Consider the following 206,215-nt stretch of genomic DNA (forward strand, 5'->3'; position numbering starts at 1 on the left):
ACAAATTGCTCGACTGCTGATTGTGCTTGTTCGTCATTATCGCCATAAATATAAAGTTCACGACGAGTAGAAAGACTATTCATCAATCTACCTAAAGTTTCTTCAGAGTCGATTGGTACAGCACCCAAAATTCGTTCGGTATTAAAAGAATCGCGGTCGCGAGCATCCGCAATAGTAAATGCTGGTTCTCCCCAATCTAATCTTTCTTTTAATGCTTGTGCGCTTGATACTGGTTTTTGTTGTTCTGGAGCAGTAGGAAGAACGTTTGCTAGATTGTCTTTAGTTTCTAAGATGCGTTTTGCTTCTGCTTTGGGTTCTGACATGACAATAATTTTTCTTTAATTAACTTTGTTATTGTTCATTAAGACAAAAAAAATTTTAGAAAAACTCCATCAAAAGCAATACTTTGAAACTGCTCCCACTAAAATTAGAAAAGTTATTAATTGATCTCTAGCTTGGAGTAAAGGAAATAATCGAGATCTAGCAATTCTAAAATTGATGAGGTACAGATTTAATTTTTTTAAGGCCCGACTCAGAAGTTAAGTTTACCTAGTAAATTAAGAAACGGTATATTTAACTAAGTAATAATCAACTCACAAAAATAATTAAAGTTTTGAAAATATCAGGATTTTGTTTTAAATCAAGCTAAAAATTAGTAATATTAACTACTTAAAGAATAGTTATGATTGTCCTAAATGATTTACATACGATAATATTTCCTATTAAGCCTTGGACTAGAAAGTTTCTAAAATAGAGAGGTAGTTTGATGAAAATTCTCGTAGTTGAAGATGACGAGCGTATTAGTGATGCGATCGCGGAATATCTTTCAGATCAGCATTATGCCGTAGAGACAGCTTATGATGGTCAGTCTGCGTGGGAACTTTTAGATGTATTTACTTACGATCTCGTTTTGCTTGATGTAATGCTTCCCCAAATGGATGGAATTACTCTTTGTCGTAAACTGAGAACTAAAGGTCACGAAACTCCTATTTTGATGCTCACAGCCAAAGACACTCTAAATAATAAAATAGAAGGTTTAGATGCTGGTGCTGACGATTACTTAGTTAAACCCTTTGAATTACCAGAATTATCCGCTCGCATTCGTGCTTTATTGCGCCGAGGTGGTTCTAGTACTCCTCCTGTTCTTACTTGGGGAGAATTACGTTTAGACCCCAGTACTTGTGAAGTTTTTTATCACGAAGAATTGCTTCCCTTGAGTCCGAAAGAATATAAACTTTTGGAATTCTTTTTACGTAATGGCAGAAGAGTATTTAGTCGCGCTCAGATTCTAGAACATCTGTGGCCGTTTGAACAAGTACCAGAAGAGGCAACTGTCAAAGCTCATATTCGAGGTTTAAGACAAAAACTCGAATCAGCAGGCGCTCCCCACGATCTGATTGAAACTGTTTATGGTTTGGGTTATCGACTTAAAGAACAACCAGAATAAAAAACGAAACGAAACAATTTAGCAGAAAAAAAAGTCGTTTATTTTTTAGCCCTGCTTGTAAAGAGGTTATTCACCAATAATATAGCGGTTCTCAGATTAATGAGATACAGTTAATTTCCTTGGTTGAGCGTTAATAGTTGATGGTTGATGGTTGGTCGCTATGCGCACCTTCGGTGAGGTTAATTATTCATCCCTCATAATTAGTAATTAGTAATTAGTAATTAGTAACTGATAACTGATAATTGTTTTAGGTGTAGAGGATAGCTGATGACAATAAAAGATCAATTTGTTTAGGTAATTGAAAGCTTACTTTCATTAAATTATTGGCTATGTTTCAAAGTTTACGTTGGCGACTGCTTCTTTCTTACTTAACAGTAATGGCAGCAATTTTAAGTGTATTTGGCATGGGTGTTTATGTATTTTTTAGTCGCAATCTCTACCGTCAGTTAGACAAAAAATTATTAACCTTAGCTCAATCTGCTGCTCCCGCTTTTACCGAAGTAGAAAAAACAGGTAGTAGTTATCTCAATCAGGTAGATAAAGTTCCTTGGCGAGATATTTTTAACCGCGATAAACAAAGTTTAGAATGGTTTGATGCCAAAGGTAATTTGTTGGGAAGTAAAGGGTTTATTCAATTAGAACTTCCTCCTGTGACTGGCGCAGCTAATCTTCAACACAGAAAAACAAAATTTCCTGTTCGTGCTTATACTATTTCAGTTTTTAAAGATGGTTCTAGTCCTGATCAGCCTTCTTTAGAAGGTTATATTAGAGCTAGTCAGTCAATTGAAGAAATTGAAGCCGTTCAAATTCAACTTTTTTGGGTATTAATTTTTGGCGGATTGATGACTCTAATTTTGATCGGTTTAGGTGGTTTTTGGTTAGCTCAAAAAGCAATCGAACCAATTGAAGAAAGTTTTCAAAAACTTAAACAATTTACTGCTGACGCATCCCATGAATTACGAGGGCCTTTAACTGCGATCAAAGCTTCTGTCGATGTGATGCAATCTCATCCCGAACGAATCCATCCTAAAGATGCTAAAAAAATTACTGCGATCGCTAGTGCTACTACTCAAATGAGTCATTTAATTGAAGATTTGCTGTTTTTAGCCCGAACAGATAAGGCAGTAGTTATTCCTGACCGCGAGAAAAAACCTGTTTTGCTTAATACCATTCTTCAAAATATTATTACTCTGCTTGAACCTTTCGCCCAAAATAAAGATATAGCTTTAAAAGCTGATTTTTTATTAGAAGTATTAGTATTAGGCGACCAATCTCAACTTACTCGTCTTTTTTCTAATTTAGTTGAAAATGCACTGCAATACACTCCTGCTGGAGGAGAAGTTAGGATTCATCTTCACAAACAAAACCGTTATGTAGTTGTGAGTGTTAAAGATACAGGAATTGGAATTGCACCAGATCAAATTCCGTTTGTCTTTGACCGCTTTTGGCGTGCTGATAAAGCTCGTTCTCGTCGTGAAGGAGGTACTGGTTTAGGATTAGCTATTGCCACTGCGATCGCGAAAAGTCATGGCGGAAAAATTACAGTCAGCAGTGAACTAGATGTGGGCAGTTGTTTTCAAGTGCGAATTCCGATGTTAATAGTTAGTGGCGCAACTAAACCAGAAAAAAAGGTATTGCAAAAACAGCCTTTGATTGAGGCTGAAACAACTGATTGATAACTTTTTTGATTTTAGTCAGATTAAACTTTAGTTGCCCGATTGGCAGTATTTCTTTCGAGATCACGGACTTTTTTGCCACGCCAAAATAAACGGATCGGTGTACCAGAAAAACCCAATTGTTCACGGAATTGTCGGTCGATATAACGATGATAGCCTTCATTAAAACGCTTTGGATCGTTGACAAATAGAGCGATCGCAGGAGGTTGAGAACTAACCTGTTTAAATACCAATGGCTAGAAATCAATGCTTATGAGAGCTATTCTGCTTTAGTTAAAGCTGTAGAAAACATCCTTATAAACTTTGGGACAAAATATACAATTAAATTTTGCGTAGGTACTTATTGGTAACTAACAGCTAAAATCATTAATTGAAAGCAATAAAAATCTTTCTATGGAATGATGTTAAATTTCATGGATTAATGCAAGGTAAAATGATATACAAAATATTAACAAGCAGGTCAATATGAAAACAACCTCACGTCAAACTTCTGAGTTAAATCCTCGTGAAAATATGACTCCATCTACAAAAACAACCTTGACTGGTTTACTAGTCATAGCTCCTCTATTTTTGATTCTTCTTGGTTTTTTTACTGGTTTTCTTAATATCTAATCTAAGTTGACATTCCCACGACTTTGTTTCTAACATCGCTCAAGTCGATGGGATTTTTTCAACAAATAGCCTTCTCTTTTCCCAAACATAACGTTAACAGAATAAGTCTCGTAGTATGGTGGGCGGTCATAAATTCGTCTACCATTTTTAGTTCGTTTTTACCAGGGAGTAGTCACCACTCTAAATAAACAATGCAAACTAATCAACAACTGCCTCTACCTATTATGGGTTGCGGAACATGGGCGTGGGGAAATCGACTGCTGTGGGGATACGAGCAAAGTATGGACGAACAATTACAGCAAGTCTTTAATCTTTGTGTGGAAAATGGCGTAACTTTATTTGATACAGGAGATTCCTATGGTACAGGTAGACTGAATGGTCGTAGTGAAATCTTATTAGGTAAATTTTCCCAGGAATATATAGGCAAAAACCAAGCCAATATTTGTTTAGCAACTAAACTCGCTCCTTATCCCTGGCGATTAACTAGAGGTGCAATGGTAGCTGCGGGCAAAGCTTCTGCTAAACGACTAGGTAGAATTGATCTAGTTCAAATGCACTGGTCGACGGCAAATTATTTTCCTTGGCAAGAGTGGCAATTATTAGATGGTTTGGCAGAGCTTTACGAACAAGGATTAGTTAAAGGTGTCGGTTTATCCAATTATGGCCCGAAAAGACTTAAACAAGTTTATCAAAAATTTCATAACCGCAACATTCCCATTACTACTTTACAAGTTCAATATTCTCTACTCTCTACCTATCCCGTTACTGAATTAGGAGTCAAAGAGGTTTGTGATGAATTAGGAATAAAACTCATTGCTTATAGTCCTCTAGCATTAGGATTTTTAACAGGAAAATATTCAGAAAAAGATAATTTACCTACAGGATTGCGGAGATTAGTCGGTAAACAAATTCTATCAGGAGCGCGATCGCTTTTGAATTGTTTAGCAGCAATTGCCCAATCTAAAAACAAAACTATGTCCCAAGTGGCTATTAACTGGTGTATTTGTAAAGGAACTATTCCCATTCCTGGCGCAAAAAGTCTTCAACAAGCACAGGAAAATATTGGTGCGCTTGGTTGGTTTTTGGATGCTGGTGAAGTCGAGGAATTAGATAAAGCTGCGGCGAGTGTGGATAAAGCGATGGTACAAAATATTTTTCAGAGTAACTGACATCCTCATAGCCAACAAACATGACAACAAATAAAATTTCTGATCGACAGCCAGAAAAAAAGCCAGTTACAAATAATCCCCTTGCAGAAATTGCTGGTAAATTTGGTGGAAAGTTTTGGCAACAGACACAAGAAGAAATTCAACGCTCTAGAGAAAAAGATAAGAAAGAATTAGAAACACTGTTGGATATATTTCATTGACGTTAAAGAATTAGATAGTGCTGTTGCTAAGGTGGATAATTTTCTAACCCCTAACCTTAAAAATGTGCATTTATGCTATTATGTACAAAATAGACAGTAAATTTGAGAAATGAAAAGCTACACCTTGACACAAACTCGAAATCAACACGGTGAAGTTTTTGATCAAGCTACAGTCGAACCAGTGCTAGTAACTAAGCAAAAACGACCTAGCCATGTCATTCTCTCAGCAAAAACTTATCAGCAACTCATAAATAGACTCGAAGAATTAGAAGATTTAAATTTAGGTTCATCAGCAGAAACCGCACTAAGCCAATCTTCAATGATGGGAAGTGAAGAATTTACGGCTATTTTAGAGAAACTAGCTAATGGCTAAACTCGATGGATTAAAAAGAGTTTTAGATTTCTTACAAGGCTTACAACCCAAGATTGCTGCTCAAATTGCCAAAAAAATCTTATCTCTAAATGTTGACCCTTTACCGACTGATAGTAAACAGTTGAAAGGATATCCTGGTTTTTATCGGGTAGATAGTGGTGAATATCGCATCGTTTATCGATTTAAATCAAAAGAGGATTTAGTAGAAATAATTTTAGTCGGTAAACGAAATGACGATGAAGTCTATAAAAAACTAGAGCGTTTACTGGAGTAATTGCCTTGCTATTTTCTTTTTCAATTATCCCCATCGCGATCGCCTAGTGGCAAGCTTTACAGAAAAAACGGGATGTTTGAAAGCCAACTAGCTTTAGCCGTTGGATCAAAAACGACTCGGCAACGGGGCTGTGGCTTGAAACTATGTTATCATTAATTACGTAGTTGGTCGATTACGCAAAATGTTTGTTTTAGAGTACAAGCTTAGAGGAAAAGAATCTCAATACCGAGCAATAGACGAAGCTATTCGTACAGTTCAATTCGTGCGAAATAAATGTCTTCGTTATTGGGAAGACAACAAAGGCATAGGACAAAAGGATATTTATCGATACACGACAGTGCTTAGAAATGAATTTGATTTTGTCAAAGACCTTAACTCTACTGCTTGTCAACAAGCTTGCGAACGTACTTGGACTTCTATTCTTAAGTTTTATACTAACTGCAAGCAAAATATTCCAGGCAAAAAGGGCTACCCCAAATACTCAAAACGTACTCGTTCAGTTGAATTTAAAAAGTCAGGTTGGAAATTAAACCGAGACACCAAAAGAATCACTTTCACTGATGGTAAAAACATTGGTGAATTAAAACTAATTGGGAGTCGAGATTTATTGTATTTCCAAGAATGGCAAATTCAACGAGTACGAATAATCAGGAGAGCCGATGGCTATTTCGTTCAGTTAATGCTTAAACTCGACCCTAGAGATATTACGTTACAGCTAGAACCTACTAAAAAATGTGTAGCAATAGATGTTGGTTTAAAATATTTCTATTGTGATAGTAACAATGAAACAGTTGAGTGTCCTAAATACTATAGGAAAGCAGAAAAAAGATTAAATAAACTGAACAGAAGAAAAAGCAGGAAGTTTAAAAAGAATCAAAAACAGTCCAAGAATTACATTAAAGCTAGGAACAAATACGCCAAGGCTCATTTAAAAGTAACTAGGCAGCGAGAAGAGTTTGCTAAAGAAAAAGCACTCCGTTTAATACAGTCAAACGACTTAATTGCCTACGAAGATTTAAAGGTTAAAAACCTTGTGCGGAATAAAAAACTAGCTAAAAGTATTAATGACGCTGCATGGTCACAATTAAGAAAGTGGATTGAGTATTTTGGTTTGAAGTATGGCAGACTAACAATTGCCGTACCTCCGCACTACACCACGTCAGACTGTCCTGGGTGTGGTAAAAGAGTTAAAAAATCTCTTTCTACTCGTACTCATGTATGTGATTGCGGTATACCAGTACTAGACCGAGACTACGCAGCCTCATTGTGCATTCTCCAAAAAGCTACGATAGGGCATATCGGAAGTTGGTCTAATGAGATATTAGACCTAAACGCTTGGGGAGACACAACCTCTATTCTGGTTGGTAGTAATACCTGCCAAAGTAAGTTGAGTCAGTGAACCAAGAATCCCACGAACTTTATTCGTGCGGAGTGTCAACTAAGCGCAAATATTAATAAAAAAGTTTATTTTATTTAATTAAATTAAATCCTAATCAAGGAAAATTGGTAAAATCACAGGAAATCTGAATGTTTAAAAAGTTTCTCTGAGCAAGTTAAAAAATGAATAAAGCTTTCTCTTCTCTTTTCCAGGTTAGTTTTTTTTCCTGCTGTTTGTTAATTGCAAATAATCCTGTGACGGCACAATCAATTAGTTCTGATGGTACACTTCCCACACCTACAGAAATAACTCCGACAGCTACGGGAGTTGAAATTAACGGAGGAACAACTAGGGGAGGGAATTTATTTCATAGTTTCAAAGACTTTTCTGTACCAACTGGCAGCGAGGCTTTTTTTAACAATGCATCTGATGTAGTTAATATTCTCAATCGCGTTACAGGGGGGAATATTTCTTCAATTGATGGGTTATTAAGAGCGTCGGGTAGTGCGAATTTATTTTTAATCAATCCTGCGGGGATTGTTTTTGGTGAAGGTGCAAGTTTAGATATTGGTGGTTCGTTTTATGGAAGTACTGCTGATAGTATTTTGTTTCCCGATGGCGTAGAGTTTAGTGCGACGGATACGCAGGCAGAACCGATTTTAACGATTAATGCGCCGATTGGGTTGGGTTTTCGTAATGAACCTGGGGATATTGTTAATCGTTCTAACTTTGGTTTAACTGAAACAGTGCTTGATGAAACTGTTAATCCAGCTTTGGCAGGAGTTGAGTTTACTATTCTCAATTCAGTTGGATTAGAAGTTAATCCTGGTAAAACTATAGCTTTAATTGGAGGTAACGTTTTCCTAGAAAATGCTGGAGGAATAACTGCACCAGGAGGAAGAGTCGAATTAGGAGGATTATCTGAAGCGGGAACAATTACGATTAATAATGATGGTAGTTTAACTTTTCCTGATGTAATTGCTAGAGCAAATGTATCATTAACGGGACAATCAAGAGTAAATGTTGCTGCTGATGGTGGTGGATTTATTAATGTTAATGCTCGTAATTTAAGTTTATTAGAGCAAAGTGAATTATATGCAGGTATAGCTGAAGATAGCGGTTTTCCTACTGCACAAGCAGGAGATATTACGATTAATGCTACTGATTCAGTTCAGTTAGTTGGAAGTGGTGGAATTGTTGATAGTAATCCCTATCTATTACAGTTTAATGACTACGATACTGCAATTCGTAATTTAGTCGGATTACGTCCAGGTCTAGAGAGCGATCGCAATTTAGATAGAAATCCTAAAGCTAATAGTACTGCGATAGGGAATGCAGGGTCAATTTTTATTAATACTAATTTATTACAAATTAGCGCTCGCGCTGGGGTAATTGCTAAAACTTATGGACAAGGTAATACAGGCAATATCAAAGTTCAAGCTAATGAAATTCAGCTTAATGGAGGAGACTTTCTCAACCAAGTAATCAAAGGGATAGGTAATGCTGGAAATATAGATATTGAGACATCATCATTATCTGCTCAAAATTTAGCTTTTATTATTTCAAATACTTCTGGAAAGGGTAATGCAGGCAACGTTACTATTAAAGCTGATGAACAAGTTTATTTTGATGGGAGTAATGATACTAATTTTGGTATAACTCAGTTAAATGTTCAGGTACAAGAGGAAGCAGAAGGAAACGGAGGCAATATTCAAATTGATACTGGTAATTTTGTGCTTAAAGGTGGTGCAAGAATTTTTGCTGATACTGCTGGAAAGGGTAATGCAGGAAATGTTGTTATAAATGCTGATAATCAAGTAACACTCGAAGGAGTAGGCGAAAGAAAAAGCGAAATATTTAGTACAGTAAGCAACTCTGCTCAAGGAAATGCAGGAGATATCATTATCAATACTCAAACATTAGATATTAACAATGGTTCAATATTTTCTTATACTGCTGGGAATGGTAACGCAGGAAATATTAAGATTAATGCTACTGAACAATTTTCTTTAGATGGTAGTAATGATCCTGATAATCAAATAACTCAGTTAAATGTTCAGGTGCAAGAGAGTGCAAAAGGAAATGGAGGCAATATTGAGATTGATACAGATAATTTATCTCTTACAGGTAATTCTTTAATATTAGGTGATACTGTTGGGGATGGCAATGCAGGAAATATTTTGATTAATGCTAATAATCAAGTGGCACTAGAAGAAAAAAGTGAAATTGTTATTAATGTTGGTAAATCTAGTCAAGGTAATTCTGGCAATCTAGAAATTAATACCAATTTTTTGTCTCTTAATGATGCCAAATTATTAGCCGAAACAACATCAGATTCAAGTGGTAATATTATTCTCAATATTGATGAAAATTTGACTATACAAAACAACAGTCTGATCTCTGCACGAGCTTTAAATAATGCCGACGGGGGCAATATAAATATTGATACTGATTTTATTGTCGCTTTCCCTAATCAAAACAACGATATCATTGCCGATGCTCAACAAGGAAGTGGTGGCAAGATCACAATTAACGCTCAATCTGTTTTTGGTATCGAAGAACGTCCTTTAAATCCCATTACTAACGATATCAATGCTAGTTCTGCACTGGGCGCACAATTTGATGGAATTGTTGAAATTATCACTCCTGATGTCGATCCTTTTCAAGAAACCTCGGAAACACCAGAAAATATTGTTGAACCAGATCAAGTAGTTGCTGGAGTCTGCGATGCTACTCAAACAGCACAAGATATCCTCGCTGGTAGAACTAATTCTTTTGTAGTTAAAGGAAAAGGTGGTATTCCGCCTACACCTGTTGAACCAATTCCTGCTGAAAACTTGGTTATCAATGGTCAATCTGTAGTACCAAATGCTCAGGTGCAGGGGAGAAGAGAAGTAGACGAGAAAGCTTTACAAGAACAATATCCACCGATTATGACATCTCAAGGTGCGATTTATCCTGCACGGGGAATAGTAAAAAATCCTGATGGTACAGTGATTTTGACTCGCTATCCTACCGATAATACTCAACGTGTTCCTAATAATTCTTCTAATTGTGGTGTTTAACCTCAAAAAATTCTCAAAATGCCATGACAATCTCAATTAAACTTGACTAAGTTTTGATACTTTTTAGAAGTACAAATTGTCAGTGAAATTTATGTCTCAACCTGTACTTTATCTTGCAATTACCAGTCATGGTTTTGGTCATGCTGTTCGTACCGCTTCTGTCGCAGCAGCAGTTCAAAAACTTTGTCCTGAAATTCGCCTCATTTTTGCTACAGTTGCACCCAAATGGTTATTGCAGTCTTATGTAGAAGGGGATTTTGATTATCATCCCCGTGTATTTGATGTGGGAGTAATTCAAAGCGATAGTTTGACAATGGATAAATCAGCAACTTTAGCCAAAATGCAAGCTATCAAACAACAACAAACGGAAATTATTAAGGAAGAAGTTGATTTTATCCGACAAAACGAGGTTAGTTTAATTTTAGCTGATATTCCACCTTTAGCTACTGCGATCGCACAAGCTGCGGATATTCCCTGTTGGATGATGAGTAATTTTGGTTGGGATTTAATCTATCGGAATTGGGGAGAACCCTTTCAAGAAATTGTAACTTGGATTGAATCTTGTTACCAAAAATGCGATCGCACTTTTCGTCTTCCTCTTCATGAACCAATGAGTGCTTTTCCTAATATCATTGATGTGGGTTTAACTGGAGGAACACCTCGTTATACTTCGGAACAATTACAAGCTCAATTTAATCTTAAAACTTCTGTAGAAAAAACTATTTTACTTACTTTTGGCGGGTTAGGATTACAAGCTATTCCGTATCAAAATTTATCTCAATTTTCTGATTGGCAATTTATTACTTTTGACCGACAAGCACCAGACTTACCAAACCTAATTAAAATTACAGATAATCACTATCGTCCAGTTGATTTTATGCCGATTTGTGGCAGAGTAATTTCTAAACCAGGCTATAGTACTTTTGCTGAAGCTTTACGTTTAGAAACACCAATTGTATCTTTAACCCGTCAAGATTTTGCCGAAGCTTCTTTTTTGCTTGAAGGAATTACTAATTATTCCCAGCATCAAATTATAACTCCCGAGCAATTTTGGCAAGGAAATTGGGAATTTCTGAGACAACCGCTGTTATCTCCTCGTTTAAGTTCTACTTTAGCTAAAGATGGTACAGAAACTATTGCTAAAGAGGTAATTAAATCTTTGTCAAACTAAAGGAATTAATCATTTTTTTAGCAGTATCTAAAAATTTAGAATATTTAGCTCGTTCTGCTGTATAAGTCACGATATAAATTTTATCATTTTTAATAGTAAAAGTTTCCATCTGACGGAGATTTATACCATTTTCAATTCTCGAATAAAGTAAAGAACGAGCAGGTAGTTGAGCTAGTTTAGTTTTTTGTTGACTATAAATAGATAAAGTAGCATCTTTATTGCTCGCTAAACTATCAGTAATTCTTTCACTATATTCATCTAAAGTACTTAAATCTTCAGTTAATTCCTCCACCGTAACTGAAACTTTTTCTTGAAATATATCTGCTTCAGATTCTAAAGGAGAATAAAAAACAACTACTTCTCCAGTGATAGGGTCTTCTAATTCTTCAAATGACCAATTTTCTGGATATCTGATCTCAAGATTATATTGATTATTAATATATAAAGCAAAATTTCTATACAAATTTTTTTCAAGACCAGCAAATAAAAGTAATAATGCTCCTATAAAAGGCAAAATTAATAACATCCAAACTAAAATTTTTTTCCAAGCTAGTTGTTGTTTATTTTTAGAAATTCTAGGCGGGATTTCTGTATAAGGAGGACTAACTATAAATGGAGGAGGAAGAGTAATCACATTTTCTTCTCTTTCTAATTCTGTTAAAATTTCTACCGCCGACTGATAGCGATCGCGATAATTTGGTTCAAGCATCTTTCGCAGAATTGTAGTTAATCTGGTACTAAAATCAAGTCCAGCTAAATCTATTTTTTCTACTTGAGATAAAGGATTGGCAGAAATTAAATTAGAATTCGGTAAAGAACCAATAAAAGCGAAAATTGCAGTTTTACCTAAAGCATAAATATCGCTATTATAATGAGGATTTCCTTCCATTTGTTCTGGAGGAGTATAACCTAAAGTTCCCAAAACAACAGTAGGCGGATCTGCTGGCGAATTATTAATTGGTAAAGTTAAGTTTTTGATTAAACCAAAATCAATTAAAACAATTGAACCGTCAGAACGACGGATTAAATTAGAAGGTCGAATATCTCGATGAATTACTCCTTGTTGATGCACAAAATCAAGAATTTTTAAAACATTTTTTAAAAGCTCAATAACTTCAGCTTCATTCAAAGTATGTTCTTGAACTTCTGCCTCTAAATTTTGACCTTCAATAAACTCTTCAACAAAATAAAATTGTTTTTCTTGTTCAAAATAATCGAATAATTGAGGAATATAAGGATGTTTTCCTAATCTTTTTAACGTAATAGCTTCCGTAATAAATAATTTCTCTAAATTATGCCATAATTGAGGTTCTGATTTTAAAGAAAAACTACTAATTTGAGGTTGTAGTTGTTTAATAACACATTGCTGATGCTCCGATTTACTTCTATCTTCAGCTAGATAAGTAATACTCGCATTACTTTTACCTAATTCTCTGACAATAAAATAACGCCCCCGTAATATTTTGCCAACAATGGACTTCATAAAAAACTCTCGAATAAGAAATAAAATATAGTAGTTTACTTGAGCAAAGGAAAAATAGTATTTATTTACCTTTAAATATAGTAAGCTAACCTCAAAATTTTAGTCATAAATAACAAGATTACAAAGTTGAAGACCGTTTTATTAGTTTTTATTTTGGTCTTCAACACTATGCTAAAACAAATTAAACTTAATTGTTGCGATATCATAAGTGCAAATCGCGCAAGATACTAACGAATGATTTATGATTAATTAACAGCAATTAAGCGGTCTAAATTAGCTAAAACTTCTTGACTGTGAATACTAGGTCGAACACCTAAAAATATCTCTCGCAAAATTCCTTGGGGATCGATTAAATAAGTATGACGCAAAGACATTGAACCTAACCAAGAACCATAAGCTTTACTAACACTACCATCTGTATCTGCTAACAAAGGAAATTTTAATCCTTCAGAATCACAAAACTCAGTATGAGAAGCAACGTCATCAGTACTAATACCAATAATTTGAGCATTTCTTGCTTGATACTTGGCTAGATCTTGTTGAAAACGACGAGCTTCTAAAGTACAACCAGGAGTAAAATCTTTGGGATAAAAATACAAAACTACCCACTTACCTTGATAGTCAGAAAGGGAAATTTTTCCATCACCTGTATTAGTTGGAAGAGTAAATTCTGGTGCTGGTAGATTTAAAGCAGGTTGTTGTCCTCCTAGTGCTTGGGCCGAAGCTAAAAAATTAAAAGAAATTAGAACAATTAGGCAACTTGCTAATAAAATCTTTTTCCAAAAATTAAGATGCATAGTGACACAAAATATGTTTTACTTAACATAAGTTAACAAGTTTTAGGATAAAAAATTACGAAAAATTATTTTGGTAATTGATTGCTAAAGTAACATCGTAATTTTCAAGAGTTTGTTAGAATCGTTGCTCGCAGGCAGCTAATAATATAATATGAATATGAGTTTGAATACAGATACAATAGCCCCCCACGGTGGTCATCTAATCAATCGTATTGCCACAGCAAAAGAAAAAGAAGAATTTTTAGCTCAAGCTAATTTTTTACCCAGATTACAATTAGACGAGCGAGCTACCTCAGATTTAATCATGATTGCCATTGGTGGTTTTAGCCCTCTCAAAGGTTTCATGACACAAGCAGACTATGAAAGTGTAGTTGATGATATGCGTCTGGCTAATGGACTACCTTGGTCAGTTCCTATAACTTTATCTGTAAGTGAAGAAGTAGCAGCACCTTTGCAAGAAGGAAGTTGGATTCGTTTAGATGATTCTGACGGAAATTTTATTGGGGTGTTAGAGTTAAACGAAAAATACCGTTACAACAAAGTTCATGAAGCGGTTAACGTTTATCGTACCGATGAAGATAAACATCCTGGAGTCAAAGTAGTTTACGAACAAGGTGCAATTAATTTAGCTGGACCAGTGTGGTTACTTGAGCGAGAATCTCATCCTCTTTTTCCTGCTTATCAAATCGATCCTGCTGCCTCAAGAGCAATGTTTAGGGAGAAAGGATGGAAAACAGTGGTCGGCTTTCAAACCCGTAATCCTATTCACCGCGCCCACGAATATATTATCAAATGTGCTTTAGAAATTGTTGATGGTTTATTTTTGCATCCTTTGGTAGGTGCAACCAAAAGCGATGATATTCCTGCTGATGTGAGGATGCGTTGCTACGAAATCATGCTGGAAAATTATTTTCCTCAAGACAGAGTAATTTTAGCGATTAATCCCTCCGCAATGCGCTATGCTGGGCCGAGAGAAGCAATTTTTCACGCTTTGATTCGTAAAAATTATGGCTGTACTCATTTTATTGTTGGTCGTGACCATGCCGGAGTAGGCGATTATTATGGCACTTACGATGCTCAATACATTTTTGATCAATTCAAACCTGAAGAATTGGGGATTGTTCCGTTAAAATTTGAACACGCTTTTTACTGTACTCGCACAGACCAAATGGCGACTTCCAAAACTAGTCCTAGCACTAAAGAAGAGCGAATTCATTTATCGGGTACTAAAGTAAGAGAAATGCTACGTCGAGGAGAATTACCACCTCCACAGTTTTCTCGTCCTAAAGTAGCTGCTGAGTTAGCTAGAGCAATGCAAATTGAGTCTTAAAAGTTTTATATAAAAATTTTTAATTGGTTACGAGTTGAAAGTTACTTGACTTTTACTTGTAACCTTTTTTACTATTATCCGACAATTAACAGTTATTCCTGGTAGGCTGATAGCTGAGATTCTGAAAGCTTATGGCTGATATGAAATTAAATCGGCGAACTTTGTTGCAACAGGCAGGATTAGCTCTGCTAAGTTTGGGAATAGGAGAGACAAGAATTGGTCTTAAAGTCCCTCAAATCAAAGCTTATGGGCAGGCTTTAGCACAAACAACTAATCGGAAATTAGCTCTTTTGGTTGGGGTTAATGACTATTCTCAGCATCAGCTTGATGGTTGTGTGACTGATGTCGAACTACAACAGGAACTACTGATTAATCGCTTTGGTTTTAATGCCAAAGATATTGTGACTTTAACCAATCAACAAGCTACAAGAGAAAATATTGAAACTGCTTTTGTAGAACATCTAAGAGAACAAGCGCAACCAGAAGATGTAGTGGTGTTTCACTTTAGTGGTTATGGTAGTCAAGTCAAAATTCCTTCTTCTGATATCGCTACTAGTGAAGAAGCAGTAATAAATTATCAGTTAGTTAATAGTTTGTTGCCTATAGATGGGATTTTAGCTACTAAAGGAACACCAGTAGGGAATGATTTACTTGAAGAAACTTTAATTTGGTTAGCGCGATCGCTCTTGACCGAAAAAGTTACAATGGTATTAGATACTAGCTTTATTAATAGCAAGCAATCAATGAAAGGCAATTTACGAGTTCGTTCTTTTTTAGAAGTTGCTGAACGTGCTAGTCCTGAAGAAATAGCTTTTCGTGAACAATTACAAATTAAACTAGCAAGTCTTAAGGGAAAATCAGTTCATCCTGGAATAGTTTTAGCTGCTGCTAGTCAAGATCAAATTGCTGTCGAAAAACGCTGGAATAATTTTAGTGCTGGTTTATTTACTTATGCCTTGACTCAGTATCTTTGGGAAGTTACCGCACCTAATCGGGTACAAGTAACATTAGAAAGAGTTACCGAAACAGTTAAAAATGTCATGGGGAATCAACAACAACCCACAATTATTGGTGACTCTCAACCTTTATTTACTTATTATTTGATGCCAACTAGTTTGATAGGGGCAGAAGGAATTATTAAAAATATTGGCGATAATGACTCAGTTTCTTTAAAATTGACAGGATTACCTGCTAAAATCATTGATTATTATGGAGTTAGTTCTTGTTTGTTGGTAGTCAATCCCGATAATTCAACTTCATCGGAAGAATTAACTTTAGTACAAATTCGTTCGCGTGATGGCTTGATGGCAAAAGCCCAAATCCTTCATCAAAAAGATGTTGTCAATCCAATTAAGGTAGGACAATTAGTTCAAGAATATATTCGGGTAATTCCTCGTAATGTTGGTTTAATAGTCGGTTTAGACCGAAATTTAGAAAGAATCGAACGAGTTGACGCTACCAGTGCTTTTGCCAACATTGGAGTAGTTGACGGGGCAATTTCAGTAGGAGAACCAAATGTAGATTGTTTGTTTGGTAAAATAGAGCGTACCGTTTCTAAAGCAGTTGCTACTCAGTCTGATTCTAACGTAGGAGAGAGTGGCACAAGCACTACCACTTCTTTTGGTTATGGTTTATCTTCTGTTAGTGGTATCACAATACCCCATACAGTAGGAGTAGCTAATGAAGCAGTCAAATCAGCAATTACGAGATTAACACCTCAGTTTAAAAATTTATTGGCAGTCAAATGGCTAGAATTAACTTTTAATCAAACTTCTTCGCGTTTACCTGTGGGAATTTTTTTAGAATCAATTGATAAAAATAATAGCTCTTTGATTCTGCAAAGGTCTACCCGTGCAGCCAAATTACTTAATCAACTTGCTTCTCAAGATTTATCTTTAACCCAAACTGATTTTCCTACGATTAATAGTGGTTCTTCACTACGATTACAACTAAATAATTATACCGATCGCACTCTTTATGGTATCGTTTTGGGGATAGATGCTGACCGCAATTTATTTGTACTTTATCCACCTCAATACAATAGTAAGGAAGAGCAATTTAAATTACAAGATATTGCGATCGCTCCTGGTCAAAAATTAAACTTACCTGAAACTCAAGACGCTTGGCAATGGAAAATTGCTGGTTCTTCAGGAATGATCAGTCTGTATGGTATTTTTTCGACGTTACCATTTAAACAAACTTTGGCTGCTATCTCTGCACCACCTAATTTAAAATTTGAGTCGGAAGCAATTCTTAATCTCGCTAATTCTTTGGAAGTAGCAAAAGCACTGATGCAAGATTTACACTTAGCTAGTCAAGTCGGTACGGAGATTATCGGTTTTGCTAATGATGTTTATGCTTTAGATGTCAATGTTTGGGCCACTTTAAAAATGAGTTGGGAGTTGGTCAATAATTAAATAAATAGGTCAAAGTTAAAAGTTAGAGACGTGTCGGCGACACGTCTGTACTAAAGTTCAAAATTTTTTGTTTCTGCCTATTTGTCGATAAAAATTTCGTAGTTTTGTCGGAGAAATACCTAGATAGTAACCCAAAATAATCAATTGATTGATCGCAGTAGTTTGCCACACTCCTAGTTTTTGCCAACGACGGGGAGAAGTTAACACCGCAGCAGATGCGATAACTATTTTGCCATGACTTTTTAATCTTTCGATCAATTCAAAGTCTTCCATGATTGCTAAGTTAGGATAGCCTCCAAGCTTATCAAAAGTAGATTTTTTGAGGAAAATAGCTTGATCGCCATAGGGAAGAGATAACAAACGCGATCGCAAGTTGACCATTGTTTCAATTAATCTAAAAGATTTTGTTTGACTATCAATAGCTAATTCAAAAGCACCAGCAATTACTTGAGATGAAGATAGGGTTTCTAAAATTAATGATTGATAATTAGCAGGTAATTGAGTATCTGCATGAAGAAAAAGCAGAATATCTCCTTTCGCTATTGCTGCACCTGCATTCATTTGGTAAGCTCTTCCAGGTTCAGATGCAATCATTAATTTAAGCTTATTCTCCCCGTCTCCCCATCTCCCTCTCTCTGCAAAACTAACACCCATTGCCAAAACAAGTTCAACACTTCGATCCTGACTCCCACCATCTACAATAATTACTTCAACGTCTTGATTGTCTTTAAGTCGCTCAATAGCTGTTTGAATAATTGCTGCTTCGTTAAAAACTGGGATAATAATGCTGATAATTGGCTGAGTCATGATAATTTTATGGTTTTTTTGCTTCGGATCGCTTTATTTTTATTAATTATTTTTTTTAGTTATAGTCAAGTCGCAGTAGCTTCGGTACTAGCAGATCGAATTGAGCAATATCCCAACTGGAATAGTAAACCACCAGTACAAATTGCTAAGGGAGATTTAGTTTATCCTGAATGGATTAATGGGACTTGGAATGTTACCAGTACTTTAACCGAACAAGTTGCACCTCTAGCACCAGATTTAGTTACGCCTGGGTTTGAAACCAATCAAAAGTATTTAAATCAACCAGTCAACTTTCAGGTAAGATTTGGTAAGGAATATTTTATTGCAGACAAGAATTTATTATTACCCCAAAGTTTTAATCAAATACCAGTAGTTGCAGATCGCGTTTTTAATAGTCAAAATATTGCTCAAGCTTATTTGGGGAATGGTAGCGTTTTCAAAGTTAAAGTCGATCCAGAAAATCCCAATCAACAAATTACTTTGCTCAAAGGCGGACGCAAGTTAATTTCAACTGTAACTGAGCGTGCTAGTGAAATACCAAATGCAGAGCGATTTATTGCTACAGAAGTCACTCAACAATTATTCCGCAGTCCCCAAAGAATTTATTTAAATAAAGTAGAAACTACTACCTCTTATCAATTAATTCAACCAGATTTAATCAAAGCTGACCAGTTTACCGCAATTTATCTTTCTCCTCAAGACCCTGATTATTTTAAAGCAATTAATCGTCCTGTGGCTATCTATCGTTATCGTTTAAGTTTACAAAGAAATTCACCACAAATTTCATGATCAACTTTTAATTTGCTTCTTATACCAATTTGAAAAAAGGATGCGACACATCCTGTAAGGGCGATTGGCCAATCGCCCCTACAAAAATATTATTTGATTTGGTATTAAATACGTCTTTATCCCTAGAAAATTTTAAAAAGAATCTTTCTCAAGAAGGAGGGGAATCGCTCAATCTCCTGGTTATCGTAAAAGGAATAGTTTAACTTACTGTAATTTATCTAAATTTGATTTGGAGATCATAGCGATGGCTGATATGACAACCCTAGAAACAAAGCTTGCAGATCTAAAGCTGTTTCAAAACGTTTTAATCGAATGCGCTCAAAAACTAATGGCAGCGACAGATGATCAAACGATCCGCGAGCGACTAGAAAAAATGATTACAAGCGATCGCGAAAATCTTGGCTCGATTGAAAAGGCTATTGCTCAAGTTGGTAGTACCGCTCAACCCCGCGATATCACTCAAAAACACGCTGAAAAAGTCAGTCAAATGATGGATGGCTCTGAGCTTACATTGTATGATAAATTCTTTCAGTTTGAGTTGCTCAAGCATCAACAGACGATGAATGGATTAGTAATTCATAAAGTTGCTCAGTCTTTAGACGATAAACTACAAGCTGCGGTAGAACCTCTTAATAAAGTCAATTTTGAAAATCGCGCTCATCAAGAAGTTCTTAAAGGTGTTCTTTACTTTGTCGGAACGCGAGAAATGGCTGGTAAAGAGCCAGATATGGGACTTTGGGCTAGTATTGAACAAGGTATTGCAGCCCTCAAAGGTGTGGTAAGCAGTGTAGCTAGTTAATATCAATTAGTAAAATATTTGCTACCAATAGATTGTTGTTTAAGTAATTACTAATTACTAATTAAATAATCACCGTTTAATACAGCAAAACCAATAGCGCGATCGCATTAGGGCGATCGCGCTAGCTGCTACTTGTTTGGTAGAATTTAAAAACTCGCCTCAATTGCCTCAACTAATCGATCAATCTCTTCAGGTAAAGTTAGATAATGAACACAGGCGCGAATGCAATCGGGATGATAAATAGTTCTGAGAAAAAATCCTTGAGCTTCTAAAGATTTGACTAAAGCGTCGTGATTAGGATTCTCTTTAATTTGAAAAGAAACCAATCCTGATTGAGGGGGAGTATCTTTTAAACACTTAATTGCTTTAATTTGAGTTAATCTTTCCCACAGATAACTACTTAATTGACAAATTCTTTGATAGCGTGCTTTAGCATCACCCCATCGTTGATTAGTTGCGATCGCTTGTCTTAACCCTTCATATTCAGGATAAGCAGAAGTAGCAACTTCAAATTTTCTCCCGTCTTCTTTCCACTGTTGCGGTTGTCCCTGGGCATCGGTTTCTACGCCACGCCAACCAATAAAAGTCGGTTGCAGTTGACTAAAAGCTTCAGGACTAATATACAATCCGCCTACTCCAGCAGGGCCACATAACCATTTATGCCCAGTAAAAGCATAATAATCTACTTGTAATTGAGGTAAATTTAAAGCCAAACAACCAACTGACTGCGCCCCATCTACTAAGACTTGAATTTTGTTGTTACTCGCAGGATAAGTATGACAAAGTTGAACTATTTCTGCTAGAGGTAAAACTTGTCCCGTATTCCATAACAAATGACTCAACACTACTAAACGAGTCTGAGGAGTAAGATGTTGCTCAATAATGGCGACAGGATCGCCTTGATTTAAAGTTTTTAAAATCGGACAAATAACTACTTCAACCCCAAAACGACGAGCAATTTCGCCGACAGTAGCAATTACTCCTGGATGTTCGCAATCAGTCATTAAAATTTGCTCACCCGCTTGCCAATTTATCCCCCAGAGTGGAATATTACAACCAGCAGTTACATTTTCTGCGATCGTAATTGTTTCGGGTGTAGTTGCTAATTCTTCGGCAATCGTGGTTCTTAAACGAGCAATATTTTTGCCAATCCAAGCATTAATTTCTACAGAAAATGGCCCCACTTGTTGAATATATTCATGAGCGTTCATAATTGCGTCTAAGGCAGGGCGAGCCATCATTCCTTGACCGCCAAAGTTAAAATAAGTTTTATTATGTAGTCCAGGAAACTGCTGTCGATGTTGTTCGATTGTAGTTGTCTGGAAACTGCTAGTCATAATAATCAGGGATTGTGAATTTTTGTCAGTATATCTCGAATCAATAATTTTTTATCTCAAGCTAATCATAACGATTATTCTAGAAGCAATCTGATGAACTACAGAATCTTAACCAAGACTGGACTTTATTGCAGCAATGTCGGCGGACGACTTACTAAAATGCCATGATGCTATTAACCGATGAACAAATCTTAAATTTCAAACGCTGTCGTCGCCGTACCTATTTAGATACTTATGGTAATCTTCAAGAAAAAGATGCGACTAAAGAGTTTTTGTTGAAGTTGAAAAAAGAACATCAAGCTCATATTAACAATGTGATAGCTTGTCTTGGTTTAAACTATCATCAACCGATCGCTTCCTCAACACAATGGTGGGATAAAGCTGCTGAAACTCTTGCCTTAATGCAGCAAGGAGTAGATTGTATCTATGACGGAAAATTAGCTCTTAGGGCATTTAATTGGCGATCGCTTTGGGAAGACAATGTAGAACATTCTAACTCTACAGAAGAAATTGTTTTTTTGGCAAGTCCTACTTTACTGATCAAACAACCAGGTAGCTCTATTTTTGGTGATTGGGTTTATCTTCCAATCAATGTTAAATTAGGTCGTCGTCCTAAACCAGAATACAAACTAATTGCTACTTTCCAGGCTCAAATTTTAGCGACTATTCAAGGAGTCTTACCCAGTCAATCTCAACTGATTTTACGTCAACAAGATAGCTACTTGATAGACTTAGAATATTGGCTTCCGAAAATGCGAGCGATCGTAGCTGATTGTCTTGAAATGTTATCAGTCGAAGCTGAACCAGAAGTATTTATATCTCGTCAGCGATGTAATTTATGTCATTGGTATAGTCATTGTTATAATCAAGCAAAATCTCAACAGCATTTGTCTTTAATTCCTGGAGTAACTCCTAAACGTTACGAATATCTAATTTCGATTGGAATTGAAACAGTTGAATCTCTGGCCGATTTAACTCATCGCAACCTTGAAGAAAACATTGGTACAGATATTGCTATTCAATTAAAAAAACAAGCACTAGCCATTTTACAACAACAACCAATCTTAAAATCTGAGCTTAATTCAGTCATCAAAAAAACTATTACCCATGCAGGAATTGAATTATATTTTGATATTGAAGCTGAACCAGACCTTAATTTAGATTATCTTTTAGGCGTTTTAGTAGTAGACAAACAAAATAAAAGCGAAAAATTCTATCCGTTTTTAGCAGAAAATCCAGAAAGTGAAAGAATTATTTGGCAACAATTTTTAGATTTAGTTAATCTTTATCCTTACGCACCAATTTATCATTATTCTGAATACGAGGTAGATACAATTAAACGTCTCGGTAAACTTTACGGCACACAAAAAAAACACATTTTATCGATAATATCTCGTTCGGTAGACTTACATTCTTTGATCACTAAATCAGTATTTTTACCTGTAGAAAATTATTCTTTAAAAACTTTAGCTAACTGGATAGGTTTTCAATGGCGTGACCCTGGTGCTAGCGGAGATCAATGCGTATGTTGGTATGATGGATGGTTAACCACCAAGAATCGCTCTTTACTGGAAGCAATCTTACGTTATAACGAAGATGATTGTCGTGCTACTCGTTATCTGAAAGATTGGTTAGTAGAATTTACTTTACAGTCTCCAATAACTAAAAATTGAGAACAAAATAATTGTTTTCAAATGAGTTAAATAAAATTCAATTTGAAGTTATGCAAAGAAGTTTGACAATATCGATCATTTGGCTATCTAAATAACTATTTTGAACAGAAAGCTAAGGTAAAGTGAATAGTATAAAGATCAAACAAGTGTAGAGAAAACAAACAACACTTTTTGCGTCTCTTAACCACCAAACCGATTAAGAGGTAATTGTAATGATGATCCCCATGTTTCCCTTACTATTATTGATAACTGCACTTGGAAGTATAATTTTATATTTACGTACTGCTCATGATATTTTTGGCGTATTGGCAGTAGGCACTACAATTGTTTGTTTGATTTGGGGACTAATTATTGCTCATTGGTCAATTCATTTACTGGCGTTGCTTGCTCTATTATTCATCAGGAAGCCTATTCCACTAGGTAGTTTAGTTTCCGATCAAAAATAATTAAGCCAATTCCTGTTACAGAATTTGAAGTTATGTAGCTTTTTGCATGAGGGGAATCTTGCCATAAGGTAAACTAGCCCTTAATCCCGAAGAAATACCCTTACATAGGAGAACACTCGGTAAATAAGGAGCCGATATTAAATGTCTCATAGCGTAAAAATCTACGATACTTGTATTGGTTGTACTCAGTGCGTACGGGCTTGCCCCACGGATGTACTAGAAATGGTGCCTTGGGACGGCTGTAAAGCTGGTCAAATTGCATCCTCTCCTCGTACAGAAGACTGTGTAGGTTGTAAGCGGTGTGAAACTGCTTGTCCTACCGACTTTTTAAGTATCCGTGTCTATTTAGGGCCTGAAACTACCCGTAGTATGGGTCTTGCTTACTAAAGATCGAAGAAAATTCGTCTACTCAAGACGGAAAGAGGTTTAAAATTGCTTAATTATATTTGGCAATGGTTGCCTCAGTTTTCTTTGATTTTGCCCAACCAATTATTAAAAGTGGCAATTATTAAGCTCACTTTATATTTTGTCACAATATAGTGTTGTTCAATTTTCCAATTATGCTGCTATCAGTTTAGTTGGGAGTTGACGGCACTATTGTTTTTTGGCTCGATATCTAAAATTTAAATTTTGTTTTTAATTAAAGAAAGAGAAATTAACTGCATAAAAACCAAAAAAAAACGTAAGAAACGATGAGGTCTAAGTTTCGCTGGTACAATTTAACATTATTTATTCTGAATTGGTAATTTTTTTTTAAGCAGTTATTTAGTTAAAATTATTAAAAATGATGACATTTATTCAACGGACAAAATTATTAGCTTTAGCTTTAGGAGCGATCGCTCTTCCACTTTTTACCTCTACTTCCAAAGCAGTCGCTTTTGAAGAACAAGCAGTTAATTCAGGACAATTTTTAGCAGTAGCTGTGCCTTTTGGTTATAAAGAATATCGCTTAGAAATTATCGAGCAAATTCCTGGTAAACAACCTTGTTGGCAAGAAAGTGGTTCTGGTCCGGTTACAGTAAATTTGTTATTAAATAATTTTGACTATACAGGCAGTTGTAAGCGGATTACCAACACTAATGGTTATACTCTCCGTCTCAACGGACAAGACGATGCAGTTTCCTATGTCAACAAAATAGTCGAACGCAATGGAGAACTACAATTAATTGCCTTTCACAAAGACCCCAAATTACCAGATTTAACTATTGGTAGAACTAAAGGATTAACTGCTAATGCGATGAGAGTTTTTCTTGAACCTGGTTGGCAAATCACTAAAAGAGTTCACCAAGGACAAGTTGTCGATCATGTTTATTTAAGTGGTAATTCTACAACAGCTAATAATCCTGTTCCCTTTAATTTTAGTAATTCCAATCTTAGTATCACTAGTCCAACTCCAAATAATCCCTCAGCTAGCTCTTTCCCTACTAATCCTCAAGCAGCAAATACAACAGTTAATCCAACTCCAGTACTAAGTGGCAGCACAATTATGGATGGAGTTTCGCAAGTATATCAAGGCGTTGTTAGTCCAATTTTAGGGTCAATCGTGGGAGGAGTGACTGGTGGTACTCCTCAAGCTACTAGTCAAGCTGCTTGTCAACCTGGTAGTGCGGTTTGGACTGATTCTGGTACAGCACAACAAGTAGCAGTACTAGCGGATGGAACAGTTCAGTTGGGTAATCAGCAGGTAAATATCAAACCAATCTTGACGAATAATGGTATTAATCCTGAACAGTTTTTATCCGGCCCTAATTCGGCGCAACTAGATTTTGATGGTGATGGTGCAGTCGAAGAATTCAAAATTCAACAACCACCCCAAGCTTGTACCTCTACAGGTTATTAGCTTGAGTTGCGGGTTATTTAAACGAGCGCGCGCGCCAATGAAAATAGATACACTAACTATCAAACTTTTGTTTTAAGAGCATAACTTTTAAATCTTTCCATATCAGCCATCAAAGTAGATTCAACAATTCTCCCCAAAAAAAGATTATCCATAATTTTGCCCAAAATCCCGGGGATACCATAGGCTACAGTTAACTTGACAATACTACTACCATGACGGTCATAAAATCTCACTGCACCTCGATTAGGTAAACCATCTACCGATTCCCATTGAATAATTTGACCAGGAACAAGTTTAACAATTCGAGATAACCAAGTAAAGTTAAAACCACCACTAGCTAATTTCCAACGAGATAGTTCGGGATTATCTGCTAATACCTCAACCGAATCAATCCATTTCATCCAACGTGGCATTTGTTCTAAATCAGACCACAGTCCCCATACAGTTTCGATGGGAACATCAACTTCTATTTGTACTGTATGTTCAAGCCAATCTGTCATTAGAATTAAACTTATTTTAATTAATAAAGTAAAAATCGTTAAACGCGATTACGTATTGCACACGGTTTTCTAGCCGAAGGGCCTCGAAGAGAGCAAAATTCTCTGCTTCCCGTCAGCTTTGATTTTAAATAAAGTTATTATCGCATTTTCAAAGCATAAGCCGGAAATGGTTTCAAGTCTGCTCTTAAATATATATTTTATAATCCTACCGAGAAACAATGCATTATATGAGGTCTTGTTGAATAGTTACACCTTAGTAATGATATTTTCTTAGAAAACAACAGTAATTCAGAGCAGTTACCAGTGAATTACGTTATTTTGACAATAGATTGGCTAAACTCTTGGATTTTTTGCCAAACTAATTCTAATAAATTGCGATTATTGACATCAAACCATTCAATTTCGGGATAAGCTCTAAACCAAGTGCGCTGACGTTTAGCAAATTGACGAGTGTGCAAAATTGTTAAGTCTATCGCTTCAGCTAAAGAAATATCTCCTGCTAAATACTGTTTAATTTCGGCATAACCTAAAGTATTTAATAAAGGTAAATCTTGACCGTATTTTTGAATTAAATATGCTACTTCTTTTACTAATCCTAATTCGATCATTTGATGAGTTCTAATTGCGATGCGACGGTTCAATTCTTCCACTTCACCATCTAAACCAATTTGTAAAATAGGATAATCAGGGGGATTTTCTCCTTGTTGTTGGGAAATCGGCTTACCCGTGACATAAAATACTTCTAAAGCTCTTAATGTTCTAACTTGATCGTTAGGATGAATTTTTTGTGCTGCGATCGCATCGACTTGAGTTAACCAAGCATATAGTTGAGTTTGTCCTAAAGTAATCAGTTGCGATCGCAATTCGGGTTGAGGCGATACTCTTGGTATTTTTAAGCCTTTAGTAATTGATTTGATATATAACCCAGTTCCTCCTACTAATAAAGGAGGATCGTTGGCAGCATCAGAAATTAAATTTTGTGCTTTTATTTGATATTCAGCTAAAGTAAAATTTTCCGTTGGTTCGCAAATATCAATTAAGTAATGCGGTACTAATTTTTGTTCTGTAACTGAAGGTTTGGCTGTACCAATATTAAACTTTTGATACACTTGGCGAGAATCAGCACTAATAATTATTGTATTGAGACGTTGAGCTAATTCTAGAGCTAATCTCGATTTACCACTAGCCGTAGCACCACAAATGACTATCAGCATTTTTAATGAAATAAAGTGTCAGACAGCTTAGTATTTTAGAGTAATTACGGTTATTTGACTAAGTATTAATTTGACCAAACTAATTTTATTGTTCACTTTAGTTCATCTTAGCTTTAAAAAAAGCTAGCTTTTTATCAAATTATAGTAAATTTTACTCGAATAAGTCGACAGTAAAAAAGCTGATAAGTTAGTTTTGAATAACTAAAAGAAAACTATTCTTAAATCTAAGTATTTTACAACAAATATTATTAACTATGATTGAACTACTTTATCTCGCTTCTCAAATTCAATGTGGTGCTAATAGTCCACTTATAAATGTAAAAGTCGATGTTTATCATAATCAGGCTCTTGTCAAAACTATGTCATTAAATGAAAAAAGTTATTTCCCAGTTAATTCTCTCAACGATTTAACTTTTCAATATAGATTTGTTAATTCTAGTTGCACTCCTGCAACTCCTACTCAAGTAGTATTAGCTCCTCAAGATGCATTACCAGCCCTACCAGCAGCCTACGATCAACAATCTATTCAACAGTTACTAAATGGTTTAAATAGTTATGAAGAGCTTTTTTTAGTAGAGCTTGGCACTACTAATACAACTAGTTCTGCTTATGACTTACAAGATGTAGTTTTTATCGTTAATAATAATCCTATACTTCCTGATTAATTATATTGATTGAAATTTATTGTTAATAGTTTATGAAGTACAAAAATTAATCAATTTTTCCAACTAAAGTAAAAAAAATATATATTGAGATTCCTAGTTTCTTAGGTAGTTAAATACATCAAGAAAAATTTTGTATTTAATTACCTATTTTTTTTGCATAACCAGATTGTACTCAAACCTAATAAAACAATAGTTAACCAATCACCCCATTTAACATACAAAGTTTTAGTTTTTCTGCGATAAATAGTATCTGCATAAATTGCGTATTGATTAATTTGCGATCGCCATAGAGTATGTCCGCGAGGATCGACTATTGCGGAATACCCTGTATTAGTTGCTCTAGCTGCCCATCGATCAGTTTCAATTGCACGCATGACATCCAAAGCATGATGTTGGGCAGGCATAGCTGAACTATAATGAGCATTATTAGAAGCTGTAATAATATACTCGCCTCCTGCTTTAGCTTGACGACGAAAATGTTCAGAAAAAGCTGACTCGTAACAAATTCCTGCGATCGCTCTTCCAAATGGAGTATCAAAGATTTGATTAGATTTTCCTGGAACTAAATGAGCATCTAAAGGTGAAAGGCGATCGATAATTTTTCCTAAAACTGATTCAAAAGGAATATACTCTCCTAATGGAACTAATTTAAATTTATCGTATTGGCTATAGGTTTTGCCTGTACCAGTAAGCGTAAATAAACTATTAGTATAACTATTACCTTCTTTACCAAAAGCACCAACCCAAGCAGGAATTTTTTCTTTTAATACTGCTTGAGCAAAAGAAGTTTGATTATTAATAATATTCTCCCAATAAAAAGGTAATGCTGTTTCGGGAGTAAGAACAATATCAACTTTTTGTTTGGCTAATCTTTGATAACCTGTAGTGTAACCTTCAATTGCTTTGCGCCAGCCCGTAGGAGATAATTTGATTTCGTTAGGAATATTACCTTGAATAATGCCTACTTTAATAGCTTGTTGATTATCTAGATTAATAGGATATTGATAAAGCCAAAATCCAAATAAATGACAGATAAAAAATATTCCGAAGGGGAGAAAAAAAAATAAATTTTTTGAGTAGAGATTAGTAATTCTTTTTCTAATTAAAATTGCTTCGGCTAGGAAACCGTTGACGGCAACAATCCCGATGGTAATGGCACTAGCACCAGAGATTTTACCAAGTTGCAAAATAATTAAATTATTAGGACTTTGAGTAGAAGCAAGGGAAGTCCACCACAAAGGTGTATAACTCCATAAAGCTTCTAAACTACACCATAACGTTACGCCCAGTAAAACTTTTAAGCAAGAATTGCTAATATTTTGAGATTGAAAAAGATCATTAAACTTTTTAGTAATTATAGTCATCAACACCGACCAAGTAACTACTAAAGCTGTTCCCCAACAAGTAATAAATAACCAACAAAAAATAGCTATTAATAAACTAGCTAACCAAGGTACTCCCATCCAACTCATGGGATGAATACCAGTAATCCAAAATAAAGCTAATCCATAAAAACCAAATCCCCAAATTGAAGCAATTAAAATAGTTTGTGGTAAAGAATTTTTAAATTTAAAAAGTGCTAACCAAAGTGGAACTAAACCAATCCAAGCTAACCACCAGAAATTATTAGGTGCTGGTGCTAGTCCCATTAAAATCCCACCGACTAAACTAAAAATTAGCTTTTTTTTTAAAAGGAAACCAAGGTTTTCTTGAATTGTTTTACTATAAAATATTTGCAAGGATTTAAAATTATTATTAAGAGCTTAAAGATTAAATTTTACAACATTTATAGTATGGCAGATTTGAATTAAGAGAGCGGTTGCACTTAAGGCGATCGCTATAATAAGATCAAGATAGAAAAAGTGATTGTTTAACCTACTTGAGAACCACGATATCGTAATTTACTCTTCAATTCATTAGCTCTAGCAAATTGAGGGATATCGCCTTGATGTCCCATCACAATTACCGTATCTCCTTTCTCTAACAACGTATTATGATCGAGATTTCTAACAATTGTACCGTCTTGTTTTCTCAAAGCGATCGCAATAAAACCCCCTTTTCCTCTCACTTCTAATTCTCTAATAGTTTTGCTGACAAAAGGAGATCCAACAGGAACTGCCAATTCATCGATTTGCACATCAACATGAGATAGTAATTCATTAAGTTGTCTGCGTTCTTCTTTAGTTTCTAGAAAATCTATTGCAGTGGGACGAGTAATTAAACTAGCCATGCGTAATGCGCTGATAGTCGCAGGTAAAACAACCTCATCTGCACCTGCCAATCTTAACTTTTTTTCAGTGGTAGGAAATTCGCCACGAGCCAAAATTTTCAGTTTGGGATTTAAACCACGGGCAGTTAAAGTAATAAAAACATTAGCAGCATCATCTGGTAATACCGTTGCTAATATTTTAGCTTTTTCAATGCCGATCGCTTGAAGCATCTCTTCATCAGTAGCATTGCCGATTTGTGCCAAATATCCCAACGCTTCTGCCTGGGAAATGCGAATGCTATCTCGATCTAGAATAACGAATGGTTGTCTTGCTTCTTGCATCTGGTGAGCTAAGATCTGTCCCATCCGCCCAAATCCACAAATAATTATATGTTGTTTTAGGTTTTCAATATCTTTGTTTTTTTTGTGACTATCCAAAGCTTTATTGATTTCCCCTTCAGCAATCATTTGAATAAAACCTCCTACGGTATAGACTGCTGACGAAGTGCCAGCAATGATCACGAAAATAGTAAAAATTTTTTCTGAGGGAGTTCTTAATGGGTTTACTTCTCCATAACCAACACCAAAAATGGTAATAACTACCATATAGATTGAATCCAATAGAGTCCAGCCAAATAAGCCATAACCAACTACTGCTACCACCAGCGTGGCTGTAAAAAAAGTTGTGCCAATAAAAATCCGTTTAAATGACTCTTGCATGGATTAGGTTGGTAAGCAAATAGAATTAGAGCCGAAGGTACTCCGCCTTTTAAAAATGAAGCGAGGTTCAACTTTGTCGATCTAATCTCACTTGTAGAACTAAATGTTGTATCCAACAGCACAAGTCTGATAGCAGTTACCAGTTATCAGTTATAAAGTAGCAATTAACAATCAACCATCAACTGAATTGATATGTACAGTTTTTATGTACAATTAAATAGATACTGAGCCAAGCAGTTATGTTTTCAATTCAAACTACTTATACTAATGCTCGACAAAATTTAGCCAAATTACTTGATCGCGTGGCTAATGATAATACTATTGCTTTAATTACCAGAAAAGGTCATCCTGATATGGCAATTATTAGAGCCGATGAATTATCTTCTATTTTAGAAACTTTACATTTATTGCGATCGCCTGCAAATGCTCAAAAACTCAATCAAGCTCTTGAACGTTCTTTAGCTAGAGATTCCGAACCTGTGATTGCTTCAGAATCAATTGTAGATTTATGTCAGGAGTTAGGAATTGCCAGAGAACAAAAATAGGGCGATTGTTTTCGATCTGCAATTTCGAGAAGATTTACGTTGGTGGTTTAAACAAGATCGCAACATAGCTAATCGTATTTTAGATTTAGTTGAAGCTATTACTAAAGAACCATTTAAAGGTATTGGCAAACCTGAATGTTTGAAATATCGAGAAGCAAATACTTGGTCAAGAAGAATTACTCAGGAACATCGCTTAGTGTATCGTGTAACTGAAGACAGAATTGATTTTTTGCAAGCAAGATATCATTATTAGTTAGGTTAAATTTTTCAAATTTACGAATAAGTCTAAAATACTTGAGCAACTATCAATAAACCGTACAATTTCTATGAGTTATTTTCGTGCTGCTGTTGATGCCATGACTGGCTACATTCCTGGGGAACAACCAAAACCAGGGACAAAGATTATTAAACTCAACACCAACGAAAATCCTTATCCTCCTTCTCCTCATGCTGTAGAAGTTTTACGTACTCTCGATAGTGAATGGTTGCGACGCTACCCCGATCCTTATGCCAAAGATTTTTGTCAAGCAGTCAGTGAAGCTTTAGGTGTCCCTTCTGATTGGATTTTAGTTGGTAATGGCAGCGATGAATTACTTAATGTCATAATTCGCGCTTGTGCAGAAGGAAGCGATCGCTCTGTAGTTTATCCAATGCCAACCTATGTACTTTATCGTACCTTAGCTGCGATCCAACCTGCTCAAGTTCAAGAAATTCGGTATCCTGAAGATTTTCAATTACCAATAAAAAAACTTGTAGCTGCTAAAGGTGCAGTTACTTTTGTCGCTTCTCCTAATAGTCCATCGGGACATTTAATTCCCTTAGAAGATTTACGCTCATTAGCCGAGCAAATTCCTGGAATTCTGGTTATAGACGAAGCTTATGTAGATTTTGCTGATTATTCAGCTTTACCTTTGGTTTTTGACTTAGAAAACCTTGTCATCCTCAGAACCTTATCCAAAGGATACTCCTTAGCTGGTTTAAGAATGGGTTTTGCGATCGCCAATCCTAAGTTGTTATCAGGTTTGTTTAAAGTTAAAGATAGTTATAACATTGATGCGATCGCTACTGCTGTCGGTACGGCAGCTATGAAAGATCAAGCTTACAAAAATGAATGTGCTAATCAAGTAAAGATTTCACGAACGAAATTAACCACAGACTTAAAAAATATTGGTTTTGAGGTTCTTAATTCTCAAGGTAATTTTGTTTTAGCAACACCCCAAAATAATAGTGCGGAGTATTTATATCAAGAATTAAAACAACGAGGTATTTTAGTTCGTTATTTTAAACAACCTGGTTTAGAAGATAAATTACGTATTACCGTAGGAACAGAAGCACAAAATCAAACTTTACTAGAAGCATTAATTTCTTTAATCAGATAGCAATTTTATTTCAACTAATTATTTGTACTTGATCCAAATCTAAAAACTAATTTTTGGCTGGTTACTTTTCTGTTGCACCAGCTTGTTGTAGTAACTTGACTATTTCCCCGTATTCATTAAATCTAGCTAGCATTAAGGCGGTATAACCACCACGGTTGCGGAGATCGAGTTGAACTTGATTGGTTTTGAGTAGAGTTTCAACAGCCTCAGTATAACCGCGATGACTTGCCCACATTAAAGCGCTTGCACCAGAACGATCTTGGATATTAACATCTGCACCAGCTTTAATTAGTTCCTCAATTATTTTAACTTGACCGCGATCGCAAGCTTGCATGAGAACTGTTTTGCCGTCTGGAAGTCTAGTATTGGGATTAGCACCTGCTGCTAATAGCATTCTGATAATCTGTTCGTTGTCGTGTGCCAAGGCTAAAGTTAAAGGTATTTCTTCTTGATTTTCTAGTTGGGGATTAGCACCGTGATTAATTAATAACTCTACAATTTCTTGATATCCTTGCAAACAAGCTATCATTAACGGAGTATCACCAATTTTATTGCGATAATCAACTTCTGCGCCTGCTTTTAGTAACGTAGCAACAAGATACCGATATCCTTCAACTGTAGCTATGTGTAAAGGTGTGTCTCCTTGTAAATCTGCCAAATTTGGATTAGCACCAGCTTTTAATAATTGTTGAACAATTTCTTGATTGCCATTGCTTGTCGCGATCGCTAGAGGAGTTTCTCCTGTGGTAGTGGTTAAATCTATTTCTGCACCTGCTGGTAATAAAATGTCAATAATCAAGGGATTTTCTGTTTCTGTAGCTAAAGTTAAAGGAGTTTCACCTTGCCAATCACGATTATTAATTGCTGCGCCAGCTTGAACTAATTCTTGCACTATTTCGGGTCGATTTGAGCCAATCGCTAGACTTAAAGGACTATCTCCATCGCGGTCGCAAATATTGATTTCTGCACCTGCTGCTACTAAAAGTTGCACTACTTGTAAATAACCACGATAAGCTGCGATCGCCAAAGCAGGAGTACCATCATCATTAACTTGGTTTAGATCTGCACCAGCATTAATTAAAGTTTTGACAACATCGATTTGATTTGCTGCTGCTGCCATCATTAAAGCCGTAATAAGGTGAGGTTGGTTGCTACAATTAACGTCTGCGCCAGCTTGAATCAGTAAATTGACAATTTCGCTATAACCTTTTTGAGCAGCATACATCAAAGCGGTAGTACTTTTTTGATCGCGCTCATTAGGATCTATGCCGTGATTCAATAACTCTTGCACTAAATCGCGATCGCCATTAATAACTGCTTGTAATAACGAAGTGTTTTGACTAAGAATCATCCCTATTACCCAACTCATAACCCTACTGTTTTCAGATTATGTCAGTTTGACAAACTTTTAATTAAGGTTTTTTGAAGGGCATAACTGTTAACTTTCTAATATTGCTTTATGTTAAGTTAAGTTTTATAAAAATTATAGATTAACTTGAGAAGAACACTATGGCACTAGAGATTCCTGACACAATTAAAACTTGGTCACAATTTGGTCATCCTATTTTAATGTGGGTATTATTGGGCTTGACAATTTATGCGTTATATCTTGGGATGCAAATTAGACGTACTCGCAACGCAGACAAAGAGGTTAGAAAAGAATTAGTTAAAAAGAATTTTAGTCTTAGACATCATCAAATTGGTTCAATTTTGCTAGCCTTGATGGTTTTAGGCACAATTGGTGGGATGGGAGTGACCTATATTAATAATGGCAAATTATTTGTAGGGCCTCATCTTCTAGCTGGTTTAGCTATGACAGGAATGATTGCTACTTCTGCTGCCTTAGTTCCTTATATGCAAAAAGGTAACGAATTAGCTCGTTATACTCATATTACTCTTAATGTTGTTTTGTTAGGTTTGTTTGGTTGGCAAGCCGTCACTGGAATGCAAATTGTCCAAAGAATTATTGAAAAAATGGCTTAATTTATTAAGAATCATTGGTCATTGGTAATTTACACTGATGACCAGTAATAATTAAATGGGTTCATTGTTTTGTTGAGACCTACGGTAGTGCGCTTCGCTTAGGTTGATGGTTGATTATTTGTCCCTCATAATTAGTAATTAGTAATTAGTAATTAATAACTGGTCACTGTAAAAGCCAATGTTGAAGCTGATTATTTTCTTCAATTAGTTGAGAATTAAAAGATACTTGTTCAAGTGTAGTATTGGGTTTGGGACGAATTCTTAAAAGATAATAACCATTCATTCCTGTTGCTGGTAAAGTGTATTTTTCTGTTTTAATTTGACAATAATTTAGGGGTAAACTAGAGCGGTCATAAATAGTAAAATAAATATCGTAATCTTGAATTAAAGAATTGCTAAACTCTAGTTGTAAGGTTTGAGTTTTAGTTAAATAATTATAGAAAAATTCTGTAGCTGGCGCACCTACTGGTAAAAATTCGTATCTGACAAAAGATTCTGGTAACCATTTTCGTAACTTAAGAATAGTAAAAATATAATAGTGTAAACTCAAGTAAAACCAGTTTTTGGCTTGAATTAAATTGTGATAAAAATCATTAATATTATTGGGAACATCCGTAGCGGAAACAAAATCTTGGTTATCTATTTTAATAGCAGGTAAATTAATACTATTGCGCCAATTATAATATCTAAGCCCTAAAGAATATTTTCCTGGTTTCAATTCAATTGATTGCCAGGATTTAGTAGAATTAATTTGATGAGATTCAAGGCTAGTAATAGTTCGATAAGTAGGAAAACTATAAACGACTGCAATCCAAGAACCAGCAGAGTTATTAGCAGATTGTAAATCTATAGAGATTGATTTTTGAACGGCAAAAGGCCCTAGAGTTCCAATAATTGCATGAGTGTTCCAACGCGGACCTTTAGTCATTAAGACAGGTAAACTCAAAAAAGAATTAATTGTTTCTTGAGATAAAACTCGCCATTGAGAAGCTTTTTTTTTGTTGGTTGCTAAATAAAGAGTGAATAAATTGCCAATCAAAAACTTCATTATTTTATAAAATATAAAAGATAATAAAGCAAGAGTAATTTCTCCAATTAAAACAATATTATTCATTTATTTTTATCTCCGTCGAATTTGACATATAGTATTTTTTGATTAAATGAGATACAGTAACTATTCTGGCTTTTTGTTAATGGTTAATTGTTGGTCGCTACGCGCACCTTCGGTGAGGTTGATTATTCATCTTTCATAATTAGTAATTAGTAATTACTAACTGTAAAAGCTAATTATAAGAATTGTTATAAGCCAAATAATATTAGTTACAAACAGATTTAATTTAAAATGATCGCTTTTGAAGTTTCATTTTTTCTTTGTTTATATTTCTGACTCTAAACTTTGAGTATCTGCTACATTTAAACCAACAATATCTTCAAAGGCAGCGACAATAATACAAACTGTTAAAGGAATAGTAACTAGTAGTCCTACTCCTAAAACTAATAATCCTCCTAAATTTAGTAAACCTAACAGCAAGATAAAACCAAAGAAAGCAAACCATTTTTTAGTAATTATTTTCCGACTAGTTTCCAAGGCTGACCAAAAACCAAAGTGTTTTTCAATCACAAAACAAATTCCAAAAACATAAGCAACAGCTAAATATATTCCTGGAATAATTAATAAAATACATCCTAATATTGTCAAAATACTTCCAACTAAATTAACTAAAAAAATTGGCAAAAAGTTATTAAAACCAAGAAAAAAGTCGCTAAACGTTTTGGTTCTATTTTTAGCAATTTTCAAAGCTACAATATAAATACCAGCTACTAAAACTGGACTAAGAATACCATTAATTATGCCCCCTTGACCATCTTCATTAATTCCTAATGGATACGGAAGACGAGCCGTAAAGCCCGAAATTACAATTACTAAAGTAGTAAAGCCAATAAATTGCCACATATATTGCTGAAAAATCTGCCAACCCTGCTGAAAGTATTGACCTCTTTTAAATGTATAGTTTGGCTTTAAGTTAAATTTATGACCGCTCATGAGCAATTCCAAAGTGTTACAACAAAATTTTATCTTTGAAATTGTTTAATGTTTGAATACTTGAAGTTTATTGTTAGATTTTCATCGACTGCTGCGTTATTTTTACTTGAATCTTTTGACAAGAAATTAATCGTACTTGTTGACTGCACTATTCAATTGAATAGAATACAGTCCCTAATCAATCAAAAAGCTTATTTACTTTTAGTCTAGCTTACTGAAAAGTGTCCTAATTAAAGCTTGCGATTCAACTTTGAGATCACAATTATTCCCGATTGATATCACCGTCCTTCTAGGATTATGAAGGAATTATGAAGTAATACATAAAACAATTACTTTTTGATTAAGAGCATCGGGAGATAACTGAATGCAAATTTTAACCAATAATAATCTAATCCAAACTGATTTTTCCATTAAAACGGAATGGAATAATGGATTTACGGGAAGATTAGATATTTTTAATACAGGAGAAACAATTGATGGTTGGACAATAGAGTTTGAATCTGCTTTTGAAATTGAACCTGGCATGATTTGGGGCGCAGAAATTGTTAGTCATGAAGGCTATCGCTATATTTTAAAGCCAGTAGATTACAATGAAATCATTAATTTTCAACAAACCATTTCAATTTTCTTTAACGCTAACAAAGTTAACGGACAAATTATTAGTCCTACCAATATTTCCTTTGATGACGATCCTACTTCTACAATTAAAGCTTCGCCAGTTAATACATCAGAACCAGTAGCAGAAGTTCCTGCTGTGGCAAATTCAGAGACAGTCACAACACCAGATGATAATTTATCCACAGACGTTGATTTTACGCTGATCAAAGATTGGGGAAGTGGCTTTGAAGGTAAAATAACGATTACTAATAACGGTAATAGCAATATTGATAGCTGGAGTCTAGAATTCGATTTTCCCAATCAAATTAATAATATTTGGGATGCTGAAATCGAGAGTAATGAAAATGGTAACTATGTTGTTAGTCACGCTGCCTGGAATCGTGAAATTGCTGCGGGAGAAACTTTAACTTTTGGGTTTACTGGTTATAATTCAGTTACTTCAGAACCACAAAATTTTGAATTAAATGGTTCAACTTTTACTAGTCTTAGTATTTCCGACAGTATCTATACTTTTTCTAATCCTAATTTAGCACCAGAATTAAAACTCAATCAAAACTATCAGGGCAGAGGTACTTTTTATGATGCTGCTAATCCTTCTGGTGGCAAAGGTGCTTCTGGTTATGATGTGCCAGCGCAAAGTGAGCTAGAAAAAATTGTAGCGATTAATAATGTGCAGTGGAATGGTTCGGAAGCAAGTGGTGCTTTTTTGGAAGTATCTGGCCCTAAACAAAGAGATGGTGCTACTCCAATCATAGTTCAAGTGGTAGATTATTTATACGAACGAGCAGATGGCTTAGATTTGAGTGCAGAAGCTTTCGCTGAGATTGCAGATCCTATTGATGGAATAGTTAATCTCAATTATAAATTAATAGGCCCTGCCGATGACTATGTAACAGCTTATGGTTATAGGATCGGTCAAGGTATTGTTGTCGAAGGAATTTCTGAAACCAATCCTTATTACGCAGCAGTCAGATTAAATAACCACCGCTATCCGATTGAAAGTGTTGAGTTGATTACCAATGATGGTAACCTAATCGATCTTAATCGCGAGTCTGATAATCGTTTTGTTTTAAACGGTAATTATCCGCTTAATGGCGCACAAGATCTGCTAGTTACTGATATCTTTGGTCAGCAGATTACCTTAAATGATGTGGATATTACTAATGGTTCTAGTGCTGATATTGTAACTGGTGAACAATTTAACCTAATTTGATCTTGAACTAGTGATTTTCAGATCTATCAGGTGTAAACTCGATTATTTTGAGGCAGGAGTAAGAATATAGTTTATATCAATAATTCGAGCAACGCTATAGTTTTCTAGAGACATGGTTCTAAATTCCATTCCTGTGAACCTCTATCTGGATAACAGCGATTTTGTTGTCCTACCCAAATTAGTTGCCATTGCTTGCCTTGAGGTTTAAATTCTAAACGATAACGCGTTCCTTCAACTGAATCATCTAATAAACCTGTTTGAGTCAGTAAAACGACTGGTTGATTAAAAACTCGCTCAATTAAAGTTAATTCTTCTTGAAAGTTGCCTTCGCTGGGAATTTCTTTAGCACCGTAGAGATTCTTGGCAATTTGAAGGGGATCTTCACCAATAACTTGATCGGGTATTTCTAGTTTAGTAAAAAGCCTGCGCCCTGGATCGAGGGGTACATTACCAATCTTTTCTTCTGCTAGTTGTTCCAGCTTGCCATCAGCTAAATTGTAAGTCTGAACTACTTCTAGGGTAGGGCAACATTGGGGTTCTGCTTCTCCCTGTTTAATTAGTTGAACTTTGATTTGTTCTTCTGCTAATTTAACTGATTTTACCCAAACGCGATCGCCTAAAAATTGAGTTGCTAAGGTTTGATATTGTCCAGCTACTTCTTTCATCACCACCAGATGAATAAAAATTCCCGAACCTCCTGTATTGGAACTCAAGAGAACTGTAGCGATTTTAGTACCATCAGGAAGGCGATCGTAGTTAATTGTACCAGGTGTATTTTGAAAGAAAACTACTTTTCGTTCGGCATCATTTTTGTATTTTCCATTAGTAAGATTAAACTCACCAATGTCTGGTAGTTGGTATTGAGTATTTTGTAATTTAGACAATTCTTTGCACCAAACGGATTTTTCCTTTGTCCAAACTTCGCGAGTTTTACAGTTATACCAAGTAATTGATTCAGGAACCGGCGGTTGATTGGCAGAAGCACAAGGAATCATTAAACTAAATCCTACTAATAGCCCGAAATATTTTAATCTGTTCATTATTTTTTTTGTAGAAATAAAGAGGTAAACAGTTATTATTAGAGACGTAACACGTTACGTCTCTACAGTTACCACCTAATTATTTAAACAACTTGGTAAGGACTGGTCAATTTTTCCAACTGTTTAATTAATAAACTGAGGAATAAACCAACATCTGTAACTACTCCAACTGATTCTACTGAACCGCGATCGCTTAACTTGGTCACTACCGCAGGGTTGATATCGACACAAACCATTTTTACTCCCGCAGGAGTCATATTACCAACTCCAATCGAATGTAGCATCGAAGAAAGCATTAGAATCATGTCTGTTCCTTCAATCAATTTGGCATACTCTGCTTGTGCCTTAATCAAATCCATTTGAGTATCGGGAAGAGGGCCATCATCGCGAATTGAACCAGCTAAACAGAAGGGAATGTTATTTTTAACGCATTGATACATGATTCCCTTAGTTAGAATTCCTGCTTCTACAGCTTTGGCAATACTGCCATAACGACGAATGGTATTAATCACTTTGAGATGATGACGATGCCCACCACTGACAGGAGTTCCTTTTTGCATATCCACACCCAAGGAAGTACCCATCAACGCTTGTTCGATGTCGTGAACTGCGATCGCGTTACCTCCTAATAAAGCTTGCACATAACCATCACGAATTAAACGAGAAAGATGTTGTGCGCCACCAGTATGAATTACCACTGGCCCTGCGGTAACAACCACTTTACCACCGCGGTCGCGAATCTGACGCAATTCCCAAGCAATCTGTTCGACTACTAATTCAACTCTTCTTTCACTTGATACACCCGCACCCATAAAGCTGAATTCTTGAGAGTTACGTTGTTCTCTTGATTCGGTTTTCTTGACTGTGCGAATACCTTCAACGCCAACCACAACGCGATCGCCTTCTGCTAAATCTCGTAAAATTTTACATTGAGCAACTGTACCATCATTCGTATTACTAACTACAATTGCTCCATCCATGCGTTGTTTTTGAACTCGTACCCACTCGCAATTAATCCTCACTTCAGTGGGATAAATCGTAGTTACATAAAAGTCATCCGGAGCAACACCTGTTTGAGTACAAACTTCGGTAATCACATCACAAGTTTCTTGGGGAGGGGCAACTGCACCCAAATCGATCAACTGACGCATGATATCTTCCATCACCTCATGGGAAGGCGCAGATACCCTCACATCAGCAGCGGAAGTACTTTGTCTTTCTATACCTAAATTAAAATTCAGAACTCTAAAACTACCGCCGTTTTCCACGACTAAATCTAAAGCCTGATTCATAATACCAGCATCTAGAAGATGTCCTTCTAAATGAATAATTCGGCTTTCTACAGGTACGTTAGCATGAACATCTGGTAAAACGGGTTCAGTGATTCTTAAAGTCAGACATTTAGCTGCACCACCAGCTTTAAGAAATTCGGTTAAAGGTGTTTCAATTACTGAAAAACCTACTTCTGCTAAACGTTGTTTAAGACTGTCGCTTGCTTGATTCATTACTACAGTACGATCAACATTAACCGCATTACAAGCAAACTTCACTGCATCAGCTTCTTCAATCGCAATTCGCTTCTCGACGGGTACACGCATTTCGATCAAGCGATTGGAATAGGAATCAAAGGCATCGGGATAATAAAGTAAATAACCATCAGTTAAAGGACAAAAACAAGTATCCAAGTGATAAAAGCGATCGTCGATTAACCTTAAGGATAAAACCTCAATATCTAACCATTTGGCAATATAAGGATGGGAATCTAACTCCGAACGGAAACCATAACCAGCCCACAACCAACGCCCTTCTCGATCTAATAAAGCATCCCCTGCACCTTCAAAGGGTAAGTCTTTAGGCAATTCGTGGACGGTAAAGCCATTATTTTCAAACCATTGCTTAAAATGAGGTTCTTCGCCCTGACGTTCTTTGTGATAAAAACGACTAAGAACTACATTATCACCCAAGACTAAACCAGCATTAGCCGTAAATACCATATCTGGCCAACCTTGCTGAGGCGGAACTAAGTCTACCACCGCCAAATCCTTGAGGACATGATATAGTTTTTGCCACTGTTCGGCAGCGCGATCGCGCGAAGATTTATGAATATTTCCCTCCATCCACGGATTAATCACATAATCTACGTCGTAGTGATCGGGGGAACACATCAGGATGCGAATTGACTCAGCCATATACTTTTATTGGGGATCTACTCTCTACAATACTGGCGTTAATAGATTTTTTGGTTCTAAAAAAAATTATCCTATTTTCGAGATCACGAAAGGAACATTAATTACTTTTTTACATCGATCGCATTTGTTATTGTAAAACTAAGTCGTCTAATTCTGCATAGTCTGGTAAAGTTGTATCAATCGGTTTGCCATTACGTAGCACAATTCGGTCATGTTGCGACCGCGATAATAGTTCACTAAAATAACGAGCTTTAAAAATAATTAAATTAGCTGGTTGACCAACTTCTATTTTACCTAAATCAGATAATCCCATTAAATCAGCTGGAGTTGTAGTAACGCTACTAATCCAATCACTATAAGGTGTATCGAGATGAGCGATTCTGACTGATTGATTAAATACTTCTAAAACATCATGATCACCAAATCCATAAAACGGATCGCGACAGTTATCACTAGCAAAAGCTACAGGAATACCAGCTTGTTTAAGTTCATGGACTTTGGTTACTCCGCGCCAAAAAGGAGTTGTTCCTGGTTTGCGATCCTGTAGATATAAGTTACACATCGGTAGACTAACTACACCAAGATTAGCTTGTTTAACTAAAGCGATCGCTTTGGCTACAACTTCTTCTGACTGGACTGCTAAACTACAACAATGACCACAAAGAATTTTGCCTTTGAATTGATTACGAATTGCTGCTTCGGCTATTTTTTTTAAACAAATTGAATTTGGATCATTATTTTCATCGGCATGAAAGTCTAAATCTAAATTTCGTTCTTTGGCTAGGGTAAATACAGTATCTAGCTGAGAGTTCAATTGAGGATTCATAAAAGCAACGCCTCCTAAAATCCCGCCAATTTCTGCAATTTTATCGGCTAAAGTAATTCCTGCCTCAGTTTGATAGTAATCTAAACTAACTAAACTAACTGCTTGCAAAGTGATTTTATCTTGCCATTTTTGTTGTAATTGTTGAAAAACATTGAGGCTAATTTCTGCTTGTTCGCCATAACAATCAATATGGGTACGCAGCGCAATTGTTCCATGAGCATAACTACATTTAATTCCAAATTCCATTCGCCGATAAACATCTTCAGCTTGCCAATATTTTTCGGCATCTTTAATAGCAATATCTAAAGCATTATCAAAAGTTCCATCCAGATTAGGAGAACGTTGCCAAATATGTCCTTTATCTAAATGGGTATGACAATCAATCAAACAAGGTAAAATGATACTTTTATTTAAATTAATACTATTATCTAAATTATTCTTTTGTCGAGCAGGAAGAACTTGTTTAATTTTACCATTTTCTATTTCTATATCTACTAAAACCAACTGTTCTGGATAAGAATTAATGGTGTTTATTTTTAAAAAACAACTAGAAATATGAGCATTTTTTAGCCAATAATTATCTTGATTAAAACTATCTAAAATCATGAAAATGTTGATTAAATTTGACAAAAAATAAGAACAATCATACTCACTTGATTTTTTACATGAGTTAAAGTGATGCCTTACAATCTTTATAACGTTTTTTAAATATGTAGAGAGGTAATATGTTACGTCTCTACACCAGTCTCATAATAAAAAAAAACCGCTATATCTAATAAATCGCTACAATCATTTATGTTTGTTCATCTCCTCCATCCATGCCAGACTCTGCCAACACCCAAGACACAATTCGCATCAAAGGTGCCAGACAACACAATCTAAAAAATATCAATCTCGAACTACCACGCAATCAATTAATTGTCTTTACTGGTGTATCTGGTTCAGGAAAATCTTCCCTTGCTTTTGATACAATTTTTGCCGAGGGACAAAGAAGATATGTCGAATCTCTTAGTGCTTACGCTCGTCAATTTCTGGGACAATTGGATAAACCAGATGTCGATGCGATCGAAGGTTTAAGTCCTGCAATTTCCATCGATCAAAAATCTACTTCCCATAATCCTCGTTCCACAGTAGGAACAGTTACAGAAATATATGACTATTTAAGACTTTTGTTTGGTCGTGCAGGTGAACCCCATTGTCCTCATTGCGATCGCTCTATTACGCCTCAGACGATTGATGAAATGTGCGATCGCGTGATGTCTCTTCCCGATGGTACTAAATTCCTCATTCTTGCACCTGTAGTCCGCGGCAAAAAGGGTACTCACAAACAACTATTATCTAGTTTAGCAGCCCAAGGTTTTGTCAGGATTCGTGTCGATTCTGAGATCAGGGAACTAGTAGACAAGATTGAGTTGGATAAAAATTATACTCATAACCTTGAAGTGGTTGTTGATCGTTTAATTAAAAAACCTAATATTCAAGAGCGTTTAGCAGATTCTCTTGCTACCTGTCTCCGTCTTTCCTCGGGTATTGCTTTCATAGAGGTATTAAATGATACAGCGAATCGAACCTTTGATTCTGAGGCTAATAATTCCCAAAATGGACATCTCGATCAAACAGATCTACCCCAAGAAATAGTTTTTTCTGAAAACTTTGCTTGTCCCGAACATGGAGGAGTAATCGAAGAATTATCCCCCAGATTATTTTCCTTCAATTCTCCTTATGGTGCTTGTCCTCATTGTCATGGCATTGGAAGTTTAAAAACCTTTGCACCAGAATTAATTGTACCTGATGAAAAACAACCAGTATATAGTGCGATCGCTCCTTGGTCAGATAAAGACAATACCTATTATCTTTCTTTACTTTACAGTGTCGGACAAGCTTATGGTTTTGATCTTCAAACTCCTTGGCAAAAATTAACCAAGCAACAACAACAGGTATTACTTCATGGTAGTGAAGAACCAATTTTATTTTATTCAGATTCTAGTAATGGTAAAGGAGATGGGCATTTTCGTCATTATCTTGGCATCGTGAAAATGCTGGAGAGAAACTATCAAGAAACTAATTCCGATGCAATCAAACAGAAATTAGAACAGTATTTAATCAATCAACCCTGTGAAGTTTGTCACGGTAAACGTCTCAAACCTGAATCTTTAGCAGTTAGTTTAGGACAGTATCGCATTAACGATTTAGTTAGTGTTCCCATCCGAGACTGTTTAGAGAGAGTCAATCATTTACAACTTACTACTCGGCAGGCATTAATTGGAGAATTAGCTCTCAAAGAAATCAAAGCTCGTTTACAATTTTTACTTGATGTTGGTTTAGATTATCTCACTCTCGATCGCGCTGCGATGACTTTATCGGGAGGAGAAGCACAAAGAATTCGGTTAGCAACTCAAATTGGTTCGGGTTTAACAGGAGTTTTATATGTTTTAGACGAACCCAGTATTGGTTTACATCAACGAGACAATGATCGTTTATTAGCTACCCTCAAAAAACTTAGAGACTTAGGTAACACGTTAATCGTAGTCGAACATGACGAAGACACAATCAAAAATGCGGATCATTTAGTTGATATTGGTCCTTTAGCAGGAGTACATGGAGGAGAAATAGTTGTTCAAGGAAGTTTACAAGATTTACTACAATCTGAAAAATCTCTCACAGGTGCCTATTTATCCCACCAAAAAACTATCGAAACTCCACCCCAAAGAAGAGAAGGAAAACAAGTTTCTCTTTTATTAAAAAACTGTCAGCAAAACAATCTTAAAAATATCGATCTTGAAATTCCTTTAGGAAAATTTGTCTGTATCACTGGGGTTTCTGGTTCGGGAAAATCAACTTTAGTTAATGAACTTTTATATCCTGCCTTGCAACACAATCTCACTCGTAAAAAACCTTTTCCCAATAACCTAGGTGGAATCAAAGGACTCAATGCTATTGATAAAGTAATCGTAATCGATCAATCTCCTATTGGGAGAACTCCTCGTTCCAACCCTGCAACTTACACAGGAATATTTGATTCAATTCGGGCAATTTTTGCCGAAACTATTGAAGCTAAAGCAAGAGGTTATAAACAAGGCAGATTTTCTTTCAATGTCAAAGGCGGACGTTGTGAAGCTTGTGGAGGACAAGGTGTTAATGTGATCGAAATGAACTTTCTTCCTGATGTCTATGTTCAATGTGATGTCTGTAAAGGTGCTAGATATAACCGCGAAACTCTTCAAGTTAAATATAAAGGTTATTCCATTGCGGATGTTTTAGATATGACCGTAGAAGAGGCTGCCGATGTCTTTCAAAATATTCCTCGCGCAGCAGGTCGTTTACAAACTTTAGTTGATGTTGGTTTGGGTTACATTAAATTAGGACAACCCGCACCTACTTTATCTGGTGGTGAAGCACAACGGGTTAAACTCGCCTCGGAATTGTCTCGTCGTGCCACAGGAAAAACTCTTTATTTAATTGATGAACCGACTACGGGTTTATCTTTTTATGATGTCCATCATCTATTAAATGTATTGCAGAGATTAGTAGATAAAGGTAATTCTTTAATCGTGATCGAACACAATTTAGATGTGATCCGTTGTGCCGATTGGATTATCGATTTGGGCCCCGAAGGTGGAGATAAGGGAGGAGAAATTGTCGCTGTTGGTACTCCTGAAGAAGTGGCGGAGAATCAGAATTCTTATACAGGAAAGTATTTAAAGCAGGTTTTGCAGCGTTATCCTGTTTCAGTTGGAGAGAATTGAAGCAATTAGTAATGATGAGAACAGGTTCGATTGCCACACCTTTTCCATTATGAATATAATACCATGTCAAGAGTAGAAGTCAAGAGGAAAATTTTTTCTCATGCAGAGGCACAGAGAGAGTAATTATTTTGATTGTGTACGTTACGCTAACTTCTTGCGCTTCATTTAAGGTGGTAGTTATGCTAGATGAATTCTCTACTTTTTTGATCTTTTTAAACTAGATATGCGAAATTTATTTCCTGGCTACTATAAACCTACAGAAAATGAGTTTCAGGAATTATGGCAAGAAGGTATTTTTTGTTTTGATACTAATATTTTATTTTGTTAATCGACTACAATTCTAAATAACTTCTAGAAATTTCAGATATAAATTCTTAAAGTGAATAATCTACTTTCTCTTAATTTTTAGCATAGACTATTTTAAATTAAAACTCTCTTAATCAGTAATATGCGATCGCGCTAATCAATCATGTACACAATAACGTAAAATAAAATAACTCTAGAGTTATTGTTGGTTAAATTGAGTAAAATAAGATTACTAAATTTACCGATAAATGTCGCGTCGGTGTCCAATATCGAGAATTGTTATTTTATTGTTGAGATCGTCTATCTCATAAATAACTCGATAAACCCCGCTCCTAATACGTCAACCTTCTCTTCCTGTTAATTTTAAAAACCCCGATGGTCTAGGATTTTTGCTTAATTTTCTAATATTATCTCTAATTTTTTGATAATCTCGCTCTGGTAAATTAGCTAAAAAATTAGCAGCACGTTTTTTGATATTAATGCTGTAATTCATTACCGATTTTGCTCAATTTTAGAAATCGCCTGTTCAAAAGAAATTTCTTCATCTTCATCAGAAATAGTTTGATCGTAAGCTCGAATTGCTTCTAATTCTTCTGATGCTTATAATAGTTTATGGTATTCTTCAAGTTCTAAAACTACGCCGATTTGGTTGCCATTTTCGTCTGTAATATATTTCTGTTTTAACATTATTTGAAAGTTGTTTCCTTAGCTCATCCTTGGCTCGATTGTAACTTATCGAGACAATAACGTACAATATATTCAGTCTTTAGACGCATTATGAATAGATAGCTCGATTTTTTTATTCTAAAAACCAATTTTCATCTAAAACAACATCAATTGTATAGGGACATTGATTAGGAAATGTGTTCAAAGATAAATTAGTTTCTAATGATGTATCTTTGCGAGCTTTTTGATAGGGTGCTTCCAAGTTTAAGGTTAAATAATTTTTTAGACTAGGACTGGATTCTAATTGTTCTAAGATTCGACGACGATGTTCGATAATAGTGTATTTCCAACTATTAATTCTTTTTTCTAGCTGAAACTCCCATTTAAGCAAGTGCATCAATAAAATTCGTAGATTGCTAGTTAGTCTTTGTTTTTGGGATTTCCCCATATCATCTATTTCTTCCCACAAATTTTCCCAGTCCATTTCATCCCATCTTTTTTCCTGGATTTTTTTTAGTACGTCTTCTATCCATAGATAATAATCTTGTTCATACAAATTATTGGACATGGTATTACTTTTGACTAAATTTAAATATTGTTTGTCTTCTAATTCATGTTTTAAAGTTTGTCCATCAATAAACTCATGAACTAAAAAGAATTCCTCATGTTCTTCAAAATAATCTAAAATTGTTGGTCTTTGAGGATACTTACCTAAATTTTGCTAGATCAAACGTTAAACTAATCTCCCCAAATCCCGCGCGATTACACTTGCGGAGGAGAACTCCGTGTGTAATCGCGCGCTATATCCCTGAAGTACCCAAAAATACTATTACATGTTTAATTGAGTGGAATTACTTATAAAGGGCTTGGCAAAACCAAACCCTGACAAACAATCTTTTTAAATAATTATTGATTAAGGATCGACCCAACGACCATCAGTTTTGATCAGATTAATCAATTCTTCCACACCTCGGTCTTCTGGTACTCGTTTAATTTCCTCTCTACCGCGATACAAGGCAATGTAACCCGATTGTTTACCTACATAACCATAGTCTGCATCTGCCATTTCTCCAGGGCCATTAACAATGCACCCCATCACAGCAATATCTAAACCAGTTAAGTGTTTAGTTGCTTCGCGAACTTTATGCAGTACTTCTTCTAAATTAAACAGAGTACGACCACAAGAAGGACAAGCGACATACTCTACCATCGTCTTGCGTAGTCCCAAAGCTTGCAAAATACTATAGCAGACAGGAATTTCTTTTTCTGGTGCTTCGGTGAGAGATACCCGAATAGTATCGCCAATACCTTCAGCTAATAAAGTTCCAATTCCCGCAGTAGATTTAATTCTGCCATATTCTCCATCTCCTGCTTCAGTTACACCTAGATGCAAAGGATACTCCATGCCCAACTCATCCATCCGTTTGACCATCAGACGATAGGCAGCAAGCATGACAGGGACGCGAGAAGCTTTAAGAGAAATAACTATATTATAAAAGTCTAAAGATTCACAAATTTTAATAAATTCAAGGGCAGATTCTACCATGCCTTCAGGGGTATCACCGTAGGTAAACAGCATCCTTTCGGCTAAAGAACCATGATTAACCCCAATCCGCATGGCTTTGCCTTGATCTCTTAAAGAAATTACCAAAGGCTCTAAAGTTTCACGGATTTTTGCTCCAATTTCATCAAATTCTGCTTGAGTATATTCAGTACGATCGCCTGTTGGTTTTTCAAAGACGTATAAGCCTGGATTAATTCTAACTTTATCAACGTGTTTGGCAACTTCGAGGGCAATTTTCATGCCATTATGATGCACATCGGCAACCAAAGGAACTGGTTGATAGGTTTCGGCTAGTTTTTGCTTAATTTCTGCTAAAGCTTTGGCGTGTGCCATACTAGGAACTGTCACGCGGACAATTTCGCATCCAATCTCATGAAGACGGCGAATTGCAGCTACAGAACCATCAATATCTAACGTATCCTCGTTAATCATTGACTGCACGACTACAGGATAGCCACCGCCAATGGTCACGTTACCTACTTGAACAGGACGAGTTTTACGACGATGAATCGTAGTATCAAAAGCTGGTGAGTTATTAGCAGTAAGATTAGGGTTATCCAGAGTTTGCATAACTTATTGTGATCTATTTGGTAGCGAATTTATCCACATTTACTCAAATTATCTCATTGTTAGAGTAAGAGAATGTGAAACGATCTTAAGTCATTTGTATTAATAACAATGACCCAATCTTGCTAAATTTTAGATTTTCAATGCCAAATTTTGATAGTTATACAGTTACGGCTGGTTCTAAACCGAGAGAATTCATTAATCTATTAATCTCAAAGTATTTATTCATTAACTCTTGAATACATTGAACTTTAATCGGTTCATGGATAGGAACTCTACCAAAAGCACGATCAATTATTTCTACAGTAGTTAAAGTATCGAGATTAACTGATAAAACAGGAATTTCCAAATCTTCAGCGCGATTGAGGATTAAAGGTTGAGGTGGAATATGACCAGTCAAAATCAAACAGTGAGTTGAAGTTTCTAAAGCAGCCATTTGCAATTCAGTGCGATCGCTTCCTGTGATAACTGCCATGTTTTCTCGTTGACGGAAATATTCTAAAGCAGAATTTACATTCATTGCCCCGATACTCAGACTTTCTACCATCAAATCTAAGCGGTCTGGACGACAAAGAACTTGGGCTTTAAGTCGTTTAGCTAATTTGCGAACACTAACACTACGAAGTAAGTTATTTTTTGGTAACAGTCCTAATACAGGAATATCTTGTCGTTCTAAATAGGGTTTAACTACGGTTTGAACCTTACCCATTTCCTGTAGAGCAATATCATTAATTACAACCCCAATCAAGCGATCGCCCAAAAACTTCTTCGCCCCTAATAAACTAGCTGTTAACAACAACGAATCATAACGCGCTATTAACAAAACCGAGGCATCAATTTCTTCAGCAATTTCTGCTACAGAAAGATTAAATAAACTTCCTTGCCAAAGACTACCAGGCCCTTCGAGTAAAACCAGATCTCCTTGTATTTCAGCCAGATAATTTTGTAGAGCTTCGGTATAATCAGTTTGATTGTTGCCTTGCAGACGATTATTAATCGTCTCTTCGTCTAAATATAACAAAGGCGATCGCACTCGACTAGCAGATAATCCTAGAGTACTAGTTAAAAAATCGACATCTTCTTCAAATAGTTCTTCAGAATCATCAGAATAAGTTCCCAAGGGTTTCGCATAAGCAACCCCAATTCCTTGTTTCTTTAATTGATGAGTCAAACCTAAAATGGTTGCTGATTTACCACTATATCCTTCTGTCGAGCCGATTAATAAATACTTGGCATTTGCCACTTATCCACTCCTTAGATAAACAATTAATTGATTCTCACTGCTCTAAGCGTAGTAATTTTCGATAAAACTCGCTAGGAAAATCCGTCAAGTGAGAACGTTTAAAATTTATGATGACATCAATTAAGTAATCAATAAACTCTGAGTTAGACAATGTTACTTCATAGCTCAAATCTGCCTGCCCATCAAACTGTAAACGACAGCGAGTCAACTCCGAAGGCAACTTAGATACATACCAACTAGCCACAAAAGGAATATTGTCTCCTCCTTCAATCACACGCTGTCCTTCTAAAGAACCCTGACGATATAAAGAAATAGCAACAGGTAAAGAATCGTGTTTATTTTTTGAATAGTAAGGCATATAAATAATTACATCGCCTCTGCCAACAGGCTTTAATTCTTCAATAGTAGACATAAACAAAAATCAGAACAATCTCTTGTCTTGAATGTTTGATAATTGAGCTAATAGTTATCTTGCTAATTGCCTATTTCTTTATAGCACCAGTTTCTTTAGACTGTGGAATTTTCAGTGACCAGTAGAGACGCGACATATCGCGTCTGTACACCATTACCAGTTATTAATTACTAATTATGAGGGATGAATAATGAACAATTAACAGTGACCAGTTAACTTTAGTTATAAACCCAAATCTACCGCAACTCGATGACCACAAGCAAAACCCGAAAAAGCTACTGCATTTAAACCTTGACCAGGAAAAGTACTATCCCCAACGCAATATAATCCATCAATAGCAGTACGATTAAAGGGCATTCCTAATAAACCAGCTAACTTACGACTAGGGACCGGGCCGTAAGTACCATCATCTCTGCCTAAAAAACGACGATGGGTACGAGGAGTTCCCACTTCTTGATAATCTAACCCTGCTGCTAGTCCAGGAAAGATTGCTTCTAAACGATGAATTAGTTTGGCTGCTGCGGTTTCTTTTTTCTCTTCATATTCTTGAGGTGATAAACCTTGCCAGTCTTCAAGCCAACTAGGGGTAAAAGTATGAATAATATGATGTCCTTCTGGAGCAAGACTAGGATCGAGTAGAGTAGGAATGGAGACAAAAATAGTTCCTTCAGCAGTTTCCATTTTTTCCCAATCTTCTAAGACAATATGATGACATTCGGTTTGGGGTGGTAAAACTTCTGCTTTAACTCCTAAGTGTAAACTGAGGAAACTAGGAGATTTTTGATATCGCTGTTGCCATCGTTTTTCTGAGGCGGGCATTTGTTCTGGAGGTAATAGTTTTTCAAAGGTATCCCAACGAGTAGCATTGGAAACTATTCGGTGAGCGCGATACTCTTTTCCGTTGGCTAGTTTGACTCCAACTGCTTTACCGTTTTCTAGTAAAATTTTGCTTACTCTGGCTTTGTATTGAATTTCTCCCCCTGCTTTTTCTAACCCTTCAACTAGTTTTTGAGCAATTTGTCCTACTCCACCTTTCGGATAGTTGATACCACCATAATGTCTATCGGAAAAGACCATTCCCGCATTAATCATGGGAGTATGGGAAGCTGGCATAACCGACCAACAGTAACATTCCATATCAATAAATTTTAGTAGTCGCGGGTCGCTGATGTAACGACGAGCAATATCTCCCGCATTCTGAGGTAAATATTTAACTAATCCTAAACAGGCAAAGGGATGTTGAAAGAATACTCGCATTAAATAACGAGGTTCTTCTAGGGAAAGCAAATCCATCGCATTGAGGCAGTTGAAGACTTGCCAGCATTGATCATAAAAACGACGAATTCCTTTGGCTTCATGGGGAAAGATTGCAATTAGTTCTTGCAAAAATTTCTCATAATGACGATGGACTTTTAATTCTAATCCATCAGGAAGATGATAATGAATTTGAACTGGATCGGGAATGGTTTCGATCTTCATCCCTACTGCTGCTAAGGCGCGAGTCAATAAATTAGTAGTTCCTTCTGTACCAAAACCAAAAATCATTGAAGCACCGACATCGAAGCGATAGCCTTCTCTTTCAAAATAGCCAGCACTCCCTCCAGGAATTAGGTAACGTTCTAAGACTAATACTTTTGCTCCTTTAGCAGCTAATTGAGTAGCGGTAACTAAGCCACCAATACCAGAGCCAATTACTATTACATCATAATCAACTTTTGTCTTAGTTATTGCGATCGCGTTCATATTTTAAATAGACTTTTTGAAAAATTCCTGAATATTTAGTCTAGTTTACCGCTAAAAAAAAACAGGGGAGTCGCTTTTTTAATGACTCGCGATCCCGCCTGCCGATTCCTTGAGAGAAGAACACTGAAAAATAATATACCGCTTATTAGTAATTTATGTCAATAAATATAAGATTGAGTTGCAATAACTATAATAACTTTTGTCGAGACGTAAAGAGACTGTTCATTACAAATGACTAATAAGTAGTAACCAATGATAAAATTAGCTTGCTACAATAGCTTTGTCATTTTATATGATCTAGGCTAGATATGGCTCGTTCTTCGGCTTTACTTCGAGATGGAACAATTCTCAATGACCGCTATAGAATCATTAGAGAGATAGGAAGAGGCGGTTTTGGGCGGACTTATTTAGCAGAAGATACCCAACGCTACAGAGAAAAATGTGTCCTCAAGGAGTTTGCGCCTCAAGTAGAAAACGATCGCGATTTACACAAAGCTGAAGAATTATTTGAACGAGAAGCAGGTATACTCTATCAACTCAAACACGAACAAATTCCTAGATTTGAAGCTTTATTAAAAACAAGAATTAGTGGCAAAGAATCGTTGTTTTTAGTTCAAGAATATATTGAAGGAGATAGTTATTGGGATTTATTAAAACGCACAGGTAAATTTAGTGAAGTAGAAGTAACTCAATTACTAAAACAATTGTTACCTGTACTAGAATATATTCACTCAGAAAACTTAATTCATCGAGATATTTCTCCTGATAATTTAATTTTAAGAGAGAAAGATGAGCAACCAGTTTTAATTGATTTTGGTTGTGTTAAATTAGCAGCTAATGCTGTTTCTAAATCCACAGGACAATCAATTACTTTAATTGGGAAAAAAGGCTATGCTCCTGAAGAACAAATGCGGAGTGGACAAGCCTTTCCTAGTAGCGATCTTTATTCTTTAGGCGTTACAATTTTAGTATTATTAACAGCTAAACAACCCCACGATCTATACGATATGCATCAGGGGATTTGGCGTTGGCAATCGGAAGTAAAAGTCAGTCTTCATTTAACTAAAATATTAGAAAAAATGCTGGCTTATCATCCTCGCGATCGCTATCAATCTGCTCAACAAGTTATTAAAGCATTAGAAGTCAATCAAATTTCAATTGTGAGTAATTTTGTTTCTAAAATACGTACTTTAATAGTTGCGCCAGGAAATCCTGAAACGCAAAATAATCCTAATCATCCTCTTAGTCAGATTGCGTCTCACGTTAATACTAATATTTCTCGGCTCAAAACCAAAGCACTAACTGTTTCTCGTCAGATTACCCAACCACCTCCAGAAGTCAGTAAAGTATCTCATTTTAGTAAATTGGGATTAGTTGCCACAGGACTAATTATTTTACCAGGAATTTTAACCTTTACTTTGATCAGAAATTTGCTTTCTACTCCCAATAATTTTCCTAATTTAACTAATAGTTCTCTTAGCCAACAAGAACAAGATGTTCAACAAGAAATTTACGAACGTCTTCAGTTATTAAAACTTAATCCTGGCAATTTTTATGGACAAGTAGACGAAGAATTTTATCGTCGTTATCCTCAATTAAAAAATGTGCAATTAACAGGGCAATTAGAACATCGCCAGTATCGAGAAATATGGTATAAAATTGCTGATACTTTGTTACAAGAACAAGAAAAAAATATTTCAATTAATAATTGATTTTTTTATTTACTAATTACTACTTATGAGGGATTAATAATCAACAATTAACAATTGACAATAGGCAAAGTAATTGTAAAAATTGTTCCGACATTTAATTCTGATTCAAAACAAATCTCTCCTTGATGAATTTCGACATATTTTTTCACAATTGCTAATCCCAAACCAGTACCAGGTAAAGTACCAACATTAGTAGCACGATGAAAACATTCAAACAAAGAACTACGATCTTCTGGAGGAATACCAATACCGCGGTCGCAAACTTGTAAAATAACTTGATCACAAGAACCTTTTACATTTAAATTAATTAGACCACCATCGGTCGAATATTTAACGGCATTAGAAAGCAAATGAGTAAGAATTTGTCTGACAATGTTTTCATCTAAATAAATGTTTTCTTGTTCACCTTGATAATCAAACAAAATTTGATGTTTTTGAGCAGGAGTTACTCGAAAATTATTAACTAATTGTTGGCAGAGTTGAAATAGATTAATATGACTAGGTGCAAAAATTACTTCTTTCGATTCAACCTGATCAACAACTAAAACATCTTCGACTAAATTAGTCATATGTTCAGTTGCAGTACGAATTTTGTGAAAACAAGCTTCTTTTTGTTCTAAACTAAGTTTGCCTTCTTGACTCTCTAGCAAATCAACGGCTAAAGAAATAATTGTTAGAGGAGTACGATATTCATGAGAAATTGTGCGAACAATGCGAGTTTTTAATTCATTAAATTCTTTTTCTTTGGCTAAAGCTTGACGAATTCTTTTATTTTCTAGACGATTTTTTTCTTCTTGAAGTAACATTTGTAATTGCTGGACATAAGTAGAAGCTTGATTAGCAATTTTGTATAAAATACGGATATGCTCTTCTGTAAATTGTTTAGCTTTTTCTGTACCAACAAACAACAAGCCAACAATCTGTTTTTCTTCTGGAAAATGAGCAATAATAGGAACAAAAAAATGAGAGCCAATTTGTTGAATTTGTAGCTCAGATGATGATTGAATTTGATAATTAAGATTGTGTAAACAAAGAGGTAGGTTCAGTAAATCTAATCCATTTACTTTAAGCATACTCTCTACAAGTCGTTGCTGAATTTCTAACTGAGCAGTAGTAGCAAGAGGACGATTGGCATTAAGAAATAGTTCGCATATTTTTGGTTCGAGTAAAATTCCTCCTGTTACATCGCAAGGAACAACCGTATGCAAATACTTTAGCATTGAGCGAAATAAATCTTCATAACTTAAAGTAGAGCCAATTTGTCGTGAAAGATCGTAGCAAAGCTCTAGTTCAAATATTTTTTGGTCGAGTTGAGCTTCTAGTCGTTGTTCAAATTCAGTTTCTAATTGAGATAATTTTTGTTGAGTGGCAAGTAAAGTAGAAGTTAGCTGCTGATTTTTTAATTGTTCTTCTTGTAATTGAAGTTTTAATGACTCTACATTTGAGTTATTTAAATCATTTGAACTATTGTCTCTTGTTTGAGCTTTTATTTCCTCTCCATTATTTGGTGATTGATTACTATCTACCATCGAAATTTGTGTTTAAAACTAAAAATTATTTAAGCGATTTTATTAGTAATAGTTTAGAACTATTATTCCCTAGAGTCTTAGTTTAATTTTTTACTAGGTATTTGTATTTATATAACAAAATTTAGTTGCTTGTTTTACAAAACTTCAACTTTTTCAAAACTGTCTTAAAAAAATCTAAAATTTTTGTATTGATAGTTGCATCACAATTGCCTTTTTCCTAGGCATTATTTGGGATTTTTTGTTTAGAGTTTCATCACAGTAGCTGGAAGGGATCGTCGAGATAGGATATAAATTTAACTTGATTAAGTTGCTACTAAAAGATGTCAATCTTTATTACCTTCGTTAATATCTACTTAAATTACCTCAACAACTATACCGATCGCAGGAAACTAAGCTTAAATAAAGGGGAAAAGCTCGCTTCATTTCGTGTCTTTTCCTTTTTAGCTAAATTAACCCAAGTTTTAAGCATTGATAACTATGGTTTCTGCTACTCAGAAGACTGCTACTCAAGTTTCTCATAACATTGAAACAACTAAAGCAAATCCACGCAAAACTGCTAGTGGAGTTTACGTTACCGTTCACGGTCATTTTTATCAACCGCCAAGAGAAAATCCTTATTTAGATACGATTGAAAGACAACCCAGTGCTTATCCTTATCATGATTGGAATGAACGCATCTATTATGAATGTTATCGCCCTAATGCCTTTGCGAGAATTTTAAATGATGGTGGTGAAGTAATTGGGATTGTTAATAACTTTGAATATCTGAGTTTCAATATTGGGCCAACTTTAATGTCTTGGTTGGAAAAATACGATTTTGAAGTATACCAACGCATTCTCGAAGCAGATCGAATTAGTTGTCAACGATTAAATGGTCATGGTAATGCGATCGCACAAGTTTATAATCATATTATTCTGCCTTTAGCTAACGAAAGAGATAAATATACTCAAATTCGCTGGGGAATAGCTGATTTTCGCTCTCGTTTTCAACGAGAACCAGAAGGAATGTGGTTGGCAGAAACTGCCGTAGACTACTCCACGTTAAAAGTATTAGTTGATGAAGGCATTCGCTTTATTATTCTTGCTCCTTCTCAAGCGGAACGCTGTCGTCCTTTGCCTACTAAAGACAATCGTAATCCCGAGTGGCATGAAGTTGGTGGTTCTCAAATCGATCCTACTCGTCCCTATCGCTGCACTTTAGATGATGGACGTGATATTGATATCTTCTTTTATGATGGCCCAATTTCTAGAGATATGGGTTTTAGTGATATTTTGACCAATGGCGATCGCTTTGTGGCAAGATTAGGTCAAGCTATTAAAGGAGATCCTCGTCCGACTCAACTTATTAGTGTGGCTACAGATGGAGAAACTTTTGGTCATCATAAAGGCGGAACAGAAAAGTGTCTGGCTTATGTTTTTACGAAAGAATTTAAGCATAGAGACTGGAATATTACTAATTACGCCCATTATCTCAGTATTAGTCCTCCTACCTGGGAAGTAGTTCTCAAACCAGTAACTGCTTGGAGTTGCTCTCACGGAGTCGAGCGATGGCAAGATGATTGTGGTTGTGGTGGTGGTGGTGTCTGGCACCAAAAATGGCGCAAACCTTTAAGAACTACTCTAGATTGGTTGCGCGATCGCTTAATTGAAGTTTATGAAGAGCAAGGAAGTAAGTATTTTTGCGATCCTTGGGAAACTAGAGATAATTATATTCAAGTTATTCGTAATCGTAGTTCCGAGAGTGTAGATTTATTCTTTAAAGCTCATCAATGTCGTCAACTAAGTGCAGAAGAGAGAATCGATGCTTTAAGATTACTAGAAATGCAGCGTCATGCGTTGTTAATGTATACTAGTTGCGGTTGGTTTTTTGAAGAAATTTCTCGCCCTGAAGGAGTTCAAATTCTACGTTATGCTGCTCGTGCCATAGAACTAGCAGGAGAAGCAGCAGGAGTTTACTGGAAATTAGACTTTTTAAATCGTTTAGCCGAAGCACCTAGTAATGTAAAGTTATTTGGTAATGGAGCGGAAGTTTATCGTCAATTAGTTGTTTCCGCGCAGATTAGTTTTCAACAAGTGGCTGCTCACTACGCCATTAGTAGTCTCTTTAATACTTATAATCATCTCGAGCAAATGTACTGTTATGGAGTCGAACAACTCGACTATCAGAAACAGCAGATGGGTGCGCTCACTTTAGCAGTGGGACAAGTGCGTTTGACTTCGGACATTACGGGAGAAAATCATCATTTTGTCTTTGCCGTACTGCATCTAGGAGGTTGGGATTTTCACTGTTGCATTCAAACTTTTACTACCCGCCTGAGTTATAGCGAAAACAAACAACAACTATTTGAAGCCTTTAAACAAGCTAGTGCTGCTCAAACAATTGTCGCCATGAATCGATTATTTTGCGATCGCTCTTTTAATTTACAACATCTGTTTGCTGAAGAAAGACATCGAATTATTGAACAGTTAACCGATCAAACCAAAAAACATTTAGATCAACTTTATACTCAAGTTTATCGGGAAAATTATAGTATTTTGCTAGCTTTTCAACGAGAAGAGTTACCAGTTCCCCAAGAACTACAAGTAGCAGCCGAAGTAGCTCTATCTCACCGTTGTTTAGAGATTATTGCAGCATTAGAAGCTGAACCTCAAGCCATTGATAGTCATTTAAGTGAATTAATCGCAGTAGCTACCGAAGCTAATCATTTTCGTTGTCAATTCAACATTCCCGAAGCGAAAAAAACCCTCGAACAACTCATTATGCGATCGCTCTGGCAAATACTTTATGAAGGAGATCCCGCTAGTATAGAAAATGAGATAACCAGAATTGACAAAATCCTAAAAATTAGTGAATATCTTCATCTTGGTTTATTTCTCGACCGCGCCCAAGAAATTTATTACCAATGCTTACATCAGCACATTGTACCTCATTGTTTTTCTGAAACAGAAAACGGTTGTCGTTGGCAACGTAGTCAACTACGTCCCCTACTCAAATTGGGTAAAAAATTAGCTGTGGATGTCAATAACTGGTTGATTTAAAATAAAAGCGATCGCTCTTGGTTAAAAGAAGCGATCGCAGTCACCACAAACACATTTAAGGAAGAATAAATTTCTTATAAAAAATTAAGTTTAGTTAGTTAGATATAAGTAATTTTTTAATTCACTATATTCAGTTTAAGTGCTTCTATTGGAAATTGGGTATAGTTTTGATAAAGATTCAGTACTGAGTGATAAAGTAACCATAAAGTCTTGTGGTAATTAACTAAAGCTAGAAGGCAGAAGGCAGAAGACTTAATTTGGTTCTTTGTTCCTTAATTCCCTATTAACTGATAACTGATGACTGATCACTGATCACTGAATAAGCTGGAGACGAAGTATCAACTTTATTTCTAGATATGCGAATTCTACAAATTGTTCCCTCATTTTCTCCTGTTTATGGTGGTCCTAGTCAAATGGTAAAAGGTTTATCTCAAGCTTTAGCAGCCGAAGGAATTGAGGTTACCATCATCACTACTAATACTAATGGAGATAACGGACAAGCACCTTTAGATGTTCCCCTTGGCAAATCTATCTGGCAAGATGGTTACGAGATTATCTATTTTCCTTGTTCTCCTTTTCGTCGCTATAAATTTTCCTTAGATTTGTTGCGTTGGTTAGCTAGTCATACTCAAGATTATCATTTAGCTCATATCCATGCTTTATTTTCTCCCGTTACTACCGCAGCAGCTACCATTGCACGATGGAATAAATTACCTTATATTCTTCGTCCTTTAGGCACTCTCGATCCTGCTGATTTACACAAGAAAAAACAACTTAAACAGATTTATGGGTTGTTGTGGGAAAAACCTAATTTGGCGGGTGCAGCAGCGATTCATTTTACTAGTGAAGAAGAAGCCAAAGTTTCCGCAAGATTTGGTACAACTACCAAAGATTTGGTAATTCCTTTAGGAGTAGATTTACCTGCAAATTTACCTGCATTGGGAATAACGAGAAAACAATTAGGAATAGATAGTAATACTAAATTAATTTTATTTATGTCTCGTATCGATCGCAAAAAAGGACTCGATCTACTTTTACCTGCTTTGGAAAGTTTACAAGCAGAAGATTTAGATTTTCATTTTGTCTTAGCAGGAGGAAATCCGCAAGAACCTGATTATCAAGCTCAAATTAAAACTAAAATCGCTAATTCTCCTTTAAAAGAACGAACTACTATTACGGGTTTTGTTCAAGGAGATTTAAAATTAGGTTTACTAATCGATGCAGACTTGTTTGTTTTGCCTTCCTATTATGAAAATTTTGGCATTGCGGTAGCTGAAGCGATGGCAGTAGGGACACCAGTGGTTATTTCTAACGGTGTGCAAATTTGGCAGGATATTGAAACTATGACAGCAGGATGGGTAACTGCTTGTGAAGTAACACAATTAACCAATAGCTTACGGGAAGCGATTGAATCAGATACTGAAAGGAAACAAAGAGGAGAAAACGCTCGTCAGCTAGCTAAACAAAAATATAGTTGGAGTGCGATCGCAGTTGAGATGATTCAAGTTTATCAAAGTTTGATGCGATCATCTGCATAAATCGATTTACTTCGACGTAATTAATGAATGAAGAGTTGAAATATCCGTAAACACTATGTCTAACAAAATATTATTATTCGGTTTTACTGCTGCTACTCTAATTTTGATTCCTAATTTCGCTCAAGCGCAAAATGTACAAGTAATTTCTCAACAAGGAAGTGCTAGTGCTACAGCAGTAGGTAAAAATAATACTGCAATTAGTAATGTTCATCAATCAGCAGTTCAAAATCAATTTGGTAATTCTTACGGTAGCTGGGATAATCCTCAAACTCAAATTACTATTCAAAGAGCGTCGGGTAATGCAACAGCAATTGGAGAAAATAATACTGTTATTAGCAATATCAATCAGTCTAGCGAACAAAATCAATACGTCAATCCCTATGGATATTAAATTGTACAGTCACTAATATTTGGTTATTTCCGATTAAATAGTTGATAATTATAGAGTTGATAGTGAATGGTTAGACTATTGTGCAAGGGCAAAATAAATTCTTCTCACCAATTAAAAAATTACTTTTCTTTGGTAGTGGTAGTCTTACCCTAATTGTTTCTTTGATGATAATTGGTTGGTGGCGCGAATGCGATCGCTTGATTAGTCTGGCAGAAAAATTTTTGTTACCTCAACCGATTGTACCTCAGATTGAACTAGCTACAGCGATCGTCAAACAAGTTCAAGAAGCACAAGAATTAACCACCGCAGTTTATACAATGGAAACAGTTGTTCCTGCTTCTGCGGAGCGCAAAATTGGGGAATGGGTAATAGCTACTACGAAATTAGTTTATATTGCTCATGGTGAAGTGCGAGCGGGAATAGATTTAAATCAACTAACTCCAGAACAAGTTAAAATTACTGCTGATAAAATTCAAATTAATTTACCACCGCCACAAATTTTAGACCAAAAAATTGACGTTAACCGTTCTCGCGTTTTTGATTATAATCGAGGTTTTTTAAACTTAGGTCCCGATCTCGCGCCACAATTACAAACTCAAGCTCAACAAGAAACTCTACAACAAATTCTTCATGCTGCTTGCGATCAAGGCATTTTAAATAGTGCTAATGAAAAAGCCAAGCAAACTTTAACTCAATTATTAAATAATATGAGCGTGCAACCAATAGAAATTAGAACTACTTCTCCTTCATTGCAAGCTTGTATTTAACCTTTAACGAAGAATATTCTTGAATTACCGCGATTTTCAGTAATTAGTAATTAATAATTAGTAATTACTAATTGGTAATTGGTAATTGGTAATGGTGTACCTCACCAAGAGCGAGAAAGGCTATAGTAATAGTTCTCTCATAGATTACGGCTTTTACCACTGTAACCCCACAATTAAAAACGGTACATTGTATTCATAGGTAAAGAAATATTAATCAAAAATAAACTTGCGACTCATGTTTGAATATTTTAACGACAAAGCAATCAAAAGCATCATTCTGGCTCAAGAAGAAGCCAGAAGCACAGGCCATAATCTTGTCGGTAGCGAACATCTATTATTGGGAGTGATAGGGGAGGGGACATCGATCGCAGCAACTGTATTAGCAGATAAAGGAATTAATGTTAATCAAACTAGGAAACTGATCGAACAATATAGTGGTAGAGGTAGCGGTTTTAGTCCAGCCAATCTTCCTTTTACTCCTAAAGTCAAGAGTATTTTTGATCAGGCATTGATCGAAGCACGTCAATTAGATCGTAAAAATATTACTCCTGCACACATATTACTTGCGATCGCTAAAGATTCTGATTCTGTGGCAGCTAAAGTATTAATTCAACAAGGAATTAAATTAAATCAACTGCGAACAGATTTACTGAAGAAATTAGCAGAACCAGAACCGATTGGTGCAGCCAACAAAAGAGAAAATCCCTTTAACTTTGGTAATCCCAATGCAGCTAAACCTACTTTAAAAGAATTTGGAGTTAATCTAACTCAATTAGCTAAAGAAGGTAAACTCGATCCTGTGATTGGAAGAGAAGCAGAAATTGCCCGAACTGTTCAGATTTTAGGACGTAGAACCAAAAATAATCCCGTTTTAGTAGGAGAACCAGGAGTAGGCAAAACTGCGATCGCAGAAGGATTAGCTCAACGAATTGTCGACGAAGATGTTCCTGAATTAATTAAAGATAAACAAGTAATTAGTTTGGACATGGGTTTATTATTAGCAGGAACTAAGTTTCGAGGTGAATTTGAAGAACGACTCAAAGCCATTGTTGATGAAGTGCGTCAAGCAGGAAATATTATCCTAGTCATCGATGAAATTCATACCCTAGTAGGTGCAGGAGCGATGGGAGGCGCAATGGATGCTGCCAACTTACTCAAACCAGCCTTAGCTAGAGGAGAATTCCAATGTCTTGGTAGCACCACCCTCGATGAATATCGTCAACATATCGAACGAGATGCAGCTTTAGAACGTCGTTTCCAAAAAGTCATGATTGGAGAACCTTCTGTAGCAGACGCGATCGCAATTATCCGAGGCTTACGTAAAACCTACGAAGAATTTCACCAAGTTAAATATACAGAAAAAGCTTTAGAAGCAGCAGTTACTCTATCCGAACGTTATATTTCTGACCGTTTCTTACCTGATAAAGCCATTGATTTAATTGATGAAGCTGGTTCACGAATTCATTTAAGACATTCTCAACAAACAGATCAAAAACACCAAGAAGAAACCCAAGTTCCAATCATCAATCCTAAATCCTTAACTCCTGTAGTAGACGAAGCAGAAATTGCTCACATTGTCGCTTCCTGGACAGGAATTCCAGTCAATAAAATCAACCAAACCGAATCAGAAGTTTTACTCAATCTCGAAGCCAATCTCCACGAACGGGTAATTGGTCAAGATGAAGCAGTTTGCGCCGTTTCTCGTGCCTTAAGAAGAGCTAGAGCGGGTTTAAGCAGTCCTAATCGTCCGATTGCTAGTTTTATTTTCTCTGGCCCTACTGGTGTAGGTAAAACCGAGCTTGCTAAAGCCTTAGCAACCTATATGTTTGGCTCGGAAAACGCCATGATTAGACTAGATATGTCCGAATTCATGGAATCTCACACCGTTTCCAAATTAATTGGTTCGCCTCCTGGTTATATTGGTTACGACGAAGGCGGACAACTCACCGAAGCTATTCGCCGTCAACCCTACAGTTTAGTTCTGTTTGATGAGATAGAAAAGGCACATCCAGATGTCTTCAATCTACTCTTACAACTTCTAGATGATGGTCGTTTGACTGATGCTCAAGGACGTGTAGTTAATTTTAACAATGCGATCATCATTATGACCTCTAACATCGGTTCTAAAGTAATCGAAAAAGGAGGCACAGGACTAGGTTTTGCCGTCGCAGACAACCAAACAGATGCTCAATACCAACAGATACGTGCTTTAGTTAACGAAGAACTTAAACAATATTTCCGTCCAGAGTTCCTTAACCGTCTCGATGAAATTATTGTCTTTCGTCAACTTACTAAACCAGAAGTTCAACAAATTGCCGAGCTTCTTTTACAAGAAATCGCACAAAGATTGCAACAAGAACGCTCTATCAATCTAGAAGTTAGCGAAGCTTTCCAAGAGAAAGTCATTGCTGAAGGATTCGATCCTAGCTATGGTGCAAGACCTTTACGTCGAGCAATTATGAGATTGTTAGAAGATAGTTTGGCAGAAGCAATTTTATCTGGTCAAATTCAAGATGGCGATCAAGCTTTAATAACCGTTGATGACGGAGAAGTAAAAGTCTTACCTATACAGCAACCAGTTCTTGTCGAATCTCATCGTTAATTCTGATTTGATTGGTGATGTTGGTGGGGTAACACCCACCAATTTTTTAGGTTTAATTTTCTTTTATTAGTGCCATTGCACTTGTTCAAAATCGACTTGGTATAGCGATCGCCTTAAACAGATTTATAATATTAGTTTGTTGTTTGTTTGCTACAGATCATCCGTGGGTAGGGTTTTGGCACTGCCAAACTCTTACATAAATTTGTTATGTAAACGAAAAATCAGAACTACTAAGCTTACTAATATTTAAATCTTCAAACATAATTTGTCCGCCATCATTAGAAGTCAACAAAGTACCATCAACCGTGTTAGTAATTAAACCTTGAGCAAGCATACCACTGAACCAAGAAGAAGCATTGACAATACCCCAACCTTGGAATTGAATCTTATCTTTACCCACCTCAAAATCTTTAATGATATCTAGTTCACCAGGTAACAAACTATTATTCTTCACAAAGACAAATGTATCATTTCCCCGACCTCCGATTAAAGTATCGCTACCACGACCACCAATTAAAGTATCATTGCCACCAACAGTTGGGTCTTGTTGATAAGCAAGTAATTTAAGATCATCCAAGCGACCACCACGACCATAATTAACAGGAGTACCAGTAGAAAGAAATTCTAAACGTTTGGTAGTACCATCTCCGATAAAGTTGACGGTATAGGTTTTCCAAACTAGATTGGAATTTTTAGAACTATCTTCTGCTACATTGAGCAAAGTATTGCCACCTAGTTTAACTGCGATCGCATTAACTGCTGCATTAAATCCGTTACGGGGTGCGTATTGGAATGTAAGCTCATAGAATTTACCAGCTTCTGTCGTAATATCTCGATAAATCTGACGTGCATCGGGATAAAAATTGAGTGGATCTTCGTTGAGTTCAATATGGTTAACGCCTTCAGCAGAATTACCAGACCAATATTCAATCCTGCCATCGGTCGAGTTCCAACCATCTAAAGGTGCATTGACAAAACCACTGGAAATATTGGGAGCTTCTTCAAAATCTGTGACAAATACAGTGGTAAATGGGTTTTTGTGATCTCCATACAGAATATCGTTACCAGCACCGCCGTCAAGGATATCATTGCCAAGACCACCAATTAAAGTATCATTACCACCAAGGTTAGGATTTTTGTTGTAGGCAAGTAATTTAAGATCATCCAAGTGACCACCACGACCATAATTAACAGGAGTACCAGTAGAAAGAAATTCTAAACGTTTGGTAGTACCATCTCCGATAAAGTTGACGGTATAGGTTTTCCAAACTAGATTGGAATTTTTAGAACCATCTTCTGCTACATTGAGCAAAGTATTGCCACCTAGTTTAACTGAGATCGCATTAACTGCTGCATTAAATCCGTTACGGGGTGCGTATTGGAATGTAAGCTCATAGAATTTACCAGCTTCTGTCGTAATATCTCGATAAATCTGACGTGCATCGGGATAAAAATTGAGTGGATCTTCGTTGAGTTCAATATGGTTAACGCCTTCAGCAGAATTACCAGACCAATATTCAATCCTGCCATCAGTAGAGTTCCAACCATCTAAAGGTGCATTGACAAAACCACTGGAAATATTGGGAGCTTCTTCAAAATCTGTGACAAATACAGTGGTGAATGGGTTTTTGTGATCTCCATACAGAATATCGTTACCAGCACCGCCTATTAAAAGATCTTGCCCAACCGCACCTTCAATGAGATCATCACCGGTTGTAGCAGCTAAAATACGGGCATTATGTTGATTAATAGTTGCAAAAAGCATTTGAACAGTACTGCCATTGACACTCAGACTATCTGCACCAATTACACTTACTTGATTAGGTTTGGCAACTTTTAAGTCTACTTGACCTTCACCAAAAAAGGTATATTCTAAATCAGTTCCATTGCCATTAAGAGTCTGTAATCTGGCACGCATAGGCAAATTAACAATGCGAGTGACATTATCCTGAGTAACTCCCAAATTGATCGTAAATTTACCTCCGTTAGCAGGTAAAAAGACAGTCTTGTCATCGTAAGCATACCAATTGTCTACACTCTTAATTATGCGATCGCTATTAATGTCTAGACCAAAATTACCAACATTAGAAGCAATTACTTCCGCCGTAATTGTATCTCCCGAACTTTCTACAAAAAGTTTTGACTGCTCAAATGCTTTAATTCTTTGACTGGCATCAGCTAAAGTTACAAATTCAGCACCGCTATTGTAAGCTTCTCGGATCAAGGCGGTAAACATTTCTTGGTTATAGCCGTTATTTTCCCAATTAGTAGGGCCATAATCATGCCAAGGCATTAGTACAATTGGTTTATTAGCATGATTGATAACTTCTTGGTATTGTCTGAGCCATTCAGCCTGTGCCTGTTCTGCTGTAAGGGGTTGAGGAACAAAACCACCATTGCCATCTGGAACGGGAATACCAAATCCGATTAAGGTAAAGTCAAACCAGAGATTGGGAGCAAAATAAACTGATTCTTGACCTGGTTTTAAAAAACCAAAAGCACTAGGAAATCCAGCCCCAACACTGGAATAACCACCAGAAATGTAATCAAAATATTGAGCAATTTCTAAAGCAGTGGGCAATTTTTCAGGCGCGCCAGGTAAAGCTGTCCCAGTAACTTTAATACCTAATTGCTTCTCAATAACTTGCTTAGATTGATTAAACTCAAATTCTAGCTGGGCAGGAGTAGCAAAATTGGTATTGTTGGAGGGGTTGTAACCAGCATATTCTTCAAAATGAGTATAGGAATGAGTTCCAATCTCGTTACCTGCTGCTAATAATGCTTGGTAATAAGGTCGAGAAATAGCCCAATCGGTATACTGAAGAGTTTCAGGACTATTGCCAATATTGATATAGTAAGAGCCAACAAAATTAAAGTCAGTTTTCCATTGATTCAAAATCGGTAATAATTTGTCATAAATCCCAGGAGAGCCATCTAAAGGATTAACATTGCTAGCCTCTTGCGATTGATCCATGTCATTGCGGGACAGAAACAGGGAGTTATTACGAGTTAAGCTAAGGCTGACACTGGGTTGATTATCGAAAGTAGACCAGCGTAGTGCTTGCCAAGCTAAATTATTGTCTCCTAAATAGCTGGTAGTGGCAAAATGTACATTACGACCGCCAGTTTGGGTAGTCACTACAGCGTTATAAGTTTGACCATTAACGTTTTGATTAACTAAAACTTGAGCAGGATAATTAGGATCGAAGCTTTCATAAGCAGCAAAACCAATAGGATTTTGGTATTGGCGAATTGTTTCTCCAGAATTGTAACCCTGCATGACAGGATGGGTTGTGTTTTGGGCAGTTAAGGCAACACTTCCAGTACCAAAAGCAGTAGGTCTTACCCCCAACAAAGTTTTCATCCGATAATAAGGGTCGCCTGCATGGACTGCACCTGTCTCATCGTTAGTCATGAAGTCGCCAGCAGCGATAATCCCAATCTTATATTGATAAACAGCATCAGTCAGGGTGTCTTGAATTGCTTGTAAGTCAGACTGTTTAACGTTACGAATGCTGGGAAAAATTAAGGTGTCATAATTAGCAAGTTTGTTAATGTCTTTCAAGTCTTCTTCGGTGAGGAGGTCGAACGGAATTCCTGCCATCATCACCTCTTCCTGAACCGACATAAATAGCTGGGAATATGCAGTAAGATTGACTTCTATGTCAGGTAAGCCAAAAAATTGGTCGGCAGTAGTTTGTGAAAAGACAATTCCAACCTTTTTACTAAAATCAGTTCTTGGCGGTAAAGCATCGCCGACTGCAATAGTATATTTTTGAGTAGAGTAATTACCAGGTAAAAATACTTGATTGTTGACATCAATTACGACATCAATCCCTGGAGTTGTGTCATTGATTAACGAAAGAGGAACAGCAAATTCTATGATTTGTTTAGTACTATCAAAAGCATAGTTTAACGCTCCAGTAACAAAATTTTCTCCTGCTGCGCCAGTATAAAGATAAGGTAGATTATCACTGAAGAAGTTAATGTTATATTCTGCACCACCAGCAAAACCAAAAATCTGATAACCAGTATTACTATTTTGGTCAGTATTAAGCCAAATTGTAGTACCAGCAGCGATCGCATTACTATCGGATTTAATCGCAAATACATAAGTATCTCCTACCAATTTGCCATATACTTCATATCCTGGTTGACCACTGCCTGGCAAAAAATCTAATCGTTCGTTATTTGTCCAATCAGCTAAATTACCATCAAGAGTAATATTTCCGTAAGTTGTTTTTAGTTCGGCTTCTAGAGAATTTAAAATATTAAAATTAGACATAAATTATTGTTTTAATAAAATTTGAATAAGAATTTAAAACTACGAGTTTTTACTTAATATCTTTCAAATTATCTCTTCTGAAAGAATTAAATAGGTAAAGACTCAATAAAGTTTCTATAAAAACAATAAAAAGATTTTATTGAAAAATTTATCTAAAATTTATCAAACCAATTTACTAAAGCAAACTCAATCGTAGTTTCATATATTAGAGAAAAATATTGCTTAATTATTTTTATGTCATTAATCAAGCAAGTTGTAATTATTGATTTGATAATTGCTTTTTGGAACGCAGTTATTTTTATCAGTTTATTTTTATGGTTACCGCTTAAAACTTCATCTTGTCATTCTAAACCAAATGCTCATAATCAGATTGTTGGTTTTTGGCTACGTACAATGTTTATAACAATTACAGGTGTTTTGAGCTTGAGTTATTTACATCTGCTAAATTGGTTAACTCTGGCTTTAGTATATATTAGTTATCTAATTTTTAATTATTTAGAAAGTTATACTTGGCGAATTAAAGATTGTCAACAGATTCTTCAAGAGCAAATATTTAATCTTATAGATGTTTTAGACCAAGGATTATCACCTCAAGCTTTAATTAAAAATACTTACAAAAATTTCCAAACAATTAAACAGCGATTAATTGACTATGTAGAAAACTTGGTAATTCGCCAGGGAATGTTTTTTGTTGCGGTACTAACAATAGTTTTAGGTTTTGCTTTACTATTGAGATGGGAATATCCTTTACTAGAATTACGCTTCAGCAATAGCGATCGCTATGAAATTCTACTTCTAACTAGACAAATTTTAGCAGGAACTGCTCCAGAAACTCCTTATTTACCTGTATTTCCTGCTTTTGCCACAGTTTTATCTTTACTAGGTTCAATCGATGGGATGCAAGTCATTCGTTTCCTTAGTCCTATGGTAGGAATGATGATGGTTTTGGGCGTTGGCTATCTAGTGCGCGTTTTAACCAAGAATAGTTTTTCAGCTTTAGTTGCAATGTTGTGTTTGGGAGTTTATTGCTTCACTTGGGAACAAACAATTAATTCCGAATTACCAGTATGGTTGACGACAATTATTCATAGTTTAAAAAGTTCTTTAATTCGACAGTGGAATGGTAATGAATTAGAACTTGGTACAATTTTTTTATTATTTGGTTTGGGATATTATTTCGATAAACCACAGAAAAATATTACTTTCAAAATCAATTTTATTTGTAGCATTATTTTAATAGTAATCTCTGCACCACCATTGCTGATTTTAGTTTTAATAGCGGTGATTAGCTCGATTGGGGGCAAAAAAACAATTTTAAGTGCGATCGCTTTAACTTGGATTGTTTTAGCTGGATTTGCTGCTATGACTGAGATACAGTTGCTATGGACTCAAAGTTTTTTGCTAACCTTGCCTGTAGCTCTTAGTTTATTAGCAGGATTTTTATTTACTATCGTCGCTAACATCGTAAAAATACTATCACAAAGATGGGCTGAAACTTTTTGTTTAGCGATAATTCTATCTTTATCAATTAATTTTTTACTGCCTCTTCCTCCCAATTTAACCTATGTAGAATACGACATAGCAGCAAGGAAAACCTTAGAGATTAAAACCCGATTTCCTTCTCAAACTTGGACTTTAGTAGCCCCAGTCGAACAACTAGCTGAAATCTATAGTTATGGTTGGTATCAAGACTTAGCTTTATTTGTTGAACAATATGCTTCTCAAGTCGCAGGTACTCCGCCGTTTAACGGCAGTGCCTGCGCTGACTGCATCTCCGCAGTCAACCAACCAGAATTTCGCTTCCCTGTTTCAGGAAAAGATTTATTTATCCTAGTTGAAAAAATTCCCTTTGTTACCTTTACCAATGAACCCTCTGTTGTGCCTGATTCTATTTTAAGCGAGAGGTTCGCTCACTTACTTCGCGATCGCACTTACCGTTATTATCGTTCCTCCGCAGGAAGATCTAGTTTAGAATATGAAGCATGGCAAATGTGTGAAACTTATTTTCATAACCATCCCGATAGCCAAATCTACTATGAAGATCGAGAATTGAAAATATATTGGTTTAAGGTTTAAGTTTCATTCTACTAAGCTATGTGCATTTTCCCATCTACGTATTTTTGAATTGTGAAAAAAAATAGACAAATTAAATGCACCAACAGTTTAGATACTATTTCTCTTACTGAAGAAATTTTATCGGGTAGTGTCTTATATTCTTCGCATTCATGCGAGGGATATAAGGCACAAAGCGTTCAGCGAGCGACAGTTTTAACTGTCTCGAAATATAGTATAATACCTAAAACTCAAGCATAAATCAATGTACGGTTGCCAGCAAGTTCTAGTAACTCAAGACAAAAATTTAATTAATGTATTAACCTTCCTGTGCGAAGAGTCTCATAAACTCATTAACATGGGAATATTTTACGCTAGGCAGCTATACTTCAAAGCTAAAAAGATCATTGGTAAATTTGACTTAATAGAACAATATAAAACTAATTATCACTACAAAATTTTACACTCGCAAGCTGCACAACAAATATTACTTTCAGTAGCAGAATCTTTTAAGTCATATAAAGGTTTAGTTAAAGCATTTAAAGAAGGTGAAATAACAGATAAGCCAAGAATCCCTAACTACAGGAAGAAAGGAGGGTTGGCTACAATTAGCTATCCCAAGCAAGCTTTAAAACTAAAAGATAATAAACTAAGAGTCCCATTGGGCAAAACTTGCAAGCGTTGGTTTGGTATAGATAGTTTTAAGATCTCAATGCCTAGTAATCTTAATTTTTCCGACATCAAAGAATTAAGAATACTTCCTCGAAACAAGTGTTTTTATTTTGAGTTTGTCTACGAAAAACAAACACAAAAAGCCAAATTAAATCGAAATAATGTACTTGGTATCGATCCAGGTTTAAATAACTGGTTAACTTGTGTTTCTAACGTAGAAACGAGCTTCATTGTTGATGGCAAACATCTTAAATCAATGAATCGCTGGTATAACAAACAAGTTGCCAAAATTAAACAAAATAAACCACAAGGATTTTGGAATAAAAAGTTAGCTGCAATAACCGAAAAACGCAATCGACAAATGCGTGATGCTATCAACAAAGCAGCAAGGATAGTGATTGATCATTGTCTAGAAAATAGAATCGGAATCATTGTTTTTGGTTGGAATAAAGGGAATAAAAAAGAAATCGAGCTAGGCAAGAAGAACAATTCTGAATTTGTTCCAATTCCAACAGCTAGGTTAAAAGACAGAATTGAGCAACTCTGTCTAGATTATGGAATTGAGTTTGTTGAGACTGAAGAAAGCTATACTAGTAAAGCTTCGTTTTTAGATGGTGATAATCTACCAAAATACGGTGAAAAACCCAAGGTCGCGTCTTCCGAGGAAACCTCGGAAGCGTGTGACGACCGCAAGGATTGGAAACCATCAGGGAAAAGAACGAAGAGAGGCTTGTATCGAGTAGGATACGGGCAATGGTATATCAATGCGGACTGCAACGGAGCAGCTAATATCATCCGTAAAGTAAGCAGAACGTTAGGCTTAGAGCTTAACCGACTGTCTAGGGGCGTTTTGACTCGTCCCCAAAGATTAACTCTTTGGTCAGTTAATAAGGAAGCTTTGCTTCCTTATTAGAATCCCTTCGGCTTTAGCCAGGGGAGAAGTCAAAATGAAAGACTGTATTTAAATAAACAACTAAAGCCATGACAAGTATTACTGTCAACTTACCTGAAACTGCTTACGAAATTGTGATCTCTCCTGGTTGTCTTTCTCAATTAGGAAGCCAGATGAAAAAATTAAATGTAGGAAAAAAGGTTTTAGTTGTTTCCAACCCAGAGATTTTTGCTGTTTATGGAGATACTTGTCTGCAATCTTTAAAAGCTGCTGGTTTTGAAGTTTATCATCACTTAATTCCTGCGGGAGAAACTTATAAAACTCTTCAATCTCTTGAACAAGTTTATGATACTGCCTTAAAACATCATCTCGAACGTTCTTCCACTTTAGTAGCTTTAGGTGGGGGAGTCATTGGTGATATGACTGGTTTTGCTGCTGCTACCTGGTTGCGTGGAGTCAACTTTGTTCAAGTACCAACGACGTTACTGGCAATGGTAGATGCTTCGGTGGGAGGAAAAACAGGAGTCAACCATCCCCAAGGAAAAAACCTCATTGGTGCTTTTTATCAGCCTAAATTAGTTTTAATCGATCCTAATGTTTTAAAAACTTTGCCAGAAAGAGAATTTCGCGCAGGTATGGCAGAAGTAATTAAATATGGCGTTATTTGGGACGCAGATTTATTTGGTAAATTAGAACAAGCTGAACAAATCGATAGTTTTGCTCATATTGCACCAGAATTATTAGAAACAATTTTAATCCGTTCAACTCAAGCAAAAGCTGATGTAGTTAGTCAGGACGAAAAAGAAGCGGGACTAAGAGCAATTTTAAACTATGGTCATACTATTGGTCATGCTGTCGAAAGTTTAACTCATTACGAACAATTTGTTCATGGGGAAGCAGTAGCAATTGGTATGGTTGCAGCAGGAAAAATTGCGACTCAAATGGGATTATGGACAGAAGAAGAAGCGGATCGTCAGGATCGATTAATTAAAAAAACAGGATTGCCAACTACTATTCCTGCTAAATTAGATGTAGATGCTATTTTAGAAACTCTTCAAAGCGATAAAAAAGTCAAATCGGGCAAAGTTAGATTTATACTGCCTACTCAAATAGGGAAGGTAGAGATTAGCGATCGCGTTACGACTGAAATTATTAATGAAGTAATTTTAGCTCTTAGGTAACCCAGATTATTTCCAGAGTGTCCCTGCTTTTTTCGCCAAAACTTCCATATTAAAAGAAGAGATATTTTTAATTGAATAATCTGTCTAGGTTTATCGTTTCTAAAGATTTTATTTTGAGTTTTTCTTGACTAGAATCTATGAGCCAATGACTGGATAGATTTAAGGTTTTACTAAATTCAAACCAGTCACTATATATATTGTGAGCAGTGTTGACTGTGCGATATCCTCTATATTTTGTCCATTGATCTTCAAGATATTCAACTGTTGATTTGTATTTAGTTGGCTTAATAAATATTCTTATAAATGTTTTAATAATTCTTAATTTAATTCTTTTTAGAAGAACTTTAGAAGGTACATACAAAGTAATAACAATTACTTCATCAAATTGTTGGTCAATTTCTGCAAGATATTTATAAGAGTTTTTCTTTAAATATATATTATACAAGTCATAATGTATGATGACAGTGACAGACTTTTTTAACTTTTCTAACTCTATTTTTTTGAGGTCTTTATACTCAAATGTAGGCAAAACAAATAAGTTTTGTACTTTTAACTGTTTGTATATATATGAATCTAATGTTTTGTTTTTAATAGCTTTTATTAAGGTAGTTTTTCCTGCACAAGAAGGGCCTGCTAGGATCAATAGCTGTGTAGAATTTGCCATAAAATTATTCAACTAAATTAACTAGTTTGGTTAATTTGAGGCAAAGCCAGAAATTAAAGTTAGTTTAACATCTATTGATAATTTAGGTTAAGGCTCTTTGGTCAATAACTTTTTGCTGCAAAATCGCTATATTAATTTAGACTGTCTCGCTCTAAATTGATCTCTTTAATTTGCAAGATGACTCCTAAGCATAATAAGGTTGTCAAACATCCTTTTCTTCGTTTGCTGAGATACGGACGTAAATATCGTGTTTCGATTTGGCAAGCAACTATCTGTTCGATTCTTAACAAACTTTTTGATCTCGCACCTCCAGCGTTAATTGGTGCAGCAGTCGATGTAGTAGTAAAACCACAGAATTCAATTATTGCTCGTTTCGGAATTACAGATGTCTTTCAACAGTTATTGATTATTTGTGCTTTATCTGCTGTTATCTGGGCTTTAGAATCGATTTTTGAATATGCTTATGAACGGTTATGGCGCAATCTGGCACAAAATATTCAACACGATCTACGTTTAGATGCTTATAGTCACATTCAGGATTTGGAATTAGCTTATTTTGAAGAACGTAGTACAGGGACACTACTATCAATTCTCAATGATGATATCAATCAACTAGAAAGATTTTTAGATATTGGTGCGAATGAAATTCTTCAGGTAATTACCACAGTAATTATTATCGGTGGGGCATTTTTAGTTTTAATTCCCAATGTTGCCTGGATGTCTATTCTACCGATTCCAATTATTCTTTGGGGTTCAATTGCTTTTCAAAAACGCCTCGCACCTCGTTATGCTGCTGTGAGGGAAAAAGTGAGTTTACTTAATTCTCGTTTGGCAAATAATCTTAGCGGAATTACTACTATTAAAAGTTTTACCACTGAAGCTTATGAATTAGAAAGGTTAAGACAGGAAAGTGAAGCTTATCGTCAAAGTAATCAAACAGCGATCGCTCTGTCGGCTGCTTTTATTCCCGTCATTCGGATTGTAATTTTGGCTGGTTTTACGGCAATTTTATTGTTTGGTGGGATGGAAGTAGTCTCTGGTGACTTAGCAGTTGGTACTTATAGTGTTTTGGTTTTTCTGACTCAAAGATTACTATGGCCCTTAACTAGATTAGGACAAACTTTAGATCTTTATCAAAGAGCAATGGCTTCTACTAATCGCGTGATGGATTTGCTAGATACTCCGATTGCCATTCATTCTGGTAAGTTATCTTTACCTACAGAAAAGATTCGAGGTGAAATTAATTTAGATCGAATTACTTTTGCTTATAATCAGTTCGATCCTATTTTTAAAAATCTCTCGCTACATATCCCAGCAGGAAAAACGATCGCGATTGTTGGTTCGACTGGTTCGGGAAAAAGTACGATTGTTAAGTTGTTGTTGAGATTATATGAAATTCAAGCAGGAAAAATAACTCTCGACGGGATAGATATTAAAGATATTTTCTTAAACGATCTAAGACGTGCAATTGGTTTAGTTAGTCAGGATGTTTTTCTCTTTCACGGTTCGGTTAAAGAAAATATTGCCTATGGTAGTCCTGAATATAGTTTAGAAGAAATCATTACTGCTGCCAAAATCGCTGAAGCAGATGACTTTATTCGTCGCTTACCTCAAGGTTACGATACCATCGTCGGCGAAAGAGGACAAAAACTATCTGGTGGACAGAGACAAAGAATTGCGATCGCTAGAGCCGTGCTTAAAAATCCCCCTATTTTAATCCTCGATGAAGCCACTTCTGCTGTAGACAATGAAACCGAAGCTGCGATCGCTCGTTCTTTAGAAAGAATTACTCAAAATCGCACTACTATTGCGATCGCTCATAGATTATCAACGATTCGGAATGCAGACTGTATTTATGTGTTGGAATTTGGGCAAATTGTTGAACAGGGAACTCACGAAGAATTACTCGCTAAACAAGGTATTTACGCTAATTTATGGCGAGTGCAAACAGGGGTTAGAAACAGAAAATACTAACTAAATTAATGCTAATTAAGGTATTGTTAAACTTTTACACTGAGCCTGATGGCGTAAAAAATGATCGCATAAAACCAAAGCTACCATTGCCTCAACCATCGGTACCGCCCTTGGTAACACACAAGGATCATGTCTACCTTTAGCTGCTAAAACGGTTTCATCTCCAGAATTGGTGACAGTTCGTTGTTGCTTACCAATTGTTGCCGTGGGTTTAAATGCAGCACGTAGAATAATATTCTCTCCATTAGAAATTCCTCCCTGAATACCTCCCGAACGATTGGTTACGGTACGAGTTTCGCCATTTTCATCGAGATAATATTGATCATTATGTTCACTACCCGTCATCGTTGTCCCCGCAAAACCCGAACCAATTTCAAATCCTTTGGTAGCAGGTAAAGACATGATTGCTTTGGCAAGCTCTGCTTCTAATTTATCAAAGACTGGTTCTCCTAATCCTTTGGGAACATGACGCGCTACACATTCTACTACACCACCAAGAGAGTCTTGATCTCTTTTAGCGCGCTCGATTAATTCGATCATTTGATCTGCAGATTCGGGATTGGGACAACGAACAATATTACTTTCTACTTGTTGAATCGTAACGCTATTACTATCTACTGACGCTTCTAAATCTTTAATTCGTTTAACATAAGCAACTATCTCTACACCTGCTACTGAGTTAAGAATTTTTTTGGCGACCGCTCCTGCTGCGACTCTACCAATAGTTTCTCTAGCAGAAGCTCTTCCCCCTCCTTGCCAGTTACGAATGCCATATTTGGCATCATAGGTAGCATCCGCATGGGAAGGACGATATTTGTATGCCATTTCATCGTAATCTTGAGAACGAGCGTCTTTATTTGTGACTAAAATTGCGATCGGTGTTCCTAGGGTTTTGCCTTCAAAGACACCAGAGATGATTTGACAGGTATCACTTTCTTTTCTGGGTGTCGTAATTTTACTTTGTCCTGGTTTTCTGCGGTCTAAGTCTATTTGTATTTCGGCTTCTGATATTTCTAGTTGTGGTGGACAACCATCGATGACGACACCAACGCCACCGCCATGTGATTCTCCAAAGGTTGTGATCCGAAATAGATGTCCGAATGTGTTTCCCATGATTTCATAGCAAGAGCAAGCGATTCATAATTTTATCGTATTTCTAGCCCAGAGAAATTTTTGATTGCTACTGCTGCGGAAAAATTTTCAACTGCTTTAGTGATTGAAGGGAAAAGATTACTTTGATTTCGTTATTTAATTTGAGCAATTAAAAACTATTAAGCTCAAAATTGTGTTATACCTATTAAGGTTTTATAAATTTGGCTGGTGTTGGAAGCAGTGTAATTAATTTTACTCTGTATCTTCACCTTTTAATAATCCGAGAAGTAATCAATTTAAATCTTGTCCTACAACTGCTACCGATTTTGTAGCTAGCAGTTTTTTTTATGTGCAAATTTTTAGCAGAGTAATCAAAATAATTAAGAGCAATTCATGACAGCAACTACCACCAAGGTTCAAATCAAACAGTCTCCTCAACTAGATACAAAAATTAAATTAAGAGATATTATCAACACATTACCTAAAGAAGTTTTTGTTAAGAATTCAAAAAAAGCTTGGTCTAAATTAATCATAAATGTTTTGTTGGTTGGTTTAGGATATTGGGCATTAGCTGTCTCTCCCTGGTTTGTTTTACCTTTTTTATGGATTTTTGTAGGAACTGGTTTAACTGGTTTTTTTGTAATTGGTCATGATTGCGGTCATCGTTCTTTTTCTAATCGTAACTGGGTCAATGATTTAGTTGGTCATCTGTTATTTTTACCTTTAATTTATCCTTATCACGCTTGGCGAATTCTTCATAATCATCATCACAAACATACCAATAAATTAAAAGTCGATAACGCTTGGGATCCTTTTACTTCAGAAGATTATGCTCAGTTTTCACCCCTGGTGCAGTGGTTTTATCGTAGATTAAGGGGTTGGTTTTGGTGGGTAGGTTCAATTGCTCATTGGGCTAGTTTGCATTTTAATTGGTGGCAATTTGAAGGCAAACAAAGACAACAAGTTCGTTTTTCAGTATTGGTAGTGTTGTTAGGTGGTGGAATTTTTTTACCTACATTACTGATTACTACCGGTTTTTGGGGTTTAGTTAAGTTTTGGTTATTACCTTGGCTGGTTTATCACTTCTGGATGAGTACTTTTACTATTGTTCATCACACGATGCCAGAAATTCCTTTTCAATCAGAATCAGAATGGCACGAAGCTTCAGCCCAACTTTGTGGAACTGTACATTGTAAATATCCTTGGTGGGTAGAGTTTTTATGTCATGACATTAATGTTCACATTCCTCATCATCTTTCTAGTGGTATTCCCTGGTATAACTTACGTCAAGCTCACCAAAGTCTGAAAGAGAATTGGCGCGATTATCTGTACGAGTCTGAATTTTCTTGGTCTTTGATGAAAAAAGTTGCCGAACAATGTCATTTATATGACGAACAGAATAATTATCGCACCTTCAAAACTTATCATCATTCTAACTAGCGATCGCTCTGTAGGGACGTTTCAAAAAACCTCCCTACTTCAAAAATATTCTTTTTTGGATTTTATATAACTCTTCCAAAATATGCTGCTAACTCTAGATGAATAGGATGAGGGTAGAAGATTTTTTTTATTTGAAAGTCTTTGACATTGTTTTACCAATCATCATCAAGCCTCAGACTTTCTGCTTCTGCCTGTAATTCTTGAAAATAATCGCTTTGAGTAATTTTAGCTACTTCCTGCTCCCGCTTTTGCTGATCGATCTCGATTTTTAATTCTTCTAACTGCCGTTTGAGTTGTTCTTCTTGACACTTGCGTTCGGAGATATCTTGAATAATACCTTCGTAATACAATATTTTTCCACTTGGATCGTAGACTGCTCTAGTATCTTCTTCCACCCAAATAATACTGCCATCTTGGCGGTAAACTTGGTACTCCCAGTTATGAACTTTTCCATACATATCTAAGTGGCGTTGAAATTCCTTCCTACCTTGGGGATCTACATATACTTGGCTACTTATTTCGGTGACGTTAGCAATCATTTCTACTGGAGAATCATAACCGTAAATTCTAGCCATGGCTGGGTTGACACTGATGAAACGACCGTCTGGACTCGACTGAAAAATACCTTCTAGAGCATTTTCAAAGATACTACGATAGTTTTCTTCGGCAATTCGCAAAGCCTCATTTTTTTCCTTCAAAAGATGAAAGGAATTTTTGAGTTGATGAGACATACTGTTGAAAGAATTTGCCAACTTTTCGATTTCGATAATGCGACTGGGTTTAACGTGTTGATCTAAGTTGCCTGCTGCAATATCTTCGGATGCTTGAGAAACTCGCATAATAGGATAAGTAATCCAGCGAGAGGTGAGAATACCAAGAGCGATCGCTACTCCTAATGCTCCCAGACTTAACCACAAAGTATTACGCTGACTAGCATTAATCTGCGACATAAAATCCGCTTCAGGAATGGTTAGAATTACCAGCCAATCTAGATTTCGATCTTGGAAAGGAACTACTTGAACGTATTGCCTCTCTCCATTGAGCTTAAAATCGAGTTGTTGAACGGACTGAATTTGATTGAGGTTACTAAACTGAGTGTTTAGATATTTCGCTGTCTCTCGAATATTTGCATTAGCACTGGCTGTAGCCAAAAGTCTTTCACTCTGTTCGCCACTTCCTGTAACCATCGGTTCTTGAGACGAGGTAGCGACCAATCTTCCCGATCGCTCTACAATAAAGGCAGTACCCGTCTTACCAATCTCCAGGTTTTGCAAGAAAATACTCAACTCTTGGGGCAAGAAAAAGTCAGTAGCACATACCCCGATGGCAGCGTTTGTTTGATCGTAGACAGGAAAACTTGCCGTAACCGTAGGAAACAGAGTAGAAAAGGCGAGGTAAATTTCACTCCAAACTTCCCCTCGTGCTGTTTTTGCTGCCTCATACCAAGGGCGCACGCGTGGATCGAAGGGTTTATCGAAGCTGCCAATTTGTTGGGTTGTGAGATCGCCCCGTTCATCGAAGCCGAAACCCTGGCGAATAAAGTTTGTCTCAGAATTGCTAAATTGCAGAACAACCTTGGTGGAATCTTGCTCTGAAAGCCTCCTGACGCCGAAAAATCCACCCTGTTCATCTCCACAATAAATAAAACTCAAGGTTGGATAGTTCTGCATTTGCTGCCAAAATAGATGCTCCCCCCTGGGGTTGCTGACATCAATATCTCCCCGAGCAAAAGCAGTGGCATTCAAGCGATTGATCGCTTTAGGAATTTCAATATAAGAGTCCAGTCTTTCTGTAATGCGATTGCTGAGTTCGGTGCGTAATTGACTGGCAACATCATTAATTGCTTGTTGTCCGCTGCGGTAAGCAAGAAACCCAACTAAGCCAACAGCAGCAACAATTTGTAGAACGAAAGGAACAACCAGTGTAGTTCGTAAGCGAAATTTGCGGAGATAGCGATCGCTTAAACCTTTTGGATTAATCATTATAAAATAAAGCTTTTACCAACCATCAACTAAATCATTGCCTTCAATCCATTCGTTTAAATCTCGCTCTGGTTCGGCGACGTTAAACAAATGCAAGCCAAAGTCTCTAGCAAGATCTTCACAGACTTTGATACCCCGCACGCTGTTGCCCTTGGCATCGAGGGGTGGTGAAAACGTGCCAATGCCTAGCTTTCCAGGAACTAATGCTGTAATTCCACCACCTACACCACTTTTAGCCGGCATTCCTACTTTGTAAATCCATTCTCCCGAATAATCGTACATACCGCAGGTGAGCATAACGCTGATTACATCTTGCACGTAACGCTCATCCAACGCTCTTTCTTGGGTAACTGGATTTACACCCCCATTAGCTAGAGTTGCTGCCATCATGCCCAAATCCCGAGCATTGACCATAATAGAACACTGTTGAAAATACAAATCGAGGGTTTCTTCAATGCGATCGCTAATCATACCAAAATTAAGCATTAAATAAGCGATCGCTCGGTTTCTATTGCCCGTTGCTTTTTCTGAAAGAAACACAGGTACGTTGAGATCTAATTCTCGTCCCGTATAACAACGGAACATTTCTAAAACACGTTTGAGTCTTTCTGTGGCACTGTTGCCTCGAATCAGATCTGTAGTTGCGATCGCTCCTGCATTAACCATCGGATTATAGGGACGATTGGTTTTTTCATCCAGGACAATAGAGTTAAAGGCTTCTCCCGTTGGTTCAACACTCACTTTACTGTTGACATATTCCCTGCCACAATCTTCTAAGGCCAAGCCATAAACAAAAGCTTTAGAAATCGACTGAATAGTAAACAGTTTGTCACAGTCACCTACTTCAAATTCCTGTCCTTTACTAGTAATTGCACAAATACCAAACCATTCGGGAGTAGCTAATGCTAGTTCTGGAATGTAATCTGCTACTGCACCATCGGTAAGAGATTGATATTTTTCATGTAAGTCGATCAGATAGCTACGAAAAGGAGAAGCAACTGCCTGAATGGAGTTAGTCAGAGAAGTCAAATCGTTGTTTGCCATGAGCGTAGAATTATGAAATATTTTTGGTTAAGCAACAATGTGTTGAGCTACTTTGCTAAATTCCTGACTTACAGGATGAGTGGGATATTTGACGCAAAAAACTCCTTCGCTGGCAAGCTGTACCAAATCTTCTGATAAAGGAAATATTCCCGCTACGGGTGCGGTATAGGTTTCCTCTACTTTTTGCCGTAATGCTTCTAAATTCATACTGCTCAAAACCTTGTTTATCGCTAGCAGCATCTTACGTACTTTTAATTGTCGCGCCACATCCACAGTTACTGCCGTGCCTTGATAGTCTTGTTTATCAGGACGCAAAATCAAAATCAAAATGTGAGAAATAGCGATTGATAAAAAAGTTTCTTTAGATAAACCTGGATGAGTATCGATGAATAAATAGTCTAGTTGCAAACCCTTGACTAACTTGCGAAAGCCATCATTGAGAAGTTTGACATCGTAGCCTTCTTTAAGAATTTTGGCAATGTCATCTGCTTTGAAGCTGGAAGGTACTAAAAAAAGTTTGCCATCGCCTTCTATGCCTACATTAGCACTGACATCGTAGGCAGCATCTTCCATTGCTGCTCGTCCCCAAAGATAATCATTAAGAGTTTTGTTAATATCGTCTGCTTCGAGACTAAAAAGCATATGAATCCCAGGAGAAGGCAAATCAGTATCAACAATGCCGACTCGATTACCTTGCGAAGCAACAGTTGTTGCTAAGTTGGCAGTAAAATTAGATTTTCCTGTTCCGCCACGATAGGAATGAATGGAGATAACTTTAGGCATTTGGTATAGTTAGATACTAAAAATTATTTTTACTCTTTGTAAATTAAGTGTAAAGTATACAGCATTATCGCTTTAATAATAACCAAAAAAAATTAGCGTTAATTAAACTAAAAAAACGCTATTTTGTCATTAATTCATGACAGTTTTTAACTAGTGTAGGGTAGCAGAAATAATGCCTGAGTTAAATAGCTCGGCACAAATAAAACTAACTGACTAAGGTCTTCATTTGTTCTTTTTTCTTTTTTTTAAATTCAAATTGAAGATTAAATCATAAAGAAATCAGGTTAAAAATCAACCATTTCTGTAACAGTTTTAGCTATTACTTCTGGTTGCCAAACAGCAACAGTATTTAAACTACTTTTCAGAAACATAGTTTGACAGAGACGGCGTTGAATCTTGCCACTGGAAGTTTTGGGAATGCTGCCAGTTTTAATCAATGCGATCGCACTTACTTCAACTTCATGTTCTTTGCCTACTGCTTGACAGATAGTATTTACCAATTCCTCTGCATTCAAGTTTCTTAAATAACTGCGTTCGATTTCCTGAACAATCACTAATTTTTCTGCTGTTCCTGTTTCTACGGCAAAAGCTGCACCACAATTTAACCTAAAAGCAGGATGGGATTCTTGTACGGTTCTTTCTACGTGTTGGGGATAACAATATCTGCCCCAAAAAATCATGACTTCTTTTAATCGCCCTGTGATATACAATTCTCCATCTTGGAAAAAGCCTAAATCACCTGTACGTAAAAAGGGTCCTTCACCTGTGGCAAGATAAGCTTGAAAGGTTTGTTGAGTTTCCTCTGGTTGTTCCCAGTAACCTTTACCTATTCCCGAACCCGATACCCAAATTTCTCCTACTTGTTTGTCACTACATTTAGTTAATGATTCGGGATTAACAATGATAATTTCCGTATCTAACCAATTTTTACCACAACCAACGATTGCTCTTACTCCTGATTGTTCGGGAGTAACTTCCATTACTCGATTTTGCGCCAAAGCTATTCCATCGACATATTTAATCTGAGGAGGTGCGGTTTGTAAGCCTCCAGAAACAAATAAAGTAGTCTCTGCCATACCATAACAAGGATAAAAGGCTTTTGAGCGAAAACCGCAAGCAGCAAAAATACTACTAAATCTCTCTATCGTTTCTGCCCTTACAGGTTCAGCACCAGAAAAAGCTACTTGCCAACTACTTAAATCTAATTCAGCTAACTGTTCTTCTGTAGCCCGTAAACATAATAAATCGTAAGCGAAATTGGGCCCTCCACTAGTAGTTGCCTGATACTGGGTAATCGCTTTTAACCAGTTAAGAGGCTGTTGACTTAAAGCGATCGGAGACATCAAAATACTCTCTGTTCCTAAATAAACTGGCTGCAAGACATTGCCAATCAAACCCATATCGTGATACATCGGCAACCAACCAACTACTACCGTATCTTTCGTATGTTGGAAGGCTTGTTTAATCATCTCCTCATTACAAAGAATATTGCCATGAGTTACCATCACTCCTTTAGGTATGCCTGTCGAACCAGAAGTGTATTGTAAAAAAGCCAGAGTATCTTCATTAATTTTTGGTTGCATCCAATCTTGAGCCAGATCATTAGTAAGATCGTCAGTAGCAAGACAATTGAATCCCGTGTGTTCTAATTGAGACTCAAACAGAGTTAAAAAATCTTTAGTCGTTAAAACAATAGTTGCTCCAGATGCGATCGCTCTTTGTTGAAGTTTAGCAATTTCCTTACCATGGCGTGGCGGAGTCGTAGTAACTGCAATCACTTCAGCATAAAGACAACCAAAAAAAGCTGCAATAAATTCTAAACCCGCATCATAAGAATAAACCAACAAAGCCCTCGAACCAGCAGGAACTAAAGATTGCAACTTTGCTGCGATCGCTTTAGCTTGACAATCTAATTCAGCATAAGTTAAAAGTGCCGATTCTGTTTTACTATCTTTAAGGAATCTATAAGCAATTTGGTTTGGTCGATCTAAAGCTCTATAGTTTAAAAGATCAACTAAATTAGAATGATTTGTCATTTGCTCCTGTTTAACTGATAAAAGTAAAAAAGTAAGGAACTTATGTTGTCAAAAATAATTCAAAATACACTAGCTAACTATTGATAGTGGATTAATTATTTTTTATCTTTGTTGTATCTGTATTATGTTGTTCATTAACTTTACTTCGGGAAACTTAAATAAAATCTTATCTCGTCTTTTTACTACTGGTATCCTAGCAGCAATGGGTATCTTTGGAGGTATAGTTCCAGAGATTTCTCCGCAATTTCCACAGTTGTCAATGATTTCTTATGCTTATGCTCAAGATTATACTCAAGATGAAGTAGTCAATTATGCTAGGGCTGGTTTCCAAGTAGAAATGTTACGACAACAGGTTTACAAAGAAATTAAAGGTATTATTAATCAACCTCCACCCGATATAGTTTGTAATCAACCAGCAACTTTAGAAAATTTATCTAGTAATGTCAAAAAAATTGCGACCAAATATTGCGATGATTCTCGACAAATTGTCCAAAGAAATAACTTAACAATTAATCGTTTTAATGAACTTAAACAAGTTTATGACCGTGGCGGTTCTTTTTATCAACAAGTTCAAAATATTTTAATTGAGCTTCAAAGACCATAAACAAATCGTTTTTTTGAAATTATTCTTAATTTTTTATCTTACTTTTCACATTTATATTTAATTAAATAAAAATATGGTCGTGACCAACAAGGATTGACCATATTCTGAAAAATTGAATCTTGAGTAAGATTAAGCTTTCGTTAAATTAGAAAAACTAATTTTTAAGTAATCTTCTTCCATTTTTGCTCCTGATGGAGTTAACGCAGCCAAGGCTTGAGGCAAAACTAAATTGCGGCGATGATTCCCAATTCTAATATTTAACTCATCACCAGTTTTATTTAATTGAATTTGTTCTTTAGGAATTCCAGGTAGATACAATTCCAGACTATAATTATCTTTGTTTTGCACTACTTTAACAGTATTTTCTTGATAATAAACCTGAGCCGGGTCTTCATCTTGATAAAGAATCTCTTTAAGCTTTTCTAAAGCTTCTAATCCACACATTTCTTCGGAAAAAAGTGGTGCTTCTTTTACAGGTAAAGGATGAAAATTATCATAAATTTCCTGTTTATAAACTGTTTGATTTTCTTTCCAACGTTGGAAGAAAGGATCGCTTACAGAATCGGGGATAATTCGGTTAGCTACTACCAAATCTGTCGCTACATTATACAAACTTAAATAAGCATGAGCGCGGAGAGATTCTTTAATCACCATTTTTTCAGGATTCATTACCAAACGCACCGAAGTTTGATTATTATCCGTCAACACCTTTTCTAAAGCTTCAATCTGTTCGTAAAATTCATAAGGCGCATCCATTACTTCTTTATCTGGTAAAGAAAAACCCGTAATCGGTTTAAAAATTGGCTCAAACAATGGTCGTAATGCTGCTGACATTCCCTGTAAAGGTTTGTAAAAACGTCTCATATACCATCCCCCTACTTCTGGAAGACTGAGTAATCTTAAAGCAGTTCCTGTTGGAGCAGAATCAATAATGAGTACATCAAAATCGCCTTCATCATAATGACGCTTCATTCTTACCAAACCAAAAATTTCATCCATTCCTGGTAAGATTGCCAATTCTTCAGCTTGAACACCTTCTAGACCTCTTGCTTGCAAGACTTGGGTAATATAACGTTTTACTGCACCCCAGTTGCCTTCCAGTTCCATTAGTGCATCTAATTCTGCACCCCACAGATTAGGACGTACTGATATAGGTTCATGACCTAATTCCAAATCAAAACTATCTGCAAGAGAATGAGCAGGATCTGTACTCAAAACCAAAGTTTTATAACCAAGTTCGGCACAACGAAGACCAGTAGCAGCAGCTACTGAGGTTTTACCTACGCCTCCTTTACCAGTCATTAAAATTACGCGCATATTGAAGTTTTGTCCTAGCTGAATAAATATATTTACATTACTTATTATTATTGTGAATTTTGTTTAAAACCGAACAAATTTTGTTTCAAAACTTCCCAGGGAGAAATGTGCCAATAGTCTATATGAGCAATAATTAAACCGTTTTGATTGAGTTTAAGTTCACTCCAACCAGGAATGCTCAAACGTGGTTGCCAAGGCAGAGGGGAAGTCAAGTGTAAAGTCCATTCTGTTTTAAGACAATTTTCCTGAAGGCTAATGTCATGTAGATCTAAGTTTATCTCCCTAAAAAAATTCCCCAAAAAACCAATCATAGTTTGATAGCGTTGAATTCCCCGAAACTCGTTCAAAGGGTCTTTAAAATAAACATCGTCAGCGTAAATACTATAAGTTTGGTTCTTGGGAAAGTTTTGATAGTCTTGTTTGATAATTTCAATGATTTCCATTGTGTAGTTTATGATTCGTTAGCGTCTACTTCTGACCATAATCGCTTTAACTGATATTTCCAAGCACCCAAAAATTGTTCTCTTTCCTCGGGTTTTTGATTCAGTCCGCCCAACATTCCTTCTTGATAAAATCTTTCTAGAGTTTGTAAAGTTGTCTCCAAACTTTGATTTTGAAGTTTAGCAGCATAAATGATTTGACGAATACGTCCTTCAATTAAATCTTGAAAAGATTCTGACAAACCTGCTTCTGCCATAGTTCCTAAAGAGGTAATTGCACTTTGTAAATCTTCTGAAGTTAAACTTTCAAGCCGATGATAAAAAACACCCCACAACACATTTTGTCCTATGGCATAGCGAACTTCACCAGTTGATTCAAAATTAGCTGTTAACAATTGCTCAAACATCACTTGGGCTTCGCTTACTGGTGCAATAGGAGTCAACAAGCGTAACCACGAATGATTTTCTGATAAAATAACTAATAAGTTCAAGCGATCGCTTTTAACTTGCCATGTATCTTCATCATTGTGAGCGATCGCATCAGAATTGAACAATTGAGCAAGAATGACAGAAATTTCTTCAATTTTCATTATTAAAAAACAAGTCTTATTAATTAAAAATGTATACTGAAGTTTCGTCTAAACAATCTACATTTAGTCAGACTTTAGCGGTTTCCACGTTTTAGGACTACAGTAAACATTTAGATTTTTGTTGATAGTTGTTTGTTGGTCGCTACGCGTCCCTTCGGTGAGGTTGATTATTAATCTCTCATAATTAGTAATTACTAACTGATAACTGTTATAGATCTGATGATATGAATACTAACAATTTAGTTAATTGGGAATGGCTTTCTCAATTAGACTACCAAACTTATCTTTTCCATAGACGATGGATGCAACAGGCTCTTCAATTAGCTCATCAAGCAGGAAAACAAGGAGACGTACCTGTTGGTGCAGTTATTGTTGATAGTCAAGGAAATTCTATTGCTCAAGCAGCCAACCGCAAAGAAAGAAATCAAGATCCTACTGCTCATGCTGAAATTCTTGTTTTAGGTACTGCTGCTCGGGTCAAACAAAATTGGTATCTTAACGATTGCACTCTCTACGTTACCCTAGAACCTTGTCCTATGTGTATTGGAGCAATTATTCAAGCCAGAATCAATTTACTTGTATATGGTACTGATGACCCCAAAACTGGTGCAGTACGTACTGTAATTAATCTTCCTGATAGTGCTTGTTCTAATCACCGACTGAAAGTTTTAGCTGGCATTGAAGAATTTCATTGTCGTCAGCAACTACAAAATTGGTTTGCTAACAAAAGAAGCTAATCTAGCGGTTCTCAATTTTTAGAGCTACAGTTCATTTCCCTGGTTGTTGTCGATTGTTAATTGTTGATTATTTATTCCTCATAATTAGTAATTAGTAATAATCTAAACAGGTTTTTATGAATTTGCTTAAATTGGTAAACGTTGAATATTTTTATTACTGCCAATTATCACCATAATTAATCCTTGAGTAAGTTTTTGCTGAGGATCGGGATTGATCACAAATTTATCACCATTACTGACTGCTAAAGCAATCACTCCATAACGCCCTCTCAGTTCCAATTGGGCTAAAGTTTTGCCATGAAATTCTTCAGGAATTAAGATCTCAACAATACTATTTTCTGGGTCTAATTCAAAGCGTTCAAGAATAGCTGGTTTAGTTAAAGTCTGAGCTAAAGCACAACCAGCTTCATACTCAGGAAACACCACATGATCTGCACCAACTCTCTGTAATAATTTACCATGAATTTCTGAAGAAGCTTTAGCGACGACATAATTAACCCCAGCTTCTTTAACATTAAGAGTAGTAATAATACTTTCTTGAAGATAATTACCAATCGCAACAATCACCGTATCCATTTCAAAAATACCTGCTTCCTTTAATGACTCTGGTTCAGTCGAATCAAGTTGAATGGCATGGGAAGCAATCTTTTGTGTTAATGCTTGAGTAACAAGTTTTTCATCGATATCTGTACCTAAAACTTCATAACCCATTCGATGTAAAGAACTACAAACTGCTCTGCCAAAACGTCCTAATCCAATCACTGCAAATTGACGATTTTCTTTACGAAGATTATTCAAAAATTTGAGAGATTTTAAATTCACTCTTAACCTCGTTGATCTTTAATAATTTATTTTATTTTCTCCTGAGCATTTTCATTTGATTGCTTAACCAACCAATAAATTTTCTTCTGGGTAGTTTAAGGTAGTAGGGCGAGGATCTCCAATAATAGCTGCAATCAACAGTAAAATTCCTACTCTTCCTGCATACATTGTCATAATTAACATCAATTGAGATAACTTAGAAAGACTAGCAGTAATTCCCGTAGATAAACCTACAGTTGCAAAGGCGGAAACAACTTCAAACAAAATTGCAATTAAATCGATACTTCCATCTATTGAAGAAATAATAATAGTAATAAAGACAATAGATGCAGCAGAGCCAAATACCACTGCAACTGCTTTTAAAATTAGAGGATATGGAACTTCTCTTTGATATAAAATAACTTCATCTTTTCCTTCTAAAACTGAACGAGTACAATTAAATAAAATTCTTAAGGTTGTAGTTTTTATTCCTCCACCTGTCCCACTAGGACTTGCTCCGACAAACATTAAACCAATAGTTAAAAATAAACCTGCTGTAGTCATTTTTCCAATATCGATTGAATTAAACCCAGCAGTTCTAGTAGTGACAGACTGAAACCAAGCTGTCAAAAATCGACCTTGAATATCTAAATTTCCCAACGTGTTTTGATTGTCGAATTCGATCAACCAAAACCCAATAGTACCTAATATTAAAAGAATAAGTGTAGTGCTTGTAACTACTTTAAAATTGAGAGAAAAACAAAATTTTTCTTTACGTTTTTGGATTCGATTCAACAACCATATATACATTTCAATGATTACTTGATAGCCAATTCCACCAAAAATAATTAATCCAGGAATAACTAAATTAATTGTCCAAGAAGAAGCATATTGAATGAGATTATCAGGTAATAAACCAAAGCCAGCATTATTCCAAGCACTAATACTATGGAAAATTGCAAACCATAATCCTTGTGATAAGCCAAAATCTTTGGTGAAAATTGGCAACATTAAAAAAATCGCTGTAATTTCAAAAAGTAAAGTTGTGGCGATAATTGAACGAATTAAATTAGAGCTTCCTTGCAAAAAGGGGCGGTCAAAAGATTCTTGAATGGCAAACTTTTGTTTGAGGTCAAATTTTCTTCCGATTAATAAAATTAGAAAGGTAGTAATCGTCATATAACCTAAACCACCAATTTCGATTAACAGAGCAATAATTAATTGTCCCCAAAAGGAAAAATAACTTCCTGTATCGACTACGACTAAACCCGTAACACAAACCGCAGAAGTAGAGGTAAATAAAGCCACAATCGGATCGTTCCACTCACCATTACTGGTAGCAAAAGGCATCGTTAATAATAAAGTCCCAATAACTATAACGGCTAGGAACCCCAGACAAATAGTTCGAGCTATGGTCATAATCGATCAAAATTTTAGATACAAAAAAATGCTCTTTTTTGGAGCTTACCCTAGATTACAAGAATTTAATTATGTCTAGTTTTATTTTGAGTTGGATTGTTAACTTCAATTATCCATTGAACTAATTCTTGCCATTGCGGTGATTGAATTAGCGTATTGGTATCAAATTTTATGCCCCAGTTATGAGAAAATTGTGCAAAACTTTCAACCCAGTTCGTGACAGTCGCTATTGCAGAAAAGGGTCTATATTGCCAAGCTCGTTTAAGATAATCTGTCATTTCAACAGGATGATCTGTATAGTAGAGATACCAAGCAATCCATACTAATGTACCATAACGAACAGAATATTCCATTAGTCTAACTTTTTCTGGTAAATTAGGTTGAGCAAAAAAAGAGTCAATTACAGCACTAAGAGAACGAGCTTGTGGTAAGCCTTTGTGCATTGCACTTTGTTCATGTTGACGATAACAAACAGTAATTTTACGTAACCAAGCAGATTGACATCCTTTATAAGCTAGTCTTAAAACTAATTCTGTATCTTCAGCAGGAGGAAAACGAGCATCAAAACCACCTGCGTATTCTAACCATTTACGACGGAACATCATCGCACTAGGTAGAACTGGTTTCCATCGTAACCAGTTTTCAAGATTTAGTTGCGGAGTTTGTTCCCAAGGTTTAACATCTAATAACTTGTTGCCCACAGAATCAACTCTTTGCCAACCACTATGAACAATTCCTAAATCTGGTCTTTTATCAAATATCTCTGCTTGTGCTGCTAGTTTGCCTGGCAAAAAGTAATCGTCTGCATCTAAAAAAGCAATTAACTGTCCTTTAGCTGAAGAAATCCCATTATTTCTAGCTGCTGCTACTCCTTGATTGATTTGTTTTAGATAACGAATTTGATCGTGATAGGGTTGCAGAATTTCTTCTGTGCGATCGCTTGAACCGTCATCAATGACGATTATTTCATAACTACAATTTTGCTGCTGTAAGACACTATCTATTGCCTGACTGATATAGCGATCGCAATTGTAAGTAGGAATAATCACACTTACCTGGGGTTCAGCAATAGTAGCTTTCATAATTGCTCAAAATCAACGTTTATTTTGAAATAATATTTTGTTTAGCTAATTTCGATTAATAGCTAATTATCTTAGCTTTAATTGATAGTTTTTTGGACTAATCGATCATGAAAATGATTGGATTTATTTATTTTTTAAAATTAAAAGGCACATTGTCGCAAAAATTAAACGATTATATTTAAAAGTTTAACTATTATTTTTGTAACAATTATTATTCTGATTACTGGTTAGTTATAAAGTTAAAAAATGCGATTAAATTAGTCACTTTTTATCAAAAAAAATATTTTCAGTGAAATCAACTAAGTAAAATCAATTAAATAAAAATAACTAAGTAATAGTAACTAAACAAATAAGACTAAATTACCATCTTTATTTTTAACAAAATTTTTATATTTCAGCAAGTATCTTGAATTTATTAAACAAAAAAAACTTTAAATATCTAATTTTAAAATCTTCCAGCAAAAAATGGTTTATTTAAATAAAATTCTAATTATTTTTATTGTATTTTTATTGTAACTTTACATTAACTTAAATTTTTTATTTAGGAAATTAAGGAGTTAATCAAGTTGTCTACTAAGGCTAAGTATCTAGAAAATACTTACTTCTTGATGAAATTTATATTTTTAATAATTTAGTAATACTAAATAATACGTATAACTACATTTTAAACAAGTCAAAATACATAAATTATAATTAGTGACAAAAAAAATGTCGTAATCACGATAAAAAAAACCAAGCTTTTACTCTTGAAAATTTATTATGTGATTTGTATTACTAAAAAAAATATAGATTAATTTATCATTGCCAATAAGGGTTTTAGCTGCTTACAATAAGGCAGTGATTTAAGTCAAATCATAATCAAACAAGAGAGAGCGTTAATTATGTCAAGTATTCTTTCTAATTTTAGTACCACTCCATTAATAGAAATGACTAACTCCGATTTGGGTTTAGACATTGTTGGTAAACAGCTAAAAAGCAATGTATTTATTATTGAAGGTGATGGCGATGATTTTGTCATTGGTGGTCAAAAATTTGACTTGATTAAAACCGGTTTGGGAGACGATAATATCGCTGGCTTAGGTGGAGATGATAAACTTTTCGGTGGTGCTGGAAACGACACTATTAGAGGAGGAGTAGGTGACGATTATCTCAACGGTGGCGATGGAGATGATATTCTCATCGGTGGTGCTGGAGATGATGTGATCATCGGCGGTAAAGGTGCAGACATTATGAGTGGTGGCGCAGGTTCAGATATTTTTGAATTCTTCGCTGAAGATTTAACTTCAGGAGAAGTAGATAAAATTCTTGACTTTACTAAGGGAGAGGATTTAATTCGATTCAAGGGTATTGGTAGTGACGCTACTGTTCAATATGACAAAACCACTGGTAAAGTCTCAATTGATGGTCAAGATGTGATTTCTCTTGATAAAGGTTTAAATCTTAATGCAGAAGATACTGATAATAATGGCAATTGGGAACTTTTCTAATTGAATTACTTGGTAATTAATTGAATTTAAATCAGAACCCACGGCAGTTGTCGTGGGTTTGCTAATATGAGATATCTCATAGTCAATCTTTCCTCAGTTAAGCAACCTGCTAACGTCATTCGAGCAGGATGTGATCGATACTAGAAAATATTCAGATTGTTTCTATTGTTGAGAATATATATATGAGAGGAGAACTCTCGATTCAAACGATCAAATCTTATCTAAATCAAGGGCAGTGGAGTACTGTAATTGCAGTCTGCACAGAAGCTTTACAACATAATCCTAGTAGGCTTGAATTATACCCATTGTTAGGAAAAGCTTTTGCTCATCAAGGAAAATGGGATAATGCGATCGCAGCTTATCAACAAGTTCTCGATACCCAACTTGATCAAGCGGAAATTCATGCCGAACTTGGTCTTTTATATACTAAACAACACAAATTAGTTAAAGCAGCTTGGCATTATCAACAAGCTTTGACTTTGAAACCAGATTGGGATCAATTGCAATATAATCTAGCAGTTGTTTTGCATCAATTAGGAGATTGGCAAGGAGCAATTGCTGCTTATCGTCGGACGATTGCCCTTAAACCAGGTTATGCAGCAGTATATTTTAATTTAGGGGTACTGTATGATCAAAGAACGCAATTAACTGAAGCGATTGAAAATTATTATCAAGCAATTAAACTTCAACCGAACTACATTAAAGCCTACAGTAATTTAGGTAGTATCTTTGCCAAACAAAAAAAACTCAATGCAGCCATTGAAATTTATCAACAAGGATTAAAACTAGATCCGACTTGGGGAACGCTACATAACAATTTGGGACAAGTCTTCTGGTTTAATGAACAACCAGATCGTGCGCTAGCTAGTTTTGAAACTGCGGTAATAGTAGAACCAAATATGGCTTTGGCTCACCATAATCTCGGTAAATTATGGCAACAACAAGGAAATTTCAATAATGCGATCGCACATTATCAAAAAGTAATTGAATTAGAACCTAATAATATTTGGGCTTATAGTCATTGTGCTGACGCTTTGCTCACTCAAGGAAATTTACAATTAGCGGTTGATTATTTACGTAAAGCGATCGCTCTACAACCGATTTTTGTTAAAACCTATTGTCAAAGAGTTCAGTCTGTACAACCAAAGGATTTACTTGAACAAGCTAAATTTACTTGCGCTCGTTTTTTAGAAGCTTTACAACAAAAACTTGAGTATGAACAGGTTTATGAATTTTTCTGGCAAACTTATTTTTATTTAGGCGAAATTTTGTTTGAATATGGTGGAATCAAGCAAGCAGAAATTTATTTTCAACAAGCCTTACAAATTAAACCCCGAGAAGTGGAGTTATATCTGCGTTTAGGCAATTGTTTAGCCAAACAAAAAAAATTAGATGCAGCCATAACCATTTATCAAATGGGATTGACGCTACAACCCAATCATCCTCAAATTTGCTTTCAATTAGGCAAAATTCTGGAACGACAACAACAAGCAGAACAAGCGATCAGTTATTACGAAACTGTTTTGCAACAACAGCTAGATGAAAATGTAGAATCTTGGCAACAATTACCCAATCTCTTTCCTTCAGATCATAATTTAATTCAACTGCCTCAGCAAATTTATTATGATACTCAAGCTTGGATTAGAGATTGTGAATTAGATGACTTTAATTACGTCCAAGTGCCTTGGGAAGGTACAAAATCAATCAAAACTAATAAAGAAATTTCCCAACCAGAACTCATTAGTTTAACCGAACGAGAAGAACTTGAAGCTAATTGTGCTGGTGTCAATTGCTCGGTTTGTATGAGCAAATTAATTGAGCAGTTTAAACCAGTTCAAATCAGTCGAAATGCTTATCAGTGTTCTGAGTTAACCACAAGTATTGATACTCCTCAACCCTTTGTCGTTAATATCCCTGAAGCAAGAGCGTGGATTGCTCCCCAAAAAAATGAGTGGATCATCTGTAATGCGATAGCAGTAATGACTCCTGATGGTTATTTATTAGGAGATTTATCTCGTCATTATCCTTGGTTTTTACCTGGGTGTCCTTATCAAAAACGTCGTAGTCATACGATATTTAGTTTGGACGAAATGCCGACTTTAGAAAGTCTTGAGGGAACAGTTGTTTTACTCTCAGGTTTGGCTGGTCATGTTTATTATCATTGGATGATTGATATTCTTCCCAGAATAGAGATACTGCGACGCAGTGGCATAGACTTAAACCGAATCGATTGGTTTGTGGTTAATAATTTTGACCGACCCTTTCAAAGAGAAACGCTTAATTTACTTGGTATTCCCGCAGCAAAAATCATCCCAAGCGATCGCCATAGTTATTTACAAGCTCAAGAACTGATCGTACCTTCTTTTCCTGGTTATTTGGATTGGGTTCCTTTCGAGACTATTAAGTTTTTACGTCAGATTTTTTTACCTCAGATCGATCTAGCTCATCATCGTTATCCAGACTTAGTTTATATTAGTCGCGCTCAAGCACGTGGTCGACAAGTAATTAATGAAACGGAAGTTACTGATTTATTAAATCAATTAGGATTTAAAACAGTCTTTTTAGAAAAAATGTCTGTGTTGGAACAAGTTGCTTTATTTGCTCATGCGAAGGTGATTGTTTCGCCTCATGGTTCTAGTTTAACTAATTTAGTTTTTTGTAATCCTGGTGTAACAGTAGTTGAACTTTTCTCTCCTCATTATGTTAGAACAGATTACTGGATTATTAGCCAGCAACTACAACTCAAACACTACTATTCGATTGGAGATAGTTTTGATTGTTCTACTTTGAGGCACTTAATGTATCAGAATTCTCTTACCGAAGACATTCTTGTAAATTTAAGTTCTCTTAAATCAATTTTAAAAGTAGTTGGACTAATAAATTAAACAGAAATTATGGGCAAAATTAGCTTGGAATTAGCCCGATAAAAATATTTTTGAATCCTATTCCATCAAATCTTAAATTTTTGGTATTTGCTCCGTGAATCTTAACTATTTAACTCAAGCCATTGCTAACTGTGAAGCAATTCTCCATCAACAAGAATTTCAGGCTGAAACTTGGCAACAATCTTGTCGTGATTTAGGTAACCTGTTGCAAGGGTTAGGTCGATTTGATCAAGCGATTGTTTGGCATTCTCTAGCTTTAGAAAGTAAACCATCACTAGTTGAAGCTTATACTCACATTGGTCAGCTATATGTTCGCGAATCTCAATGGGAATCAGCAATTAATTGTTTGAAACAAGCTCTAAAATATCAACCCAATTCGGTACAACTTTATTCAACACTAGCTCAAATTTACAATCAGCTAGAAGAACCAGAAGCTGAAATGGAATGTTGGTATCAAGCAACTCAAATTAATCCTAATTTAGTCAATGCTGGAGGTTATCATAAATTAGCTAAAGCATTTTATCACAGAAATAAGCTCGATGAGGCAATTAACTGTTATCAACGAGCAATCGAGCAGAGTGAAGCTAGCGAAACGAGACAGAGTAACTTTGAGCCTCATTATGAACTAGCTGAAATTTGGCTTGAACAAAGAAAAATCAATCAAGCGGTTTCCTGTTATCAGCAGATTTTAGATCAAGATCCTAATCAAAGTCGCGCTCATCATAAACTGGGAACAATTTATCTTCGGCAACAACAATTTGAGGAAGCTATTACTGAATTTAGACAAACAATTCAAATTGAGCCTGAGTTTCCTGGAGGATATCGAGATTTAGTTAAAACCTTGATTCAATTTCAAAAATGGGATGAAGCGATCGCAACTTGTCATGCCATTATTAATTTAGTCGAGGAATATCCTTGGGTTTATGTGCAATTGGGTAACGCTTTAAGGGAAAAAGGACGCATTTCTGATGCGATCGCTAGTTTTCAAAAAGCCTGTGTTTTAAAAGGTTGGCAAGAATGTCGGCGTAAAGACTACAGCTTTACTCAAGATAATTTTAGTTATCGAATTTCTTTGTGGCAATCTTGTTTGCAATCTTTAGCTAATCAAGCAGACATTCAGGCATTAGAGATTGGTAGTCACCAAGGAATGTCGACTTGCTGGTTACTTGATCGAATTTTGACTCATTCTTCAGCTAAATTGACTTGTATTGATTCTAGCTTTGATCGCTATTTTGAAAACAATCTTGATAAAACTCAAGCACGAAGTAAAGTAACTCTAATGAAGGGAGAGATACAACAGTTACTTGCCACTCTGATTCCCAATACCTATGATGTAGTAAATCTTCAAGATCGATGTAAATTAACAACTCAAATCGAACAAGATGCTGCTTATATTTGGCAACTGCTGAAGGTGGAAGGAATTGCTATTTTCAATGATTATGGTTGGATCAATCCTACTAATCCCTCACAAAATCCCAAATTAGGTATTGATCGCTTTCTGGAGTCTATCAAAAATCAATGGGAAATTGTCAGTCATGCTCCCCAAATTTATCAATTAATTATTCAAAAAAAATATGAATGACAGCTTTAATTCGCTGGATTTCAAAGCGAATCTAACCACAACAATTGAACAATATCGGCAGTTAATTAAACTTAATCCTGAACGAGCGGAACTTCATGCCGATTTAGGTAGTTTATATGCTCGTCAACAAAATTGGCAAAAAGCGATCGCAGCTTATCAACAAGCAATTAAATTAAATCCTGATTTTGCTGGTGCTTATCGTAATTTAGCTAGAGTTTTAACTCAAACTGGTAATCAATCCAAAGCAGTGGAGCGTTGGTATCAAGCTTTACAGTTAGAACCGAATTGGGCAAAAGCCGAAAAACACTATTTGTTGGGAAATACACTGATTACTCATCAAAAAATTGGTAAAGCTGCTCAATGTTATCGTCAAGCAATTAAACTAAAACCTGACTTTCTGGCAGCATATCAACGTTTAGGAGAAATTTTAGCTAGTCAAGGAAAATATCGGCAATTAATTACTTTATTTCGTCAGGGAGTCAAATTTAATCCCGATAATCCCCAATTTCACTTTGGTTTGGGTAACATTTTAGCAGCCCAACAACAATGGGAACAAGCGGGTGCGCAATATCGTAAAACGATTGAATTGAACCAAAATTTTGCTGTCGCTTACTATAGTTGGGGTGTAGTTTTAACTCAACAACAAAAATGGCAGAAAGCGAGCGATAATTATCAAAAAGCGATCGCACTTCAACCAAACTATTGGGAAGCTTATCATCAACTCGGTAATGTTTTGAATCAGCTTCAGCAGTGGCAAGAAGCGATCGCAGCTTATCAAAATGTTGCTCAAATTAATCCTAGTTTTGTTCCTGTTTATTTACAGTTGGGCAAAATCTTTTGTCATCTTGAAGACTATCAATCTGCTTTAAATTCTTATCAAACCGCTTTAGAATATACTACTCAATCATCGACTTTAGAACAACAAGCAGTAGCTCTTTGTCAAGAAGCGATCGCGCAAATACCAAAACCTACGGCGAAAGATTATTATCAACTAGCTAAATTTTTTAGAGCTAAAAGTCATTTTAAAGCAGCTATTATTACTTATCAACAAGCTTTAAAGATCAATCCTCGTTTTCAATCGGCTTATATCGATCTACAATATACGCCTACCGATCCACAATTACTTGAAGAATTAATTCCTTTTTATCAAAATATTGTTAGCGAGCATCCCAATCTGGATGTTGCTTGGGGTAATCTAGGCGATGCTTTAAGCGAACAAGGTAGAATTTCTGAAGCAATTGATTCTTATCGCAGTAGCTCTTATCAGCGAGTAATTAAAATTTATCCTTCATTAGCTTCCTTTGATTGGCAACACAAAAAAGAACAAGGACCAAACTTTATTATTGCTGGTGCAGCAAAAGGAGGTACATCTTCACTTTATAACTATCTTAGTCATCATCCGCAAATTCTGCTACCTCATAAAAAAGAATTAGATTTTTTTTGGAAACATTATCAAAAAGGAACTGATTGGTATTTAGCTCATTTTCCCTCAATCAGCGATCAACCAGATTATCTTACTGGAGAAGCTACACCCAACTATATTCGTTTTCCTGTCGTCGCCGAAAGAATTTATCAATCTTTTCCTCAAGTTAAACTTATTTTTTTATTGCGTAATCCTGTTGAAAGAACAATATCTTGGCATTATCACAAAGTTAATCATGGTCAAATCAATAGTAGTTTAACAGACGCGATCGCACTCGAATTAAAACAATTAGAAAATCAGGATGTAGCTAAGTTAGCTCAGGCTGGTTATCGCAATCCTGATAATATTTTGGGTAGTCTTTATTTTTATCAACTCCAACCTTGGTTAGAATTGTTCAACCGAGAGCAATTATTAATTCTTCCCAGTGAAGACTTATATAATAATCCTGCTCAAGTCATGGAACAAGTTTTCAGTTTTTTAGATTTACCTAATCATCCAATTTCCAATTATCTTAAAGTTAATGCTGGTTCATACCAAAACAGCGACTCTCAATTAAAAAGTACTTTAACTAATTACTTTCAAGCTCATAATCGACAATTAGAAGAACATTTAGGTATCAAATTTAACTGGGATTAAACAGTAGAAAAATCAATAATTTATCGTAGTTTTCAATTTATTAGACTACATTTTTAAATCAGGTAAAAAGCGAAATAATAAGTTCTATTGAACTTAAAATCGTTGTAAATTTGAATCTTAATCAAGTACTTATCTATTGTTTGAGAAAATGTTAAAATACGCCTCCTTCTTATCAAAAAAATTTAGAATAAAAACTATATTTTGTAGGATTATATTTTAATCGATCACTCTTTTTTCAGCAAATTAATCAACTTCAATTCGCTAACCAATCTTGGAAACAATCTTGATTTAATTATTTACACTAAAAAACTATTAATCTATGTCAAATCAAAAGCCTTTCTCTAATCACAAAAAACAAGGTAAACAATTTAAAAAAGGAAGAGGTGCTTCAACGTCAAATGATGCTTCCAATCCTTTACCTAAAGCAGGTAGAGCAGGAGCAATTCAAACCAATTGGAAAACGATTGATTGGACACCCAAAAAACTACTAATCGCTTCAATTTTGATTGGCGCACCTTATTTAGCTGGAGTAATTGCCAGTTTGTCAGCAGGATTATTTGTGATTACGTTTATTTTGATTGGATTAGGAGGATTTGTTGGCATACTGTATGGAATTTTACGATGGCTTGAGCAAGCGGAGCTTTAAAAGAAAGTGCAAAATGATTTTTAAGTAATTAATATGTAGAACTGAAACACTTAAAAAACAAGCAAAACTTTGAGGATTTTTGATATTTTTATACCGAAAAAGTAATTCTGTGGATATCATAGGTTGAATATTAACTCCTCATTCAAAAGCGATCTCGCTCCCAGCGAAGCTGTCCGCTCTTGAAATAGTTCATCATAATTAAAAGAGACCGAATAATGGAAGCCAATCAAATATTTCAAAATCTTCAAGAAACTCAGTTTCTGCAAAAGCTTTCTTCCCACGACAAAATCATTTTTATTGGGGAAACAAACACAATTAATTATCTTCAAGATTTTTTTAAAAATAACAACGGCGAACAGAATAATTATTATTACAATTGGGACAATAAATTTAAACACGAATTATTGATTGAACCTCAACACTTAATCAATTGTCAAGCAATAGTAATTGCCTCAATTGATAATGAACATATAATTTTTGAAACTATTAAAAATCAAATTAATAATTTAAAGCTAAAAATTACAGTTTTGAGATTATTTACAGATATTTTTGTCAATTTGATGTCTGAGCAAAAATTACTACAAAGTTCTGATTATCAAGTTCAACTGCCACAAACAGCCTATGCAATTATAACCACTCCTCGTTCAGGTTCAAATTTTCTCTGTAGTATTTTAAATTCTACTAAAATTGCTGGATATCCTAAAGAACATTTAAGACAAGCTAGCGTAGTCATAGCAAAATCTTGTCAGTTTGATTATATTAGACTGTTAGAAATTCTCATGACTTATCAAGTAACACCCAACAGTGTATTTGGTACTAAATTTATCTCACATTTTTTAAAAGATTTTCAACAAACTCAATTTGATTTTGACAAAATATTTAAGCTAATTACTAAATATATTTATCTAGTCAGAAGAGATAAAATAGCTCAGGCTGTTTCTGTAGTTGTGGCACAAGCAACCAATGTTTGGCATATTGATAATTCTAACAGACAACTTGATTATCAAACTAAGTTACAAACTATTGATATTGATGATTATTTACTTGAAAAAGTTCATAGAAATTATCTTTCATTAGAAGAGGGAGAAAGATATTTAAATCAATTATTTGACAAATATCAAATTTCTCCTTTACGAATAGAATACGAACAGCTATTAGACAATAAAGCTGAACAAATACGTAAAATTTTTGATTATTTAAATATCAAATATTCTCAAGAACATCTAACTGATTTGCAATCTACTTTTAAAAAGACAGGTTCTAGTCTTTCCGAGCAAATTATTAGTAAATATCAAGAAAAGTATTTATTTAGTAAAATGGAAAAGCAATAGCTTTAAAATTTATTACTATAGCAAGCAAACTATAGTACGCGGACATCATAATCTTAAACTAAGGAAAAGGAAATGTCTTAATCTTTGCTTCAACTACTATAAATGGTCGAATTAATTTCTGTTTAGGTACTTAAAATCGCAGAACATTTCTTTAGATATTATTAAAAGTTTATAAATCTCAAGGTGTATTTGAAGAAAAACATAAGCGAACTGCGATCGCACTAAGCATAGTAGTTCTCACGCTCTATGAGGTACACTCGTTCGCTCTAGATTTTTGTTAATAGTTAATTGCTACTTTTTGCTTTATAACTAGTAACTGATAATGCTGTATCTTACCAGTACGAGAAACGCTATAGTATGACAAATTAATCGACCAGCACATTAAACTATTCAAGATTATTTTCTTGCTCAACCTTTAATGAGCGTCCTTTGAGTAAGATTACTTGAGTCGTTTTTGCTTGCTTTTTAGTAATTTGAGTAGCAAGATGTTTTGTATCAAAAGCTAATAAGTTTGATTTTTTTAATTGTTGATAACGGTTTGTTAAGGCACAAAGACTACACATATTGATCGCTTTTTTAATCTTTTTTGATGATATAAAAATTGTTGATAATATCGTGATCGAGTTGGTGAATTTCTACACTACTAAACCCAGCTTCTTCTAACATTGTCAAAGTTGTTTCTTCACCCCACATTGTTCCTAAACCCATGCCACCTACAGCTAAAGATACAGTCATACAATGCATACAAGAAATTGTATATAACCAAGGAGCTAAAGGATGATCAAGATTACCGCTTACATCACTTTTTGCACGAATATCTTGCATCAAATAAACTCCATCAGGACGTAGTGCTTGATAAATATTTTTTAGTACCAAATCTGGTCTAGCTTGATCGTGAACAGCATCAAAGGTAGTAATCAAATCGTATTTTTCTACTTCCTCAAAAATTGTAGCGTCTTTAACTTCAAACTGAATATTATTTAATCCTAACTGTGAGGCTTCTAGTTGAGCATTTGCGATCGCTTCTGAAGAAAAATCATAGCCTTTAAATTTACTGTTGGGAAAAAGTTTTGCCATTCTATTGAGTGCTTTTCCTCTACCACAACCTACATCTAATACTTCGATACCCTTTTCTAAAGCTTCAATTAGTCCAGGTACTAATGGTAAAACAGACTCAGTTAAGGCTGAAACGATAGTTTGCTCACTCTCTTCTGCCATAATCTCATGAAAACGCTTGAAAGCAGAATAGGGTACGCCTCCACCTTGATAAAAACAATCAACAATTTGATCTTCTACACTGCCAAGTTGAGCAATAAACTGAGAAACAATAGCAATGTTGTCGGGAGTAGCTTTTCTTGTCAAAAAGGCTGCGTGTTCTGGAGGGAAATAATAAATGCGATCGCTTTTGTTATAATCGACAAAACGACTTGTAACCATTGCACCTAACCACTCTCTAACATAACGTTCTTCCAAACCTGCTGCTTGGGCAATTTCTTCGCTAGTTGAAGGGGGTAGTTGTGCCATCGTATCAAATAAACCTGTCCGATGACCGATAGAAATCATTAAAGAAATTGCACCACTGTTGAGGATATTCAGCAAACCTTCAACAAAAGCTTCTGCTTTAGTGGGATTGAATTCTGTAATAGTTGTCATATAAAATTCGATGATCGCTAATTGATTTACTTCATTCAAATTAAAAAGCGATCGGGAAAAAGTAGGGATAATAGTAATCAGTTATCAGTAGAGACGCGACACGTTCCGTCTTTACACCAGTTATAAAAATAAAAAATTTGTTCTCTAGATCTTCTCTATTTACTATTTATATATTACGTATCGATAAAATAATCAATCATGGTTGTGAAAGAACCGATCACAATAGATTTTTCTCAAGATCGAACCCAAACGATCGCAGCACTTAAACAAGTTTTACCTCAATCATCTCTGCTTTCGAGTTACGATACTGATTGGGATGGAATTTACTGTTTTTATGACAACTATGCAAATCCTGGAAAAAGTCGAGAAGCTGTTAGTCCTCAATATAATCTTCTGATTTTTACTGAAAATCCCAAACCTATCGATGCAATTCGCAAATTAGATGGAACTCTCAAAAAAGAAGCAGTCAAACCTGGAGACGTAGTTATAATTCCCTCTGGGGTTAGCCATCAAGCTGAGTGGTTTGATCCTGGTGGTTTTATTATATTGGGTTTTGAATCAAAAGTCTTAAATTACACGTTGTTTGAAACAATTGATCCAGACCAAGTAGAAATTGTACCTAATTTTGCTCAACCAGATCCTTTAATTTATCAATTAGGATTAAAACTTAAAACTGAATTAGAATCTGGTGGTTTGGGTAGTCGTCTTTATGCAGATGCGATCGCAAGTTTATTGTCAGTACATCTATTAAAACATTACTCAAATCAAATACCTCAAATCAAACATTATAGCGATGGTTTACCTCAATATAAACTTAAACAAGTCTGCGAATATATTGATGCTAATTTAAATCGCTCTTTAGGATTAAATGAACTGGCACAATTAGTACAAATGAGTCCTAGTTATTTTTCCCGTTTATTTAAACAATCTACAGGTTATGCACCTCATCAATATTTAATTCGTTGTCGAGTCAAACGCGCTAAAGAATTATTAAGTCAAAAAAAATTTACTATTGCTGAAATATCTTATCAAGTTGGTTTTGCTAATCAAGGACATCTTAATTATCACTTCAAAAGAATTACAGGAATAACTCCTAAAGCAATGCAGACACAAATGTCTAAAAAATTAGTTATCCCTCATTCTATCTAAAAACATTTTTCAGTTAACTATCAATAATCAACCATTAACAATGGTCATAAAATTAGTTATCAAATACACCTAAAACTTAAGTTTCAATTTTTCCCATATTTTTGCCCAAAGATTTTCTATCCACAGCATAATCAAATCCAACCACTCTAAAAGTCGTTCAAGAGGATGTTTAACATAACCAACAGTAGTAGCATCAGTTTCTAACCATTCTGGTGCGGTTTCTATTTGTTGATTTTGAGAATTATAAACATTAGGAATCATCTCTCCTACTTTATTAGTAATATCACCTGAAGCAATAGATTGATTTTTGCTAGTAATAATTTGCTTTGATTTATTTGGATTCACTCTCAAAGCTTGAGATGATTTTTGTCGTTTAAAATTAAGTGAAACTTGAGTCTTAGATGGTTGTTTGAATTTTTTTGATTTTGATGTAGCAGAAACTGCTGGTAATTTTTTTAAATTTGGATTACTAGTTGATGTTAGTGATTGAGTATCTTGAGAGGTATTATGTTTTTCTATTTCTTTACTTGTCCAATTATCCTGAGCATCAGTTATTGATTCTATACTACTAAACAGATCTTCCCACAATAACCAAGGATCTTCCACAGAAACAGACTCGTTTAATAAGTTATTAGATTGCTGAGATGAAGCAATGTTTTTATTCTTTAAAACCTCAGAACGAGAAGATTGATTAAAAGAATGCTTTGCTTGGTTATCTTTGAAAAAATAATCAATTGCTGCTCGAATTAAAACATCAATTTGAAAAGGATCTTCTGATTCAAGTAGTTCTGGATTTTGCTGGTAATTTTGAACAGATTTTTTGATTTCGTTAGTAGAATTACTTTGATTTAAATTTAATTTAGATAGCCAATTCTGTTGTAAATCATGAAAAACATGAGATGGCTTTGTTAAGGGTTTATTTTCTAAATTGGCAATAGCTGAATCTACAGAATTTAATAATTTGCTCACAAGTAAATCTTCTTCTGAAGCAAGATTAGCTTGAGGTAAAGAATTAGGAGTAAGTTGAGATTCATCAAAAAGATTAGTGGTAACGGCAATGGGGCTAGTTTGTACCCAATTAATTAAATTCCAAAACCAACGAACTGGTGGTGATAAATTGGGATTATGCTGAGAAAAATCAGGTAAAGCTGATAGAAATTTTTGAGTGGTATTCTGAAACAAAGACCTTTTATTGAATTGTCCTTTACCAAATTTGTGAACAATATAACTTGTAATTTGCTCTTGTTGTTGAAGATTGAGAATATCTAAAATTTGATTATTACTATCAACCAAAACTAAATTATGAGAGTCTAGTAAGCTAGCTACTCCTTGAATAGCGGTCTCGCCGTTGGCGAGGCACTTCGCGATCGCTTTAGTCGGATTTTTTTGATGACTCAGTTTAGCTTTGAAAATTTCGATAGTAGCTGTAATCTTCTGTAGAACATTGTTTTGTCCATCAAAGCTTAGTTGTGATTCTGAGCGCAACAAGCTAATTGCTTGGGAATTAGAATTTACTCGCTCAACTGTTTGTTCTGTGATCAATAAAGGCTCAACTGCTTTTAAAATCTGTTCAATTGGCTGATCTGTTGATTGAGTAGATAAAGCGGAAGAGTCTAACTCACCAGGCGTAAGATATTTGCTTGGTTGTGCCTTTTGCTCTAATTGTTGTCTTGTCGAGCGTCCAGCTTGTACCATCAAATAAACTGGATAAAGCAAAATTTGTACGCCAAATTCCGTTGCTATTTTAAGCTGTCTTACTGTTTTACCAATTTCACCACCTAAACGGATTGATTGACGATTGAGAAAATTAAATAAACGACTTTTATAACGCTCTGTGGAGGAAGAAGACATGGATAAAACCATTGAACCAATTCTTTAATATTATCCATACATAACCAAGATATTGGGGATAAATAGTTTGTAAATTGTAAATAAATAAAAACCTCAAGGAGCAATTATCAAATCTTTTAACAAAAATTTACCCGAAATGAACAAACTAAGCTTAGGAGCGCGCTTATTTTTGTCCCATTTAATCGTAATGATTGTGGGTTTAGCTAGCTTTGTTCTCATTGCTAAGGTTTCTTCACCCAGAATGTTTATTGTACGTCTCGAACAACTTGAAAAAAGAGGCATTTTTACTGTACATTCGGCCCGCACTTATTTAGTAGAAAACTTTCATAATGCTTGGAATCGTGGTGCGTTTTGGTCATTAATTGTTGGGGGTTCTACTGCTGGAGGATTAAGTTATTTAGCCTCCAAAAGGATTATGCGCCCTCTCAAACAGATGAAAGATATTACTTACAACTTTGCAGCAGGAAACCTCGATCAAAGAATGCCAGAAAGTGAAATTCCAGAGTTAAATCAACTTGGAGTTAGTTTCAATTCTATGGCTAGCAGCATCGAAGATGTAGAAAAACGTCGACGGGAACTGATTAGTGATTTGACTCATGAATTACGTACCCCTCTAACAGTAGTACGGGGCTATCTAGAAGAATTAGCCGATGGAAGAGTTGAACCATCACCAGAAATTTATTCACGTTTAGTTAGAGAAACTAGAAGATTAGAGCGATTAATCCACGATTTACAAGAACTTTCTAAAGCAGAGGCTGGTTATCTATCAATTAACGCCAAAAAAATTAATATACGTCCTTTAATAGTATCTTTGGTAGGTCGATTTGCCGATCAACTCTTAGAAGAAGGACCTGTTCTCAAATTGGATTGTCCAGCCGAATTACCACCAGTTTTAGCAGATCTTGACCGAACTGAACAAATTTTAGTTAATTTACTTGGTAATGCAATTAGATATACTGAACAAGGATCGATAACGGTCAAAGCTTGGAAAGATAATCGTCAACTTTGGATTGCGATAATTGATACAGGCGTTGGTATTGCTCAAGAAGATTTGCCCTTTGTTTTTGAACGTTTTTGGCGTGCCGATCGCTCTCGTGCTAGTTATTCTGGTGGCACAGGGATTGGACTGGCTATTACTCGTCGTTTAGTAGAGTTACAAGGTGGCAAAATTGAGGTAGAAAGTGAAGTGGGGCAAGGAAGTACTTTTCGTTTTTGTCTTCCCATTGCCTAGTAAGTCTTTTTAGAAAATTCTATCGATCCTGAATAATTAGCCTCAAATCCTTTTAAGATAATTTAGTTTCTTAAGCTTCGTTGGAGGGATTAATTCGTGGAAATGTTGCCAGAAAATTTACAGCATTTAAAAGATCGAGTTGCACTGGTTACGGGTGCATCGCGAGGAATTGGCAAAGCAACTGCTTTAGCTTTGGCGATAGAAGGTGCAAAAGTAGTAGTCAATTATGCTAGTTCTAGCAAAGCTGCTGAGGAAGTAGTCAAAGAAATTATTGAAGCTGGCGGTGAAGCAGTTGCTTTAGGCGCGGATGTTTCTCAAGTAGAACAAGTAGATCATCTTATTAAGCAAACTTTAGATAAGTTTGGACGCATTGATATTTTAGTGAACAATGCAGGTATTACTAAAGATACCCTGTTGCTGCGGATGAAACCAGAAGAATGGCAAGCGGTAATCGATCTCAATCTGACTGGGGTTTTTCTCTGTACTCGCGCTGTCAGTAAAATTATGCTGAAACAAAAGACAGGTAGAATTATCAATATTACTTCTGTAGCAGGACAAATGGGTAATCCTGGTCAGGCTAATTATAGTGCAGCTAAAGCAGGGGTGATTGGTTTTACTAAAACTGTTGCCAAAGAGTTAGCCACTCGTGGAGTTACGGTTAATGCAGTTGCGCCTGGGTTTATTGAAACTGATATGACAAGTGGTCTTAAATCTGATGATATTATTAAGTTTATACCCCTTGGTCGTTATGGAAAACCAGAAGAAATTGCAGGGATGATTCGTTTTTTAGCAGCCGATCCTGCTGCTGCTTATATTACAGGACAAGTCTTTAATGTTGATGGCGGGATGGTAATGGCTTAAGCAATCAACTATCTTGTAGGGTTTGGCAATGCCAAATCCTGATCGATTAAGATTTAACGACGAGCAAAACCTACTGTTCTAATGACCATACCAGCAGAGATCAGGGTAGAAAATTCGTCTACTCTTTGTTGTTGACCTAATCTAGCAGGATGATGATAAATTTCATTTAAACTAAGAGTAATTACAATCGCGATCGCAGCAGTTAAACTTAAGTTACGTACAAAAGAAGTATCTTTTTTGAGTATTAATATTTCTTGCCACAGTTGATTTAACATTGTTTGTTTCCTTCTCTTCTTACCTCTAAACTTAGATACGATTTAAAAGTTGCTCGGATGCAACTATTAGATAAATAAAAGAGAAATGGTTTCATGAACAAACTATTAATTACAGGAGTAAGTGGTTTTTTGGGTTGGAATATTTATCAACTGGCAAAAAGTCAATGGCAAGTATATGGCACTTGTTATAGCCATTATAATTTATATTCTCAACAGAACATTATCAAAACTGACCTCACTGATTTGGTTGCTCTCAAAAACTTATTTAAAACAATCGATCCTAGTGCAGTTATTCATACCGCAGCAGCTTCTAAACCAAATTTTTGTCAAACTAATCCGATTGAATCTTATGAAATTAACGTTACTGCTTCAATGAACTTGGCGCATCTATGTGCTGAATATCAAATTCCTTGTATTTTTACTTCTACAGATTTAGTTTTTGATGGTCAAAATCCACCTTACTCAGAAACCGATCCTGTTTCTCCTATTTCTTACTATGGAGAACAAAAGGTAGTAGCCGAACAACAAATGCTGGAGATTTATCCTGCCACAGCAGTTTGTCGAATGCCTTTGATGTTTGGGATGCCTTCTCCTACAGCTAATAGTTTTATTCAAGGTTTTATTGACAATCTTCAAACAGGAAAAGAATTAAATTTATTTATCGACGAATTCCGTACCCCTGTAAGCGGTACTATGGCTGCACAAGGATTATTACTTGCCTTAGAGCAACAAGTTTCAGGTTTATTACATTTGGGAGGAAAAGAAAGAATCTCCCGTTACCAATTTGGTTTGTTATTAGCAGAAACAATGGGATTTTCTACCGATTTAATTAAACCTTGTCGCCAAAAAGATGTAGTAATGGCTGCACCACGATCGCCTGATACTTCTCTTCATAGTAGTAAAGCTTTTGCTCTTGGTTATCAACCACTTTCTCTTAAAGAGCAATTATCTTTAATCCCTAACTCTGGTGGGAATAAATAATACGCCAGCCCATAATTAACGCTAAAATTACCGACGGTAAACAGACAATGATTAAACTTAAGGATACTGTGGGAGTTAACGATAACTGAGAACCACCATACTTAATTAAAACTGAGAGTAGGGTAGACGCGATCGCGACTTTAATAATAAAACTCAATGAATTATTCATGAAATAATAATTTACTTAACTTTTTGGCGGATATAGTTGATCAATTGATTGACTTGTTTTTTCAATTGTTCCATTTCTAAATCCATTTTCTTGATTTGAGTTTTGAGAGACTCAATTTCGGCAGCCATAGACACAGTATCGGTATTGACGACTCCTGTTGTTTTATGATCCGATGAATCAAAATGTTGAGGCTGTTTTTTCGCCTTCATCATTGCTTCTCGAATGGCATCAACAAGCTGTTTTTGATCGAAAGGTTTTTCTACAAAAGAAAAATATTCAAAAGGTTCAGGAAGTTTGTCTGTGACTTCTTCTTTACGCCCAGACATTAAAACTAGAGGAATATTTCTTAAATGTTGTTGTTTTTGAATCTCTTGATAAACTTCCCATCCACTCATTTTTGGTAACAGGAAATCTAACATAATTAGGTTGGGATTTTCCGAACGAATTAAGTTATATCCCTCCAAGCCATCTTTGGCTTCAATTACTTCAAAGTTACCTACAGGTAACATATCTTTAACACGCATTCTAATAACTTTACTGTCATCAATTACCAAAATCTTATGAGTCGGCACGGTTCACTCCTTGCACAGGAAATTTACTAGACTTAATCTATATAAATATTTTTATATTGTTAGAGTTCCCCTATCCCAACTCAAAATAACAACTGAGAGTCAAATTCTCAGTCCTGATTTGGGATTGAATATTTTTGTTAGGTTGAGATAATCGATGGATCGCATTCAAGACTTTCATGGGACTAAACTAGAATCATCTACAGATACAATTAATTTACCGAAATGGCTGAAACGCTCGATTGGTAAAGCAAGTGATATTTCTACTGTACAACGAATCATCAAACAAAGAAGTATTCATACTATTTGTGAAGAAGGAAGATGTCCAAATCGAGGGGAATGTTACGCTAATAAAACAGCGACTTTTTTGTTGATGGGCCCAACGTGTACACGAGCTTGTGCTTTTTGTCAAGTAGATAAGGGTCACTCCCCGATGAGTTTAGACCCAGAAGAACCGATTAAAGTAGCTGAAGCTGTTAGTTTGCTTGGTTTACGTTATGTAGTCCTTACTTCAGTTGCTAGAGATGATTTACCTGATGGTGGTGCAAGTTGGTTTGTCAAGGTAATGAATGCTATTCGGGAAAATAATTCTGAGACTCAAATTGAAGTTTTAACTCCCGATTTTTGGAGTGGCAAACAAGGAATCGCTAGTCAACAGGAAAGAATTGCGACAGTGGTAGCTGCTAAACCAGCTTGTTATAATCACAATCTTGAAACAGTAAAACGCTTACAAGCACCAGTGAGAAGAGGAGCTAAATATGAACGCTCTCTTAATGTGTTACGTTCAGTCAAAGAATGCGATCTCACTATTGCTACTAAATCTGGTTTAATGTTGGGATTGGGAGAGACAGAAGCAGAAATTATTGAAACCATGCAAGATTTGCGTTCGGTTGGATGCGATCGCTTGACGATTGGTCAGTATATGCGTCCTTCTTTAGAACATTTACCCGTACAAAAATATTGGACTCCAGCCGAATTTGAGCATTTGGGCGAAATTGCTCGTTCTCTTGGCTTTTCTCATGTTCGTTCTGCCCCTTTGGTAAGAAGTTCTTATCATGCAGGAGAAGAAGACAATCAACAGTGACCAGTTATCAGTTACCAGTTACCAGTTACCAGTTACCAGTTATCAGTTATCAGTTACCAGTTACCAGTTACCAGTGTTAATTGTGACTCACTCCTTGTCTCCTCCCCTTTCTTTTTCTCAATCAGCAAACTAGGTGTTGATCGGCTTACTATGGCAAAATTTTATTCTCAGTTAACTGAAGAACTACAGGCTTTTATTGCAGCACAAAAAATCTTTTTCACCGCGACTGCACCCACTACAGGAAGAATTAATTTATCACCTAAAGGTATCGATACTTTTCGTTGTCTTGATGCTACAACAGTAGCTTACCTAGATTTAACGGGAAGTGGTAATGAAACTGCTGCCCATTTACAGGAAAATGGACGAATCACGATTATGTTTTGCAGTTTTGATGAACAACCTTTGATTTTGCGTCTTTATGGCATGGGAAAGACAATCAAACCTAGAGATAGGCAATGGCAAGAATTATCTTTGTTATTTCCGCGTCTACCTGGAGAACGCCAAATTGTCATTTTGAATATTGAATCAATCCAAACTTCCTGTGGTTATGGTGTTCCTCTGTATGAATTTAAACAAGAAAGACAAACTGTGATTAACTGGGCAAAACATAAAGGAGAAGAAAAAATCAAGCAATATTGGCAGGAAAAAAATCAACAAAGTATTGACGGACTACCAACTAATTTGCTTACTGAAATAGAGGTTAATAAATAGTGGTTGTACGATTTGGCAGAGAGATTTGCGGTAATCTTGAAACGGCAGAGTCAAGAGAATGGTTGGTTACGAATGGCATTGGTGGTTTTGCTGCTGGTACGATCGCAGGAATGTTAACTAGACGCTATCATGGTTTATTAATTGCAGCACTTCAACCTCCTTTAGGTAGGACTTTATTAGTTAGCAAGTTAGAAGAAACGGCAAATTATCAAGGACAATCTTATTCTTTATCTACTAATCGTTGGACTGATGGTAGTATCGATCCTCAAGGTTATTTACATCTCGAAAGTTTTCATTTAGAAGGAACTATTCTTGTTTGGCAATATGCTTGTGCTGATGCTTTATTAGAAAAAAAAATCTGGATGCAGCAGGGACAAAATACTACTTACATTCAATATCATTTGGTGCGTGGTACTGAACCCTTAAAACTTAATCTCAAAGCGTTAATTAATTGTCGAGATTTCCATGGCATTACTCAAACAGACGATAAACAGATTAGCATCCGTAAGATTGAAAGAGGAGTCTGTGTTAACATCCAGAGTTTACCTTTATATTTATTTGCTACCCAAGGCAATATCTATATTGAAGACAATTGGTATTATGGTTTCGATCTAGCAGTAGAGAGATATCGCGGTTTAAGTGATTACGAAAATCATTTTCATGCTGCTACTTTTAATAATGTTGTTTTAGAACCTAATCAATCAATCACGATCATAGCTTCCACTGAAGCAAATCCTAACTTGGATGCACAAACAGCTTTGGCAAATCGTCGTACTTATGAAGAAAACTTATTAAAACAATTTCCTCATCTCACTGCACCCGACTGGATCAAACAGTTAGTTTTAGCTGCCGATCAATTTATTGTCTCTCGTACTTTACCTAATGAACCCGATGGTAAAACTATTATTGCGGGATATCCTTGGTTTGGAGATTGGGGTAGAGATACGATGATTAGTTTAACAGGATTAACTCTAGCCACAGGTCGTTCTGCACTAGCACGCCCAATTTTACGTACCTTTGCTTATTATTTAGACCGGGGGATGTTACCTAATGTGTTTCCAGATCAAGGTGAAACTCCTTACTACAATACAGTAGATGCTACTCTTTGGTATTTTGAAGCGATTCGTGCTTATTATGAACAGACGAAAGATGATGAGTTATTAACAGAACTATTTCCCAAATTAGCAGAGATGATTGACTGGCATAAACAAGGCACTCGCTACAATATTGCGATCGATCCTAATGATGGTTTACTTTATGCAGGAGAAGAAGGAGTTCAACTTACTTGGATGGATGCCAAAGTTAACAATTGGGTAGTAACTCCTCGAATCGGTAAACCTGTTGAAGTAAATGCTCTTTGGTACAATGCTTTAACAATAATGCAGCAATTTGCCCAATATTTAGGTAAATCTGAGCAAAAATACACCCAAATGGCAGCACAAACGGCAAAAGGTTTTCAACGTTTTTGGTGTCAGGCAAAAAGTTGTTGTTATGATGTTCTAGACTCTCCACAAGGAAATGATGCTTCTGTACGACCAAATCAAATTTTTGCTGTGTCTTTACCCGCAAATACTCAAATTTCACCTCTTTTGACCAAAGAACAACAAAAAGCCGTAGTTGATACTTGCGCTAGATTATTGCTTACTTCTCACGGATTGCGATCGCTTTCCCCTCATCATGCTGATTATCAAGGACATTATGGTGGCGGAGTAGTACAACGAGATGGAAGTTATCATCAAGGTACAGTTTGGGGATGGCTGATAGGTGCATTTGTCCAAGCACATTTAAAAGTTTATCAAAATCCTGCGGTTGCTAGCACTTTTTTACAACCAATGGCAAATCATTTACAAGCTGCTTGTGTTGGTAATCTTAGTGAAATTTTTGATGGCGATCCGCCTTTTACTTCTAGAGGTGCATTTGCCCAAGCTTGGACAGTAGCAGAAGTTTTAAGAGTCTGGGTTTTACTGAATCAAGATTAAATTTTTTCCTTAAATTATCATAAGTAGGGACAATTCATGAATTACCCCTACAACTTTTAACTTTATAAACACTTGTGAGACAAAAACAATTAAGTTGGTGGCAAGGATTAGGAATAATCGCAATAATTTGGTTAGCAGGAGCAATATGCGATCGCATTTGGTTTGCTTTGGATCATTCTGTACCTGCTTGGGATCAAGCTGATTATCTCAATGGTGCGTTAAATTATTGGCACGCTCTAAAAAATCCGCAATGGTTTGATGCTGATTGGTGGCGGAGTTTTTGGTTAATATCTAATAAAATTCCCCCTCTTCATTATATTTTGACTGTTCCATTTCTTAATGTTTTTGGAACAAGTGAAGATGCATCCGCTTTAATTATGCTGTTTTATAGTGCGATTTTGTTGCTTTCTGTGTATGGGTTGGGAGTAATTTTATTTGATGTTTCGGTAGGATTATGGGCAGCAGGATTGTGTCAATTATTACCAGGTTTATATTATTATCGTCTCGAATTTTTATTAGATTATCCTCTTGCTACGATTGTAACTTTAAGTTTTTATTTAATAACTCTTTGGCATATTTATAGTCAAGCAAAAGTTAATCAAATCAGAAGTTGGTTATTTGCTTTATTATTTGGAATTGCCTTTGGTTTATCTATTTTACTGAAACAAACGGCACTGTTTTTTTTATTCTTTCCTTTAGTTTGGATATTTATTAGCTGTATCAAAAACCAACAATGGTTAAAACTAGGTCAATTTTTAATTGCGATCGCTACAGGAATTTTAATTTGTTTTCCTTGGTATCGAACCAATTGGTTATTAATTCTAACTTCAGGAAAAAGAGCAACTTTAGATTCTGCTATTGCTGAAGGAGATCCAGCTTTAAATACTATTGATGCTTGGACATATTACGGTGAAATTTTGCCTTATTTACTTTCTTGGCATTTGTTGTTAATTCCAATCGGAGGGTTGATTTTATATGGAATTTTTAAAGGTAAATTATATCCAAATCAAACCAATAATTTCTTATCTACTCTTTCCCCTAATTTTAAATGGAGATGGTTAACTCTTTTTCTGTTAGGTGGTTATTTACTTGCTTCTCTAAATATTAATAAAGATGCTCGTTATATTTTACCTTTGTTGCCAGTTTTATCTTTAGTTTTAGCGGTCGGTTTATTATCTTATCAAGGACGCTGGCGAATCTACTTACGTTGGGCAACAATTATTTTAGCCATCTTATTATTTTTAGCAAATCTCTTTCCTATCGGTGGAAAATTTATTACCACTAAACTAAGTCCAAATGTTCAACATTATCCTTATCTCGGACAACCCTATCCTCATCAAGAAGTTATTCAAGAAATTATTAAAATATCTCCTTATCTTCGTTCAACTTTAGGTGTTTTACCTTCTACGCTAGAAATTAATCAACACAACTTTTCTTTTTATGGAGGACAAAAAAACTTTCAAGTAGTTGGTCGTCAAGTAGGAATAAAAGATAATGAAATAGAACAAGATGCGCGATCGCTTAATTGGTTTATTACTAAAACTGGCGATCAAGGTTCAGTACCAGAGCCTCAAGCAACTATTACTAAATTAATAGAAACTGATTCAGATTTTCAACTGCAAAAAACTTGGCAACTTCCCGATCAAAGTAATCTCAAACTTTATCAGCGCAGACAACCTTTAGTCACAGTTGCAACTAGCGAAATCAATCAAAATCAAGTCAAACTAGAGCGAATTATTGTTCCAGAAGTAGCACCTCCAGGTAAACCAATTTCTGTTACTTATCAATGGTCTGGAAATTGGCAAGAATTACAACAGGGAATAGTATTATTAACCTGGACACTCGCTCAAAATAATCCTTTTCAAAATTCATTTTGGTTACATGATCATAGTATTGGAATGGGCGCATTAGATAATAGTAATCTAAGCATTCAATTACAAAATCAGACTTATCAAGTGATTGAAAATACAGCAATGCTTCCTCCTCCAGACTTAGAGTTAGGAAACTATCAATTAAAGGCAACTTATCTCAACCGTCAAACAGGAAAAACTTATCCTCTTGCTGTTCCTTCATTTAATCTTACTATTGATCCAAAAGCACCAATAAATCCTGCACCCGAATTAGATTTAGTAACTCAATTACGAACGATTGCCCCAAACATGGTTAATGGTGTATCAGGATTAGAACCTATTTTTACTCAAACTGCTCGTATTAATCAATATGATGCCAAACAAGATTATCTTAAACAAGCAGAAATAGCCTTATCTTATCGTTTACAACACAACAAAGTAGACCAACAACAAAAAGGAAATTGGTTATATACAGTAGCATTGTCAAGAGTACTACAACAAGATGTAACAGGTGCAATTAATAGTTTTCAACAAGCCATTCAATTAGATTCTCAAAACCCTCACAATTATGCTTATTTAGCTTTTGTGTATCTCTATGATTGGCAACCAAAATTAGCTCAAAAAAATCTAGATACAGCATTAAAAATTAACCCCAATATTCCAGAACTAAAAACTCTTAGTGGAATAGCTGCATTAATGCAAGGAAATGTATTAAAAGCGTGGCATTTACTTCAACCAATAATTAACAAATAATAGTAATTCTGTTATCAGTGACCAGTAACCAATCAACTATCAATAAATCAATCAATGCAACAACAAATAACCAAAAAACAACTACGCAAAAAAATATTAGAACAAAGAAAATCGCTAACTAAATCAGAATGGCAAACCAAAAGCGATCGCATTTGTAAACAATTACAATCTTCTTCATTATTTAATCAAGCTGAAACTGTTCTTGCCTATTTTAGTATTCATCAAGAACCCGATCTCAGTCCTTTATTTACTATTAATAAAAAATGGGGTTTTCCTCGCTGTGTCAATCAACTTTTAGTTTGGCATTCCTGGCAGTTAGGAGAACAACTACAACAAGGACTTTATAACATTCAAGAACCATTAATTAATGCACCTTTAATTCAACCTCAAGCAGTAGATTTAATTCTTGTTCCTACTGTTGCTTGTGACGCACAAAAATATCGTTTAGGTTATGGCGGTGGTTTTTATGACCGAATGTTAAGTGATCAGCAATGGCAAAATAAAACTACAATTGGAATTGTCTTTGATTTCGCTTATTTACCTCAATTACCTATCGATCCTTGGGATATCAAACTTGATTATATTTGTACAGAAACAGGTCTTTATTAAGCAAATATACTCAGATCAATATTGAATAAATCTTACTTTCATTTAAGCTTTGTTACAAAAATAAAAATTAATCTTTAAAAATAAAGCTGATTTTGCTAATTTAAGCAAATTATAAAAATATAAATTTAGTATTCAGATTCTTTATTAAAACTTGTACAAATTAACTAATATCTTAACTATGAAACATTTTCATGACGAATGGATACAGGAATGGTGCGATCAAAACGGTTGGACAGATTTATTTAGAGAACGTTGTAATCATTATTGGGCATTTCCACCAGGGGCAGTAATGCCAGAACCAATTCCCAATAAAGTATTAAGATTAATTAAGGCAGAAAAAGGACTAAGTTCAGACGAACAAATCTGGCTAACCACCGCAATAGTTGTTAGTGCGATCGCATTAATTTCCACTTATTTATTCATGTCTCCGATGCCGATTGTCTTAGCTTTTGCCTTTGATGCGATTACTGTTGGTCAATTAGAAGTAGAAGGAATCTAAACTTCAATCAACAGTCAACAGTTGGTCGATGAATTGATAAATGATGACCAATAACTGATAATTATTCATTGATAACTGGCAAATCAGAACTGTTAACTAATGAAGCTGCCTGCTAATAGTCGTTTACAATTCACCACTGGTCTCAACATTTGTCGTGTTTTAAATGGAATGTGGCAAATGTCTGGCTATCACGGACGAATCAATCCCCCCCAAGCAATACAAAGTATGTTTCAGTATTACGATGCTGGTTATACTACATGGGATCTAGCTGATCATTATGGGCCAGCAGAAGATTTTATTGGTGAATTTCGTCGTCAATTAAAAAATTCTCGCGGACAAGAAGCCTTATCAAATCTCCAGGCTTTTACCAAATGGGTACCTAAACCAATTCCCATGACTAAACAGTTGGTAGCAGATAATATTAATATTTCTCTCAAAAGAATGGATGTTGAGAGTTTGGACTTGCTACAGTTTCATTGGTGGGAATATCGCGATGATAGTTATTTGGATGCGCTGCAATATTTAGCCCAATTACAACAAGAAGGCAAAATTAAACATCTAGCTTTAACTAATTTTGATACCAAACATTTAAAAATCATTACTGAAGCTGGAATAAAAATAGTTTCTAATCAAGTTCAGTTTTCAGTCGTAGATCGTCGTCCCCAACTGGCAATGATTGAATTTTGTCAGCAACATAATATTCAACTACTTGCTTATGGAACTTTATGCGGAGGTTTGATCAGCGAAAAATATCTAGGCCCAAGAGAACCGCAAATTTTTCAACTTAATACGGCGAGTCTGAAAAAGTATAAAAATATTATCAATGCGTGGGGAAGTTGGAATTTATTTCAAGAATTATTAACTAATCTCAAAAAAATTGCCGATAAACATCAAGTTAGTCTTGCTAATGTCGCTGTACGTTATATTTTAGAACAACCTACTGTAGCAGGAACTATTGTTGGGGCAAGACTGAGTATTTCTGAACATCTAGAAGATAACGCTAGAGTATTTGATTTCAATCTTGATCAAGATGATTATCAAAAAATCGATGCAGTTTCCCAGAAATCTAGAAATTTATATCAATTAATTGGTGATTGTGGTGATGAATATCGCAGATGAATATAGCAATTCTCATAGCTATAAAATACAGTTGATTCTTTGATTTTTGTTGAATGTTAATTGTTAATGGTTAATTGTTGATTATTCATCCCTCATAATTAGTAATTAGTAACTGTCTCACAACTTACGATAGGAATACTATAGATGATTAGATTTGGTAATAATCCAGAAAATATAGCCGAAGATATATGGAGAGGGCAATTAGATGCCTTTGTGCAAACTAACCAACAAAAACTAGCTGCTTTAGCTTGGGGATTACAGCAAGAATGGAACAATTCGGATCAAACTTTAGGTATTGATCTTAAACCCACTCCTCATTTTGTTGCTTGTTCTAGATCAGCAATTGAACAACTAAATCAAAATACGAATGGACATCTTCAAGAAATTTTAGGATTAATTGATGGTTACAAACCAGAAGAAGAAGTTTTAATTATTGTTATCGGTGATGGACAAATCAAATTAATTCATTTTCAACCTCAACCATCTCCACCTGTTTGCTTTGCTAATTCATCAGAAAATCTTGATACTTTAATTGAAGATTTGTCAGCAACTTTAGCGCAAAAAATATCTTTAACTTAAATAATCATATTTTAGCTCATCGCAAATATAGCGCGATCGCGGCCTTGTACTTTAGCTTCGTATAATGCTTTGTCAGCAAAAGCAATTAACAATTCTGGTGAACCTTCCGGAGTAGGAGTCATCGTAAAAACGCCCAAGCTCATTGTTACATATTCACAGACTGCTGATTTATGGTGAGCAATTTTGAGATTTTTGACTTTAGCACGAATTTTATCAGCAATTTCCAGTGCTTTGTCTGCATTAATATTAGGTAGAATAATGGCAAATTCTTCTCCACCGTAACGAGCAACCAAATTATGATCATCTTCCATTGCAGCTTCGATTGCCAAAGCTACCTGCTGTAAACAATGATCACCAATCGGATGACCGTAAGTATCGTTATAAAGTTTGAAATAATCGACATCACACAAAATCAAAGATAAAGGAGAATGGTCTTTTCTCAGAGTTTGCCATTGCTGTAATAAATATTCATCAAAACGACGACGATTAGCTACTTGAGTTAAACTATCCAAAACTGTTAGCCTTTCTAATTCTTGATTAGCTTGATGAAGAGCAGTTTCGGCTTTTTTGCGATCGCAAATTTCTTTGTGTAGCTGTAGTTCAACTAAATCTGCGTGTTCAGTAGCTGTTTCCAGCATAATTTCTAAATCAGCTTTTTCTTGTCTTAATTCTTCTAGTTCTTGTCGCAAAAATTCTATTTGCAAATGCATTTGCTCTTTAGCAATTTGTTCTTCCAAACTATTATTGCAACTGTCGGATTCATCACAATTTCCTGTAGCTAATTCAGTAGTAATTAAAGTTTCAATAGCTTTGCTATCTAAAGGTTTAGAAAAAAAGTATCCTTGACCATATTGACATTTGAGAACTTTAAGTTGAGCTAGTTGATTAATCGTTTCGATTCCCTCTGAAATTACATCCATTCCTAAATTACTAGCTAAAGTAACAATTGCTCGAATAATTCCTAGTTTTTCACTACTTGCTTCCATAGAATTAACAAACGAGCGGTCAATTTTTAAGGTAGTAAAAGGAAACATATGTAAATAACTTAAGGAAGAGTAACCAGTCCCAAAGTCATCCAAAGAAAACTCAACTCCTAACGTTTTCAGTTCTTGAAGTATGGTAATAGTAGATTGAGGATCTTCAATTAAACAACTCTCTGTAATTTCTAGCTTTAAATTATTAGGAGTAATTTCTGTCTCTTGTAATATTCTTTTTACCTGTCCAACAAAATTATCGTGTGCCAACTGTTTTCCTGAGATATTAACACTCATTTTCCAATTAGCAAGTTCGGGAAACTTTAACTGCCAGGCACGCATTTGTAGACAAGCTTCTTTGAGTACCCATAAACCTAAAAAGATAATTAATCCCATTTCTTCGGCTAAAGGAATAAATTCTTGCGGAGAAATTAACCCTCGGACTGGATGTCGCCAACGTACCAAAGCTTCAAAACCATTAATTCGTTTAGTAGTTAAAGAAACAATTGGTTGATAATGTAGTTCAAATTCTTGACGAGCGAGCGCTAATCGCAAATCATTTTTTAATTGCAGTAAACTGATGGCATGAATATGCATCGTTCGATTAAATATTTGATAATAACTATGAGGATTTTTCTTCACATGAGTTACAGCTAATTCCGCATCTCTGAGGAGTTCTTCTGGCTCTGTATAATCTTCGGTACTTAATGCAATACCAATGCTAGTATCAACAAATATTTCATAACCATTCAATTTAAAAGGTGTCAAGAGTTCTTGATAGATTCTTTCGGCAATATCAATCACATAATTAAAGTTATGAAGATCTTCTAATAAAATGACAAATTCATCACCACCTAAACGAGCAATTATATCTTCTTCTCGTAAACAATTTTTCAATTTTTGAGAGATGGCGATTAATAGTTCATCTCCTAATTTTCTACCTAAACTGCTGTTAATTGCTTTAAAACGATTTATATCTATAAATAAAACGGCAAATACATATTCTTTTTTTTCTTGGGCTAAATTAATTGCTTGTCGAATATATTTAAATAATAAATTATAGTTTGGTAATCCTGTTAAATCATCATAAAAAGCACTATCTAGTAGTTTGTTTGATGCTTTTTTAAATAATTTTTCGGCTGCTTTGTTAAAAAATAAACAGTTTTCATATTGATCTAAAATAATTACGGCATCATCAATAGTTTTTAGTTTAGAAATTAACCCTGAATTGATTTCAGACTTTTGTAAGTGATTTTGATACATGAATTTATCCTAAAATTTGTTAGAAAAAAAATTATTAATAAATCATGTTCAACTTTTTTTAAACTTGTTTGATTTTGCAATAAATATATGACTTAAACTTTTAATATTTTGTTATATATAAAAATTAAATTCAATTAATTTTATTTTTTTGCTTACAAAATCTATCTAAAAATAAGTTGTACCAAGTATTTTATATATCTAAACTGACAAAAAAATAGGCTTAATAACCACTGGAAAACTACTGATTCTTGGTAAGAATACTGTAAAGTTATCAATAATTTTTGAGAAACACAAAAGTGACTTCTTTAAAGCTAATCTAAAGAAAGCTGATTAAGTATCCAAATCAATGCCAATCTTCCTACAATCTCTGCCTTCAAAACAACTTGAGAAAAATACGGAGTCTACTCAAGCATTACCTAATTAATCTATTTCTAAATTCTGTCAAAGTCTTCTTGAGATATTTTACCAAGCGCAATCTCGCCGAGGAGCGAGGCGCATCCGCGGTCGCCTTTAGTTCAGTCATCGCTTATGAGCGGTCACTAGAGAAAATAAAGTAATCCCAAAAAATTTCTGGCTTGGTGATATCGTAATTGATATTCAAGACCTTAATTAAGTTTTTTTAATTATCAATGACTTTTTATCATCAGGATGAGCAGTTAAATCAACTAGGTAATCAGATTCTCAATTTGATTTGGCAAGAGTTTCCCAAATTCAATCAAACTAAGATTGCCTTAACTTGGATTGTTTACGATCCGCCAATAATTGTAAATACTGGTGGTGCTTTATCTCCTGAAGAATTTTGGCAATATCCCCTGCGTGGGTTTAGCTATCGTGGTAAAGAAAGAATTTATCCTGCTAGTTTGGTCAAATTATTTTATTTGGTAGCAATTGAAGAATGGCTCAATAATGGCATGATTGCTAGTTCACCAGAGACGGAAAGAGCAATTCAGGATATGATTGTTCTTTCTAGTAATGATGCTACCAGTTTAATTGTAGATTTATTAACTGGGACAACTAGTGGTCCAGAATTATCCGCCGGACCGTTTGCGACTTGGAAACATCAACGTAACATTGTCAATCGCTATTTTCAGTCTCTTGGTTGGCGAGAATTAGAAAATATTAATGTTAATCAAAAAACTTGGACTGATGGTGCTTATGGTCGAGAAAGAGCGTTTTTAGGAGAATTAAGAGAAAATCGCAATATGTTAACGAGTGACGCGATCGCCAGATTGCTGCATAGTATTGTTGGTGGGGTAGCAGTTTCTAGTCAGCGATCGCAAAAAATGATGTCTCTGCTTAAACGTAGTCTCAATCCAGATGAATTTGTGATTAGTGATGGAGAAAACCAAATAACTGGCTTTTTGGGCGAAAGCTTACCAAATCATGCTCAATTATGGTCAAAAGCAGGTTGGACTAGTCAAGTTCGTCACGATGCTGCTTATATTGAAATTCCTGAATTCCAACCTTATTTACTGATTGTGTTGAGCGAAAGCCAAAACAAAGCGATTTTACCGTTTATCTCTCATGCCGTAGTTGAAGCAATGAAACAAATATCAGTTTAGTTGTCGGCTTAATTAAAGGTTGGCGATAATTTTACTATGAATTGATGAGCGATTAAATTGGGAGCATTGCAGTAGCAAATTTGTGAAGCAGTATCATTCTGAGTTTAATTGTTTTTCATAAGGTTTAACTCTCTTTCTAGTAGATCAATGTTCGTCTATCGTAGTGATCAGTTTGAGCGACAACTAAGTAGATATCACAGCTTGTCATTACAAGTTGACCGTCTTTGTCAAGAATTGGAACAAATGAGCCTCAATGACGCACAAACTAGATTTGAGCGCATTTATCCCTATCTCAAACGCAAAGAAGGTAATTTTCGCTTGATTGCACGGATTTATTCTTTAGAAACTGAAAGAGTACTAGCATGGTTGACAGTATTTTCAAGAGGTTCTAGAGATTATCACTTTTTCTTACGAGAAAGAGAAAATTATGGCGATGGTTCTTTAGAAGGGGGAGTAGAACAATCAATTAGACAATGGCTGAAAGTAGAAAAGGCAAAAGCAAAACCAATTATCACTACCTCTCCTCATCTGCCTGAAAATTTATTAACTTGGTTTAAACCACCTCGTTGGGATTTGGATACCGATAGCAGTGTTATTTACGAAAGTGAAATTTGGCTTGATCAATTGAGTCAAACAGAAATCTTTGCTCACAGTTCTATTTATTATCAAATCATTGAAAAAATTGTTGAGAATTTTGCGACAATTGGCGAATCAACTCAATGGCAACATCTCAAACTTTATGGTCAAGAAGATAAATATGTTTTATTTAGTCCTTTAACCTTTGTTGATTACCTTTCCCAACAAATTATTTTTTTAATTGCACCTTTTAATCATCATCCTTTTGATCGAGAATTAGCTGAGATTGTTGATTCTTTGAGTATTAGAGGTAATGGGAGAAATTGGTTGCAAAATACGAACAATCTTTCTCTAGAAACTTTAACTAATCTTGCTAAACGTACTTATCCTAGTTATCTGCTAGCTGTGCCAGAAATGTGGTTAGCTATTCAACAAGGTAATGGAGTTAACTTAGCTCTTTCTGCAGAAGAAAAAGCCATTCTTCATTCAGTTTCCACTACCAAAACTTTACCTCTATTTTTAAATGGTAGAGCGGGAAGTGGTAAATCAACCATGCTATTTTACCTATTTGCTGAATACTGCGATCGCCATATTAAAGAATGTTATAAAAGCAAACAAAACCTTTATAAAAAACCTCACCCTTTATTTCTTACTTATAATCGTGGAGTTGCCGAATTAGCTAGAAGTAAAGTTTTTTCTTTATTAGAGTCTAATTATCGTTTTTTAGCAGACCGAAACGAGTTCAAACCAATTCCCAGTATTACTCCTTTTTTTAAAACTTTTCGTTCTTTTTTACTTAATTTATTACCAACCGAAACTAAAATTTTCTTTCGAGAAGATAATTATATTTCTTTTCATCGTTTTCGTCAGTTGTGTCGTCGGAGTTGGCGTAATTATTCTCCAGAAAAATGCTGGTTAGCTATTCGTACTTTTATCAAAGGTTATTACTTAGACGAACGCGATCAATATTTTACTGATGAAGATTATCAAGAAATTCCTAAAAAAGAAAAAAGTCTTTCTGTCGAAGAATTTCAACAAATTTATCGTCATGTTTGGCGATGGTATCAAAACTATACTAAAGAAAATCAACTTTGGGACGATCAAGATTTAATTCGTCAAGTGTTACACCTCAAATGTTATCGTCCTGAATATACAGCTATTTTTTGTGATGAAGCTCAAGATTTTACTCGATTAGAATTAAAATTAATCATGGGCATCTCAGTTTTTTCTCGCTACGATCTAGAACAAGAACAGTTTATTGATAGTTTTCCTTTTGCTTTTGCTGGAGATCCGCTTCAAACTCTTAATCCTACTGGTTTTCGTTGGGAAAGTTTACAAGCAGCTTTTTATAATGAAATTCTCTCTATTTTAACGCCTACTAAAAAACTTCCTCTTGATAAACATTTTACTGAATTGAAATGTAATTATCGTTCTGTAGCTTCAATTGTTGGTTTAAGTAATTTAATTCAATTATGGCGAAAATTTTTATTTAATTATAGTGAAATCAAACCTCAACAAGCGAGAAAATTTAGTCAGTTTGTTCCGCAGAAATTTATTATTGGTCAAAATATTTCAAGCACAGCTATTCAAACTTTATTAAAAGATACTTTGATTCTGATTCCTTGGGATGAAGGTGGAGAAAAAGATTTTGTTTTACAAGATGAAATTTTAGGCAAATTTTTAACAGAAGAAAATCAAGCAGAAATTCCTTGGAATATTTTAAGTACTACTGCTGCTAAAGGATTAGAATTTAAACAAGTTATTCTCTACAAATTTGGTGAATGTTGCCCAAGAGGACTTTTACAACTTAAAACTGAACCAAAAGAAGAGGAAAAGTATTTTTTAAATAAACTATATGTTGCTATTTCACGTGCTACCGAACGTTTATTTATTATTGATTCTCCTAGAGGTGAAGAAAAACTTTGGCAATATGCAAGCGATCGCAATTTTTTAGAAGAATTTTTAAACTTAATTGAGCATTCAGAAACAAAAATTGATTGGCAACAACAAATTCAATTAGTTGAGATAGGAATTAATCCACAAATTATTGCCTCAGATGATTTAGAATCTCTAGCTCAAACTTTTAAACAAGATGGTTTGAATACTGAAAATCCTGAGTCTTTAAAACGCGCTTATCAAGCTTATCAACAACTTGGTAATCAACATCAAGCTATCTTTTGTTTGGCATGGTTTCTAAAATTTACCAGCAGCTTTGTTAAAGCAGGAAAACATTTTTTGACTTTAAAAGATGTATCGGAAGCTTGTGATTGCTTTTGGCGAGGAATGGCTTGGCAAGAGTTATTAAATTTATTATCATCTCAAGAGAATCAAGCTCAAAGTTTTTCTCAATATCAAAGTTTAATTCCTTTAATTAAGTTTTTAGCTGAGAATAATCTTTCAGTTCAAACTAATTCTGAAATAATTAAATTAGAAACGCTTTTAAATTTTACTGAGTTTTTAGCAAGAGAATTACAACAATCTAAACTTCCTGAGTATTTGTATACAACTCAAGGACAGATTGCTTTAAAGAAATACCCAAAAATTATTCATAAATTACTTGAACAAAACTATCCTCTTTCTTTATTACAATGGCAACAAATAGGATTAGTCTTAGCTAGTTACGGGGAATTTACTAATCGAGAAATCGAGAAAAATGCAGCCGAATGTTTTTATCACGGAAAAAATTATGCTCTAGCTCTAAAATTTTGGGAAAAAGTTGTTAATGAGCCAGAAAAATCTTGTGAAACTAAATATTATTTCGCTAAAGCTAGAGTTACTGGACTTCCTGATGGAATTGAATATTTAGCCAAAGCTCAGGCACATCAAACAATTATTTATTTATGGGTTAAATCTGGAAAACCTCAAGCAGAATTATGGTTAAAATATCTTGCTCCTGCTTTAGAAGCTCTTCAATATTGGAATCAAGCATTAATAGTTTATTGTTGGCTAGATAATATTAAAAAAGTTCAAACTTGTTGGCAATTAATTAGTAAAGATACTAAATCTATAAGCTTATTTAAAAAGTTACTTAAATATTATATTTCTCATCAATATTGGCAAGAAGCGATCGCAACTATGAGCAGCGATCTAAATCCAGAAATTGCTCAAACTCCTTTAAAGTATTATTTCATTTATCTTTTATCTAAATCTCAATTAACACCAAATCAATTAAATCAAAATCAAAAAAATTTATATCTTGATTTTATTCAACAAAATATTATTAATAATTCTGATTGGCAGAAATATCTTTTAAGCGAACAAATTAAAACAACTTTAACAAAAATTGGTTATTTACATTCCAACTGAACATTTTGAGATATAGCAACTTAAAAAAAGAAGTTGTAGTTGTTCTTAGTTATGATTTATGTCCATCGATGTGTTTAAGGATACATTTTTAAAAGTTTAAGCAAAAAATTTTAATTAAATTTCATTTTCGTAAAATATGCTACAGAATTAACCTGCAACTTTTTAAATCAGGCGTTATACTATCTTTCGGTTAGTGACAGAAAACATAATCTTCAGACTAAGCTAGGCTCAATTAGTTAACTAGTTGGTCTTAAATTCAAACTTATAGTTACTGTTTTAAAAATCTAATCAAAACTACACCAAACCTTATCAAAATCTTCAATTAAACTTTATTGAGATTCAGTAAGATTGCTCATGTCATTGTTTTTTATTGTCAGACAGAATCATAGCATCGCTAAGTAAGATTATTTGAATCATTATTTTAATGCTTAAACTGCATTATCTAGATTCAGGAACTTTACTTATCTGTTATTAATCAAATTAGAGAGCATTATTAAGCAACGACCAACGTAATAAATAAATGAGGGTAGCTACATCAGAGCGACCCTACCAACTGAGTAAATTAGAGTTCGTTAATCATGAATGTAAAAGAGTATACAGCAAAAAACATTTTTTTTAGCGGTTGGATTAACAATAATCAACAAAAGAACAAAAGCTTGTCTAAATTTGATATATTTTCCCCTTTGCGTCAATGGTTAAACGAGCTTGAAATTTGCGATCGCATTTTGGCTCATCGTCTTTGTCAATTGATTCCAACTCAATGTCCTTTTGAAAGAAAGATTAAATTATTTGGCAAAACAATTATTCGTATTCCTCCTTTGTGTAAACTAAATCCTCTCTATGAAGAGGTAGTAGCTTTACGTTTTCGAGCGATTTGTTATTTAGCCGATCAATGTGGTGAAGATGTTAGCTGTTACTGCTAAGATACGTATTTACTAGATCGTATTTTTGGGCAACAGTAAAATCCTCATGGCAATTATCGCGCTTAAAGCCTGGTACTTAGAGCAGTATGAACCAATCAAACAGGTAATTAAAAAACCTCACCATCTACGTTTGAGTAGAAATAGTTTATTAAAATCAGGCTTGCGAGTAGATTTTTTGGATGACCGCGCTACAGTAGAAGCATCAGAGTGGTTTGCACGCTACTTAGAAGGAGAAAGTGTCGAATTTTATATTGAAGGAAGTGGTAATTATTTAATTGCCAATATCGATTTAGTTTCTCAAGAGATTTACTTTACCAAACAAGAAACTTTATTAGGACTAGAACCAGTTATTTATCTTAGTCCTCAACGAGAATATCCTCAAGCCAACGAAGCTTTGCAAACTGCTTTAGAATTAACCATAGAACAAATAAACGAGCGATCGCGTTTAAGCTTGACTTTAGAAATTGCTCCCCGTGGCAATAATGATCCTGTGCGCCTCAGTAGTAGTCAATTAAGAAAGATTCGGAAAAGTTTATTATATATTGCAGATGGTACACCTATTGCGAGTGTAGGAAGTCAAGATTCTGCTCAACTGTTGCTTAATTCTAATGTCTGTGTTGAGATCGGTTATGCTTTAGAAAGCAAAGATCCAGGACAAATTTTATTAATTCAGCAACAACGTTCTGATTTGAATGGTCAATTACCTTTCGATTTTTCTCAATATAAACAATTAAATTATAAAAATGCTTCTGAGTTGAATAAAAGCTTACCTAAATTAATTACGGCTTTACTACAAAGATTTAGTTTGTAGATTTAAAATGAGGATTGAATTTTAAAGAACCGAGCGAGAATTGCCGTTCTGTTTTTAGGGGGCAGGGATAAAAGCGAGGAGCTAATACTCAAACGTTAAGATAGAAAGAAAAACACTTTACTCCTAATTGCTCAAACATGACAAAGGAGGTAAAAAACTTCTAAGTGAAAGAATTCATAATTGTCCTGCTTGTGGATACATTACCAACAGAGATGTAGCAGCAGCCCAAGTAATCAGAAATAAGGGACTAGTAGCGGTGGGACATCCCGTGAATCAAAACGCTTGCGGAGGACGTTGAGGCGAGGTTGCCTCGCCTCTTTATCGTCCGTGAGACGTTAGTAGCGGGGGCTAACCTTGTTAGTCTAGTTAAGAGTCTTTGAAACAAGAATCCCTCGCCTCTGGCGACGGGAGTGTCAATTCTACCCAAGAACGCCAGAAATTAGAACTTTTGCTTAATCTTAAATTGAAAGAAACTTTAAGCAAAACTGATTCTTGATTAAAAATAATGGATGAAATTAGTCAGGAAGCTATAGATAAAGGACTAACTCCAGAAATTCTTGAATCTCTACTTGAGGATGAGTAATGTTTACGTTTTCGATACTAATGTTTTAGTAAGTGCTTTGTTATTTGCTAATTCTTCATCAAGAAAGGCTTTTGAAATAGCTTTAGACATTGGTAAAATAATTATTTCAAAAGAGACAGTAGGCGGACTTCATATCATAGTTGCAAGCCACCTTTTTGTAATTTTTTAAACGGATCGAGAATAAAATCAATTAGACGACGTTGACGAGTAATTACTTCGGCAGTAGCAGTTTGACCGGGAGTAAGATTAATCCGTTGGTTTTGCCCTTCTAGATAGGAACGTTTCAATTCTACTTCTATTTCAAAAGTTTCTTGTTGTCCCTGTTCTGTTTCAGTAATTTTAGAGTCAGGAGAAATCCAGCTAACGCGACCCGCTTGTACACCATAATCTTGAAAAGGATAGGCATCAAACTTAATTTTAGCTGGCATTCCTACTTTTAAAAATCCACTTTCTGTAGGTGTCATTTTAGCTCGTAGGACTAAAGGTGAATGTTCTGGTGCAATTTTAATAACTTCCTCTCCTTGTTGTACTACTGCTCCTTTACCAGAAATAGGTAAGTCAAAAATTGTACCATTGGCAGGAGCTTTGATGACTCGTTGCTTTAATTGAAACTTCAGGGAAGCTATTTGACTTTTATTTTGGGCAATTTCTGAGTTAAGGGTAGTAATTTGACTTTCTAAATCTTTTAGTTGCTCTTCTGCTTTAAGTAAAGCTAATTGTCCCGAATGAACCAAACTTTGATAACTACGTTCTTGTTCTTGTAAACGTAATTGAGCTTGTTTGAGATCCGATTCACTTTGTTTGATCAACTGATCGTAACTATTTTGTTGTTCTTCCAAACGAGAATGAGTTTGTTTTACGTCTGAAACTGCTTGTGTTAAACGTTCCTGATTTTCTTTGGCTTGCTGTTCAATCTCTTGTAGTCGATCTTCAGGAATAACTCCATCTTTAAAGGCTTGACGATAACGCGAAGCTTTATCTTGAGAACCTTTTAAACTAATTTCTGCTAGGCGATGAGCAGCTTGACTTGATTTAAGAGCTTGTTGAACTTGTTCAATTTGTGCCTGCTTTTCTGCCTTTTGAGTTTGGTAAACAGCTTTGAGTGCATCTAAACTTTGCTTGGCTTGTTCAATTTGTGCTTGTTTTTCTAATTGTTGAGCTTGGTTTTGCTGTTGTTGTGTTTGTAAAGATAAAGATTGTTGATTTTGCAGTAATTCTAGCTGAGTTGCTTGATTTAATTGACCAGTAAGTTTTTCTTCTAACTGTTCCAAATCAGCACGCATTACGTCTGATTCAATTTCTAATAAAACTTGTCCAGCTTTAACAGATTCTCCTTCTTTAACATCGATCGCTACTACTGTTCCAGCTACGGGAGCATCTAGTTCAATAATTTTTGCCTTGGGTTCTAATTTACCGCGAGCCATTCCTGTTTCATCTACTTTGGCGAGAATTGACCAAGGTAAGACTACCGCAGTAAACATAATTAACAGATAAAATAATCCTTTAGTCCAAACACGGGGTAAAGCATCGAGTAAATCTTTGGTAGCTAAAGACCAATCTTCTTGAGATGGTGATGGTAGCTTGTTAGGAGAAAGAACTAGCTCTGTATTGTTTTTGCTAACTTCATCGTTGTTGGTTAAAATTTCTGAGACTTCATGATCGATTGTCTGAAATAATCCTGGTCCAAATTGCAAATAATCTTTATTGATAAAGCGGATAGCATCTGCTAGTTCTTTAGAAGGAGTATCTTTGAGCAGATATCCTTTTGCTCCTGCTTTTAAAGATTGATTGATATATTCTTTAGAGTTATGACTGGTAATAATTGCTACCTTAGTATCAGGAAAAGATTGATTAATTTTCTGGGTTGTTGTAATTCCATCCATTTTAGGCATTTCTATATCAATTAAAACGATATCTGGATGTAGTTGGGAAATTAGTTCCAACGCAGTTTCACCATTGTTAGCAATCCCAATTATTTCTAAATCTGGTTCTGATTCCAGGGCAATTTGTAACAGTTTACAACTCAGTTCTTGGTCATCAACGATAATAATTTTGATCGTCGGGTTCTGACTTTCTTTAATCAGTAGTGAATCATTTACTTCCGTTTGCTTTAACATTGTTTTGGTTGGTGGTTGATAACTGGTAACTGGTCACTGGTAACTGGTAACTGGTTACTGGTTACTGGTCACTGGTCACTGGTCACTGCTAACTGTTGTTGGTTAAGATAAAAATAATGACCTCGTTTTGCCATTAACTGGGAATGAGTACCACTTTCGACTAAAACACCGCGGTCTAGAACAAGAATTACATTAGCTTGACGAATGGTTGAGAGACGATGAGCAATAATAATCGTTGTACGACCTTGCAGAATGGTATTTAAATTATTTTGAATAATGCGTTCTGATTCGGCATCAAGGTTACTGGTCGCTTCATCTAAAATCAGTAAACGAGGATTACCCAACAAAGCTCTAGCGATCGCAAGACGTTGACGTTGACCACCTGAAAGCATTCCACCTCTTTCACCAATGGGAGTTTCGTAGGCTAAAGGAAGTTTTTCAATAAATTCTTCTGCACCTGCTTGAATCGCTGCTTGTTGAACTTCTGCTAAACTGGCATCAGGATGAGAAATACTGATATTTTCTCGAATTGTGCCACCGAAAAGAAAATTAGACTGATCGACAACTCCAATTTGTTCACGAAGCGATCGCAATGATAAGATGGTAATGTCTTGACCATCAATTAAGATTTTTCCTTCTGTAGGCAAATACAAACCAAGAATTAATTTAGAGATCGTAGTTTTACCTGAACCACTACGTCCTACTAAAGCGATCGTTTGTCCTGGTTGTACTTCAAAACTGAGATTTTCGATCACATTATTTTCTTGGTCGGCATGATAGCGAAAGGTAACGTTTTGAAAAGAGATTTGCCCTTTGAGAGAAGTTAAAATTTGACGTGGTTGGTTTTGTAGATCTTCTTCTGGTTCAGCGTCCAAAACATCATTAATTCGTTCAATCGAAATAATCACTTCTTGTAATTGATTCCACAAAACAGTTAATCGTTGAAAGGGAGTAATAACATTACCCAACAACATATTAAAAGCAACCAACTGTCCGATGGTGAGTTGGTTTTGAATTACCTGCCAAGCACCAAACCAAAGAATTGCAGTAGTAGTAATAACTTCAATCGTAGAACTAAAAATTTGGAGTTGGTTACTAATCAGTTGTCCAGAAAAAGTGGTTTTAATCGAACGGTTGAGTAGTTCTTCCCAATGCCAGCGTACCCTTTGTTCAACTGCCATTGATTTAATAGTTGGTACACCAGTCAACGCTTCAATTAAATAACTACTTTCTTTAGCTAAAGCAGTAAAAATCTCACGGGAAACTTTTTGTAAAAAAGGTGTGGCTATTAAAGCTAAACCTAAAAAGGGAGGAATAATTGTTAAAGCTAGTAAAGCCATTTGCCAGCTATACCAAAACATCAACCCCACATAAACAAATACAGTCAGTAAATCAAGAAAAATTGATAAAGCTTCCCCAGTCAAAAAACGCTGGATTTTATGATTTTCCTGAACGCGAGCAATGATATCTCCTACATAACGAGACTCGAAAAAACTTAAAGGTAAACGAAAAGTATGACCAATAAATCCCACAATCAAGGCTAAATCAACTCTTTGTGCTGTATGATCCAAGAAATATTGCCTTAATCCCGTCATCGCCACCCGAAACAAACCAAAGATCAATAAGCCAATTCCTACTGCCATCAAAGTTAGACTACTGCGTTGCACTATTACACGGTCTAGTAACAGTTGGGTTAATAATGGTGTTACTAAAGCAAATAGTTGGATCAATAAAGATGCCACAAAAACTTCGAGCAGGACTAACTTATGAGGTTTAACTAATTCCCAAAATTGCCAAAAAGCAGTAGCAGATTCTTGCGTTTCTTTTAATAATACAGTTGGCTCAAGTAACAATGCATAACCAGTCCAATCTGCTTGAAATTCTTCTGGGGTTAAGGTGCGTTGACCAATGGCAGGATCGCCAACAATGACATACTTACGTCTTACTTCATAAACCACAATATAATGATTGCTTTGCCAATGTGCGATCGCAGGTAGTTTTTGTTGAGCAAGTTGACTAAAAGTAGCTTTAACTGGTCTAGTAGTAAAACCAATTGTTTCGCCTGCTGTACACAAGCCTTTGAGAGAAGAACCACTACGATTAACTCTTGCTAATTCCCTGATCCGATTGAGACTGAATCGTTTATTCCAATAACGTCCAATCATTACTAAACAAGCTGCACCACAGTCAGAACTGCTTTGTTGTGCATAAAAAGGATAACGACGCAGTAATCGTTGCCAAAAATGACCTACTCGTTCTGTTGGAGAGGGAAAATAGGGTTTTCTTTTGCGACGAGAAGACGAAGAGGAAGTAAATTTGGGTGGTAAATCTACAATGGAAGTTTTGCTTAAGCTTGAGGCGTTTGATTCTCGTTTGATTAAATTTGAGTTGGCAGTAGTTCCCTCAACACGTTCTGGTAGAGATAACTGAGCCACATTTAAATTAGCGTGACTAAGGGTATATAATTCTGTTGGTTGTTCAATTCTCCAGGAAATTGTTTGATTTTTTGGAACAGGTACATAAAAACTTCTACTGGGTAGCTTTTGACCAGCAGAATTGATTAATTCTCCTTTTCTAACCAACCAAAAAGCTTGTTTTAGTAGTGAATCATCTGCAAGTTTCCCTGGTTGTAGCTGATGAAATTCTAGTAAAGGTATGATTTGCTTGAGTTGAACTAAGGAAGCATTTTTTAAAGGATAAGTTTGACGACACAGTAATAATAAATCTAAATGTAATGCTTGACGATAAAGATGTTGCTCAACTTGAGGATTTTTTTGGATTAAAGTTCTTAAAAATTGCTCGTTAAGATAGGCAAGTTGGAGTTGAAAAGAAGCTCGTACAGTATAAGACTGAAAGAATTCATTAGTAAATAAAGTTAGTTCGCCAAAAGTTGTTCCTACCCCTAATGAAATCAATAAATTATCATTGCTATCTAACAGTCTAATTTTTCCTTTGATTACCAAAAAAACTCCCGAAGGTGATTTCATTGAATTCCAGAAAAGTTTTCCTGGTGTTGGTTCGATAATTTGAATAGCTTTTTGACACTGTTTCAGTTCTGATGATGAGAGTGTTACCCCTAAAATTTGTGCCAGTTGTTGTTCTAGATGGTCTTGGCTGCTCGACTCAGATAATAACTCTAGATTCATGGCTGTTGCTTTAGAGTGTTTGAGAAGTTAATTAATAGTCTTGAAAAGGAGAAAAAGGACTAAAAGTAAAGGATTGGGAACTATGATTGGCACTAAGATTGCCAATTTTAATCTTGCTACTATCAACTTGATTTTCCTCGTCATTGGTCTGTTTTTTCAACTGTTTGTAACGAGTCGATAGTCCCATTTGTTTTAATAAACGATTAATATGGCGATCGCTTACTTGCAGACCTAATTCTTTCTCCAAATGTTTACTCAACCACTGAGCCGTCCAGCGACTAAAAGCATAGCCAAATTCACGGGGACTTTGACTAACCAAATGTTGTAAACGAGTTAGATAGTTTTCATCAATAGTTTTGGGTCTACCGACAGGAAGAGTTTGCCATTGATGAGCTTGTCCAGTTCGCGCCATAAACATCCAATATCTAGCTGTTTCGTGAGAACAGTTAAGTGCAGTGCAAATTTCTGTCTGAGAATGACCCAGATCTGCCATTAGCATGATTTCAATTCGACGACGATATTCTGGACGCAGTTTTTTTTCTAAACTCTTTTGTAATAATCTTCGTTGAAATGGTGATAGTAATTTTCCAACTTCTTGGTTTGATAAGTCGGTTTCAAAGAGATTGTGTTCGGAGTATTTATTAACCATAATCCTACCAGTCTTTTCCAATAATAAATCTGCCAAAATGGCAACCTTTTATTTTGTCTTGTGGCAAAATATCATATTTTTTTAAAAAATTATATTTAATTTACGTGAAAAATTTATCAACATTTAACTTGATCTAATTATTAATCTTATCTTCGGTCTTTAAAAATTTTCTTAATATTAGTTTAAATTCTTGATAGTTTAAGCAAGAACATAATGATTTAATCAGTTGATTATAATTTGATTAATTTTCATTAAAAAAAACTCAAGAGTTAATATATTTAACTGAGATTAATTATTCAACATAGTTGAAAATCATAAAATTTAATTAATTAATTAGTCTTTAGTCAAACAAAACCAAAAGCAAGAACATTCAATAATTACAAATTAATATAGAATCGAGAAGAAATAGGGAATAATTAAACTATTTTCCCTAAAAAATGCCTTAAAATCTTAGTTCTCTCTAAAATTGTTACTCTATTTTGGTATAAATTTTTATCTGTCTCTATGGGTAATAAATTATACCGAAAAATCTTAAAAAGCTGAAATGTAAACTAGATTACTTTATAAAAAAATCTTATTTTAGCTCAGATTATTTTGAATTATACATTCTAGTATTGTTAATAAATAAGCCATAATTAAGATAATTAAGACCTAAAACTTTGATTAGCTAAAAATAATATTTTACCAAACCTATTACTAGTATTTTTTCATACTAATTATCAAATTATATTTAGGGAGATTTACGAAATTTAGCTTAAATTCAAGACTCAACTAAGATAATTAAGTCTTTAAAGTCTTTAATAAATCGACTCAGCTAAATCGACTAATCGTCACAATAGAGAAAAAATCAAAGAAAATTAGAGTAATTAAGACTAATGAATAAAGCGATTAATATTTGTCGCGAAGATATTTTTGAACACCTTAAATTGTCGTGCCAATTATCTAAGATTTTAGAAGGTGTGATGACCTGTAAAATCATTCAAGCTAAAGTAACAGAATTAGGTATTACTCTTAACTCTGAAGAACTACAACAAGCTGCCGACAATTTTCGTTTAAATCAACAACTACATACTATTGAAGATACTCAAGCATGGTTGCAAAGACATCACTTATCAATTGATGATTTTGAATATCTTATTTATACCAATACAATTTCGAGAAAACTAGTCGAGCATTTATTTGGCGATCGCGTAGAACCTTTTTTCTATGAAAATCAACTTAATTATGCGGGTGTAGCAATGTATGAAGTAATTTTGGATGATGAAGATTTGGCAATAGAATTATTTTTTGCTTTGCAAGAAGGAGAAATTAATTTTCAAGAAATTGCTCGTCAGTATACTACTCAGCCATCTCTGCGTCGTTCAGGAGGATATCGGGGTATAGTAAGTCGTCGCGAACTTAAACCAGAAATTTCGGCTGCTGTGTTTGCAGCTAATCCTCCGCAATTACTTAAGCCTATTATTACTTCTTACGGCGTACACTTAATTTTAGTGGAAGAAATTATCCAACCCCAATTAAATGAACAATTAAGAATACAAATTCTTGGTGATTTTTTTGCTAATTGGCTCAAACAACAAATTGAAGAAGCCGAAATTATTATTGATTTGAATAATGATAATTTAAATAGAAGAAAAATTATGTCAGGTAATGGTAATTTATAACGATTAAAATTAAACAAAAAGGAAGGGATAAAATATTATTACCCTTCCTAAATCTTGAAGAGAAAAGTATTATTGTAACGTGAATCAGTTAAGTAATTTTATAGTAAAAAGCGTTAAGATTACGATTTTTTGTGATAACTGATGATTATGAAGATTGTTCTTTCAGCCAAACTTGCCAACAAGCTTCTAAAACTCGCTCTCTAGCAGATTGATTAAATTTTAAAGGAAACCATTTTTCAATTCTTAAAATATGATAACCAACTTGAGTTTGAATTGGACCAATAATTACACCTACTTCTACATTCTTGATGGCTTGAGCTATTTCGGGTGCTAATTCGCTAACATAGCGAATACCCATAAAACCGCCATTAGTTTGAGATTGTTGACCAAGGGAATGTTCAATCGCCAAAGCACAGAAAGAAGCATTTTGTTCCCGAAGCAATTGAGCGATCGCAATTGCTTGATCCAAGTCACGAACTAAAATTTGAGATAAAGCCACTCTTCTATAGTGATCGCGATTAGCAAGATAATAACCATCGACCTGGACACCGAAGAGATATTCTTTTAATTTAGTGAACAGTAATTGATTTTTAATTCCTTCTGACCATTCTTCGAGGCTAATTCTTTGTTGTTGAAGCCAGGCTTGAGTTTGTTGGATTCCCAATAGTTGGTGTTTCAGGCGAAAAGCATCTCCCGCAGTTTGCCATTCTTCATCAGTAATTTCGATACCGAATTCTTGACAAAGTGCTAATATCATTGCTTCAAGTTCCACAGCATTAATTATTTCTGCCCATTGGTAAGAGCGATGTAAATAAGCAATAATTTCGGTTTCGCTTGGAGTAGATGATTGAGGTAGTAAGGATTGTGTTGCAGTTTGAATCATTTTTTTTCACAATCAATAAGAGTAAGTTGTAAGTAAAACAGAAGAACTGATAACTGATTATCGATAAAGCCAACGTTGAGGAGGAACATCTTTAACTTTGATTCGATTGCGATGTAAATCTCCGTAGAGATTAAGATAATCTAGTTCTTCAGGAGTAAGTTTTCCTTGTTGCACAGCTGCGATCGCACTATCCACGTGTTCCCGTTTTGTCCATCCAGCCAATGCAATATCAACACAGTTTTGACTAAGAGAATAACGATATAAATCTGGGACAGAAGGTTGCCAACATCCAGACGGTAGACCAAGAGGCGAAGTCCAAAGAGGACCAACCATACCAGCAGACTTAAAGGTGACAATTCCTGGACGCTGCGGATCTTTTGGGTCTAAATAAGGAAAGACTTTGTTTTGTGCGGTGCGGTGTGCGACGTTATGCCGAACCATAACCACATCTAATAAAGAACTATCTAACCACTTTTGGGCTAAATCGTGGTCGTGAAAAGACGCACCGATATAGCGTACAGCACCCATTTTTTTCAAGCGTTCTGAGATACCAAAGACTCTTTCAATATGTCGCTGACAAACTGTATCAGAACCTCGAATGTCATCAGAGGCACTAAGACATTTTTCAAAAGAGTTAGAATTATGTTCATCGATCCAACCCCAAAAAAACACATCAATGTAGTCTATTCCTAAATCGACAAACTGATCGTATAAATAAGTTAATACTGCATCGGGAGTTCTAATCATGTAACTTACAGTTGCCAGAACAACTTGATCTCTTATAGAAGAACCTTTTCCGCATAATTGACGAAGTGCGCCACGCATAGAACTATAAAGATATTGATGCAAATCACTGGAATAGAAAAAATAATTAATTCCTCGCTCAAATGCGTAAAGGGTATCTTCACTTGAGATGTGACCACCACCACCCAATCCTAAACAACTTACGGTTAAGTCAGTTCGTCCTAGTTTGCGGTAAAAAGGAAGATTTGATTCAGGAAATTTACTATTAGCGAGGACGAGTTCGGCTTCTACATTAACGGACTTTGGCTCTACTTTGGGTAAAAGATTGGTGATTTTCATAACTTCAAAGGTCTGTAGATATCTTCAGAGTTAGGGTTGAGGTAAGGACGTTGTAATTCAATTTCAAGTAAAGAAAATTGTTGTAGAACGGCTCTCATCCTACCTTCTGGTGATTGCTCTTCTTGATACCAGGCTTCTAACAAACCATTCGCAACAATCTGGCAGCGATTAGTTCCAAAACTTTCTTTTTCGGCAAATTTGTGATTTGGTTCTTCTGCGATCGCTAAACCTGGTGCGAGTAATTTGGTGAACAATGGTATGTCTGGCTGAAAATAAGATTGATGTTGTAGATATACTTTTTCTATTACTGAGTGAATTGAATCATAGTTATCTTTGTCAAAATACAGTACTGCTGAATCACAACGTCCATAATCTGAAGGGTTGTATAAAGCTTTGAAATTGAAGGGAATTTCTATGGCGTTCAATTCTGAGGTAAGACTACCCATAAGTGCAACTGCACCTTCAGAAGTTAAGTTAAAGTAAATCCGTACTGTATTAATGCCATGATATCCACCTGCATCGCCTACTGCCATATAAAAGCCATTTTGTACTAAATTTTTAGGCAGTTTGATTGCCACCGAGTTCCCAACTGTGGCAGTTTGGTCTTGTGAGCGTAAATGGCGATCGCGTTCGATGTATAATGTTAAACCTCCCTTTTTAACAGCCAAAGTGTGATCTGTTTCTTCTTTTACCACTAGCCAATTAGAACTAAAATATCCTTGACCAGAATTACTTTGATGTAAACGCTCATAAAAAACTACATCTACTCCCAAAAAGGTATTATTTTCTAAGTTTTGCTGTAGTGCTAAATTACTTGATTGTGTTTCTAATGCAAGAATACTTTTGAGAGAGCTATTGTAATAAATACCATAGAGAAAATGACATAATTGCTGGTTAAGATACTTATTTTGTAATTCTGAAGGCAATTTTTGAAAGCGAGAAACTACAACCTCTGGCAGTTTCAAAGGTTTGTAGTCTGGGTGGCTAATCAAAAGATCGGACTGGATCTTGATATTATTAACAATGTCTTGTAATGATGAATGCAATGGCTCTGGAATAGTATTTAATTGAATTTCACGCGAATCTAATAGTTGCATAAGCAATGACCAATAAATAATAATGACTTAAGCAGGAGATAAGCTAGTCGACATGAAGTAGGATGCCTCTATCCCAAAAATTGTCGGAATCGATGCTTCTGGACGGCATAACAAAGACTTAGCTACTTGAAGGGTACAAATACCTGTATTACCAAAAGATTTTTGATATTGCAGCGTTGACTGAATGACATAAATTAAACTCAAACCAGCAAATTGGATAACCCTTTGCCAGAAATCAGGACGATGCTCTACAATTTCAGGAAAATTAACCAGATAAGCTTTTGCTAAAGCAGCAAGAGAAGGTTGTATTTGTTCGAGTGGAGTTGTCGCCATCCGTAAAGACTCATCGATACTAATTGCTTTACTAGTAATCAAACTAATCAACCATAGGTGCAAATAACTGCCAATCAACGAACCTACATCAAAGGCGGGATCTCCCCACCCAGAGCGTTCCCAATCAATTAATCGCACTATATCCTTATCTATCTCTTGTTCCCAATCATTGGACAAAAGAATATTGTTTAACTTCAGATCATTGTGGGTCAAACAGCAGGGAACTAGAGAAGAACTAAGTTCTGCGATCGCTTTTCCTAAGCTATCATAACGTTGATAGAGGGCAAAAAATTTCAGTCCATCGGAGGGAACAGAGCTAAAAATTTCTGGACTAATTCGTCCTAGCTCTTGAACTAGAGAAAAGGCTTTCTCCTTAGATTGATTCTCTTGGTTTTGAGCAAAAAAGTTCTGATAGTCTTGACAATCTAAAGTTAAACGATGAATGTTTGCTAGAATTGTACCAAGGTTTTCTGCGATCGCTGTAGGAAAAATATTCTCTTTGATGTAAAAATCAGTCAAATCACGGTAATTATCCAGATAGTTAAAAACAATAATCGAATGCTCTGGATTAAAATGGATTGCTTCTGAAAGCCAAAAGCGCATCTGGTTTAGTTCAGGAAATTGCTGTAAAAATTCCTGAATTCGCCATTCGCGCAAAAATTCGCCAGCCGTTTTTCCTTCTCGATTGAGACGTTCTTGTTTGACAAGTAGTTTGCGCTGATCGGCTAAACTTACTAATAAATTAAAGTTTTTGGCATATTTGTATTCTATGTCACTTTGAGTTTGCTCTTCTGGAGTACAAAGATTTTGCTCAATTAAATATTCAAAAACATTTTGAGAGCTTAATACAAATGTCATAGCTAGATTTTGTTAAGTAAAAAAAGCTTGGAATATAAGTGCAGCTTAGGCTAATCTTAAATCAATAATCAAGTCAATCTAGTTCCTTTTTTGGACATAATTTAAGCAATTTTGTCCGCTTTATTTTTCAGCAATGAAAATAAATAAGATAGCAAAACTACCATACTATAACTTGTAACTTTTCTGCCGTTATAGTATAAAAAATATTGGTTGATTATTGGCTGAAACAATGCAAATTATTGTTGAATTTCCCTATTTTAAAAAAGATATTGTAACCAATCTCACCACCTTAATTGCATAAGTAAAATTTTAAAAGTCAACCAATTTTATTGGTAATATTCAACAATTATTTTTGTTTTTGTTATTTTGGTACTTTATTATTTGAGATTTTTTCTCAACTCAACAAAGTTTTAATAACTGAAATATTATTACCGTAGCTAATGTTGGCACCAGAAATTGAAGCTTTTGAAGTTAATTTATAAACACCAGAAACACCAACACTTTTAGTTATATGACCCTTAGAAACTGAAAATTGAGTAACATGAGTAACTATAGAGCCACCTCCTAATATTTCTCCTAATTCCTCAGTATTGAGTTCATTAAGAAAACTTTCAGAATCTTGAAACAATTCGGAACCAACTGGATGTAGTTCAGAAAGTCTAATATTAGTCATTTGTTTTTTTCCTTTTAATTCAACTTTGTTCTAAATCAAGTCATAAAAATCTTGTTAGATAATGGTTAATAGTCAGTTAATTAGCTTCTAAATGAAGACGCTTCCTCGACAAACAAGTTGTATAGTTCTTAAAAATAACCAACAACAGTAGCACCAACACTCACTGTAATTTGACCACCTGATATCGAAGCTTGTGAAGCTATTGAACCGTTAGCTTGGCTGATAATCTGTGTAACAATACCAGTTACCAATCCTTCTCCTCCTACAATTACACTAACTTCTTGTTCATTAAGGTCCTTGAGAAAGCTTTCGGAATCTTGAAAAAACTCAGAACCAGCAGGACATAGTTCGGAGAGTTTAATATTACCCATCAGTTTTTTCCTTTTAATTGAACAGCAATTTTAATGAATAATTTTGACAGTTCTCAATATGGAGTTTAAAAAAATTTATCTATGAAATACTTAAATGTATGCTAAAGTCCGAATCTTTGTTAAGCTCTTAGTTATTAATTCAACTCTTGACTTAAATCAAACTATTTGGCGCATTATTTTTTTATTTCATAGAATTTTGAAACTATTCAGAGTCAGCAGAAGCTAGTTGGGATAGTTTAAAACTAGCCCTTGTTTTTTCTGTTAATTCGAGTTGTTTAAATAAGGCTTTTTAGATATAATTGGATTATTATTATCTAAAAAGCCTCTACAGTACAGCTAGCTGTGGATTGGAGTCTATCTTTAGAAGAGTTAGTCAGGTATTTGGTAGTTCGTTGACTTGCTTCTAAAGGTAGTACATATTTCTTTATTAAACAGTTTTTGCAAAAAACTGCACACTTCCATATTGATTAGACTTTAGCCAATAGTTAAAGTTGCTACAACAGAAACACCATTGCTAACGCTGATATTACCACCTGATACTGTAGCTTGTGAAGCTTGTGTGCCAATGCTTTGGCTAGCTACGGTATTTACGGTTGCAGCACCCATAACAGCATCCATTTCTTGGTCGTTAAGTTCATTAAGGAAGTTTTCAGAATCTTGGAATAATTCAGAACCAACAGGATTTAATTCAGAAAGTTTGATATTAGCCATTTTTGTTTCTCCTTGTTTTGCTTGAGAGTTATTAAAGAGAAAATCAAATTGTTTTTGATTTCTTCTTAATCATAATTATGTGAAACAAAACTAATTAAATCAAGTAAATATAGCTATTAAATTAGACGTAAGTTCACTATTTATGTCTTACAATTCATAAAAAACTATATGTCTTTAGCAAGATCAATATCTTAATTTGTTTAACATAATCGTCGCATTGCTACTTTATTTATCCAAGTCACAGCAAAATTATTTTTGGACATAAATCAGGTAATTTGGTGTTTTTTGATTTTAGGTTAGACTGCTCCTAGTTCTTACTAAGTAGCTTAAAGTAAATTTAATAGTATTTTGATTATAAATTAACTAAAATAGCTTCACCAAACCAATAATTTTTCATCTCGTCAAGAGTTTTAATTTGTAATCCATAATAAGGATTGCCAATGATAAATAATTGTTGTTGAGGCTCGATACCTAGCAATGCTACTGCGTGGGAAAATCTTACTCCTTGATTATTTCTATTTTTTTCTTTGACATGAAGTAAAGCTGGTTTATTTAAATTAATTAAATCTTTGATAGTTAAATTAGTTTGATATTGAGGGTTCATGCCCAACTTTTTCATTGCTCGAATCTCAGTTAAAGTATTAGTACCAGAAATAGTTGTTTTGGTTAACTTTACTGCTTCTTTTTCTGTTAATTGAGGAGATATTTTTGTATAACGAGCTAAAGTTGCGATCGCAGAAGGAGCGCAAGTATATTCAGTAGTTTGAATGACGACATTATCTCTAATTAATGATTTACCAAGAAAGCGATCAACTGGTTGTAAAAAATACAATAGTACACTTAAAGCAAAACTTATTGCGCCTAGTGCTACCAATAATTGACGAATTTGTTGACGAGAAGATTTTGCCCTTAACTCAAAACCAACCAAAAAACCCAAGCAAAAAAATCCTGTTAAAAGAATACTTTTATCATAATACGCACCCAAATATAATAAAAAGCTGGTGGGAAAAAGTTTGGGTAACAGTGTAACCAAATTAAATTTATCAATAATAATTAGACTAATCAGTAGTAAGGCGATCGCAATTAATAATCCTATTAAAAGTTTTTGATGTTTTTTAAGAACACTATCTGAATCAACTCCTAGACTAGCTAATTTTTTTCCAAATAAACCACCACTAATCAGAGCAATACCAGCAATAAACAACAAAACAGACATATAATTTAGTTAAGTAAATATAATAAAAAACAAATAATCTTAGTCTCATTATTTAGCTAGATTATTAATTTTAGTATGCCAAATTAATTTAGTTATTTGCTGTGATTTAAATTAATAGATAAGGCAAATGGCAAAAAATTAAATCTTTAAATAAAATTGAAAACCTAACTATAATAATTTTGTTGTAGGCAATTAACTAAAAATATAATTAAACCTTTATTGTTAAATTTGCTCAAAAAATAATCGCTCTTAAATAACGCTTAATTTAACCTTTATTTGTTAATAAATTAAATCTATAGAAAGTTTTAGCAAAAATCTAACTCAAGCTATATTCTTTTTGTTTTTTATTTTAGCTATAACAAAGTTATTAAATTATAAGTAAAAAATGAATTGATTGTATGAAAAAAATAAATATTAGTGCCAAAAGTGGATTATGCTTATTAGCAATTATAGCTCTTCCTTTAACTAGTTCGGCTTATTTTTCTAACGCAATAGCTCAAGAAAATGAGTTAATGTATTCCACAAAAGAAGTAGAAAATGTTTCTGATAATGTCGATCAATTACTCGGTCAAACAGTGACAATTAGAGGTTCAATTGAGAAAGTAATGTCAGAAAAAGCTTTTATTCTTGAAAATAAACCATTTCCTCAAGATGTAGTAGATGAAGACCGAGTTTTAATTATTAACACTTCTGATTCATCTATTCCTGGATTACCAGAAGAAGATGATAAACTACAAGTTACAGGCACAGTAGGTAAATTTGTTTTAGCTGATGTAGAACAAAAATACGGTTTAGATTTAGATGACGAATTATATGTAGATTACGAAAACAAACCAGTTATTTTTGCTAACTATGTTGCTTTATCTCCTGAACCAAGAGAGATTACTGGAGAACCAGATTATTATTATGATAAATCAGTTGCTGTGAAGGGAGAAGTTTCAAAAGTTTTAGGAACAAATACTTTTACTATTGGTCAAGGAGAAGTAATTGATAGCGTTGATCAATTAGTAGGTGAAGATAATTTATTAGTTCTTAATCAAAGTGGTCAACCAATTCCTGCTGAGGATAAAGATATTATTGTAACAGGCGTTGTACGACCTTTTATACTTAAAGAATTAGAACGAGAGTATGAGTTAACTGAAGATTTATCAGTCAAACAAAAACTAGAGCAAGAATATTCAGAAAAACCAATTTTGATTATTAACCGTATTTATTTGTCAGAAGAATAAAAACATTTAAATATTAATAATTGCTCTTAAAATTTCTAATAGAGTTGTGGTTAACGCAACTCTATTATTGTTTTTATGCCAATCATACTAAATCCGATCACTGCTTGGTTAGCAGTATAGCCTTTCTCGCTCTTGGTGAGGTACACCATTACCAGTTACTAATTACTAATTATCAGGGATGAATAATCAACCATTAACATAAGCGAAGCGCACTACCGTAGGTCTCAACTATCAAGGCTCTACCAGAAAAATGAATTGTATTTCATTAATCTGAGAACCGCTATATAAATTAGCCTAAGATTTTGCTGCCTTGAAAATAACACAATCAGAACATAAGAATTACTTGCATTTCTAGTGGTAAATTTTTTTTGATCTTAACCACCTCCTGCTTTTGTACACAAGTGTCGGCGACACGTCTAAGCGCTTTTTACTTTCTGCCTGCTGCCTTGACTAACTTTTTAAGTATTGTATCCAAACAGAATTTATTATCAAATATATTTTGTTCAAGTTTAATTTTTAATAACAACAACTATACTGAATTGCAATACTAGATAAAGAAAATTTAAATCTATAGTAAAGATTAAGACATTATAGTCAGGTTTGTTTCGCAATTAACTATCAATAAAAACCTTTAATATAAATTATTTCAATTTAAATATGAGTAAGAGAGACAAAAATGCTCAAAGGTTAATACAATAAATCTCAAGCCTCACAGAAAAAACTACTAGTATATAGCAGTAGTACATTTTTCATGAACATCCTGTACGGTGAATTCATGAATGCTCTTTACAAAGTCCGAAAAACTTTTTTTCTAAACTAAATGATTACTATATTTTCCACAGCATCGAAGTGAAATCAAGTTAGCAATCATAATGAGTTGTAGTTGTAAACAAACCAAACAAACTAAGCTATTTAATTCGATAGATTAATTAATCTATTAAAAGATAGAAGAAATTTAGTCCCAGCTTCTTTTATACTTACGGATGTAAACAAGATTAATCATTAGATTTTATTAAAAAAGAGGAAAAAATATGGGTATTATCGCTTGGATAGTATTAGGATTAATTGCAGGCGCTTTGGCTAAATTAATTTATCCAGGTCATCAAGGTGGTGGTATTTTCGCTACGATTGGCTTAGGAATTTTAGGTGCATTAGTAGGCGGTTATCTAGGTCAAGTATTATTAGGAAGCTCGGGAGCAGCAGCAGCTTCAGCAGGAGCTTTAACTATTCCTAGCATTATTTTTGCCGTTTTAGGAGCTATGATTTTAATCTTTATTTGGGGTTTAATTACCCGCCGTGCTGCTTAATTAAACGTAGGGCTTATTGTGAACAAAAATTATTAAATTATTCATTCATATTTATTAGAAAAAAGGAGAAAATATGGGTATTATTGCTTGGATTGTATTAGGATTAATTGCAGGTGCTATTGCTAAATTAATTTATCCAGGTTCTCAAGGTGGTGGTATTTTCGCTACGATTGGCTTAGGAATTTTAGGTGCATTAGTAGGCGGTTATCTAGGTCAAGTATTATTAGGAAGCTCAGGGGCAGCAGCAGCTTCAGTAGGAGCTTTAACTATTCCTAGCATTATTTTTGCCGTTCTTGGTTCGCTATTATTAATCTTTATTTGGGGTTTAATTACCCGTCGTGCTGCTTAATTAATGCGGTAATTATTTAACCACTTAAAAAGTATTTTGGTAGTCAGCAATTGAGAACAAGCTTTAGCTCTGAACTCTTTTGGACGACCAAAATTACTACTTTACTTAAATCCTCTAGCGTTCTTTTTCTTTTTAGTTTTAGATTTAGATTTTTGTACTTGTGCTACCGCTTCTTCAAACAGAGTTTGTAAATGCAAGGGAACGCTCGCTATTTCAGGTAACTGCGGTGTTGAAGACTTATCGTATTCCAATAGCGTAGGTTCTAAATCTGTTTCTAGTTTGAAATTAGGACGTTGGAGGAAAATTTGTAACAACTTTTCTAACTGGCGGGGAAATTCTTCTTTTAATTGTTGCCAAACATAAAAATTAATTTGAGGTTCTTCTAGATATTTACGAACTATTGGTTGAAAGTTTGGTTGTTCTTGAAAATTTCCGCTTTGAAGTAGTTCGGTAAATTTAGTATAGCTAGGAAGAAACATTTGTCCCCAACGCGGATGAGAAAATACTGTAACTTGTTCAGCTTGTTTAATTTCTGGTGGTAACTCTACTTTAGGAGTCACCATTGAAAGTTTGTCTTTACTTCTTAACACTTTGGCAACTGTTTCTGCATCTGCACCCAATTCTGTTGCTGCTTCGGTGATTTCTGCTTCATCTGTTCCTGTGGATGCGATAATTGATTGAAAAGATTGGGAATCATCAATTCCTGCTGCTGCTAGTCGTTTTTTGCTCATTTGCTGTTGCAATTCGCTAATTTTTTGATTAAGCTCTCGTCCAGGTAGGATAAGACGATCGCTTTTGAAGAAATCAACAAATTCCTGATGATATTCAGCTACTGACTCCCAAGCTTGTTCTAATAATTCTGGTGCATCACCATAAAGAAAGTCAGGATAGTTACTTTTAAACTCCCCAATGGCGACAGCCAATTTCGGTTTACTCAATCTACCTTTGGTAATAAAGTCACTAAAAAAGAACCATTCCTGTTCGTTAATTGGTGCAATTCTCGTTAAGATTATCTCTCCTGGTTGCCATCTCTTCATCTCTTTCGTAGGCAGTTGAGAATGAGTGTAGACACGATATTGTTTGGCTGTAAGCCAGTTCATCAAATCAAAGTAATTCTCTTGAATTTGGTGAATTTCAAATAAACCTGTCAAGTTTTTCTGCCAATTTTGTAATAAATTGCGGTCGCTCTCAGATAAATCAGTTTGAGCTAAAAAAATTGCTAAAGGAGTTTGAGTACCGACTTTTCCTTCAGTAATAAAAGTATCGATAGTTAAATTTTGTTGTTTAATTCCGTAGTTGCTTCTTTTACTTTGTTGAGCAGCATAAGTTTCTAGCGCAACCGCAAGCTCTCCTTCAGCATCATAAACAAAATCTATTAACTTCTGTTTAAGAGCGATCGCTTTTTCTGTAACTTGAGTCATATACTAAGTTGTTTGAATCCAATCGCCTCATTATAGTCAAAACAACTTAGTCGAACATCTAATTGATGGTAGATTTTATTCTTGCTCAAGAAGTCGAGTCAATCTTTGTCTCATATTTTCGCTCTGCTGCTTATCTTTAGGCACAGTAAGCACACGAAGATCTACTTCGACAATATTCTCAAGTCTGGTGGTTTTTTCCCAAACTTTACTTTCGACTTCCGATTCATGTTCGTAACGAAATGTTACTGTTTCATGATTGACCTCAAGAATTTCCACATTTTTAATCCAGCCATTGCTGCTTTTGACATAAAGCCAGACATTGGGCTTACCCATTAATTCTTTTAGTTTGTTTTCCATAAAAACTTTGGCTCGAAGTAGAGACAACCAGAAAGCTTGTTTTTAGCTATCTATCTACAGATAGATTTTCATGTTTTAACATTAAATGGCAAATTTGTAAATTAAGTGCCTAGCAAACGTCCGTACTGTAATCAATGTGACTGTTTGTCTATTTATTTACTACAACAAATTTTATTTCTTTATATAGACGAAATAACTGTGACCATTTACGAAAATCAAATTAGTAGCTATCAGTAATTTAACTATCTTTAATTTGATTAAAAGGTAACAATTTAAATGGAAGTAATACCTAGAAAAAGAGGAGTAGGACTCTTTAGCGATCGCAGACAAGTAGAATTAGCAGTTTCAAAGCTAAAAAATTCAGGCTTTCCAATGGAACAGGTTGCGATTATTGTCCGCAACGCTCAACAAGAACAAGAGATTCACGGAATTGAGGTTCAAGATTATCGAGGTAATCATACACAAGAAGGCGCAGTCACAGGTATTTTAACTGGTGGTGCAATTGGTAGTATTACTGGTTTATTAGTTGGCTTAGGTGTGTTGGCAATTCCTGGGATTGGACCGATTTTATTAGCTGGAGCAGAAGCAACCGCATTGGTGACAGCTTTAGCAGGAGGAACAATTGGTGGAGTTACTGGCGGATTAGTTGGCGCATTAATTGGTTTAGGAATTCCTGAAACAAGAGTAAAAATTTATCGAGATGGAATTCTTAACGGAGATTATTTAATTGTTATTGATGGTACAGAATCCCAACTAGTTGAGGCTCAACATATTCTTGATCGTTATGACATTGAAGAATGGAAAATTTATGAAGGGGTGCATCAATCTCAACCCGATCCCGAGTCTAGATTGAACTTAAACTCATTGAATTCAACTATTTCTGAACCTCCTAAACAGCCACAAAAAATTAATAATCCAGAAATTGAACCAAGAGAAACTCATGAAATAATTGAAGCAGAAAATCTTGTCAATCAGATTGATTATGAACCAAAAAATATTAACCATACTCAACTAGAAACCAATGAAATAATTGAAGTAAAACCTTTACAAAATCAAGTCGATTATGAACCAAAAAATATTAGGAATACTCAACTAGAAACCAATGAAATAATTAAAGAAAAACCTTTACAAAATCAGGTAAATTATGAACTAAAAACTAATACTCAGACTCAAGTAACACCAGACAATTCAATCTTTCCTGCAACTGAAGAAACTACTTACGAACCTAATCCGCAGCTTACAAAAAGTCGGATTGCTCGTCCAGTTAAAATTATTAATAACAAACCAAAAGTAATTATTGTCGATCTGCGTGATTAATCAAGCAAAGATTTTTTTTGTACAGATTTTGCTTTCAAGATCTTATTGAATTTTTTTGTGCGTTCAAACACACTCTATAGCTAGATATAGATAAATGCGCGGTTTATATATTTCATAAGTTAGATGAAAACAACTGAGTTTTTAAATAACGTAGAAATAACAATAAAAATATTAAAGGAGAAATTCTTGTATGGTTTTAGCGAAAATTACCGATGTCTATCCTAATTATAAGGACGATATCTTTGGCGGTGACGATATCAAAAAATTCTCTGTATATAGCTATACTAACGATAAAATCGGTTCTGTCCACGATATCTTAGTTGATGAAACAGGTCGTTTCCGTTATTTTGTAATTGATACAGGTTTCTGGATTTTTGGTAAAAAAGTACTCTTACCAGTAGGACGTGCCAATGTAGATTATGGTCAAGAACGCATCTATGCAATCGGTTTAACCGAAGAACAGGCTAATCAATTGCCTGAATACAATGAAAACATGACTGTTGACTATGATTACGAAGAAAGGGTAAGAAGTACCTATCGTACGGGAGTCGAATCTCCTGACATGACTGCTGCTACTGCTGGAGCATCTGTTGGTGCGACAGCTACCAATTATGACCGCAATACCTACCGTTATGATAACGAACCAACCTTTTATCAATTAAGCGATCGCGATCATGGCAATCTTCGTCAGTATCAACAGAGTTTAATGTCTCATCGCAATAATTTCCGTACTACTGCGGGAAGAGGTTTATATAAAATCAGAGATATTTATCCAGACTATCGCAACATTTTTGACAACGACGACTTACTAGATTATTCCTTCTACAGTGATACTGATGAAAAAGTCGGTTCGGTCAAAGATATTTTAGTTGATTCAGAAGGTAATTTCCGATACTTTGTAGTAGATACTGGTATTTGGATTTTTGGTAAAAAGATTATCATTCCTGTTGGTCGGGTTCGGATCGACCGCGCTCAACAACGTCTTTATGGAGTAGGTTTAACTAAAGAACAAGCAGAACATTTACCCGAATACGACGATGACATGACCGTTGACTACGACTACGAAGAGCGAGTCAGAAGCGTCTATCGTACCGCACCTCGGACTACTACTGCTAGTACAACAACCACTAGCTATGACCGCGATACCTACGGATATGACCGCGAACCTGCGTTGTACAATATGAGTGAGCGCGATCATCAAAATCTTAAACTCTATGAAGAGCGTTTAGTTGCTAACAAAGAACGTCTTCGTGCTGGTTCAGTTTCAGTAGGTAAACGAGTTGAAACTAAAACCGCAGAAGTTTCTGTTCCTGTAGAAAAAGAGCGAGTTGTAATTGAACGTCATAGTCCCACTGAAAGTGTACCAGTTACACCAGGGGAAGCTGCTTTCCAAGAAGGTGAAGTTGCTCGTGTAGAAGTTTACGAAGAAACTGCTGACATTGAAAAGCAAGCTTTCGTTCGTGAAGAAGTATCAATTCGCAAAGAAGTAGAACAAGATACTGTGACCGCTAGTGAAACAGTTCGTCGTGAAGAATTAGAGTTAGATGCGGATGGTAACCCGATCATTGAACGAAGATAACAGCTATTCATTATTCAATTAGTTGAATCTTTGTAAGATTGGCTCATTAACAACAACATAACTAAAGTAAACTTACGCATCGGTTAAAACCTTGATTGCGTAAGTTTTACTCTAAAAAGTTTAACAATACAGATAATCTTATGAACATGAACTATATTAATAGACAAGCTCAAAGAACAGAGCTTAGTTTATTATTGGCACAATTAAATCAACAATTAATTTCTTATCAAATAGTTGATTATTATGGTAAGATTTTCGCAACTATTAAAGATTTTTACTACGATAGTCAAAAACACATTAATTTATTAGTTAATTTAATAACATCTAAGTCAGAATCTGAATTGAGACAAATAAATTTTGAATTAATTCAAAAAGTAAATTTACCTCAGAAACAAATAGTAGTTAATTTAAGTCCTGAACAATTTGAACAACTACCTCTTTATCAACCATCACTTCGAGAGCAACAATCAGAAAGAACAGCAATGAATCATAATAAAGATGAATTTGAGCGCACAATTCCTTTATTAGAAGAAAGATTACTAGTTAATCGTCGTCAACACAAAGCTGGTGAAATTGTTGTTCGTAAGCAGATTGAAACGCGGATAATAGAAGTTCCCTTGCGTCGAGAAATTTTAATTATTGAGCAAGTAGAACCAGAAAATAAATTACTGGCGACAATTGATTTGGAAGAAGAAACAATTAATCAATCAAACTTTAATCATCAAGGAGTCAAAGCAACTGAATATTTAGTTAGAGGTGAATTTGAATCTATTGAAGCAGCCAATCAGATTCTGCACAAAATTAGTCAACTTCCTATAAGCGATCGCCAAAAAATTAGAATAGAAATAGTTGCAGATAGTCCTCAACAACAAGCAATCTACCAACAAGTAATGTCTAATTATCAAACAACTTGAATCGGTTGAGATAAAATAGCGAGTAAACTGAACAATTACTGCTAATTTCAGTTAAGTAGAACTCATGGTTAAAATAGGCGTAAACTATAAACTCTAAGTTATTACTTATTTAAAAGATTTTAGATAAGTGTCTACCCAATTAAAAACTGCTGTAATTAAACAATTACTCGCCGTAATAGTAATTATCGAACTTGTTTGAATTTGTCCAAACCAACAAAAAATTGTTCTGTAAACAAGCTCAACACAGTCCGATTTTCATTAATTTTTATATTTGCACTAATAGACATACCTGATTGTAAAGGAATATTTTTACCTTTAATTGTAAAATCTTGTCTTTCTAATTCAATTTTGGCAGGAAAACGGAAATAATCGTAGGTTTGATCTGGTTCTAAAGCATCTGAGCCGATCGAACTTACTGTGCCTTTGACATCTCCAAATTCACTAAAAGGAAAAGTATCGATTCTAACATCGGTAATCATTCCTTTCTGCACAAAACCAATATCATTAGTAGTAATAAAAACTTCTCCAATCAACTGATCATCAGGTACAATTTTTAAAATTGGCTCTGCGTTTTGTCCTGCTGGTGGTACATAACCAGGATAGGCTTTGAGGTCAAAAACTGTACCTCCTACAGGAGCATACAAAGCTTGATATTTAAGAGTTTGTTCAGTACCACTGATTTGACTATTCAATTCAGCAATTCGTTTGTCATTTTCAACAATGCTTTTGTTCAACTGAGTGTCAATTTCGGCAATTCGCTGATTATTCTCTGCCATTTTGTCCCGAATCTCTCGTTCCGACAAAGAAGTAGTATTAAGTAATTGCTCTCTAGCTTGAGTGATGTCGAGACGTAATCGTTGTTCTTCTTCTTGTAATCTTTCGATATCTGCTGAAGCAGTTTGTATTTCTTGTTTAGCGCGATCGCGTTCAATTGTTCCAGTAGACCTTTGTTCAATCAAAGATTTATAACGATCATTAACTTTTTGTCGCTGTGTTTCTACCTGAAATTGGGATAAAGCTCCTTGTTGAGATAACGGTTCAACAGATTTGAGAATATTACGTTCAATTTTTAAACTTTCTTCGGCTTGAGCGATCGCATCTCGATTGCGTTGTTCAATTTCGGCTAATACCTGTTTAGCTGTAGCTAATTTGGCACGAGCATCAGCAAGTTGTACCTGATTTTGATTGAGTTGTTTCTCTAGTTGTTCTGCTTCTAATCTAGCTGATGCGATACGAGATTGAAGCTCGGTTTGTGCTGCATTTAAACGAGCTAATTGTTCTGCCGATAAGTTTCCACTATCTGCACCAAGCTGAGAAAGAAATAATTGGTTTTCTGAGAGTAATTCTCCTCGATTGCGTGCTAAAAAAGCAACTTCTCTAGGAATATTCAAAGATGCGATCGTATTTTCAACGGTGTTTCCTGTTATTTCCCCATTCATCAAAGCCCGATAGAATTTATTTTCTTGTAACAAAGACTGACGAATATTTTTTTCTGATTCTAGTTGGGCTTGAGAAGTAGTTTCATCTAAAGTAAGTAATAGGTCGCCTTTTTTAACCTTTTGTCCCTCTTCAACTTCAACTTCTTCAACTACACCATTAGTAGGAACTTGTATTTCTTTTACTTTACCAATCGGTTTAAGTTGTCCTCGAGCAGGAACTACTTGCTCAATTTTAGCCACTGAAGCCCAAATTACAGCAAAAGTCGTTACGCCAATAATAGACCAAATAATAGCTCGCGACCATCGAGGAGATTGCCGTAGCACAACCGTTTCCTCAAATTTACGCTCAGCCAAACTGGAACTATTTTTAACTGCTAAAGCTGAGGCAGAACGATTCTCTTTAGCCATAGTAGCTACTAGTTTACCATTGCCATTGACTGCTGACCCTGACGTTACATCTGATGCAGTAGCAGAAGCCGAATCTGAAAAGCTCTTGGGCGTTAATGGTAAAATTTTCTGAAACGCTCCAGGTCCAATTTGAGCATAACCACGATATACAGATCTAATTGCTTCAGTAAGTTCTTTGGCAGGAGTTCCCTTAAGTAAATAACCCATTGCTCCTGCACCTAAAGAACGAGCTACATATTCTTGATTATCATAAGTACTTAACACCAAAACCTTAATATCAGGAAACTGTTCGCAGATTACTTGAGTAGCACCCATGCCATCAAGTCCAGGCATTTCCATATCCATCAAAACGATATTAGGTTGGAGACTTTCTACCTGTTTAATGGCATCCTCTCCATCTTCTGCTGTTCCTACTACCTCAAAGTCTTCTTCTGTCTTAATTAAAGCTTTGAGTCCCTCCCTAATCATTTTTTGATCGTCTACAATCAGGATACGAATCCTGTCTACTTGATTATTAAGAGGGCTTTCTTTAGTCTGATTGCCAGATGAATTCATCTTTAGTTATTGGTAATTGTCTAAAATAAGGAGTTCTGAGAATCATTAAGGACATTAATTTTTGCCACAACAAGTGGTTCAAACCTTATTGTACCGACGACTGTAATACACAGAACTCAACTATCAACCTATGCGATCCTTTATAACTAATATTTTATTAATTAGACATCAGTAATAAATTGAAATTTAATTAGCAACTTGAGCCACAATTGTGCGATGACGAGGACTATTAGGAATGATCTTAGGCACATTAAAACCTTGATCAACTAGAGTTTGAGAAATATCTAAACTAAAATATTGATCCAAATATGGTTCAGTACTTTTGAGTAAAGTAAGGACATAGGGAGGCATTTTTTTATACACCTCCGATTGAGGATTCATATCCATAATGGTCAAATATCCTCCTGGACGAAGTAGACGACGAGCTTCGGTGATAATTGCTTGTGCTGCTGTTTGAGGCAGTTCGTGGAACAATAAACAGGCAGAAACTAAATCAAAGGAAGCCTCAGTTAAACCAGTCGCTTCCGCAGCAGCGTGTAGCCATTTAATCTCTTTATTTGGCTGTTTTTGGCAACGATACTGAGCAACAGCCAAAAAATAGGGTGATAAATCAACTCCAGTTAGTTGAGCTTGAGGATAAATCTCTTGAAGAGCCATCGTACTCATTCCTACGCTACAACCAATGTCAAGAATATCTTGAGGTTGAATTGATTGCGCTTGTATGACTTGATGATAGCTTTGGCGTAATTGAGGATCACCATTTGCACTTTTACCTGACCAGATTGTCGAATGAACTGCATAAGCTGCTGATTCGACTTCCCAAGCTGCTTCCCAACTGAGATTCCCTTGTTCATAAGCATGGAAAGAACGCAAATAATAATCAGGATATTGTAATTGAGGATTAGTTATGGCAGCTATTTCTGCGTCCCAATTACGCTGACTTAATTGTCGAACATTTTCTCGCCAAGGTACACCGAGAGCTTCGGCTCTATCGATCATCATTTTTCTAGCTCGATATTTGGCAAAATTTGCTAATGGTTTGATTGCCAAGATTCCATTAACTAAGCGTGAGGCTAAACCTAATTGGTTTGTGGTTGAAGTAGCAGTCATGAAGTTAATAATTGTTAAGTTATTTTAAGTCGAAACTTTTTCGTATCTCAAAGTTTTTATATCATGTTGGCTGTAGCAGAAAAATCAAAGTCTGTTAATTGAGTTTAATTGAGTTGTATTTCTTTACCTTTGTTAATTTTGAGCTAGTTTTATTGCTATTGAGGGGTTGGTATTGCAAAAATTTAATTAAATAATTCAAGTTAAGTTTAGAGATAGAGCAGTCGAAGCTAAGATTAAGACATTTCCTGTTCCCTTGGTTTAAGATTATGATTTCCGCGCACTATAGTTCGCTTGCTATTTTGCAACAAAATTGTATCAAATTAGCTAAGATTCTATAAACCTCCCCTCATTGACTAAAAATATTGCAATAATAATAATCGCGACTAGATTATTTATTTGATTGAGTCACTCTCAATCTGGAGAAGTGAAAGTACGCCAGTAAAGATTATTGACCGCAGTTTGATTATCCTGTGGTAAATGTCTTTAATGGCGTTTTCTCGTAAATATGCTTTGAGCAAGATTAAAGCTTTAAAAAGCTATTTTCTTAATTACAAATGGTAAGATTTACTTTTTTGCCAAGAAATTTGTTTTTCTTAGAAATTGACCACATTTCAAAATTTTATTGTCATTTTTTTGGCAACAATTAAAATTATTTATTAGCTACTTTGCGTTTAAAATAAACTTCCATTACCTGACGTACCATTGGTCCTGCTACTGAACCACCACCTCCGCCAGAATGTTCGGCAAATGCCACCACCACAATTTCAGGTTGATCAAAGGGAGCATAAGCACCAAACCAAGCATGAGATTCACCAGGAGGAGCTTCTGCTGTACCGCTTTTTCCAGCAGCCGAAGGTATTTCTGGAACATTTAATCTTGTACCTGTACCACTAGTTACAACTGCTCTCAAACCATTGCGAAGAGTTGAAATAGTACTAGGTTTGAGGTTTAAATTAATTCGTTGTGCTTGTTTAGTCTGATTGTCTGTTTCTAGTAGATGGGGTTGAACTCGATATCCACCATTGGCTATAGCAGAAAACATGACTGCTACTTGTACAGGTGTAGCCAGAGTAAAACCCTGACCGATAGACATATTAACTGTATCACCCACTGTCCAACCCCAGTCATTAAAATTTAGACGTTTCCAAGCATCATCGGCAATCAAACCTGCCGTTTCGCCTTGAAGTTCTATTCCTGTTTTTTGACCATAACCATAGTTTCTTGCCCATTTAATTAAAGCTTCTCCTCCTACTCCGCGACCAATTTGAGCATGAAAAGTATTACTACTCCAACTTAACGCTCCCACATAACCCATCGAACCAAAACCAGCATGATTCCATTCTCGAAAATAAGTTCCGCCTATATTAATACCTGCATAAGTACCTAAAACTGTCTGAGGAGGAAATTTACCCGATTCCATGCCTGCGGTGTCGGTAACAACTTTAAAAGTAGAAGCAGGAGGAAAACCACGCAAAGCCATATTTAAGAAAGGATTTCCTTGTGACTGTAACTGTTGCCAAATTTCAGGAGTAATTCGAGTCGAAAATATATTAGGATCGAAACTAGGATAACTCGCGATCGCGATAACTGCACCATTGTTAGGATCAAGAGCAATAATTGCACCTTTTTGTTTTCCTAAAGCTGTTTCTGCTGCTTTTTGTACTTCTAAATCAATAGTCAAAGTAATATCTTTACCTGATTTAGGCGGTTTTTCACCCAAAAATCTTAAAACCTTACCGCTTCCATCTACTTCTAACTTTAATCCTCCCCATGCTCCCCGCAACTTTGATTCAAAAGATTCTTCTACCCCCATTTTGCCAATTACATCACCAAGACGATAACCATCTTTTTTCTTCGCATTGAGTTCTTCTTGATTAATTTCTCCTGTATAACCAAGCACATGGGCTGCTGTTTTCCCATTAGGATAATATCTAACCCGATCAATATCTACTTCTACCCATTTAAGTTGGGGACGATATTCTTCAATTGCTGTAATTTGAGTAGGAGTTAAACTACGAGCAATAGGGATAAGGCTGGGATAATTAAAACCTGCTTGTTCAACTTTTTGTTGAATCTCTTCAGGAGGTAAATTGAGAATTTGGGCTAATATTTGCTTAATTTGTGACCAATTACCTTGTTTTTGAGCCTTAGGCCACACATAAGCAGAATGAGAAAGACGAGTAGTCGCTAAAACTTTGCCTTTGCGGTCAAAAATGTTAGCTCTAACTGGTGGTTTAGGGACGAGCCGAATTCGATTATCTTCTGCTTTAGCTTGATTAATTTCTCCTTGTTCTAATTGCAAATAAGCTAAACGCCAAACAATTCCTCCAAACAAAAACGCCGTGATTGAGATAGTAATCACTATAGACTGAAATTGTCGCCCAACAGTACGCACATTTTCTTGACGTTTAGTTTTAGACAAAGAACTAAGAGTAGTCATAAAAATAAGAATTCACAATTAAATAAAGAAAAAATAGGGTTACTGTATCAAATCACTTACAACTCTATAATTCCCATTATTGGGTTAAATGCTGACAGAGTTGATCAACTCTATATTTAGATTTACGAAAAATATGCAAATAATCCTCATTTAGCTGGCCAACAAATTTATTCAGTAAAGTAATTTTGCCTAATAAGCCAACTGCATCTCCAAAGGTAACGATATCCAATTTTACTTAATATTTTTTTAAGCTGCTTAAAAATGATTTAAGCTAATCTTATGACTAGAAGGAAAGAGAAGTAATTTTCAACGTTTTGTTTACTATATTTTTATGACCAAAAGAAACAGGTTACAAGCCTTTTCTTAAAAGAAAAAAAATCTCAATCAGGCGAGGTTTACGTTGCCGTCCCTTCATTTGAGAAAACCTCAAATGCTTGAGAAGTCCGTGGCGGGGAAGACCTCTCACTTTTAGAGTAGTAACTGATAACTGGTAACTTTGCGCAAAAAAAGGTGCGTTCATTACGCACCCAACCAATTCGATAGTCAAACCTCAAAGTATGATAATCTTCACTGATTTTTTACTTTCATAATGTCCATCAGTTACTTTTCTGCAAAAAACTTGGACGAGGAAATTACAACTTGATGAAGTTTACCAAAAAGCGATCTCGCTCCCAGCGAGGCGCATTCGCGATCGCTCTTTGGCTAGCTCAAAATTGTGTGATTGGCAGTTTTGTTTTGAAACTCGATCTCAATTTAAACATAGAGTTAATAAAATTTTTTCCGTATTTGTAATGAGGCGGTCAGTATTTTCCCTTGATAAACTGACGCTATCTTTACATTAAGGAATAACTTTACCGAGAAAGTATTCATGTCTGAAGCAATATCTTCAACTCAAGTTACTTTAGCTCATTTGATTCCTGCTCCTTTTGTTTTACAGGTAGGAAAAGCTTTGCATGAAGAAGGAATGCTAGCTCGTTTTGCTACTACTTTTGTCAAACAACCTCAGGCGAAATGGCAAAAAGCTTTGTGTCAATTGGCAAAAACAGTTCAGTTTGATTTAGCACGACAAATATCTCGTAGAGAAGTTTCTGAAATCCCTCTATTTTTAGTTAAAGATCATCCTTGGAGAGAATTAACTCGTTTATTAGTATCTCGAATAGACAATCAAAAAATTTTGACAGATGCTATATTTCACTGGGAACTGATGGACTTTGATCGCTGGGTTGCTCGTGAAAATATTGAAGCAAGTAATGTTGTTTATGGTTACGAATATGGTTGCCTAGATACTTTTAAAACGGCTAAACAACAAGGAATAGCTACAATATATGATCTTCCCTCTCCAGAACACGATTTTTCTGAAAATATTATTCATCAAGAAATAGCTAATTATTCAGAATTAAATACCTCTTACCGACAATATACAAGAAAACGTCAACAAATACGTACTCAAAGACGCATAGAAGAATGGAAATTAGCAGATTTAGTGATTGCTAATTCAGAATTTACTAAAAACTCTTATGCCAATGCAGGATTAAATGTAGATAAAGTTAGAGTAGTTCCCTATGGCGCACCTCCAGTATGTTCTGAAATAATTGAGAAGGGAAGTAATGATCATAAACCAGTAAATTTTTTGTGGGCTGGTACATTTAGTATCCGCAAAGGAGCGCATTATTTATTAGCTGCTTGGGAAAAACTTGAAGCTAAATCCCTAGCTAGGCTTAAGGTTTTTGGGGCAATGGGTTTACCATCTTTACTTGTTAAAAATATACCTGATTCAATTGAATTATCTGGTACTGTCCCTCGCTCAGAATTATACAAACAATATCAACAAGCAGACATACTAGTTTTTCCTACTCTCTGTGATGGCTTTGGTATGGTTGTAACAGAGGCTTTTGCTCAAGGATTACCAGTAATTACAACAGACCGCGCTGGTGCAGCAGATTTAATTCGTCATGGGGAAAACGGTTTAATTGTCCCTGCGGGAAATGCAGAAGCTTTAGCAGAAGCTTTGGAATGGTGTCTGAATAATCGTCAAGAACTAAAAAAGATGGGTCAGGCAGCGTTAGAAACGGCAGCTAATTGGCAGTGGTCTGATTATCGTCGCGCCATAGTAGATAACTTAGAAAGTGGTTTACAAGTGGCTGGCTATAGTTTATGAAGGCTCGAATTGTCTGATTAGTCTTGGTCATGTAGTCTCTAACCCCCGACTAGTTAAAAAATTAATTTACTAATATTCTTTGAAGGAAATATTTATGTTAAAGAAAAAAATTAAATTCATTTTAGATAAAACTAACATTTACTCTTATATAAAATATTCTGATTTATATGATTTATATTTGTATCTTTTTTGGAGAAGTCACTGGAAAAAATTCTTAAAGGTAGTCTCTTTTTTTGAAAATTTAATAGGAGTAGATTCTCTAATATTTGATATAGGAGCAAATCAGGGAAGTAAAACAGACGTTTATCGGAGATTTGCAAAACAAGTTGTTTGTATAGAGCCAGACAAAAAAAGTGTAAATGTATTAAAAAAAAGATTTAAAAACAGAAGTAATATAGAAATTATGTCAGTAGCAATAGGTAATAATGTAGGCAAAGCAACTTTCTATATACATAAAGAAGGCTCTTGTTACAATACAATGAATCTCAAACAGAAAAATTCTCTTGAAGAGAAAAGTCAATCAGACATTTCAGAAAAGATTGCCTTCAATGATTCCTATGAAGTTGAGATGGTTACATTAGATAATTTAATTAAAAAATGGGGAATACCTAAATATATTAAATTAGATGTAGAAGGATATGAGCTTTATGCTCTTCAAGGACTAAATTATCCAGTAGAATTTATTTCTTTTGAAGCAAACTTACCTGTTTTTATTAATGAAACTATAGAATGTATCAATCTGATCAAAAAACTTTCTTCTTCAGCAAAGTATAAGTTTTCTACTCAAGAAGGTTTTACTGGAGAGCTATCAGCTTGGTTAACTTACGAAGAAATACTTAGTTTTATTAGTAATACCAACTTACCTTTTCTTGAAATTATGGCTTGTTTAAAATTTGAAAATGCCTAAATCAATGTAGATTATTTTGATAAAAGTTATCAAGGCAAATTATTTTTTATATCCATAGTTTATTTAATATATTATTATGGCATCATTAATTAGCGAACAAATTAAATATAGTAGCAATTATACTTTAGAAAATTCTTTGAAATCTGCTTTATTTGTTTCTAATTTAGTTTATTTGAATCGAGAATCTGCTGGAGGAGCGCAAATTTGTACACAAGAATATATTGAAACTATAGAAGCAGCAGGATTTTCCCTTTCTATTGTTACATACAAAACCAACCGAGGAATATTAACCCAATTAAAAAATAAAATATGGAATCAGCCTTATGGAAATTTTATTCCTACTGAATTGATCGATATTATTGTCAATGAAGCTAATACAAAAAAAGCTGCTTATATTTTTTTAAATCAAGTAGAACTAGGTCACATAGCTAAAGAGCTTAGAAAAAAAATTGATTCAACCTGCCGTATTGTTGTCTTATCTCATGGGTTAGAAAGTACTGATATTTTTCATGGTATCCGAACTAAAAATATTCAAAACAGTTTTAATCAAGTCACTTTTAACGATGTACGGATCTTAGGCAAAAGTCTAATTCAAGAGGGAATTCACCGTCAATATATTGATTATGTATTTTGTCTTTCTCCTTTAGATGTCCAAATAGAACGCTGGCTAGGAGCAAAAAATGTAATTTGGATACCACGTACTATAAAGGTTGAGTCAATTTCTTGGCAACCTCAATATTCTCGGATAGGATTTGTTGGAACTATTAATCATCATCCTAGTTTAGAAGGTTTGGTGTTATTCCTTGAAGCTTTTGAAAAAATAGCTCCTTTTGGAGTAAGTTTGAGACTAGTTGGAGGAGAATCGATAGAAACAAAAAATCTTATTCAGAGATTTCCAATTATTGAATATTTAGGACGATTATCTAATCAAGATCTGAAAAAAGAAGCAGGTACTTGGAATTGTTTTATACATCCCATCTTTTGTTATCCAAGAGGTTGTAGTACAAAATTAGCTACAGCTCTTAGTTGGCAAATACCCATAGTCACAACTCCAGCAGGATGTAGAGGCTATAGTTGGAAAACTGGAAAGTTATCTTTAGCTGAAACCCCTGAATCTATGGCTAACTTGGTATTGCAAATGCTCAATCCTGAAGTGGCTCAAATAAATCAAAAAGAAGTTGTTTCTGTTTCTACCACTGCTCCTAGTATTCAAGAGATCGGTGAAAAAATTAGAGAATTTTTGTATGAACTTAATTAAAAAAGTATTATTAAGACCTACTTTAGACCACATACTGAATTACTGGGGGTCTAACAATGCTAAAAATTATGATCTTAAAAATACTATTGCGATCGCCTGTTCTGGTAGAGGTGGTTCTACGTGGTTGACTGAAATAATTGGTACATTACCTGGATATCCTATATTGTGGGAACCTTTGCATTTGGCGAAAAATCCTGAGTGTAAAAATTATGGATATAACTGGAATACTTATATTCCTTATCATGCAGAAGATAACATTAAGAAAAATTATCTTGAACAAATTTTAATTGGTCAAAATTTATCAACTAACATAATTTCTTCATTAGCTTTTCATCCCCAAAAATTTTTTAATTTCCAAGGTTTTCTAGTCAAATTTGTTAATGCGAATTTACTATTTAATTGGATGTTGAAACAATTTCCTATTCAGGGAATTTTAATGATTCGTCATCCTTGTGCTGTGGTTGAATCACAATTACGACATTCTGCATGGAATCATATTAATAAAAATAATCTCACTTTTCCCCAACAGTTAACCGTTGACTATCCTCATTTAGTTCAAATTTTTGAAACGATTCAAACAAGAGAAGAAATTTTAGCATTTGAATGGGCAATACAAACTTATATTCCTTTAATTCAACCAAAATCAAAATTTTTGTATATAATAACTTATGAAAAATTAATCAATGAATCAAAATTAGAAATAAATAGATTATTTAATTATTTAGGAAAACCTGTTCCCAAAAGTGCTTACGAAAAACTAAAACAAGTGAGCAAAACCACGCAACAAGTATCTAATGTAACTCACAACAAAAACGTTTTAACTGGTTGGAAAGAGCGATTATTGCCTCAACAAATAGATAATATATTAAACATAGTACATCAAGTAGGAATCAACTTTTACAACGACTCATTAATTCCTGATTACAAAAATCTATCTGATTTAGTCAATCAAAGTTAAAATAATTAGAATTATAGTTGTTTTAAATAAGAATGAAACATTTTTTCGGCTGAAAGCCTTTCATAGCAAGAAGAGATTGTCTCACTCTAAATTGAAATGACTATAAATAATCAAGCATTTTTGTAATGTTGATATGCAAATGAGTTCAAAAATAGATTTTTTGAACTCACGTATTTTGCTATTAAAGTTCAGGAATTTATCCTGTTAAAAATTTATGATTTGACTTGAGATTTGAATAGACCTCTAGTAATTTATTTCAATCATAAAATAATTCTAGAGATATCTATTTTAAAAAATAAAGATTGTTTTACTTAATTACACGAAAACAATATTATTAACATCATAGTTGGTTATACCAATTAAAACTGCTAAATCATTACCATCTGCTTTAATTAAAGTGTCGTTTCCAACTTGTAAAACCTCGACAACTCCTTGAGCAATACCTTCTAAACGAATTGTATCAATACCTACTTGAAAATCTTCTACTTGGTCAACTCCTTGACGTACATTATCGAAAACAAAGGTATCATTGCCAGCACCACCATTTAAGATATCATCGCCAAAACCACCATGTAAGGTATCATTGCCAAAGCCACCATGTAAGGTATCATTGCCGGCACCACCTCTCAGATAATCATGTCCAGCATTTCCTCTCAGAAAATCATTACCAGAACCACCATCTAGATAATCATGACCTTTACCACCATCTAAATAATCATCACCAGCACCGGCTGAGAGAGTATCATCTCCATCACCAGACCAGAGAGTATCATTTCCATTTCCTCCAATCAGATTATCATTTCCATTTCCTCCAATCAGATTGTCATTTCCATCTAGACCAGCAAGTTTGTCATCTCCACCTAGACCCGCAATTTTGTCATTGCCGATAGTGCCACTAATATTATTATTTAAATCATTACCAGATAGTATACTCATTTTAATCTTGCTCCTAATATTTTTAGTTGTTTATTGTTAAGAAAAAACTCTTAAGTAGATTCCGAATCAATTTCTTAACTACATTCATATATTATTCGGAATACACTGATAAATGGGTGAAGTTTAGGTAAAAATCAGGAGTAAAAAAATGAACATTAAATAAAGTATTAATAAATTTAAAATCAAGAAAAAGTTTAATTTTATAAAAAAAATAACAAGATATAAAAGAAATATTAAATTGAGCAAAGGTGTTCATATAAACTTTAAATAGACTTTAAAGTAAAGATAAACTTTAGACAAAAAATAGATAAATGCTCAAAAAATAGAAAAGCTTAAGTAATTAAAAACATAATTAATCACTATTTTTTATGAAAATGATTTTTTTCCGAATTAATACGTAGACAAATAACTAAATTATGTATAGTCAGTTTCTGCTTTTGCGGATATAACAAAGTTGTTGTGTGGTTGAAATTATCTTTTTTTGGCTTACAACCACTACTTAGTCACAGTAAATTTAGCCACGTCCGACATAAACGCCTGAATTTACTTCAGGCGACGCGGACTTGTAAGGAGACGGCACGGATCATTGGTCAAAATTATTTGTAAAGTGAACTAATGCTAATTAACCAAAAAATGCATATTTTAATAACGGCAGATCCAGAACTTCCAGTACCACCTCAACTCTATGGTGGCATCGAAAGGATTATTGACTTATTAGTTAAACAGTTGCAATATCGCGGTCATACAATAGGATTGTTAGCACACCGAGATTCTACTTGTCCTGCTGATTATTCTTTTACTTGGTCTGGTGTAAAATCCCAAGATAGGGTCGATATGTTACACAATACAGCTAGCTTATATTCAGCAGTAAAACAATTTCAACCAAATTTAATTCATAGCTTTTCGCGTATCTTCTACCTTTTTCCTTGGTTATTAAATTCTTCTTTACCCAAAATCATGTCTTATCAAAGACAACCTAGCAGTCGCACTGTAGCTTGGGGAAATAAATTGGGAAAAGACAGTTTAATTTTTACTGGTTGTAGTGAATATATCTGTCGTCAAGGAAGAAAGGTTGCAGGAACATGGTATCCCATTCATAATTGCGTTGAATTAGATAAATACACTTTTCAACCTACTGTTGCTGATGATGCACCTTTAGTATTTTTGAGTCGCATAGAGAAAATTAAAGGCGCACATAACGCAATAAAAGTGGCGAAAAAAACTGGTCACCGTCTGTTAATTGCAGGTAACTATAGCACTGAAGGAGAGGCTGGGAAATATTGGCAAGAAGCCATAGTTCCTCATTTAGATAAGGATGGTATCGAATATGTAGGTACTGTAGATGATGTGCAGAAAAATCAATTGCTAGGAAAAGCAGCAGCAATGATTGTTCCAATAGAATGGGAAGAACCTTTTGGTATTGTTTTCGCAGAAGCTTTAGCTTGTGGAACTCCTGTCATTTCTTGTCCTAAAGGTGCATTACCAGAAATTGTCCGTCAAGGAATTGATGGTTATTTGATTAATAATCTTCAAGAAGCTTATGATGCAGTGAATAATTTAGATCAAATTGACCGCAATAACTGCCGTCAGCGTGCGGAAAAGTGCTTTGCTGCATCAGTGATTGTGAATCAATATGAGCAATTATATTCTCAATTGCTTAATCAGAATTATTACCCAACCAAATCAAAGTCAATCCTTGTGTAATGTAAGTTTGAGCGTTTTCTTTTTTAAAGATGGTCAATTTGGGTTATTGCGTATATAACAGAAAAGAATTTATTTTTCTCCAATTGTAATAAACCATACTGGAGGGCAGAGTTTTGCAACGTCGTGTTCTAATAGTTAGCCCCCATTTCCCTCCGATTAATGCAGCCGACCATCAAAGAGTCAGGATGGCTTTACCTTATTTGCAGGAGTTTGGCTGGCAACCCCACGTCCTAGCAGTACAACCAGAAGCAGTACAAGGAGTTTGTGATCCATATTTACAATCTACTATTCCTAAAGATATTCCCATTACCTACATCAAGGCTTTACCAGTTCAATATACTAAGATTTTAGGTTTAAGTAATCTAGGTTGGCGTTGTTTGCCTTACTTAATTCCTGTAGGAGACAAGTTGTTACGAGAGAAGTCTTTTGATTTAATTTACTTTTCTACTACTGTCTTTCTTTCTATGGGTTTAGCTGCCAGATGGTTTAAAAAGTTTGGAATACCTTATATTTTAGATTTTCAAGACCCGTGGTTGAGTGATTATTATCAACAGGAAGGAAAAGAAGCAATTCCTCCTGGTGGGAGATTGAAGTATGGCTTTGCTCAGTTGATGGCACGCTATCTAGAGCCTAGTGCAATGCAATATGTCCATCATGTAACTAGTGTCTCTTCGGCTTATCCAGAAATATTGCAACAAAGATATCCTTGGCTAAAATCAAAACAATTTAGCGTCTTACCTTTTGGCGCACCCGAAGCAGATTTTAAATTATTACCAACTTTAAACATTAAACAAAGTATTTTTGATCCTAATGATGGCAAGATTCATTGGGTTTATGTAGGTCGAGGCGGTGCAGACATGGCAAAAGCACTAGAAGCTTTATTCAGAGCTATCCAAGTTAATCGTAGTCAAAACCCTCAACTATGGAAGTCGGTTAAGTTACATTTTGTCGGGACTAGCTATGCCCCAAAAGGACGAGAAACTAAAACCATTGAACCTATAGCTGTAGCTTGTGGAGTAGAAGATTTAGTCACAGAACATCCTTTACGAATTCCGTATTTTGAAGCTTTACAAATTCTCAAAGATAGTAACGGCATTTTGTTAATCGGTTCTAACGATCCTAATTATAGTGCTTCTAAGATTTATCCTTGCATTTTGGCACAAAAACCTATTTTAGGAATATTCCACGAACAAAGTTTAGTAGTTGATGTAATTGAACAAACTCAAGCAGGGGAAGTAGTGACATTTAGAAGTGAAGATGAGTCAGAAGATTTGATTAAAGCACTAACAGCAAAAATCAATCAGTTATTCAAACTTTCCCAAAGTACACCTCCTAATATTAATTGGTCAGCTTTCCAGCCCTATACAGCTAGAAATATGACCGAAAAACTATGTCAAATATTTAATCAATACGCTTTATCATAGATGACTTCTCAATTTTTAGATTTTAATCAAACTCAATCATTATCTTTACAGTTTTCGGCTCAACAAAAAAGTTTATTTCTGAAAGGATTTTGGATTTTTTCTGCTCTAAGTTTTTTCTTAATCATTACGGCTAAAGTAGATTTACTGAGTATTTTCGGAGCATTAATAATTGCAGTAGCAGCACTTTATCCTAGTTATTTATGGTGTTGCGATCGCGCTAAAGGATTACCTTTATTTCCTTTATTGGCAATCAATTATTTATTTACTCACAGCTTTCCTTTAATTGCTAAAAATGTTAATGTTCAAGAGTATTCTCCGACAGCACATTTTATTTCATCTTTAATAGTTGCCAGTTTTTTAGTAGTAGCAACTTTTACTTGGCTATCTTATGTTCAAACCAGTAGGATAGATTCAACCAAAGTTAAAGAATTTAGTAAAAAGAACATCTTTCCTTTTTTTATTAGTATTTTGATTCTTACTATTATCTATCAAATTACTTTTAGTTCTGGTTTTTTATGGTCTATATTACCTAGCTCAATTGTATCGACGATAAGAGTAATCACAAGTAGTTTAGCTTTTTTTGCTGTAATCATTATTAGTAATCTACTGGGAAAAAATTCACTTAAAAAAAATCAAGCTTATTTATTCTTAGTTACATTAACAATATTAATATTTGTATCAGGTACATCTTTGTATCTAAATATTCCTGGATTTTATGTACTATTTGCTAGCCTAGGTTGGATGTTAGGTTCGGGAAAAATTCCGTGGCGTTTGTTACTTATATCTTTTTTAATTATAGCATTTTTAAATATTGGGAAAGGAGCTACTCGTCATTACTATTGGAGTCTTCGTAATTCAGGAGTTAAACCTTCAGAATATATTCGAGTATATCAAAATTGGATTAATAATTCTTTAAAAGAGATACAACAACCTGCTGAAAATATTTTGCCTGAAAATATGGTTGAAAAGAAAACTAAAGATAATAGTTTGATTAATCGCTCTAGTGTGATTCAAATGCTCCTCAAAATTCAAACTGAAACTGGTACAGAAAAACCATATTTGTGGGGTAAAACTTATTTTATTATTCCTCAACTATTAATACCTCGAATTCTAAATCCCAATAAGATTCGTGGTGGAGAAGCCAACCATATCTTAAGTGTTTATTATGGATTGCAAAATTATCGACAAACTATTACAACTTCTATTGGTTGGGGATTATTACAAGAAGCCTATGCAAATTTTGGTTGGTTAGGTTGTATGGGACTAGGAGTGTTTTTGGGTAATTTATATGGTTGGGTTACTCGGTGGTCAATGAATACTTCTAGCTTATCATTTCGCTTTTTAGTATCTTTAATTTTTGTAACTTTAGCTTTTAAAGTAGAGGTTACTATGGGAATTTTTATTTCTGTAATTTTTCAGAGCCTCATAATTTTATCAGCCATACGAATATTTTTAATGAAGACTAGTTTTAATAATAATTCTGTAACTTGACCAACAAATCTATTTAAAAATTATGTCTTCTAAATATATCAAATCTTTTGATGGTCTAAGAGCGATCGCAATTATTTTAGTAGTCTTAGGTCATGCTAAAAATACCATTCATATTCAAGGTAGTGTTAGTCAATATGTAACTAGATTAATAGCTAATAGTAATTTGGGAGTTAGGCTTTTTTTTGTTTTAAGTGGTTATTTAATCACAATGTTACTCTTGAAAGAAATTCAAATTAATAAAACAGTTAATATTAAAAGTTTTCATCAGAAGCGAGCCATTAGAATTTTTCCTGTCTGTTACTTTTTTATTTTAATTGTGTTTATTTTGAATATAATTTGTAATTGGAATGTCAGCTTAAAAAACTTTTTAGCAGCAGCGACTTTTACTTGGAATTATCAAGGTTTATGGAATCATACACCTTGGGGTGCTGGCAACTGGTTTTTGGGACATTTATGGACTCTTTCTTTGGAAGCACAGTTTTATTTAATTTGGCCTATTATTTTAGGAATTTTAGGTATTTATAAAAGTCGTTATTTTGCTTTGTTTATAATTATTTTATTGCCATTTATTAGACTTGCTAGTTACTTTCTATTTCCTGCGCAGAGAGGATTATTAGGAATGATGTTTCATACCGCAATAGATAGTATTATGGTTGGTTGTTATATAGCGATAATCAACAATTATAAACATGATTTTTTGAAAAAAGTTTTGACAAATATTTTTAAACACAAAAATATTTTCCTTGGATTTTTGGTTCTTTGGCTATTTTTAATATCTCCGACTTTGGGCTATATGATTCGAGGATTTGGAATTTCTATAGGAATAACTATAGATGCCATTGCATCTGGATTGTTAATTGCTTGGCTTCATAATAATCCCAGCACAGCTATTAGTAAATTTTTAGGTAATGCAATTCTAGTTTATATAGGAAAAATTTCTTACAGTTTATATTTGTGGCAACAATTGTTTTTAACTGATTTAAATACTACTTTTTTGGGACAGTTTCCTTACAATATAGGATTTAGTTTTTTAGCTGCTATTATTTCTTATTATTTGATTGAAAAACCCTTTTTAAAACTTAAACCTAAAACTCAAAATTCAATAATTACTCAACAATCAAGCTAGGAGGAAGTTACTCTTGAAACTAGCTATTATTACTTCCCATCCTATTCAATACTATGCTCCGTGGTTTAGTTATATTAACCAAAACACTAACCTAGAGTTAAAAGTTTTTTATCTCTGGAATTTTGGAATAACAGAAACAATTGACCTAGAATTTAAAAAATCTATTAAATGGGATATTCCTTTGTTAGATGGATACAATTATGAATTTGTACCGAATGTAAGTAAAAATCCAGGAACAAAAAGTATTAAAGGATTACAAAACCCTACTTTATTATCAACAGTTGCTAAATATAATCCAGACGCAGTAATGTTAATCGGTTATAATTATGCAAGTCTTTATCGTTTTATCTTCCAGTGGAATATTAATCAAGCACCTTTAATATTTAGAGGTGATTCTCATTTATTACAATGTCCAAAAGGATGGAAAGCTTCTTTTAGACGTAAATTTATTTCATTAATATATAGTCGCTTTGCTGCTTTTTTATATGTAGGAAAAGCCAACTATGAATATTTTACTTATCATGAAGTCAAATCGAAGCAGTTATTTTTTGCACCTCACGCTATAGATAATAATAGATTTTTACAAGCAGCAGAGCCAGCTAAAAAAGAAGCTATTAAATGGAAAAAAGAATTAGGTATTCCCGATCATAACAAAGTTATTTTATTCGCAGGTAAATTTAATTCTAAAAAACGTCCTCTTGATTTACTTCAAGCTTATAAACAAGCAAATTTAAAAGATGTTGTTCTTTTATTTGTAGGAGGAGGAGAATTAGAAACTGAGCTAAAAAAACAAGCAGCAGAGCATCCTAATATTTTCTTTGCACCTTTTCAAAATCAGCAGATGATGCCTCGCACTTATGCTATAGCAGATTTATTTATTTTACCTAGTTATGGTTACGGTGAAACGTGGGGTTTAGCTGTTAATGAAGCTATGTGTTTATCCTGCCCTATTATTGTTAGTAATCATGTAGGCTGTGGACAAGATTTAGTAAAACCTTATCACAATGGTCTAATATTTGAAGCAGGAAATATATCTGATTTAACTAAATTAATAAAACTTGCTTTTTCTAATTCGGAAAGGTTAAAACAGTGGAGTTTTAAAAGCAGTGAAATAATTCAGCAGTATAGTTATCAACAAACGACAGAAGGATTACTTAAAGCTCTTAGTCATATTTAAAAAATTAAATAAGGATTATTAAAAAGATGCTTTTACCGAATTTTATTTTTGCAGGCGCACCTAAATCTGCTTCTAGTACTTTATTTGAATATATTAAACAGCATCCTGATATTTATATGTGTCCAATCAAAGAACCTTTTTTCTTTGACTTTAACTATGAAAAAGGAATTGATTGGTATCAAAGTTTATTTAGTAACTATCAAGGAGAAAAAATTATTGGAGAAGCTACAGTGTGGTATATGAGATGGAAAAGTGTACCTCAACGTATATATCAAACTATTCCTAATTCAAAATTTCTTTTTGTTTTGCGAAATCCTATTGAGCGAGCTTTTTCCAATTATCAAATGGATCTTTTCGGAGGCAAATATACTTTAGATCAAACTTTTGGTTATGTAATCCGCAATGAATTTAAAGATTCAAGTATTGATCGTACCATAGTAAGTTCAGGCTTTTATTACGAACAGCTTAAGAGATTTGAAGAGTACTTTGATCCCAGTAATTTTCTAATTATTTTATACGAAGATTTGAAAAATGATCTTCGTGCAGTTGAGAAAAAAATTTATGAATTTTTAGATGTTGATTCTAATTTTCAAGCAATAAATCCTGATAACCGCATGATTGGTCGTTGTTTAAAAAATGAAAAACTTTTAATTAAATTATCTCAATTACCTGGTTTTAATAAAATTTGGCAGAAACATCGTCAGTTTAGAAAATTATTTATCTACGAAAATTCTACAATTAATAAGCAAAAAATTGCAACTATGAGCAAGGAAGATCGTGAATATCTAAATTTTGTTTATGCCAAACATAATGATTTGCTTAGTAAATATATAAATCAAGATTTAAGTCATTGGCAATAAGTAGTATTTCTTATGTTAATTTCTCAAGTTCCATCAAAAATTCATTTATGGTTACCTGATATTTTTGCTTTTAAAGGTGGTATTCAAGTTTATTCTGCTTTTTTATTACAAGCTATACAAAATATTTATCAAAAAAAAGCAAATTATAGTGTTTTTCTCAAACATGATCAAAATTTTTCATTAAACAGTTTATATTTACCTGATACTAATTTTTACTTTGCAGGAAAAATTCCTTTATCTTTGCGCACGCCTTTTTTTGCCACGCAATTAATTTCTTATGGTATTTGGCAAAAACCCGATCTAGTAATTATTACTCATCTCAATTTTACTGTTGCAGCTTATTATTTAAAACGCTTGATGGGAATTCCTTATATTGCGATCGCGCATGGGGTAGAAGCTTGGAATATTACTAACCCTAAAATACAAAAAGCTTTACAGTACGCAGATAAAATTTTAGCAGTAAGTAACTACACTAGACAACGGTTATTAAAAGAGCAAAACTTAGACCCCATTAAAGTATCTATCTTACCTAATACTTTTGACAGCGATCGCTTTAAGATTGAATCTAAACCAACTTATTTACTGAATCGCTATCATCTTAAACCCGATCAACCAGTCATACTAACTGTTAATCGTCTTGCGAGTCAAGAATCATATCGGGGATATGACCGTATTATTGAAGCCTTACCTTATATTCGGCAACATATACCTAATGTTCATTATATTATTGTTGGCAAAGGAGATGACCGCGAGCGTTTAGAAAAATTAATCCTTCAACAAAATTTACAAGATTGCATTACCCTAGCTGGGTTTATTTGTGATGAAGAATTACCAGCTTTTTATCAACTCTGCGATTTATTTGCCATGCCCAGTAAACTAGAAGGTTTTGGTATAGTTTATCTTGAAGCCTTAGCCTCTGGAAAACCAGTTTTAGGAGGTAATCAAGATGGTGCGATCGATGCTTTGTGTGATGGAGAATTAGGTATACTAGTAAATCCCGACAATGTAAAAGAAATTGCTACTAATATCATAAACATTTTACAAAAAAAATCTAATCATTCGTTAATCTATCAACCACAACAGTTAAGAGAAAAAGTAATTCAAAATTTTGGTTTTGATAAATTTCAACAAACTTTGGCTAATTTATTAGAACAGTTATTATTTGAAGTAAACTAAATGAAAGTTTTACATATTATTCCCTCTATCTCGCCTGTAAGAGGAGGTCCTAGTCAAGCTGTTTTAGAAATTGTTAGCGCACTTTGTAACCTAGATATTGAAGCAGAAATTGTTACAACTAACGATAATGGCAATAGTCTTTTAGATGTTCCTTTATGCAGTAAAACCCAATATCAACAAATTCCTGTTTGGTTTTTTCCTCGTTTTTCACCATCAATTCATTCTTTTAGAGAATTTGCTTTTTCTAGTCAATTAACTAGTTGGTTGTGGCGCAATATAACTAATTACGATCTATTGCATATTCATGCTATTTTTTCTTATCCTTCAACAATAGCAATGTATATTGCTCGTCTTAAAAATATTCCTTATATTTGTCGACCTTTAGGTCAATTGTGTCAGTGGTCTTTACAACAAAGTTATCAAAAAAAACAAGCTTATCTTAGTTTAATTGAAAAAGCTAATCTTAATGGCTCACAAGTATTACATTTCACCTCAGAACAAGAAAAGCAAGAAGCAGCTAATCTCAATTTAGAATGTCCTAGTTTTATTCTTCCTCATGGTATAGCTATTCCAACTCAAATACCAGAAGCAAGAAGTAAATTGCGACATCAACTACAAGTAAGAGAAAATGAACCAATTATTTTATTTTTATCTCGATTACATCATAAAAAAGGATTGAATTATTTAATTCCTGCTTTAGGAAAAGTAACTCATCAATCTTTTACTTTTGTTTTAGCTGGAAATGGAGATGCTGAATATGAAATTGAAATAGAAAAAATGTTACATCAATATAATATTTATAATCGAACCCATCGAGTTGGTTTTGTCGAAGGAGAATATAAAAATTTGTTACTACAAGGTGCGGATATTTTTGCTCTTACTTCTTTTTCAGAAAACTTTGGGATTGCAGTTTTAGAAGCTTTAGGAGCAGGAATTCCTGCTTTAGTTACCCCTGGCGTTGCTTTATCCTCTGTGTTAAAACAGGAGCGAATTGGATACATTACGGATTTAGATATCAATGCTATTACTTCATCAATTGAATATTGCTTAAATAATTTACCAGAATTAAAACACAAAGGCGATCGCGCTCGTCAAGTTATTTTAGAACAATATACTTGGGACAAAATAGCTACCAAAATGAGTAAAATATATCAAACTATTCTTAATAATCAAAATTTAACTAATTATTGATCAATAAAATTTAGAATTAATCACAATTAAAAGCTTAAGTATTTTTTACTTAGAAAAAACATTTTAAAACCAAAATAAAAAATAATTGTACTTTATTTATGCTTCAACAAATAACCCCGTTAATTCTTACTTATAATGAAAGTTTAAATATAGAGCGTACTATTCAAAAATTAACTTGGGCAACCAAAATTATTGTAATAGATAGTTACAGTACAGATAATACTTTAGAGATTCTGCAAACTTATCCTCAAGTAAAAATTTTTCAACGAGAATTTGATACTCATACTCAACAATGGAATTATGGCTTAGAACAAGTCAAAACAGAATGGGTTTTATCGCTTGATGCCGATTATGTTTTAACTGATCAATTGATAAAAGAAATAAAAGCTTTACCACCAAATCTTGCTATAGATAGTTATTTTACTCGATTTAAATATTGTGTTTTTGGTCACCCACTACGAGGAACTATTCTTCCTCCTCGACAAATTTTATTTAAAAAAGAAAAAGCAATTTATATTGACGATGGACATACTCAATTATTAAAAATAAATGGTCAATTTGCTTATCTTTCTAACTATATTCTCCACGATGACCGCAAACCTTTAACTCGCTGGTTATGGGCGCAAGACCGTTATATGATTATTGAAGCAAAAAAATTATTAGAAACTTCGACGTTAGAATTAAGTCTAGGAGATAAAATTCGTCAACAAAAAATACTTGCTCCTTTTATTATTTTCTTTTATTGCTTAATTCTCAAAGGCGGAATTTTAGATGGTTGGAGGGGTTGGTACTATGCTTTCCAACGAACTTTAGCTGAAATTTTACTTTCCATACGTTTAATTGAAAAAAATAATAACTTATACTAATATTACAACTGTCGACTCCGAAAAGTTTCTCTTCAATCGTCTGATCTTAAAAATGACGTAAGTTCAGTAACTAAAAAACTATTTATTAAAACTGGTTTTTTTATCTTTGTTTTTAGAGCAGTTACAGTTCAAAGTAGTGTCTTAATTTATATTATCTAGGAGATTTTTCTTCTTTTAACTTGTCTTCGGTCACTAGTAGTTTTATATTTAAAAACTAAAACACTAAAACTTTTAATGGTTAACTTAGAAAACTATCAATATTTTCTGATTGTCGATCTTGAAGCTACTTGTTGTGACCGCAAAACCATACCTCGCCATCAAATGGAAATTATTGAAATTGGAGCGGTAATAATTGAAGCTAAAGAGCTTAATATTATTAGTGAGTTTCAAACTTTTATTAAGCCAATCCGTCATCCAATCTTAACAAATTTTTGTCAACAGCTAACTAGTATTACTCAAAAACAAATAGATTCTGCACTTAATTATTCTCAAGCGATCGCTGTATTTAAAGAATGGTTATATGCCTATTCTAATTTTATTTTTGGTTCTTGGGGCGATTATGACCGCAAACAATTTGAACAAGATTGTCAATTTCATCAAGTAGCTTATCCTATAGCTAGTAAACATATTAATCTTAAAAAACTTTTTTCTACTAATCAAGAATTAAAAAGTACATACGGGATGAAACAAGCTTTGCAACTAGCTAAGATTGAATTAGAAGGGACTCATCATCGAGGTATTGACGATGCTAGAAATATTGCTAAGTTAATGCCCTATATTCTCGCCAGAAAAAAAATAGAGTGACAAAATATTTATCAAATAAAATAATCTGAGTTACTAATTAAGTACTAAGGCAAAATTAAATCTAAAATAAAGCTTTTATTGCTTTCCTCTGCACCCAAAGCACCTACGCTCCCTTTACATTTTTCCTTTTTATAACTATGAATTCGCCCACCTACTTAATAGTTGAGTTGAATTTAAACGCGATCGCTATAAGCCAAATTTTATTATTTAATATAATCAATATTTTGATTTGTCAAGCACAATATTGTAAAAAAAATTTATCTCTAAATTGCTTATTTACTATTACTTTATTTTCTTAAGTAGCTAGAGCCTTGATTTTTAGTATATTTAAGGATTTATGTTATTAAACTTTACACAATCTTGATGGTAAACAACTACAAACTAAGTTATATATTGTTTAAGTCTTTATGCAAAGATTAAAGAGTTTTTGCTTAAGAATATCTACTTATTTTTATCTATTTCTTGATTATTTGCATCTTATTTAAAAGAGCAATCTTACTCACTCACACACATCTCTAAACACAAAATGAATAATCAAATATGTCAATCAAAATTGACGCAGTTGAAGCTATTTAAATCGACCAGCGTATCCTTTTTGACTAATAGTTTACTGTTCATAATTGTTTTATGTTTAAGTTTATTATCAGAAATTACTTATGCTAAACCAGGATACAGTGCTGACACAATCAAACTAGTTTATGGACCCTTCAATTGCTCTCTTTCCGTTGATGCTTTAGAAACTTATGCTAATACAGGAGAAATTACGCAAGAGTTACGTTTATATACTAAGTTTTTAGATGAAGATACGTTAGTCCAGTTACGTGATTGGCTACAAAAAAGATTTAATTCTAATCACGTTAAACTATCTCGCTTTACTAATACTCCTCAAGGAGAAAAATTATTAAAAGAATTAGGTCAAGTTGTCCAAACTCATTCTGAACGAAATGGTTTTTACGCTCTACGTTCTGCTTTAGTAGAAGCTGCTGCTCAACCAGAAGGTTGGACAATTATTGATGCAATTAGACAATTTCCTACAGATAGTCTTCAGATTAATACTAAAGATTTATTTCAACTAAAAGACTTTTGGCAAGAATCTAGTCAAGTTTTTTAGCTGATTAATTAGGATGGGACTATTCTCATCCTTTTTTGTAAGTTTTAAGTATCGTAATGAATTACTCAATTTCAAATTGATGGAAGCAATTTCTAATCAAGTTTTTAACCTAAAAGCGATCGCGTTACGATAATAAAGTAAATAATACCAAAAACTGCATCAAATGTGTCACGCTAGAGATTAGCATGAGCATTTCAGCAAATTTACGAAGATTCAGGTTTTTATTTCTGATATACTTCCTTATTCACGCAATGAGGCAATCTTGTACCTTGTAATCCAGCAATTAAATTATCGACCGCCATCTGTGCCATTTTTGCTCTAGTTTGATAACTAGCACTGCCAATATGAGGAGTAATAATAATATTATTTAGTTTTAAAAGAGGACTATCCATCGGGATTGGTTCGGGATCTGTAACATCCAAAGCTGCACCAGCAATTTGATTATTTATTAAAGCCTGATATAAAGCTTGTTGATTTATGATCGCACCTCTAGCTGTATTAATTAGAATGGCAGAAGACTTCATTAATTGCAGCTCGCGATCGCTAATTAAATGTTCAGTTTCTGGTGACAAAGAAGTATGCAAAGAAATAATGTCTGCCTGCGATAATAAAGTATCCAATTCTGCGTACTCTACACCAATTGATTCTTCTAATTCCTTGTTTTTTCGCCGTCGACTGTAATAGAGAACTTTCATGTCAAATCCTCTAGCACGACGAGCTACAGCTTGACCAATTCTTCCTAAACCAATAATACCTAAAGTAGCTCCCTGTAAATCTGCCCCTAGTAATAAAGTTGGTTCCCAAGTTTTCCATTCACCAGCTTGAACAAATCTTTCTGCCTCTACGATTCTTCTTGCTATTGCCATTAATAATGCCCAAGTAAGATCGGCAGTAGCATTAGTAAGAACACCAGGAGTATTACCAACAGGAATATGTTTAGCAGTAGCAGCAGCTACGTCAATATTATCGTAACCTACTGCCATTTGACTAATTACTTTTAAAGATTTGCCTGTTTCTATTAGTTCTCGATCAATAGAATCGGTAAGTAAACATAGTAAACCATCGATTTCTTTAACTTTATCTAGTAATAGTGAATAAGGCGGTGGTTGTCTTGCTGTCCAAATTTCTATTTCTGCAATCTGATGTAATGGTTCTAAATCAATCTTGGGAAGATGACGAGTAATAAATACTTTAGATTTAGACATAGTTATACTTATTCTAAAGAATTTTTTTATGGTTTATAATCCTAGAACTTCTATTAAATTAATTTTGAACTTTGCTTTTTAAAATCTGGTTTTAGTTTTCTATGAAATAAAGTAAAATCAAACCATACTTTAGCAAGTTGAATAGTCAATAAAATTAAGAATAAAGGATTATTAATTAAATATCTACGCCAGAGTCTAGTTGGTTCTTTAATCAAACGATATAACCATTCAAACCCCATTTTCATCACCCAACGCGGTGCTTGGGAAATTTCGCCACTGTGGAAACTAAACGCTGCACCAACTCCAATCATCACAGCTTGTAATTTGCCTTGCTGTCTTGCCATCCATTCTTCTTGTTTAGGACAACCTAAACTAACCAAAACAACTTTTGCACCAGAAGCGTGAATTCTGGCAATATCTTCCGCTTCTTCTGCTGCGGTTAAAGTACGAAAAGGAGGAGAATGAGTACCAGCAATAATTATATGAGGAAACTTTTGGTGAAGATTGTATTCAAGTTTTTTGAGGGTAGTTTTTTTATTACCATATAGATAGATCGGAATGCCAAATTGTGCAGCACGATCGCACCAAGCTAACATTAGACCTCCTGCAAAAGTCTAAGAAAACTAGGTAAAATAGCAAAAATCTAGAATTGGATTAATGACTTATCAACAAGTTAAAAATCTGAAAGCGACGGACTTCAAACGATTATATGGAGTCTCTCCAGAAGTTTTCAAGAAAATGGTAACAGTTGTAAAAGCAGAAAAAGTATGGCAAAAAAAGACAGGCAGACCTAGCAAATTAAGTACAGAAGACCAAATATTAATAACTCTGGAATATTGGCGAGAATATCGTACTTATTTTCATATTGCAATTAATTGGGGAATTAATGAAACAACTGTCTTAAGAATTATTAGAAAAATAGAAAATATATTAGCTAAATCGGAATTATTTAATTTGCCAGGAAAAAAAGTAGTTCGTGCTAGCAATGGCACAATTGAAACAGTAGTAGTAGATGTGTCAGAACATGAAATAGAAAGACCCAAAAAAAACAACAATGCTATTACAGTGGTAAGCAAGGGTATCATACATTAAAGTCTCAAGTTTTGGTAGATATAAAAACAAAGCAAATAATCTGTACAGCTTATAGCAAAGGAAAAGTGCATGATTTCCAAATCTGGAAAACCAGTCAAATTGGCATAGATAAAAACATAGAATGTTTAGCAGATAAAGGATATCAAGGACTGAAAAAAATTCATGTTAAAAGTAGAACACCTTTGAAGAAAAAGAAAAATCAAAAATTAAATAAGCAAGAAAAACAGTTTAATCGTAAGTTAGCTAAACAAAGGATAATTGTAGAACATATTCATCGTTGCTTAAAAATATTTAAAATTTTATCAAGTAGATATCGAAATCGAAGAAAAAGATTTTGTTTGAGATTTAATTTAATTGCTGGAGTTTATAATTATGAGATTTTTTTGAAAAACAATTTGTGAATTGTTTAACACTTTCGCAGGAGGTCTATTAAGTCTGGGCCATATACTCTAGTTTGTTTTTTGACTCCCAACCAACGCATTGCCCACACCAAGGGCATTCCATCAGGAGTAACTAAAGCTGCATTATTTAAAATATGTTTGTAGGTTTGCTGCCAATAAGCTGTCATCACTACATGAACATTAGCAGCCACAATATAACAAGAACTATTTTTTGATGCCCAATCTTGAATGCGATCGCAAGCATCTTCATAACTGGTATTGTAAATAAAAGTAGATATAAGTTGGATTTTTTTAATTAGGTGATTCACTTCTGGCTATTAAATCTCTACATAGTTGTAATTAAAGATTTCCCAGAAGTAATAAAATTGCGATCGGGGTTATTAACTAACTCTTTGACTAGCTGCGGTTTGGAAGAAATTTAGGTACTGTTGATAACCGCCTGGAAAAACCACATTTAATCTCAGTGGATCTTCCGTATCTCGATGATCTCCAGGGCCTTCAATGATACGCCACTCTGTTTGAGGCGCACCGCTATCATGGTTAGTCCAACTTTCTAGCTTAAGTGGTTTGCGATTTTTGACCTCTCCATGACTACTATCAACATAAACAGTCACGTTTTCAGTTTGAAATTCTCGACCAATAGCTTGAATTAATTCTAAAAATCCGCGATCGCTACCACCTCGACAAAATTCAAGTTGACCGTTGTTTTCTTCAGCTTTACTGGTAACTGTATCACCTACCCCAACTATAGTAGGCATGATTTCAGGGTCAAAATTATCTTTAATTAAATCAAGTAATGCTTGTTGAGATCTGGGTGCTTGTCTGGCATTAAAATCTTTTCCCAAAGGATAGCTTCCCGTTTGACCGTAATAATAATGATTGAGAATGACTAAAACACCCACTTCTTTAATTGCACCACGCAACATAAATTGAAAATCTGTTGTCCCCGAATTTTGTCCTTGTGCTAACTCAATTCTTTCTTGTCCTTGAGCATCTCTACCCAAATTAGGAGCATAATGAACAAAAAATGAGTTTTCTAGAGCTTTTTGTTGAGCTTTTTGCAGTAATTTTTCTAACAGTCTTTGAATTTCTTGTTGCAGTTGCCGATAACTTTCTGTTTCCTTCCGCAGTACTTCATAGAAAATATTGAGATTAACTGTTGGTGAAACAGGATTATCTAATACTGTAGCTTGAATCAATTTGTCAATTTGGCTTGCTGCAAGATTATAGGGTTCATCAGGCAATATTTGTTGTAAATAAGCTTCAATTTGTTGAGGAACTTCAGCTAAAAAAGCCAATTCTGCACTACTTACTCCTGGATGGGAAACATTGCCATAACAATCTTGCCATTGCACCCCACCACCAGCTAAACCAGGTAAATATAAACCCTTTTCTTTAATTAAATCAGGATTACCAAAAGCTTTTTCAACAATTAAATTGACTCCTCGTTTACCAATATGTTCTCCATTGGTTAAGACAAAAAAGTGACCTGCAAAAGCTTGAGTCGCTTCTAAATATTTCTTGTCGATGACTCTGGCTAAAGGATCTTTAACTAAACCCATACAAACGCCATCAAGATCTTGAATAATGAGAATATTTTCTCGTTCAGTCAGTAACTGAGTTAGAGTTTGATGATCTAAAGAGAAAGAACGTTGATGTAGAGGGCATCTTTGTGGTTTGAGATGTTTGTTTGAAATAGCAGACATTATAAAAATTTAACCAAAATCAATCAGACTTGTTTTGCTTAAGATAACAAACACTTGTAGTTTATCAATTGATAAACTAAATTAATCTACCTAAAAATTATATTGTTCCTGAAAAATTAAGTTTTGTATCGCTTTTTTGAGCTAGTTAAAGGAAAATGTCAAGAAAAAATTTTATCTAGGGAACAATATCAGTAATATCTTGCTCGCTCCCACACAATAATTAACACCAATGCCAAATTCCATAAATAGTAAAATTGCTCTAGTAGCTTCTCTAGGACTGGTATCAGCTTTTGGTTCAATTGTATTAATCAGCCATTGGTGGCGCGGACAGAATCAAACTAATTTTGTCACCACTCCAACGACTTCTTTCGGTAACGAATTATTTTCTCCAGTAACGGCTAAAGCTTCACCTTCTCTAGATGAAAGTAGGGCTAGTTTTCAATTAGCAGCCCGTTTAATTGATCAAAATCAAGGACAATCAGCCTTACAAAAGTTACAAAATTTAGAACAAGATTATCCTTTACTTGCCCCTTATATTCTGCTCAAACAGGCAAAAGCTCAAGAACTAGCTCAAGAAACCTCTCAAGCACAAGAAAGTTTGCTAAAACTGGTTAATAGCTATCCCGATTCTCCTGCTACAGCCGAAGCACTCTACTTATTGGGAAAAAACAATTCTGATTATTGGCAACAAGCGATCGCAAAATTTCCTTATCATCCCCGTACTCATCAAATCATTCACCAATTATTAGAAGCCAATCCCAATCAAACCAAATTAATGATTGTATTGGTTAAATATACTCCAGACGCTCAAGGCGTAGACCAAATTAGAGAGCGTTTAGTAAAAGAATATGCAGATTCATTAACTCCTTCAGATTGGCAAACTATTGCCGATCATTATTGGCAAAAATGGGATTATGGCAAAGCAGGAAAAGCCTATGCCAAAGCATCTGTTACCTCTCAAAATCTTTATCGCGCTGGCAGAGGTTATCATCTTGGTGGCGATAAAATCACGGCACAAAAATATTATCAACAACTAATTCAACAATTTCCTGATACAGAAGATACTGCCTGGGGTTTACGACGTTTAGCCACGATAGTTGATAAGCAACAAGCAATTAGTTATCTCGATACAGTAATTAATAAATTTCCTACTCAAGCTGGAGATGCCTTAGTCGAAAAAGCCAAAATACTTGACTCCCTCAACAGCAATGCCTCTGCCCAACAAACCCGTCAATTACTTTTAACTAAATATACCAATTCTGATGCAGCAGCAGAATATCGCTGGCAAATCGCTCAACAATATGCACAAAAAAATGATTTAGTTGCTGCTTGGCAATGGGCGCAACAAATTGCTATTAATAATCCCAAGCATTCACTTGCCCCTAAAGCTTCTTTTTGGATTGCTAAATGGGCAACTAAATTAGGACGCAGCGAAGATGCCAAAACAGCGTTTGAATCGGTTCTGATGCGCTACCCTCAATCTTACTACGCCTGGCGATCGGCAGTAGCTTTGGGATGGAATGTAGGTGATTTTGATACAGTACGTCAATTAGAACCCCAGGTAACTAAATTATCTTCTAATTTTGTTCCTACCGCTGGTTCAGAAGTGTTTCAAGAATTATATCAACTTGGATTAAAAACAGAAGCCTGGAATCAATTTCGAGCAGATCTATTGAATCAAGAAAAGCTTTCAGTTGCAGAAGAGTTTACTTACGGTTTGATGGAATTAGATCAAGGTAAAAATTTACGAGGTATTAATCGCATTAGCGAGTTAAAAGAGCAAGAACAACCAGAAAACCAAGCAGAATGGCAGAAATTACAGCAAACTCCAGCATATTGGCAAGCTTTATATCCTTTTCCTTTTGAAGATAAGATTCTGAAATGGTCTGAAGTAAGAAAACTAAATCCTCTCTTGGTAACTGCCTTAATTCGTCAAGAATCGCGATTTGAACCTGAAATTGAATCTTCTGCTGGTGCGTTGGGTTTAATGCAAGTTATGCCAGAAACAGGGAAATATGTGGCTCAACAAATCGACTTGCCCAATTATTCTTTAACAAATCCCGAACACAATATCAACCTCGGTACGTTTTATCTTGACTATACTCATCGTAAATACAATAATAATTCGATGTTAGCAGTAGCTAGTTACAATGCTGGACCTAATGCTGTAGCTAAGTGGGTATCTAGATACGGTTTGGAAGATCCTGATGAATTCGTCGAACAAATTCCCTATCAAGAAACTAAAGGCTATGTCGAATCAGTATTTGAAAATTACTGGAATTATATGCTGATTTATAATCCTGAAATTGCCCAATTATACCAACAGATTAGTAAAAGTTAGTATTGTTAATTGTTGATTATTCATCCCTCATAATTAGTAACTGGTAACTGGTAACTGGTAACTGATATTACTTCAGCAAATCTTAAATTAATTGTGCATCGGTATTTAGTAGTTAATTAAAATTGCGAGGATGAGAACGATTTGGTAAAGAATTTACTTGCTCGCGTAATAGCAATAAAGGAATACTCAAAAAACCTAAAGTCATTACTACACCAGTCATAATCCAAATTAGCAAACGATTAGGGCGATAATTTCCTCGTTCAATTTGCCAATAAACTCGATTGTATCGCCAAGCAGCTAAAGCGATCGCGACAATGCCAAAGATAACCAAAGCTACACCCAAATTCTCTGAATTAAAAAAGGGATGTACCTTAGATTCCTGTTGAGTCAAAGCCACATCAAGCTGGCGCAAAAACAAACCAAAACGTGCGATCGCAAAACCAAAACCAATTAAAGCAATAGAAGTACGTAGCCAAGCTAGAAAAGTGCGTTCGTTGGCTTGATGTTCTCGTTGACGATCAATTTTGGGTGTTTTATTCATAGCGCGATCGCTTTACCTAGATTCAATTAAAACGGTTACGGCTGCTACCGCAATTAACATTTCATCATTTTTATCGTTCAATTCAGCAATGGCTCTTCCTTGAACTATCATCCCACCTGATTCTACCGTGAGAGTTTTCTTTCCAAAGGGTAAGACGGCTATAACTTCTTCTTGCCTAACTTGTTCGGGATAAGGTACGGCTACTTGGACTTCAACAATCATTTGATTAGGATGAGTCAAACCAACTACTTCCCAAACCCCAGGTAAGGCGTTATGAGCAATAGCGTTCCGTACTGCCCTGGCTGCTGCTACGGTAGGATCTTGACCATGTTGATCGATTCCCATCCCCATTTCAATAATTAAACGTTTACGTTCTGAAGTCATTTAAGAAAAAATTGCTAGAGCTTATAGGCTCACTTTACGATATTGAAGTCTCAAATGTTTGATCGATTCCGTTCCTTCTACAAATGTATCTCGACGAATTTCTTGTAAACCTGACTTTCTAAACTGAGCTAATTCTCCTTCTGACAAAGCCCAGGGGGGTCCTTCTGGTTCGTTTTTATCATCGCGGAAACGAGTAATGATTAAGAGCGTTCCTTCTTCAGCTACTAAAGAGGCAACTGTATTAATTACTTGTGACCTAACATTTAAAGGTAAAGCTTGAATATTGCGACATTCATAAACTAAATCAAAATGATGCTGCCAGGTTTGATCTAAAGCAAATAAATCCGCAACCAGATAATTAACAGAAGACTTAGGAAATCTTTGTTGACACCAAGAAATTGCAGTTGGAGAAATATCAAAGGCAGTGACAGCAAATCCTTGTTTTGCCAAAGCTTCTGCATCATCGCCTAAACCACATCCAATTACTAAAGCCGACTTTCCTTTTCCTTCGGGGGAATAACGTTCTAACCAATCTTGTAAATAGGGGTGGGGTGTATTCTTTGCCCAAGGAACTTGATTTGAATCTCCATTCGCTTCAGCATATAAAATTTCAAACCATCCTGACGGGTTGGCTTGATTAATAGATTCAGTCGCTAAAGATTTGACTTTTTCTCGTAGAGTTTGGGGTTGTTGTTCAAACATCAGTATTTTGTTATTATTAATAATTTTTTTTGTAGAGCGATCGCTTTAAATTAAGTGATTAACTTTAGTTCAAAATTTTGCTACTAATAAGTAGTTGAACAAAATTAAATTCATAGGTCGAGGTAGGGAATAGGGAACAGAGAAAAGAGAACAGAAATACAAAATGTGTAATTAATTCTGTCTATGTAGTTAGTTTATTTAATCGGGAAAAAATGCTCGATTACAAACTTGCTCTACTGCAAAAGGACAATTGAGAGGAAAGGTATCAATACTTAATTCAGTTTCATCGCTAGCATCTTCGCGGGCATTTAAATAACATTCTAGAAAAGTCATTTCTAAGTGAATTTTTAGGACTGGATGCTTTTTAATCAGTCTTTCAATCTGTTTTCTCGCTTCTCTAATGGTAGCCTTCCAGCTTGTACTTCGATTCTGAGGTTGGTATTTCCATTTGAGTAAGTGCATCAACAATCTAGTTAATTGACTCTCTAGGGCATCCCTGTGACGATTTCCCAAATCTTTAACCTCTTCAATTAAATGCACCAAATCTAGTTCTTCCCAACGCTTTTGTTCTAGCAATAAAGCTTGTTGATCAGCCCAAGCGATAAAGTCTTGACTATACATTAGATTTGTTCTATGTAAATTAAGTAGATCTAACTAATCTGATTGTGATCATTTTATTAAAAAATTTAATCCCCTAGCCTCTCCAGGTAAAATTAAATAACTATAGCAGCCAACCTAGAGTCAACCGAATCAAACTCGATAGCTCAAACCTTCTTTAATTAATTTGTCTTTGCCAACATTTTAGTTTATCAAAATGAATAATAATCAACTGCCACCCCAACAGGGTCTATACGATCCTCGCTTCGAGCATGATGCCTGCGGTGTTGGATTTATCGTCCACATGAATGGCAAAAAATCTCACGAGCTTGTGGAACAAGCTTTAACGATTCTGGTTAATCTTGAACATCGTGGTGCTTGCGGTGCGGAGACAAACACAGGTGATGGAGCGGGTATTTTAATGCAAATACCCCATAAGTTTTTTAAGAAGGTAGCTGCCCAGGAAAATATTACTCTGCCAGAATTGGGAGAATATGGTGTTGGCATGATTTATTCTTCTCCCGATCTCGTAAAAAGAGAAGAGGGGAGAAAAGTATTTGCAGAAATTGTCGCCGAAGAAGGACAACAAGTTTTGGGTTGGCGTAACGTGCCAACGGATAACTCATCTTTGGGTAACACTGCTAAATCAAGCGAACCCTTTATGCAGCAGGTATTTATCCAACGCGCTCCCAATTTAGATGAAGCAGCCTTTGAACGAAAATTATTTGTCATTCGTAAACGGACTCATAAAGCAATTCGTAAAGAGTTAGGAGATTCTTTTTGGTACGAATCTAGTGTCTCCTGTCGCACGATTGTTTATAAAGGAATGTTGATGACAATGCAGGTAGGGCAATATTATCCCGAACTGCATGACCCCGATCTAGAAAGTGCTTTAGCTCTGGTACATTCGCGTTTTAGTACCAATACTTTTCCTAGTTGGGAAAGAGCGCATCCCTATCGTTACATCGCTCACAATGGGGAAATAAATACTTTACGAGGCAATATTAACTGGATGCACGCTCGCCAATCTCTGTTTAAGTCGGAGTTATTCGGCGAAGATATGAAGAAGGTGCAAAATCTAATTAATATCGATGGCAGTGACTCTAGTATTTTTGATAATACATTAGAACTACTGGTTTTAGCAGGGCGATCGCTTCCCCAGGCGGTAATGATGATGATTCCCGAACCCTGGACTGCTCATGAATCAATGAGTGATGAGAAAAAGGCGTTTTATGAATATCATTCTTGTTTGATGGAACCTTGGGACGGTCCAGCATCGATCGCGTTTACTGATGGCACAATGGTAGGGGCAGTATTGGATCGCAATGGTTTACGTCCTTCTCGCTATTATGTTACTAAAGATAATCTGGTAATTATGGCATCAGAAGCGGGAGTCTTACCTGTCGCTCCCGAACAAGTAGCTTTAAAAGGGCGTTTAGAACCAGGTAGAATGTTCCTGGTCAATATGGAAGAAGGAAGAATAGTTGCCGATGAAGAGATTAAACAGGCAATTGTCACAGAGCATCCCTATCGAGAGTGGTTGAATCGCTATTTGGTAGATTTGGCATCTTTACCCGAAGCAAAAGTAGCAAATGATTTCGCCCCTGTCTCTTCAGAAGATTTAACCACCACCATCCAACAACAGATGACCTTTGGTTATACTTTTGAAGAGTTGCGGATGTTATTAAAACCAATGGCTCTCAATGGAGTGGAAGCAGTAGGTTCGATGGGTTCGGATACTCCTTTGGCAGTGCTTTCAGATAAACCCAAACTTCTTTATGATTATTTTCAACAATTATTTGCTCAAGTAACCAATCCTCCTATCGATTCAATTCGGGAAGAAATTGTTACTTCTCCAGTAACTACTATTGGTGCAGAACGCAATTTACTCGCTCCTCAACCAGAAAGTTGCCATTTGATTAAATTAAAAACTCCTGTAATTAGTAATGAGGAACTGCTCAAACTCAAACATCTGAACGGAGATTTTAAATCAATTACGCTACCGATTTTATTTAACCCTCAAGAAGGGGTGCAGGGTTTAGAGGCAGCTATTGATCGCATTTGTAGTGAGGCAGATCGAGCCATTACCGATGGCACAAGTATTCTGATTTTAAGCGATCGCGGTATTAACAAAGACAATGCTCCCATTCCTGCTTTGTTGGCAGTGGCAGGGTTACATCACCACCTCATTCGTGGAGGAACTCGTACCCAAGTTGGCATAGTTTTAGAATCTGGTGAACCAAGAGAAGTTCATCATTTTGCCGTTTTACTGGGTTATGGTTGTGGCGCGATTAATCCTTATCTCGCTTTTGCTACGATTGAGGAGATGATCCAGCAAGGCATATTAACTGATGTTGATCATCAGACTGCTTGTAAAAACTATATCAAAGCAGTTACCAAAGGAGTAATTAAAATTGCATCTAAGATAGGTATTTCTACTCTACAAAGTTATCGCGGAGCGCAAATTTTTGAAGCCATTGGACTGAACCAATCAGTAGTAGATCGTTATTTTGCCTGGACAGCCTCCAGAATTGAAGGAGCAGATTTAGAAGCGATCGCACGTGAAACCATTTTACGTCATCGTCATGCTTTTCCCGACCGGGAAGTTAACGGACACACTCTAGATGTAGGCGGTGAATATCAATGGCGTAAAGATGGGGAGGCGCATTTGTTTAGTCCCCAAACCATTCACACCCTACAACAGGCGGTCAGAACAGGTGATTATGAACTTTATAAGCAATATGCCAAGCTGGTAAACGAGCAGAATCAACAACGCTTTACCCTCAGAGGATTATTAGAATTTAAAGACCGCGAACCAGTTCCCCTGGAAGAAGTAGAACCAATTGAAGCAATTATGAAACGGTTTAAGACTGGGGCAATGAGTTACGGCTCAATTTCCAAAGAAGCACACGAATCTTTGGCGATCGCGATGAATCGGATCGGTGGTAAATCCAATACAGGGGAAGGAGGCGAAGATCCAGAACGTTATACCTGGACAAACGAACAGGGCGATTCTAAAAACAGTGCGATCAAACAAGTAGCTTCGGGAAGGTTTGGTGTTACCAGTTTGTACTTATCCCAGGCACGAGAACTCCAGATCAAGATGGCACAGGGAGCAAAACCAGGAGAAGGAGGACAGCTACCAGGCAAAAAAGTTTATCCTTGGATTGCTAAAGTTCGTCATTCTACGCCAGGTGTGGGCTTAATCTCTCCCCCACCCCACCACGACATTTACTCAATTGAAGACTTGGCTGAATTAATTCACGATCTAAAAAATGCTAATCGAGAAGCAAGAATCAGCGTTAAATTAGTCTCGGAAGTTGGAGTAGGAACGATCGCTGCTGGAGTAGCCAAAGCCCATGCAGATGTAGTCTTAATCTCTGGTTTCGATGGTGGTACAGGTGCATCTCCCCAAACCTCGATCAAACACGCAGGACTACCGTGGGAACTTGGTTTAGCTGAAACTCATCAAACCTTAGTCTTAAATAACCTCCGTAGCCGAATTGCGGTCGAAACCGATGGTCAAATGAAAACTGGTCGTGATGTCGCGATCGCTACCCTACTAGGTGCTGAAGAATTTGGTTTTTCCACTGCGCCTTTAGTTACCTTGGGCTGTATCATGATGCGTGTTTGTCATCTCAATACCTGTCCCGCAGGAGTCGCGACTCAAGACCCTATACTGCGTAAAAACTTCATTGGAAATCCAGACTATACCGTCAACTTTATGAAGTTTATTGCCCAAGAGATGCGAGAGATTATGGCAAGTTTAGGCTTCCGTACCCTCAATGAAATGGTGGGGCGTACCGATGTGTTAGAAGCGAAACAAGCGGTAGATCATTGGAAAGCTAAAGGAATAGATCTTTCTAAAATCCTTTACCAACCAGAAGTTGATTCAGAAGTTGGTCGTTATTGCCAAATTCCCCAGGATCATGGTTTGGATAAATCTTTAGATCTCACCCTCTTACTCGATCTGTGTAAACCAGCGATTGAGAAAGGAGAAAAGGTTAAAGCAACCCTACCGATTAAAAATACCAATCGGGTAGTAGGAACAATTTTAGGTAACGAAATTACTAAAAGACATTGGGAAGGCTTACCAGAAGACACGATTCATCTTCATTTCCAAGGTAGCGCGGGACAGAGTTTTGGCGCATTTGTCCCCAAAGGAGTAACCCTAGAATTAGAAGGAGATGCCAATGACTACCTTGGTAAAGGTTTGAGTGGTGGCAAAATAATTGTTTATCCCGACCAAAAATCTACTTTTGTGCCAGAGGAAAATATTATTATTGGCAACGTTGCCTTTTATGGTGCAACTAGTGGAGAAGCTTATATCTATGGCATAGCAGGAGAAAGATTCTGCGTTCGTAACTCTGGTGTGAACGCTGTAGTTGAAGCCATTGGCGATCATGGTTGTGAATACATGACTGGCGGGAAAGTCGTGATTTTGGGCAAAACTGGACGTAACTTTGCTGCGGGTATGAGTGGCGGAGTCGCCTACATTTTAGATGAACAGGGAGATTTTGCTATTCGTTGCAACACTCAAATGGCAGACATCGAACCTTTAGATGAAGAAGACAGAGAAATTGTCTACCAAATGATCGAAAAACATGAAGATTACACCAAGAGTCAGAAAGCAGCTAAAGTTCTGGCAAATTGGCAAGAATTTGCTCCTAAATTCGTCAAAGTAATGCCTAGAGACTATAAACGAGTATTACTTGCTATTAAGCAGGCGATCGCGGAAGGCTTAAGCGGTGACGATGCCCTCAATGCTGCCTTTGAAGCCAACGCCAGCGATGTTGCCCGTATTGGTGGCAGTTAACAGTGAGCAGTCAACAGTTATCAGTTATCAGTAAGCAATTGATAATTGATAACTCAGCGAGCTAAATTAATAATTTTTTTCTTCATCATTCATCGTTTTGTAAATATGGGAAAACCAACAGGCTTTATTGAATATCTCCGCGAAGAACCCTCGGAACTAGCACCACGCGATCGCATTCGGAACTGGGATGAATTTCATCTGCCTATGCCCGAGGCAAACCTCAAAACTCAGGCTGCTAGATGTATGGATTGTGGTACGCCTTTTTGTCATACTGGCATCACTATTAGTGGGATGGCGAGTGGATGTCCAATTAATAACTTGATTCCAGAATGGAACGATCTCATTTATCGCGGACTTTGGCGTGAAGCACTAGACCGCTTGCACAAAACCAATAATTTTCCAGAATTTACAGGCAGGGTATGTCCTGCACCCTGTGAAGGTTCTTGTGTTCTAGGTATTCACAACCCCCCAGTAACTATTAAAAATATTGAATATTCAATTATTGAAAAAGGTTGGGAATCAGGTTGGGTTAATCCCGAACCACCACAAAAACGTACGGGTAAAAAAGTTACTGTAGTCGGTTCAGGTCCGGCTGGACTTTGCGCTGCTGCCCAACTTAATAAGGCAGGTCATTGGGTAACGGTTTTTGAACGGGCGGATCGTCCTGGGGGTCTGTTGATGTATGGCATTCCCAACATGAAGTTGGATAAGCAAGAAATTGTCATGCGTCGGATTCAACTTTTGGAAGCCGAAGGGATTAAATTTATCTGCAATACTGAGATTGGTAAGGATTTACCCGCACAACAATTACTCAAAGAGTTTGATTCGGTAGTACTGTGTACAGGTGCAACCAAACCAAGAGATTTACCCATTGAAGGTCGTTCTTTAAAAGGCATTTATTTTGCCATGGACTTCCTTACTGCTAATACTCAAGCACTCTTAGAAGGCAAAGACACTAGTATTTCTGCTGCTGGTAAAGATGTAGTTATTATTGGTGGCGGTGACACAGGTACAGACTGTGTTGGTACATCAGTTCGTCACGGTTGTCGCAGTTTAGTACAACTAGAAATCATGCCCCAACCGCCCCAAGAACGCGCTTCTAATAATCCTTGGCCCGAGTGGCCCAAAATTTACCGTCTCGATTATGGACAGGAAGAAGCTGCTGCTCAATTTGGGAGCGATCCTAGAGGCTATTTAACTACTGCAACCAAGTTTGAAGGAGACGAACAAGGACAAGTCAAAGCCGTTCATACTGTACAAGTACAGTGGGAAAAAGATACTAATGGTCGCTTTATTCCTCAACCCGTTCCTGGTACAGAACAAATTTTACCTGCTCAATTAGTTCTATTAGCAATGGGTTTTCTCGGGCCGGAACAACCTCTACTAGAAGCTTTAGGACTTGACAAAGATCCTCGAAGTAATATCAAAGCAGATTATGACAAATATACTACTAATATTCCTGGTGTCTTTGCAGCAGGGGATTGTCGTCGCGGACAGAGTCTAGTAGTGTGGGCATTTAACGAAGGTCGTGGTGTTGCCCGAGAATGCGATCGCTATTTGATGGGCAGTACAGATTTACCGTAAATAACATCAGTTAATTTATCTTTTTAGAAAACTTTGAAAGCAATAAGGCGATCGCCAAATTAAAGAAGCGATCGCCTTATTGCTTTCCTTCATCTTCGTCTTCATCTTGAGCTTCATTCAACATCAAAACATATTCATTTATTTGTTTGGCATAATGTAAAACTCTTGGTACTTCCAAACAATCTGCATATTGTAAAATCTCTTTTCTCGATTCGTGAGCGATTGCAGCTAATTCTGTGAGATTATCTTCTGGTTGATGGTAAGCAATAGTTATTTCTACAAGCAATGGATGTCCCCAACTTTTTTCTGGATTTTTAATTTTTGAATCCGAGTTTTGTCCGCTCATTTGTGCGCTTTTACTTCCCAAGCTATAAAATACGCGATCGCTTTTTTCTTTTTTAAATAAACCCGTGACAAATCCTGATATTTTTTCTGCGTCTACAGCAAACCATTCTGGTGTTTCGCTATTTCGCAATCGTATTACTCTTAAATCTTTAAATTCTTCAAAAAACGGCTCGTTTCTTTCGCCAAAAGATAATCCTTGGTTAGATATTTGTGTATCTTGTAACCAAGACCAAGCTTGACGAATATTCTCTGCTTTACAATAAAGTATTGTTGGTTTATTTCTTAGCTCTTTGGTTTTGAGGGTATCCTTAATAAAGTTTCGGACTCTACATTTACCAGTAGAATCGTTTTTCCAGCCTTCCGCCTCATCAATTTTAGTTAGTGCTTCACGATAAGACATCCATTGACTGCCAGGAAAAATTGCTTCTATTTGTTGTGAATTTGAACTCATCTTAACGATCACTGGCAAAATTAAGGATTGATTATTGATTGTAGTTTCACCTGTTTTATTTACTAACCATAGTGCTACTTCATTAATCGGAGTATCGCTATCTAAATTACTTAGTTTTAGATTAGAAGGTGCAATTCTTACTCCTAACTGTCGTAACAAATCCATCAAGCTAGTAATAGCTTTATGTTTATAGCTTTTTCTTTCTGGAGTAATAAACTTGCTGACAAAACCCAACTTAGCAAACCCTAATTTAATTGCATTTTTAGGATCGCGCCAAGGAGAATATTTTTTAGTTTTTGGGGTAAATTTATAGATTTCCTGACCATAAAGTTCGATCCATACTGCTGTCAGTTCGGAAATATTATCTGTATTAGATTGAACTATCTCTTCGATTTCGGTAATTCTTTGATTAGTAGCTTCAATGATTGTCGGATTATTTGGCTTTTTGTCGAGAGATAAATTTAATTCTTGTGCAATTCCTCTCATCTCTTGAGTTTTAATATTAATAGTTAAGCCTTCAGGAAAATCATAACTACTTTCTTCAAGTTGTTGAATTCCCAAACAATATTGAATAGCTTTGAGGCGATCTGTTAAGTTATATTCTTTGATATACCACAGCCAAAAAGTTAAATGATTAATACCAGAATTGACAATAGCAGTTCTTAATGCTGATTGCCATTGTTGTTGTTATACTTTAAAATTATCAAGTTTTATTCCAAATTCCTCATCCGTTTCTTCTGGCTTTAGCTTTAGTTTTTTTAATTCTTCTTGTTGCTTTTCAATTAATTGTTGTTTTCTTAGTTGATATTCTGTTTCTGATTCTCTTTTTTTACGCTTGCATTTTCTTAATTCAGTTTCTTGTGTCTCAATAAATCTTTTCTTTCTATTTTCAAATTCCTTTTCTGTTTCTGCTTTTTGTTTAACTATCGGTTCATCAAAACTCCTCTTAGGTTTAGCTAAATCGAAATATTGTTTTGATTGTCCGCTATAGCTACAATTTTCACGTTGATATGATATTGTCTCAAAATGGTTTTTAACAAAATTAATTTTGTTTATTTGTGCAAATAAATTTTGAACATTCAGACTTGGTAATCCTTTTCCCACCTGATGCTGTGGTGTCATTCCTTCTTTAAAAACTACTCCAACACAATTTTTATCATTAGAATTATTTTGGAAATAATTGACTGGATTAGATAATATTTCTTGTGGAGTGGTGGATAGCAAATTTAATTCTGTTAAGAGTTGAGTTATTCTATTTTTATTTTCCCAGTCAGGTATCCATTGAATTTTTTTGTTAACTGTTTGCTTATACTTTTTTATTGGATAGGAGACAAAGCATTTACTGAAATTATTAGGGTTAACTTCTTTACCCCATTGTAACTCTGCCAATATATAAGCATTACTGGAATGGCTATGAGATAGCTTAGAATTAGGAAAACTTAACCATCTTCTAATGCTAGGTTTGATATGTATCTCTGGATAGGATTGATGGGGTACAGTTTTGACTTTTATTGTTAGGACTATTGAGTAGTAATAAATTGTTTCTTCTATTGTCGCCCTAATCGGATTCCAAGATATTAATTCTATGGGTTGAAATCGAGATGAAGTAGTACGATAAAATTTTAATGGTTGACCATCTATTGTAAAAGTATTCTCTGGCTTAGTTAATTCCGCAGCTATGATATAAGACAACAGAATAAAATCATCATTAATTAGATTTGCCGTACCATTGGAATGAGTATTAAAGTTACTACTATACAATACAGTTTTTGGTGACCAGATTAAATTATCTTCAGAAAAAAAGCTTTTCGCTTCTTCTCTTTCATCGGCAGTAATACCTTGCTTCTTTTTATTTGTTGGTTTGTCGGGAAATTCTAATTCAATCCAGTAGTTAATAATTGCTGAAATATATCTTGAATTTATAGTTTGTGGACTATAAGCTAAAAACTCTTGCTGAAAATCTTCAATATGAATTAAACCAGGAATTAATCTTAATGCTTGATAGAGAGATTTAACAGGAATACTTGTTTCATCTACAGATTGCTTGTTGCGATGTGCAGTTAATAATTTGAGATACTGTATTGCTTCTTCTGAGTCTTTAATTTGTAGTCCGTAATAAGTCTGGGGTTGCAAGTTAGCTTTTAATCTCAAAGCAACACCAGAGATTGTTTGATAAACCATAAAAATTATTCCTTAAAAACTAAAAATTTACTGTTGGTAAACCCGATACACCTTTGGTTTGAACAATAGCTTTATAAAAAGGCTTATATAAACGCTGAACGATTAACTTTTCTTGCTGCGGAATATCTGAATTGTCTTGAAAATAAGGATGTAATAAGTTAGCAATTCCTACTAATGTGCTACTTGCTTCGGTATCAGATTGACTATCGTTATTAGCCGTATGAGGAGCAAATTTTGCATCGCACCAAAATACTTCTGCGTTAGCATTACCCCTAATTAAACGACCAATTACTTGCCACAGACAGACAATAATATCCCAGTAAACAGCATTTCTGTCATTATGTTTTTCGTCTTGAGGTAAAGTTCTCAATCTAATAGAAAGCTGCAACCAATGTAACCATTGTTCATAAGCATCTCTGCGAAAGTTATTACCTAATTCTTCTAAAGTTTTGCCACTAGCATTTTTATAATTATCGATCGCCCAACGATTAATAGAATGAATAGCATAATAAAGATCGTCTGGACTAGGATGGGGTAAAACTAAAAAATATGCTGCACCTATTGCTGCTTTGCCGTCAATATTAACAATGTTATGTCCCCTTTCTATAGATTTTAATGGTGCAATTAATATTTCTTCTTTGCCCGTAGCAAATTCTTTTGATTGTCCCCGTTGTAATGATTTGTCTTTATTACTTTCCCATTCATTAGGAGTATTATCGTCGGGAGATAAAGGAATAGCGCGATCGCCCCATCCTAAATCTTCTAGATGTCCGTAAACTAAATCTGTTTGTTGATAACTACTTGTAAGTAGTAAAATTTTTCTACCGTTTAATTCTTGTAATTTTTCTTTTATATAATTTTCTTCAATTAATTTCCCGACAATTTTTTTCAAATTATATTCTTTCTTATCTCCCATACCTGAAACAGATATAGGTTTTTGTTGTTCATCATAAAAAGGTAAAAATTCCGAATCAATAACTATTTCTTTTTCTTCTTTTGGTGCTATTATTCCCGATACAGGAACATCAACATGAAAAGCAGCAGAATCATCAGCCCAACTTGTCCCTGACATCATTAATAAATGAGGACTTTTAAAATTATCTCCTTGAAATAAATTCGGAAAATTAGTAAATAGCCAACGTCCTACCCCAGTACAACGAAATACTTGCAAACTTCCTAATGGTTCGTTATAGGATTTAAGATATTGAAATGCTAATTGATTGCCCATCGGCATAGTGGGAATAAATGGATTAAAGTCTAATGGTGGAGATTCAAACCACATCGAATCCGAGATATTTAAGTTGAGTTCGCCTCTAACAAATTGCCATCTGCTAGTAACTAAATAGAGATTTCTTTGTAGAGTGCAGACAAGTAAAGTAAACTCTAGTGTTGCTACAAGTTTATTTTTTTCCTCTTTTGATAATTGAATAGTTGCTGCTTGGTTTATCCACTGTCTAATAGCTAACTTTTTCTTCTTTTTATTGGCTATCAGGGTTAACTGTAATAATAGTTGTTTATCTTTTCGATCTAATTCTTCAGCTTCTATAGTTGGTTCTAGCTTACTGTTAATATAAGGCTGAAAAACATTTTGCATCAGCCATTGGCGGTTGTTTATTTCTTCTGGTTGCTGATTTTGTTTATCGTTTACTGTTAGTAATGTCGCTACTTCATTTAATAGTAACCAATCAGTAAAATATTTTTTATAGCTACGCCATTTACCTAAATTAATCCTATTTTCTTCTGTTAATAAACCATAGATAGTATCAGCTATTTGACGAGCTTCTTGTAAAGCATCCCACCAATCAGAAATAAAATCTTTGTGTAATAACTTAGATTGAGTATATTTTAATTTAGTTTCAACTAAGTCATGCAGTTGATCTATCCAAGCATCTCTAGCAGGACGACGTAAAGTTTGATTGGGGCTAAATGCAATATCTAAATAAGCTTGGTGCTGATCAACTTCATCAATAATTACTAAATCGCTACGCCTTGCCATTAGTTCAAAATAACTAATATTTTCTCGGTTAATAGTTCGAGGCACTTTAGAATAAATTAAACTTCCTGGAGTAGCAATCCAAATTGAAGCTTCAACTAAGTCTCTTTCTTTTTGATGAGAAGGACAAACACCATAAGCGGGACAGTATTTATTACGAGCAAACTCTTCACCTTCATCTGGTTCTATTGGTTCTAAATTAAAACAAGGTTGTTCACCAATTTCAAAAACTTTTTCTAATCTCGGAGTGATATAAGGAGTCAGCAAACAGGTGTTGCTAAGATATTTAAACCCTGGATGATTTTGATTATAAGGTTCGTTGGGGTTAGCATTATAAACAGCCTTATGTAATCTACTTAAATGACTTGCTTTATTAGAATTACCTAAAATTGGTGCAACATCGTTAATATTGATTTCTGTAAAAGTTTTAATCAGATCAAATATTTGCAAGACATCTGCCACAATTAAAGTAACTTTTAAGCCTTTGCGATAAGCATATACTGTTAAAACTTTCATCAACACGGATTTACCAGCCGAAGGAATACCGCCTAAATGTCTGATGTGATCTAATTTGAGATAATCTGCTTCTACAAGTTTTTCATCATCATTAAATACTTCTAATTTCATCCTGTCAAAACAGCTTACCCAAATCGGATTTAATCCTTTTGCTGTTAACTGTTTGTCCATCCATTCTGCTGTAGAATGTAAATCACTCCAGGGGATTGCTAAAATTTTTCTTTGAGATCTACCTTGTAAATTATGACTGGGAGGAAGAGGAAATCTAACTAAATTTGAAGTAATATTTATAGTATCCATTCGCTTTTCTACTTCACATTTATATTGTCCTTCTGTTGCCCAAGGAACTTCTTTTCTTTGTGATAGTGCTACTACTGTATTTAAAGTTTTTTCGTAAATTTCAAAGCGATTATTAGCAACTGTAATATTAGTTCTTCTTGCAAAATTACCCGATTCTACTATTTCATAGCCTCTAGTTTCTTCTGGATATTCTAGATATTCATCTAAAGCATCTGACCACAGTTTAGGCGAACAATATTTCGCTAGCAAATGACGAGCAATAGCTAACATTTTTATTTGTTCTTCTGTCCAGTTTTGACTTTCGGGAAATGAATGATTGTATCCAGTTAATAAAACCCACAAACTTCTAGCAGTTGTATTAGGAAGAAGCACTTTTAACAAATAGAGTCCTAATTCTATATCTAATAACTTAACCTCCAAATTATCTGTCAGAGGTTCGCGCCATACTGCAATATCTCTCATTATTTTTTACTCAATTTTATTTTTACTTTCTGCATAAATGCTCCCTCAAACATGACCTGAGATTTTTTGAGAGGAACAGTACAGTAACTTCTAAATTCTTGTATATATTCGTTTCCGTAATGCTTGATTTCGTCGGGAAATACAAAAAAACATTCTTTATAAGGCTGTTCTTTCCAACGAGGAATAGGCTTATCAACTTTTTTTGCTAAATTATATGCAGACTCCCAAAACTTAAGATCGACTGCCCAAAATGTATCGTCAGGAAAAACTAAATGAAGATCGTAAGTATCGAGATTAGGAAAAAGAATTACCTCTTTTAAATCTAATTTTTTTAACTTATTAAATAACCTAACTTCTGGTTTACCAGGGCGGTGCATAAAATACCGCAAATCTTGCTTTAACCACATAACTGAATCGCTATTGTCGGCATCAAAAGGAATCAGTCTTTTCTTATATTGCAAACAGTGACGATTCTCACATTGCAGATCGCCGTTACTTTTCAAATACATTAAACCGCCACAATGACCACAACAATAAAACTTGCCATCTTTTTTATAAGATTCTGGTGCGGGTTCGTAACAATCTTGCATCAATTCTTTTAATGATGGAAAATCAATAACAGCAGTTGTATCAAGTTCGCTTTTGGTAATTACAGGATTCTCGATTATGTATTGCCGAAACTTAGTATATAAATTGCGATCACGAAAAGATTTTAATCTAAGCGTTTCTACTACCTTTCTTTGAAAATTACCATATTCTTCTAAATAATCTTCTGCGGTTTCAACACAAAAATTACTTGGTCTTTGCTCTTCTATTAAAGATTTACTATGCCAATCTTCAGGACAATTAATATCTAAATCCCAATCTTGTAAAGCACGTTGCGCCCAACGATTGAAAAAATCTGGAACGCCTTGTAAAGGTGGTATTGTTGCCAACAAACAATTCACAACTAATTTATCTACAGCCAACTGTAAATTTGCTGGATATTGAGATAATTTTTGTTTGGTTAAATTTTGGTGATATTGACATATTCCCTTGGCTATTTTTTGTATTGTTTCTTCATTCACTAAATATTTCTCCCGAGAATTTGAACTGTTTTGTCTGTCTACTAAGTTAATGTCATACCTTCTATGTCCTGCTGGAGTTCTAATTGCAGTAATTTTTCCAGCTTTCTCCCAACGTCGCAAAGTATCGACGCTAACCCCAAGACGCTGTGCTGCTTCTCTAGGACTGACAAACTCAGAAATGATTTTTTCCTCAACGCTTTTTAAAATATAACTTTTTTGTCTAGATTTGCCTAGATATTTTTTTATTGTCTTGGATTAAAAAATCTGAGAAAAATTCTCATAAAAACTAAAAAATCCCGTGTTAATCAATGAAACTGCTGGTTATCAGTGTGCATATATCATGCCACGTTATTAGGAAGATGTTCTTAATGGAGTAACGTATCAAAAGTTTTTTGAACAAAGCGCATGACAGGCATCTTAAAAAGTAGCAATAATCTTCTAAAGTCGCAAAAATCGACTATTTATGTTGATGCGATCGCTTTTCAACAATGAGTCTCAAATGTCGCTTTACGAAGTAATCTATACCGAATCAACCTAGCTCATATTAGACATCTGTAAAGAGTCTAGTAGTGTGGGCATTTAACGAAGGTCGTGGTGTTGCCCGAGAATGCGTCCCGCTTGTGCGCCTGCGAAGCAGATCGCTATTTGATGGGCAGTACGGATTTACCTTAAGAAAATTTTTAGTAATTAACTCACAAAAAATAAATGACCCTAACTTTGCTTGTAACGAAACAATTTAGTTAAGGTCATGTAATTTGAGGTCTAGATAAATCTATTAAAACTTTTAATCGACCTCGATTCAAGTAGTAAATTTTCTAAATTGTATGGGGGTAAATTTTTACCCCTTATTTTAAGTGATAAAAATTAATTTAGTTAGACTAATAAGGATAAACAGGAACATTAATATCAGTTTGGAATTGGTCAGCACTATTGTAAACACCTTGATTAGTCACGTTGCCGATACCGAAAGTAGCACTTTGGTTTTGTCCAGCTTGTACTGAATTTTGGATTTGAGGATCGATACTGTAACCATCCAAACCTAATTGAGTTTGAGTTAAATCATTTGAGACAGCTTGATTAGTAACATTACCAATGCCATGAGTTACAGCAGTATTAGAACCAGCTTGAACATTACTTTGTGCTTGTTGGGCAAAGGCAGCTACAGGAGAGAGAGTTAAAGCGAGAGTAGAGATGATTAGTACCGCTTTTTTCATTGTTCTAGACCTCTAAAATTTGTTTAATTTGATTTTTGCTTTCATTTATTAGATATGTCGGTAATCATTTTTTTATGCAGAGTAAATTTCAGTTATGTAGCATTACAAAGAAAGATTAGAACTTTCCTCTTCCCTATTCCCTATCCGCGCACTATAGTTTCCTTGCTATATTAGTCAGGTATTTGCCAGATAGCGATCGCTATTAATGATGCTCTTGAAAAACTAACCCTACCAATTCTACTTTCTGAAAAAGTAATCAGGAGGCGTACAACAGACTCGCAGCAATATTGTTAATAATTAATTTTTAACTGTTTAAATTAATGGTAAAAACATCAAACAATTAAAAATATGTTTTTATTATTATTAAGGGTTACTCTTTTTACGCTCAAAATTACCAGTTTTAATTAAGACAAAAAAGACAAACAAATAACTATTAACAATTTGGAAAATGAAGTAGGCATCTTTTAAAGAAGATTTTAATTTAGTGCTAAATAAATTTAAAGTACGATCGCACTTTGTCATTAAACCAATATAAAACATATATTAGGAATTGGGATAAGTGACTATACAATAATTAGGCTAGTTATATATTTTGTTAGCCAGAGAACATATTTATGCCTCGCCGAGACGATCTACACAAAATCTTACTCCTTGGTTCAGGTCCAATTGTGATTGGACAAGCTTGTGAATTTGATTATTCTGGTACGCAAGCGTGTAAAGCACTCCGAGAAGAAGGGTACGAAGTTGTTTTAGTCAATTCTAATCCCGCTTCAATTATGACCGATCCAGAAATGGCTAATCGTACTTATATTGAACCTTTAACACCTGAAATGGTTGAAAAGGTTATTGCTAAAGAAAGACCCGATGCTTTACTGCCAACTATGGGAGGACAAACTGCTCTGAATGTGGCAGTAGCTTTAGCCAAAAATGGGGTATTAGATCAATACAATGTAGAATTAATTGGTGCAAAGCTTCCTGCAATTGAGAAAGCGGAAGACCGTCTTTTATTTAAAGAAGCGATGGCAAAAATTGGTGTACCTGTCTGTCCTTCAGGTATTGCCAACAATATTAATGAAGCTAAACAAATTGCCCTAGAAATTGGTAGTTATCCTTTAATTATTCGTCCTGCTTTTACTTTAGGTGGGACTGGCGGTGGTATTGCCTATAATCAGGAAGAATACGAGGAAATGGCTCAATTCGGTATTGATGCTTCTCCTGTTTCTCAAATCCTGGTAGAAAAGTCTCTTTTGGGTTGGAAGGAATATGAGTTAGAAGTAATGCGAGATTTAGCAGATAACGTGGTGATTATCTGTTCAATTGAAAATATTGACCCGATGGGGGTACATACTGGCGACTCGATTACCGTTGCACCAGCCCAAACTCTAACTGATAAAGAATATCAAAGATTAAGGGATTATTCTAAAGCAATTATTCGGGAAATTGGGGTGGAAACTGGTGGTTCTAATATTCAGTTTGCAGTCAATCCTGTAAATGGGGACGTAATTGTCATTGAAATGAATCCCCGTGTTTCTCGTTCTTCCGCCTTAGCTTCTAAAGCTACGGGATTCGCGATCGCAAAATTTGCTGCTAAGTTGGCTGTTGGTTATACTCTTGATGAGATTCCTAACGATATTACTCAAAAAACACCCGCTTCCTTTGAACCCACTATTGATTATGTCGTTACTAAAATTCCTCGCTTTGCGTTTGAAAAGTTTCCTGGCACAGAACCAATTTTAACTACTCAAATGAAGTCTGTCGGTGAAGCAATGGCAATCGGACGGACATTTTGCGAATCTTTTCAAAAAGCACTACGTTCCCTCGAAACTGATCGTTATGGCTTTGGTTGTGACCGACAAGAAACTCTTCCTTCAATTCCTCAAGTTCGTTCTCATCTACGTACTCCTAATCCCGAAAGAATTTTTAGCGTCTATCACGCTTTGAGAATTGGCATGACTCCAGAAGAAATTCACGAATTAACCGCGATCGATTTGTGGTTTCTGGATAAAATGCAGGAATTAGTTGAGACAGAAAAGTTTCTTAAGTGTACTTCGTTGGAACAAATCACCGCACAACAAATGCGGTCGGTCAAACAACAAGGCTTTAGCGATCGCCAGATTGCTTTTGCCACTAAAACTACAGAGGATGAAGTTAGGGATTATCGCAAGAAGTTGGGGATTATTCCTGTTTATAAATTAGTAGATACTTGTGCAGCCGAATTTGAAGCTTTTACTCCTTATTACTATTCTACTTACGAAGAAGGAGAATCAGAAATTACTCCATCAGATAAACGTAAGGTAATGATTTTAGGTGGTGGACCTAATCGAATTGGACAGGGAATAGAATTTGACTACTGTTGTTGTCATGCTGCCTTTTCTCTCTCCAAGGCTGGATTTGAAACCATCATGGTTAACTCCAACCCCGAAACTGTTTCGACTGACTATGATACAAGCGATCGCTTGTATTTTGAACCTTTAACCAAAGAAGATGTTTTAAATATCATCGAAGCTGAACATCCCGAAGGAATTATTATTCAATTTGGTGGACAAACACCCTTAAAATTGGCAGTACCACTAAAAAACTATTTACAGTCATTAGCAGACAAACCAGGCAAAGCAACCAAAATCTGGGGTACATCACCTGATTCAATTGATACGGCTGAAGATCGAGAAAAATTTGAAAAAATTCTTCGAGAATTGGATATCAAACAACCACCCAATGGTACAGCAAGAAGCTATCAAGAATCACTTTCAGCAGCGCGGAGGATCGGTTATCCTGTGGTGGTTCGCCCTTCCTATGTTCTAGGAGGTAGGGCAATGGAAATTGTTTATTCCGACAGTGAATTAGAACGCTACATGAAATATGCCGTACAGGTAGAACCAGATCATCCGATTTTAATTGATAAATTCTTAGAAAACGCGATCGAAGTTGATGTTGATGCCCTTTGTGATGCTACGGGTAAAGTAATTATCGGTGGAATTATGGAACACATCGAACAAGCTGGTATCCACTCAGGCGACTCTGCTTGTTCCATTCCTTATAATTCTCTCTCCTCGACTGCGGTAGAAACAATCCGTACCTGGACAATTCAGTTAGCACAAGCTTTAAAAGTAATTGGTTTAATGAATATTCAGTATGCAGTACAAGGAGAACAAGTTTATATCATCGAAGCCAATCCTCGTGCTTCTCGTACTGTTCCCTATGTTTCCAAAGCGACAGGGGTTCCTTTAGCCAAATTAGCCTCTTTGATTATGTCAGGAGAAACTCTAGCATCTCTGGGTGTAACAAAAGATGTTGTTCCAGAGTACGTTGCCGTTAAAGAAGCTGTTTTACCCTTTAACAAATTCCCTGGGAGTGATACCCTTTTAGGGCCAGAAATGCGTTCGACAGGGGAAGTTATGGGCATCGATAGCGATTTTGGTAAAGCCTTTGCCAAAGCAGAACTTGCAGCAGGAGTTGATTTAGCCTTACAAGGAACAGTTTTTATTTCCATGAGCGATCGCGATAAACAAGCTGCTGTTCCGGTAGTTCAAGATTTCCTCGATCTAGGCTTCAAAATTGTAGCTACTTCTGGAACTCGTCAAATTCTGCAAGAAAACGGAATTAAAGAGGTTGAGTTGGTTTTAAAAGTCCATGAAGGTCGTCCCCATGTAATTGACTGGATTAAAAATAAGCAAATTCAGTTAATTATTAATACTCCTACAGGAGAAGAATCCCAAACCGATGCCAGATTAATTCGTCGTATGGCACTAGATTATAAATTACCAATTATTACTACGGTTGCTGGGGCAAAAGCTACTGTCGCTGCTATTCGTTCTCTGCGTTCTGAAACTTTGAATGTCAAGGCTTTGCAAGATTATATTTCTGTTAATGTCTAACGATTAACTTCTAATCATAAGGGGCAAACGCTGGTTTGCCTCTACGCAAATTATGTCTATTTTGCTTCGTACTAGTTTATGATTAGAGCTAAATTACAATAAAATTGCTGCTCTTTCTGCCAAACTCGAACGTTCTCCTTTAGATAACGTAATATGACCCGCTAAAGATTCTCGTTTAAATCGTTCTACTACATAAATTAAACCATTACTAGCTGCATCTACATAAGGATTATCAATTTGATCAGGGTCACCTGTTAAAACTATTTTAGTTCCTTCTCCAGCACGGGTAATAATTGTCTTTACTTCATGAGGAGTAAGATTTTGTGCTTCATCAATAATTAAAAACTGTTGAGGAATGGTTCTACCCCGAATATAAGTTAAGGGTTCGATTTGCAATAGTCCCAATTCAATCAAATCTTCGTATCCTCGTCGCCAATGTTTTGGTTTATCAGATAAATCTTGAGTTCCAAAAATCAGATCGAAATTATCATAAAGAGGTTGCATCCAAGGAGTTAGTTTTTCCTTAATATCTCCTGGTAAATAACCAATATCTTTTCCCATCGGTACTACCGGACGAGAAATTAACAACCTACTATATACTTTTTCGTCAGCGACCTTTTGTAATCCTGCTGCGATCGCAAGAAGAGTCTTACCTGTCCCTGCTTTACCCACCAAAGTAACTAAAGGCACTGAATCTTTTAAAAGCAAATCAAGAGCAAATTTTTGTTCACGGTTGCGAGGATGAATTCTCGAAACTCCTGATGTTGATAATTTAATTAAAGGTAAAACTTCTTTTCCTGCTGCATTAATCATTCCTAAAGCTGTATGAGAAGGATTAGCAGCATCAATTAAAGTAACAGCTTCATTAGCTAATAATTCTTTTGTGACGGCAAGTTTCCCGTTGTGAAAAAACTGGTTAATTTCTTCTGAACTCACTATAAGTTCGGTAACACCAGTATAAAGTTCTTGAATATCTACTTTATCAGTTTGATAATCTTGAGCATCTAATCCCAAAGCATCAG

General features: G+C 35.1%; 162 protein-coding genes and 2 pseudogenes (2 of these 164 only partly in view). 88 read left to right on the top strand and 76 right to left on the bottom strand.

Annotated features, from left to right (window positions below; genetic code table 11):
* A protein-coding gene (locus tag STA7437_RS10260) for a rhodanese-like domain-containing protein (RefSeq protein ID WP_015193315.1) crosses the window boundary here: on the bottom strand, nucleotides 1-323 show its 5' portion. The gene continues 91 nt to the left of window position 1, outside the view; only the first 323 of its 414 coding nucleotides appear in the window; it begins with the start codon at nucleotides 321-323; its stop codon lies beyond the left edge, outside the window.
* A gap of 443 nt (nucleotides 324-766) precedes the next feature.
* Here STA7437_RS10260 and STA7437_RS10265 point away from each other — a divergent pair, with 443 nt between their 5' ends.
* On the top strand, nucleotides 767-1,447 hold the full coding sequence (locus STA7437_RS10265) for a response regulator transcription factor (RefSeq protein ID WP_015193316.1): 681 nt from the start codon (nucleotides 767-769) through the stop codon (nucleotides 1,445-1,447).
* A 329-nt stretch (nucleotides 1,448-1,776) separates the two neighbouring features.
* On the top strand, nucleotides 1,777-3,123 hold the full coding sequence (locus STA7437_RS10270) for a sensor histidine kinase (RefSeq protein ID WP_015193317.1): 1,347 nt from the start codon (nucleotides 1,777-1,779) through the stop codon (nucleotides 3,121-3,123).
* A gap of 23 nt (nucleotides 3,124-3,146) precedes the next feature.
* Here the strand turns inward: STA7437_RS10270 and STA7437_RS10275 are convergent.
* Nucleotides 3,147-3,344, bottom strand: a pseudogene (locus STA7437_RS10275) (ribosome biogenesis GTPase Der); the annotation flags it as partial.
* A gap of 244 nt (nucleotides 3,345-3,588) precedes the next feature.
* Between STA7437_RS10275 and STA7437_RS10280 the strand changes: the two are divergent.
* The 8 genes from STA7437_RS10280 to STA7437_RS10315 all read left to right on the top strand — a co-directional run bounded on the left by STA7437_RS10280 (nucleotide 3,589) and on the right by STA7437_RS10315 (nucleotide 11,365).
* A complete protein-coding gene (locus STA7437_RS10280; protein ID WP_015193318.1) occupies nucleotides 3,589-3,735 on the top strand; it encodes a hypothetical protein in 147 nt (48 codons plus the stop codon).
* 191 nt (nucleotides 3,736-3,926) lie between these two features.
* On the top strand, nucleotides 3,927-4,904 hold the full coding sequence (locus STA7437_RS10285) for an aldo/keto reductase (protein WP_015193319.1): 978 nt from the start codon (nucleotides 3,927-3,929) through the stop codon (nucleotides 4,902-4,904).
* Between the two features lie 20 nt (nucleotides 4,905-4,924).
* Nucleotides 4,925-5,104: a hypothetical protein gene (locus STA7437_RS10290; protein ID WP_015193320.1), complete on the top strand. Its 180-nt coding sequence runs from the start codon at nucleotides 4,925-4,927 to the stop codon at nucleotides 5,102-5,104.
* Between the two features lie 109 nt (nucleotides 5,105-5,213).
* Entirely contained in the window at nucleotides 5,214-5,477 is a 264-nt protein-coding gene (locus STA7437_RS10295; RefSeq protein ID WP_015193321.1) for a type II toxin-antitoxin system Phd/YefM family antitoxin, read from the top strand.
* Nucleotides 5,470-5,751, top strand: coding sequence for a type II toxin-antitoxin system RelE family toxin (locus tag STA7437_RS10300; RefSeq protein ID WP_015193322.1), 282 nt, complete (start codon nucleotides 5,470-5,472; stop codon nucleotides 5,749-5,751). Before STA7437_RS10295 ends, STA7437_RS10300 begins: the two co-directional genes overlap by 8 nt.
* 181 nt (nucleotides 5,752-5,932) lie before the next feature.
* Nucleotides 5,933-7,150 carry an RNA-guided endonuclease InsQ/TnpB family protein gene (locus STA7437_RS10305; protein ID WP_015193323.1) on the top strand — a complete coding sequence of 406 codons (1,218 nt, stop codon included), beginning with the start codon at nucleotides 5,933-5,935 and terminating at the stop codon, nucleotides 7,148-7,150.
* 161 nt (nucleotides 7,151-7,311) lie between these two features.
* Nucleotides 7,312-10,194, top strand: a complete 2,883-nt coding sequence (locus STA7437_RS10310) for a two-partner secretion domain-containing protein (RefSeq protein WP_015193324.1) — start codon at nucleotides 7,312-7,314, stop codon at nucleotides 10,192-10,194.
* 91 nt (nucleotides 10,195-10,285) lie between these two features.
* Entirely contained in the window at nucleotides 10,286-11,365 is a 1,080-nt protein-coding gene (locus tag STA7437_RS10315; RefSeq protein ID WP_015193325.1) for a hypothetical protein, read from the top strand.
* On the opposite strand, the gene STA7437_RS10320 is transcribed toward STA7437_RS10315, so the two are convergent.
* The gene (locus STA7437_RS10320; RefSeq protein WP_015193326.1) at nucleotides 11,346-12,848 is read right to left on the bottom strand and encodes a serine/threonine-protein kinase; all 1,503 of its coding nucleotides are present in this window, start codon (nucleotides 12,846-12,848) and stop codon (nucleotides 11,346-11,348) included. The two genes, STA7437_RS10315 and STA7437_RS10320, sit on opposite strands and share 20 nt — an antisense overlap.
* A gap of 245 nt (nucleotides 12,849-13,093) precedes the next feature.
* The gene (locus STA7437_RS10325; RefSeq protein ID WP_015193327.1) at nucleotides 13,094-13,645 is read right to left on the bottom strand and encodes a peroxiredoxin; all 552 of its coding nucleotides are present in this window, start codon (nucleotides 13,643-13,645) and stop codon (nucleotides 13,094-13,096) included.
* 157 nt (nucleotides 13,646-13,802) lie between these two features.
* Between STA7437_RS10325 and sat the strand changes: the two genes are divergently transcribed.
* Together sat and STA7437_RS10335 are read left to right on the top strand one after the other, a co-directional pair.
* On the top strand, nucleotides 13,803-14,975 hold the full coding sequence (sat, locus tag STA7437_RS10330) for a sulfate adenylyltransferase (protein WP_041619309.1): 1,173 nt from the start codon (nucleotides 13,803-13,805) through the stop codon (nucleotides 14,973-14,975).
* Between the two features lie 131 nt (nucleotides 14,976-15,106).
* Entirely contained in the window at nucleotides 15,107-17,392 is a 2,286-nt protein-coding gene (locus STA7437_RS10335; protein ID WP_015193329.1) for a caspase family protein, read from the top strand.
* Between the two features lie 57 nt (nucleotides 17,393-17,449).
* On the opposite strand, the gene STA7437_RS10340 is transcribed toward STA7437_RS10335, so the two are convergent.
* Nucleotides 17,450-18,199, bottom strand: coding sequence for a TIGR04283 family arsenosugar biosynthesis glycosyltransferase (locus tag STA7437_RS10340; RefSeq protein ID WP_015193330.1), 750 nt, complete (start codon nucleotides 18,197-18,199; stop codon nucleotides 17,450-17,452).
* 9 nt (nucleotides 18,200-18,208) lie between these two features.
* Between STA7437_RS10340 and STA7437_RS10345 the strand changes: the two genes are divergently transcribed.
* Complete coding sequence (locus tag STA7437_RS10345; protein WP_015193331.1) at nucleotides 18,209-18,988, top strand: DUF6816 family protein; 780 nt, start codon at nucleotides 18,209-18,211, stop codon at nucleotides 18,986-18,988.
* A 244-nt stretch (nucleotides 18,989-19,232) separates the two neighbouring features.
* Nucleotides 19,233-19,787, top strand: a complete 555-nt coding sequence (locus STA7437_RS10350; RefSeq protein ID WP_015193332.1) for a hypothetical protein — start codon at nucleotides 19,233-19,235, stop codon at nucleotides 19,785-19,787.
* Between the two features lie 146 nt (nucleotides 19,788-19,933).
* On the opposite strand, the gene STA7437_RS10355 is transcribed toward STA7437_RS10350, so the two are convergent.
* Nucleotides 19,934-21,124, bottom strand: a complete 1,191-nt coding sequence (locus STA7437_RS10355; RefSeq protein ID WP_015193333.1) for an aminotransferase class V-fold PLP-dependent enzyme — start codon at nucleotides 21,122-21,124, stop codon at nucleotides 19,934-19,936.
* Between the two features lie 167 nt (nucleotides 21,125-21,291).
* Between STA7437_RS10355 and STA7437_RS10360 the strand changes: the two genes are divergently transcribed.
* From STA7437_RS10360 to STA7437_RS24845, 4 genes are all read left to right on the top strand, one after another.
* Nucleotides 21,292-22,797 (top strand): TM0106 family RecB-like putative nuclease, encoded by a 1,506-nt coding sequence (locus tag STA7437_RS10360; protein WP_041619314.1) that lies wholly within the window; start codon nucleotides 21,292-21,294, stop codon nucleotides 22,795-22,797.
* Between the two features lie 212 nt (nucleotides 22,798-23,009).
* Nucleotides 23,010-23,243 carry a hypothetical protein gene (locus STA7437_RS10365; protein ID WP_015193335.1) on the top strand — a complete coding sequence of 78 codons (234 nt, stop codon included), beginning with the start codon at nucleotides 23,010-23,012 and terminating at the stop codon, nucleotides 23,241-23,243.
* A gap of 141 nt (nucleotides 23,244-23,384) precedes the next feature.
* A complete protein-coding gene (gene psaC, locus STA7437_RS10370; RefSeq protein WP_015193336.1) occupies nucleotides 23,385-23,630 on the top strand; it encodes a photosystem I iron-sulfur center protein PsaC in 246 nt (81 codons plus the stop codon).
* 397 nt (nucleotides 23,631-24,027) lie between these two features.
* The gene (locus STA7437_RS24845; RefSeq protein ID WP_150109055.1) at nucleotides 24,028-25,083 is read left to right on the top strand and encodes a DUF3747 domain-containing protein; all 1,056 of its coding nucleotides are present in this window, start codon (nucleotides 24,028-24,030) and stop codon (nucleotides 25,081-25,083) included.
* Between the two features lie 59 nt (nucleotides 25,084-25,142).
* On the opposite strand, the gene STA7437_RS10380 is transcribed toward STA7437_RS24845, so the two are convergent.
* Both STA7437_RS10380 and miaA read right to left on the bottom strand, forming a co-directional pair.
* The gene (locus STA7437_RS10380; RefSeq protein WP_015193338.1) at nucleotides 25,143-25,583 is read right to left on the bottom strand and encodes an SRPBCC family protein; all 441 of its coding nucleotides are present in this window, start codon (nucleotides 25,581-25,583) and stop codon (nucleotides 25,143-25,145) included.
* A 308-nt stretch (nucleotides 25,584-25,891) separates the two neighbouring features.
* Nucleotides 25,892-26,797, bottom strand: a complete 906-nt coding sequence (gene miaA, locus STA7437_RS10385; protein WP_015193339.1) for a tRNA (adenosine(37)-N6)-dimethylallyltransferase MiaA — start codon at nucleotides 26,795-26,797, stop codon at nucleotides 25,892-25,894.
* 254 nt (nucleotides 26,798-27,051) lie between these two features.
* Here miaA and STA7437_RS10390 point away from each other — a divergent pair, with 254 nt between their 5' ends.
* Nucleotides 27,052-27,462 (top strand): hypothetical protein, encoded by a 411-nt coding sequence (locus STA7437_RS10390; protein ID WP_015193340.1) that lies wholly within the window; start codon nucleotides 27,052-27,054, stop codon nucleotides 27,460-27,462.
* Nucleotides 27,463-27,602: 140 nt separating this feature from the next.
* Here STA7437_RS10390 and lnt read toward each other — a convergent pair whose 3' ends face one another.
* Together lnt and STA7437_RS10400 are read right to left on the bottom strand one after the other, a co-directional pair.
* Nucleotides 27,603-29,111 (bottom strand): apolipoprotein N-acyltransferase, encoded by a 1,509-nt coding sequence (gene lnt, locus STA7437_RS10395; protein ID WP_015193341.1) that lies wholly within the window; start codon nucleotides 29,109-29,111, stop codon nucleotides 27,603-27,605.
* Nucleotides 29,112-29,332: 221 nt separating this feature from the next.
* Entirely contained in the window at nucleotides 29,333-30,391 is a 1,059-nt protein-coding gene (locus STA7437_RS10400) for a potassium channel family protein (protein ID WP_015193342.1), read from the bottom strand.
* A 239-nt stretch (nucleotides 30,392-30,630) separates the two neighbouring features.
* Between STA7437_RS10400 and STA7437_RS10405 the strand changes: the two genes are divergently transcribed.
* The 3 genes from STA7437_RS10405 (at nucleotide 30,631) to hisC (ending at nucleotide 32,315) form a co-directional block, all read left to right on the top strand.
* A complete protein-coding gene (locus STA7437_RS10405) occupies nucleotides 30,631-30,936 on the top strand; it encodes a type II toxin-antitoxin system Phd/YefM family antitoxin (protein WP_015193343.1) in 306 nt (101 codons plus the stop codon).
* Nucleotides 30,917-31,189 (top strand): Txe/YoeB family addiction module toxin, encoded by a 273-nt coding sequence (locus STA7437_RS10410; protein ID WP_015193344.1) that lies wholly within the window; start codon nucleotides 30,917-30,919, stop codon nucleotides 31,187-31,189. The genes STA7437_RS10405 and STA7437_RS10410 overlap by 20 nt, the downstream gene beginning before the upstream one ends.
* A gap of 73 nt (nucleotides 31,190-31,262) precedes the next feature.
* Nucleotides 31,263-32,315: a histidinol-phosphate transaminase gene (gene hisC / locus STA7437_RS10415; protein WP_015193345.1), complete on the top strand. Its 1,053-nt coding sequence runs from the start codon at nucleotides 31,263-31,265 to the stop codon at nucleotides 32,313-32,315.
* A 61-nt stretch (nucleotides 32,316-32,376) separates the two neighbouring features.
* On the opposite strand, the gene STA7437_RS10420 is transcribed toward hisC, so the two are convergent.
* Nucleotides 32,377-33,684, bottom strand: coding sequence for an ankyrin repeat domain-containing protein (locus tag STA7437_RS10420; protein ID WP_015193346.1), 1,308 nt, complete (start codon nucleotides 33,682-33,684; stop codon nucleotides 32,377-32,379).
* A 140-nt stretch (nucleotides 33,685-33,824) separates the two neighbouring features.
* On the opposite strand from STA7437_RS10420, the gene STA7437_RS10425 reads away from it, so the two are divergent.
* The gene (locus STA7437_RS10425; RefSeq protein ID WP_015193347.1) at nucleotides 33,825-34,298 is read left to right on the top strand and encodes a DUF4079 domain-containing protein; all 474 of its coding nucleotides are present in this window, start codon (nucleotides 33,825-33,827) and stop codon (nucleotides 34,296-34,298) included.
* Nucleotides 34,299-34,461: 163 nt separating this feature from the next.
* Here STA7437_RS10425 and STA7437_RS10430 read toward each other — a convergent pair whose 3' ends face one another.
* Nucleotides 34,462-35,412 carry a DUF6208 family protein gene (locus STA7437_RS10430; RefSeq protein WP_015193348.1) on the bottom strand — a complete coding sequence of 317 codons (951 nt, stop codon included), beginning with the start codon at nucleotides 35,410-35,412 and terminating at the stop codon, nucleotides 34,462-34,464.
* 261 nt (nucleotides 35,413-35,673) lie between these two features.
* Nucleotides 35,674-36,342 carry a hypothetical protein gene (locus STA7437_RS10435; RefSeq protein WP_015193349.1) on the bottom strand — a complete coding sequence of 223 codons (669 nt, stop codon included), beginning with the start codon at nucleotides 36,340-36,342 and terminating at the stop codon, nucleotides 35,674-35,676.
* Between the two features lie 364 nt (nucleotides 36,343-36,706).
* Here STA7437_RS10435 and STA7437_RS10440 point away from each other — a divergent pair, with 364 nt between their 5' ends.
* Complete coding sequence (locus STA7437_RS10440; RefSeq protein WP_015193350.1) at nucleotides 36,707-38,173, top strand: expansin EXLX1 family cellulose-binding protein; 1,467 nt, start codon at nucleotides 36,707-36,709, stop codon at nucleotides 38,171-38,173.
* Nucleotides 38,174-38,277: 104 nt separating this feature from the next.
* On the opposite strand, the gene STA7437_RS24850 is transcribed toward STA7437_RS10440, so the two are convergent.
* The 3 genes from STA7437_RS24850 to STA7437_RS10455 form a co-directional block, all read right to left on the bottom strand.
* The gene (locus tag STA7437_RS24850) at nucleotides 38,278-39,213 is read right to left on the bottom strand and encodes a hypothetical protein (RefSeq protein ID WP_051036048.1); all 936 of its coding nucleotides are present in this window, start codon (nucleotides 39,211-39,213) and stop codon (nucleotides 38,278-38,280) included.
* 83 nt (nucleotides 39,214-39,296) lie between these two features.
* Nucleotides 39,297-41,402, bottom strand: a complete 2,106-nt coding sequence (argZ, locus tag STA7437_RS10450; protein WP_015193352.1) for a bifunctional arginine dihydrolase/ornithine cyclodeaminase — start codon at nucleotides 41,400-41,402, stop codon at nucleotides 39,297-39,299.
* 127 nt (nucleotides 41,403-41,529) lie between these two features.
* On the bottom strand, nucleotides 41,530-42,834 hold the full coding sequence (locus STA7437_RS10455; protein ID WP_015193353.1) for a cytosine deaminase: 1,305 nt from the start codon (nucleotides 42,832-42,834) through the stop codon (nucleotides 41,530-41,532).
* Between the two features lie 212 nt (nucleotides 42,835-43,046).
* Here STA7437_RS10455 and uvrA point away from each other — a divergent pair, with 212 nt between their 5' ends.
* The gene (gene uvrA, locus STA7437_RS10460) at nucleotides 43,047-45,974 is read left to right on the top strand and encodes an excinuclease ABC subunit UvrA (protein WP_015193354.1); all 2,928 of its coding nucleotides are present in this window, start codon (nucleotides 43,047-43,049) and stop codon (nucleotides 45,972-45,974) included.
* Nucleotides 45,975-46,518: 544 nt separating this feature from the next.
* On the opposite strand, the gene STA7437_RS27670 is transcribed toward uvrA, so the two are convergent.
* The 8 genes from STA7437_RS27670 to crtH all read right to left on the bottom strand — a co-directional run bounded on the left by STA7437_RS27670 (nucleotide 46,519) and on the right by crtH (nucleotide 52,475).
* A complete protein-coding gene (locus STA7437_RS27670; protein ID WP_216087157.1) occupies nucleotides 46,519-46,617 on the bottom strand; it encodes a type II toxin-antitoxin system RelE family toxin in 99 nt (32 codons plus the stop codon).
* Nucleotides 46,618-46,620: 3 nt separating this feature from the next.
* Nucleotides 46,621-46,773 carry a type II toxin-antitoxin system RelE family toxin gene (locus STA7437_RS26870; RefSeq protein WP_216087111.1) on the bottom strand — a complete coding sequence of 51 codons (153 nt, stop codon included), beginning with the start codon at nucleotides 46,771-46,773 and terminating at the stop codon, nucleotides 46,621-46,623.
* 107 nt (nucleotides 46,774-46,880) lie between these two features.
* Nucleotides 46,881-46,967, bottom strand: a complete 87-nt coding sequence (locus STA7437_RS27850) for a hypothetical protein (protein ID WP_456114955.1) — start codon at nucleotides 46,965-46,967, stop codon at nucleotides 46,881-46,883.
* 112 nt (nucleotides 46,968-47,079) lie between these two features.
* Nucleotides 47,080-47,514: a DUF29 domain-containing protein gene (locus STA7437_RS10470; RefSeq protein ID WP_015193356.1), complete on the bottom strand. Its 435-nt coding sequence runs from the start codon at nucleotides 47,512-47,514 to the stop codon at nucleotides 47,080-47,082.
* Between the two features lie 345 nt (nucleotides 47,515-47,859).
* The gene (gene ispG, locus STA7437_RS10475; protein WP_015193357.1) at nucleotides 47,860-49,080 is read right to left on the bottom strand and encodes a (E)-4-hydroxy-3-methylbut-2-enyl-diphosphate synthase; all 1,221 of its coding nucleotides are present in this window, start codon (nucleotides 49,078-49,080) and stop codon (nucleotides 47,860-47,862) included.
* 157 nt (nucleotides 49,081-49,237) lie between these two features.
* Nucleotides 49,238-50,320, bottom strand: a complete 1,083-nt coding sequence (locus STA7437_RS10480; RefSeq protein WP_015193358.1) for a phosphotransacetylase family protein — start codon at nucleotides 50,318-50,320, stop codon at nucleotides 49,238-49,240.
* A gap of 34 nt (nucleotides 50,321-50,354) precedes the next feature.
* Nucleotides 50,355-50,732, bottom strand: coding sequence for a type IV pilus biogenesis protein EbsA (ebsA, locus tag STA7437_RS10485; protein WP_015193359.1), 378 nt, complete (start codon nucleotides 50,730-50,732; stop codon nucleotides 50,355-50,357).
* A 222-nt stretch (nucleotides 50,733-50,954) separates the two neighbouring features.
* Nucleotides 50,955-52,475, bottom strand: coding sequence for a carotenoid isomerase (crtH, locus tag STA7437_RS10490; RefSeq protein WP_015193360.1), 1,521 nt, complete (start codon nucleotides 52,473-52,475; stop codon nucleotides 50,955-50,957).
* Between the two features lie 308 nt (nucleotides 52,476-52,783).
* On the opposite strand from crtH, the gene STA7437_RS10495 reads away from it, so the two are divergent.
* Nucleotides 52,784-54,187 (top strand): serine/threonine-protein kinase, encoded by a 1,404-nt coding sequence (locus tag STA7437_RS10495; protein ID WP_015193361.1) that lies wholly within the window; start codon nucleotides 52,784-52,786, stop codon nucleotides 54,185-54,187.
* Between the two features lie 47 nt (nucleotides 54,188-54,234).
* On the opposite strand, the gene STA7437_RS24855 is transcribed toward STA7437_RS10495, so the two are convergent.
* Nucleotides 54,235-55,716 (bottom strand): GAF domain-containing sensor histidine kinase, encoded by a 1,482-nt coding sequence (locus tag STA7437_RS24855; RefSeq protein ID WP_015193362.1) that lies wholly within the window; start codon nucleotides 55,714-55,716, stop codon nucleotides 54,235-54,237.
* A gap of 477 nt (nucleotides 55,717-56,193) precedes the next feature.
* On the opposite strand from STA7437_RS24855, the gene STA7437_RS10505 reads away from it, so the two are divergent.
* From STA7437_RS10505 to STA7437_RS10525, 5 genes are all read left to right on the top strand, one after another.
* Entirely contained in the window at nucleotides 56,194-58,755 is a 2,562-nt protein-coding gene (locus tag STA7437_RS10505; RefSeq protein WP_015193363.1) for a DUF3536 domain-containing protein, read from the top strand.
* 356 nt (nucleotides 58,756-59,111) lie between these two features.
* Nucleotides 59,112-60,293 (top strand): hormogonium polysaccharide biosynthesis glycosyltransferase HpsP, encoded by a 1,182-nt coding sequence (gene hpsP, locus STA7437_RS10510; protein WP_015193364.1) that lies wholly within the window; start codon nucleotides 59,112-59,114, stop codon nucleotides 60,291-60,293.
* 55 nt (nucleotides 60,294-60,348) lie between these two features.
* Nucleotides 60,349-60,684 (top strand): hypothetical protein, encoded by a 336-nt coding sequence (locus STA7437_RS10515; protein WP_015193365.1) that lies wholly within the window; start codon nucleotides 60,349-60,351, stop codon nucleotides 60,682-60,684.
* 80 nt (nucleotides 60,685-60,764) lie between these two features.
* Nucleotides 60,765-61,451 carry a DUF4230 domain-containing protein gene (locus STA7437_RS10520; RefSeq protein ID WP_015193366.1) on the top strand — a complete coding sequence of 229 codons (687 nt, stop codon included), beginning with the start codon at nucleotides 60,765-60,767 and terminating at the stop codon, nucleotides 61,449-61,451.
* Between the two features lie 235 nt (nucleotides 61,452-61,686).
* Nucleotides 61,687-64,053, top strand: coding sequence for an ATP-dependent Clp protease ATP-binding subunit (locus tag STA7437_RS10525; protein ID WP_015193367.1), 2,367 nt, complete (start codon nucleotides 61,687-61,689; stop codon nucleotides 64,051-64,053).
* Nucleotides 64,054-64,258: 205 nt separating this feature from the next.
* Here STA7437_RS10525 and STA7437_RS24860 read toward each other — a convergent pair whose 3' ends face one another.
* Nucleotides 64,259-68,338 (bottom strand): DUF642 domain-containing protein, encoded by a 4,080-nt coding sequence (locus STA7437_RS24860; RefSeq protein WP_015193368.1) that lies wholly within the window; start codon nucleotides 68,336-68,338, stop codon nucleotides 64,259-64,261.
* 234 nt (nucleotides 68,339-68,572) lie between these two features.
* On the opposite strand from STA7437_RS24860, the gene STA7437_RS10535 reads away from it, so the two are divergent.
* The 3 genes from STA7437_RS10535 (at nucleotide 68,573) to aroB (ending at nucleotide 73,135) form a co-directional block, all read left to right on the top strand.
* Nucleotides 68,573-70,414 carry a hypothetical protein gene (locus STA7437_RS10535; RefSeq protein WP_015193369.1) on the top strand — a complete coding sequence of 614 codons (1,842 nt, stop codon included), beginning with the start codon at nucleotides 68,573-68,575 and terminating at the stop codon, nucleotides 70,412-70,414.
* Between the two features lie 241 nt (nucleotides 70,415-70,655).
* Nucleotides 70,656-71,975, top strand: a complete 1,320-nt coding sequence (locus STA7437_RS10540; protein WP_015193370.1) for an RNA-guided endonuclease InsQ/TnpB family protein — start codon at nucleotides 70,656-70,658, stop codon at nucleotides 71,973-71,975.
* Nucleotides 71,976-72,043: 68 nt separating this feature from the next.
* Complete coding sequence (gene aroB, locus STA7437_RS10545) at nucleotides 72,044-73,135, top strand: 3-dehydroquinate synthase (RefSeq protein ID WP_015193371.1); 1,092 nt, start codon at nucleotides 72,044-72,046, stop codon at nucleotides 73,133-73,135.
* Between the two features lie 67 nt (nucleotides 73,136-73,202).
* On the opposite strand, the gene STA7437_RS10550 is transcribed toward aroB, so the two are convergent.
* Entirely contained in the window at nucleotides 73,203-73,799 is a 597-nt protein-coding gene (locus tag STA7437_RS10550) for a DEAD/DEAH box helicase family protein (RefSeq protein ID WP_015193372.1), read from the bottom strand.
* 177 nt (nucleotides 73,800-73,976) lie between these two features.
* Between STA7437_RS10550 and STA7437_RS10555 the strand changes: the two genes are divergently transcribed.
* The gene (locus STA7437_RS10555; protein WP_015193373.1) at nucleotides 73,977-75,773 is read left to right on the top strand and encodes an ABC transporter ATP-binding protein; all 1,797 of its coding nucleotides are present in this window, start codon (nucleotides 73,977-73,979) and stop codon (nucleotides 75,771-75,773) included.
* Between the two features lie 15 nt (nucleotides 75,774-75,788).
* Here STA7437_RS10555 and aroC read toward each other — a convergent pair whose 3' ends face one another.
* Entirely contained in the window at nucleotides 75,789-76,886 is a 1,098-nt protein-coding gene (aroC, locus tag STA7437_RS10560; RefSeq protein WP_015193374.1) for a chorismate synthase, read from the bottom strand.
* 372 nt (nucleotides 76,887-77,258) lie between these two features.
* Between aroC and STA7437_RS10565 the strand changes: the two genes are divergently transcribed.
* Nucleotides 77,259-78,305: a fatty acid desaturase gene (locus STA7437_RS10565; protein ID WP_015193375.1), complete on the top strand. Its 1,047-nt coding sequence runs from the start codon at nucleotides 77,259-77,261 to the stop codon at nucleotides 78,303-78,305.
* A gap of 152 nt (nucleotides 78,306-78,457) precedes the next feature.
* Here STA7437_RS10565 and STA7437_RS10570 read toward each other — a convergent pair whose 3' ends face one another.
* The 4 genes from STA7437_RS10570 to STA7437_RS10585 form a co-directional block, all read right to left on the bottom strand.
* On the bottom strand, nucleotides 78,458-80,287 hold the full coding sequence (locus STA7437_RS10570) for a PAS domain S-box protein (protein ID WP_015193376.1): 1,830 nt from the start codon (nucleotides 80,285-80,287) through the stop codon (nucleotides 78,458-78,460).
* Between the two features lie 15 nt (nucleotides 80,288-80,302).
* Nucleotides 80,303-81,331: a glutaminase A gene (gene glsA / locus STA7437_RS10575; protein WP_015193377.1), complete on the bottom strand. Its 1,029-nt coding sequence runs from the start codon at nucleotides 81,329-81,331 to the stop codon at nucleotides 80,303-80,305.
* 27 nt (nucleotides 81,332-81,358) lie between these two features.
* Nucleotides 81,359-82,114: a MinD/ParA family ATP-binding protein gene (locus STA7437_RS10580; protein ID WP_015193378.1), complete on the bottom strand. Its 756-nt coding sequence runs from the start codon at nucleotides 82,112-82,114 to the stop codon at nucleotides 81,359-81,361.
* 284 nt (nucleotides 82,115-82,398) lie between these two features.
* Entirely contained in the window at nucleotides 82,399-84,150 is a 1,752-nt protein-coding gene (locus STA7437_RS10585) for a fatty acyl-AMP ligase (protein WP_015193379.1), read from the bottom strand.
* Nucleotides 84,151-84,274: 124 nt separating this feature from the next.
* On the opposite strand from STA7437_RS10585, the gene STA7437_RS10590 reads away from it, so the two are divergent.
* Nucleotides 84,275-84,754, top strand: coding sequence for a DUF4168 domain-containing protein (locus STA7437_RS10590; protein WP_015193380.1), 480 nt, complete (start codon nucleotides 84,275-84,277; stop codon nucleotides 84,752-84,754).
* A 129-nt stretch (nucleotides 84,755-84,883) separates the two neighbouring features.
* On the opposite strand, the gene STA7437_RS10595 is transcribed toward STA7437_RS10590, so the two are convergent.
* From STA7437_RS10595 to STA7437_RS10605, 3 genes are read right to left on the bottom strand one after another with little or no spacing between them, the layout of a single operon-like run.
* On the bottom strand, nucleotides 84,884-86,071 hold the full coding sequence (locus STA7437_RS10595) for a TRC40/GET3/ArsA family transport-energizing ATPase (protein ID WP_015193381.1): 1,188 nt from the start codon (nucleotides 86,069-86,071) through the stop codon (nucleotides 84,884-84,886).
* Between the two features lie 47 nt (nucleotides 86,072-86,118).
* Entirely contained in the window at nucleotides 86,119-86,514 is a 396-nt protein-coding gene (locus tag STA7437_RS10600; protein WP_015193382.1) for a DUF2358 domain-containing protein, read from the bottom strand.
* A gap of 8 nt (nucleotides 86,515-86,522) precedes the next feature.
* Nucleotides 86,523-87,101: a type III secretion system chaperone gene (locus STA7437_RS10605; protein ID WP_015193383.1), complete on the bottom strand. Its 579-nt coding sequence runs from the start codon at nucleotides 87,099-87,101 to the stop codon at nucleotides 86,523-86,525.
* Between the two features lie 224 nt (nucleotides 87,102-87,325).
* Here STA7437_RS10605 and STA7437_RS10610 point away from each other — a divergent pair, with 224 nt between their 5' ends.
* Nucleotides 87,326-87,838, top strand: coding sequence for a nucleoside deaminase (locus STA7437_RS10610; protein ID WP_015193384.1), 513 nt, complete (start codon nucleotides 87,326-87,328; stop codon nucleotides 87,836-87,838).
* 126 nt (nucleotides 87,839-87,964) lie between these two features.
* On the opposite strand, the gene STA7437_RS10615 is transcribed toward STA7437_RS10610, so the two are convergent.
* From STA7437_RS10615 to STA7437_RS10625, 3 genes are all read right to left on the bottom strand, one after another.
* Complete coding sequence (locus STA7437_RS10615; protein ID WP_015193385.1) at nucleotides 87,965-88,660, bottom strand: potassium channel family protein; 696 nt, start codon at nucleotides 88,658-88,660, stop codon at nucleotides 87,965-87,967.
* A gap of 63 nt (nucleotides 88,661-88,723) precedes the next feature.
* Entirely contained in the window at nucleotides 88,724-90,058 is a 1,335-nt protein-coding gene (locus STA7437_RS10620) for a TrkH family potassium uptake protein (RefSeq protein WP_015193386.1), read from the bottom strand.
* A gap of 65 nt (nucleotides 90,059-90,123) precedes the next feature.
* A complete protein-coding gene (locus STA7437_RS10625) occupies nucleotides 90,124-91,140 on the bottom strand; it encodes a glycosyltransferase family 2 protein (RefSeq protein WP_015193387.1) in 1,017 nt (338 codons plus the stop codon).
* 881 nt (nucleotides 91,141-92,021) lie between these two features.
* On the opposite strand from STA7437_RS10625, the gene STA7437_RS10630 reads away from it, so the two are divergent.
* The 6 genes from STA7437_RS10630 (at nucleotide 92,022) to STA7437_RS10655 (ending at nucleotide 101,130) form a co-directional block, all read left to right on the top strand.
* Complete coding sequence (locus tag STA7437_RS10630; RefSeq protein ID WP_015193388.1) at nucleotides 92,022-92,627, top strand: calcium-binding protein; 606 nt, start codon at nucleotides 92,022-92,024, stop codon at nucleotides 92,625-92,627.
* A 182-nt stretch (nucleotides 92,628-92,809) separates the two neighbouring features.
* Nucleotides 92,810-95,512 carry a tetratricopeptide repeat protein gene (locus STA7437_RS10635; protein WP_015193389.1) on the top strand — a complete coding sequence of 901 codons (2,703 nt, stop codon included), beginning with the start codon at nucleotides 92,810-92,812 and terminating at the stop codon, nucleotides 95,510-95,512.
* A 94-nt stretch (nucleotides 95,513-95,606) separates the two neighbouring features.
* The gene (locus STA7437_RS10640; protein WP_015193390.1) at nucleotides 95,607-97,094 is read left to right on the top strand and encodes a tetratricopeptide repeat protein; all 1,488 of its coding nucleotides are present in this window, start codon (nucleotides 95,607-95,609) and stop codon (nucleotides 97,092-97,094) included.
* A complete protein-coding gene (locus STA7437_RS10645) occupies nucleotides 97,087-99,153 on the top strand; it encodes a tetratricopeptide repeat protein (protein ID WP_015193391.1) in 2,067 nt (688 codons plus the stop codon). Before STA7437_RS10640 ends, STA7437_RS10645 begins: the two co-directional genes overlap by 8 nt.
* A 319-nt stretch (nucleotides 99,154-99,472) precedes the next feature.
* Nucleotides 99,473-99,799, top strand: a complete 327-nt coding sequence (locus STA7437_RS10650) for a hypothetical protein (protein ID WP_015193392.1) — start codon at nucleotides 99,473-99,475, stop codon at nucleotides 99,797-99,799.
* A 215-nt stretch (nucleotides 99,800-100,014) separates the two neighbouring features.
* Entirely contained in the window at nucleotides 100,015-101,130 is a 1,116-nt protein-coding gene (locus STA7437_RS10655; protein ID WP_015193393.1) for a Stf0 family sulfotransferase, read from the top strand.
* Between the two features lie 386 nt (nucleotides 101,131-101,516).
* On the opposite strand, the gene STA7437_RS26575 is transcribed toward STA7437_RS10655, so the two are convergent.
* Both STA7437_RS26575 and STA7437_RS10660 read right to left on the bottom strand, forming a co-directional pair.
* Nucleotides 101,517-101,693: a hypothetical protein gene (locus STA7437_RS26575; protein WP_015193394.1), complete on the bottom strand. Its 177-nt coding sequence runs from the start codon at nucleotides 101,691-101,693 to the stop codon at nucleotides 101,517-101,519.
* Between the two features lie 13 nt (nucleotides 101,694-101,706).
* Nucleotides 101,707-102,783, bottom strand: a complete 1,077-nt coding sequence (locus STA7437_RS10660) for a class I SAM-dependent methyltransferase (protein ID WP_015193395.1) — start codon at nucleotides 102,781-102,783, stop codon at nucleotides 101,707-101,709.
* Nucleotides 102,784-102,981: 198 nt separating this feature from the next.
* Between STA7437_RS10660 and STA7437_RS10665 the strand changes: the two genes are divergently transcribed.
* A complete protein-coding gene (locus STA7437_RS10665; RefSeq protein ID WP_015193396.1) occupies nucleotides 102,982-103,932 on the top strand; it encodes an AraC family transcriptional regulator in 951 nt (316 codons plus the stop codon).
* 69 nt (nucleotides 103,933-104,001) lie between these two features.
* On the opposite strand, the gene STA7437_RS10670 is transcribed toward STA7437_RS10665, so the two are convergent.
* The gene (locus STA7437_RS10670; protein WP_015193397.1) at nucleotides 104,002-105,795 is read right to left on the bottom strand and encodes a hypothetical protein; all 1,794 of its coding nucleotides are present in this window, start codon (nucleotides 105,793-105,795) and stop codon (nucleotides 104,002-104,004) included.
* A 124-nt stretch (nucleotides 105,796-105,919) separates the two neighbouring features.
* Between STA7437_RS10670 and STA7437_RS10675 the strand changes: the two genes are divergently transcribed.
* Nucleotides 105,920-107,014 carry a sensor histidine kinase gene (locus STA7437_RS10675; RefSeq protein ID WP_015193398.1) on the top strand — a complete coding sequence of 365 codons (1,095 nt, stop codon included), beginning with the start codon at nucleotides 105,920-105,922 and terminating at the stop codon, nucleotides 107,012-107,014.
* 96 nt (nucleotides 107,015-107,110) lie between these two features.
* Nucleotides 107,111-107,875, top strand: a complete 765-nt coding sequence (gene fabG, locus STA7437_RS10680) for a 3-oxoacyl-[acyl-carrier-protein] reductase (RefSeq protein ID WP_015193399.1) — start codon at nucleotides 107,111-107,113, stop codon at nucleotides 107,873-107,875.
* 53 nt (nucleotides 107,876-107,928) lie between these two features.
* Here the strand turns inward: fabG and STA7437_RS10685 are convergent, their stop codons facing one another.
* A complete protein-coding gene (locus STA7437_RS10685) occupies nucleotides 107,929-108,150 on the bottom strand; it encodes a hypothetical protein (protein ID WP_015193400.1) in 222 nt (73 codons plus the stop codon).
* Nucleotides 108,151-108,243: 93 nt separating this feature from the next.
* Between STA7437_RS10685 and STA7437_RS10690 the strand changes: the two genes are divergently transcribed.
* Entirely contained in the window at nucleotides 108,244-109,131 is an 888-nt protein-coding gene (locus STA7437_RS10690) for an SDR family oxidoreductase (protein WP_015193401.1), read from the top strand.
* On the opposite strand, the gene STA7437_RS25460 is transcribed toward STA7437_RS10690, so the two are convergent.
* Together STA7437_RS25460 and STA7437_RS10695 are read right to left on the bottom strand one after the other, a co-directional pair.
* Nucleotides 109,109-109,300: a hypothetical protein gene (locus STA7437_RS25460; RefSeq protein ID WP_015193402.1), complete on the bottom strand. Its 192-nt coding sequence runs from the start codon at nucleotides 109,298-109,300 to the stop codon at nucleotides 109,109-109,111. The two genes, STA7437_RS10690 and STA7437_RS25460, sit on opposite strands and share 23 nt — an antisense overlap.
* Before the next feature lie 11 nt (nucleotides 109,301-109,311).
* Nucleotides 109,312-109,872, bottom strand: coding sequence for a response regulator (locus STA7437_RS10695; RefSeq protein ID WP_015193403.1), 561 nt, complete (start codon nucleotides 109,870-109,872; stop codon nucleotides 109,312-109,314).
* Between the two features lie 154 nt (nucleotides 109,873-110,026).
* Here STA7437_RS10695 and lipA point away from each other — a divergent pair, with 154 nt between their 5' ends.
* The 8 genes from lipA to ccmS all read left to right on the top strand — a co-directional run bounded on the left by lipA (nucleotide 110,027) and on the right by ccmS (nucleotide 119,052).
* A complete protein-coding gene (lipA, locus tag STA7437_RS10700) occupies nucleotides 110,027-110,953 on the top strand; it encodes a lipoyl synthase (protein ID WP_015193404.1) in 927 nt (308 codons plus the stop codon).
* Between the two features lie 150 nt (nucleotides 110,954-111,103).
* Nucleotides 111,104-111,664 carry a pyridoxamine 5'-phosphate oxidase family protein gene (locus STA7437_RS10705; protein ID WP_015193405.1) on the top strand — a complete coding sequence of 187 codons (561 nt, stop codon included), beginning with the start codon at nucleotides 111,104-111,106 and terminating at the stop codon, nucleotides 111,662-111,664.
* Nucleotides 111,664-113,643, top strand: coding sequence for an amylo-alpha-1,6-glucosidase (locus tag STA7437_RS10710; RefSeq protein ID WP_015193406.1), 1,980 nt, complete (start codon nucleotides 111,664-111,666; stop codon nucleotides 113,641-113,643). The genes STA7437_RS10705 and STA7437_RS10710 overlap by 1 nt, the downstream gene beginning before the upstream one ends.
* 74 nt (nucleotides 113,644-113,717) lie before the next feature.
* Complete coding sequence (locus tag STA7437_RS10715; RefSeq protein ID WP_015193407.1) at nucleotides 113,718-116,246, top strand: glycosyltransferase family 39 protein; 2,529 nt, start codon at nucleotides 113,718-113,720, stop codon at nucleotides 116,244-116,246.
* A 54-nt stretch (nucleotides 116,247-116,300) separates the two neighbouring features.
* The gene (locus STA7437_RS10720) at nucleotides 116,301-116,855 is read left to right on the top strand and encodes a 5-formyltetrahydrofolate cyclo-ligase (RefSeq protein WP_015193408.1); all 555 of its coding nucleotides are present in this window, start codon (nucleotides 116,301-116,303) and stop codon (nucleotides 116,853-116,855) included.
* A gap of 178 nt (nucleotides 116,856-117,033) precedes the next feature.
* Nucleotides 117,034-117,354, top strand: coding sequence for a slr1957 family protein (locus STA7437_RS10725; RefSeq protein ID WP_015193409.1), 321 nt, complete (start codon nucleotides 117,034-117,036; stop codon nucleotides 117,352-117,354).
* A 99-nt stretch (nucleotides 117,355-117,453) separates the two neighbouring features.
* Nucleotides 117,454-118,473 carry an aldo/keto reductase gene (locus STA7437_RS10730; protein ID WP_015193410.1) on the top strand — a complete coding sequence of 340 codons (1,020 nt, stop codon included), beginning with the start codon at nucleotides 117,454-117,456 and terminating at the stop codon, nucleotides 118,471-118,473.
* Nucleotides 118,474-118,617: 144 nt separating this feature from the next.
* Nucleotides 118,618-119,052 carry a beta-carboxysome assembly chaperone CcmS gene (gene ccmS / locus STA7437_RS10735; protein ID WP_015193411.1) on the top strand — a complete coding sequence of 145 codons (435 nt, stop codon included), beginning with the start codon at nucleotides 118,618-118,620 and terminating at the stop codon, nucleotides 119,050-119,052.
* 11 nt (nucleotides 119,053-119,063) lie between these two features.
* Here the strand turns inward: ccmS and STA7437_RS10740 are convergent, their stop codons facing one another.
* On the bottom strand, nucleotides 119,064-121,289 hold the full coding sequence (locus STA7437_RS10740) for a diguanylate cyclase domain-containing protein (RefSeq protein ID WP_015193412.1): 2,226 nt from the start codon (nucleotides 121,287-121,289) through the stop codon (nucleotides 119,064-119,066).
* A 629-nt stretch (nucleotides 121,290-121,918) separates the two neighbouring features.
* On the opposite strand from STA7437_RS10740, the gene STA7437_RS10745 reads away from it, so the two are divergent.
* The 5 genes from STA7437_RS10745 to STA7437_RS25465 all read left to right on the top strand — a co-directional run bounded on the left by STA7437_RS10745 (nucleotide 121,919) and on the right by STA7437_RS25465 (nucleotide 128,765).
* Complete coding sequence (locus STA7437_RS10745) at nucleotides 121,919-122,851, top strand: serine hydrolase (RefSeq protein WP_015193413.1); 933 nt, start codon at nucleotides 121,919-121,921, stop codon at nucleotides 122,849-122,851.
* 201 nt (nucleotides 122,852-123,052) lie between these two features.
* Entirely contained in the window at nucleotides 123,053-126,733 is a 3,681-nt protein-coding gene (locus STA7437_RS10750) for a 3'-5' exonuclease (RefSeq protein WP_171815451.1), read from the top strand.
* 578 nt (nucleotides 126,734-127,311) lie between these two features.
* Nucleotides 127,312-127,656 (top strand): Mo-dependent nitrogenase C-terminal domain-containing protein, encoded by a 345-nt coding sequence (locus tag STA7437_RS10755; RefSeq protein WP_015193415.1) that lies wholly within the window; start codon nucleotides 127,312-127,314, stop codon nucleotides 127,654-127,656.
* 46 nt (nucleotides 127,657-127,702) lie between these two features.
* Nucleotides 127,703-128,467, top strand: coding sequence for a hypothetical protein (locus STA7437_RS10760; RefSeq protein ID WP_015193416.1), 765 nt, complete (start codon nucleotides 127,703-127,705; stop codon nucleotides 128,465-128,467).
* Nucleotides 128,468-128,594: 127 nt separating this feature from the next.
* Nucleotides 128,595-128,765, top strand: a complete 171-nt coding sequence (locus STA7437_RS25465; protein WP_245562103.1) for a zinc ribbon domain-containing protein — start codon at nucleotides 128,595-128,597, stop codon at nucleotides 128,763-128,765.
* 419 nt (nucleotides 128,766-129,184) lie between these two features.
* Here the strand turns inward: STA7437_RS25465 and STA7437_RS10770 are convergent, their stop codons facing one another.
* From STA7437_RS10770 to STA7437_RS10780, 3 genes are all read right to left on the bottom strand, one after another.
* Nucleotides 129,185-131,167 carry a response regulator gene (locus STA7437_RS10770; protein WP_015193418.1) on the bottom strand — a complete coding sequence of 661 codons (1,983 nt, stop codon included), beginning with the start codon at nucleotides 131,165-131,167 and terminating at the stop codon, nucleotides 129,185-129,187.
* Nucleotides 131,168-131,235: 68 nt separating this feature from the next.
* Nucleotides 131,236-134,313, bottom strand: a complete 3,078-nt coding sequence (locus STA7437_RS10775; protein ID WP_015193419.1) for a peptidase domain-containing ABC transporter — start codon at nucleotides 134,311-134,313, stop codon at nucleotides 131,236-131,238.
* A 31-nt stretch (nucleotides 134,314-134,344) separates the two neighbouring features.
* The gene (locus tag STA7437_RS10780) at nucleotides 134,345-134,962 is read right to left on the bottom strand and encodes a helix-turn-helix domain-containing protein (RefSeq protein WP_041619953.1); all 618 of its coding nucleotides are present in this window, start codon (nucleotides 134,960-134,962) and stop codon (nucleotides 134,345-134,347) included.
* A gap of 875 nt (nucleotides 134,963-135,837) precedes the next feature.
* Between STA7437_RS10780 and STA7437_RS10785 the strand changes: the two genes are divergently transcribed.
* Nucleotides 135,838-136,623: a peptidylprolyl isomerase gene (locus STA7437_RS10785; protein WP_015193421.1), complete on the top strand. Its 786-nt coding sequence runs from the start codon at nucleotides 135,838-135,840 to the stop codon at nucleotides 136,621-136,623.
* Between the two features lie 145 nt (nucleotides 136,624-136,768).
* Here STA7437_RS10785 and STA7437_RS10790 read toward each other — a convergent pair whose 3' ends face one another.
* From STA7437_RS10790 to STA7437_RS10825, 8 genes are all read right to left on the bottom strand, one after another.
* Nucleotides 136,769-137,506: a peptidylprolyl isomerase gene (locus STA7437_RS10790; protein ID WP_015193422.1), complete on the bottom strand. Its 738-nt coding sequence runs from the start codon at nucleotides 137,504-137,506 to the stop codon at nucleotides 136,769-136,771.
* 57 nt (nucleotides 137,507-137,563) lie between these two features.
* Nucleotides 137,564-138,589 (bottom strand): aldo/keto reductase, encoded by a 1,026-nt coding sequence (locus STA7437_RS10795; protein WP_015193423.1) that lies wholly within the window; start codon nucleotides 138,587-138,589, stop codon nucleotides 137,564-137,566.
* Nucleotides 138,586-139,686: a T3SS effector HopA1 family protein gene (locus STA7437_RS10800; protein WP_015193424.1), complete on the bottom strand. Its 1,101-nt coding sequence runs from the start codon at nucleotides 139,684-139,686 to the stop codon at nucleotides 138,586-138,588. The genes STA7437_RS10795 and STA7437_RS10800 overlap by 4 nt, the downstream gene beginning before the upstream one ends.
* A gap of 27 nt (nucleotides 139,687-139,713) precedes the next feature.
* Complete coding sequence (locus STA7437_RS10805; protein ID WP_015193425.1) at nucleotides 139,714-140,877, bottom strand: phosphotransferase; 1,164 nt, start codon at nucleotides 140,875-140,877, stop codon at nucleotides 139,714-139,716.
* Nucleotides 140,878-141,271: 394 nt separating this feature from the next.
* Entirely contained in the window at nucleotides 141,272-141,550 is a 279-nt protein-coding gene (locus STA7437_RS10810; protein WP_015193426.1) for a hypothetical protein, read from the bottom strand.
* Between the two features lie 128 nt (nucleotides 141,551-141,678).
* Nucleotides 141,679-141,921: a hypothetical protein gene (locus STA7437_RS10815; protein WP_015193427.1), complete on the bottom strand. Its 243-nt coding sequence runs from the start codon at nucleotides 141,919-141,921 to the stop codon at nucleotides 141,679-141,681.
* Between the two features lie 474 nt (nucleotides 141,922-142,395).
* Nucleotides 142,396-142,632: a hypothetical protein gene (locus tag STA7437_RS10820; RefSeq protein WP_015193428.1), complete on the bottom strand. Its 237-nt coding sequence runs from the start codon at nucleotides 142,630-142,632 to the stop codon at nucleotides 142,396-142,398.
* 352 nt (nucleotides 142,633-142,984) lie between these two features.
* Nucleotides 142,985-143,848 (bottom strand): cysteine peptidase family C39 domain-containing protein, encoded by an 864-nt coding sequence (locus STA7437_RS10825; RefSeq protein WP_015193429.1) that lies wholly within the window; start codon nucleotides 143,846-143,848, stop codon nucleotides 142,985-142,987.
* Between the two features lie 398 nt (nucleotides 143,849-144,246).
* Between STA7437_RS10825 and STA7437_RS10830 the strand changes: the two genes are divergently transcribed.
* From STA7437_RS10830 to STA7437_RS10840, 3 genes are all read left to right on the top strand, one after another.
* Complete coding sequence (locus tag STA7437_RS10830; protein WP_015193430.1) at nucleotides 144,247-145,077, top strand: hypothetical protein; 831 nt, start codon at nucleotides 144,247-144,249, stop codon at nucleotides 145,075-145,077.
* A 1,031-nt stretch (nucleotides 145,078-146,108) separates the two neighbouring features.
* Nucleotides 146,109-146,384 carry a GlsB/YeaQ/YmgE family stress response membrane protein gene (locus tag STA7437_RS10835; RefSeq protein ID WP_015193431.1) on the top strand — a complete coding sequence of 92 codons (276 nt, stop codon included), beginning with the start codon at nucleotides 146,109-146,111 and terminating at the stop codon, nucleotides 146,382-146,384.
* A gap of 73 nt (nucleotides 146,385-146,457) precedes the next feature.
* Complete coding sequence (locus STA7437_RS10840) at nucleotides 146,458-146,733, top strand: GlsB/YeaQ/YmgE family stress response membrane protein (RefSeq protein WP_015193432.1); 276 nt, start codon at nucleotides 146,458-146,460, stop codon at nucleotides 146,731-146,733.
* 101 nt (nucleotides 146,734-146,834) lie between these two features.
* On the opposite strand, the gene STA7437_RS10845 is transcribed toward STA7437_RS10840, so the two are convergent.
* Together STA7437_RS10845 and STA7437_RS10850 are read right to left on the bottom strand one after the other, a co-directional pair.
* Entirely contained in the window at nucleotides 146,835-148,154 is a 1,320-nt protein-coding gene (locus STA7437_RS10845; RefSeq protein WP_015193433.1) for a hypothetical protein, read from the bottom strand.
* 75 nt (nucleotides 148,155-148,229) lie between these two features.
* Nucleotides 148,230-148,538 carry a DUF6679 family protein gene (locus STA7437_RS10850; protein WP_216087112.1) on the bottom strand — a complete coding sequence of 103 codons (309 nt, stop codon included), beginning with the start codon at nucleotides 148,536-148,538 and terminating at the stop codon, nucleotides 148,230-148,232.
* 249 nt (nucleotides 148,539-148,787) lie between these two features.
* On the opposite strand from STA7437_RS10850, the gene STA7437_RS24865 reads away from it, so the two are divergent.
* From STA7437_RS24865 to STA7437_RS24870, 3 genes are all read left to right on the top strand, one after another.
* Nucleotides 148,788-149,828, top strand: coding sequence for a glycine zipper family protein (locus tag STA7437_RS24865; RefSeq protein ID WP_015193435.1), 1,041 nt, complete (start codon nucleotides 148,788-148,790; stop codon nucleotides 149,826-149,828).
* A gap of 190 nt (nucleotides 149,829-150,018) precedes the next feature.
* Nucleotides 150,019-151,407 (top strand): DUF2382 domain-containing protein, encoded by a 1,389-nt coding sequence (locus STA7437_RS25470; protein ID WP_015193436.1) that lies wholly within the window; start codon nucleotides 150,019-150,021, stop codon nucleotides 151,405-151,407.
* 140 nt (nucleotides 151,408-151,547) lie between these two features.
* On the top strand, nucleotides 151,548-152,321 hold the full coding sequence (locus STA7437_RS24870; protein ID WP_015193437.1) for a YsnF/AvaK domain-containing protein: 774 nt from the start codon (nucleotides 151,548-151,550) through the stop codon (nucleotides 152,319-152,321).
* Nucleotides 152,322-152,503: 182 nt separating this feature from the next.
* On the opposite strand, the gene STA7437_RS10870 is transcribed toward STA7437_RS24870, so the two are convergent.
* The 3 genes from STA7437_RS10870 to mrdA all read right to left on the bottom strand — a co-directional run bounded on the left by STA7437_RS10870 (nucleotide 152,504) and on the right by mrdA (nucleotide 158,273).
* The gene (locus STA7437_RS10870; protein ID WP_015193438.1) at nucleotides 152,504-154,723 is read right to left on the bottom strand and encodes a response regulator; all 2,220 of its coding nucleotides are present in this window, start codon (nucleotides 154,721-154,723) and stop codon (nucleotides 152,504-152,506) included.
* 186 nt (nucleotides 154,724-154,909) lie between these two features.
* Nucleotides 154,910-155,833: a class I SAM-dependent methyltransferase gene (locus STA7437_RS10875; RefSeq protein WP_015193439.1), complete on the bottom strand. Its 924-nt coding sequence runs from the start codon at nucleotides 155,831-155,833 to the stop codon at nucleotides 154,910-154,912.
* A gap of 649 nt (nucleotides 155,834-156,482) precedes the next feature.
* The gene (mrdA, locus tag STA7437_RS10880) at nucleotides 156,483-158,273 is read right to left on the bottom strand and encodes a penicillin-binding protein 2 (RefSeq protein ID WP_015193440.1); all 1,791 of its coding nucleotides are present in this window, start codon (nucleotides 158,271-158,273) and stop codon (nucleotides 156,483-156,485) included.
* Between the two features lie 868 nt (nucleotides 158,274-159,141).
* Between mrdA and STA7437_RS10885 the strand changes: the two genes are divergently transcribed.
* From STA7437_RS10885 to STA7437_RS10900, 4 genes are all read left to right on the top strand, one after another.
* The gene (locus STA7437_RS10885; protein ID WP_015193441.1) at nucleotides 159,142-160,431 is read left to right on the top strand and encodes a glycosyltransferase family 4 protein; all 1,290 of its coding nucleotides are present in this window, start codon (nucleotides 159,142-159,144) and stop codon (nucleotides 160,429-160,431) included.
* A gap of 94 nt (nucleotides 160,432-160,525) precedes the next feature.
* Nucleotides 160,526-161,338, top strand: a complete 813-nt coding sequence (locus STA7437_RS10890; RefSeq protein ID WP_015193442.1) for an FkbM family methyltransferase — start codon at nucleotides 160,526-160,528, stop codon at nucleotides 161,336-161,338.
* 76 nt (nucleotides 161,339-161,414) lie between these two features.
* Nucleotides 161,415-162,596, top strand: a complete 1,182-nt coding sequence (locus STA7437_RS10895; RefSeq protein ID WP_015193443.1) for a glycosyltransferase — start codon at nucleotides 161,415-161,417, stop codon at nucleotides 162,594-162,596.
* Nucleotides 162,583-163,554 (top strand): sulfotransferase domain-containing protein, encoded by a 972-nt coding sequence (locus STA7437_RS10900; protein WP_015193444.1) that lies wholly within the window; start codon nucleotides 162,583-162,585, stop codon nucleotides 163,552-163,554. The genes STA7437_RS10895 and STA7437_RS10900 overlap by 14 nt, the downstream gene beginning before the upstream one ends.
* 315 nt (nucleotides 163,555-163,869) lie before the next feature.
* Here STA7437_RS10900 and STA7437_RS10905 read toward each other — a convergent pair whose 3' ends face one another.
* Complete coding sequence (locus STA7437_RS10905) at nucleotides 163,870-164,490, bottom strand: calcium-binding protein (protein ID WP_015193445.1); 621 nt, start codon at nucleotides 164,488-164,490, stop codon at nucleotides 163,870-163,872.
* A 633-nt stretch (nucleotides 164,491-165,123) separates the two neighbouring features.
* On the opposite strand from STA7437_RS10905, the gene STA7437_RS10910 reads away from it, so the two are divergent.
* The 11 genes from STA7437_RS10910 (at nucleotide 165,124) to STA7437_RS10960 (ending at nucleotide 177,420) form a co-directional block, all read left to right on the top strand.
* Nucleotides 165,124-166,194: a glycosyltransferase gene (locus STA7437_RS10910; RefSeq protein WP_041619958.1), complete on the top strand. Its 1,071-nt coding sequence runs from the start codon at nucleotides 165,124-165,126 to the stop codon at nucleotides 166,192-166,194.
* Nucleotides 166,195-166,307: 113 nt separating this feature from the next.
* Nucleotides 166,308-167,618, top strand: a complete 1,311-nt coding sequence (locus STA7437_RS10915) for a glycosyltransferase family protein (protein WP_015193447.1) — start codon at nucleotides 166,308-166,310, stop codon at nucleotides 167,616-167,618.
* Complete coding sequence (locus STA7437_RS10920; RefSeq protein ID WP_015193448.1) at nucleotides 167,619-169,109, top strand: TMEM199/VMA12 family protein; 1,491 nt, start codon at nucleotides 167,619-167,621, stop codon at nucleotides 169,107-169,109.
* 22 nt (nucleotides 169,110-169,131) lie between these two features.
* Complete coding sequence (locus STA7437_RS10925; protein ID WP_015193449.1) at nucleotides 169,132-170,235, top strand: acyltransferase family protein; 1,104 nt, start codon at nucleotides 169,132-169,134, stop codon at nucleotides 170,233-170,235.
* Nucleotides 170,236-170,248: 13 nt separating this feature from the next.
* Nucleotides 170,249-171,412: a glycosyltransferase family 4 protein gene (locus tag STA7437_RS10930; protein ID WP_015193450.1), complete on the top strand. Its 1,164-nt coding sequence runs from the start codon at nucleotides 170,249-170,251 to the stop codon at nucleotides 171,410-171,412.
* Between the two features lie 26 nt (nucleotides 171,413-171,438).
* Nucleotides 171,439-172,272 (top strand): sulfotransferase family protein, encoded by an 834-nt coding sequence (locus STA7437_RS10935; RefSeq protein WP_015193451.1) that lies wholly within the window; start codon nucleotides 171,439-171,441, stop codon nucleotides 172,270-172,272.
* A 12-nt stretch (nucleotides 172,273-172,284) separates the two neighbouring features.
* Nucleotides 172,285-173,448: a glycosyltransferase family 4 protein gene (locus STA7437_RS10940; RefSeq protein ID WP_015193452.1), complete on the top strand. Its 1,164-nt coding sequence runs from the start codon at nucleotides 172,285-172,287 to the stop codon at nucleotides 173,446-173,448.
* The gene (locus tag STA7437_RS10945) at nucleotides 173,449-174,639 is read left to right on the top strand and encodes a glycosyltransferase (protein ID WP_015193453.1); all 1,191 of its coding nucleotides are present in this window, start codon (nucleotides 173,449-173,451) and stop codon (nucleotides 174,637-174,639) included.
* A 98-nt stretch (nucleotides 174,640-174,737) separates the two neighbouring features.
* On the top strand, nucleotides 174,738-175,505 hold the full coding sequence (locus tag STA7437_RS10950) for a glycosyltransferase family 2 protein (protein WP_015193454.1): 768 nt from the start codon (nucleotides 174,738-174,740) through the stop codon (nucleotides 175,503-175,505).
* Between the two features lie 234 nt (nucleotides 175,506-175,739).
* Nucleotides 175,740-176,309: a 3'-5' exonuclease gene (locus STA7437_RS10955; RefSeq protein ID WP_015193455.1), complete on the top strand. Its 570-nt coding sequence runs from the start codon at nucleotides 175,740-175,742 to the stop codon at nucleotides 176,307-176,309.
* 595 nt (nucleotides 176,310-176,904) lie between these two features.
* Nucleotides 176,905-177,420 (top strand): alpha/beta hydrolase, encoded by a 516-nt coding sequence (locus tag STA7437_RS10960; protein ID WP_041619323.1) that lies wholly within the window; start codon nucleotides 176,905-176,907, stop codon nucleotides 177,418-177,420.
* A 221-nt stretch (nucleotides 177,421-177,641) separates the two neighbouring features.
* On the opposite strand, the gene STA7437_RS10965 is transcribed toward STA7437_RS10960, so the two are convergent.
* Both STA7437_RS10965 and STA7437_RS10970 read right to left on the bottom strand, forming a co-directional pair.
* A complete protein-coding gene (locus STA7437_RS10965) occupies nucleotides 177,642-178,625 on the bottom strand; it encodes a 2-hydroxyacid dehydrogenase (RefSeq protein ID WP_015193457.1) in 984 nt (327 codons plus the stop codon).
* Nucleotides 178,626-178,678: 53 nt separating this feature from the next.
* Nucleotides 178,679-179,221 carry a WecB/TagA/CpsF family glycosyltransferase gene (locus STA7437_RS10970; protein WP_083856855.1) on the bottom strand — a complete coding sequence of 181 codons (543 nt, stop codon included), beginning with the start codon at nucleotides 179,219-179,221 and terminating at the stop codon, nucleotides 178,679-178,681.
* Between the two features lie 61 nt (nucleotides 179,222-179,282).
* Between STA7437_RS10970 and STA7437_RS25475 the strand changes: the two genes are divergently transcribed.
* Nucleotides 179,283-180,118 (top strand): IS5 family transposase gene (locus STA7437_RS25475; RefSeq protein ID WP_216087037.1). Its coding sequence is split into 2 segments (ribosomal slippage): nucleotides 179,283-179,673 and nucleotides 179,673-180,118, totalling 837 coding nucleotides; the frame shifts between segments, so codons are not numbered across the junction.
* Nucleotides 180,119-180,144: 26 nt separating this feature from the next.
* Here the strand turns inward: STA7437_RS25475 and STA7437_RS10985 are convergent.
* A pseudogene (locus STA7437_RS10985) lies at nucleotides 180,145-180,414 on the bottom strand (WecB/TagA/CpsF family glycosyltransferase); the annotation flags it as partial.
* Nucleotides 180,415-180,498: 84 nt separating this feature from the next.
* Entirely contained in the window at nucleotides 180,499-181,824 is a 1,326-nt protein-coding gene (gene stpA, locus STA7437_RS10990) for a glucosylglycerol 3-phosphatase (protein WP_015193458.1), read from the bottom strand.
* Nucleotides 181,825-182,053: 229 nt separating this feature from the next.
* Here stpA and STA7437_RS10995 point away from each other — a divergent pair, with 229 nt between their 5' ends.
* The gene (locus STA7437_RS10995) at nucleotides 182,054-184,165 is read left to right on the top strand and encodes a transglycosylase SLT domain-containing protein (RefSeq protein WP_015193459.1); all 2,112 of its coding nucleotides are present in this window, start codon (nucleotides 182,054-182,056) and stop codon (nucleotides 184,163-184,165) included.
* Nucleotides 184,166-184,277: 112 nt separating this feature from the next.
* Here STA7437_RS10995 and STA7437_RS11000 read toward each other — a convergent pair whose 3' ends face one another.
* The 4 genes from STA7437_RS11000 to STA7437_RS11015 form a co-directional block, all read right to left on the bottom strand.
* Complete coding sequence (locus STA7437_RS11000; RefSeq protein WP_015193460.1) at nucleotides 184,278-184,706, bottom strand: YidH family protein; 429 nt, start codon at nucleotides 184,704-184,706, stop codon at nucleotides 184,278-184,280.
* Nucleotides 184,707-184,718: 12 nt separating this feature from the next.
* Nucleotides 184,719-185,090, bottom strand: coding sequence for a Lin0512 family protein (locus STA7437_RS11005; RefSeq protein WP_015193461.1), 372 nt, complete (start codon nucleotides 185,088-185,090; stop codon nucleotides 184,719-184,721).
* A gap of 21 nt (nucleotides 185,091-185,111) precedes the next feature.
* Nucleotides 185,112-185,792 carry a class I SAM-dependent methyltransferase gene (locus STA7437_RS11010; protein ID WP_015193462.1) on the bottom strand — a complete coding sequence of 227 codons (681 nt, stop codon included), beginning with the start codon at nucleotides 185,790-185,792 and terminating at the stop codon, nucleotides 185,112-185,114.
* A 198-nt stretch (nucleotides 185,793-185,990) separates the two neighbouring features.
* The gene (locus tag STA7437_RS11015; protein WP_015193463.1) at nucleotides 185,991-186,413 is read right to left on the bottom strand and encodes a DUF29 domain-containing protein; all 423 of its coding nucleotides are present in this window, start codon (nucleotides 186,411-186,413) and stop codon (nucleotides 185,991-185,993) included.
* 193 nt (nucleotides 186,414-186,606) lie between these two features.
* Here STA7437_RS11015 and gltB point away from each other — a divergent pair, with 193 nt between their 5' ends.
* A complete protein-coding gene (gene gltB / locus STA7437_RS11020) occupies nucleotides 186,607-191,205 on the top strand; it encodes a glutamate synthase large subunit (RefSeq protein WP_015193464.1) in 4,599 nt (1,532 codons plus the stop codon).
* 105 nt (nucleotides 191,206-191,310) lie between these two features.
* Nucleotides 191,311-192,789 carry a glutamate synthase small subunit gene (gltD, locus tag STA7437_RS11025; RefSeq protein WP_015193465.1) on the top strand — a complete coding sequence of 493 codons (1,479 nt, stop codon included), beginning with the start codon at nucleotides 191,311-191,313 and terminating at the stop codon, nucleotides 192,787-192,789.
* A gap of 76 nt (nucleotides 192,790-192,865) precedes the next feature.
* Here the strand turns inward: gltD and STA7437_RS26875 are convergent, their stop codons facing one another.
* From STA7437_RS26875 to STA7437_RS11045, 5 genes are all read right to left on the bottom strand, one after another.
* Nucleotides 192,866-194,239, bottom strand: coding sequence for an RNaseH domain-containing protein (locus tag STA7437_RS26875; RefSeq protein ID WP_322785862.1), 1,374 nt, complete (start codon nucleotides 194,237-194,239; stop codon nucleotides 192,866-192,868).
* Between the two features lie 33 nt (nucleotides 194,240-194,272).
* Nucleotides 194,273-195,766, bottom strand: coding sequence for a pPIWI_RE module domain-containing protein (locus tag STA7437_RS26880; protein ID WP_216087039.1), 1,494 nt, complete (start codon nucleotides 195,764-195,766; stop codon nucleotides 194,273-194,275).
* 19 nt (nucleotides 195,767-195,785) lie between these two features.
* Complete coding sequence (locus STA7437_RS11035; protein WP_015193466.1) at nucleotides 195,786-199,037, bottom strand: pPIWI_RE_Z domain-containing protein; 3,252 nt, start codon at nucleotides 199,035-199,037, stop codon at nucleotides 195,786-195,788.
* A complete protein-coding gene (locus tag STA7437_RS11040) occupies nucleotides 199,037-200,224 on the bottom strand; it encodes a restriction endonuclease-related protein (RefSeq protein ID WP_041619329.1) in 1,188 nt (395 codons plus the stop codon). Before STA7437_RS11040 ends, STA7437_RS11035 begins: the two co-directional genes overlap by 1 nt.
* Nucleotides 200,225-200,982: 758 nt before the next feature.
* Nucleotides 200,983-201,318: a hypothetical protein gene (locus tag STA7437_RS11045; protein WP_015193468.1), complete on the bottom strand. Its 336-nt coding sequence runs from the start codon at nucleotides 201,316-201,318 to the stop codon at nucleotides 200,983-200,985.
* Nucleotides 201,319-201,932: 614 nt separating this feature from the next.
* Between STA7437_RS11045 and carB the strand changes: the two genes are divergently transcribed.
* Entirely contained in the window at nucleotides 201,933-205,193 is a 3,261-nt protein-coding gene (gene carB, locus STA7437_RS11050) for a carbamoyl-phosphate synthase large subunit (RefSeq protein WP_015193470.1), read from the top strand.
* Nucleotides 205,194-205,286: 93 nt separating this feature from the next.
* Here carB and STA7437_RS11055 read toward each other — a convergent pair whose 3' ends face one another.
* Nucleotides 205,287-206,215 carry the 3' portion of a PhoH family protein gene (locus tag STA7437_RS11055; RefSeq protein ID WP_015193471.1) on the bottom strand. The gene runs 397 nt beyond the window's last position, so the window shows 929 of its 1,326 coding nt (coding positions 398-1,326); its start codon lies beyond the right edge, outside the window — the gene reads right to left on this strand; the stop codon is at nucleotides 205,287-205,289.

The sequence above is a fragment of the Stanieria cyanosphaera PCC 7437 genome (assembly GCF_000317575.1).
In the GTDB taxonomy this organism is placed as follows: domain Bacteria; phylum Cyanobacteriota; class Cyanobacteriia; order Cyanobacteriales; family Xenococcaceae; genus Stanieria; species Stanieria cyanosphaera.

Excerpts from the sequence above, each read along its gene's own strand:
- STA7437_RS10895 (WP_015193443.1), top strand. The coding sequence starts at position 161,415 with ATGGCATCATTAATTAGCGAACAAATTAAATATAGTAGCAATTATACT.
- STA7437_RS10355 (WP_015193333.1), bottom strand. The coding sequence starts at position 21,124 with ATGACTAGCAGTTTCCAGACAACTACAATCGAACAACATCGACAGCAG.
- STA7437_RS10820 (WP_015193428.1), bottom strand. The coding sequence starts at position 142,632 with ATGGCTAATATCAAACTTTCTGAATTAAATCCTGTTGGTTCTGAATTA.
- STA7437_RS10950 (WP_015193454.1), top strand. The coding sequence starts at position 174,738 with ATGCTTCAACAAATAACCCCGTTAATTCTTACTTATAATGAAAGTTTA.
- STA7437_RS10755 (WP_015193415.1), top strand. The coding sequence starts at position 127,312 with ATGAATGTAAAAGAGTATACAGCAAAAAACATTTTTTTTAGCGGTTGG.
- STA7437_RS10725 (WP_015193409.1), top strand. The coding sequence starts at position 117,034 with ATGAAACATTTTCATGACGAATGGATACAGGAATGGTGCGATCAAAAC.
- STA7437_RS10625 (WP_015193387.1), bottom strand. The coding sequence starts at position 91,140 with ATGAAAGCTACTATTGCTGAACCCCAGGTAAGTGTGATTATTCCTACT.
- STA7437_RS24855 (WP_015193362.1), bottom strand. The coding sequence starts at position 55,716 with ATGGTAGATAGTAATCAATCACCAAATAATGGAGAGGAAATAAAAGCT.
- STA7437_RS10335 (WP_015193329.1), top strand. The coding sequence starts at position 15,107 with ATGGCTGATATGAAATTAAATCGGCGAACTTTGTTGCAACAGGCAGGA.
- STA7437_RS10935 (WP_015193451.1), top strand. The coding sequence starts at position 171,439 with ATGCTTTTACCGAATTTTATTTTTGCAGGCGCACCTAAATCTGCTTCT.
- STA7437_RS10620 (WP_015193386.1), bottom strand. The coding sequence starts at position 90,058 with ATGACCATAGCTCGAACTATTTGTCTGGGGTTCCTAGCCGTTATAGTT.
- aroC (WP_015193374.1), bottom strand. The coding sequence starts at position 76,886 with ATGGGAAACACATTCGGACATCTATTTCGGATCACAACCTTTGGAGAA.
- STA7437_RS10390 (WP_015193340.1), top strand. The coding sequence starts at position 27,052 with ATGATTGAACTACTTTATCTCGCTTCTCAAATTCAATGTGGTGCTAAT.
- STA7437_RS26880 (WP_216087039.1), bottom strand. The coding sequence starts at position 195,766 with ATGGTTTATCAAACAATCTCTGGTGTTGCTTTGAGATTAAAAGCTAAC.
- gltB (WP_015193464.1), top strand. The coding sequence starts at position 186,607 with ATGAATAATAATCAACTGCCACCCCAACAGGGTCTATACGATCCTCGC.
- STA7437_RS10405 (WP_015193343.1), top strand. The coding sequence starts at position 30,631 with ATGTTTTCAATTCAAACTACTTATACTAATGCTCGACAAAATTTAGCC.
- STA7437_RS11005 (WP_015193461.1), bottom strand. The coding sequence starts at position 185,090 with ATGACTTCAGAACGTAAACGTTTAATTATTGAAATGGGGATGGGAATC.
- STA7437_RS10885 (WP_015193441.1), top strand. The coding sequence starts at position 159,142 with ATGTCTGAAGCAATATCTTCAACTCAAGTTACTTTAGCTCATTTGATT.
- STA7437_RS25470 (WP_015193436.1), top strand. The coding sequence starts at position 150,019 with ATGGTTTTAGCGAAAATTACCGATGTCTATCCTAATTATAAGGACGAT.
- hisC (WP_015193345.1), top strand. The coding sequence starts at position 31,263 with ATGAGTTATTTTCGTGCTGCTGTTGATGCCATGACTGGCTACATTCCT.
- STA7437_RS10290 (WP_015193320.1), top strand. The coding sequence starts at position 4,925 with ATGACAACAAATAAAATTTCTGATCGACAGCCAGAAAAAAAGCCAGTT.
- STA7437_RS25460 (WP_015193402.1), bottom strand. The coding sequence starts at position 109,300 with ATGAATAATTCATTGAGTTTTATTATTAAAGTCGCGATCGCGTCTACC.
- STA7437_RS10420 (WP_015193346.1), bottom strand. The coding sequence starts at position 33,684 with ATGAGTTGGGTAATAGGGATGATTCTTAGTCAAAACACTTCGTTATTA.
- STA7437_RS10505 (WP_015193363.1), top strand. The coding sequence starts at position 56,194 with ATGGTTTCTGCTACTCAGAAGACTGCTACTCAAGTTTCTCATAACATT.
- STA7437_RS10800 (WP_015193424.1), bottom strand. The coding sequence starts at position 139,686 with ATGCAACTATTAGATTCGCGTGAAATTCAATTAAATACTATTCCAGAG.
- STA7437_RS10280 (WP_015193318.1), top strand. The coding sequence starts at position 3,589 with ATGAAAACAACCTCACGTCAAACTTCTGAGTTAAATCCTCGTGAAAAT.
- STA7437_RS10400 (WP_015193342.1), bottom strand. The coding sequence starts at position 30,391 with ATGCAAGAGTCATTTAAACGGATTTTTATTGGCACAACTTTTTTTACA.
- STA7437_RS10605 (WP_015193383.1), bottom strand. The coding sequence starts at position 87,101 with ATGAAAATTGAAGAAATTTCTGTCATTCTTGCTCAATTGTTCAATTCT.
- STA7437_RS10645 (WP_015193391.1), top strand. The coding sequence starts at position 97,087 with ATGAATGACAGCTTTAATTCGCTGGATTTCAAAGCGAATCTAACCACA.
- STA7437_RS10635 (WP_015193389.1), top strand. The coding sequence starts at position 92,810 with ATGAGAGGAGAACTCTCGATTCAAACGATCAAATCTTATCTAAATCAA.
- carB (WP_015193470.1), top strand. The coding sequence starts at position 201,933 with ATGCCTCGCCGAGACGATCTACACAAAATCTTACTCCTTGGTTCAGGT.
- uvrA (WP_015193354.1), top strand. The coding sequence starts at position 43,047 with ATGCCAGACTCTGCCAACACCCAAGACACAATTCGCATCAAAGGTGCC.
- STA7437_RS10435 (WP_015193349.1), bottom strand. The coding sequence starts at position 36,342 with ATGAGCGGTCATAAATTTAACTTAAAGCCAAACTATACATTTAAAAGA.
- STA7437_RS24860 (WP_015193368.1), bottom strand. The coding sequence starts at position 68,338 with ATGTCTAATTTTAATATTTTAAATTCTCTAGAAGCCGAACTAAAAACA.
- STA7437_RS11035 (WP_015193466.1), bottom strand. The coding sequence starts at position 199,037 with ATGAGAGATATTGCAGTATGGCGCGAACCTCTGACAGATAATTTGGAG.
- STA7437_RS10940 (WP_015193452.1), top strand. The coding sequence starts at position 172,285 with ATGTTAATTTCTCAAGTTCCATCAAAAATTCATTTATGGTTACCTGAT.
- ccmS (WP_015193411.1), top strand. The coding sequence starts at position 118,618 with ATGATTAGATTTGGTAATAATCCAGAAAATATAGCCGAAGATATATGG.
- STA7437_RS10660 (WP_015193395.1), bottom strand. The coding sequence starts at position 102,783 with ATGACAACTATTACAGAATTCAATCCCACTAAAGCAGAAGCTTTTGTT.
- STA7437_RS10550 (WP_015193372.1), bottom strand. The coding sequence starts at position 73,799 with ATGGCAAATTCTACACAGCTATTGATCCTAGCAGGCCCTTCTTGTGCA.
- STA7437_RS24845 (WP_150109055.1), top strand. The coding sequence starts at position 24,028 with ATGATGACATTTATTCAACGGACAAAATTATTAGCTTTAGCTTTAGGA.
- stpA (WP_015193458.1), bottom strand. The coding sequence starts at position 181,824 with ATGTCTGCTATTTCAAACAAACATCTCAAACCACAAAGATGCCCTCTA.
- STA7437_RS10690 (WP_015193401.1), top strand. The coding sequence starts at position 108,244 with ATGAACAAACTATTAATTACAGGAGTAAGTGGTTTTTTGGGTTGGAAT.
- STA7437_RS10425 (WP_015193347.1), top strand. The coding sequence starts at position 33,825 with ATGGCACTAGAGATTCCTGACACAATTAAAACTTGGTCACAATTTGGT.
- STA7437_RS26575 (WP_015193394.1), bottom strand. The coding sequence starts at position 101,693 with ATGTGTAGTCTTTGTGCCTTAACAAACCGTTATCAACAATTAAAAAAA.
- STA7437_RS10995 (WP_015193459.1), top strand. The coding sequence starts at position 182,054 with ATGCCAAATTCCATAAATAGTAAAATTGCTCTAGTAGCTTCTCTAGGA.
- psaC (WP_015193336.1), top strand. The coding sequence starts at position 23,385 with ATGTCTCATAGCGTAAAAATCTACGATACTTGTATTGGTTGTACTCAG.
- STA7437_RS10585 (WP_015193379.1), bottom strand. The coding sequence starts at position 84,150 with ATGACAAATCATTCTAATTTAGTTGATCTTTTAAACTATAGAGCTTTA.
- STA7437_RS10740 (WP_015193412.1), bottom strand. The coding sequence starts at position 121,289 with ATGTATCAAAATCACTTACAAAAGTCTGAAATCAATTCAGGGTTAATT.
- STA7437_RS10905 (WP_015193445.1), bottom strand. The coding sequence starts at position 164,490 with ATGAGTATACTATCTGGTAATGATTTAAATAATAATATTAGTGGCACT.
- gltD (WP_015193465.1), top strand. The coding sequence starts at position 191,311 with ATGGGAAAACCAACAGGCTTTATTGAATATCTCCGCGAAGAACCCTCG.
- STA7437_RS10315 (WP_015193325.1), top strand. The coding sequence starts at position 10,286 with ATGTCTCAACCTGTACTTTATCTTGCAATTACCAGTCATGGTTTTGGT.
- STA7437_RS10900 (WP_015193444.1), top strand. The coding sequence starts at position 162,583 with ATGAACTTAATTAAAAAAGTATTATTAAGACCTACTTTAGACCACATA.
- STA7437_RS10305 (WP_015193323.1), top strand. The coding sequence starts at position 5,933 with ATGTTTGTTTTAGAGTACAAGCTTAGAGGAAAAGAATCTCAATACCGA.
- STA7437_RS10345 (WP_015193331.1), top strand. The coding sequence starts at position 18,209 with ATGGTTTTTTTGCTTCGGATCGCTTTATTTTTATTAATTATTTTTTTT.
- STA7437_RS11015 (WP_015193463.1), bottom strand. The coding sequence starts at position 186,413 with ATGTATAGTCAAGACTTTATCGCTTGGGCTGATCAACAAGCTTTATTG.
- STA7437_RS10365 (WP_015193335.1), top strand. The coding sequence starts at position 23,010 with ATGATGATCCCCATGTTTCCCTTACTATTATTGATAACTGCACTTGGA.
- STA7437_RS10670 (WP_015193397.1), bottom strand. The coding sequence starts at position 105,795 with ATGGTTTTATCCATGTCTTCTTCCTCCACAGAGCGTTATAAAAGTCGT.
- STA7437_RS10815 (WP_015193427.1), bottom strand. The coding sequence starts at position 141,921 with ATGGGTAATATTAAACTCTCCGAACTATGTCCTGCTGGTTCTGAGTTT.
- glsA (WP_015193377.1), bottom strand. The coding sequence starts at position 81,331 with ATGGCAAACAACGATTTGACTTCTCTGACTAACTCCATTCAGGCAGTT.
- STA7437_RS10340 (WP_015193330.1), bottom strand. The coding sequence starts at position 18,199 with ATGACTCAGCCAATTATCAGCATTATTATCCCAGTTTTTAACGAAGCA.
- STA7437_RS10515 (WP_015193365.1), top strand. The coding sequence starts at position 60,349 with ATGTCTAACAAAATATTATTATTCGGTTTTACTGCTGCTACTCTAATT.
- STA7437_RS10655 (WP_015193393.1), top strand. The coding sequence starts at position 100,015 with ATGGAAGCCAATCAAATATTTCAAAATCTTCAAGAAACTCAGTTTCTG.
- STA7437_RS10775 (WP_015193419.1), bottom strand. The coding sequence starts at position 134,313 with ATGAATCTAGAGTTATTATCTGAGTCGAGCAGCCAAGACCATCTAGAA.
- STA7437_RS10910 (WP_041619958.1), top strand. The coding sequence starts at position 165,124 with ATGCATATTTTAATAACGGCAGATCCAGAACTTCCAGTACCACCTCAA.
- STA7437_RS10810 (WP_015193426.1), bottom strand. The coding sequence starts at position 141,550 with ATGACTAATATTAGACTTTCTGAACTACATCCAGTTGGTTCCGAATTG.
- STA7437_RS10890 (WP_015193442.1), top strand. The coding sequence starts at position 160,526 with ATGTTAAAGAAAAAAATTAAATTCATTTTAGATAAAACTAACATTTAC.
- STA7437_RS10770 (WP_015193418.1), bottom strand. The coding sequence starts at position 131,167 with ATGTTAAAGCAAACGGAAGTAAATGATTCACTACTGATTAAAGAAAGT.
- STA7437_RS10650 (WP_015193392.1), top strand. The coding sequence starts at position 99,473 with ATGTCAAATCAAAAGCCTTTCTCTAATCACAAAAAACAAGGTAAACAA.
- STA7437_RS10600 (WP_015193382.1), bottom strand. The coding sequence starts at position 86,514 with ATGGAAATCATTGAAATTATCAAACAAGACTATCAAAACTTTCCCAAG.
- lnt (WP_015193341.1), bottom strand. The coding sequence starts at position 29,111 with ATGGGACTAGCACCAGCACCTAATAATTTCTGGTGGTTAGCTTGGATT.
- STA7437_RS10570 (WP_015193376.1), bottom strand. The coding sequence starts at position 80,287 with ATGATTAATCCAAAAGGTTTAAGCGATCGCTATCTCCGCAAATTTCGC.
- STA7437_RS10780 (WP_041619953.1), bottom strand. The coding sequence starts at position 134,962 with ATGGTTAATAAATACTCCGAACACAATCTCTTTGAAACCGACTTATCA.
- STA7437_RS10785 (WP_015193421.1), top strand. The coding sequence starts at position 135,838 with ATGAATAAAGCGATTAATATTTGTCGCGAAGATATTTTTGAACACCTT.
- ispG (WP_015193357.1), bottom strand. The coding sequence starts at position 49,080 with ATGCAAACTCTGGATAACCCTAATCTTACTGCTAATAACTCACCAGCT.
- STA7437_RS10955 (WP_015193455.1), top strand. The coding sequence starts at position 175,740 with ATGGTTAACTTAGAAAACTATCAATATTTTCTGATTGTCGATCTTGAA.
- STA7437_RS10380 (WP_015193338.1), bottom strand. The coding sequence starts at position 25,583 with ATGACAGATTGGCTTGAACATACAGTACAAATAGAAGTTGATGTTCCC.
- STA7437_RS10595 (WP_015193381.1), bottom strand. The coding sequence starts at position 86,071 with ATGCGCGTAATTTTAATGACTGGTAAAGGAGGCGTAGGTAAAACCTCA.
- miaA (WP_015193339.1), bottom strand. The coding sequence starts at position 26,797 with ATGCTGATAGTCATTTGTGGTGCTACGGCTAGTGGTAAATCGAGATTA.
- STA7437_RS11010 (WP_015193462.1), bottom strand. The coding sequence starts at position 185,792 with ATGTTTGAACAACAACCCCAAACTCTACGAGAAAAAGTCAAATCTTTA.
- STA7437_RS10295 (WP_015193321.1), top strand. The coding sequence starts at position 5,214 with ATGAAAAGCTACACCTTGACACAAACTCGAAATCAACACGGTGAAGTT.
- STA7437_RS10685 (WP_015193400.1), bottom strand. The coding sequence starts at position 108,150 with ATGTTAAATCAACTGTGGCAAGAAATATTAATACTCAAAAAAGATACT.
- aroB (WP_015193371.1), top strand. The coding sequence starts at position 72,044 with ATGACAAGTATTACTGTCAACTTACCTGAAACTGCTTACGAAATTGTG.
- STA7437_RS10285 (WP_015193319.1), top strand. The coding sequence starts at position 3,927 with ATGCAAACTAATCAACAACTGCCTCTACCTATTATGGGTTGCGGAACA.
- STA7437_RS10565 (WP_015193375.1), top strand. The coding sequence starts at position 77,259 with ATGACAGCAACTACCACCAAGGTTCAAATCAAACAGTCTCCTCAACTA.
- STA7437_RS10540 (WP_015193370.1), top strand. The coding sequence starts at position 70,656 with ATGTACGGTTGCCAGCAAGTTCTAGTAACTCAAGACAAAAATTTAATT.
- ebsA (WP_015193359.1), bottom strand. The coding sequence starts at position 50,732 with ATGTCTACTATTGAAGAATTAAAGCCTGTTGGCAGAGGCGATGTAATT.
- crtH (WP_015193360.1), bottom strand. The coding sequence starts at position 52,475 with ATGAACGCGATCGCAATAACTAAGACAAAAGTTGATTATGATGTAATA.
- STA7437_RS10310 (WP_015193324.1), top strand. The coding sequence starts at position 7,312 with ATGAATAAAGCTTTCTCTTCTCTTTTCCAGGTTAGTTTTTTTTCCTGC.
- STA7437_RS10965 (WP_015193457.1), bottom strand. The coding sequence starts at position 178,625 with ATGTCTAAATCTAAAGTATTTATTACTCGTCATCTTCCCAAGATTGAT.
- STA7437_RS10590 (WP_015193380.1), top strand. The coding sequence starts at position 84,275 with ATGTTGTTCATTAACTTTACTTCGGGAAACTTAAATAAAATCTTATCT.
- STA7437_RS10730 (WP_015193410.1), top strand. The coding sequence starts at position 117,454 with ATGAAGCTGCCTGCTAATAGTCGTTTACAATTCACCACTGGTCTCAAC.
- STA7437_RS24850 (WP_051036048.1), bottom strand. The coding sequence starts at position 39,213 with ATGAACAGATTAAAATATTTCGGGCTATTAGTAGGATTTAGTTTAATG.
- STA7437_RS10840 (WP_015193432.1), top strand. The coding sequence starts at position 146,458 with ATGGGTATTATTGCTTGGATTGTATTAGGATTAATTGCAGGTGCTATT.
- STA7437_RS10320 (WP_015193326.1), bottom strand. The coding sequence starts at position 12,848 with ATGAAGTCCATTGTTGGCAAAATATTACGGGGGCGTTATTTTATTGTC.
- STA7437_RS10360 (WP_041619314.1), top strand. The coding sequence starts at position 21,292 with ATGCTATTAACCGATGAACAAATCTTAAATTTCAAACGCTGTCGTCGC.
- argZ (WP_015193352.1), bottom strand. The coding sequence starts at position 41,402 with ATGGCTGAGTCAATTCGCATCCTGATGTGTTCCCCCGATCACTACGAC.
- lipA (WP_015193404.1), top strand. The coding sequence starts at position 110,027 with ATGGATCGCATTCAAGACTTTCATGGGACTAAACTAGAATCATCTACA.
- STA7437_RS10875 (WP_015193439.1), bottom strand. The coding sequence starts at position 155,833 with ATGACTGCTACTTCAACCACAAACCAATTAGGTTTAGCCTCACGCTTA.
- STA7437_RS10945 (WP_015193453.1), top strand. The coding sequence starts at position 173,449 with ATGAAAGTTTTACATATTATTCCCTCTATCTCGCCTGTAAGAGGAGGT.
- STA7437_RS10535 (WP_015193369.1), top strand. The coding sequence starts at position 68,573 with ATGTCATTAATCAAGCAAGTTGTAATTATTGATTTGATAATTGCTTTT.
- sat (WP_041619309.1), top strand. The coding sequence starts at position 13,803 with ATGAGTTTGAATACAGATACAATAGCCCCCCACGGTGGTCATCTAATC.
- STA7437_RS10580 (WP_015193378.1), bottom strand. The coding sequence starts at position 82,114 with ATGCCTAAAGTTATCTCCATTCATTCCTATCGTGGCGGAACAGGAAAA.
- STA7437_RS10760 (WP_015193416.1), top strand. The coding sequence starts at position 127,703 with ATGGCAATTATCGCGCTTAAAGCCTGGTACTTAGAGCAGTATGAACCA.
- STA7437_RS10325 (WP_015193327.1), bottom strand. The coding sequence starts at position 13,645 with ATGCATCTTAATTTTTGGAAAAAGATTTTATTAGCAAGTTGCCTAATT.
- STA7437_RS10845 (WP_015193433.1), bottom strand. The coding sequence starts at position 148,154 with ATGACTCAAGTTACAGAAAAAGCGATCGCTCTTAAACAGAAGTTAATA.
- STA7437_RS10440 (WP_015193350.1), top strand. The coding sequence starts at position 36,707 with ATGCAAATTTTAACCAATAATAATCTAATCCAAACTGATTTTTCCATT.
- STA7437_RS10920 (WP_015193448.1), top strand. The coding sequence starts at position 167,619 with ATGACTTCTCAATTTTTAGATTTTAATCAAACTCAATCATTATCTTTA.
- STA7437_RS10630 (WP_015193388.1), top strand. The coding sequence starts at position 92,022 with ATGTCAAGTATTCTTTCTAATTTTAGTACCACTCCATTAATAGAAATG.
- STA7437_RS10805 (WP_015193425.1), bottom strand. The coding sequence starts at position 140,877 with ATGACATTTGTATTAAGCTCTCAAAATGTTTTTGAATATTTAATTGAG.
- STA7437_RS10970 (WP_083856855.1), bottom strand. The coding sequence starts at position 179,221 with ATGTTAGCTTGGTGCGATCGTGCTGCACAATTTGGCATTCCGATCTAT.
- STA7437_RS10525 (WP_015193367.1), top strand. The coding sequence starts at position 61,687 with ATGTTTGAATATTTTAACGACAAAGCAATCAAAAGCATCATTCTGGCT.
- STA7437_RS24870 (WP_015193437.1), top strand. The coding sequence starts at position 151,548 with ATGAACATGAACTATATTAATAGACAAGCTCAAAGAACAGAGCTTAGT.
- STA7437_RS10270 (WP_015193317.1), top strand. The coding sequence starts at position 1,777 with ATGTTTCAAAGTTTACGTTGGCGACTGCTTCTTTCTTACTTAACAGTA.
- STA7437_RS10795 (WP_015193423.1), bottom strand. The coding sequence starts at position 138,589 with ATGAAAATCACCAATCTTTTACCCAAAGTAGAGCCAAAGTCCGTTAAT.
- STA7437_RS10705 (WP_015193405.1), top strand. The coding sequence starts at position 111,104 with ATGGCAAAATTTTATTCTCAGTTAACTGAAGAACTACAGGCTTTTATT.
- STA7437_RS11000 (WP_015193460.1), bottom strand. The coding sequence starts at position 184,706 with ATGAATAAAACACCCAAAATTGATCGTCAACGAGAACATCAAGCCAAC.
- STA7437_RS10265 (WP_015193316.1), top strand. The coding sequence starts at position 767 with ATGAAAATTCTCGTAGTTGAAGATGACGAGCGTATTAGTGATGCGATC.
- STA7437_RS10455 (WP_015193353.1), bottom strand. The coding sequence starts at position 42,834 with ATGATTTTAGATAGTTTTAATCAAGATAATTATTGGCTAAAAAATGCT.
- STA7437_RS10350 (WP_015193332.1), top strand. The coding sequence starts at position 19,233 with ATGGCTGATATGACAACCCTAGAAACAAAGCTTGCAGATCTAAAGCTG.
- STA7437_RS10495 (WP_015193361.1), top strand. The coding sequence starts at position 52,784 with ATGGCTCGTTCTTCGGCTTTACTTCGAGATGGAACAATTCTCAATGAC.
- STA7437_RS10610 (WP_015193384.1), top strand. The coding sequence starts at position 87,326 with ATGAATACTAACAATTTAGTTAATTGGGAATGGCTTTCTCAATTAGAC.
- STA7437_RS10790 (WP_015193422.1), bottom strand. The coding sequence starts at position 137,506 with ATGATTCAAACTGCAACACAATCCTTACTACCTCAATCATCTACTCCA.
- STA7437_RS10835 (WP_015193431.1), top strand. The coding sequence starts at position 146,109 with ATGGGTATTATCGCTTGGATAGTATTAGGATTAATTGCAGGCGCTTTG.
- STA7437_RS10300 (WP_015193322.1), top strand. The coding sequence starts at position 5,470 with ATGGCTAAACTCGATGGATTAAAAAGAGTTTTAGATTTCTTACAAGGC.
- STA7437_RS10665 (WP_015193396.1), top strand. The coding sequence starts at position 102,982 with ATGGTTGTGAAAGAACCGATCACAATAGATTTTTCTCAAGATCGAACC.
- hpsP (WP_015193364.1), top strand. The coding sequence starts at position 59,112 with ATGCGAATTCTACAAATTGTTCCCTCATTTTCTCCTGTTTATGGTGGT.
- STA7437_RS10745 (WP_015193413.1), top strand. The coding sequence starts at position 121,919 with ATGACTTTTTATCATCAGGATGAGCAGTTAAATCAACTAGGTAATCAG.
- STA7437_RS10555 (WP_015193373.1), top strand. The coding sequence starts at position 73,977 with ATGACTCCTAAGCATAATAAGGTTGTCAAACATCCTTTTCTTCGTTTG.
- STA7437_RS27850 (WP_456114955.1), bottom strand. The coding sequence starts at position 46,967 with ATGTTAAAACAGAAATATATTACAGACGAAAATGGCAACCAAATCGGC.
- STA7437_RS10830 (WP_015193430.1), top strand. The coding sequence starts at position 144,247 with ATGAAAAAAATAAATATTAGTGCCAAAAGTGGATTATGCTTATTAGCA.
- STA7437_RS10925 (WP_015193449.1), top strand. The coding sequence starts at position 169,132 with ATGTCTTCTAAATATATCAAATCTTTTGATGGTCTAAGAGCGATCGCA.
- STA7437_RS10825 (WP_015193429.1), bottom strand. The coding sequence starts at position 143,848 with ATGTCTGTTTTGTTGTTTATTGCTGGTATTGCTCTGATTAGTGGTGGT.
- STA7437_RS10675 (WP_015193398.1), top strand. The coding sequence starts at position 105,920 with ATGAACAAACTAAGCTTAGGAGCGCGCTTATTTTTGTCCCATTTAATC.
- STA7437_RS26870 (WP_216087111.1), bottom strand. The coding sequence starts at position 46,773 with ATGAATTACAGCATTAATATCAAAAAACGTGCTGCTAATTTTTTAGCT.
- STA7437_RS11045 (WP_015193468.1), bottom strand. The coding sequence starts at position 201,318 with ATGAAAAAAGCGGTACTAATCATCTCTACTCTCGCTTTAACTCTCTCT.
- STA7437_RS10870 (WP_015193438.1), bottom strand. The coding sequence starts at position 154,723 with ATGAATTCATCTGGCAATCAGACTAAAGAAAGCCCTCTTAATAATCAA.
- STA7437_RS10430 (WP_015193348.1), bottom strand. The coding sequence starts at position 35,412 with ATGAATAATATTGTTTTAATTGGAGAAATTACTCTTGCTTTATTATCT.
- STA7437_RS10470 (WP_015193356.1), bottom strand. The coding sequence starts at position 47,514 with ATGTCCAATAATTTGTATGAACAAGATTATTATCTATGGATAGAAGAC.
- mrdA (WP_015193440.1), bottom strand. The coding sequence starts at position 158,273 with ATGACTACTCTTAGTTCTTTGTCTAAAACTAAACGTCAAGAAAATGTG.
- STA7437_RS24865 (WP_015193435.1), top strand. The coding sequence starts at position 148,788 with ATGGAAGTAATACCTAGAAAAAGAGGAGTAGGACTCTTTAGCGATCGC.
- STA7437_RS10720 (WP_015193408.1), top strand. The coding sequence starts at position 116,301 with ATGCAACAACAAATAACCAAAAAACAACTACGCAAAAAAATATTAGAA.